General features: G+C 69.3%; 171 protein-coding genes, 4 tRNA genes and 2 pseudogenes (2 of these 177 only partly in view). 92 read left to right on the top strand and 85 right to left on the bottom strand.

The genetic code is table 11. From position 1 onward, the window contains the following. Positions 1-389: the beginning of an NAD(P)H-hydrate dehydratase gene (locus tag PZE19_RS20690; protein WP_277862496.1), read on the bottom strand. Its footprint begins 520 nt before the window's first position; 389 of the gene's 909 nt are visible here — the first part of the coding sequence; the start codon lies at positions 387-389; its stop codon lies off the left edge, out of view. A gap of 18 nt (positions 390-407) precedes the next feature. Next, entirely contained in the window at positions 408-1202 is a 795-nt protein-coding gene (gene larB, locus PZE19_RS20685) for a nickel pincer cofactor biosynthesis protein LarB (RefSeq protein ID WP_277862495.1), read from the bottom strand. Between the two features lie 190 nt (positions 1203-1392). Between larB and PZE19_RS20680 the strand changes: the two genes are divergently transcribed. The 5 genes from PZE19_RS20680 (at position 1393) to PZE19_RS20660 (ending at position 7205) form a co-directional block, all read left to right on the top strand. Further along, on the top strand, positions 1393-2421 hold the full coding sequence (locus PZE19_RS20680) for a YfaP family protein (RefSeq protein WP_277862494.1): 1029 nt from the start codon (positions 1393-1395) through the stop codon (positions 2419-2421). A gap of 241 nt (positions 2422-2662) precedes the next feature. Next, positions 2663-4006 carry an efflux RND transporter periplasmic adaptor subunit gene (locus tag PZE19_RS20675; RefSeq protein ID WP_277862493.1) on the top strand — a complete coding sequence of 448 codons (1344 nt, stop codon included), beginning with the start codon at positions 2663-2665 and terminating at the stop codon, positions 4004-4006. 113 nt (positions 4007-4119) lie between these two features. Further along, on the top strand, positions 4120-4836 hold the full coding sequence (locus tag PZE19_RS20670) for an ABC transporter ATP-binding protein (protein WP_277862492.1): 717 nt from the start codon (positions 4120-4122) through the stop codon (positions 4834-4836). 1 nt (position 4837) lies between these two features. Next, positions 4838-6037 carry an ABC transporter permease gene (locus tag PZE19_RS20665; RefSeq protein WP_277862491.1) on the top strand — a complete coding sequence of 400 codons (1200 nt, stop codon included), beginning with the start codon at positions 4838-4840 and terminating at the stop codon, positions 6035-6037. Between the two features lie 7 nt (positions 6038-6044). Beyond that, positions 6045-7205 (top strand): ABC transporter permease, encoded by a 1161-nt coding sequence (locus PZE19_RS20660; protein ID WP_277862490.1) that lies wholly within the window; start codon positions 6045-6047, stop codon positions 7203-7205. 18 nt (positions 7206-7223) lie between these two features. Here PZE19_RS20660 and PZE19_RS20655 read toward each other — a convergent pair whose 3' ends face one another. From PZE19_RS20655 to PZE19_RS20640, 4 genes are all read right to left on the bottom strand, one after another. Then, positions 7224-7835, bottom strand: a complete 612-nt coding sequence (locus PZE19_RS20655) for a TetR/AcrR family transcriptional regulator (RefSeq protein ID WP_277862489.1) — start codon at positions 7833-7835, stop codon at positions 7224-7226. A 37-nt stretch (positions 7836-7872) separates the two neighbouring features. Continuing rightward, complete coding sequence (locus PZE19_RS20650) at positions 7873-8853, bottom strand: aldo/keto reductase (RefSeq protein WP_277862488.1); 981 nt, start codon at positions 8851-8853, stop codon at positions 7873-7875. Between the two features lie 138 nt (positions 8854-8991). Next, positions 8992-9654 carry an MBL fold metallo-hydrolase gene (locus tag PZE19_RS20645; RefSeq protein WP_277862487.1) on the bottom strand — a complete coding sequence of 221 codons (663 nt, stop codon included), beginning with the start codon at positions 9652-9654 and terminating at the stop codon, positions 8992-8994. An 81-nt stretch (positions 9655-9735) separates the two neighbouring features. Next, positions 9736-9927 (bottom strand): hypothetical protein, encoded by a 192-nt coding sequence (locus tag PZE19_RS20640; protein ID WP_277862486.1) that lies wholly within the window; start codon positions 9925-9927, stop codon positions 9736-9738. A gap of 610 nt (positions 9928-10537) precedes the next feature. Here PZE19_RS20640 and PZE19_RS20635 point away from each other — a divergent pair. The 13 genes from PZE19_RS20635 to PZE19_RS20575 all read left to right on the top strand — a co-directional run bounded on the left by PZE19_RS20635 (position 10538) and on the right by PZE19_RS20575 (position 23423). Next, entirely contained in the window at positions 10538-11776 is a 1239-nt protein-coding gene (locus PZE19_RS20635) for a glycosyltransferase family 39 protein (protein WP_277862485.1), read from the top strand. Between the two features lie 303 nt (positions 11777-12079). Beyond that, entirely contained in the window at positions 12080-13432 is a 1353-nt protein-coding gene (locus PZE19_RS20630; protein ID WP_277862484.1) for an MFS transporter, read from the top strand. A gap of 135 nt (positions 13433-13567) precedes the next feature. After that, positions 13568-14962, top strand: a complete 1395-nt coding sequence (locus PZE19_RS20625; protein WP_277862483.1) for a carboxypeptidase-like regulatory domain-containing protein — start codon at positions 13568-13570, stop codon at positions 14960-14962. A 106-nt stretch (positions 14963-15068) separates the two neighbouring features. Then, positions 15069-16181 carry an alcohol dehydrogenase catalytic domain-containing protein gene (locus PZE19_RS20620; protein ID WP_277862482.1) on the top strand — a complete coding sequence of 371 codons (1113 nt, stop codon included), beginning with the start codon at positions 15069-15071 and terminating at the stop codon, positions 16179-16181. Positions 16182-16204: 23 nt separating this feature from the next. Continuing rightward, positions 16205-17077: an SDR family oxidoreductase gene (locus tag PZE19_RS20615; protein WP_277862481.1), complete on the top strand. Its 873-nt coding sequence runs from the start codon at positions 16205-16207 to the stop codon at positions 17075-17077. A gap of 27 nt (positions 17078-17104) precedes the next feature. Beyond that, positions 17105-18325 carry a zinc-dependent alcohol dehydrogenase gene (locus PZE19_RS20610; RefSeq protein ID WP_277862480.1) on the top strand — a complete coding sequence of 407 codons (1221 nt, stop codon included), beginning with the start codon at positions 17105-17107 and terminating at the stop codon, positions 18323-18325. A 35-nt stretch (positions 18326-18360) separates the two neighbouring features. Further along, complete coding sequence (locus PZE19_RS20605) at positions 18361-18837, top strand: DUF4385 domain-containing protein (RefSeq protein ID WP_277862479.1); 477 nt, start codon at positions 18361-18363, stop codon at positions 18835-18837. 97 nt (positions 18838-18934) lie between these two features. Beyond that, positions 18935-19156 (top strand): hypothetical protein, encoded by a 222-nt coding sequence (locus PZE19_RS20600; protein ID WP_277862478.1) that lies wholly within the window; start codon positions 18935-18937, stop codon positions 19154-19156. A 66-nt stretch (positions 19157-19222) separates the two neighbouring features. Further along, the gene (locus PZE19_RS20595; RefSeq protein ID WP_277862477.1) at positions 19223-19348 is read left to right on the top strand and encodes a hypothetical protein; all 126 of its coding nucleotides are present in this window, start codon (positions 19223-19225) and stop codon (positions 19346-19348) included. 201 nt (positions 19349-19549) lie between these two features. Next, the gene (locus tag PZE19_RS20590) at positions 19550-19774 is read left to right on the top strand and encodes a hypothetical protein (protein ID WP_277862476.1); all 225 of its coding nucleotides are present in this window, start codon (positions 19550-19552) and stop codon (positions 19772-19774) included. Positions 19775-19777: 3 nt separating this feature from the next. Beyond that, the gene (locus PZE19_RS20585; protein ID WP_277862475.1) at positions 19778-19930 is read left to right on the top strand and encodes a hypothetical protein; all 153 of its coding nucleotides are present in this window, start codon (positions 19778-19780) and stop codon (positions 19928-19930) included. A 364-nt stretch (positions 19931-20294) separates the two neighbouring features. Beyond that, complete coding sequence (locus PZE19_RS20580; protein ID WP_277862474.1) at positions 20295-20627, top strand: carboxymuconolactone decarboxylase family protein; 333 nt, start codon at positions 20295-20297, stop codon at positions 20625-20627. A 183-nt stretch (positions 20628-20810) separates the two neighbouring features. Next, positions 20811-23423 (top strand): excinuclease ABC subunit UvrA, encoded by a 2613-nt coding sequence (locus tag PZE19_RS20575; protein WP_277862473.1) that lies wholly within the window; start codon positions 20811-20813, stop codon positions 23421-23423. 32 nt (positions 23424-23455) lie between these two features. Here PZE19_RS20575 and PZE19_RS20570 read toward each other — a convergent pair whose 3' ends face one another. The 5 genes from PZE19_RS20570 to PZE19_RS20555 form a co-directional block, all read right to left on the bottom strand. After that, on the bottom strand, positions 23456-23929 hold the full coding sequence (locus PZE19_RS20570) for a hypothetical protein (protein WP_277862472.1): 474 nt from the start codon (positions 23927-23929) through the stop codon (positions 23456-23458). Positions 23930-23957: 28 nt separating this feature from the next. After that, a complete protein-coding gene (locus PZE19_RS33130; RefSeq protein WP_368411373.1) occupies positions 23958-24395 on the bottom strand; it encodes a Calx-beta domain-containing protein in 438 nt (145 codons plus the stop codon). Next, positions 24396-24593 carry a hypothetical protein gene (locus PZE19_RS20565; RefSeq protein WP_277862471.1) on the bottom strand — a complete coding sequence of 66 codons (198 nt, stop codon included), beginning with the start codon at positions 24591-24593 and terminating at the stop codon, positions 24396-24398. An 89-nt stretch (positions 24594-24682) separates the two neighbouring features. Next, positions 24683-24976 (bottom strand): hypothetical protein, encoded by a 294-nt coding sequence (locus PZE19_RS20560; protein ID WP_277862470.1) that lies wholly within the window; start codon positions 24974-24976, stop codon positions 24683-24685. A gap of 165 nt (positions 24977-25141) precedes the next feature. Continuing rightward, positions 25142-25828 (bottom strand): hypothetical protein, encoded by a 687-nt coding sequence (locus tag PZE19_RS20555; protein ID WP_277862469.1) that lies wholly within the window; start codon positions 25826-25828, stop codon positions 25142-25144. Positions 25829-26133: 305 nt separating this feature from the next. On the opposite strand from PZE19_RS20555, the gene PZE19_RS20550 reads away from it, so the two are divergent. Beyond that, positions 26134-26940: an SDR family NAD(P)-dependent oxidoreductase gene (locus PZE19_RS20550; RefSeq protein WP_277862468.1), complete on the top strand. Its 807-nt coding sequence runs from the start codon at positions 26134-26136 to the stop codon at positions 26938-26940. A 30-nt stretch (positions 26941-26970) separates the two neighbouring features. On the opposite strand, the gene PZE19_RS33410 is transcribed toward PZE19_RS20550, so the two are convergent. From PZE19_RS33410 to PZE19_RS20525, 4 genes are read right to left on the bottom strand one after another with little or no spacing between them, the layout of a single operon-like run. Continuing rightward, entirely contained in the window at positions 26971-28620 is a 1650-nt protein-coding gene (locus PZE19_RS33410; RefSeq protein ID WP_497058881.1) for an alpha-L-fucosidase, read from the bottom strand. Further along, on the bottom strand, positions 28578-28925 hold the full coding sequence (locus tag PZE19_RS20535) for an alpha-L-fucosidase (protein WP_277862467.1): 348 nt from the start codon (positions 28923-28925) through the stop codon (positions 28578-28580). Before PZE19_RS20535 ends, PZE19_RS33410 begins: the two co-directional genes overlap by 43 nt. A 50-nt stretch (positions 28926-28975) precedes the next feature. After that, on the bottom strand, positions 28976-30019 hold the full coding sequence (locus PZE19_RS20530) for a zinc-dependent alcohol dehydrogenase family protein (RefSeq protein ID WP_368411371.1): 1044 nt from the start codon (positions 30017-30019) through the stop codon (positions 28976-28978). Between the two features lie 21 nt (positions 30020-30040). Continuing rightward, on the bottom strand, positions 30041-31084 hold the full coding sequence (locus tag PZE19_RS20525; RefSeq protein ID WP_277862465.1) for an aldo/keto reductase: 1044 nt from the start codon (positions 31082-31084) through the stop codon (positions 30041-30043). 486 nt (positions 31085-31570) lie between these two features. Here PZE19_RS20525 and PZE19_RS20520 point away from each other — a divergent pair. Beyond that, positions 31571-31645 (top strand) — tRNA-Ile (locus PZE19_RS20520). Between the two features lie 60 nt (positions 31646-31705). Here PZE19_RS20520 and PZE19_RS20515 read toward each other — a convergent pair. The 4 genes from PZE19_RS20515 to PZE19_RS20500 form a co-directional block, all read right to left on the bottom strand. Beyond that, on the bottom strand, positions 31706-32200 hold the full coding sequence (locus tag PZE19_RS20515; protein ID WP_277862464.1) for a peptidylprolyl isomerase: 495 nt from the start codon (positions 32198-32200) through the stop codon (positions 31706-31708). A gap of 164 nt (positions 32201-32364) precedes the next feature. Continuing rightward, positions 32365-35205, bottom strand: a complete 2841-nt coding sequence (locus PZE19_RS20510; protein WP_277862463.1) for a c-type cytochrome domain-containing protein — start codon at positions 35203-35205, stop codon at positions 32365-32367. Between the two features lie 13 nt (positions 35206-35218). Then, on the bottom strand, positions 35219-37723 hold the full coding sequence (locus tag PZE19_RS20505; RefSeq protein ID WP_277862462.1) for a DUF1549 domain-containing protein: 2505 nt from the start codon (positions 37721-37723) through the stop codon (positions 35219-35221). A 41-nt stretch (positions 37724-37764) separates the two neighbouring features. After that, complete coding sequence (locus PZE19_RS20500; protein ID WP_277862461.1) at positions 37765-39141, bottom strand: DUF1501 domain-containing protein; 1377 nt, start codon at positions 39139-39141, stop codon at positions 37765-37767. Positions 39142-39408: 267 nt separating this feature from the next. Between PZE19_RS20500 and PZE19_RS20495 the strand changes: the two genes are divergently transcribed. Both PZE19_RS20495 and PZE19_RS20490 read left to right on the top strand, forming a co-directional pair. Further along, positions 39409-42966 carry an FAD-dependent oxidoreductase gene (locus PZE19_RS20495; protein ID WP_277862460.1) on the top strand — a complete coding sequence of 1186 codons (3558 nt, stop codon included), beginning with the start codon at positions 39409-39411 and terminating at the stop codon, positions 42964-42966. 22 nt (positions 42967-42988) lie between these two features. Continuing rightward, positions 42989-44128, top strand: coding sequence for a cellulase family glycosylhydrolase (locus PZE19_RS20490; protein ID WP_277862459.1), 1140 nt, complete (start codon positions 42989-42991; stop codon positions 44126-44128). 21 nt (positions 44129-44149) lie between these two features. On the opposite strand, the gene PZE19_RS20485 is transcribed toward PZE19_RS20490, so the two are convergent. Together PZE19_RS20485 and PZE19_RS20480 are read right to left on the bottom strand one after the other, a co-directional pair. After that, positions 44150-45316 carry a pyroglutamyl-peptidase I family protein gene (locus PZE19_RS20485; RefSeq protein WP_277862458.1) on the bottom strand — a complete coding sequence of 389 codons (1167 nt, stop codon included), beginning with the start codon at positions 45314-45316 and terminating at the stop codon, positions 44150-44152. Positions 45317-45442: 126 nt separating this feature from the next. Continuing rightward, positions 45443-45952, bottom strand: a complete 510-nt coding sequence (locus PZE19_RS20480) for a hypothetical protein (protein ID WP_277862457.1) — start codon at positions 45950-45952, stop codon at positions 45443-45445. Between the two features lie 249 nt (positions 45953-46201). Between PZE19_RS20480 and PZE19_RS20475 the strand changes: the two genes are divergently transcribed. Beyond that, a complete protein-coding gene (locus PZE19_RS20475) occupies positions 46202-47101 on the top strand; it encodes a spermidine synthase (protein ID WP_277862456.1) in 900 nt (299 codons plus the stop codon). Between the two features lie 349 nt (positions 47102-47450). Next, positions 47451-50558 (top strand): ATP-binding protein, encoded by a 3108-nt coding sequence (locus tag PZE19_RS20470; protein ID WP_277862455.1) that lies wholly within the window; start codon positions 47451-47453, stop codon positions 50556-50558. A 30-nt stretch (positions 50559-50588) separates the two neighbouring features. On the opposite strand, the gene PZE19_RS20465 is transcribed toward PZE19_RS20470, so the two are convergent. Next, a complete protein-coding gene (locus tag PZE19_RS20465) occupies positions 50589-50861 on the bottom strand; it encodes a hypothetical protein (RefSeq protein WP_277862454.1) in 273 nt (90 codons plus the stop codon). A gap of 148 nt (positions 50862-51009) precedes the next feature. Next, complete coding sequence (locus tag PZE19_RS20460) at positions 51010-52104, bottom strand: glycoside hydrolase family 99-like domain-containing protein (protein WP_277862453.1); 1095 nt, start codon at positions 52102-52104, stop codon at positions 51010-51012. Between the two features lie 251 nt (positions 52105-52355). On the opposite strand from PZE19_RS20460, the gene PZE19_RS20455 reads away from it, so the two are divergent. The 3 genes from PZE19_RS20455 to PZE19_RS20445 all read left to right on the top strand — a co-directional run bounded on the left by PZE19_RS20455 (position 52356) and on the right by PZE19_RS20445 (position 54485). Next, entirely contained in the window at positions 52356-53198 is an 843-nt protein-coding gene (locus PZE19_RS20455) for a hypothetical protein (protein ID WP_277862452.1), read from the top strand. Continuing rightward, entirely contained in the window at positions 53195-54349 is a 1155-nt protein-coding gene (locus tag PZE19_RS20450) for an SIR2 family protein (protein ID WP_277862451.1), read from the top strand. The genes PZE19_RS20455 and PZE19_RS20450 overlap by 4 nt, the downstream gene beginning before the upstream one ends. Positions 54350-54412: 63 nt before the next feature. Beyond that, positions 54413-54485: transfer RNA gene (locus tag PZE19_RS20445), tRNA-Val, on the top strand. Between the two features lie 40 nt (positions 54486-54525). On the opposite strand, the gene PZE19_RS20440 is transcribed toward PZE19_RS20445, so the two are convergent. From PZE19_RS20440 to PZE19_RS20425, 4 genes are all read right to left on the bottom strand, one after another. After that, on the bottom strand, positions 54526-55473 hold the full coding sequence (locus PZE19_RS20440; protein WP_277862450.1) for a sugar phosphate isomerase/epimerase family protein: 948 nt from the start codon (positions 55471-55473) through the stop codon (positions 54526-54528). Further along, positions 55470-56156 (bottom strand): ester cyclase, encoded by a 687-nt coding sequence (locus PZE19_RS20435; RefSeq protein ID WP_277862449.1) that lies wholly within the window; start codon positions 56154-56156, stop codon positions 55470-55472. Before PZE19_RS20435 ends, PZE19_RS20440 begins: the two co-directional genes overlap by 4 nt. A gap of 358 nt (positions 56157-56514) precedes the next feature. Then, positions 56515-60681 carry a ThuA domain-containing protein gene (locus tag PZE19_RS20430; protein WP_277862448.1) on the bottom strand — a complete coding sequence of 1389 codons (4167 nt, stop codon included), beginning with the start codon at positions 60679-60681 and terminating at the stop codon, positions 56515-56517. 105 nt (positions 60682-60786) lie between these two features. Continuing rightward, complete coding sequence (locus PZE19_RS20425) at positions 60787-61713, bottom strand: histone deacetylase family protein (RefSeq protein WP_277862447.1); 927 nt, start codon at positions 61711-61713, stop codon at positions 60787-60789. A gap of 440 nt (positions 61714-62153) precedes the next feature. On the opposite strand from PZE19_RS20425, the gene PZE19_RS20420 reads away from it, so the two are divergent. Continuing rightward, a complete protein-coding gene (locus tag PZE19_RS20420) occupies positions 62154-62603 on the top strand; it encodes an RrF2 family transcriptional regulator (RefSeq protein WP_277862446.1) in 450 nt (149 codons plus the stop codon). Positions 62604-62719: 116 nt separating this feature from the next. On the opposite strand, the gene PZE19_RS20415 is transcribed toward PZE19_RS20420, so the two are convergent. Next, positions 62720-63187, bottom strand: a complete 468-nt coding sequence (locus PZE19_RS20415) for a hypothetical protein (protein WP_277862445.1) — start codon at positions 63185-63187, stop codon at positions 62720-62722. 372 nt (positions 63188-63559) lie between these two features. On the opposite strand from PZE19_RS20415, the gene PZE19_RS20410 reads away from it, so the two are divergent. Further along, complete coding sequence (locus PZE19_RS20410) at positions 63560-63781, top strand: hypothetical protein (protein ID WP_277862444.1); 222 nt, start codon at positions 63560-63562, stop codon at positions 63779-63781. 52 nt (positions 63782-63833) lie between these two features. Further along, entirely contained in the window at positions 63834-64244 is a 411-nt protein-coding gene (locus tag PZE19_RS20405; RefSeq protein ID WP_277862443.1) for an RrF2 family transcriptional regulator, read from the top strand. A gap of 48 nt (positions 64245-64292) precedes the next feature. On the opposite strand, the gene PZE19_RS20400 is transcribed toward PZE19_RS20405, so the two are convergent. The 4 genes from PZE19_RS20400 to PZE19_RS20385 form a co-directional block, all read right to left on the bottom strand. After that, entirely contained in the window at positions 64293-64703 is a 411-nt protein-coding gene (locus tag PZE19_RS20400; protein WP_277862442.1) for a Dabb family protein, read from the bottom strand. A 451-nt stretch (positions 64704-65154) separates the two neighbouring features. Further along, entirely contained in the window at positions 65155-66672 is a 1518-nt protein-coding gene (locus tag PZE19_RS20395) for an ankyrin repeat domain-containing protein (protein WP_277862441.1), read from the bottom strand. A 575-nt stretch (positions 66673-67247) separates the two neighbouring features. Then, positions 67248-68597, bottom strand: a complete 1350-nt coding sequence (locus PZE19_RS20390; RefSeq protein ID WP_277862440.1) for a DUF1552 domain-containing protein — start codon at positions 68595-68597, stop codon at positions 67248-67250. After that, entirely contained in the window at positions 68594-70960 is a 2367-nt protein-coding gene (locus tag PZE19_RS20385; RefSeq protein ID WP_277862439.1) for a DUF1592 domain-containing protein, read from the bottom strand. The genes PZE19_RS20390 and PZE19_RS20385 overlap by 4 nt, the downstream gene beginning before the upstream one ends. Before the next feature lie 377 nt (positions 70961-71337). Between PZE19_RS20385 and PZE19_RS20380 the strand changes: the two genes are divergently transcribed. From PZE19_RS20380 to PZE19_RS20360, 5 genes are all read left to right on the top strand, one after another. Continuing rightward, positions 71338-71466, top strand: coding sequence for a hypothetical protein (locus PZE19_RS20380; protein ID WP_277862438.1), 129 nt, complete (start codon positions 71338-71340; stop codon positions 71464-71466). A 184-nt stretch (positions 71467-71650) separates the two neighbouring features. After that, positions 71651-72094: a MarR family winged helix-turn-helix transcriptional regulator gene (locus PZE19_RS20375; protein WP_277862437.1), complete on the top strand. Its 444-nt coding sequence runs from the start codon at positions 71651-71653 to the stop codon at positions 72092-72094. Between the two features lie 149 nt (positions 72095-72243). Then, positions 72244-73689, top strand: a complete 1446-nt coding sequence (locus tag PZE19_RS20370) for an efflux RND transporter periplasmic adaptor subunit (protein WP_277862436.1) — start codon at positions 72244-72246, stop codon at positions 73687-73689. Next, positions 73686-76922: an efflux RND transporter permease subunit gene (locus PZE19_RS20365; protein WP_277862435.1), complete on the top strand. Its 3237-nt coding sequence runs from the start codon at positions 73686-73688 to the stop codon at positions 76920-76922. Before PZE19_RS20370 ends, PZE19_RS20365 begins: the two co-directional genes overlap by 4 nt. Then, positions 76897-77598 carry a GNAT family N-acetyltransferase gene (locus tag PZE19_RS20360; RefSeq protein WP_277862434.1) on the top strand — a complete coding sequence of 234 codons (702 nt, stop codon included), beginning with the start codon at positions 76897-76899 and terminating at the stop codon, positions 77596-77598. Before PZE19_RS20365 ends, PZE19_RS20360 begins: the two co-directional genes overlap by 26 nt. Before the next feature lie 39 nt (positions 77599-77637). Here the strand turns inward: PZE19_RS20360 and PZE19_RS20355 are convergent, their stop codons facing one another. Both PZE19_RS20355 and PZE19_RS20350 read right to left on the bottom strand, forming a co-directional pair. Beyond that, on the bottom strand, positions 77638-78852 hold the full coding sequence (locus tag PZE19_RS20355; protein WP_277862433.1) for a glycoside hydrolase family 172 protein: 1215 nt from the start codon (positions 78850-78852) through the stop codon (positions 77638-77640). Between the two features lie 149 nt (positions 78853-79001). After that, positions 79002-80831 (bottom strand): SGNH/GDSL hydrolase family protein, encoded by a 1830-nt coding sequence (locus PZE19_RS20350; RefSeq protein WP_277862432.1) that lies wholly within the window; start codon positions 80829-80831, stop codon positions 79002-79004. Positions 80832-81189: 358 nt separating this feature from the next. Between PZE19_RS20350 and PZE19_RS20345 the strand changes: the two genes are divergently transcribed. Next, on the top strand, positions 81190-81612 hold the full coding sequence (locus tag PZE19_RS20345; RefSeq protein ID WP_277862431.1) for a hypothetical protein: 423 nt from the start codon (positions 81190-81192) through the stop codon (positions 81610-81612). 37 nt (positions 81613-81649) lie between these two features. On the opposite strand, the gene PZE19_RS20340 is transcribed toward PZE19_RS20345, so the two are convergent. After that, positions 81650-83602, bottom strand: coding sequence for a primary-amine oxidase (locus PZE19_RS20340; RefSeq protein WP_277862430.1), 1953 nt, complete (start codon positions 83600-83602; stop codon positions 81650-81652). Between the two features lie 250 nt (positions 83603-83852). Between PZE19_RS20340 and PZE19_RS20335 the strand changes: the two genes are divergently transcribed. After that, a complete protein-coding gene (locus PZE19_RS20335) occupies positions 83853-86216 on the top strand; it encodes a dienelactone hydrolase family protein (protein WP_277862429.1) in 2364 nt (787 codons plus the stop codon). 94 nt (positions 86217-86310) lie between these two features. Then, positions 86311-86454, top strand: a complete 144-nt coding sequence (locus PZE19_RS20330; RefSeq protein ID WP_277862428.1) for a TOBE domain-containing protein — start codon at positions 86311-86313, stop codon at positions 86452-86454. A 52-nt stretch (positions 86455-86506) separates the two neighbouring features. On the opposite strand, the gene PZE19_RS20325 is transcribed toward PZE19_RS20330, so the two are convergent. Together PZE19_RS20325 and PZE19_RS20320 are read right to left on the bottom strand one after the other, a co-directional pair. Then, entirely contained in the window at positions 86507-86674 is a 168-nt protein-coding gene (locus PZE19_RS20325) for a hypothetical protein (RefSeq protein WP_277862427.1), read from the bottom strand. Positions 86675-87015: 341 nt separating this feature from the next. Next, positions 87016-88077 carry an XRE family transcriptional regulator gene (locus PZE19_RS20320; protein WP_277862426.1) on the bottom strand — a complete coding sequence of 354 codons (1062 nt, stop codon included), beginning with the start codon at positions 88075-88077 and terminating at the stop codon, positions 87016-87018. 110 nt (positions 88078-88187) lie between these two features. On the opposite strand from PZE19_RS20320, the gene PZE19_RS20315 reads away from it, so the two are divergent. Further along, positions 88188-89267, top strand: coding sequence for a DUF1559 domain-containing protein (locus tag PZE19_RS20315; protein WP_277862425.1), 1080 nt, complete (start codon positions 88188-88190; stop codon positions 89265-89267). Positions 89268-89415: 148 nt separating this feature from the next. Next, positions 89416-89676, top strand: coding sequence for a hypothetical protein (locus PZE19_RS20310; protein ID WP_277862424.1), 261 nt, complete (start codon positions 89416-89418; stop codon positions 89674-89676). Here the strand turns inward: PZE19_RS20310 and PZE19_RS20305 are convergent. Next, positions 89646-90797 carry an ISAs1 family transposase gene (locus PZE19_RS20305; protein WP_277862279.1) on the bottom strand — a complete coding sequence of 384 codons (1152 nt, stop codon included), beginning with the start codon at positions 90795-90797 and terminating at the stop codon, positions 89646-89648. The two genes, PZE19_RS20310 and PZE19_RS20305, sit on opposite strands and share 31 nt — an antisense overlap. 135 nt (positions 90798-90932) lie before the next feature. Here PZE19_RS20305 and PZE19_RS20300 point away from each other — a divergent pair, with 135 nt between their 5' ends. Beyond that, positions 90933-91130, top strand: coding sequence for a hypothetical protein (locus tag PZE19_RS20300; protein ID WP_277862423.1), 198 nt, complete (start codon positions 90933-90935; stop codon positions 91128-91130). A gap of 357 nt (positions 91131-91487) precedes the next feature. On the opposite strand, the gene PZE19_RS20295 is transcribed toward PZE19_RS20300, so the two are convergent. Further along, positions 91488-91560: transfer RNA gene (locus PZE19_RS20295), tRNA-Ala, on the bottom strand. 88 nt (positions 91561-91648) lie between these two features. Between PZE19_RS20295 and PZE19_RS20290 the strand changes: the two genes are divergently transcribed. The 3 genes from PZE19_RS20290 to PZE19_RS20280 all read left to right on the top strand — a co-directional run bounded on the left by PZE19_RS20290 (position 91649) and on the right by PZE19_RS20280 (position 94645). Beyond that, positions 91649-92557 carry a glycoside hydrolase family protein gene (locus PZE19_RS20290; protein ID WP_277862422.1) on the top strand — a complete coding sequence of 303 codons (909 nt, stop codon included), beginning with the start codon at positions 91649-91651 and terminating at the stop codon, positions 92555-92557. A 377-nt stretch (positions 92558-92934) separates the two neighbouring features. Next, entirely contained in the window at positions 92935-94083 is a 1149-nt protein-coding gene (locus PZE19_RS20285) for a DUF1559 domain-containing protein (protein WP_277862421.1), read from the top strand. An 85-nt stretch (positions 94084-94168) separates the two neighbouring features. After that, positions 94169-94645 (top strand): hypothetical protein, encoded by a 477-nt coding sequence (locus PZE19_RS20280; RefSeq protein WP_277862420.1) that lies wholly within the window; start codon positions 94169-94171, stop codon positions 94643-94645. A gap of 21 nt (positions 94646-94666) precedes the next feature. Here the strand turns inward: PZE19_RS20280 and PZE19_RS20275 are convergent, their stop codons facing one another. Continuing rightward, positions 94667-96052, bottom strand: coding sequence for a glycoside hydrolase family protein (locus PZE19_RS20275; RefSeq protein ID WP_277862419.1), 1386 nt, complete (start codon positions 96050-96052; stop codon positions 94667-94669). Between the two features lie 326 nt (positions 96053-96378). On the opposite strand from PZE19_RS20275, the gene PZE19_RS20270 reads away from it, so the two are divergent. Further along, a complete protein-coding gene (locus PZE19_RS20270; protein WP_277862418.1) occupies positions 96379-96831 on the top strand; it encodes a hypothetical protein in 453 nt (150 codons plus the stop codon). 74 nt (positions 96832-96905) lie between these two features. On the opposite strand, the gene PZE19_RS20265 is transcribed toward PZE19_RS20270, so the two are convergent. Beyond that, a complete protein-coding gene (locus tag PZE19_RS20265; RefSeq protein ID WP_277862417.1) occupies positions 96906-97688 on the bottom strand; it encodes a bestrophin-like domain in 783 nt (260 codons plus the stop codon). A 208-nt stretch (positions 97689-97896) separates the two neighbouring features. Then, positions 97897-98460 carry a DNA-3-methyladenine glycosylase I gene (locus PZE19_RS20260; protein ID WP_277862416.1) on the bottom strand — a complete coding sequence of 188 codons (564 nt, stop codon included), beginning with the start codon at positions 98458-98460 and terminating at the stop codon, positions 97897-97899. 209 nt (positions 98461-98669) lie between these two features. Between PZE19_RS20260 and PZE19_RS20255 the strand changes: the two genes are divergently transcribed. Continuing rightward, on the top strand, positions 98670-102680 hold the full coding sequence (locus PZE19_RS20255; protein WP_277862415.1) for an Ig-like domain-containing protein: 4011 nt from the start codon (positions 98670-98672) through the stop codon (positions 102678-102680). Here the strand turns inward: PZE19_RS20255 and PZE19_RS20250 are convergent. From PZE19_RS20250 to PZE19_RS20240, 3 genes are read right to left on the bottom strand one after another with little or no spacing between them, the layout of a single operon-like run. Beyond that, positions 102671-103447 carry a sugar isomerase domain-containing protein gene (locus PZE19_RS20250; RefSeq protein ID WP_277862414.1) on the bottom strand — a complete coding sequence of 259 codons (777 nt, stop codon included), beginning with the start codon at positions 103445-103447 and terminating at the stop codon, positions 102671-102673. The genes PZE19_RS20255 and PZE19_RS20250 overlap by 10 nt on opposite strands. Next, positions 103444-104280 carry an SDR family NAD(P)-dependent oxidoreductase gene (locus PZE19_RS20245; protein WP_277862413.1) on the bottom strand — a complete coding sequence of 279 codons (837 nt, stop codon included), beginning with the start codon at positions 104278-104280 and terminating at the stop codon, positions 103444-103446. Before PZE19_RS20245 ends, PZE19_RS20250 begins: the two co-directional genes overlap by 4 nt. 7 nt (positions 104281-104287) lie before the next feature. Next, positions 104288-104749, bottom strand: coding sequence for a RidA family protein (locus PZE19_RS20240; protein WP_277862412.1), 462 nt, complete (start codon positions 104747-104749; stop codon positions 104288-104290). A gap of 305 nt (positions 104750-105054) precedes the next feature. Between PZE19_RS20240 and PZE19_RS20235 the strand changes: the two genes are divergently transcribed. The 8 genes from PZE19_RS20235 (at position 105055) to PZE19_RS20200 (ending at position 115258) form a co-directional block, all read left to right on the top strand. Further along, complete coding sequence (locus PZE19_RS20235) at positions 105055-105858, top strand: alpha/beta hydrolase (RefSeq protein WP_277862411.1); 804 nt, start codon at positions 105055-105057, stop codon at positions 105856-105858. A 171-nt stretch (positions 105859-106029) separates the two neighbouring features. After that, positions 106030-106923 carry a carbon-nitrogen hydrolase gene (locus PZE19_RS20230; RefSeq protein ID WP_277862410.1) on the top strand — a complete coding sequence of 298 codons (894 nt, stop codon included), beginning with the start codon at positions 106030-106032 and terminating at the stop codon, positions 106921-106923. Between the two features lie 295 nt (positions 106924-107218). After that, a complete protein-coding gene (locus tag PZE19_RS20225) occupies positions 107219-108334 on the top strand; it encodes an agmatine deiminase family protein (protein ID WP_277862409.1) in 1116 nt (371 codons plus the stop codon). Between the two features lie 27 nt (positions 108335-108361). Then, complete coding sequence (locus tag PZE19_RS20220; RefSeq protein ID WP_277862408.1) at positions 108362-111298, top strand: DUF5060 domain-containing protein; 2937 nt, start codon at positions 108362-108364, stop codon at positions 111296-111298. 493 nt (positions 111299-111791) lie between these two features. Continuing rightward, positions 111792-112016, top strand: a complete 225-nt coding sequence (locus tag PZE19_RS20215; protein WP_277862407.1) for a hypothetical protein — start codon at positions 111792-111794, stop codon at positions 112014-112016. An 89-nt stretch (positions 112017-112105) separates the two neighbouring features. Beyond that, the gene (locus PZE19_RS20210) at positions 112106-113170 is read left to right on the top strand and encodes a DUF1559 domain-containing protein (RefSeq protein WP_277862406.1); all 1065 of its coding nucleotides are present in this window, start codon (positions 112106-112108) and stop codon (positions 113168-113170) included. 763 nt (positions 113171-113933) lie between these two features. Further along, positions 113934-114131 carry a hypothetical protein gene (locus PZE19_RS20205; RefSeq protein ID WP_277862405.1) on the top strand — a complete coding sequence of 66 codons (198 nt, stop codon included), beginning with the start codon at positions 113934-113936 and terminating at the stop codon, positions 114129-114131. Between the two features lie 74 nt (positions 114132-114205). Continuing rightward, a complete protein-coding gene (locus PZE19_RS20200) occupies positions 114206-115258 on the top strand; it encodes a DUF1559 domain-containing protein (RefSeq protein ID WP_277862404.1) in 1053 nt (350 codons plus the stop codon). A 110-nt stretch (positions 115259-115368) separates the two neighbouring features. Here PZE19_RS20200 and PZE19_RS20195 read toward each other — a convergent pair whose 3' ends face one another. The 3 genes from PZE19_RS20195 to PZE19_RS20185 form a co-directional block, all read right to left on the bottom strand. Further along, complete coding sequence (locus PZE19_RS20195) at positions 115369-116736, bottom strand: efflux RND transporter periplasmic adaptor subunit (RefSeq protein ID WP_277862403.1); 1368 nt, start codon at positions 116734-116736, stop codon at positions 115369-115371. Further along, positions 116720-120163, bottom strand: coding sequence for an efflux RND transporter permease subunit (locus PZE19_RS20190; protein ID WP_277862402.1), 3444 nt, complete (start codon positions 120161-120163; stop codon positions 116720-116722). Before PZE19_RS20190 ends, PZE19_RS20195 begins: the two co-directional genes overlap by 17 nt. Positions 120164-120295: 132 nt before the next feature. Continuing rightward, positions 120296-122014 (bottom strand): TolC family protein, encoded by a 1719-nt coding sequence (locus tag PZE19_RS20185; RefSeq protein WP_277862401.1) that lies wholly within the window; start codon positions 122012-122014, stop codon positions 120296-120298. A gap of 365 nt (positions 122015-122379) precedes the next feature. Between PZE19_RS20185 and PZE19_RS20180 the strand changes: the two genes are divergently transcribed. From PZE19_RS20180 to PZE19_RS20170, 3 genes are all read left to right on the top strand, one after another. Then, complete coding sequence (locus PZE19_RS20180; protein WP_277862400.1) at positions 122380-123036, top strand: M15 family metallopeptidase; 657 nt, start codon at positions 122380-122382, stop codon at positions 123034-123036. Between the two features lie 84 nt (positions 123037-123120). After that, on the top strand, positions 123121-123690 hold the full coding sequence (locus PZE19_RS20175; protein WP_277862399.1) for a TetR/AcrR family transcriptional regulator: 570 nt from the start codon (positions 123121-123123) through the stop codon (positions 123688-123690). Between the two features lie 140 nt (positions 123691-123830). Beyond that, positions 123831-124952, top strand: a complete 1122-nt coding sequence (locus PZE19_RS20170; protein WP_277862398.1) for an alkene reductase — start codon at positions 123831-123833, stop codon at positions 124950-124952. Positions 124953-125002: 50 nt separating this feature from the next. Here the strand turns inward: PZE19_RS20170 and PZE19_RS20165 are convergent, their stop codons facing one another. After that, positions 125003-125452 carry a low affinity iron permease family protein gene (locus PZE19_RS20165; protein WP_277862397.1) on the bottom strand — a complete coding sequence of 150 codons (450 nt, stop codon included), beginning with the start codon at positions 125450-125452 and terminating at the stop codon, positions 125003-125005. An 882-nt stretch (positions 125453-126334) separates the two neighbouring features. Here PZE19_RS20165 and PZE19_RS20160 point away from each other — a divergent pair. Next, complete coding sequence (locus tag PZE19_RS20160; RefSeq protein ID WP_277862396.1) at positions 126335-131815, top strand: virginiamycin B lyase family protein; 5481 nt, start codon at positions 126335-126337, stop codon at positions 131813-131815. 110 nt (positions 131816-131925) lie between these two features. On the opposite strand, the gene PZE19_RS20155 is transcribed toward PZE19_RS20160, so the two are convergent. Genes PZE19_RS20155 through PZE19_RS20130 form a run of 6 tightly spaced genes read right to left on the bottom strand, consistent with a single transcriptional unit; the run spans position 131926 to position 139672 of the window. Beyond that, positions 131926-135213, bottom strand: a complete 3288-nt coding sequence (locus PZE19_RS20155; RefSeq protein ID WP_277862395.1) for a family 78 glycoside hydrolase catalytic domain — start codon at positions 135211-135213, stop codon at positions 131926-131928. Between the two features lie 48 nt (positions 135214-135261). Continuing rightward, entirely contained in the window at positions 135262-136107 is an 846-nt protein-coding gene (locus PZE19_RS20150) for a sugar phosphate isomerase/epimerase family protein (RefSeq protein ID WP_277862394.1), read from the bottom strand. Positions 136108-136133: 26 nt separating this feature from the next. Beyond that, positions 136134-136919: an SDR family NAD(P)-dependent oxidoreductase gene (locus PZE19_RS20145; RefSeq protein ID WP_277862393.1), complete on the bottom strand. Its 786-nt coding sequence runs from the start codon at positions 136917-136919 to the stop codon at positions 136134-136136. A gap of 30 nt (positions 136920-136949) precedes the next feature. After that, entirely contained in the window at positions 136950-138005 is a 1056-nt protein-coding gene (locus PZE19_RS20140) for a hydroxyacid dehydrogenase (protein ID WP_277862392.1), read from the bottom strand. After that, positions 138005-138829 carry a cupin domain-containing protein gene (locus PZE19_RS20135; RefSeq protein ID WP_277862391.1) on the bottom strand — a complete coding sequence of 275 codons (825 nt, stop codon included), beginning with the start codon at positions 138827-138829 and terminating at the stop codon, positions 138005-138007. The genes PZE19_RS20140 and PZE19_RS20135 overlap by 1 nt, the downstream gene beginning before the upstream one ends. A gap of 39 nt (positions 138830-138868) precedes the next feature. Then, positions 138869-139672: an HpcH/HpaI aldolase family protein gene (locus tag PZE19_RS20130; RefSeq protein WP_277864379.1), complete on the bottom strand. Its 804-nt coding sequence runs from the start codon at positions 139670-139672 to the stop codon at positions 138869-138871. Between the two features lie 778 nt (positions 139673-140450). Here PZE19_RS20130 and PZE19_RS20125 point away from each other — a divergent pair. From PZE19_RS20125 to PZE19_RS20115, 3 genes are read left to right on the top strand one after another with little or no spacing between them, the layout of a single operon-like run. Then, entirely contained in the window at positions 140451-143519 is a 3069-nt protein-coding gene (locus PZE19_RS20125; RefSeq protein WP_277862390.1) for a BPTD_3080 family restriction endonuclease, read from the top strand. A 3-nt stretch (positions 143520-143522) separates the two neighbouring features. Beyond that, on the top strand, positions 143523-146303 hold the full coding sequence (locus PZE19_RS20120; protein WP_277862389.1) for a site-specific DNA-methyltransferase: 2781 nt from the start codon (positions 143523-143525) through the stop codon (positions 146301-146303). A 4-nt stretch (positions 146304-146307) separates the two neighbouring features. Beyond that, positions 146308-148386 (top strand): UvrD-helicase domain-containing protein, encoded by a 2079-nt coding sequence (locus PZE19_RS20115; protein WP_277862388.1) that lies wholly within the window; start codon positions 146308-146310, stop codon positions 148384-148386. A gap of 145 nt (positions 148387-148531) precedes the next feature. Here PZE19_RS20115 and PZE19_RS20110 read toward each other — a convergent pair whose 3' ends face one another. Then, complete coding sequence (locus tag PZE19_RS20110) at positions 148532-149032, bottom strand: hypothetical protein (protein ID WP_277862387.1); 501 nt, start codon at positions 149030-149032, stop codon at positions 148532-148534. Between the two features lie 191 nt (positions 149033-149223). Here PZE19_RS20110 and PZE19_RS20105 point away from each other — a divergent pair, with 191 nt between their 5' ends. From PZE19_RS20105 to PZE19_RS33120, 8 genes and pseudogenes are all read left to right on the top strand, one after another. After that, entirely contained in the window at positions 149224-150018 is a 795-nt protein-coding gene (locus tag PZE19_RS20105) for a hypothetical protein (protein WP_277862386.1), read from the top strand. A gap of 189 nt (positions 150019-150207) precedes the next feature. Beyond that, positions 150208-150447, top strand: a complete 240-nt coding sequence (locus PZE19_RS33125) for a helix-turn-helix transcriptional regulator (protein WP_368411312.1) — start codon at positions 150208-150210, stop codon at positions 150445-150447. Then, positions 150444-150656 (top strand): helix-turn-helix transcriptional regulator, encoded by a 213-nt coding sequence (locus tag PZE19_RS20100; protein WP_277862385.1) that lies wholly within the window; start codon positions 150444-150446, stop codon positions 150654-150656. The genes PZE19_RS33125 and PZE19_RS20100 overlap by 4 nt, the downstream gene beginning before the upstream one ends. Then, on the top strand, positions 150656-152377 hold the full coding sequence (locus PZE19_RS20095) for a DUF3987 domain-containing protein (RefSeq protein WP_277862384.1): 1722 nt from the start codon (positions 150656-150658) through the stop codon (positions 152375-152377). The genes PZE19_RS20100 and PZE19_RS20095 overlap by 1 nt, the downstream gene beginning before the upstream one ends. Positions 152378-152456: 79 nt before the next feature. Then, positions 152457-153689 carry a CHC2 zinc finger domain-containing protein gene (locus PZE19_RS20090; RefSeq protein WP_277864378.1) on the top strand — a complete coding sequence of 411 codons (1233 nt, stop codon included), beginning with the start codon at positions 152457-152459 and terminating at the stop codon, positions 153687-153689. Positions 153690-153724: 35 nt separating this feature from the next. Then, a complete protein-coding gene (locus tag PZE19_RS20085; RefSeq protein WP_277862383.1) occupies positions 153725-153943 on the top strand; it encodes a hypothetical protein in 219 nt (72 codons plus the stop codon). Positions 153944-154153: 210 nt separating this feature from the next. After that, entirely contained in the window at positions 154154-155074 is a 921-nt protein-coding gene (locus tag PZE19_RS20080) for a hypothetical protein (RefSeq protein WP_277862382.1), read from the top strand. A gap of 120 nt (positions 155075-155194) precedes the next feature. Next, a pseudogene (locus PZE19_RS33120) lies at positions 155195-156223 on the top strand (site-specific integrase); the annotation flags it as partial. A gap of 368 nt (positions 156224-156591) precedes the next feature. On the opposite strand, the gene PZE19_RS20075 reads toward PZE19_RS33120, so the two are convergent. Beyond that, a tRNA-Lys gene (locus PZE19_RS20075) sits at positions 156592-156664 on the bottom strand. Positions 156665-156862: 198 nt separating this feature from the next. Here PZE19_RS20075 and PZE19_RS20070 point away from each other — a divergent pair. Then, positions 156863-157633 carry a UvrB/UvrC motif-containing protein gene (locus PZE19_RS20070; protein WP_277862381.1) on the top strand — a complete coding sequence of 257 codons (771 nt, stop codon included), beginning with the start codon at positions 156863-156865 and terminating at the stop codon, positions 157631-157633. A gap of 9 nt (positions 157634-157642) precedes the next feature. Here the strand turns inward: PZE19_RS20070 and PZE19_RS20065 are convergent, their stop codons facing one another. The 7 genes from PZE19_RS20065 to PZE19_RS20035 form a co-directional block, all read right to left on the bottom strand. Further along, positions 157643-158536 (bottom strand): dihydroorotate dehydrogenase electron transfer subunit, encoded by an 894-nt coding sequence (locus tag PZE19_RS20065; protein WP_277862380.1) that lies wholly within the window; start codon positions 158534-158536, stop codon positions 157643-157645. Next, positions 158533-160467, bottom strand: a complete 1935-nt coding sequence (locus PZE19_RS20060; RefSeq protein WP_277862379.1) for a pseudouridine synthase — start codon at positions 160465-160467, stop codon at positions 158533-158535. The genes PZE19_RS20065 and PZE19_RS20060 overlap by 4 nt, the downstream gene beginning before the upstream one ends. A 689-nt stretch (positions 160468-161156) precedes the next feature. After that, positions 161157-161570: a DoxX family protein gene (locus tag PZE19_RS20055; protein WP_277862378.1), complete on the bottom strand. Its 414-nt coding sequence runs from the start codon at positions 161568-161570 to the stop codon at positions 161157-161159. A 223-nt stretch (positions 161571-161793) separates the two neighbouring features. Further along, positions 161794-162579 (bottom strand): Calx-beta domain-containing protein, encoded by a 786-nt coding sequence (locus PZE19_RS20050; RefSeq protein WP_277862377.1) that lies wholly within the window; start codon positions 162577-162579, stop codon positions 161794-161796. Positions 162580-163391: 812 nt separating this feature from the next. Further along, positions 163392-164177 carry a Calx-beta domain-containing protein gene (locus tag PZE19_RS20045; RefSeq protein WP_277862376.1) on the bottom strand — a complete coding sequence of 262 codons (786 nt, stop codon included), beginning with the start codon at positions 164175-164177 and terminating at the stop codon, positions 163392-163394. Between the two features lie 1681 nt (positions 164178-165858). Then, positions 165859-166503 carry a PEP-CTERM sorting domain-containing protein gene (locus tag PZE19_RS20040; protein ID WP_277862375.1) on the bottom strand — a complete coding sequence of 215 codons (645 nt, stop codon included), beginning with the start codon at positions 166501-166503 and terminating at the stop codon, positions 165859-165861. A gap of 768 nt (positions 166504-167271) precedes the next feature. Beyond that, complete coding sequence (locus PZE19_RS20035; protein WP_277862374.1) at positions 167272-167580, bottom strand: hypothetical protein; 309 nt, start codon at positions 167578-167580, stop codon at positions 167272-167274. Positions 167581-167954: 374 nt separating this feature from the next. Here PZE19_RS20035 and PZE19_RS20030 point away from each other — a divergent pair, with 374 nt between their 5' ends. From PZE19_RS20030 to PZE19_RS20020, 3 genes are all read left to right on the top strand, one after another. Then, entirely contained in the window at positions 167955-170873 is a 2919-nt protein-coding gene (locus PZE19_RS20030) for a zinc-dependent metalloprotease (protein ID WP_277862373.1), read from the top strand. Between the two features lie 316 nt (positions 170874-171189). Then, positions 171190-171618: a BlaI/MecI/CopY family transcriptional regulator gene (locus PZE19_RS20025; RefSeq protein ID WP_277862372.1), complete on the top strand. Its 429-nt coding sequence runs from the start codon at positions 171190-171192 to the stop codon at positions 171616-171618. Continuing rightward, positions 171615-175679: a carboxypeptidase regulatory-like domain-containing protein gene (locus tag PZE19_RS20020; protein ID WP_277862371.1), complete on the top strand. Its 4065-nt coding sequence runs from the start codon at positions 171615-171617 to the stop codon at positions 175677-175679. Before PZE19_RS20025 ends, PZE19_RS20020 begins: the two co-directional genes overlap by 4 nt. Positions 175680-175706: 27 nt before the next feature. Here the strand turns inward: PZE19_RS20020 and PZE19_RS20015 are convergent, their stop codons facing one another. From PZE19_RS20015 to PZE19_RS20005, 3 genes are all read right to left on the bottom strand, one after another. Next, the gene (locus PZE19_RS20015) at positions 175707-176732 is read right to left on the bottom strand and encodes an SDR family NAD(P)-dependent oxidoreductase (protein WP_277862370.1); all 1026 of its coding nucleotides are present in this window, start codon (positions 176730-176732) and stop codon (positions 175707-175709) included. Between the two features lie 136 nt (positions 176733-176868). Next, on the bottom strand, positions 176869-177966 hold the full coding sequence (locus PZE19_RS20010; protein ID WP_277862369.1) for a DUF1559 domain-containing protein: 1098 nt from the start codon (positions 177964-177966) through the stop codon (positions 176869-176871). A gap of 86 nt (positions 177967-178052) precedes the next feature. Further along, entirely contained in the window at positions 178053-178238 is a 186-nt protein-coding gene (locus tag PZE19_RS20005; protein ID WP_277862368.1) for a hypothetical protein, read from the bottom strand. A gap of 769 nt (positions 178239-179007) precedes the next feature. Here PZE19_RS20005 and PZE19_RS20000 point away from each other — a divergent pair. Then, entirely contained in the window at positions 179008-179865 is an 858-nt protein-coding gene (locus tag PZE19_RS20000) for a response regulator (protein ID WP_277862367.1), read from the top strand. A 103-nt stretch (positions 179866-179968) separates the two neighbouring features. Then, on the top strand, positions 179969-180940 hold the full coding sequence (locus PZE19_RS19995) for a sensor domain-containing diguanylate cyclase (RefSeq protein ID WP_277862366.1): 972 nt from the start codon (positions 179969-179971) through the stop codon (positions 180938-180940). A gap of 21 nt (positions 180941-180961) precedes the next feature. Here the strand turns inward: PZE19_RS19995 and PZE19_RS19990 are convergent, their stop codons facing one another. Beyond that, positions 180962-183289 carry a putative PEP-binding protein gene (locus PZE19_RS19990; RefSeq protein WP_277862365.1) on the bottom strand — a complete coding sequence of 776 codons (2328 nt, stop codon included), beginning with the start codon at positions 183287-183289 and terminating at the stop codon, positions 180962-180964. A 349-nt stretch (positions 183290-183638) separates the two neighbouring features. Between PZE19_RS19990 and PZE19_RS19985 the strand changes: the two genes are divergently transcribed. Then, positions 183639-184763: a 3-keto-disaccharide hydrolase gene (locus PZE19_RS19985; RefSeq protein ID WP_277862364.1), complete on the top strand. Its 1125-nt coding sequence runs from the start codon at positions 183639-183641 to the stop codon at positions 184761-184763. A 140-nt stretch (positions 184764-184903) separates the two neighbouring features. On the opposite strand, the gene eno is transcribed toward PZE19_RS19985, so the two are convergent. From eno to PZE19_RS19965, 4 genes are all read right to left on the bottom strand, one after another. After that, a complete protein-coding gene (gene eno / locus PZE19_RS19980) occupies positions 184904-186199 on the bottom strand; it encodes a phosphopyruvate hydratase (protein ID WP_277864377.1) in 1296 nt (431 codons plus the stop codon). A gap of 753 nt (positions 186200-186952) precedes the next feature. Continuing rightward, complete coding sequence (locus tag PZE19_RS19975; protein ID WP_277862363.1) at positions 186953-187726, bottom strand: serine aminopeptidase domain-containing protein; 774 nt, start codon at positions 187724-187726, stop codon at positions 186953-186955. 106 nt (positions 187727-187832) lie between these two features. Beyond that, a complete protein-coding gene (locus tag PZE19_RS19970; RefSeq protein ID WP_277862362.1) occupies positions 187833-188885 on the bottom strand; it encodes a DNA integrity scanning protein DisA nucleotide-binding domain protein in 1053 nt (350 codons plus the stop codon). Positions 188886-189017: 132 nt separating this feature from the next. Then, positions 189018-189848 (bottom strand): hypothetical protein, encoded by an 831-nt coding sequence (locus PZE19_RS19965; RefSeq protein ID WP_277862361.1) that lies wholly within the window; start codon positions 189846-189848, stop codon positions 189018-189020. A gap of 456 nt (positions 189849-190304) precedes the next feature. Between PZE19_RS19965 and PZE19_RS19960 the strand changes: the two genes are divergently transcribed. The 4 genes from PZE19_RS19960 (at position 190305) to PZE19_RS19945 (ending at position 197578) form a co-directional block, all read left to right on the top strand. Further along, positions 190305-192389 (top strand): hypothetical protein, encoded by a 2085-nt coding sequence (locus tag PZE19_RS19960; protein WP_277862360.1) that lies wholly within the window; start codon positions 190305-190307, stop codon positions 192387-192389. A gap of 96 nt (positions 192390-192485) precedes the next feature. Next, positions 192486-195470 carry a DUF1553 domain-containing protein gene (locus PZE19_RS19955; protein WP_277862359.1) on the top strand — a complete coding sequence of 995 codons (2985 nt, stop codon included), beginning with the start codon at positions 192486-192488 and terminating at the stop codon, positions 195468-195470. 24 nt (positions 195471-195494) lie between these two features. After that, on the top strand, positions 195495-196967 hold the full coding sequence (locus PZE19_RS19950) for a DUF1501 domain-containing protein (protein WP_277862358.1): 1473 nt from the start codon (positions 195495-195497) through the stop codon (positions 196965-196967). 26 nt (positions 196968-196993) lie between these two features. Continuing rightward, positions 196994-197578 (top strand): hypothetical protein, encoded by a 585-nt coding sequence (locus PZE19_RS19945; protein WP_277862357.1) that lies wholly within the window; start codon positions 196994-196996, stop codon positions 197576-197578. A gap of 7 nt (positions 197579-197585) precedes the next feature. Here PZE19_RS19945 and PZE19_RS19940 read toward each other — a convergent pair whose 3' ends face one another. Next, on the bottom strand, positions 197586-198539 hold the full coding sequence (locus tag PZE19_RS19940) for a sugar phosphate isomerase/epimerase family protein (protein ID WP_277862356.1): 954 nt from the start codon (positions 198537-198539) through the stop codon (positions 197586-197588). Positions 198540-198744: 205 nt separating this feature from the next. Between PZE19_RS19940 and PZE19_RS19935 the strand changes: the two genes are divergently transcribed. The 3 genes from PZE19_RS19935 (at position 198745) to PZE19_RS19925 (ending at position 205749) form a co-directional block, all read left to right on the top strand. Then, a complete protein-coding gene (locus PZE19_RS19935) occupies positions 198745-201540 on the top strand; it encodes a PSD1 and planctomycete cytochrome C domain-containing protein (RefSeq protein WP_277862355.1) in 2796 nt (931 codons plus the stop codon). 392 nt (positions 201541-201932) lie between these two features. Next, on the top strand, positions 201933-203915 hold the full coding sequence (locus PZE19_RS19930) for a S9 family peptidase (protein WP_277862354.1): 1983 nt from the start codon (positions 201933-201935) through the stop codon (positions 203913-203915). 166 nt (positions 203916-204081) lie between these two features. Next, a complete protein-coding gene (locus PZE19_RS19925) occupies positions 204082-205749 on the top strand; it encodes a SpoIIE family protein phosphatase (RefSeq protein WP_277862353.1) in 1668 nt (555 codons plus the stop codon). Position 205750: 1 nt separating this feature from the next. Here PZE19_RS19925 and PZE19_RS19920 read toward each other — a convergent pair whose 3' ends face one another. From PZE19_RS19920 to tilS, 5 genes are all read right to left on the bottom strand, one after another. Next, complete coding sequence (locus tag PZE19_RS19920; RefSeq protein ID WP_277862352.1) at positions 205751-206656, bottom strand: NlpC/P60 family protein; 906 nt, start codon at positions 206654-206656, stop codon at positions 205751-205753. Between the two features lie 169 nt (positions 206657-206825). Then, complete coding sequence (locus tag PZE19_RS19915; protein WP_277862351.1) at positions 206826-207908, bottom strand: HAF repeat-containing protein; 1083 nt, start codon at positions 207906-207908, stop codon at positions 206826-206828. A gap of 79 nt (positions 207909-207987) precedes the next feature. Then, positions 207988-211245 carry an AsmA family protein gene (locus PZE19_RS19910; protein WP_277862350.1) on the bottom strand — a complete coding sequence of 1086 codons (3258 nt, stop codon included), beginning with the start codon at positions 211243-211245 and terminating at the stop codon, positions 207988-207990. Positions 211246-211268: 23 nt separating this feature from the next. Next, positions 211269-212564 carry a glycosyltransferase family 39 protein gene (locus PZE19_RS19905; RefSeq protein WP_277862349.1) on the bottom strand — a complete coding sequence of 432 codons (1296 nt, stop codon included), beginning with the start codon at positions 212562-212564 and terminating at the stop codon, positions 211269-211271. Between the two features lie 73 nt (positions 212565-212637). Further along, positions 212638-214086 (bottom strand): tRNA lysidine(34) synthetase TilS, encoded by a 1449-nt coding sequence (tilS, locus tag PZE19_RS19900; RefSeq protein ID WP_277862348.1) that lies wholly within the window; start codon positions 214084-214086, stop codon positions 212638-212640. A 43-nt stretch (positions 214087-214129) separates the two neighbouring features. Between tilS and PZE19_RS19895 the strand changes: the two genes are divergently transcribed. Beyond that, positions 214130-215083: a methyltransferase domain-containing protein gene (locus PZE19_RS19895; protein ID WP_277862347.1), complete on the top strand. Its 954-nt coding sequence runs from the start codon at positions 214130-214132 to the stop codon at positions 215081-215083. A gap of 26 nt (positions 215084-215109) precedes the next feature. Here PZE19_RS19895 and PZE19_RS19890 read toward each other — a convergent pair whose 3' ends face one another. Continuing rightward, positions 215110-216036 carry an SMP-30/gluconolactonase/LRE family protein gene (locus PZE19_RS19890; protein WP_277862346.1) on the bottom strand — a complete coding sequence of 309 codons (927 nt, stop codon included), beginning with the start codon at positions 216034-216036 and terminating at the stop codon, positions 215110-215112. Between the two features lie 47 nt (positions 216037-216083). Continuing rightward, complete coding sequence (locus tag PZE19_RS19885) at positions 216084-217541, bottom strand: DUF1501 domain-containing protein (protein WP_277862345.1); 1458 nt, start codon at positions 217539-217541, stop codon at positions 216084-216086. Positions 217542-217659: 118 nt separating this feature from the next. Here PZE19_RS19885 and PZE19_RS19880 point away from each other — a divergent pair, with 118 nt between their 5' ends. The 5 genes and pseudogenes from PZE19_RS19880 (at position 217660) to PZE19_RS19860 (ending at position 222737) form a co-directional block, all read left to right on the top strand. Further along, positions 217660-218355: an ISAs1 family transposase gene (locus PZE19_RS19880; RefSeq protein WP_277862053.1), complete on the top strand. Its 696-nt coding sequence runs from the start codon at positions 217660-217662 to the stop codon at positions 218353-218355. A gap of 34 nt (positions 218356-218389) precedes the next feature. Next, positions 218390-218803: pseudogene (locus PZE19_RS19875) on the top strand (transposase); the annotation flags it as partial. Between the two features lie 154 nt (positions 218804-218957). Beyond that, positions 218958-221144, top strand: a complete 2187-nt coding sequence (locus tag PZE19_RS19870; protein ID WP_277862344.1) for an arylsulfatase — start codon at positions 218958-218960, stop codon at positions 221142-221144. A 304-nt stretch (positions 221145-221448) separates the two neighbouring features. Then, complete coding sequence (locus PZE19_RS19865; protein WP_277862343.1) at positions 221449-221730, top strand: hypothetical protein; 282 nt, start codon at positions 221449-221451, stop codon at positions 221728-221730. A gap of 68 nt (positions 221731-221798) precedes the next feature. Beyond that, on the top strand, positions 221799-222737 hold the full coding sequence (locus tag PZE19_RS19860) for a sigma-70 family RNA polymerase sigma factor (RefSeq protein WP_277862342.1): 939 nt from the start codon (positions 221799-221801) through the stop codon (positions 222735-222737). Between the two features lie 51 nt (positions 222738-222788). Here PZE19_RS19860 and PZE19_RS19855 read toward each other — a convergent pair whose 3' ends face one another. Further along, positions 222789-223574, bottom strand: coding sequence for a VOC family protein (locus tag PZE19_RS19855; RefSeq protein WP_277862341.1), 786 nt, complete (start codon positions 223572-223574; stop codon positions 222789-222791). A 167-nt stretch (positions 223575-223741) separates the two neighbouring features. On the opposite strand from PZE19_RS19855, the gene PZE19_RS19850 reads away from it, so the two are divergent. After that, a complete protein-coding gene (locus PZE19_RS19850; protein ID WP_277862340.1) occupies positions 223742-224710 on the top strand; it encodes a hypothetical protein in 969 nt (322 codons plus the stop codon). 317 nt (positions 224711-225027) lie between these two features. Then, positions 225028-225453, top strand: a complete 426-nt coding sequence (locus tag PZE19_RS19845; RefSeq protein WP_277862339.1) for a hypothetical protein — start codon at positions 225028-225030, stop codon at positions 225451-225453. A gap of 24 nt (positions 225454-225477) precedes the next feature. On the opposite strand, the gene PZE19_RS19840 is transcribed toward PZE19_RS19845, so the two are convergent. Beyond that, positions 225478-226512, bottom strand: coding sequence for an SMI1/KNR4 family protein (locus tag PZE19_RS19840; protein WP_277862338.1), 1035 nt, complete (start codon positions 226510-226512; stop codon positions 225478-225480). A 186-nt stretch (positions 226513-226698) separates the two neighbouring features. On the opposite strand from PZE19_RS19840, the gene PZE19_RS19835 reads away from it, so the two are divergent. Further along, the gene (locus PZE19_RS19835; protein WP_277862337.1) at positions 226699-227709 is read left to right on the top strand and encodes a zinc-binding dehydrogenase; all 1011 of its coding nucleotides are present in this window, start codon (positions 226699-226701) and stop codon (positions 227707-227709) included. Positions 227710-227724: 15 nt separating this feature from the next. Here the strand turns inward: PZE19_RS19835 and PZE19_RS19830 are convergent, their stop codons facing one another. The 3 genes in view from PZE19_RS19830 to PZE19_RS19820 are tightly spaced (at most 25 nt apart) and all read right to left on the bottom strand, a layout consistent with a single transcriptional unit that may run on beyond the window. Continuing rightward, positions 227725-228624 carry an NAD(+)/NADH kinase gene (locus tag PZE19_RS19830; RefSeq protein WP_277862336.1) on the bottom strand — a complete coding sequence of 300 codons (900 nt, stop codon included), beginning with the start codon at positions 228622-228624 and terminating at the stop codon, positions 227725-227727. A gap of 25 nt (positions 228625-228649) precedes the next feature. Then, positions 228650-230659: a 1-deoxy-D-xylulose-5-phosphate synthase gene (gene dxs, locus PZE19_RS19825; protein ID WP_277862335.1), complete on the bottom strand. Its 2010-nt coding sequence runs from the start codon at positions 230657-230659 to the stop codon at positions 228650-228652. Further along, positions 230659-230686, bottom strand: the 3' end of a protein-coding gene (locus PZE19_RS19820) for a polyprenyl synthetase family protein (protein WP_438269979.1). 911 nt of this gene lie beyond the right edge of the window; 28 of the gene's 939 nt are visible here — the last part of the coding sequence; the start codon falls outside the window, past its right edge; it ends in the stop codon at positions 230659-230661. Before PZE19_RS19820 ends, dxs begins: the two co-directional genes overlap by 1 nt.

Genomic DNA, 230686 nt, shown 5'->3' with positions numbered 1-230686 from the left:
CCGGCCGATTCGACGGCCCAGCGGACCAGTTCCAGGACGTCGTCGCTCTCGCCCAGGCCGGGGCCGACGGCCACGACGTCGGCCTTCTGGACGAGCTTTTCGAGGACGGGCCGCGAGGCGGCGAAATCGACGAGGCCCTCGCCGTCGCAGGGGAGCGGATAGGTCATGTACGACGGCTCGAACGAGGCCACCGTCGGCTGGACCTCGGCCGGGCAGGCGACGCGGACGAGGCCCGAGCCGGAACGCAGGGCCGAGGCCCCGCAGAGCGCCGCCGCGCCGGCCATGCCGCGGCCGCCGGCGATGATCAGGATGGAGCCGTAATTCCCCTTGTGGCCGTCGGGGGAACGCTTGAGGAGCCTCGGGATCGATTCGACCCGTTTCAATGCCATGGAGAGAGCGACTTTCGCTTAGGAAGGGGTGTCGGCGGCCGACGCGCGGGCCAGACCGGCCCGGTGGGCGATCAGTCCGGCGACGTATCCGCCGTTGAAGCCGGCGTCGATGTTCACGACGACGACATTCGACGAGCAACTGTTGAGCATGCCGAGGAGCGCCGCGAGGCCCTGGAAGCTGGCCCCGTAGCCGATGCTGGTCGGCACGGCGATCACCGGGCAGGAGCTGAGGCCGCCCACCACGCTGGGCAGGGCGCCTTCCATCCCGGCCGCGACGACGAGGGCGTCGGCGTCGGTCAGGCGGTCGAGCCGGCTGAGCAGGCGATGGATCCCCGCGACGCCCACGTCGGCGAGCAGGTCGACGTCGCAGTTCCAGGCCTCGGCGGTGACGCGGGCCTCCTCGGCGACGGGGAGGTCGCTGGTGCCGGCCGTCACGACCGTCACCCGGCCGAGCTTGGGCTCTTCCGCCTCGGGCCCCGGCCTGCGGAACGTCCGCGCCACCGGGTTGTACGCTCCGCCGGGGAACGCGGCCGTGAGGCGGTCGGCGATCCGGGGGTCGACGCGCGTCACCAGGCAGCCCTGACCGTGCTCGATGAGCGTTTTCAGGATGGCCTCGATCTGGTCGCCGGTCTTGCCCAGCCCGAAGACGACCTCGGGGAACCCGCAGCGGCTGCGGCGATGGAGGTCGACGTGCGCGAAGCCGCCGGCCTCGGCGAACCCCTGGTGGGATTCGAGCGCCTGCGCAGCCTTCTCGGGCGTCATCTCCCCGGCCGCGAGGGCCTCGAACAGCTGCGCCAGGTGGCGTGGGATCATAAGGCCGAAGTTCCATCGAGGGAGGGCGGGTCGCGTCGTCCGGCGGACGCGTCGGATTCCGATCAACCGTAACGGCGACGCCGGGAATCCGCAACCGGATTGAGCTACCGCGGCCACCCGGCGGCGTGCTAGTTTGACGGCTGGCGCGAGTTGCGGTCGAAACCTAACGACGCCCGGGGGCCTCGGCCGAATGTCCACCCCTCCCCAAGAGCGCACCGGCCCCGGCCAGACTCGCGCCCCGATCCCGGTCGCCTACCCGCCCAGGGACCCCCGCCGCGCGCCAAGGCCGGCTCGCGAGGCCGCCGCGGCCTTCACGTCGCTTTCCGAGCCCGTCGCGCCGCTTTTCGCGAACCTCAGGTCGGTGGCGACCCTCAGGAGCTGGGGCGGCTCGGTCGGCCTGCATGCCGTGTTCCTGCTGCTCCTGGCGTTCTGGTACTTCTCGCCCCCGCTCCGACCGCCGATCGAGTTCGACTCCCGCATCGGCGGCTCGCCCGACGGCGTCGCCGAGGGGATGACGCTTTTGGGCGGCCTGCGGACCCCGGAGGACGAAATCGGGATGTCCGAGGCGACCCTGGCCCCGTCCCCCGAACCGCTTCTGGACCTGGCCCCCGTCGAGGTCGGCCGCATCGCCTTGAAAGGCCGGGGCGGTAAGCCGGCAGCCGGCGGCGGGGCTCCCAACGACAACCCCGGCGCGGGCGACGGCGAAGGGTTCGGCCTCGCCCGCTTCGGCGACGGCTCCGAGCGTATACGCGGAATCGAGGTCAAGGTCGGCGACCCCCAGTTCACCCTGATCTGGGACACCGACGTCGACCTCGACCTCCACATCATCGAGCCCGGCGGCAAGGAGATCTTCTGGGAGCAACGCAAGGGGGCCCAGGGGGGCGAACTCGACGTCGACAACACCAAGGGCTTCGGCCCCGAAAACATCTACTGGCTGGTCGCGCCCGCCGGGGCCGACTCGGCCAAGATTCGCGGCGACGGCCCGCCGGGAGTGTATCGCTGGTTCGTGGCTTATTATGGCGGATTCGGCGGCATATCCAAGCCGACGCAGTGGCAGGTGAGGATCAAGCATGCCGGCCGCGTCATCATCCAGCGCGGGAAGCTCCGGTCGCTCGACGAGCAGAGCCGGATCTTCTCCCTGTCGGTCGGCCCTCAGGCCACCGCAATCGCGGAACCGGAGCCGGATGCGAGTCCGCTCTTGCCCCCCGAGCGTCCCTGATCGGGTTCGACCCCGCGAGCACGAGCCGTCGTGCGGGCGCATGAAAAAATCGAAACCTTGGAAATGGACCGACGCATCCGTCGAATAGCGACGGTACACTCGGGTACGAGTGATCAGGTCGAGGAGATCGACCTCGCGTCGATCGGCGACCCCAAGTATAGTCGAGCCGAATCCATACTTATCGCGCCCGAGGATGGGTCGCGGAGTTCGGTCGATCTCATCGAAAGCCCCGAGGCCCGTCATGGCGAGCAACTTGCGCGACGAGCTGGCGTCGCTCCGCATCGAGAGGACGAAATCGGCTCGTCCGACCCCAGAGCGCCGCCCGGTCGCCGCGTCCTCCCCGGCGACCCACCCGACCTCGTCGCACGGCTCGTTGAGCGACTACAAGCGGCGCCGCGGCTTCGGGCTCCGACTCGTCTCGATGCTGCTCTGGCTGATCCCGCTGGGCGTCGTGAGCGTCGCCGGCGCGGTGGCCTATCGCCAGTACGACCAGATGCGCTCGAAGCCCGAGGTCACCGTCGGCATCGTCCAGAAGATGACGCTGGGCGAGGCCGAGAAGCTGCTCAGCTCGAAGGGCTACCTGAAGTCGCGTTCCCAGGCGATGATCGGCACCAAGATCGCCGGCCGGGTCGAGGAGATGCGGGTCCGCGAGCGGGTGACGGTCAAGAAGGGCGAGATCCTCGCGGTCATCGAGCACCACGACATGGACGCCATGCTCCTCCAGCGCAAGGCCGGCCTCGCCCGGGCCGAGGCCGAGCTGGAGGAGGCCAAGGTCGAGGTCTGGGACAAGGAACGCCAGGAAAAGCGGCTGGCGAAGCTGTTCGACAAGCACATGACGCCCCAGGAGGACTACGATAAGGCCGTCGCCGCCCGTCGCTCCGCCGAGGCGCGGGTCGCGGCCACCGCGGCGGCGATCCAGGTCACGAGGTCGAACATCGACGAGATCGAGGCCACGATCCACCATCAGATGTTCCTCTACGCCCCGTTCGACGGCACGGTCGTCGAGAAGCAGGGCGAGGTGGGCGAGATCATCAGCCCGATGGCCATGAGTTCGTCGCTGGGCCGCTCGGCGGTCGTGACGATCGCCGACCTGTCCCAGATGGACGTCGAGGCCGACATCCCCGAAGAGCAGATGTACCGTGTGGCCGAGGGCCAGCCCGCCGAGATCTCCGTGACCGCCGTGCCGACCAAGCGGTATCGCGGCCGGCTCCGCCAGATCACGCCGATGGGCGACCGCACCCGGGCCACGGTCAAGGTGAAGGTCGAGATCCTCGACCCGGACGACAAGCTCTTCCCGGAGCTGGCCGCGACGGTCCACTTCCTCCCCGACAAGAAGGCCGCCGAGTCCGACGCCAACCTGGCGTTCCTCTACGTTCCGAGCGAGGCCGTGTTCCAGGAGGACGGCCGCGACTGGGTCTGGGTGTTCGACCGCAATTCCCGGGTCGCCCGCCGCAAGATCGAGGTCGCCAACTCGAATAAAGGCTCGACCCGCGTCGAGTCCGGGCTGGAGGCGGACGACAAGGTCGTTTTGAACCCCCCGCGCGGGCTCCGCGACGGCGAGCTGGTGCGCGAGGCCAGCCGCTGAGTCGAACTTCCCCCGGCCCGGCCCGCACCGTTGGGTCCGGAACGTCGGGAGCCCCTCATCGGGCCCCGCGCGACCGGACGGTGATCACACCGCCATTCCCTACGAGGTCCCACATGGAAGCGTCCCCTTCGATCGAGCTGCGCGGAGTCGAGAAGGAGTACCGCCGCGACGAGTTCGTCGTCCCCGTCCTCCAGGGCCTGGACCTGAACGTCGCCGAGGGCGAGTATCTGGCGCTCATGGGCCCGTCAGGCTCGGGCAAGACCACCCTGTTGAACCTGGTCGCGGGCCTCGACGTCGCCACCCGGGGCCAGGTGATCGTCCACGGACAGGACCTGGGGCGGCTCTCGGAATCCGAGATCACCCGCTGGCGCGCCGACAACGTCGGCTTCATCTTCCAGACCTACAACCTCATCCCCGTGCTGACGGCGGCCGAGAACGTCGAGCTGCCGTTGCTGCTCACGAGCCTTTCGCGCAAGCGCCGCCGCGAGAACGTCGCCACCGCGCTCCGCGTTGTCGGCCTCGAAGGCCGCGAGCACCATTATCCCCGGCAGCTCTCCGGTGGCCAGGAACAGCGAGTGGCCATCGCTCGGGCGATCGTCACCGACCCCTTCCTGCTCGTCGCGGACGAGCCCACCGGCGACCTCGACCGCAACACGGCCGACGAGATCCTGGAACTCCTGGAGCAGCTCAACCGCGAGTTCCAGAAGACGATCGTCATGGTCACTCACGACCCGCTGGCGGCCCGCCGAGCCGGCCGGGTCCTCCACCTCGACAAGGGTCGTCTCGTGGACGACGTGATCAACGAATCCCCGATGTCGGCGGCCTCCTGACATGAAATACCTGACCTACATCCTGCGGAACGCCCGCCGCAACCCGGTACGCACCGGGTTGACGGTGGCGTCGACGGCCATCTGCCTTTTCCTGATGATGATCCTCCTGTCGTTCTTCGCCATGAACGAGGAGGCGACGAAGGCCAGCCGGGCCTACAACCGGATCATCGTCATGAACGCCAACGGCTTCGCCGGCATGGTCCCCGTGGCGCGCGTGCGCCAGGTCGCCGCCATGGACGGCGTGGCCGCGGCCACGGCGTTCTCGTGGTACGGCGGCAAATATCAGAACGAAAGGGCGCTCTTCGCCCAGTTCGCCGCCGACGCCGACTCGGTCTTCGACGTGCTCGACGAGTTCAAGGTCCCCCCGGACCAGCTAGCCGACTTCAAGGCCAACAAGGACGGCGCGGTGATCGGCCGCAAGCTCGCCCAGGACCTCAAGCTCAAGGTCGGCGACTCGCTGCCGCTCCAGGGCGACATCTACCCGGTCGACCTGAAGCTCAACGTCCGCGGCATCTACGACGGCTCCTCCCGATCCGACCTGCGGATGTGCATCTTCCACTACGAGTACCTCGACGAGCTGCTGAAGCAGGTCTCGATGGCCTCGTCCGGCGGCTCGCTGGCGACCTCGTCGTCGCAGCGCTCGGGCAACGCCGGCATGGTCTTCGTGAAGTGCAAGGCGGCCGACTCGACCGCGCCGCTCTGCCGGAAGATCGACGACGAATACCGGAGCACCGAATTCCCCACCCGCACCCAGACGGAGGAAGCGTTCGGCCAGATGTTCTCCGAGATGCTGGGCGACCTCAAGGACACGATCTACTGGATCGGCGGGGCCGTCGTGATCTCGCTGCTCTTCGTCGCGGGCAACGCGATGGCCATGGCGATGCGCGAGCGGACGACCGAGGTGGCGGTCCTGAAGGCGATCGGCTTCACCAAGGGGCTCGTGCTGCTCCTCGTCCTGTCCGAGGCGGTGCTCGTCGCCGGCTTCGGCGGCGCGCTCGGCTCGCTCGGCTGCAAGGCGCTCTGCGAGGCCGTCGACATGTCGCAGTTCACGGGCGGGATGCTCCCGTTCTTCTACGTCCCCTGGAACACCGCGCTGATCGGGCTGGGCGTGTCGTTCTTCGTCGGCCTCGCCAGCGGGCTGGCCCCCGCCGCTCTCGCCGCCAACGCGTCCGTGATCGACGGTCTCCGAAAGGTCGTGTGAGGTCACCATGATCCCGTTCAAGTACAACGTCCGCAACCTCCGCGTGCGCTGGAAGACGACTCTCATGACGGTCGTCGGGACCGCGCTGCTGGTCGCCTCGTCGTGCATCCTGTTCGGCCTGGTCGAGGGGCTGGAGCACAGCCTGAAGGTCTCGGGCGACCCGCTCGACCTCATCATCCTGCGCAAGGGGGCGACGGCCGAGACCACCGGCGGCTTCGAGGGCAAGAAGGCCGACGAACTGCTCACGCTCGGCGGCATCCTCCGCGACGCCGACGGCCCGGTCGGCGCCAAGGAACTGCTCAACATCGCCGTCGCCGAGCGTAACGCCAAGACCTTCAACAACCTGATCATCCGCGGCGTCCAGCCCGCCTCGCGCAAGCTCCGGCCCGACTTCAAGATCGTGGCCGGCCGCGATTTCGAGCCCGGCAAGGGCGAGTGCATCGTCAGCCGGAGCATCGCCCGCCTCTACAAAGGGGGGCAGGTCGGCGGCCAGCTCGTCTTCGGCGAGAAGGAGAAATACCGCGTCGTCGGCGTGTTCACCGCTGGCGGCAGCTCGGCCGAGAGCGAGGTCTGGGCCGACCTCAAGGACGTCGAACGCAACACCGGCCGCGACGGCTCCGTCTCGTGCGTGCAGATCCGCGCCGCCGACCCCAAGGCGTTCGACCAGCTCCGCAAGGACATCGAGGACGGCACCCAGTTCCGCCTGGCGGCGATCCCCGAGTCGACCTATTTCGCGGGCCAGTCCGAGTCGAGCCTCTTCCTAAAGGGCGCGGGGACCCTCATCGCCGTCTTGTTGACTTTCGGGGCGATGTTCGCCGCGGCCAACACGATGTTCTCCGCGGTGAAGTCGCGGACCCGCGAGATCGGCACGATGCGCGCCCTAGGGTTCTCGCGCGGCGACGTGCTCTTCTGCTTCCTCGGAGAGTCGGTGCTGCTCAGCCTGCTGGGCGGCGCGCTCGGGTTGCTGGCGACCTTGCCGATGAGCTTCCTCTCGATCGAGACGTCGAATTTCAACACCTTCGCCTCGGTCACCATCAACTTCCGGTTCGGTCCGCTGGTCATGGCGGTCGCCCTGATCATGACCCTCGTCATGGGCCTCTTCGGCGGCATGATCCCCGCCCTCCGCGCGGTCAGGCTGGAAGTCATCTCGGCCCTCCGCGAGCTTTGATCGGATCGGCCCGAGTCGTCATCGGCCCCGGGCCGAAAGGCCCGCGAGGAGTAGGGCGAAAACGTCTTCGGCTTCCTGCTCGCCCGGCGGTCCTGGGGAGGTCGCCAGGAGCCCCGGGTGGTGGAAACGGATCGAGCCGCTAAGAATCGCCCGGGCGGCTCGATGAGGATCGGTTTCCGATGGAAACTCGCCGGACGCGACGCCGTCGGACACCATCGTCGCGACGTGTTCGTCCATCATCGCAAGGTGCCGCGCGACGGACGTGGGAGAGTCGGCGGCGATCGCCTGATAAGTCATGAACAACTCTGGGTCGGCGGTGACTTTGCGGACTTTTGAGCGAAAAAGCGCCATCAGCCACCGCTGTAGGCGTTCGCCCGCCGGGCTATTGCTCCGGGCGATCGCTTCCAGGGGCTCGGAGACTCGCGAGAGCCAGCGTTCGACGAGGGCGTCGAACAGCTCGGCCTTGCTGGCGAAGTAGCGATAGACGCTGGCGTGCGTCTGCCCCAACTCGCGCGCGACGTCGACGACGTTGGTCTTTCCCGGACCGTGACGGCGGAGCACCACCTCGGCCGCGTCCAGGATCCGCTGGCGCTGGGCGTCAGTCGTGTCGCTCTTTCGCGTGCGAGCCATGAGGCCCCCGGGCCGAAGCGTGGCGAGTCGGCCACGGTCAGCGGTTGACCATCGCCATACCGTGCTTGTCGTAGCGATCGCCGGCCGCCGCGCCGACGGGAAAGGCCGCGTCGATCCGCGCCAGGTCGTCGGCTGTCAACGTCAGGTCAAGCGCGGGGATCGCCTCGGCCAGCCGGATCCGGGTCCGGGCGCCGATCAGCGGTATGACATCCTGGCCTCGCGCGAGGACCCACGCAATGGCGAGCTGCGCCCCCGTCGCGCCCTTCTCTCGCGCGATCGCGTCCAGGGCGTCAACCAGCTTCGCGTTCGCGCCCACGTTATCGCCCTGGAAACGAGGGAGCATCGACCGGTGATCCCCGGCCGCCCCCGGCCCCTTCGACACGCCTCCGATCAGGCCCCGCGAGAGGACGCCGTAGGCAACGGTCGCGATGCCCAGCTCTCGGAGCGCCGGCAGGATCTCGGCCTCGACCTCGCGCGTCAGCACGGCATACTCGGTCTCCAGCGCCGCGATCGGGTGGACCGCCTGCGCTCGCTTCACCGTAGCGGCCGACGCCTCGCTGAGGCCGATGTGTCGCACATAGCCCGCCTGGACCATCTCGGCGATCGCGCCCACGGTCTCCTCGATCGGGACCGAAGGATCGACTCGAGCCGGCTGGTACAGATCGATGTAGTCCGTCTTGAGCCGCTTCAAGCTGTAGGCCAGGAACGTCCTGACCGCGGCCGGCCGACCGTCGAACCCGATGAACCGCGCGTCGGGCGTCCGGAGCGCCCCGAACTTCACCGAGATGAAGACACGGTCGCGACGCCCCTCGATCGCCCGCGCGATCAGCAGCTCGTTGTGCCCCATCCCGTAGAAGTCGCCGGTGTTCAGAAAAGTCACCCCGCGATCGATCGCCTCGTGGATCGTCGCGACGCTCTCCCCCTCGTCCGCCGGGCCGTAGAAATCCGACATTCCCATGCATCCCAGCCCCACCGCCGAAACCAGCGGGCCTTCGACCCCCAAACGTCGCATCTCCATGGAATTGCTCCGGAATGTCGTGTCGATAGGACGATCCACGTGGGGCCGCCACGGTTACAGATTACACTAAATGTAACTTCGTCGACTTCGGCGTCAAGTCGCCGACCGGAATTCGAGAAGAGGGTTGTCGGCCCGCCTTCAACGTGCATGTTCCATTCGATAGATGGTCCGCCGTGAGGGCAGCGACGCCGTGTCGACCGTGAACTCCGACCCATCGACGGCGACGATGGGATCGTCGGGAAGGCGTTCGAGGAACCGCTCCAGGGGCTGGATGTTCAGGTTGATCTTCGGAGTCTTGTAGTGCATCGGCACGACGATCCTGGGGTCGATCGCGTCGAGGAGGGCGGGGATCTCGTCCAGGTCGATCGTCGGCGTGCCGCCTGCGGGGATTAGGAGCACGTCGGCACCGCGGATCGGTGTCAGCTCGGACTCCGTCAAGAGGTGGCCCAGGTCTCCCAGGAAGACGACGTGCAGCCCCTCGGTACGGAAGTGGATGATCGTCACCTCGTCCTCAGGCTTCCGTTCGGGCGACTCGAACACACGGATCGCCTCGAAGAGGACCCCGCGAAAACTCTCGCCCGCCTCGCCCAGGTTAAGGGCCCGAATGACGTGGAACGGCGGGATGATCTGCCCGAGATGGCTGTGATAGCGGTCGTTCTCGTGGCTGACGACCACGACGTCGGCCGGCTCGTCGATCGGCTCATAGCCGCCCGAGTCGGGCGCGCGAAAGGGGTCGACGATGATCCGGACGCCCGGATTTTCGATCAGAAACGCGGCGTGGCCGTACCAAAGAATTCGCATCGGTGCAGATTCCTGAAGTAGCGATTGGCTCGGGATCCCGCCGAAGCAATCCGAAGCGAGGGGGTGGGGACGGACGCTGCGTTAGGATTTCTTGATCTTGAAGAGCGAGGCGATCTCGGCCGCCCGATTCCGAGCCTCGTCCAGGGTCGGAGCGTTCATCTCGCGTCGCAACACGTCCGTGACCCCCGGCCCCACCTCGTCGAGTTGCTTGGGCTGGTTCGGGTCGCTCTTGTGATATTGGGTGCCGAATCGCTGACGGCGGCCGAGCTTCACGAGAAATCGATCCTCCGCGGCGGCGGCGGGATCGGGCGTCGATCTCTCCTTTCGCCAGGGCCACGACGCAGAACTCGTGGGCCAGCAGGTAGTCGTCAGGCCCGTCCGCGTGTTGCAGGACCATCGCGGCCCGGTGGTAGTCCTGGCCCGTGCGGATCTCGCCCGCCTTGTAGAGCTCCTTGACGCGGGCCTCCCGGGCCCTGACCCGAGGGAGGACGAGGGCGAAGTCGATCTCCCGGCCAGGTTCCGGGATGCGATCGGCCTGATCGTCGGCATGGAGCCCTTCCAGCTCGGGGTTCTCACTTGCCGCCGGACCCGCCGCCGTCTGCCCCTGTTCCATCCCCCGGACGCTGCGGCCGCCCTGGGCACCTAGAATCGGGGCGAGTGCCCCCACAACGAGGCAGATCGCGATACTCCAGGTCGACTTCATTTCCCGGCCCTCCTCGGCCCCACCCATGGCGCTTCGCCGCGGGATCGGATAGGCTGACCGGGCGAGTCGCCTCAGTCTATCGGGAGGGCCGCACGCACGCGACCTGTCGCCGCCCGTCACGACCGCGACGGCCCGCCGTTGAGTCGATGAATGTTTCGCCGGTCGAAGAGACTTCCGCTCGTGCCCATCCTCCAAGGCCTGTCGCGCCCCGTCGACCTGACGCCGTTGCTCGACCGCGTGTTCGATGTGATCGCTCGGCGTCCGCTCACCGTCTGCGCCTGTCTCGGGGCGGCGTTGAGGATCTGGGTCTACCTCCAGGGTCGCAGCTACTGGATGGACGAGGGCTCGCTGCTAGGGAACCTGCGCGACCGCGCGGCGTTCGACTTCTCGGGCCCGCTGACCTCCGACCAACTGGCGCCTCCGGCCTTCCTGGCGGCCGAGAGGATCGTCATCAGCCTGCTCGGCTCCTCGCCCTATGCGACCCGCCTGATCCCCCTGGCGTGCGGGCTCGCCTCGCTCGTCATCTTCCGCGCGCTGGTGAAACGGCTCCTGTCACCGTCGACGGCCGTGCTGGCGATGGTCCTCTTCGCATTCTCCGACGACCTGACCTACTATTCCAACGAACTGAAGCCGTACTCATCGGACGTGGCGTCGGCCCTCCTGATCACGCTCCTCAGTCTGAATGAGCTTCGCGACGCCCCCAGCTCGAGTCGTCGCGCGGGCCTGGCGATCCTGGCCACGGCGTCGCCCTGGATTTCGTTCCCAGCCGCTTTCGTAGTCGCCGGCTGCGGCCTCGCGCTCCTCTTGGATCGGGTGCGCCGAGGCCGTCGCCGCGATGCCGCCGAGTTGCTGGCGTTGGCCGCCGTCTGGGCGGCGAGCGTGCTGGTCGCCCATCGCATCTCAAGCCGGCTGCTCGGGCCGGCGACGTCGATGTACGTCTTCTGGAATTTCGCCTTCCCGCCGTTCCCGCCCCGGAGCCGGGCGGACGTGGCGCAGGCGATAGGGATCGTCCTGGAGACGTTCGTCACGCCGTTGAACCTCACGCCCAGGATGCTCTCCTATTTCTTCGCTCTCTTCGCGCTCGTGATCCTGGTGCAGGGCTCGCTTCGGCTCGCCCGCCGCGATGCCGGGGCGCTGGCGATGCTGGTCCTGCCCATGGCGCTGGCGTTCGCCGCCTCTGTGGTCCGTCGATATCCCTTCCACGGCCGCCTGATTCTCTGGCTGGCCCCGGCGTGCTTCATCATGATCGCCGAGGGCGTGCAGCACGTCCGTCGCCACCGCGGATTCGCCTGGTGCGTCGCCGTGCTGGCCTTCCTCGTCGTCTACCCGACTTGGGACACTCTCCACGAGGCCGTTCCGCCCCACACCCGCGAGTTCAACCGCCATGGCGACTTGCGCCGGAATCGGTTCATGGAGTGAGTGGCCGAGAGCTTTTATACCTGCCGGGTCTGCGACCGGTTCCGCCGCTTCGCCGCCCGCCGCCCGCTTGGAGTTCTGATCTGCAACGTCGCCCCGAGGCTCCCGGTATTGGAACGTTGCGACCGTAGGGGACGGGGCGGCCGCCGTGAGAATTCGCGACTTCCTATTTTCGGTCAGCGATATCGACAGGCCCCTTCGCCGGCCCCGACGGCATGCGTGTTGCCTCGCAAGGTTCGAAAACGTCGCACCCGGGGCCGGGGATTACTCGACCTTCGGGGTGCCAGGAGCTAAAGAGGGGCGAGCATGTCGACGGATGACGCGGAGCCGGATCGGCGATCACGGCTCAGCGCGATGGGCCGAGCGTTCGGGAACCGGAATTATCGGCTCTTCTTCGCGGGGCAAGGCGTCTCCCTCGTCGGCACCTGGATGACCCGGCTCGCGACCGGGTGGCTGGTCTTCCGCCTTGGCGGCGCGGAGGCCCCGTGGCTGCTCGGGGTCGTCAGCTTCGCGGGCCTCGCCCCGACGTTTTTCCTCGGCCCATTGGCCGGGGTGTTCGTGGACCGCTGGGATCGTCACCGCGTGATGGTGGTCACCCAGGTGCTTTCGCTCGTTCAGTCGGCGGCCCTCGCTTGGGTGGCGTTCCGCGCCGAGGGGGGGGCCGCCTCGATATGGCTGATCGTCGTCCTGAGCGCTGCGCAAGGAGCGATCAACGCGTTCGATATGCCGGCCCGGCAGTCCCTGTTAGTCGAGATGGTGGGTCGTCGCGAGGACTTGCCCAACGCCATCGCCCTGAATTCGTCGCTGGTCAACGGCGCGCGGCTCGTCGGCCCGGCGCTCGCCGGTGCCGTGATCGCCGCAGCGGGCGAGGCGTGGTGCTTCGTCGTCGACGCGGTCAGCTACGTGGCGGTGGTCGCGGCCCTGACGGCGATGCGCCTGCCGTCGCGGCCCATGAGGGCCTCTGCCGAGTCGGTCGGGCGGCATCTGGTCGAGGGGGCGCGGTACGCGTTCGGCTTCCCGCCGATCCGGGCCTTGCTGCTCCTGCTGGCCTTGATTAGCTTCGCCACCATGCCCCAGACGGTGCTCTTGCCGGTGTTCGCGGCTCAGGTGCTCGGCGGGGGGCCGCACACGCTCGGCGTGCTGTCGGCGGCGACCGGACTGGGGGCCTTGTGCGGGGCCCTCTACCTGGCCTCGCGGCCCTCGGTCCTCGGGCTGGGCCGGGTGATCGTGGCCGCGGCTGTTCTCCTCGGGCTAGGGCTGGCGGGATTCTCACGTTCCGGATCGCTGTGGCTGTCGGCCGCCATGCTGACGGCGACCGGGGCCGGGATGATGGTCCAGATGGCGGCGTCGAATACCCTGATCCAGACGATGGTCGACGAGGACAAGCGGGGCCGGGTGATGGGCTTCTACGGGATGGCCTTCCAGGGTGCGGCCCCGTTCGGGAGCCTGCTGAGCGGGTGGCTCGCGGGGGTGGCCGGCGCTCGCAACGTCGTCCTGGGGTCGGGAGTCCTGGTCCTGCTGGGCGGCCTGGCTTTCGCCATGCAACTGCCCCGGCTGCGGAGCCACGCCCGGCCGATCTACGTCCGCCTGGGCATCCTGCCGGGCGTGGGCGCGGCCTCGGCCACGGCGATGCCTCCGGCGCTGGCGGAAGCGGGGTGATCAGCGGCCGCAGCGACCTTGGAAACCTTCCAGTCCGCACGCTCAGGCCGCCGTCGGCGTCCACCATCTAAGAAACCTCTCGCTCATGCGTCGACCCTGCGTGCGACTCTCCAAATCGTCCTGGGAGGGAGTGCCATGACCAGAATCGCGACGACCCTCGTGATCGTCCTGCTCGCCGCAGCTTCCCCTCGGGAGGCGAAAGCGTTGATCCGCGGCGACGCCGGCAACAAGCCGTTGCATGATCCGGGCTGGCCTACCGGGGCGGCGGGGATCTTCAACCATCCCAGCCGGGTCGCCTGGTGGGAGGGCCCGCCCTTCGGGGGCGGCCAATGGCATTCCGAATGCCGCGGCGACGCCAACGCCCTGAACGCCGTCCTCGCCGAGTTCGCGAGGGTCGATGCGAAAACCCGGCGGGTCGTCGTCCACGACGGCGTCGGCTACAGCTTCTGGCTGGCCCCGAACGGCGAGCCGCAGAAGCGCGTCAAGGTCGACTGGGTCCTGATGGTCTGGCAGGCGACGAACTGGGAGCGCCTCCACGAAATGCCGGCCGACCTGAACCCGACCGAACCGGACGACGACACGCCGCCCGCCCAGCTCGACGTCTTCACGGACGAGATCCGCTGGTCGGACGTCGTCGTGCCCGACGGTCTCACGGTCGTCGACCAACGCCTGGAGGCCCACGGGTTCACCGCGGCCGACGGCCGGGTGCTGGAAGGGAAGGTCGCGGAACTGTCGAGCGGGCGACCGATCGCCGCCACGGTGAGGCTGGAGCGGGTCGAGCCGCAGGAGAAGGGTGGATACGCCTATCCGCTCGCGGTCGAGGCCACGACGGACGCCCAGGGCCATTGGGTCATGAGGCGCTCGCCCGCGGGCTGGCACCGAGTGGTGGTCTCGGCAGAAGGGTTCGTCCCCCGGGTGGCCGGGTACGTCCAGGCCGACGAACAGCCCCGATGGCAGCCGTTCGATTGCGGGCTCGCCGCGGCGGCGTCCGTGTCGGGGCGGATCGTCGACGAGGCCGGCGGTCCGCTCGCTGGGGTCGAGGTGAGGCTCGATAACGTGCAGCCGAAATCCGGAGGACGCTACGAGTCGTCTCGCGAATACCGCTGCACGACCGACGCCGACGGCCGTTTCCGGGCCGAGCCGGTGCCGGAGGGGACGGCGAGCGTGTGGCTCTTCAAGCCGGGCTATTGCCGACCCGGACTCGGCCTGTCGATCACGAGCCCCGCGGAAGACGTCGCCTTGACGATGATGAAAGCCTCGGGCGTCCGTGTGACGGTGGATTTCGGCGGCGCGGCGAGGCCCGGGGGATACATGGTCAAGATCGAGCCCGAGGGGGGCGAGGCCGAGGGATCGTTCGGCGGCGTCGGGGACGTCGACGCCAGGAACCAACTGGCCTTCGAGATCGTGCCGCCGGGCCGATACGTGATCTGGGGCCAGCCCAATCCCGGTTCCAGCGATGAGCGAAGCGAACGGATCACGGTCGAATTGAAGGGCGGCGAGACCGCCGAGGCGACGCTCAAGGCGAAATAGCGGGCGCGGCGTTTCCACAGGCACGGTCTTCGAGGGCCCTCGGCGGCGGCATAGGGCTTGCTAACGACTTGCTCCGAGAAAAGGTGGAAACCTCCCGGAGCAGACCGTGCAGATCACCGCCGCCGTGATGGAGAAGCCCGACGGGGTCCTAGCCCGTCGCAGGATCAAATTGGAGAAAGTCGAGCTGGAAGATCCGCGCGAAGACGAGGTCTTGATCCGGGTCACCAGCTGCGGCGTCTGCGGGACCGACAAGGGCTGCATCCACGGCCTCGAACCCTTTCCCATTCCGGGCGTCCTGGGGCACGAAGGTGCGGGGGTCGTCGAGGCGATCGGCTCCCGCGTCAGCCTCGTCAAGACCGGCGACCGGGTCATGATCGGAGTTCCCTTCTGCGGCCATTGCCTCACCTGCCGCAGGGGAGAACCCCGCTATTGCCAGAACTACATGGCCCTGACGTCCTCGGGCTACCGCATGGACGGTTCGAGCCCGATGTCGCGGGACGGCGAGACGCTGGCCGGGCGGTTCTTCCAGCAATCGTCATGGGTCCCGAACACGCTCGCCCTGGAGCGTCAGCTCGCCCGGGCGCACGACGGCCTCGACCTGGACCTGACCGGCCAGTACGGGTGCTCGATCTCCACCGGGGCGGGCACCAACTTCAACGAACTGAAGCCCTATCCCAGGTCGTCGATCGCCGGCTTCGGCGCGGGCAACGTCGGTCTGGGTGCCGTCATGGCCGCGAGGATGACCGGGGCGACGACGATCATCGCCGTCGACGAGGTGGCGGAGCGGTTGGCCCTGGCCGGGGAGCTGGGGGCCACGCACACGCTGCAGCATGGGCCGGGCACGGTCGAGGAGCCGAAGGCCCTGATCAGGGACAACGTCGACTTCAGCATGGAGGCGACGGACGGGTCCAACCTCGTGTCCGAGGCGATCGAGGCCCTGGGCGTCCGCGGTACGTGCGCCAGGATGGGCGGGGCCAAGTTGACGGAGACCGTGCAGTACAAGTTCGCCGACGTCCCCCTCAAGGGCAAGCGGATCGTCGGGGCGATGGGCGGCGGCGGCCAATCGCCCATGTTCCTCGAGGACCTGATGCGGCTCCAGTTGGAAGGCCGCTTCCCCCTGGAAAAGCCCGTGAAGTTCCACGACTTCGCGGACGTCAACCAGGCGATCGACGACAGCGACGCCCACAAGATCATCAAGCCGATCCTCCGGATGCAATAATCCCACCTTCAAGGAGCCCCACCATGCCAGAAGACCCACGCGAAAAAGGCCCGAAGCCGCCCCACCCGCCCCAGAAGCAGGCGCCCCCGGGCGTGGAAGCCGAGATGGACCCGCCACCGGATTATGGTGAGGACAGCTACAAGGGTTCTGGCAAGCTCGAAGGCAAGGCGGTCGTCATCACCGGCGGCGATTCGGGGATCGGACGGGCCGTGGCCCTGGCCTACGCCCGCGAGGGGGCGGACATCCTCATCTCGTATCTCGACGAGGAGGTCGACGCCAGGGAGACCGCCCGCGTCGTCGAGGCTGCCGGCCAGAAGTGCGTCCTCGTCCCGGGCGACATTCAGGACGAGTCCCACTGTCAGGCGATCATCGACAGGGCGGTGGAGGCATTCGGCAAGGTCGACGTCCTGGTCAACAACGCCGCCTTCCAGATGAGCCGGGAGGACATCGAGGAGATCAGCACGGAAGAATTCGACCGGACGATGAAGACGAACCTGTACGCCATGTTCTGGCTGTGCAAGGCCGCCGCGCCGCACATGCCCGCGGGCGGGGCGATCATCAACACGACATCCATCCAGGCCGACGCCCCAAGCCCGAACCTCCTCCCCTACGCCTCCACCAAGGCGGCGATCCAGAACTTCACCAACGGCCTGGCTCAGATGCTCGGCAAGAAGGGCATCCGTGTGAACTGCGTCGCGCCGGGGCCGATCTGGACGCCGCTGATCCCGGCCACCATGCCGGAGGAGAAGGTGAAGAATTTCGGCAAGGACACGGCCCTGGGGCGGGCGGGTCAGCCCAAAGAGGTCGCCCCCGCTTTCGTGCTGCTGGCCTCCGACGAGTCGAGTTATATGGCCGGCGCGACCGTTGCGGTCACCGGCGGCAAGCCCATGATGTGACGGACCGCGACACCCAGGAGATCGGATATGAAGGCGGTGGTTTTCCACGGACTCGGCGACATTCGACTCGACGAGGTCTCCGAGCCCCGGATCGAGCAGGCGACCGACGCGATCGTGCGGCTGACCGCGAGCGCCATCTGCGGAACCGACCTGCACATGATCCGCGACACCATGCCCGGCATGACGCCCGGCACGATCATGGGGCACGAAGGGGTCGGCGTCGTCGAGGCCGTCGGGGCGTCCGTCCGCGACTTCCGGGTCGGCGACCGCGTGGTCGTGCCGTCGACCATCTGCTGCGGTCGCTGCGCCTACTGCACCGCCGGCTACCAGTCGCAGTGCGACAACGCCAACCCGAACGGCAAGGAGGCCGGGACCGCATTCTTCGGCGGCCCCAAGACGACCGGGCCGATCGACGGCCTGCAGGCCGAGTTCGCCCGAGTCCCGCTCGCCGACCCTACGCTCATCAAGCTGCCGGACCAAATGGACGACGACCGGGCGATCCTGCTGTCCGACATCTTCCCGACCGGCTACTTCGGGGCCGACTCGGCCGAGATCAAGGGCGGCGACACCGTCTGCGTGTTCGGCTGCGGCCCGGTCGGCCTGTTCGCGATCATCAGCGCCAAACTACTCGGGGCCGGTCGAGTCTTCGCCGTGGATACGCTCCCCGACAGGCTCGAAAAGGCCCGCGAGCTGGGTGCCGAGACGATCGACTTCAACGCCGAGAGCCCGGTCGAACGCCTCAAGGAGCTGACGGGCGGCATCGGGGTGCTGCGGGCGATCGACGCCGTCGGCGTGGACGCCTATCGTCCGGAGAGCGGACCGGCCCACGCCGAGTCGCGCGCCAAGAAGGCACAGTTCAAGGAGGAGCAGAAGGAGGTCCAGCTCGAAGGCTCGGGGGCGACATGGGGCGGGCAATGGGTGCCGGGCGACGCGCCGTCGCAGGCCCTGACGTGGGCGGTCAAGGCCCTGGCCAAGGCGGGCACGCTCTCGATCATCGGGGTCTACCCGGAGACCATGACCCGGTTCCCGATCGGCGTGGCGATGAACAAGAACCTCACCCTCCAAATGGGCAACTGCCCGCACCGGAAGTATATCCCTCGACTGATCGAAGCGGTCGTCGCCGGCAAGGTGGACCCCCTGAAGGTGCTGTCCGAGATCGAGCCGATGACCGACGCCATCTCGGCGTACAAGGCGTTCGACAGCCGGAAATCCGGTTGGGTGAAGGTCGAGTTGAAGCCCGGGGCGTGATGGAGGACCCTCGCCCCGCACAACCAGGAGGCCGGATGGAAAAGCCGAGCTATGTGAATTTCGACAAGTCGGCGTATCCCTGGCGGCCCGACGTCGACTACAGGGCGAATCCCGAGCTTTATCGGGTCGGCAAGGGCGAGCAGGGCGTGCTGATCTGCGAGCCCTACAAGAGCGAATTGACGCCGCACTGGCGTTTCAAGACTCCGGAGATCGCGAAGGTGAGCAGTCGTGCGATCTACAAGTTATTCCTCGCCCACCTTCGCCGGGGCGACTTCGTCGGCGCCGACATGGCTCGCAAGTTCCTTCAGATGGGGTTCACGCGGGCGCGGCGTTACGCCAACTACAAGGGCGGGCGCAAGTACGACGCGGCCGACAAGCATCCGCTCGCGAAGGGCACGGGCGACCCGGCGAAGGTCGAATCGGCCGCCATCTTCTACGAGGCCTGGCGGAAGGCAGAGGCGAAGCCCGTCTACGCGAGGATGAAGACCGAGTGGAAGGCGAAATACGGCTGATTCTCACTTCGCCCATCCCATACCTTGTCACTGCGACCCAATTGTCGTCCCCATCGAGCGAACACAGCATCATTTGTTTTTCGAAGGCTCGCCGATCATGCTGCGTCGCATCGCCCCCGGGCTCGGACTGTTCGCCCTTTCGCCGCTCGTAGCCGAGTTCCTGCTCGGCAACATCGCCATCGACGCTCTTCCCCTCGCCCTGATCCTGGCGTCGATGTACGACGGCGGGGCGGTCCTCATCCGCGAGTCCGCCCGCCGCGCCGGGAAAGGGTGGCCGACGATGATATTGCTCGCACTGGCTTTCGGCCTGATCGAGTAGGGGCTCGCGACCCAGACGCTCTTCAACCCCTCCTCTTTCAGCCTCGCTCTGCTTCGCGAAGCCTACGTGCCGGCCCTCGGGATCGGCGTGTTGTGGACGCTCTTCGTCCTCACGCTGCATACGGTCTGGAGCATCAGCGTGCCGATCACGCTCTTCGAGGCGCTCACGCCCAGGCGCGAGACCTTGCTCTGACTCCGCCGGCCCGGGCTGGCAGCGGACGGCATCGCGTTCGTCCTGGGCTGCGCGTCGACTTTCTTCGGCACTTACCAGCAGGAACGCTTCCTCGCGACGACCTCTCAGCTCGCAGGGGCGGCGGTGGCGGCCGCGACGGCGATCGTCGCTGCGTACGTCGCGCGGGAGCCCCGACACGCGACCCATCGACGGTCACAGAATGTGAGTCTGGTCGGCGCCTTCTCGCTGCTGGCTCCGAGCGAATTCCTGGCGGTGGGATATCTCCTCGGCGGGTGGCCCATCGTGGCCGCCTACCTGCTCTTCTACGGCACCGCGGCGGTGCTGATCATCCGGTGCAACGTGCGGGCGGGCTGGGGACGTCGCCATCGCCTGGCCCTGGCCGGCGGCACCCTGCCGACCTATGCGTGGCACTCCTTCGTCGAGTAGCCCGTGCTGGAATCGAAGGGGACGAGCGACCTGGCGGGAAACGTCGTCTTCACGATCGGGGCCGGGGTACGGCTCCTCGTAGCCTGGTTCTCGGTCGTGGGAAGCGAGGTCGAATCGGAGAATCCCGAGGTCGCGCCGAAGGCGGCGACCGCCTGAACGGGCGTCGCGGCCGTTCGAGGATTCCAACCCGCTGGGGACTTCTCGTCGCGTTTCGTCGTCCGATAGACTTGGCCGTACCTGTGATCCCGCCGATCTTTTAGGAGCCCGAACGTGGCGCGCATCGATCTGCCCGAGGGCCTCCCCGACATCCGGGGCTTGCTGGGCGCCTATCCGGAGACGCGAGGGCCGCTGAGAGGCCTGTCCGAGGTGCTGCTCCTCGGGCCGTCGCCGCCCACGCCCGGCGTACGCGAGACGATCGCGGCCTACGTCTCGGCCGGCAACGAAGGGGGTTACTGCCACCAGCACCGCGCCGCCGCCCGCCCGGACCCACCTGGGCGAGCATGGCGACGTCGTCGATCGAGTGCTCGCCAATGTCGAAAACGCGCCGATCGCGCCGAGATTGAAGGCCCTGCTCGCCATCGCCGACAAGGCCCACCGCGATGGCCGCCTCGTGGAGGCCGGGGACGTCGAGCGGGAGAGGGCCGAAGGCGCGGACGATCGGGCTATCCACGATACGGTCCTGATCGCCGCGGCGTTCTGCATGTACAACCGCTACGAGGTGGGCCTTGGGACCTGGGCGTCTCGAGACCCGGCCGATTACGTCGAGGGCGGGAAGCGGCTGGCCGAGGCGGGTTACATCGCGTTCGACTACGGCAAACTCCGGGGCGCCTGGAAGCGGCCGGAACAGCGGTGAAGATAGGCGTGAAGACCTCGATCGCCTCGCGAGGTCGTCCCCGCCGAGGATGGGGACCGGTCGCTCTTCGACCTGGCGCATCGATTGCAAGCTCGCCTCGAAGCATGACCGATCGGATGAGACGGCCCGACGAAGGCGTCGTCTCCACGATGGTCCGACTCCCACGACTGTGAAACCCGACGCATGGACAACGAGACGCAACCGCCGAGAGATGCGAGGCCGGATTTCACGGGCTTCGTCCGCGTGCGTGGGGCGAGGGAGCACAACCTCAAGAACGTCGACCTGGAGATCCCGAGGGACGCCCTCGTCGTCTTCACGGGCGTCTCCGGGTCGGGCAAGTCGTCGCTGGCGTTCGGCACGCTCTACGGCGAGGCGCAGCGGCGTTATCTCGAATCCGTCTCGCCGTACGCCCGACGGCTCTTCCACCAGCTCGGGGTCCCCGAGGTCGACGAGATCGACGGCCTGCCCCCGGCCGTGGCCCTGCAGCAGCAGCGCGGCTCGCCGTCGACCCGGTCGTCGGTCGGCAGCGTCACGACCCTGTCCAACCTCGTGCGGATGCTCTACTCGCGGGCCGGCGACTACCCGCCGGGCCGTGCGATCCTCTACGCCGAGTCGTTCTCGCCGAACACCCCCGAAGGCGCGTGCCCCGAATGCCACGGCCTGGGCCGGGTCTACGAGGCGACCGAGCGGTCCATGGTGCCGGACGACTCCTTGACGATCCGCGAGCGGGCCGTGGCCGCCTGGCCGACCGCCTGGCACGGCCAGAACCTGCGCGAGATCCTGATGACGCTCGGCTACGACGTGGACACCCCCTGGCGCGACCTGCCTCGGAAAGATCGCGACTGGATCCTGTTCACCGACGAGCAGCCGACCGTTCCCGTCTACTCGGGCTTCACGGCGCAGGAGGTGAGGAGGGCCCTTAAACGCAAGGACGAGCCTAGCTACCAGGGCACGTTCACCAGCGCCCGGCGGCACGTTCTACATACTTTCGCCACCACCCAGAGCCCGATGATGAAGAAGCGGGCCCTCCAGTTCATGGTGAGCGGCGAGTGCCCGCTCTGCAGGGGCAAGAGACTCCGGCGCGAGTCGCTGGACGTTACGTTCGCCGGGCTCGACGTCGCCGATTTTTCGCGCCTGCCCCTGGCCCGACTCGCCGACGTTTTGAAACCCTATGCCGAGGGGACGGCCGCCGGGGCGAAGAAGCTCGCCGCCGATCACCCGGAGAAGCTGCTGGTCGTCCGGCGGATCTGCGAGGATCTCGCCGGGCGCCTCGCCGTCCTGATCGACCTCGGGCTCGGCTATCTCGCGCTCGAGCGCAGCACGCCGACCCTCTCGCCGGGCGAACTCCAGAGGTTGCGGCTGGCCACGCAGGTGCGCTCCAACCTCTTCGGCGTGGTCTACGTCCTGGACGAGCCGTCGGCGGGCCTGCACCCCGCGGACACCGAGGCCCTCCTGCGGGCGCTCGACCGGCTGAAGGCCTCCGGCAACTCCCTGTTTGTCGTCGAGCACGACCTCGACGTGATCCGGCACGCCGACTGGATCGTCGACGTCGGCCCGGCGGCGGGCGAGCAGGGGGGATTCGTGCTCTACAGCGGCCCGCCCGCGGGCCTCAGCGACGTCGAAACCTCGCAGACCCGGCGGCATCTCTTCGGCGACGCCTCGTCGGTCCTTCGAAAACCTCGGACGCCGAAGGGCTGGCTCCGGCTGGCCGACGTGACCCGAAACAACCTGCATCACTTGGAGGCCGCGTTCCCGCTGGGCCTGTTCACGAGCGTCACCGGCGTCTCGGGATCGGGCAAGTCGAGCCTCGTGAGCCAGGCGCTCGTCGAGCTGGTCGCCGAGCGGCTCGGCCACTCCATCCCCGTCGACGAGGAGGAAGGCTCGGAACTGGAGCGACCGGCGGCGGTCGTCCTCGACGGCCGGATCACGGCCGGCATGGAGGGCGTCAAGCGTCTCGTCCGGGTCGATCAACGGCCGATCGGCCGCACGCCGCGATCCAACCTGGCGACCTATACGGGGCTTTTCGATCCCATCCGCAAGCTTTTCGCCGCGACCAAGGCGGCGAGGGCTAGCGGCTTCGACGCCGGCCGATTCTCCTTCAACGTCGCCAAGGGGCGCTGCGAGACATGCGAGGGCGAGGGCTTCGTGATGGTCGAGCTGCTCTTCCTGCCCTCCGTCTACGCCCCTTGCCCGACGTGTCAAGGGGCCCGGTACAACGAGGAGACGCTCGCGGTCGAGTATCGCGGCAAGAACGTCGCCGACGTCCTGCGGCTGACGGTCGACGCGGCCTGCGAGTTCTTCGCCGAGGAGCCACAGGTGCTCCGCCCCCTGGTCGTCCTGCGGGAAGTCGGGCTGGGCTACATCCGCCTCGGACAGCCCGCGACCGAACTCTCAGGCGGCGAAGCCCAGCGGATCAAGCTGGCGACCGAGCTGCAGCGACCCCAGCGCGGCGAGACGCTCTACGTCCTCGACGAGCCCACGACGGGGCTCCATCCGGCGGACGTCGACAAACTCATGGCGCAGCTCGACGCGCTCGTCGAGTCGGGCAACACGGTGATCGTGGTGGAGCACGAGATGAAGGTCGTCGCGGCGAGCGACTGGGTCGTCGACGTCGGCCCCGGCGCGGGCGACGAGGGGGGCCGCATCGTCGCCGCGGGGCCGCCTTCGGAGGTGGTCGAAGTTTCGAGCAGCCGGACCGCCCCTTACCTGGCTCGATACCTGAGCGGCTCGCATCCGGACCGCGACGGCCCTGGCCGATCGCCCGACGAATCTCGCGGTTCACCGCGTCGCGCCTGACGGCCTTCTTCGCTTTCGACACCCCTCCGACGTCAGGCGACCGACTGGGCGTCGGCGGGATCGATCCGTTCGCACGCGCACGAGGGGCCTCGACGCCAGGTACCGGCGGGCCCGAAGTCGAGATCGACGAAGCCGTCGCGGGCGACCGCGACGTGCTCGGCGTTTGCCGTGCGGATCTGCGAGAACCTCCCGAGGGTCCAGCTCCACAGGCCGAAGGAGCCGAAGTCGATGAACATCGATCCGTCGGCCCCGGGGGCGAACCCCTCGGCGTCCGCGGCGTTGATCTGGACGATGCCCGCCGCGTCGCGCCGCCAGAATCCGAACGGCCCGAAGTCGACGTAGAGCGTCCCGTCGTCGGCCGCGACCAAGCCCTCGGGATCGGCCGTGTTGACCTGAGCGATTCCCGACGCGTCGCGGCGCCACAGGCCGTAGGGGCCGAAGTCGACGTAGAGCGTGCCGTCGGGGGCGACGAGGCCATTCTCGGGGTTCGCCGCGTTGATCTGCACGAGCGCGTCGCCGGCCCGGCGTCAGGGCTTATACGGGCCGTAGTCGACGTAGAGGAAGCCCTCGCGGCCGACCGCGAAAACCCTCCGGATCGGCGACGCCGACCTGGACGAGGCCCAAGCCCGCGGTCCAGGCCCAGAGGCCGTCCGCGCCGCGGTCGAGGTAGACGTTTGGGAGCCCAACGTCTGCCGTGCCGTTGGGGTCGTCGGCGATCGTCACGCGGGTCGAGGTCGACTGGCCCAGGACGACGTCGATTGGGTCGCTGATCGTAACGAGTAACGTCTCGTCGCCCTCGGCCTGGGCGTCGCGGATGACGGGGACCGCCACGTAGGCCGAGGCCTGCCCGGGAGCGAAGTGCAGCACGCCCGAGAAGGCCGAATAATCGGCCCCGGCCGCGGTGGTGCCGGGGCTGATGCTGTACCGGACGCTCCCCGAGGACGACAGGTCGCCGTCGCGGACGACGTAGATCTACGCCACGCCGCCGCCCTCGCCGACCCGCACAGACGTCGTCGACATCCCGTCCGTCGCCACGTCGGCGAACGCCTGTAAGTAGAACTCGCCGGCGGCCTGATCCAGGCCGCCGGGGCCCCAATTCACCTGGAAGCCCGTGCCCGACGTGGGGGCGACGCGCATCAACGAGAGTTGCACGACGGGCAGGTTCGACATCGGGATCCGGCCGGTCAACGGGTTCCCGGTCGGGACGAAGATCCGGAAAGGAGGGGGACGTTCCCGCCGATCGGCGAGCCGTTCGCGTCCTACCGCTGGTAATACTGGACGAGCCCCTTCGTGGAGAACTGGCCCTCCTTCCAGGCGATCAGGACGTTCCCCAGGGCGTCCGAGCCGATGAGGGGGAACTCCTGCTGCCCCGCCGTGGCCGTATCGACCCGGAACTGGTCGCCGAGCGGCTTGCCCGAGGCGTCGATCCGCCGGGCGTAGACGCCGAAGCCGTCACCGGCGTGCCTGCGGTCCTCCCAGACGATCGTCGTCACGCCGTCGGGGCCGACCGTCGATCTCGCCTTGTACTGGTCGCCGTCCGTCACCTGATTCACCGTAGAGGCGGCGACCGTCGGCGACTAGGCCAGCAGTCGCCGCCGCACCAGGTCGAGACAATCGAGAACGAACCGCGACGAACGCCTTGCTCCGCGTCCCTTGCGAACCCTGCTCATAGAGGCGCTCCCGAATCAAGGTCCGGCCAGGTCTCGGTTTGGGGAGGATCAGGACTTCGGAGCCGGTTCGACTCGGGTGGCCGGCTCGACGACGCGGATCGGACGGATCACCGTGATCACGGCGGCCGCGTCCTCGTCTTTGGTTCCCGATTTCCCCCCTTCGGCTTCGACGAAGAGGCCCGGCTGAAGGTCCTCCGCGCGGAAACGGACGGGCTTCTTGGCAGGTGGCTCCGTCGATTTCGCCCCCTCTTCGGATTTGACCTTGTCGGGGCTCGTCTCGCCGAGGCTCGTCTCGTCGGTGGGGGCGCGGAAGCGGGTCTCGATCTTGGTGGTGGCCAGGACCTCGATCACGACCAGGCTGTTCTCGTCCACCGGCTGCCCCTTGGTCGCGATCGAGTTCGCTCCCTTCTCGGCGTCCTTCTTGGCCGGGCCCTCGTCGCGGACCTGCGCCTGATCGCGGACCCAGTCTCGCCAGACCGCGTTCGTGTTCACGGACAATCGGAAGAGCACCGGATCGGCTTTCGCCTTGTCCGACTTGGACTGCGGCAGCTGCTCCTTCGCGACCTTCTCGGCCTTCACGATCACGCCGGAGATGATCTCGGGCTTCGACGCCTTTCCTTTGGCCGCCGCCGGGTCGTCCTTCGCCTGCTGGGCCAGGCCGACGCTCGGCGGCGCCGCGATCAACAGCGATATGATCACCAGCTTCGCGGACCGTGCGACGATAGCGAGCCTCATCGATGCCGCTCCTCTTGCCGGGGGAAAGATCCGTTGCTGAAGTCGTGAAACGTCGGATCGTCTTCGGATCAACTCCTCCCCCATGTGCATTTTGCATACCGGCGAGTGCGGTCAGAATGGGCCTCGTTTCGTTTCCGGCGGGTTGCTCAGGCGATCGAATCCCAGGACGGACCGGCCGCCGGCCCGGAAACTGGTCTCGACGGCCCTGGGCGTGGGATAATTTACGTCTGTTCGAAAGATGGCGGACGTCGTCCCGAGAAGGAACTCCGTCGCCGTCGACACGCACGCCTTCCGGGGGATGCATCATGGACCTGGGCCTGAGTGGACGCGTCACGGTCGTCACCGGGGGGGCCGGCGGGATCGGGCTGGCGGCGGCTTCGACGTTCGCGGCCGAGGGCTCGCGCATCGTGGTCTGGGATCTGGGCGACGCGGAGGCCGCCGCGCGCCGGATCCGATCGGAGTTCTCCGTCGATGCGATCGGCGTCTCGGTCGACGTGACCGACGAGCTCGCCGTCGCCGCGGCCGTCGATCGGACGATCGTGGAGGTGGGCTCAATCGACCATCTCGCCCACGCCGCGGCCGTCGGCTCCGGCCGGTTCGGCTTCCCGTTCACCAACCTCCGGCCGGCGGACTGGGCGAAGGTGCTGCAGGTGAACGTCATGGGCATGGTGCACGTCGCCCACGCCGTCGCGCCGCGCATGGTCGATCGCGCGACGGGCACGATGGTGTTCCTCGGCTCCGTCGCGGGGCAGATCGGCTCGCAGACCGATCCGCCTTACAGCGCGTCCAAGGCGGCCGGGATCAACTTCGCTCAGTGCCTGGCGAAGGACCTCGCCCCCCACGGCGTCCGCGTCAACACGGTCTGCCCCGGCATGGTCCGGACGACGCTGAACCGCTCGGTCTGGCAGGCCTGGCACGACCAGGCCGCGCCGGCGGATCGACTGAGCTACGACGAGTGGTCGGACCGGAAGATCCGCGCGGTGGTGCCGCTGGGCCGGTGGCAGACGGCCGAGGCGATCGCCGACATGATCGTCTTCCTGTCGTCCGACCGCGCGGAGCACGTCACGGGGCAGACGATCAACGTGGACGGAGGCTTCGTCATGCACTGGTAGCTCGGCGGCGGCCGGCTCGATTGCGACGGCTCAGGGCGAGGCGGGGATCAGCCTGATCCATCGCAGGTTCACCGCCTTCCAGCTCGCGGCGTCGCGCGGGCCGGCCTTCACCGTCCGCTCTCCTCCCGGAGGCAGCTCGATCTCGACTGCCTCGGTCTCGGCGAACTGGTCCCAACCGGCGGTCCGAACGGGGTGAAGCTCGACGACCTTGCCGTCCGCGTCGACGGCGAGCACAGCGGCTTGATGGACCGTGGCGCACGAGGCGGAGATCCGATACTTCCCGCCTCGATCGGCGCCGACGCGCCACGAGACCGATTCGGAAGGGCGGTCCCAGAAACCGACCGACGGACGGCCGCCCTTGTCTTCGACCTGGATCTGCGTGCCGTGCAGCTCGGCCTCGTCGGCCTTGAGTTCGATGAGCCCCGCGGCGTCCGGCCGTACGAGGGCGATGATGGGCGCGGCCAGCTCGGGCTTGAATCCGCTGAGGCTTTCGCCGGTGATCTTCAGGGCGAGCGCATGGTCGCAAGGCTTTTCGTCGGGAAGGGTGACGGTCAGGCCGTCGGCGTCGTGCGTCCATTTGAGCGAGGCGCGGCTGCCCAGGAGGGCGACGTCCGCGATCCGGCCGACGACGCCCGGGAACTTGCCGAGCGAGCGGACGTGGATCCGGTGGTCGGCCGGCCAGTCGAGGGCGAAGACGTAGAGCACGCCGTCGCCCTTGCTGGTGAAGCGCAGATCGCGGGCGGTGTAGGCGAAGTCTTCCTTGAAGTTGCCGCCCCGGGCCCGGACCGGGCCTTCGCCGTGGACGAGCCAGGGCCGGGTCCCGTAAATCGCCTCGCCGTTGACGGCGATCCATTCGGCCATCCGGCTCAGGACGGTCTCGGCCTCGGGGTCGAGCCCGCCGTCGGGGCGCTGGACGACGTTGATGAGGAGGTTGCCGTTTTTGCTCACGATGTCCACGAGCATCTGCACCACCCAGTCGGCGCCGCGGTACTTCCAGTTCTTGTTGTAGTACCAGTCGCCGATCGAGGTGTCCGTCTGCCAGGGGAAGGGGCGGATGCCCGGCATCACCCCCCGCTCCACGTCGTCGACCCAGCGTCCGCCCGAATCCTGCTTGCAGTTGTAGACGACCTGCGGGGCGCCGCCGTCGCGCGCCGCCGCGGCGTTGTACAGGTGGGCGATCATCGAGAGGCCCACCTCATTGTTGAAGGGGACGGGGCCGTCGCTGTAGAGCAGGTCGGGCTGATAGGCGTCGACGAGTTCCTTGACGACCTCGAACCAGCGTCGGTGCCAACGGGGGTCGGTGGTGTACCAGCCGGTGTCGCCGGGCCGGGCGGCCGGGTGGTAGAGGTCCTCGTATTTCGGGTCGGCGCCGTCGTAGGGGACGCCCGCCATCGGCCCCTTGGCGTCGGCCTTGCGGCTGACCTGGAACCAGGTGAAGCTCGCGCCGAGATGCTCCGACACGCCGAACTTCAGGCCCTGCTTCTTCGCCGCCCTCTGCCAATCGCCGACGACGTCGCGATGCGGGCCCATCGCGACCGAGTTCCAGCGGTGGATCTTCGAGTCCCACAGGTAGAAGTTGTCGTGGTGCGAGCCCATGCTCACGAAATAGCGGGCCCCCGCCTTCTTGTAGAGGGCCATCAGGCGGTCGGGTTCCCAGCTCTCGGCCTTCCAGAGCGGGATGACGTCCTTGTAGCCCTGGACCGAGGGATGCCCGTACTTCGCGAGGTGGCTGGCGTAGACGCCCCCCCCTCCTCGTACATCCTGCGCGCGTACCAGTCGCCTTCGCCGGGGACGGCCTGAGGGCCCCAGTGCGCCCAGATGCCGAACTTGGCGTCGCGGAACCACTCGGGGCATTTGTAGCCCTCCAGGGACTTCATGTCGGGCTGGAAGGGTCCCGGGGCGATGAGCGGCTTCGGGAGGTCTTGCGCCCTCGCGGCCAGGCCGGCCAGGCAGCAGGTCGTCAGCAGCAGGGGGAGTCGTCGCACGGTCGTCTCCTGATCCGAGTGGCCCGCAGCATCGGGGGCGCGGGATGGGACTACTCGTCGAACACGATGCAGACCTTGCCGGCCTGGCCCTTGTCGGCCAGGTCGTACGCCTCCGCGGCCCGGTCGATCGTGAGCCGGTGGGTGCACGTCGCCTCGGGATGGACGTCCCAGCGATCGAGCCGCTCGACCAGCTCCTCTAGGTGATTCAGGGAGGTGACCCACGATCCGAAGAGCGTGATCTGTTTGTGGATCAGCAGCTTCGACACCTCGAAGCCGACGTCGCCCCCCTCGCCCACGAACGCGCAACGGCCCCATTCGCGCGTCCCCTCCAGCGCGGTGAGACGTGCGGGTGCCGCCCCCGAGCAGTCGATGGCCGCCTCGCAGCCGCGCCCGGCGGTGACGTCCAGGATGTTTTCGAGCGCGGACCCGCCGGCTGCGAAGGCGTGATCGACCAGTCCCAGCTCGCGGGCGAGGCGACGGCGGTCCTCCGAGACGTCGGTGCCGACGATCGGGCCCGCGCCGAGCGCCCGGCCCAGCATGGCCGCGGCCAGGCCCACCGGGCCGAGCCCCGTGATCAGGAGACGATCCCGGCCGCCGACCTGCATCCTCCGGAGCGCCTCGTAGGCCGTGCCGAACCCGCAGGCGCAGAGCGCGCCGTCGATGTAGGACAGTGAATCGGGCAGCCTGATGCAGGTGGCCTCCTCGGCCAGGAGGTAGGGGGCGTGGCCGCCGTCGCGTTGCCAGCCGTAGGCCGCCCGATGCTCGTCGTGGCAGCCGATCATGTACCCCTTGCGGCACTCGTCGCACACCCCGCAGCCGTTGATGTGGTAGATCACGACGCGGTCGCCGACGCGGGACCGCCGGCAGCCGGGCCCGACCTCGACGACCTGGCCGCAGGGCTCGTGACCCGCGATGGTGCCCGGGCGATAACCCTCGGGACCCTTGCCGAGGTGCGCCCGGTAGATCGCGCGGATGTCGCTGCCGCAGATCGACGACGCCTTCATCCGGACCAGGACCTGGCCGTGCCCCGGCTTCGGGACCTCGAACTCGTCGAAGTCGACCGTGCTGTTCCCCGGCAGGATCACGCCTTGCATCGTCGCCATGACCGACCTCTCTCAGGGTGGGGTGATTTCGCCGTCGACGTCCCACAGGTCTTCCCAGCTCTGGCCGTCCTTCCAGAGGAACACCTGCCCCTTGATGAGGCGGCAGTTGCGGTCGACGGCCGCGATCGCCGCCATGTCGGAGTCGGTGAGGCGGTCGTCGACCGCGCCCCGGAGGTTGGCGAGGTAGTTCGCCCGTCGGACCGAGAACGGGATGGGGACCTGGCCGCGGCGGACGGCCCACATCACGCAGACGACCGCCGGATGCACCCCCAGCCGTCGCGCGATGGCGACGATCACGGGATCCTCGACGTCGACCGTGTCGTCAGGCGTGCGGTCGCGGTCGGGACGGCCGGGCGAGCCGATGGGCGAATAACCGATCGGAACGATCCCTCGGTCGACGACGTAACGGAAGAGTTCCGGCTGCTGGAAGTGGGGATGCAGCTCCATCTCGTTGCAAGCGGGCCGGATCCGGGCGTCGCGGAGGACGAGTTCCAGCTTCGGAATCGTCATGTTCGACGTCCCGATGTGCCGCACCAGGCACTCGTAGACGAGCCGCTCCATCTGGCGCCAGGTCTTCATGTAGGCGTCGTGGATGTAAGGTCTCGCGTCGGGCTGGCGGGCGGTGACGTCGCACCCCGGGGGATGGTAATTCGGGAACGGCCAGTGGATCAGATAGAGATCCAGATAATCGAGCCCGAGATCTGCGAGCGACTGCTCGCACGACCGCCGGACGTCCTGTTCCCCGTGGCGGTCGTTCCAGAGCTTCGACGTCACCCAGAGTTGATCGCGGGAAACGCCGGATTCCCGCACGGATCGCAACGCCTCGCCGATGAGTCTCTCGTTGCCGTAGACCGACGCGCAGTCGAAATGCCGGTAGCCCACCGCGGCCGCGTCGAGGACAGCCTGGGCGACCGTCTCGCCGTGGGCGTGGTCGGAACCGAAGGTCCCCAGCCCGATTGCGGGCATCCTCGCCCCCGAGTCGAGGATCTTCACGGGGACGGACTTGGGGTCCACCCTGTCGGCGGCGGGGGGCGGGGGGGAGGAATCGCGATTCATCGGCGGTCGCCTCGATCGGCATCGGCCTGCCGGCGCCGGAGTCCGCCGTCGCCGCGGTGCACGACGGCGTGATCACCCTGGGCGTGGTCCTGGGCCGACCTCATTAGATACCACCCCGCGGCCCGAAGGAATGGCGCGGTCGGGTTTCCCCGCTGCGGTCACTCCAGCCTTTCGGCGGACGCCGACGAAGGACGTCGCTCGACACACGAGCGATCGAACGGGGCGTTTGGATGCGCGTCGCGGTCGGCGTGGAACTGGCTGGAGCCCCTCCCGCACCCGCATCGGGGTGGTATCATTAGGGTGGTGGCAACTGGTCCAATTCTCGGTCGCGAATCGAGGTGACGACGATGGGGAAGGGCAACAACTCGCAGAGCAAGGAAAAGAAGAAGCCGAAGAAGGCCGCCGCGCCGAAGTCGACCCCGGCGAAGGTCTCCCCGCCGCCCAAGAAGCCGTGACGGCGGGGCGGGATTGCGGTACGATGCGGGTGTAGGGGTGGAGTAGCAGGCAACTCGTCGGGCTAATCCCCCGGAGCCGTGGGTGCGAATCCCACCCCCTGCACCAATTCACACGTCGTTCGCCGCTCGTGCCGCTCCCGCGTCGACCCTCGGCGGGCGGCGGCGATCAGAGCTGGCCGCTGTCCTCGACGACGACCTTCGCCGACGTCCTGCCGTTGGAGGAGCCGAGGCCTTCGATCTTCTTCACGATGTCCGAGCCCTCGGTCACTTCGCCGAAGACGACGTGCTTGCCGTCGAGCCAGGCGGTCGGGACCGTCGTGATGAAGAACTGCGACCCGTTCGTGTTGGGCCCGGCGTTGGCCATGGACAACAGGAACGGCCGGTCGTGCTTGAGCGTGAAGTTCTCGTCGGCGAACTTGGCCCCGTAGATGGACTTGCCGCCGGTGCCGTTGTGGTTCGTGAAGTCGCCCCCCTGAAGCATGAACTGGGGGATGACGCGGTGGAACGAGGAACCCTTGTAGCCGAAGCCCTTCTCGTGCGTGCAGAGGGCGCGGAAGTTCTCAGCGGTCTTCGGCGCGATGTCGTCGAAGAGTTCCATGGTGATGCGGCCGGCGGGCTGGCCGTCGATGGTGATGTCGAAGTAGACGCTCGGTCTGGGCACGCTCGTAGTCCTGTCTTGAGGTCGGGCGAAATAGGGAGAGGCTAAAATACCGGCCGAACCCCGCCGGCCTCAACCCCCGTCGGCGGGGGCGGACCGGCTTTGAGCAGGCGTCGGACGATCTGCACTCGGTTCCATCCTCGCAGAACTAGGGGCCCTTCGGGGCGTCATCGGCCCGCCTGGGCCGTCTCGGGGGCCTCGGCCTTCGGCTTGACGACGCGCAGCAGGACCGGCCGGCTGGAGACGCCGCCGGCGACGGACGTCGTGAGGTGGAACGGGCGGACCTGCTCGGGCGTCGTCTTGTCCGCGGTGACGAAGAACGTGCGCTCCTTCTGGCCCTCGACCACCAGCAGGCCGTTCAGGCCGAGGTTGTCGACGATCGTCCCGAAGGGGAGATTCCGCCCGGCGCCTTCGTTCCCGAAGAGGGCCTGCCCCGGGAAGTCGATCCGGTCGATCACGAGCTTCAGCATGATCGTCTTGCCGGCCTCGACGGCGAATTCGAGGGGGCCCTCGCCGGGGCTGGAAAGGGACTTCGCGCCCCCATCGACGGCGGCGATCGCGACCTTGAGCTTGGGGGCCGGGCCGAGCTTGATCGCGCCCAGCGCGGCGACGTCGTGGCGGACCTCCCGGCCGTCGATCTGGGCCGTGGCCGAGACGGTGATCGGCTTCGCGTCGGCGGCCGGCGCGGTCGCGGAATCGTCGGCGACGACGACCCCGAAGGCCTCGAGCTGGCTGGCCTCGATGGTCAGCGGCGACGCGACGTGGAAGCCGGGCGGGACCCCGTCGAAGTCCACGCGGATCGGGCCGTCGAAGTCGTCGATGCGGCGGACCGAGACCTTGAATTCGCGGGCCGTACCCGGGCTCACGGTCGGGTTCGCGCCGTCGAGGGTCACCGCGAAATCGGGCCGGCGATCGCGAGCCGTCAGCGTGTACCGAAAGTCGGGCCCCTGCAGGCCGCGGACGTCCCGCACCTTGAGCAGGTAATCGCCGTCGGCGGGGGCGGAGAAGGTCAGCCGCGAGTCCTTGCCCAGCTCGCGCTTGGCGTCGTCGTCGTTTTCGAAGTACAGGTTGAAGGATGGGAGGCCGTTATCGACGAGTTTCGCGCCCGGGGGGTGGGGCTCGACGATGTAGCAAGGCTCGTTGAGCGCGTGGGCCAGGGGGGTGGTGTCGAAATAGCCCCAGCGGCTGCCCTGGCCGGGGTAGACGAAGAACCCGGAATCCGGCCCGCGGGGGTAGAGCCACAGGCGGACGACCTCGCCATTGGCGTAGAGATAGTCGTTGATCCCCATCTCTTCCCAGTTGAAGACCCGGAAATCGCTGGGCTCCGCGCCGTTCTTGCCGCGGAAGGTGAAGTACGAGTCGCGGACCGCCTGCAGGAGCACCCGGGGGATCCGCCGCCCCTCGGCGTCGAGCACTTCGAGGAACGAATCCAGCTTCGAGCCCGAACGGGCCGCGGCGATCTCGAAGACCCAGGGCTCCCCGGCTCGGGCCGAGAAGCGATAGAAATCGACGTCGACCTCGGCGCCATCCGCCCCGCCGATCACGCCGACGACCTTCGCCGGGAGTTGGATGGGGTTGGCGCGATCGGCCGAGCCGTTGGGCTCCTTTTCGGCGCCCTCCTGGACCGGCGCCGGGGCGCGCTCGGCGACGGCCGTGGATCGGGCCGCCTCGGCCGCGGGGGCGTCCAGTTTCGCGACCGGGGCGGGGTACGTCGCCAGCGAGCCGTCCATCCGGCCGACGTCGAAGGTCGAGCCGTCGGGGGCGAAGGCGAGGGCTGACGCCACGTCGGGCTGATCGGCCCAGACCTGGATCTCCGCGTAGTCGCCGGTCCGCCAGGCCTTGATGGTGCGGTCCTCGGACAGCGAGACCAACGACGAGCCGTCGGGCGAGAAGGCGAGGCGGACGATCGGGCCCTCGTGGGCGAACCGCGCGATCGTCATGGGGTTGATCTCGGGCTTGTCGCGGGAGACGAACCGCCAGACGCGGATATTATTGTCGGCCCCGCCGGCGACGATCGAGCGGCCGTCCGGGCTAAACAGGCAGGTCGATTCGGCCTTCAGCGGCTGGGGGAGCGTGTCCATCCGCACGCCGTCCTCGACCCGCCAGACCTTGCAGGTGTCGTCGGCGCTGGCGCTGACGAGGAAGAGGCCGTCGGGGCTGAAGGCGACGTCGTAGACGGCCCCCGTGTGGCCTTCCAGCGTCCGCAGGAGCTTGCCGGTGGCGACCTCGCGGATCTCGATGATCTTGTCGTAGCCGCAGGTGGCGATCCGCGCGCCGTCGGGCGAAAGCTCGGCGTCGTAGAGGAGGTCGCGGTGGCCCTCGAAAGACCGAATTAATGAGCCGTCGTCGACGTTCCAGATCGCCGCCACTCCTCCCAGCCCGGCGATCCCCGAGGCCGTGACCAGGCGCTTGCCGTCGGGCGTGAAATGGACGGCCGTGACCTTGCCCGGGTACTTGCCGATCGACCGGCCCGGACGATCGCCGCGGGTGACCGGCTCGCCGACGCCCTCATAGAGCGTCACGTCGGAGTCGCGGGCGACCGCCGTCCAGCGGCCGTCGCGGCTGGCGTCGATCGCGACGACCGGCCGGATCGCCGCCTTCGGGGCGATCTTCGGGACCATCAGGGCGAGTCGTGCGGGCTCCTCGCCGGCCGGCCCGCGCGCGCCCTTGGCGATCCAGGTTTCCAGGATCGCTATCTCGTCGGCCGTGGGCCGGGACTCCTTCTTGGGCGGCATCGTCGGCTGGGCTGCCCCCCTGACCAGGCGAAGCATGAGGCTCCCCTTCGGATCGCCGGGCAGGAAGGCCGGCCCGTGCTCGGCCCCGCGCTGGAGGGAGGCGAAGCTCTCGACCGAGAACCGGCCCTCCAGGTCCTCGTCGTTGTGGCAGCCGGCGCAGTACTTCTTCAGGACGGGCGCGACCTGGCCCTGGTAGTCGGGCGGCGGGGCGTCGTCGGCGAGTGCGGCCGTCGCGAGGGCGAGCAGGGAGGCCGTCATCAGGAGAGGAGGCATGGCGGCGCGTCTCTCAATGGTTGAACAGGAATTCCCGGCTGCTCATCAGCCCCCAGAACACATCCTCGACGACCTCCTCCTCGGACGCGTCGCCCGGCGGCGGCAGCAGGGCGAGCAGGTGGTCGCGCTCGGCCGCCGTGGGGTAGCGGGAGAGGCAGGCGAGGTACAGCTCGTCGACGATCGCCGCCGCGGACATCCCCGCGCGGCGCAACTTCAGCAGCTTGTGGAGCCGATTCCCCGGGGCTCGCAGCTTCTCGTTCAGGGTCGACCCGTTGGAGAGGTGAAGCACCTGCACCATCGTCGGCTCGTCGGACCGCTCGCACTCGCAGACGATCCGCCGCGCGTTGCGGCCGAACGCCTGCAAAAAGTAGTTCTCCACGGCGGCGTCGTAGAGCTGGATCGCCCGCGTGCCCAGCGGGTAGAAGTCGGTCTTCTCGCGGTCGTTGCCGGGGAAGCCGATGAAGTCGAACAGCGTCGGCACCTCGGTCACCTGGACGATGGCGTCGTGCAGGACCTCGGCCATCATCCGCCGGGGGTAATATCGCGAGTAGAAGCGATGGTCGGCATTGTTGCCGGGGAGCGGCCGGCTCGATCTCTGATAGGCGTTCGACTGGAGGACGACCTTCATGAGCGCCTTGAGGTCGAACTTCTTCTCGATCACGAACGCGGCCGCGGCCGACATCAACGCCTCGTTGCTGGCCGGGTTCGAGGCCCTCATGTCGTCGACCTTCTCGACGAGCCCGACGCCCATGAAGTTCGCCCAGATCCGGTTGGCGATCGACCGGGCGAAGTACGGGTTCTCGGGGGCGGTCAGCCATTTCGCCAGGCTGGCGCGACGATCGGCCGGGTCGTCGAAGCTCAGCGAAGCGCCGTCGAGCGGCGTGGGGGGCTGGGGCTTGCCGGTCCGGGGCTGGACCAGCTCGCCCGACTCGGCGACGTAGAGGGTCCGCAGGCCGTCGCCCTGCCGGCCCTCGCCGCCCCAGCCTTTGGCCCGCACCCGCGAGAACAGGCTCGCCATGCCGTAATACTGGTCGTTGGTCCATTTCTCGAGAGGGTGGTTGTGGCACTTGGCGCAGCCGATCGAGAGGCCGAGGAAGGCCTGGCTGACGTTCTCCGTCATGTCCTCGGGCGACTGGCTGAGGGCGTAGAAGTTGGTGGCCCCGTTCTCGACGCTCTCGCCCGTGGCCGTGACGATCTCGCGGACGAACCGGTCCCAGGGGACGCCGTCGGCGACCTGCTTGCGCACCCACTGGTAGTAGGCCCTGAGCGCCTGCGGGCGGAGCCGCGTGCCGTTGAGCATCAGCAGGTCGGACCACTTGTAAGTCCAGTAATCGACGAAATCGGGGGTCGCGAGCAGCCGATCGATGAGGGCGTCGCGCCGCGCCTCGGACGGGTCGGCGAGGAAGGCGCGGGCCTCGTCGACGCTCGGTATCCGGCCGATGGCGTCGACCGTGGCCCGGCGGAGGAACTCGGAGTCGTCGCAGCCCGGCGAGGCCGGCAGGTTGAGCCGCGCGAGCTGCTTGTCGATCTGCTCGTCGATGAAGTTCCGCGGCTTGCGGCCGTCGACGACCGTGGCGGGCGCCGCAGCGGGATCGCCGTAAGGGACCGTCACCCTCGCGATCGCCAGCCGGCTGGCGAACCAGGCCACGACGGAGCCTTCGCCGGGCCCGACGACCTGGGCCTTGCCGTTCTCGTCGACCCGGCAGACCGACTCGTCGGCCGAGGACCACTTGACCCAGCGGGTGACGTCCTCGGAACGGCCGTCGGTGTAGCGGGCGCGGACGAGGATCTGCTGGCCCTGGCCGACGCGCTGGAGCGAGCGCTCGGGGGCGACCTCCAGGCTGTCGACGCGGGCGTCGGCGGCGGCGGGCCGGGGCGCGCCGGCGGCGATCCACTGGGAGAGGATCCGGTACTCGGGCGAGTCGGTCGCGAACCGCACGCCCCCCTTGTGCGCGATCGCCCCCGACGGCTTCGCCAGCAGCAGGCTGCGGCCCGGGTCGCCGAACTCGACGCGGCGGCCGCGGTCCTGCTTGACGATGTTGAAGAAGTCGGCGTCGGGGTCGTAACCCTGGAGCGAGAGCCGGAAGCCTCCCTTGCCCGCCAGCGCGCCGTGGCAGGCGCCCGAGTTGCAGCCCTGCTTCGCAAGGATCGGCTCGACGTGGCTCCGGAAGCTCCAGTCGAAGGACCGGCCCAGGCCCGCCACCGTGACCGCGACGGTCGCCGTCCGGTCGCCGACCTTCGCCGTGATCGTGGCCCGGCCGTCGGCCACGGGCGTCACCAGGCCGGCGGCCACGGCGGCGATCCCGGGGGCGCTCGAGGACCATTCGATCCCGTCGACGACCTGGCGGCCGAACTCGCCGCGCTCGGTCTCCTGGACGATCAGGCGCTGGCGGCTCTCGGGCGTGCTGAGCGAGACCTCGGCGGGGAGCACGGCGATCGGCTCCTCCGCCCGCGCGGCGAACAGGGTCGCGGCCAGGGCGACGAGGGACCGGGCGAGGGCGAGCGGGGGTCGGGTCATGATCCGGATCACCTCGGCTGGTGGGCGGTCGGGCGGGTCGGTCAGAACAGCTCGCGGATCTCGCGGCAGCCGAAATCGACGAGCGGGAAGGGCCGGCCGGCGGGCCCGGGGAGCGTGGTTTCGAGGTCAAGGCCCAGGCTGTGGAAGATCGTCGCGGCGACGTCACCCGGCCCGACGGGACGGTCCGCGGGCACGGCCCCGATCGGGTCGCTGGCCCCGACCACCCGGCCCCCCTGGACGCCGCCGCCCGCGAACCCGACCGTGAAGCAGAGCGGCCAGTGGTCGCGGCCTCCCGCCGGGTTCACGCGGGGCGTCCGGCCGAATTCGGCGAGGTTGCAGACGAGCGTCGAGTCGAGCAGCCCCCGGCGGTCCAGGTCCTCGACGAGCGCGGAGTACGACTGGTCGTACATCGGGCAGACGATGTCGCGCATGCCCTCGATCGAGGTGAACGGCTTCGAGCCGTGGATGTCCCAGGTGATCTCGTCGAAGACCGTGAGGAACGCGTTGACGGTGACGAACCGCACGCCGCTCTCGATCAGCCGCCGCGCCAGCAGGCACGACTGGCCGAACCGGGTCATCCCGTACCGTTCGCGGGTCTCGGTCGATTCCTTGCTCAGGTCGAACGCCTCGCGGGCCTTGGCGCTCGTCATCAGGCGGAAGGCCGATTGGAAGTTGTCGTCGAGCAGGGCGGCGTTCTCGGACGCCTCGAAGGTGGTCACCGCGTCGTCCACGAGGTCGCGGATCTTGCGGCGGCGGTCGAGCCGGAGGCTGCCGATCTCCTTGGGGGGGAGCAGGTCGGGGACGCGGAAGTCGGGCTTCGAGGGGTCGGCGTTGAGGGCGAAGGGGTCGTGCGCCTTGCCGAGGAACCCGCCCGCCTGGCCGTTCGGCAGATTGCCGCCGCCCCGTCCCATCAGCTCGGGGAGGACCACGAAGGGGGGCAGGTCCGTCTTCCGGCCTTCGATGTAGCTGACGACCGACCCGATGTGGGGCGTGTTGACGCCCCCCGCGAACAGCCGGCCGGTCTGCATCATCTGCCAGCCGGCGTCGTGCACCGCCGCGCCGCCGTGGTGAACCGACCGCACCAGCGAGATCTTGTCGGCGATCTGGGCGTGCCGGGGCAGGATCTCCGAGAACTGGATCGCCGGCGATTTGGTGGCGATCGGCTTGAACGGCCCCCGGATCTCCGCCGGGGCGTCGGGCTTCATGTCCCAGAGGTCCATGTTGCTCGGTGCGCCGAGGTTGAAGATCATGATGCACGAGCGGTCGGAGGCGCCCGGCTTCACCGCCCCGGCCGCCTGCGCCGCGAACCACTGAGGGAGCCCGAAGCCGAGCGCCCCCAGCGTCCCGACGTGCAGGAAGTCGCGACGGGTCGTCCCGTCGCAGTTCGAGGTCCGTCCAGCGCCGGTGAACTTGAGCATGCCCTGACTCCTGCTCGACGACCCCGACCCTCGCGGACGGACGCGAGGCGCCGAACCTCCCGGGGTATCGCCCTCGCCCGAGAGGTCCTCAACGCATCGAGGATATCGCAGGAGGCCTCGCGGATCCTAGAAGCCAGTGAACCTTCGTCAGACGTGTCGCGCCGATCACTGGTGATTTGGAATTCCTCGACGATCGATATAATGGGGCGTCGGGCGGTCCTGTCGTGGGTCCGCCGATCGCTCCTCTGAAGACAGAAATCCATCGCGATGCACGCAGGCTCCCGCAGCCCCCTCCATTTCGGCCTTTCGTTCGAAGATCTCTATCGTCGCGAGGGGTTGCTCCGGCTCGACGCCGCATTCCTGGCCGACCTGCAATCGCGGGCGCCGGGGCTCCACGAGGGCCTGGAGGCGGCGCGTCGCGACCCCGAGTCGCTGGAACCGAAGTCGGCCTCGGAGCTGATGATCGAGCTGGCCCCGTATCTCGAAGACTTCGTCGGCCGGCTGTTAGGGATCGAGGCCGAACTCCAGGCGTTGCAGGCCCGGCACGACGCGCTGGCGCCGCTCCGCGCCGTGAAGCGGAAGTTCGTCCAGCGCAAGCTCGTCGGCCGGACGCCCGAGCAGGCTCGCGAGGTCGACGTCGGGACGGTGACGGCCGAGCTGGAAGCCTTCACGCTCGGCCCGCTGACCGAGATGAGCTACGCGACGCACGTCTCGCAGTGGCTGGAATCCGAGGCCGACCACGAGGCCGAGCTGAAGCTGGCCGCCGAATACGCGACATGGGCCGTGCTGACCCACGAGGGCCGGGCCCGGCACCGCGAAGGCGTCGTCTTCAAGCTCCCCCAGAAGATCGACGTGAACCGCCTCGTCCCGCACGACGAGCGAAGCGAGGCCGGCCTCGTCCAGTTCGTGGCCGAGGGGGGGCACGTCCGCCATCGCGACGGCTTCCACCTCACCGACGCGGGGACCGACCTCGCGGGGGCGCTCGACCAGGCCGGCTACTGCATCAAGTGCCACAACCAGGGCAAGGACAGCTGCTCGACGGGGCTCCGCGAGAAGAACGGCGAGTTCAAGCGGAGCGTCTTCGGCGTCCCCCTCGCCGGCTGCCCGGTCGGGGAGAAGATCTCCGAGATGAACCAGGTCAAGGGCCAGGGCAACCCGATCGGGGCGCTCGCGATCGTGACGGTCGACAACCCGATGGCCGCGGCGACGGGTCATCGCATCTGCAACGACTGCATGAAGTCGTGCATCTATCAGAAGCAGGAACCCGTCGACATCCCGCAGGTCGAGACCCGGACGCTCAAGGACGTGCTGGAGCTGCCCTGGGGGTTCGAGATCTACAGCCTGTTGACCCGGTGGAACCCGCTGAACTTCGGCCGGCCCTATCCCCGCGAGGCGACCGGCCGCAAGGTCCTGATCGTCGGCCTCGGCCCGGCGGGGTTCACCCTGGCCCACCACCTGATGAACGACGGTCATGCCGTGGTCGCCGTCGACGGCCTTAAGATCGAGCCCCTTCCCGAGGCGGTCTCGGGCGTGGATCCGTACGGCCGCCGCGTCCCGTTCGAGCCGATCGTCGATGTGACGACGATCTACGAGCTGCTCGACCGCCGCGTGATGGCCGGGTTCGGCGGGGTGGCCGAGTACGGGATCACCGTCCGCTGGAACAAGAACTTCCTGAAGATCATCCGATTGCTCCTCGAACGCCGGGCCGAGTTCGCGATGTTCGGCGGAGTCCGATTCGGCGGGACGCTGACAGTCGACGACGCGTTCGACATGGGGTTCGACCACATCGCGCTCTGCATGGGGGCGGGGCGGCCGACGGTCATCCCGATGAAGAACGGCCTGGCCCGCGGGGTGCGGCAGGCGTCCGACTTCCTCATGGCGCTCCAACTCACCGGCGCGGCCAAGTCGGAGTCGCTGGCCAACCTCCAGATAAGGATGCCGATCGTGGTGATCGGCGGCGGCCTGACCGCCATCGACACGGCGACGGAATCGCTCGCCTATTACGTCGTCCAGGTCGAGAAGTTCCTGCACCGGTACGAGGACCTGACGCGGGCCCACGGCGAGGACCACGTCCGTTCGCGGTGGATCGGCGACGAGGCGGAGGTGGCCGCCGAGTTCCTGGAACATGGGCGGGCGATCCGGGCCGAACGACGGGCGGCGTCGGCGGAGGGGCGGGCCCCGCGGCTGATCGACCTGCTCAACGCCTGGGGAGGCGTGACCGTCGCCTACCGCCGTCGACTCGTCGATGCGCCGAGCTATACGCTCAACCACGAGGAGATCACGAAGGCGTTCGAGGAAGGCATCCGGTTCGCGGAGCTGCTCGTTCCCGAAGAGGTCGAACTCGACGCCACGGGCACCGCCCGCGCGCTGCGGCTACGGAAGCTGCGGCTCGACGAGGCGACGGGACGGCCGACGGCCGAGGGCGACGACGTGGTGCTCCCGGCCCGGACGATCCTGGTCGCCGCGGGCACCCAGCCCAACACGGTCCTGGCCCGCGAGGACGCGCACAACGTCCAGGTCGACGGCCGCTATTTCCGGGCCCTCGACGAGGACGGCCAGCCCGCCAAGCCAGAGCCGATCTCCAAGCCGGGGACGGTCCGGGTCCTCATGTCGATCCGGCCCGACGGCCGGGCGATGAGCTTCTTCGGCGACCTGCACCCGTCTTTCGCCGGCAACGTCGTCAAGGCCATGGGGAGCGCCAAGCAGGGCTACCCGGTCGTCTCGCGCATGCTCGCCCGCGTCGAGCCGACGGCCCCCACGCCCGAGGCGCTGGTGGATCGGCTCAACGACGAGCTGCGGACCGTCGTGCACGAGGTCGTCCGGCTCACGCCCAACATCGTCGAGATCGTCGTGCGGGCGCCGATCGCCGCACGGGCGTTCCGGCCGGGCCAGTTCTACCGCCTCCAGAACTTCGAGACCCTGGCCGCGCGGACGGGGGGGACGATCCTGGCGATGGAGGCCCTGGCGCTGACCGGGGCGTCGGTCGACCACGATCGCGGCCTGCTCTCGACGATCGTCCTGGAGATGGGCGGCTCGTCCGACCTGTGCGCGTTGCTGAAGCCGGGCGAGCCGATCTGCCTGATGGGCCCAACGGGCGCGCCCACCGAGACGCCGGGCCGGGAGACGGTCCTGCTCGTCGGCGGCGGCCTCGGCAACGCGGTGCTCTTCTCGATCGGCCAGGCGCTGCGGGCCGCGGGGTCGCGGGTGATCTACTTCGCCGGCTACAAGAAGCTCATCGACCGCTACAAGGTCGAGGAGATCGAGAAGGCCGCCGACATCGTCACCTGGTGCTCGGACGAGGCCCCCGGGTTCACCCCCGCGCGGGTCCAGGACCGTTCGTTCGTGGGCAACATCGTGGAGGCGATGGCCGCGTACGCCCGGGGCGACCTGGGCGATGTCGAGATCCCCCTGGATCAGGCCGACCGTCTCGTCGTCATCGGCTCGGACGCGATGATGCGCGGCGTCCAGCAGGCGCGGCACGGCGTCCTGAGGCCGTTTTTGAAGCCCGGGCACCACGCCATCGGCAGCATCAACTCGCCGATGCAGTGCATGATGAAGGAGATCTGCGCCCAGTGCCTCCAGACGCACCAGGACCCGGCGACCGGCGTCGAGACGGTCGTCTTCTCGTGCTTCAACCAGGACCAGCCGCTCGACCACGTGAGGTTCGACGCCCTGCGCAGCCGCCTCTCCCAGAACAGCGTCCAGGAGAAGCTGACGAAGCTCTGGATCGACGAATGTCTGCACACGCTGGGACACCGCTCGCGACTCTCGGCCGCCAGGCCCGCGCCGCCGGCGCCGGCTGCGACGCTGACGACCCAGCGGTGATCCGACCTGGAGGACTCGCTTGATGCCCGACCGACGCCTCGCCGCCCTGGCGATCCTCGCCGCGACCTGCCTCGCAACGACGGCGCAGACGCGAGGAGAGGGTCCCGAAAAATCGCCGTTGGCGCGGATCCGGGTAAGCGAGGACCGCAAGCATTTCGTCCTCGACGGTTCGAATCGTCGGTTCGTCCTGTGGGGCGTGAACTACGACCACGACGACGCCGGGCGACTGCTCGAAGACTACTGGGCCGACGAATGGGCCAAGGTCGTCGAGGATTTCCGCGAGATCAAGGACCTGGGCGCGAACGTCGTCCGGATCCACCTGCAGACGGGCAGGTTCCTGAAATCCGCCGACGCGGCCGACGAGGGGAGCCTCAAGCGGCTGGGCGACCTGATCAGGCTTGCGGAGTCGACCCGGCTGTACCTCGACGTCACCGGCCTGGGCTGCTACCACGAGAAGGACGTCCCGGTCTGGTACGACGCGCTGGACGAGGCCGCCCGCTGGGACGCGCAGGCCGTCTTCTGGAAGGCGGTCGCCGGGGTCTGCAAGGACAGCCCGGCCGTCTTCTGCTACGACCTGATGAACGAGCCCATCGCGTCGGGCGGCGAGGACGAGAAGGACTGGCTCCCCGGCGAGCCGCTGGGCGACATGCACTTCGTCCAGCGCCTGACGATCGACGTCAAGGGCCGGACGAACGAACAAATTGCCGGGGCCTGGGTCAAGCGGCTGTCGTCCGCCATCAAGGAAGTGGACGATCGACGCCCGATCACCGTGGGCGAGATCCCCTGGGCGCAGGTGTTCAAGGGGGCGAAGCCGCTTTTCCAGGACCCCGAGGTCGGCAAGCCGCTCGACTTCGTGGCCGTCCATTTTTATCCCAAGGCCGGCAAGCTCGACGAGACGCTCGAGGCGCTCAAGGTCTACGAGGTCGGCAAGCCGCTGGTCATCGAGGAGATCTTCCCCCTGGGCGCCAGCCTGGAGGAGACCGAGACCTTCCTCGATCGCTCCAGGGCCCACGTCGACGGCTGGATCAGCTTCTACTGGGGCCGGACCATCCCCGAATGCGAGCAGGCCGCCGACCTGCCGCACGCCGTCACCGCCGCATGGCTCAAGCGGTTACGCGCCCTCGCCCCGGCCGATTCGCGTCTGGAAGTCGTGGTCCCCTGACGGAAAGGCCGCCGGCCTCGGTCACTCCTCGTCGGTGGAGTAGAAAAGCAGGTTGACGATCCGCCATCGGCCGCGGTCCCGCCGCAGGGTGAAGTGGTCATAGCCTTTCTGGACTCGGTCCCCGGCGGTCAACTTCCAGTAGACCACCGCGCGGGCGAGTTCCTGCTCGAAGCGGATCTCGATCGACTCGGGGACCTCGATCATGCGACTCGGCGAGCGTCGGTGGGCGTCGCGCTGGCTGGCGACGAAACGGGGACGGGGGATGGTGAAAAGCTGGCCCTGGCCGTCGATGTGCTGGATCGAGGCGTCGGTCATGAAGCAGTCGTCGTAGCCGTCCATGTCGCGGTCCGACCAGACCTTGAAGTAGCGCTCGACGAAGGCTCGGGCCTCCTTCTCGCGGGCCGTCGCATCGGCCGCCGGGGCCTGGATGCGGAAGGCGACGGGCCGGACGACGGCGTCGGATCGGACGGCCGCCTCGGGCTTCGGCCGGGATGCGTCGCCGTCGATCTCGCGCCAGGCGTCGAGGACGTCCAGGACGAATTTCTCGACGCGCGCGGCGTCCACGACCTCATCCTTCAACTTGACGCCCAGCGGCGGGACGTGGCAGAAGAGGACGGGCCCGCGGATCTTGCCCGCCTTTTTGAGGTATTCGAGGCTGTAGAGCAACTCCTCGCAGAGATAGCGGCCGGCGTCGTCGGAGAGCCGGACAGGCTGGCCCTTGGCGGCGAGCGTCTTGACGAGCCGCTCGACGTCGGACGTGGCGAGGAACGCGAGCGGGCCGTCGGCGATGGCCGGCGCCCTGGGCTTCGCGCCCGACTCGTCCGGGAAGGGCCAGCGATCCCGACGCGCCAGGCCCTCGACCGTGAAGGCGTCCTTGCGCCCCTGGCCGAACGCGAAGACGGCCGCGGGGTGCAGCTCGGCGACGAGGGCCTCGACCCGCTTCAATGGCTCGTCCCAGACGACGGGGAGCTGGCGGGCGACGAGCCGGAAGCCGTTCCACTCGCGGCCGTCGAGCGCCTTGATCCCCTCCCACGAGGGGTTCGGCGGCTTCTCCTTGCCGAACGGCTCGAAGCCGGTCAGCAGGATCGTCGGCAGGTCGGCCGCGACGGCCGGCCGGCCCCCGAAGGACCAGACGACGGCCAGGAATGCGACCGCCGGCCACGCGCGGAGGAGGAAGGAAAGGCTCAAGGTCGGGCTCCCGGCAGGTCGAATTCCGGCCGGGCCCGACGTCCGGGCCGCGGCCGGCCGGGAGTCATTGGAGCAGAGCGTCGGGCCCGACGCAACCCGCACCGGCCGACCCCCGGCGGCCCGCGATCAATCCGACGAGGCCTTGCGCCTCATCGTGAACGTCCCCTGGGTGCCGCTGACGTCCCAGGTCCCCTCGACGACCCGCGAACCTTCCGAGTCGACCACGCCCTTGTAGACGACTTCGTGGCTGACGCCGGCCGTGCCGTCGTAAGTCTTGGTGAAGTTGAGCGCCCGCTCCGCCTCGTCGTAGCGGCCCTCGACCGTCGCGTGGAGCCAGGGGGATCGGTCGTCGCCGAAGGTGTTGGCTTCCTTGATCTCGGCCTTGATCCGGTCGCCTTGCTGGAAGAGGAAGGCGGTGAAGGCGACGGGCCGCTGCCCCGAGCCTTCCGAATACTTGTACTCTCCCGTCCAGATCCCCGACAACCCGCCGGCCTTCGCGGCGCAGCAGGCGCAGGTGGGCGCCTCGGCCTTCTTGCCGCCGTCGTCGACGGCCATCGCGACCGTGCCGACGACGAGCGCCGCGGCGGCGGCGAGCCCGCGCGCGAACCACGACCGACCATCCCGCATGTTTCCCATGACGCGACTCCTTGGAGATGGAGGAACGGACCGAAATCGAGGCCGAACGACCCGCGAGTGAAAGGCGACTCCCGAATTCTGGGCGCGACCTCTGACGTCTGTCCAGAGAAAAAGCCGGCGGCCCGGCGCGCCGACGTCGCGGCCGTCCCGCCTTGACCGCGCCTCGCGGTCTCTCATACGATCAGGGGTCGCCGGGCCCGGCGGGACGGGCCGTCCGATGGATGGAACGCCGAGGGCGAGGAGTTTCGCATGCCGCTGGTCCGGTTCTTACGCAAGGCCCCGCCGTGGGCGACGGTCGCATCGGCCCTGGTCCTGGCCATCGCGGTCGCCTCGCTCGCGCCTCCCGGGTCGGTCCGGGGCGCGCTCCTCCAGGTCCCCGGCCAGCTCGAGCTCGACGAGGTGTCGAACTACTCCCACGTCAAGGTCACGCGCGACGGGTCCACGCGCACGCTCTGGTTCGTCCGCGACAACGGCGAGCACGTCGTCGAGAGCAAGGTCGACGTCGAGCGGCCCGACGACCTGCGGGTCGAATACACCCGCTTCATGTTCCTCAGCTACGTCTTCCGGCCGCAGCCCAAGAAGGTGCTCATCGTGGGTCTCGGCGGCGGGTCGATGGTCCACTTCCTCAAGATCCACGACCCTGCGGTCAAGGTGGACGTCGTCGAGATCGACCCCCTGATCGTCAGCATCGCCGACCGCTACTTCGGCGTGAAGACGGGCGGCAACGTCGACGTCAAGGTGACCGACGGCCTGGCCTACCTCCGCGAGTCCGACGCCAAGTACGACGTCATCTACATGGACGCCTTCCTCCGCCCCTCGGGCGGGACCGACATGACGGGCGTGCCGCTGCACCTGAAGACCCTGACCTTCTACGAGCAGGTCAAGCAGCGGCTCAACCCCGACGGCGTCGTCGTCTTCAACCTCAACCCCCACCTGTCCGTCCAGCAGGACATCCAGACCATCCGCGACGCCTTCCCCCACACCTACGTCTTCCGGCTCCAGGGGTACGACGGCTTCGTGGTGGTCGCCTCCACGGCCAAGGAGGCGATGACCCCCATCGCCATCAGCGCCGAGGCCACCCGGCTGGATAAGCGCTTCGAGGCCCCGTTCTCCTTCCGTACGATGGCAGGCCGCCTCCGACGCCGTTGAGCGGGTTCCTGTCCCGGTTCCCCCCATCGAGGAATCGCCGAGCGCCGGGCCGCGAAGCGGCGTGCGCAGATGCCGACGCACCCATCGATCGGCATCGCGGTCGAGGGTCTTCCGCCCTTGCAGACCGGCTGTTATGCTCCTCAAACAGCAGGAATCGGCCGCGGCCCGCATTCTCGGCGTGCTTCTTGCATATTCCTCGGCCGACTTTCCGTCGGCCGGATCTGGGCCGATCTTGCGGATGGACGGAAAAGAGGAAGCGCTGCGTCGGCGAAGTGGCCGGACTCGCACGGCCGGGTCGCGACGGTTCCCGGGCCGCCGACTCGATGGATCAATTGGGGTATGGCCATCGATGGAAGCCTTCGCGCCGCGGCGTCGACGGATTTTCTTCGCCAGCGTCGAGCGACCTCCCGAGGAGGTTCCGCCGAAGTCCCGCCGCGTCTGGCGGTTCCGACGTTCGAGGTCCGACGCCCCGGAGACCGATGGCCCGCATCGGCCGCCGCCCGAGGGGCTGGGCCCCGGGTCGGGCGAGTCCCCATGGAAGGGCTATGCGGTCGGCGCGTCCCTGGGGGCGGCGGCGATCCTCCTGCGATTGATCTCGAAGCCGCTCCTCGGTGACGACTTCCTCCTCCTGACGGCGTTCCCGGCGCTGGTCGCCGCATCGTGGTGGGGGGGCTTCGGGCCGGCCTTGGTCACACTCGGGGTGACGTTGGCGGCTTTCTCCTGGGTACCGCCCGCTCCCGGCGGGGCCGTGCGCGGCGTGGCTTCCCCGATCCTGGGGTTGGGCCTGTACGCGCTGGCGGGGGGCGGCGTCGCCTACTTCGGAGGACGGATGAGGTCGTCGTTGACGGCCTCGGAATGCGCCCGTCTCGCGGCCCAGGAACGGCACGCGCGGCTCGAGCAGGAGGCCGGCGAGCAGCGCCGGGCCTCTCAGGCGGAAGAGGAGCGGCTGCTGCGCCAGCAGGTGGAGCTGCGCGAGACGGCCGAGGACCAGTCGCGGCGGCTTGAGGAGTTGCTGGTCGAACTCCGCGAGAAGAACGCGTTCCTGATGGCCATCCTCCGCCAGGTCCCCTCGGGTATCGTGGTGGCCGAGGCCGGGACTTCGCGGGTGCTCCTGAGCAACGACGAGGCCGAGCAGATCATCCGCGGCGGCCTGCAGCCCGGGCTGCGGATCGAGCGTCAGGTCGAGTCGGACGAGCTGGTCGGCCTCCGTCCCGACGGCTCGCGATACGAGGTCGAAGAGTGGCCGCTGATGCGGACCCTGGCCCGGGGCGAGACGGTCGTCGACGAGGAGATCGACCTGGTCTTCTGCGACGGCGAGAAGCGGCGGATCTGCGTGAACTCGGGCCCGGCGCTCGACGACCGGGGGCGGATGGTTGCCGCGGTCGCCGCCTTCCACGACGTCACCACCCGGCGGGCGGCCGAGGCCGCCGTGACCGAGAGCGAGCGCTGGTTCCGGCAGCTCGCCGAGGCCATCCCCCAGATCGTTTTCATGACCCGGCTCGACGATTCCATCGTCTACCTCAACCGTCGCTGGTTCGACTACACCGGCGCGACCGAGGCCGATGCCAAGGTCGACGGCGGCCCGATCGGCGTCGTCCACCCCGAAGACGTCGCCGCCATCCTCGCCGAGCGCTCGAAGTCGAAGGAGACCGGCGAGCCGCTGGAGCTGGAATACCGCATCCGCGGGCGAGACGGCTCGTACCGCTGGTTCCTGGGCCGATCGATGTGGCTCCGCGACGCCTCCGGCGGCCTGCTTTATCGGTTCGGCACCGCGACGGACATCGACGACCGCAAGCGTTCCGAGCAGGCGGCGCGGTTCCTGGCCGACGCCGGGGCCAAGCTCGCGGCGGTGGTCGACGCCGAGTCGACGCTCCGCGAGATCGCCCGCCTGGCCGTTCCCTACTTCGCCGACTGGAGCGCCGTCGACGTGCTGGAGGAGGGCGGCGAGCTGCGCCGGGTCGCCGTGGCGTACGGCGAGGGCGAGCCTATCGACGTGATGGACACCATCTCGCACCGCTATCGCCTTCGCGCCGACATGCCGCACGGGCTGTTCGAGGTCGTCCAGACCCGCCGGCCGGCCCTGATCGCCGAGGTCACCGAGGACAACCTTCGATCCGGCGCCCGCAACGAAGAACACCTGGAGGCGCTCCGATCTTTCGGCCCCCGGTCGTATCTGTGCGTCCCCATGGTGGGCCGCGAGGGGGTCCTGGGGGCGCTCTCGTTCGCGACGACGCATTCGGGCCGCCACTTCGACGACGCCGACCTGCAACTGGCCCTGGAACTCGCCGGCCGCGCGGCGATCGCCGTGGAAAACGGCCGGCTTTACGACCGGCTCCGCGAGGCCGACCGCCGCAAGGACGACTTCCTGGCGACCCTGGCCCACGAGCTGCGCAACCCGATGGCCCCGATCCGCAACTCGGTGCAGATCCTCCAGATGAAGGGCGGGGGCGACGCCGACGCGGAGTGGGCCCGCGACGTCATCGATCGCCAGGTCGGCCACCTGTCGAGGCTGGTGGACGACCTGCTCGACGTCTCGCGGATCACCCGCGAGAAGCTGGATCTCCGCCCGGAGCGGATCCAGGTGGCCGCCGCCGTCGCCGCGGCCGTCGAGATCAGCCGCCCCACGATCGACGGCAAGGGACAGGTGCTGCACGTCGACCTCCCCGCCGACCCCGTCGCGCTCGACGCCGACCCGACCCGGCTCGCCCAGGTCCTGGCCAACCTGCTCGACAACGCCTCCAAGTTCTCCCCTCGGGAGACGAGGATCGACCTCGGCGTCGCCCGTCGCGGTCGCGAGGTCGAGATCCGGGTGAAGGATCACGGGATCGGGATCCGCCCCGAGCAGATCCCCCACGTCTTCGAGATGTTCGCCCAGTTCGCCCCGATCCTCGAACGGCCTCAGGGGGGCCTGGGGATCGGGCTGGCGCTGGTCAAGGGGGTCGTCGAGCTGCACAAGGGGACGGTCGAGGCTTGCAGCGAAGGCCCGGGCCTGGGAAGCGAGTTCGTCGTGCGGCTCCCCCTCTCCGACGGCGGATCCTCGCCGACGCGCGAGGAGTCGGCCCCGACCCGCGAAGCCGCCCCCTCGCAGGCCCGCGTCCTGGTCGTCGACGACAGCGAGGACATCGCCGAATCGCTGGGCCGGCTGCTGACTCTCCAGGGCTGTGAGGTGCACTTGGCGCACGACGGCGAGCAGGCCTTCGTCCTGGCGTGCCGACTCCGCCCCGACTTCGCCGTCCTCGACATCGGCCTGCCCGGCATGAACGGCTACGAACTGGCCCGCGCCATCCGCGGCGAGCCCTGGGGTCGCGACGTGGTCTTGATCGCCGTCACCGGCTGGGGCCGGTTGAACGACCGCGCCCGTTCCGGAGAGGCCGGGTTCGACCATCACCTCGTCAAGCCGGTCGAGCCCGACGCGCTCGTCCAGATCATCGCCGACCCGTCCGCCGGCTCGTCCTGAAGACGAAGCGCAGCCTCGGGCCGGGTCGCATCACTCCCCCCGCCGCCCCCGGAGGGATTCGCGCTCGCGACGGGTCGCCTCCAGGTCGAACCGCATCGCCGCCAGGTCGAGGCGGTAGCGTTCCAGGGCGTCCCGCGCGATCGTCAGCACGCGCGAACGGAACATCGCCTGCTCCAGGACGTCGTCCATGAGCGGCTCCAGCTCGGCCCTCGCCTCGGAGGGGAGGGCCCGTATCCTCTCGCGAAGGGCGGTCAGCTCCGCCGGAACGCCCGCGTCCGCCCGTCCTGTCATCGTCGCATTCATGGCTGCCGCTCCCAGATGGTGTCGCTCGAAATCTAACACGCGGATCTGGGCAAAGACGGCGGGTCGCGACGGATTTCCGACCTTGGGAAAGATTGCCGGCCGCAGAACCGGCGAGGTCCGCGGGATCCGTCCCTTCGGGCGTCGCGGTCTATGGCCTGGGCCTCGCGACGACCTTCCGGAAGGCGTCGAGGAAGGCCGTCCCACCCGACTTGGTCGGCGTCAGGTAGCCGCCCTCGCCGTTCTCGTTCCAGGCGTAGACGAGCAGGAGCCGCTCGGGGAGGGTGCGGTCGGGATGGCGGTCGAGCCAGCGGATTCCGCGGTCGACGGCGTCGGCCACGGCGGCCGGCGTGCGGTCAACGTAGTAGAGCGACGGCGGCTTGGCGTCGCCGGGCTTCTCCCAGGGCCGCATGTCCCAACCCGCGGTGACGACCGGGACGTAGGGCCGGGGACTCTTGCGGGCGAAGCCGTCCCAGACGCCCTCGCTCCCCTCGGTCAGCTCGGCGAAGGGCCGCTCCAGCTCGGGCCCCTTGCGGCCCGCGCCGGGGTAGTTGTAGCCGGTGAAGAGGTCGAAGCCGCAGGCCGCCAACTTCTCCAGGTCGTCCCAGCCGTACTCCGGCCCCGGGGTGGCGCAGCCGGCGATCTTCACGCCCGACAGGCCGGCGGCCCGGGCCCGCGCGCGAAGCTTCTCGAAGGCTGAGGCCACGGCCTCGGGGGAGCCGAACTCCTGGATCAGCTCGCGCGGGGAGAAGAAGATCAGGAGCGGCTCGCCGCCGAGCTTGAGGTGGCCAGGCTTCTGGAACTCGCCGACCCAGACGGCCGAGACCTCGTCCCACGCCTTGGGGCCGATCCGGTAGCCGCCGTGATTCGCGACCAGCAGGCAGAATTCCAGCCGCTCGCGGTTCTTCGCCTGGTGGTAGAAGTCGAGCGCCTGGTTCATGGGGCAGGCCTTGTCGGGCCCCTCCGGCCAGTACCAGCAGAAGCTGAAGAAGGCGACGCCGGCGTCGGCCGCGTAGCCGATCTGCTCCTCCATGACCGCGACGGAGTCGTCGCGCCAGCCCCAGATCGGCTCGCGGTCGGCGAACTCGGTCGTCAGCCGCTCGGTGATGTGGAACGTCTTCCCGGTCCAGCCGTCGAAGTAGTAGGCGCCCACCTTCGCCCGCGCCTCCGCCGGCGGCGCGGCCGACGCCTGCCACGACGCCTGGGCCAGCAGCGCGATGAACATGAGCTTCGCGAGCGATCGCATGGGCGAGCCTCCTCGGATTTCGCGAACGGCCCCGACCTCGACGTCGGCCGGCCCCCGAACGCCTTCCGGGATAACGCGCCCCGCGACCGCGGACAAGCCTCCGGCGCCGGCCCGGCTCGCCGCCCCCAAAGTCCGACCGAATCGGATCGCATCCCCCGGACCGCGGCCGCATCCCCTATAATGCAGCGGTCGAGGGCGGACCCCCTCGGCCGAGGAGTCGCGCGTCTGCGTCGTCGAGGCCCTTCCCGATCATGACTTCGGCCCATCGCTACACGTCGGTCCGCAGCGGCGGCCGGGCCCTGGCCAGGCTGGCCCCGGTGGTGCAGCTCGGGGTGGCGTCGCTGGGGGCGGCCTACTTCCTGACCCAGGCGCAGGCGCTGCTCTCGGACGCACAGTTCACCTGGGCGGAGCGGCGCATCGCGGGCCTGATCGCGCTGACGACCGTGGTCGGCTTCGGGCTGGCGGGGTGGGTGCTGGGGACGGCCCTGCGAGTCGTCGCCGGCCTGCTGGACGTGCTCGCGGACCAGGCCGAAGCCTCCTGGCGGACGGTCGACCTGATGGAGATGCACGTCATCCCCGCCCTCGGCCGGGTCGTCGCCCGGTTCGACGCCGAGGCGGGGCGGGAGGGGCCGACCGCGCCGCCTGCGGCGACGGAGCCGCGACGGCTCAAGACCGGCCGGGCGGACGAACTTATGAAGGAATGGGCCGCGGCGAAGGCGGACGAGGACGTCGACCGCGCGCTCGACCTCCGCGACGAGCTGACGCAGCACCTCCGCGGCGAGGCCCTGCAATCGCTCGACCGCGAACTGGCGAGCTGGATCAAGGGGCTCGTCGAGGCCCGATTGCGGGCCAGGGACGTCGACTGGGAGGTGGCCCGCTGGGTCGCCCGCGCGATCGACAGCCTGGGCGACGAGCCCGAGGCCGCCGCCCTCCGCACGGCCCTCCCCGCGATCCGCCGCCGCGCGGGGCTTTGCCGCGTCTGCGGGCGGGCCGTCGCCGGCGGTCGCGACGTCTGCGGCCGTTGCGAGCCCGAGGCCGAACAGGATGCCGGGACCCCACGACGAACCCCCTCCGGGGAGAAGGACCGCCGATGAGCGTCCGCGTCCGCTGCACCCAGTGCCAGACCGCCTTCCTCGTCCCCGACGACCACGACGGCGACGTCGTCGCCTGCCCCAAGTGCGGCGCGCGGCGCAAGCCCCCCGCCGCGAAGGTCGAGGCCCCGACCCTGCCGACCGCGAGGCGCGTCGAGCCCGCGGCCGACGAGGCGACCTCGGTCTACCGGCCGTCCGCCGAGGCGAAGGAGCGGAAGTCGTCGCGCCGGAAGCTCGTCGCGATCGGCCTGATGCTGGTCCTGCTCGCGGGCGTCGCGGCGTTTTTGGTCCTCTGGCCGAGGTTCCGGAAGCGGCCGGTCGACCCGGTCGAGCGGGTGGCGGGGGCCTACCTCCAGGCGTTGGTGGACCACGACGCCGAGGCCGAGAAGAAGCTGTCGGTCGTGGAGGATCCGCCCGGCATCCGCAGCTACTTCGAGCCGGCCCGCGACAAGGCCCGCAACAGCTCCCTGAAGGGCTCCTTCGCGCCCATCGCGGCCTTGCACAAGCGGATCGAGGGCGAGTTCGCGTACGACCCGGCGATCGGCCGGTTCACGCCCCGCAACCCGCTGGGGCCGGCGGCCGAGACCCTCGACGCGCTCCACGCGGCCAAGGCGGACGCCGAGAAGTCCGGCCTCTACGACAAGATGGCCAGCGGCGACCCCGACGACGTCTTCGACGCCGCCGAGGGCCTGGGCCAGGTCTTCCAGAAGCTCTCCGAGGGCGTGCTCGCGCCCAAGAAGATCCTGCCGACCTACAAGATGCTCGTCGACGACGCCAAGCCCCCGCTCCCCGCCGAGCCCCGCACGCTGGCCCTGGCCGTCGGCGAGAATCCCAAGACCTGGGACGCGCTCCTGAAGCGGCCGTTCTTCTCCCTGAAGGCCGACGGCCCGTTCGTCTACGATCGCGCCGAGGTCGACGCCAAGGTCGTCGACGCCCTGGGCTCGCCGGGCGACCCCCCGACCCCCCTGCGACTCTCCCTGGTCCGCTTCCGCCTCGAAGGGATCGACACCTCCTGGCGCGTGGTCGAGGCCCGCCGCATCCTCCCCGGCCTCCCCGAGCCGGCCCCCATCCCCGCCGACTCCTCCCCGAAGCCCGAATCCGAGCCGGCGCCCGCCATGCCGCCCCGATCCCTCGGCGACGCCCCCGCGCCCTGAGCCCGGCGGATTTCCCGACCCGCGCTCGCGCCGGCCGATCCATCGGCTAGAATGGCCGCCGAAGGGCGATTAACTCAGCGGTTAGAGTGCCTGCCTTACACGTAGGAGGTCGGGGGTTCGAATCCCTCATCGCCCATTCGATACCCGGCCGGGGCTCCGTAGGAGGGTCCCGCCGCTCAGCCCAGCAGGGCGAAGGACCGCTTCATGGCCCGGGCCGCCGCGGCGACGGCCTCGTCGGCGGGCAGGGTGCGGAGGGTGGCGTTGAACGGCTCGGCGCGGACCGGGCCGTCGTAGCCGATGGCGGCGAGCGTCGACAGGAAGGCCTTCAGGTCGATCACGCCGGTGGCCGAGGGAAGCTCGCGCACGCCGTCGCGCTGCTGGTCGACGGGGACGGACGCCGGGGCGTCGTTCAGGTCGCAGGCGACGACGTCGCGGTTGGTAAGCCCGCGCAGGTCGTCGGCCGTCTCGCCGGCCGTGTACCAGTGCCAGGCGTCGAGGACCACCCCCACGTCGTCGCGGCCGATCTCGGCGATCAGGTCGCGGACCTCGGCCAGCGTGTGGATGAACGGGTGTCGCGACGACGACCAGGCGGACTTCGGCCCCACGTATTCCAGCCCCAACCGGACGCCGTGGTCGCCCAGGACCTTGGCGACCTCCCTCAGCCGCGCGGCGTGGCGGCGGAAGTTGGCGACGTAGGTCATCCGGTCGTCGCCGGGCCGGATCCAGGTGCCGACCCGCGTCGCGCCGGCCCGCTGAAGCGCGGCGGCGAAGGCGGGCAGCTCCGCCATCCCGGCGCGGAAGGCTCCGTCGTCGCCCCGGAAGTCGACGGCCAGCGCGGCGGCGCCCCAGGCGAGCTTCTTGGCCTTCAGGTCCTCGAGCAGCTCGGCGAGTTGGCCGTCGGCGAGCTTCGCGAAATGGCCCGCGTCGGGCGCGACCGACTCGAACCCGTGCTTGTGGGCCAGGGCCATGGCGGTCGGCAGGTCGGCCCGCACGCCGAGGTTCCCGCAGACGAGGTCCATCGTCATCTTCCGGGCGGCGACGCCCTGGCCGCGCGCGACGCCCGCCGCGCCGACCGCGGCGACGGCTTCAAAGAAGCCACGTCGCGAGAACCCTCGGGTCATCATGATTCGGATCCCTTTCGGTCGCCCCGATACATCGGGCCTTCGCCGGTCAGCAGCCACGCCGGCTCGACGCCGGTCAGGTCGAGGAAGGCGAGCAGGACTTCCGCGGGGACGGCGACGCCGGTCTCGTAGTTGTACCAGGTCCGGACGGGGAGCCCCAGCCGCCGGGCCGCCTCGGGGCCGCCCGTCGCCCCGAAGCGGTCCTCGCGCACCTCGCGGATCCGAGCGGCCACCTCCGCGCGACGGCCGAGGATGGTCTCGTCGCTCGCGACGGGCTCGGCCGGGGCTTCCTGGAGATGCTGGAAGAAGGCCCCCTGGTTCCAGGCGTCCCAGCCCTCGACCATGACGCCGTCGTGGAAGCGGTGCCAGGTCATCCCCCGAGCCGTGACCGGGCGGTGGCAGGGCGCGATCCCCAGGCCCTCGCCCGTGTGCGTCCCCCGGACGTTCCAGCGGACGACCACGGCGTCGCCGTCCGCGACCATGTCCTCGATCTCGAACCTGAGGTCGGGGAAGGCCGCGATGAACTGGTCGCGGACCTGGCGGAAGGGCTCGACGCCGACGAAGTCGCCGGACTCCATGTGGCCCACGCCCTCGGGGCTCAACAGCTCGTCGATGGCGTCGGCCCGCCGCTCGTTCCAGACCTCCTCGAACCATCGCCGCGACAGTGTGCGGTTCTCGGCGCTCATGCGGGCTTCTCCGTTGATCGAGCCTCGGTTTGGGACGGGGACGAGCCCAGGATAATCGGCCGGTCCGCTCGCTCCTACGAGAAAGCCGCCGACGTCGAGCAGCGTCCTTCGGACTGGCTTCGAATCGGCTCCATTCGCGTCGCGAAGACCAGCATGTTTTGTGGTTAAGTCTCTGATCTATATAGGTTTAACTCTAGTCAAAATTGGCTTCGTTGGCCAAAAAAATTTGTGATTCTCAGGGCCCCTGGGTTTCCACCGTCGCCGCGCCGCGTGATCGTGACGCACGGTCCCCACCGTACTTTACGACACGATGTCCAGTTGGAAATCGATGGGCGGGCGGAGATCCCGACTCCCGGCTTCACTTCGCCTCCAGCCGCGCCCCTTCGGTCGCCAGGTCGATGAGGCGGTCGATCGGCTGGTCGCCGGTCCAGGCGACGGCGCGGAGCAAAATGAGGCGGAAGAGGGGGTCGTCGAACGTCCAGGTGTAGTGGCCGGGGATGGAGACGAAGACTCGGCCCTTGCCCTGGCTGCGGGTCCACATCAGGGGGCGGGGGGCGTCTTCCTCGGGTGCGGCGGCGAGGACTTCGATGCGGCCCGCGTCCCCGCGGAGGTTCCAGTAGCTCTCGTCGACGAGGTGGAGTTTGGCGAACCCCTCGGTGATCGGCGATTTCGCCGGCGCGAAGGTCAGGTCGACGGGCCCGTGGCGGTACTTGGCGCCGTCGGCCCAGGCGAGGCCGAGCAGGTCGGCCAGGGCGTCGGGGGCCTTGCCGCCGTTGACGCCGAAGTGGATCACGACCAGGCCGCCGCCGCGGTCGAGATAGGCGCGGAGCTTCGCGGCCTGGTCGTCGGACCAGGTCCCGTTCGCCGAGTACCAGACGATCACGTCGGACTGGTCGGCGAACTCCAGGCCGGTGCCGTCCTTCACCGCGCGGGCCGATACGTTCGCGGCCGACCCCAGGAGTTCCGACCAGCGGTCGAGCCACAGGGGGTAGTCGTGCTCGTCGATGCCGTGGTCCTTGGGCCCGGCGGCGAGCGTGATCCGCAGGGGCTTCGAGGCGGCGTCGGCGGGTGCCTTACGGCCCTGCGTCGCAGCCTCCCACTCGGCGCGAGTGCGGGGCGGGGGGGCGTCGTCGCGGTGGATCGGCGCGGGGGCGGGCGGGGCCAGCAGCAAGAAGGCCAGCAGGTGCTTCAGGTTCTCGGGACCGATCGCGGCCGGCAGGCCCTCGGGCATCGTCGAGATCCCCGCGGGCTTCATCTCCTCCACGTCGGACCTCGGCACGACGACCTCGTCGCCCGTGGTCAGGCCGATGTGCAGGCGGTCGGCCTCGGTGCGGACCGAGCCGGTCAGCGCGCGGCCGTCGGCGAGGGCGACCTGGTACGCCACGAAGTCGGGGTTGATCGCCGCGTTGGGCTGGGCGACGTCGCGGAAGACGGACCCGAAGTCGCGCTCGACGAGGTTCGACAGGTCGGGCCCGATCTTCCCCCCCTCGCCCCGGATCGTGTGGCACTTCGAGCACTGCGCGGCGGCCCCGAGGAAGACCTCGCGACCCTTGCGGCGGTCGCCGCCGGCGAACTCGGGAGGGAAGGTCGCCTCACGCGAAAGCGCTGGGGCCGTCTCTTCACTCAGGCTGGCCCACGGCAGCAAGATCCGGCTCGGGGACAGCATGCGCGGGCGGGGATCCTCGTTGGTGTGGAAGTCGACCTCGAGTTCCGCGGGCGTCCCCGTCGGGCAGGTCAGCGCGATCGGCGCCGGGGCGTCCGTGGCGGCGTCGTAAGCCAGGGTGATCGCAACGAGGTCGTCGCCGAAATCCTTCCGCTCCACGCTCGCGCCGGGAGCCTCGACGCGCAGGCCGCGGGGGCCTCTGATCGTCAGCAACGCCTTCTCCGGCGACAGGCCGGGATCGACGTTCGAGCCGGGCTGGACGGCCGGACGCAGGAGATCCTTGAGCCGCAACTGGGCGCGGAGGGTCAAGACGCCGGGGGCGATCAGGTCGGCCCAGAAGTGATTGTGTTCGGCGCTCGCGATCGTGAGGCCCCGTGCGGCGGCCAGGTCCAAGTGCGGGAGCCAGACCGCGATCGCCGGACCGCCCGTCGCGGCCTGCCAGCGGGCCTCGACGCCGTTGAGGTTGAAGGCGAGGTCGGTCTCGGCCCGCTGGGGGAGGGGCTTCCCGGCCGCGATGGGCGCGTCGGCGTCCGGGGCCGTCCGCCCCAGGCCCGGGAGCGTGACCGCGTAGGGGACGGCCGCCGACTGGGCGTCGGTGGTCAGGATGAGCGTGCGGCGGTCGGGGGCCAGGCCGACGCTCCGCACGGCCAGCAGGTCGCGCGGCGAGGCGAGCTGCTGCGCGACGACCGCGTAGCCGGGCCTCAGCGTTTCGAACCGGTCGGCCGGGGCCACCGCGCGGCCGTATTCGATCGCCACGCCCCGGGCGAGGTCGTGCAGCGATTCGGGTTCGATCGGGCGGTCGAAGGCGACCCGGACCTCGTGGGGGTCCGCCGACCACGCTAGTGAGGGTTGAGGCAGGTCGGGGCCGGTGTAACGTACCTTGAACAGCTTGCCCCGGCCCTCGGGCCCGCTCCCCCAGTCGGGCGACCCGCTGTGCGCGGCGACGACGAGCGAGCCGTCGGCCCCGACGCAGGCGTCGACCAGCAGCATGCCCGCCGACGCGAAGAGTTCGGACTTCGCGACGTACTCGCCGCGGACCTTGGCCAGATGCGTCCGATAGAGCTTGCCGCGCGAGTAGCCGGCCACGATCGCGTCGCCGGCCCACCACGAGGGGCCGAACCTCGGCTCGCCCTCGACCCCGTTGAACGTCAGGCCGCACGTCGACTGGTGCTGGGGCGTGTAGTCGAACGTCGAGGGCTCGTCGATCACGCCCGGCAGGTGATTGGCGTGCCGGGGCGGAAAGCCATAGTGCCGACCGGCCCGGATGTGCAGCAGCTCATCGAACGGGTTGCCGTTGGGCAGCCACGTCGCCCCCTCCTGGTCGGTCGCGAACAGGTCGCCCTCGTGGTTGAACTCCAGGCCGACCGAGAACCGGACGCCCGTCGCCACGATCACACGACTCTTGAAGTCGGGCGCGATCTTCAAAATGGTGCCGCGCTCGCTGCCGACGTCGTAATGGGCCTTCCCCGAGGCGTCCAGGAGATAGGCGTTCTCGAACTTCTGGCAACCCGTTCCGACGTACAGGGAGCCGTCGGGCCCCAGGGCGACGCCCATCGCGTCGACGCTGTGGACCAGCTCGGGCCAACCCTTCGCGACCACGATCTCGCGGTCGCCGCGGCCGTCGCCGTCCTCGTCGACGACGAGCACGCACTTCCCCTTGCAGGGGATGAACAGCCCCGAGCCTTGCGAATACCCCGGCGGGGTCAGGGCAGCGTCGAGCGGCGAGACGATCGAGCCCCGGCCGTCCCAGAAAAGTTCGGCGCGATTTTCCAGGCCGTCGCCGTCCGTGTCGGACAGGACGTGGATCTGGCCGTCGTAGCCGACCGCGAAGAGCTTGCCGTCGGGCCGACGCTTGAGGTTGTTCACATTCTTCAAATCGATCGGCAGTTCGACGACTTCAAAGCCCGGGACGAGCATCTGGAAGGGGGGCGGATTCTTGACCGTCTCCAGCCGCCGCCGGCCGTCCGCCTCGGGGATCGTGCGGAGGACGTCGGTGAGCCCGCGGTGCTTGGCGTCGAGGTAGGCGCGGACGGCGTCGATCTCGGCATTTTTGAGGGCGCGGTCGTAGAGCAGGACCTCGGCGACGTCGCCGTGGAGGAAGCCCTGGATGTAGGGCGGCCGGGCCTCGTTGCTGTAGAGCCGCGAGCCGAGCGTGAGCCGGTCGAGCCGCATCGGCTCGACCCGTCGCGCGCGGGGACGCTGCGGGCGGTCGTCGATCGTCGTGGCGATCTCCGACCCCGCCGGCCCGTCGCCGATGCGGACCGCGATCGTCACGGCCTCGCGCAGGTCGCGCGGGGAGTCGACGACGTTGAAGAACCCCTGGAAGCCGCGGCCCTCGACGTTGATCGCGTCGAGACGCGTCGATGCGAGGGGGCCGAGGTCGATGGTGAAGCCCGAGGTGTAGTCGTTCCGACCGGTCTCGGCCCCGGCGAGCAGCCCCCGGAACGCGCCCAGGTTCGTGGCTGGCGCGACGACGAGGAAGGCCGTGGCCTCGCGCAGGCCCCCCTCGAACCCCTTCGCTTCGAGGAAGTCGTCGGCCCCGTCGAACCGGACGAACGACCGGCCGTCGACTTCGATGAGCCGCGGGCGGGCCTTCGGCTCGGGCTGGACGAAGTCGCGACGCTCGCCCGAGCCGTCGGCCCAGGTCGCCAGGTCCGCGTTCGACGACGCCTCCGCGCCCGGCGGCCGGCGCGAGGCGTCGAGCCAGACTCGCAGGCCGTTGGCGACGGGGAGCTTCGGATCGGCCCAGGGCTCGACGCCGGCGACCGCCGACGTCGCCCACAGGACGCCCAGGAGGATTGCGAATCGCCGGCCTCGCGTCCGCCTTCTCACCCCCCGCGATGCGAACGAACCGTGCGACATCGGTCGATCCTCCGCTCCTGGCTCTCTCGGGCGGCGCCGGCATCCGGCGCCAGCCGCCGATTCTAGCGCGCTTCCCCATGCTGGGCGATGGGCTGCCGTTGGAGGTCAGGCCCGATCGAATCGCGTCAGGAGGGCCTCGACGGCGTCGGCGTGGATCTTCCAGGAGAGCGCCGAGTAGCCTCCGGAGAGGACCATGGCGACGGGGATGCCGCGATCGCGGGCCTCGGTCACGACGAGCAGGTCGCGGTCGACGAGGTCGTTCGCAGACAGCTTCAGCCGGGTGAGCGGGTCGCCGTCGAACGGGTCCGAGCCGGCGTTATAAACGACCAGGTCGGGACGCACCTCGTCGAGGACGTGGGGCAGGGCGGCGTGGACGACCTCGAGGTAGTCGCTCCCCGTCATGCCGGGCGGGACGGGCAGGGGATAATCCTCGGGCTCCTTGTGGAGCGGGAAGAGGTTGTGCTCGTACACGTCGAGGATCCGAGCCCAGATCCAGCCCCGGAAGATCGACGCGACGCCGTTCCCCTGGTGCGCGTCGAGGTCGACGACGAGCACGGTGCGCAGGCGGCCCTCGTCGTGGAGCAGCCGTGCCGCGATCGGAATGTCGGCGTAGACGCAGAAGCCGCCTCCCCGATCGGCCGCCGCATGGTGGAAACCGCCGCCGAGGTTCACGGCCAGCCCGTGTTCCAGGGCCAGCCGACAAGCCTCGATCGTCCCGCCCGCCGCGAGGCGCATCGGCCCCAGGATTCGCCAGTCGATCAACCACCATGGGAGCCGCCGCACCGCTGGGACTTCCAGGATCCCGGCGAGCACGTTCGAACTCCACAGCGACCCCAAGTAGTCCGGCGTGTGGACTTTCGCCAACTCATAGCGACGCGCCGGGGCGGGTCGGATGAAGTCATTCGGTCGCCGAAGGCCGCGTTGGATGAGGGCGTCGCGGATTCGCCCGTACTTCCGGCCGTCGAAGGGATGGAGCCGCTCCAGGCCGAAGGCCGTGATGTTGTAACGGGGATGATAGACGATCGGGACCATCTTGGGGATCCGAGGGACCTTGAATCCACGCGACGCGATCGGGCTCCGGTGGATCGTGAAACGCGGATCTTGAGACGTACCGTGCGAGGGTTCCGGGGCTGCGACCAGGAGATTCTCGCCTGGAACCACCTGCGCTTGATGGCGTGAGAGCGACGAAACGGGAATTTGGCCCCGAACGACGCCCGATCTCCAACTCGACGCACGGCCGTCGGGGCGACGAAGGGTCGGCCCCAGGAACCAGGGTCCGTCCCGGATTCCGCAACACATCTGCGGCCGCGGGTTTCCTTGGATTTCCTACTAACCCGAGAATCTCGACGGACATCGGGGGTTTCTCGTCGGCACCTGCGGAGTAGAATGAAAGGTAGCGGGTTTCGAGGAATGGGTGGCGCGGCCGGAGATGGGCCGGCGCGAGCGACATCGAATCATCAAAGAGCGTTCGAATGACCGTATCGGCCAAGTGTTATTACGCGTTGCGGGCCATCTACGCCCTGGCCGAATATCGCGGGTCCGCGCCGATGAAGGCCAACGAGATCGCCGAGCGGCAGCACATTCCCATCAAATTCCTGGAGGCGATCCTCAGCCAGCTCAAGGGCGGCGGCTTCGTGAACAGCCGGCGCGGGGCCGAGGGGGGCTACCTGCTCGCCAAGCAGCCCGAGGACGTCACCATCGGGTCGGTGATCCGCTTCATCGACGGCCCCGTTGCACCGGTCGACTGCGTCAGCCAGTCCCGCCCCAAGACCTGCGAGTATCCCGGCCAGTGCCCGTTCGTCGGCTTCTGGGGCCGCGTCCGCCAGGCCATCGCCGACGTCGTCGACGAGACGACCTTCGCCGACCTGGTCAAGGAAAACCAGGACCTCGGCTTCCTCTACGTCGCCGACTGGACGATCTGAGGCGGCCGGCCTGCGGGCGGGCCTTCCTGTTTCGAAGCGCGAAGCCGCCGCGACGCGTCCCGTCCGGGGCGTCGCGGCGGCTTCGTCGCATTTCGAAGGCGACCGTCCGGGCTCGCTCAGCAGGAGCAGCAGACGGGCATGCCGTTCATGCAGACGCAGCAGACGCAGCCGGACTTCATCATGGTCGTCATGCAGTCGCAGCAGGCCTGGATCATCTTGCAGCACTCGGCGTCGCCGCTGGTGCAGGTCATCGTCACGCCGTCGTCGGTCATCTCGCACTTGCACATGCCCATGGTCATGTTGCAGCAGCACATCATCATGCCGTTCATCATCATGCAGCCGCTGCACATGCCGCCGGCCATCATGGTGCAGAGGTTCTGCATCATGCTCGCCGACATCTTGTCGTCGCACTTGCAGACCATCTTCATCCCGCCGGCGCACTTCTCCATCGTGATGGTGCAGCGGGGGACCATCATCCACTGCGGGGTCGTCGGCATGGTCGCGCCGGTCGTCATCCCGCCCATGCCCATGTTCATGCCCATGTTCATCGCCATGCCGGACCGTTCCATCATCATCGTCGTCATCTCGAAGCTCCCCAGGATAAGGTCGCCGGCCTCGCACGTTTCCGGCTCGGGGTCGAACTCCGCCCCGCACGGTCCTAGTTCTAGTCGCGCCGGATGCGGGTTTCAAGACAATTCATAAGATAATTCTTATGGATCATGACCTTCCAGATAAGCCTGATCGACAAGGACCGCATTCCGCGAGGGCGTCTCGACCTCGGCGTCGCATCTCGCCGAGTCGCGCCCGCGACGTCCGTTGGGCCCTAATAGCGCGCCCGAAGGCCCCCCCTAGAAATCGGGTAGGGATACTGAAGATTCAACTTGACCATGACGATAGGAATGGTAATGTTGAGGTAGTGAGGTTGTCAGGCACTCCTTCCCGAGGCGCACGCAGTCATGTCGCGAATCACCTGGTCGGTCCCCACTTCGACGGCGTCGGTCTCCTCGGTCGCGACCTCGACGCACGCGACGCGTGTCACGGGTTCGTTCGTCCCGACGGCCGGCGGCTTCATGGTGGCGGGGCCCTGGGCGGCGGTGTATCGGTTGGCGTACGAGCAGGCCCTGGCGGCGACGCAGCCGTCGAAGTTCCAGAAGATGCTCGAGCCCTGTTGGAACTGATGGGCTCGCCGGGCGTCGACGGGGACGCGGCCCGAAGCTAGGAGGGGTGTTCGTGAAGATCTCGGCCAAGGCGGAATACGCGTGCCTGGCGGTGATCGCGCTGGCCGACCGCCATCAGGGCGACCGGCCGGTGCCGATCCGGGAGATCGCCGAGGCCTACGAAATCCCCGAGACCTTCCTGACGCAGATCCTGATCCGGCTCAAGGGGGCGGGGCTGGTCAACAGCACGCGGGGCTCTTCGGGCGGTTACCGCCTGGCGCGCGACCCGGCGACGATCTCGCTGGGCGACGTCCTTCGCGTGATCGACGGCGAGGGCTTCCAGGAGCGTCCCGCCCGGCGCTCCACGCTCGACGCCCTCGCACGGCTCTGGGAGCGAATCCAGGCCTCCCAGGTCGACATCCTGGACCGCACGACGGTCGCCCACCTCGCCGCCCAGGGCAAGACGCCCGACTGGACCATCTGAGCGGCGATGCGGGGAGGCGAGCGAGTCGGGCCTCCCCGCGGGCCGTTTTCAGGGCTTGGCCAGGTACGAGTCGAACACCCGGGCCTTCTCGACCCGGGTCTTGATGGCGGCGACGAACTCGTCGTGCCGGGTGCTCTTCAGGTACTTGTCGCGGTATTTCCTGTCGGCGAAGACGACGTGCAGGGCGACGTCGAAGTCCTTCACGCTGGGCGGCTCCTCCACGTCCTCGGCCCGCTTGCCCAGCGAGAAGTAGACGGTCCCCTCGTGCTTGGTCAGGTAGGTCTCGCAGTCCTTGGCGAAGGCCTCGACCGCGTCCTTCGAGTGGTCCTTGAGCGTGAAGAAGACCATATGCGCGAGCGGCGGCCCCTCGGCTTCGTCCTTGGGGGCGGTCGCGAGCGCCGGGTAGGCGAGCGCGGCTCCGAGCAGCAGCAACGACGCGACGTACAGCAGTTTCATCATGGTTCGTCTCTCGGTCGTCTCGTTTCGAGGAAGGTTGCGACGAAGGATCGGCAGCCATGATGCCCCCGCCGCCGGCCGATCGCAAGCCTGGGCCGGGCCTCGTACAATGCGCCGGGACGACGCACCATCACGCCGGCGACCGGGAGCCTTCCATGTACGTGGTCTACGGGACGTTCGTGAAACCCTCCTCCCCCGGCGGCTGCCTGATGCTCGCCGAGCAGGCCCTGGTGGGCCAGAACCTGATCGTCGTCAAGGGGGCGGACGGCGTCGACTACCTGGTGGTCGGCGGCAATGACGCGGTCACCCTGACGATCGTCTGCGTGCCCCAGGCCAACGGCACCTGGATCGTCGTCTCGGCCTCGGCGGCCGACCCCAACCTCGCCGCCCAGGCCCGCGACGTCATCCGGGGGACATCGAGAACACGCCGGTCGCCTGACTTCGGCGTTCGGCCTCACGGCGTGGGTTTGGCCGCGGAGTCGGCCTCGTATCCCTTGCGGATCTCGGCCTGCGGGGCGTCCGTCGGCGGCGCGACGCCCGCGGCGGCCATGACCCGCTGGATCGCGACGATGGTCTCGGGCGAAGGCTTGAAGTTGCCCGGCCGGTGGCCCTCGGCGATCATCAGCGGGGTCCAGCCCCGCTTGTTCCTGCGGTTCCAGATCTCGATCTTGGCCCCGCGATCGGCGAGCAACTGGACGACGGACGGGAGGCTCTTGTACGCGGCGCCGTGCATGGCGGTCTCGCCGTTGGCGTCGACGGTGTTCACGTCGCCGCCGAGTTCGAGGGCGAGCTGGACGGCCTCGTAGGCCTCGGTCTCGGTGCCGGCCTCCTCGCCGGGCGCGAGCGAGCCCACGCCGGCGGCGGCCATCAGGGGCGTGCAGCCGTCCGAGTTGGGGGTCGACGGGTCGGCCCCAAGTTCCAGGAGCGTCCGCAGGAATGGCACGTCGGCCGTCACGCAGGCCATCAGGAAGGGCGTCGCCCCGGACTTCGCGACGGGGCTGCGGCCTCCCGCCCCCTTGGCCAGCCGCGCGTCGACGTTCGCGCCCCGGGCCGCGAGTTCCCGGACGAAGTCGAGGTTCGTCATGGTCCCGCTGCCGATGGGAGGGGGGGCGTCGTCGAGCCCGTCTCCGCGGTTCGGCTTGCGGACCCAGCTCATCATGTGGAGGGCCGTAAAGCCCGAGCGCTGGTCGTTGGGGTCGGCGCCGGCCTTGAGCAGCTCGACGGCCAGGTCGAAATGGCCGTTCTCGACGGCCAGGATCAGCGGGCTCGTCCCGCGGGCGGGGCCACGGCCGGCGTTCTTCTTCGGCTGCATGGCCTCGTTGACGTCGGCGCCCGCCTTGAGCAGCAGCCGCACCACGTCCGCCCGCCCCTCGCGGACGGCGAAGAAGAGGGGCGTGAAGCCGGAAGGCAGGGGCGTGCGAAAATCGGCGTGGGCCGCCAGGAGCGCCTCGACGACCGCCGCATGGCCGTCGGCCGCCGCCCACATCAGGGCCGTCTGCCCGCGCCGCTCGCGGGCGTCCACGTCGGCGCCGCGGGCGAGCAAGGCCCGCACCGGGCCGAGCTTCCCGGTCCGCGCCGCGGTCATCAGGACCGTCTCGCCGCCGCGAAGCCGGGTGTTGGGGTCGGCCCCGGCCCCGAGCAGCAGCTCGACCATCGCCGCGTTCCCGTTCGTGCAGGCCAGCGACAGGGGCGTCACCTCGTAGCGGTTCGCGCGTTTGACGTCGGCCTTCGCGGCGACGAGGAATCGCGCCGTCTCCAGGTCGTCATGATGGGCCGCCCAGTGCAGTGCGGTCATGCCGTCGACCTGGGCCTGGTTCACGTCGACGCCCTGGCCGACGAGCTTGCGGACGGCCGCCGAATTCTGCTTCTCCGCCGCATCCGGCAAGGGCGATTCCAGTCCCCCCGCGCCGGCGCCGGCGACGATCAGGAAGAGCAGCAGCCCGGCCAGTGCGATCCCGCGTTTTCGAGCCATGCCGATCGTCTCCGCGCCGTTCGTCGCCCCGCCGGTCCCGCCCGTCTCAACGGGGCGTGAGTCGCCATGGAATTGAAATCCGCCGTTTCGGCGTTTTTTGGCAGGTGCTAGATCAGGTCAAGGCAATCTGTCATCGCTTCCAGGGCGGTCCGGATCCGCAGAAGCACGAGGTTTGGAGCGTGACCACCAATCCAATCCGCAACGGCGGCAGGACCAACCGAGCGGGGTCCCGTACTCTATATGCGTCTGCCCGTCCGGGGTCCGAGTGACGAGAGCGCAGCGATAGAATCGGGCGGTTTGACCAGAAAAGCACAGGGGGCAGCAACGGCCCGTGGTATAGCCGATCTGCGAGGCCGAGAGCGGGCAGGCGATGGCGGTCGCCAGCAAGACACGGCGGAATGTGAATCCTGGAAGGAGCCACCGCATCATTGTTGGATCTCGTCCTTCCGCCGGCCGAACGACCAAGCTCAGCGGGCCCGGCCGGCGAGCGGATTGATGATATCAAAAATCGACGTGGCGAACTCTTCTGCCGGCATGGGCCCGATCTGACCCAAATCTCCTCGCGACCGACGCCCTCAAATCGCCAGCGGCTCGAACAGCTCATCGACCTGGCCGCGGCTGTCGGCGAAGGAGTCGAGATGCACGCCGACCTTGTCGAGCAGGGTCAGGTGGAGGTTCGCCAGCGGCGTGGGCTCCTTGAAGCGGATGTGGCGGCCGCCCTTCATGCGGCCGGCGGCTCCGCCGGCGACGAGGATCGGCAGGTCCTTGTGGTCGTGGAGGTTGGGGTTGCCCATGCCGCTGCCGTAGAGGTAGAGCGAGTGATCGAGCAAAGAACCGTCACCCTCGCGGGTCGCCTGCATCTTGGCGACGAACTCGGCGAACAGCGAGACGTGGAACTGGTTGATCCGGGCCATCTTGGCGATCTTGGCCGGGTCGTTGCCGTGGTGCGTCAGCGGGTGGTGCGAGTCGAACACGCCGATCTCGGGATAGGTCCGGTTGCTCGTCTCGCGGGCGAGCTGGAACGTGACGACCCGCGTGACGTCGCCCTGCATGGCCAGGATCTGGAGGTCGAACATCAGACGGGCGTGGTCGGCGTACGAGGCGGGGACGCCGACGGGCCGGTCCAGGTCCGGCAGGGCGTCCTCCCGCGAGTCGGCCTCGGCCTTCTGGATCCGCCGCTCGACCTCGCGGACGGCGTCGAGGTACTGGGCGACCTTCTCGCGATCGGCCGGCCCGAGCTGATTCTTGAGGCGGGCCATCTCCTCGGCGACGGAGTCGAGCAGGCTCGCCCGCTTCTTCAAGGCGGCGCGACGCTCGACGGCGTTCCCTCCCTCGCCGAAGAGGCGTTCGAAGACGATCCGCGGATGGGCCTCGGCCGGCAGCGGCGTGGTCGGAGAGGACCACGAGAGGTTGTTCTGATAGACGCACGCATACCCGTTGTCGCACTGGCCGACCGTCGACAGCAGGTCCATCGCGATCTCGAGCGACGGCAGCTGGGTCTCGCGGCCGAGCTGCTTCGCGGCGATCTGGTCGACGGTCGTGCCCAGGTAGTAGTCGGTGCTCTCGGTCAGCTTCGCCCGCGCCGCGCTCAGGAAGGAGGCGTTGGACGTCGCGTGCGTGCCCGGGTAGGCGTTCCGCAGCTCCAGGTTGCTGATCGCGGTGACGTACTTCTTCACCGGCTCCAGCGGGCTGAGGATCGGCGAGAGGACGTCGAGCACGTCGCCGCCCGGGGGCGTCCACCGGGGCAGGTCGCAGCCCATCGGCATGTAGACGAACCCCAGCCGTCGCAGCCGCGACGGGTCGGCCGGCGTCGCGGCCAGGGCGGTCATCGAGGGGACCATCGCGTCCAGCAGAGGCAACGCGAGCGCGGTCCCGACGCCCCGCAGGAACGTCCGCCTCGGCAGGGCCTTCTTCATGACGATCATTCGGAGTTCCTCATCTGGAACGGCGTGCTGGAGGCGATTCCCAGGATCAGCGAGGAGAAACGATAGCCCCGTTCGGGGGCCTGGCGGACGACCTTGCGGACGGCCGGCGCGTCGTACGTTTCGACCCCGCGCCCCAGGGCGAACGTCATGAGCTTCTCGGTCAGGGCGGCGGCGAAGAGCTCGGGACGCTTGAGCAGGGCCCGCTCCAGGCCGTCGACCCCCGTGAACGTGGTGCCGTCGGGGAGTCCGCCCGTGGCGTCGGCCGGCTTGCCGTCCTCCTGGGTGCGCCATCGGCCCACCGCGTCGAAGTTCTCCAGCGAGAAGCCGACGGGGTCCATGAGCTTGTGGCAGCTCGCGCAGGCGACGTCGGCGCGATGCTTGGCCAGTCGCTCGCGGACCGAGAGGTTCGACGCCACGGTGTTGTCCTCGAGCGCCGGGACGTCCGCGGGGGGAGGCGGCGGGGGCGTGCCGAGGATGTTCTCCAGCACCCATTTGCCGCGGATCACCGGCGACGTGCGGGTGGCGTAACTGGTCACGGTCAGGATGCTCCCCTGGCGGAGCAGGCCCCCGCGCTCGCCTCCTTCGCCGAGCGAGACGCGGCGGAAGCGGCTGCCGTAGACGTTCGGGATGCCGTAGTGCTTCGCCAGCCGCTCGTTGAGGAAGGCGTGATCGGACTGGATCAGGTCGAGCACGCTGCGATCCTCGGTCAAAACGCTCTCGAACGTCAGCTCGGTCTCCTGACGGAAGGACTGCCGCAGGTTGTCGTCGAAGTCGGGGAAGAGCCGCAGGTCGGGCGTCGTCGAATCGAGGTTGCGGAGGTGCAGCCACTGGCCGGCGAAGTTGGTCGCGAGCGCCCGCGATCGCTCGTCGCCGAGCATCCGCCGGACCTGGCCTTCGAGGACGTCCGGCTTGTGCAGCTCGCCGCGACTCGCCAAGTCGAGAAGCTCGTCGTCGGGGATGCTGCTCCAGATGAAGAACGACAGCCGCGAGGCGAGCTGGACGTCGCTGATGCGATACGCCGTCTTCGATGCGACTCCCGGCGGGTCGGGCTCGATCCGGAAGAGGAACTGGGGGCTGACCAGGATCGCGCCCAGCGCGGCCTCGATCCCCGCGTCGAAGTCCCCATCAGCACGCGCCGAGCAATAGAATTCCATGGGCTTTTCGAGGTCCGCATCGGCGACGGGGCGACGATACGCGTGGCGGGTCAGCAAGGAGACGATCTCGCGGGCGCACGCCACTTCGTCGTCGGGCCCGGTCGGGCGACGGACGAAGATCCGGCGACGGCTGGGCGTCTCGCCGGTCCCCTTGACCGCGTAAGGTCCCGTAATCGAGACCTGGAAGACCGCCGGCGAGAGCCGGGGATGCCGGTGCATGTTGTAGTGCGCCTGGTACGGCTGGCGCTTGGTTTCGAGCAGCGATGAGGGGTTTTTCAAGAAGGTGACGCCGAGCTGATGCGGGCCGGCGGTCGCCGCGATGCGGACCTTCAGCTTCTCGTCGGCCTTCTGGTGATCCGTATCCACCTTGGGCGGCGTCACGGTGAGCAGCGCCCGGCGATCGCGGTCGAGGAGGATCTCCAGGTCGTGCGGCTCGTGCAGGCCCTCGACGTGCTCGTCGCGGTCGCGGGTCAGGCGGACCTGGACGTCGTAATTCCCATCTTGCGGGAACGTATAAGGGATCAGGGCCCCACCGCGCGTGCCGGGCGGGAGGCCCTCGACGTGCTCCTCCTGCGTGACGTCGCCGCGGATGCGGAAGGTGTCCCCGCCGGGGGATCGTCCCTGGCCGCCGATCGCCAGCCGGCTGATCTTCTGCGCCGCGGTGATGTAGCGGTCAAGGAGCGTGGGCGACAGGCCGGCGACCGTGATGTTGTCGAAGCCCCGACTCGACTCGTCGTTCGGCAGGAGCGCCGAGGCGTCGACGTCGAGGGCGAGCAGGTCGCGTATCGCGTTCTGATACTCGGTGCGGTTGAGGCGGCGGAGGGTCTCGGTCCGGCCGGCGTTGGGCCGATCAGCGGCCGCGCGGTCGAGCGAGGCCTCGAGCGTCGCCAGGATCGACTCATAAGCCCGCTCTCGGGGCCGGACCGCGTCGGCGGGGGGCATCTGGCGGGTGGCCAGCCGGCGGACCGTCTTCTCCCAGGCGTGCGGATTGGCCTCGACGCCCTCGGCGACGAGTCGCTCCAGGTCCAGGTCCCCCGACTTGTCCTCGGCGTTATGGCACTCCGCGCAGTAGAGGCCGACGAACCGGCTCAACGCCTCGCGGCTTGATCCGTCCGCCTCCGGTTCCTCCCCGAGGCACGCGACCCATCCGCCGATCATCGCGACCGACGCCAGGAGGCCGATTCGGCCCGACCTGCCCAGGTGAAACATGACGAGATGCTCCCGAGGCGAGCGAAGAAGGAATCGCCGGGGCGTGGCGTCGGACGACGGACGAGCGATTGCGGAAGCGGCTGATGCGGTCGCCCCGCGAGAGTGGCGTCGACGAATTTTACCCGCTCATGGGTCGCCGCACACAGATGAGATTTCGCGACCTCTGTCGATCTCAGCCATGGATCGTCCGGCTTTCTCGCAGGTCGGCGCCCTCGCGGTACAAGGCGGTCGACCGCAAGCCGGCGAGTCGTTTCGCAGCCCTTCCCAACGTGGTTCGGCATCGGGTTTGCCTTCTCGTTCATGCAGAATCGAGCCCGCTCGGGCCGGCCTGGTCGAGGCGTCCCCGGCACGACAACTTAACTGGTGAGGAACTTTCGATGCACGTTCTCACGCAAGTCCCGGTGTTCTACGCCGCGATCGAATACTCGATGCTCTACATGCTTTGCGGTGGCGGAATCGTCGGCGCGGCCGTCATCTACGTCGCCGCCAAGGCCATGAACAAATAACCGTCGCGACGCGACGGCCACGCTGATTGCTCCACGACGCCGCTCCCCCCGCCAAGGCTGGGGATGCGGCGTTGTCGTTCTTACCTCGCTCGCCGCCGATCGGTCGCCTCAGGTCGAGATCCGGGGTGATCGCTTGACCCACACTGAGTTGCATATACAATGGACTGCAAAAGGGGGGCGTCCCATGTCAGACGAGATCGTGCAGCAGCTCGCCGCCGAATGCCTCGCGGGCCGGGTTCGAACGTTGAACCGGGTCGTCAGCGGCATCTTCGACGCCAAGCTGCGGCCGTATGGGATCCGCTCCAGTCAAATCAACATCCTGACGGTCGTCGCCGCGAGGGGGCCCTTGGCCCCGTCGATGGTCTGCCGCCGGCTGAGGCTGGAGAAGTCGACCCTGAGCCGTGACCTCGAGCGGCTCGTCGAACACGGCTGGATCCGTTCTACGCCCGGCTCGGGCCGGAGCCTGAGCCTGGAGGCCACGGCGGTCGGCCGCGCCTTGCTCCACAAGGTCAAGCCCGCGTGGGACGAGGCCCAGGCCGAGATCGAGAAACTCCTCGGCGGCGCGTTCATCCAGGAACTGCACCGGGTGATCGACGAGGGGCGCCTCGAAGAGACCGAGACGCGCTGAACGGTCCGCCGGATGCGTGACCCGTTCGGAGCCGGACTCGGCCTTTTGAGTTGTATATGCAAATCAGGACCTGCGGCGGATTCGCGACTTCGAATTGGGGGTCGCTCCGGGAACGACGATTTCGGTTTTCTCGAGATGGGGCGGTTGTCATGAATGGTCCTCGCGTCCGCCGGTCTTTCGCACGGTATTCGTGGCCGGCGTGGCTCCTCCTGGCCCTGGCGGCCGGCTGCCGGCGCGAGGGCCTCCCCCCGGCGGCGCCGGCCGCGAAGGTCGTGGCCACGTCGCCCGTCCGCAAGCCGATCGTCGAATGGGACGAGTACGTCGGCCGCATCGACCCGATCGAGTCGGTCGAGGTGCGGGCTCGGGTGAGCGGCCACCTGGAATCGACCCATTTCGAGGAGGGGCAGATCGTCCAGAAGGGGGACCTGCTGTGCATCCTCGACCAGCGGCCCTTCCGCCTGGCCGTCGAGCAGGCCGAGGCCGACCTGGCCCGCGCCGTCGCCCGCTCCGAGGAGGCCGAGGCCCAGCGCGTCCAGGCCGACGCCGAGGTCGAGTCGGCCGAGTCGCAGCGCGAGCTGTCGGTCCTGATGCTGGGCCGGGCCCGGCGCCTGGTCGCCAAGAACGCGCTGGCTCAGGAAGAGCTGGACATCCGCGAGACGAGCTTCAAGCAAACGAGCGCCGATCGGGACGTGAAGAAGGCCCGGGTCGCGCTCGCCAAGGCGGCCGTCACGACGGCCGCCGCCGACATGCGGGCCGCCCAGTCGCAACTGGCGACCGCCCGCCTGAACCTCAGCTACACCGAGGTGAGGGCCCCCGTCACCGGCCGCGTCAGCCGCCGCGTCGTGACCGACGGCAACCTGATCAGCGGCGGGACCGACCAGGCGACCCTGCTCACGACGATCGTCTCGCTCGACCCGATCCACTGCTATTTCGACGCCGACGAGCAATCGTTCCTGAAGTACATGCGGCTCGTCGAGGCGGGCAAGCTCACGGACCTCCGCCATTCGAAGCTCCCCGTGTTCGTGGGGCTGGCGGACGAGTCGAAGCGGTTCCCGCACCAGGGGCATCTCGACTTCCTGGACAACCGGATGGATCGCAAGACCGCCACCATGCGGGGCCGCGCCATCCTGCCGAACCCCGACCTGTCGCTGACGCCGGGCCTCTTCGCCAAGGTGCGGATCCCGGGGAGCGGCCGCCACGACGCGGTGCTGATCCCCGATTCGGCGATCGCGACCGACCAGTCCGAGAAGTTCGTCTACGTGGTCGACGAGGGGAACACGATCCATCGCCAGAAGGTCGACATCGGCCGGCGCGTGCAGGGGCTGCGGATCGTCCGCGAAGGCCTGGCCGGACCCGAGAAGATCCTGCTCCGCGGCCTCCAGCGGGTCAAGCCGGGGAGCCTCGTCGACGCGACCTTCGAGGAAACCCTCGTCGTGGACGACGGCCTCCCCGACGACGCGCAGCCGCTCCCCGAGGGGCGGTGGCTGCCCTCGTACGCGAAGAGCCGGGCGGAGTCGGGAGAGCGTCCGCCGTCGCCGCCGGCGACCGCGCTCGGGTCGACGGAGCAGAGGACCTCTGAGGGGATGATGCCATGAGGATCGCGCACTTCTTCATCGACCGGCCGATCTTCGCCACGGTGATCTCGATCGTCATCACCATCTTCGGGGCGATCTCGTACCTGGCGCTGCCGGCGGCCCAGTATCCCGACATCGTGCCCCCCACGATCGTGGTGCGGGCCAATTATCCGGGGGCCTCGCCGGAGGTGACCGCCGACACGGTGGCGACACCGATCGAGCAGGAGGTCAACGGCGTCGAGGACATGCTCTACATGTCGTCGCAGTGCACGGTGGACGGCCAGATGGAGCTGACCGTCACGTTCAAGCTGGGGACCGACCTCGACAACGCCCAGGTGCTCGTCCAGAATCGCGTGTCCTCGGCCGAGCCCCGCCTCCCCGAGGAGGTCCGCCGCCAGGGCGTCACGACCCTCAAGGCGTCGCCCGACATCCTGATGGTCATCCACCTCGTCTCGCCCGACCACCGCTACGACCAGCTCTACATGAGCAACTACGCGCTGATCCAGGTGCGCGACGCCCTGTCGCGGATCGACGGCGTGGGCAGCATCAACACGCCCGGCCTGCGCGAATACAGCATGCGCATCTGGCTCGACCCGGAACGACTGTCGCACCTGTCGCTGATCCCCTCCGACGTCGTGAAGGCGATGCAGGGGCAGAACCTGCAGGTCGCGTCCGGGGTGATCGGCCAGGCGCCGCAGGCGACGAAGGGCGATTTCCAGCTCACGGTCAAGACGCTGGGCCGGCTCATCGATCCCCAGCAGTTCTCGGACATCATCATCAAGACGGCCGAGGACGGCCGCGTGGTGCGGGTGGGCGACGTCGCCCGCATCGAGCTGGGCGCCCGCGACTACACCATCAACAGCTACGTCGACGGCGAGACCGGCGTCGGCATGGCCATCACCCAGCGGCCCGGCTCGAACGCCCTGGCGACGGCCGCGGCCCTGCAAGAGACGATCGACCGCCTCTCCAAGAACTTCCCCGAAGGCCTGGAGTACCGGATCGCCTACAACCCGACCGTCTTCGTCCGCGAGTCGATCGACTCGGTGATCCACACCCTTTACGAGGCCGCGGTGCTGGTGGTGATCGTGGTGCTGATCTTCCTGCAGAACTGGCGGGCCACGCTGATCCCCCTGATCGCCATCCCGGTGTCGCTCGTGGGGACGTTCGCCGCGATGTCGGCGTTCGGCTTCTCGCTGAACATGCTCTCGCTGTTCGGCCTGGTGCTGGCCATCGGCATCGTCGTCGACGACGCGATCGTCGTGGTCGAGAACGTCGAGCGCCACATCAAGGCCGGGCTGTCTCCACGCAATGCGGCCCACAAGGCGATGGACGAGGTCACCGCCGCGGTGATCGCCATCGCGGTCGGGCTCTCGGCGGTCTTCGTGCCGACGGCCTTCATCGCCGGGATCAGCGGCCAGTTCTATCGCCAGTTCGCGCTGACGATCGCGGTCTCGACGCTGATCTCGGCCTTCGTCTCGCTCACGCTCAGCCCCGCGCTGTGCGCGATCCTGCTCCAGCCGCACGGCGCCCGCAAGGACTGGTTCGGCCGGCTCTGGGACCTCGCCTTTGGCTGGTTCTTCCGCGGGTTCAACCGGGTGTTCGAAGGCGTCTCCAACCGTTACGCGAGGGTCGTCGGCTGGCTCCTGCGACGGCTGGCGATCCCACTTCTGATGTACGCGGTGCTGATCGGGCTGACGTGTTACGGCTTCCGGACGGTCCCGGCGGGGTTCATCCCGAGGCAGGACAAGGGCTACCTGATCACGGTCATCCAGCTACCCGACGGGGCCTCGCTGGCGCGGACCGACGCGATCGTCCGCCGGGCGAGCGAGATCATCCGCCGCAACCCGGTCGTCGGCCACACGGTCGAGTTCGTCGGCTACTCGGGGGCGGCCCGTTCCAACAACCCCAGCGCCGCGGTGATCTTCTTCGGCCCCCCGCTGCCGAACGAGCGGAAACATGCGCACGACCAGCCCAACATCCTGAACGAGCTGGTCAACGTGCAACGCGAGCTGATGGCGATCCCGGACGCCAACATCTTCGTCATCCCGGCGCCTCCGGTGCAGGGGCTGGGGACCTCGGGCGGGTTCAAATTCCTGATCCAGGACCGCGAAGGGCACGGGGCCCGCGCACTCCAGGAGGCGACGCAGGAGCTGATTGCGGCCGCCCGCAAGGAGCCCGCGTTGGCGGGCGTGTTCACGATCTACGGCGCCACCACGCCCCAGTTGTTCGCCGAGATCGATCGCGTGAAGGCGCAGATGCTCGACGTGCCGTTGACGAACATCTTCGACACGTTGCAGGTGAACCTCGGGTCGGCGTACGTCAACGACTTCAACCTGTACGGCCGGACCTTCCAGGTGCGCACCCAGGCCGAGGAGTCGTTCCGCGACCAGGCCGAGGACATCAATCAGCTCAAGACCCGTAACGCCACCGGCGAGATGGTCCCCCTGGGCTCGACGGTCGACGTCCGCTGGGAGACGGGCCCCGATCGCGTGGTGCGGTACAACATGTATCCGGCCGCCGAGGTCCAGGGCGACACGGCTCCCGGGTACAGCTCGGGCCAGGCCATCCAGACGATCGAGCGCCTGGCCCGGGAGGTCCTGCCGCAAGGCATGTCGATCGAGTGGACGGACATCGCCTATCAGGAACAGTTGGCGGGGAACTCGGCGCTGTACATCTTCCCGCTCTGCGTGCTGTTCGTCTTCCTGGTCCACTCGGCCGAGTACGAGAGCTGGACGCTGCCGCTGGCCATCATCCTGATCGCCCCGGTCTGCCTGCCGTTCGCGCTGGGGGGCGTGTGGCTTCGCGGCATGGACAACAACCTGATCACGCAGATCAGCTTCGTCGTCCTCATCGGCCTGGCGGCGAAGAACGCGGTGCTGATCGTGGAGTTCGCCAAGCACCAGGAGGAGGAAGGCCACACCCCCTTCGAGGCGGCCGTCGAGGCCTGCCGGCTGCGGCTGAGACCGATCATCATGACGTCGTTCGCGTTCATCCTAGGCGTCTTGCCGCTCGCGCGGGCGGTCGGTCCGGGATATGAGATGCGGCGCGTCCTGGGGACGACGGTCTTCAGCGGGATGCTCGGCGTCACGTTCTTCGGGCTCTTCCTCACTCCGGCGTTCTACGTCGTCCTGAGGAAGCTGTCGAACCGGTTCTGGGGCGGTCGAGCCGGCCTCGCGACGAGCCACGTCGTCCCGGTCGGGCCGACGTTTGCGAGGGCGGAAACTGGCCATGAAGAACTCCAGGCAGCTCGATAACCCCATCTGGACCTCGCTGACGACGGGGCACGCCGCGACGGCTCGGATCCACGGCTCGGCGCGGCGGTATCCCGGCGACGTCTCGCCGCTCGCCGGATTGCTGGAGCCGTCGGAAGAAGCCTTCCGGGACCTCGCGCATCTGGTCGGCCCCGACGAGGCCGTGGCCCTGTTCACGACCGAGCCGGTCCGCGCGCCGGGCGACTGGCGAGTCGTCCGGGCCCGCCTGATCGACCAGATGGTCTGGACGGAGGCGGCCGCGGCCCCGGCGACGCCCGCGGAGTCGTCGCCGCCCCCCCTGGCACTGGACCGGCCCGACGTCGCGGAGATGACGGCCCTCGCCGCCGCGACCGAACCCGGGCCGTTCCTGACGCGGACCATTGTCATGGGTCGATATTATGGGATCCGTTCCCTCGAAGGTCGCCTCGCGGCGATGGCGGGGGAGCGGCTGCGGCCGGGCCGATTCACCGAGATCAGCGCGGTCTGCACCGATCCCGATTTCCGAGGTCGGGGGCACGCGCGGACGCTGGTCGCCTACCTGGCGTCGCAGATCCGCGCGGCGGGCGGGACCCCGTTCCTGCACGTGAAGTCGGAGAACGGCGCGAAGTCGCTCTACGAGAAGCTCGGCTTCCGCGTCCGGCGCGCGATCCAGCTCACCGTGATCGCCCGTCGCGGTTGAATGGACCGCGGCGGCCCGGTCGTCTCGAACCGGCCGCGGTCAGGATCCGGGCGTCGGCAGCACCGTCGCCAGCCGTTCCGCCAGGCGGGGAAGCTTCGGAAAGGGGGCGTGGGGCTCGGTCTGGTACCAGTAGGCGACCGAGGCGATGTCGTCGTCGAGCTTCTTGTAGAAGGGGCCCTCCCAGCCCAGGGCCTGAACGGTCACTCGCAGGTCGCTCTGGAAGGCGACGGGGTCCATCAGGTGCCAGCGATAGAGGCTCCAGAAATTGGGCGGCTCGCCGGCGTCGCTGGCGGGCAGTACGGTGCCCGAGTAGGGGCCGCTGAACGAGGACGGGAAGCCGTAGCTGCCGCCGAAGTAGTCCTCGGTCCCGGTGCCGCAGATCGTCGGGAACTCGTCGTCGCCGTCGAGGAAGAACTTCACCTCGCCCTCGCCGAACCAGCCTTTCTCGCGCTGGACCCAGGACAGGAACGTGCCGACGTACCGGCCCCGTCCGCGGACGCCGTCGAGGATCACGTACGGGTTCTCGACGTCGGTGCGGGCGCGGCGGAACTGGGCGTGGAGGTAGCCCGAATCGGCCGGGACCTCGCCCTCGGCGTAGTCGATCTGATAGGCCAGCAGGTCGAGGTCCTCGGCGGGCGATTCGTTGGTCAGCGTGACGCGCGCGTGCCTGCGGAAGGGCATCGGCCAGTAGCAGTTCAGCGCATTGCGCGGGTTGACGACCACGGCGAGCGAGTTCACCGGGGCGAACCGTTCGTGGCCGACGGCGAAGAAATCGGGCGCGGGGACCTCGATGGAGGGCGAGTCCTCGCCGTCCCAGTAGAAGCGGAGGACGTGGGCGCGCTTCAGGCCCTCGACCATCCAGATGTGCTGGATGACGCCCGGCCCCTCCACGTTCATCAACGTCGCGGTCGCGCCGCGATCGACCCGGAGGAACGGCCGAACCTTCCAGCCCTGCCCGAGCTTGTCGGCGGCGCGACCCGAGGCGGGGAACTTTTTCTCGGTGGGGTCGGGGACGGCCATGCCGCCCCTGGCCTTCTCGCCGGTCGGGTTCTCGGCCGTGATCGCACGCGAGCGAGTCGAACCCAGGTGGGGGAGGGCGGCGAGGCCCTGGTTCCATCCCGGAGCGACCGAGGAAAGCGTCGGCGCGCCACCCGACTGGGCGGCGAGGGGCCGCCCGGCCAAGAAGTGATTCGCCGCGCCCGCTGCAGCCAGCCCGATCCCGAACGGCACCAGGATCCATCCAAAACGATTCATCGTCACCCCCGCCGACCGGTCGCCCCGAGCCACGTGGCTTTCGAGCCCCCGGCCGCCGAGTCTACCCCAGCGGCGACGGCTCTCCAATCGGGCTCCCGCCGTCTCGGAAGGCCGGCGCGGCGACCTCTCGCCGCCGCGCCGGGGTTCGGTCAGACGACCCGCGTCCTCAGGAAGACGGCGCGCTCGGTCGTGAGGCCCAGGGCGTTGGTGACGCGCAGGGTGGCCACGCGTCCGGGCTTGCCGTCCGGATCCTTCCCGGTGATCGCGACTCTGGCGCCGACGGCGTCGGCGCGGAAGCGACCCTGGCCGGGCAGGCGGTCGAAGTCCCACGAGTAGGTCAGCCCGGCGTTCCGCGTCTGCGACGCGGCGCGGCCCAGCGTCCGGACGCTCGCGGTGGCTCCGCGTACCGCCACGGTCGTCGCGACCGTCGGCGTCAGGTCGCCGAGGATCGCCGCCTCGATCGCCTGATGGCCCAGGGCGTTCGGGTGGAGCGTCCCCTTGGTGTCCGCCGGACCGGTCAGGCCCACGGGCCCCTGGAACAGGCTGGACTCGCGCGCCGTCCGGATGAAACGCAGGTTCCCCAGCGAATCCCCGACCTTGGGCGCGTCGTAGCCGTGGCCGAGGAAGGCGTTCGAGATGTTCCCCAGGTAGGTCCAGCCGTTGGCCGCGGCCGCCGACTGGATCGCCTGGTTCATCGGGCCGACGATCGATTGCGACACGAAGTACGACTCGGTCGCCGAGATCGAGGCGGGGGGGAGCACGTCGAAGACCGCCGGCCCCCACCAGGGAACCGTGAACGGCCGGCCGGTGCGCGAGTTGATGAACGTTCGGGAAATCCGCGTCGGGTCGGGGTACTCGGTGATGAACGTCGCCGCGGGGGTCACCCCGATCGTGTTCAGCGCGTTCTGCACGCTCGCGTAATCGGCCGGGAGCCCGGCTGCCAGGCCGTCGAAGACAAACTTGACGGCGGCCAGCGCGTCCGAATTCGCGATCGCCGCTTGGGCCTGGCGCAGGACCCGGTTCAACGACCCCGGCTGGACGGTCGAGGCGTTCCCGATCACGTCCGTCACGTCGATGTCGCCCACAACCAGGCCCGTCGCCAGGGTGCTGAAGCCGACGTCGTTTCCGCCCAGGGAGATGAAGAGCTGGTCGACCGGGCGACTCCCCACGATCGCCTGGATCAGCTGCGTTTGGGGCGTGAGCACATAGTTCGGGTTCTCCATGCCGTGGGCGACGACCTTCCCGATCGCCGTCTGGGTCGTCGCGCCGCTCTGCGAGACGTGGACGAACGTGACCGACGTATGCGGGTCGGACCGCTCAAGCTGCAGGGCGTATTGCGCGGTCGCGGCCACCGTCGAGCGGTGCGACTCGCGGTTCTCCTCGGTCATGTTCAGGCCGAAGGGGGTCGGGCCGTAGTAGCCGTCGGCCCCGTCGGCCCAGAGCGCGGTGCTCGTCTGGGAGAGGAAGCCGGCGGCCAGGGTGAAGGCCGCGGCCGGCGCCAGCTCGTTCAGGTCGCTGGTCTGGAGGTACGGGATCGTGCCCGAGGGGAAATAATCCGGCAGCGAAAGCCCCTGGATGCGCTCCGGGTTCCCCTCGCCCGAACTGTAGCTGTCGCCCAGGCTGACGATCAGGATGTCGCGCACGCTCACCGGCTTCTCGACCGTGTACACGACCACGCCGCCCACGATCTCCTGGAAGGTCGTATCATAGGTTCCGCCGGGCACGCTGACGGTCGGCAGGTTTCCGGCGGCGATCTGGGCCGCCGTCCGCTGCACGATCGTCGCCGGGCCGGAACTCCCCTGCATCGCCCAGACGTAGACCGTCGCCGGGTCGGGATTCGGGTCGTCGAGCACCGAGAAGGTCAGCGTGAGCGTCGTCGGCTGGGCATAGGTCGCCGTGTTGGGCAGGTCGATGAGCCCGTTGTCGTTCAGGTCGCGCCCGAACCGCTCCGCCATCGCGTAATCGAAATCCGCGGCCATCAACTGGCGAGGTTCCAGGGCCTCGAGCCTGAAACCCGACCGGCGTCGTCCTTGCCTCTTCCGCACGGTTGAACTCATCGATGCAGTCTCCGGAGCATGGGGAAAGGAATCGGCATAGTTTCGCCCCCTTTCCCATGTTCATGCAAGAGCTGCAAAGCTGATTTTTCGACCGGAAACGCATCAGGGTCATGGTATCCCGGATTTCGTCGCCGACGGGCCGCGGTTTGCAACTCGGGCCCTGAGGTTTCGGCCGAGACCTGGCTCGCCGTCGAGCCGCCCGGTCGGCGCCGGTCCGGCGAGATTCGTCCGATCCCGCGGCGGGCTGCACGCCGCGAGCCTTTTCCCGGGGACGACGCCGTTGAAACCGACACGCATCCTGACGCTGATCTTCCTGGCCCTTTACATCGGCGCGTGCGTCTTCCCGGCGATCTGCACCTACGATGGAGAGAATGGGCCCCCAAACTACTTCTACGGCTGGACGTGCCTCGCATTCGGCTGGATGCCGCCCTGGAGCTTCGCGTGGCTCGCCAACCCGATCATGCTCGCGGGTTGGCTCGCCTACGTCTTTCATCGCTACCGGACCGCCCGCGTCCTGGGACTGGCCGCCTTCATCGCCGCGCTGGGCGTCTGGTATTTCTTCCAACCTAAGAATCTCTACTCGGGCTACTTCTTGTGGCAGGCGAGCACCGTGGCGCTGACGGCCTGCGCGCACCTCGCCGCCGAGGCCGTGACGAAGCGCGAGGCGGAAACGCTCGCGCAGCCCGTGGCGACGCCGGCATAGAGTCGCGGCCCGATCGCGTGCCGTCCGGCCGGCTCGATCAGTGGCAGCAACTCTTCTCGGACGCCTTCTTCGCCGACGGCGGGACGTCGTTCGCCGGGTTGGCGGGGAAGAAGCCGACCGGCTTGAGGGTGAAGCCGATGTACGCCGCGGGCATCACCGGGTAGTCCTCGGGCCGGGGGATGTGGGTGTGGCCGAACGTGTACCAGAGGACGACGTCGGCGTCCTCGATCGGCCGATCCTGGTCCGTCCAGCGGAGCAGGCCGTCGCCGTCGCCGGAGCTCTGGTTGGGGTAATCCCCGGCCCCGTAGCGCTCGTCGGGGCTGTACGGCGTGACCCAGACGTGGTTGTCGACGAACCGGGCCCGCCTGCGCCACCAGGCGTTCGGCGAGGCGTAGGGGACCGAATTGTCGCCCGGGAGCAGCTTGTAGCCCACCGGCTCGCCGACGTGGTTCTTCACCGAAGGGTTGACGATCTTCCACGTCCGCGCGGTCTCCAGGTTGAGCCGCGACCGGGCCTGGATTTCGGTCTTGAGCGGGGTCGCCTTTGCGAAGAAGGCGTTTTCGAACAGGTTGTCCTCGTCGATCGCGTCGGGCACGACGTCGACCTGCATCACGGTGTTGTCCACGCCGTCGAGGTCGAAGTCGAGCCGCATGTTGAAGAAGTGCTGATGATTGGGGGCGTAAAGCTGGGGCGCGACGAGGACGCCAAATTTCGGCGACTCGCCCGGATGCGCCGCGCCCATCGAGAGGATGCCGGTGAGCTTGATCTCGAACTGGATCGTGCCGTCCTGGTACAGGTACCAGAAGAAGCCGTATTCGTAGTTCTCGACGGTGGAGATCGACGAGACCACCAGCCGGCGCGACCTGCGGACCTCGGGGGCGTCGGGGAGGCGGCGGTCGGTGTGCTTCCAGAGGATGCCGTAATCCTCCTCGTGCATGCAGACGGCGTTCTTGATCGTCAGCGGCTCGCCGCGGCTGTCGCACAGGTGGGCGTCGAAATAGCGAATCAGGCCCAGGCAGTCGCAGCCCAGCTCCAGGCTGTTGGCGCACATGCCCATGCCGTACTCGCCGACGTCGAACGCGTTCTTGCGCCTTTGAGTTTCGCCCGGGTCGCCGTAGGGGACGACCATCTCGGTCAATGAGCCCCGATAGAGCACCGAGCGCTCGCGATCGTCGTCGACGTACCGCAGGTGATTCAGCGTCAGGCCTTCGCGGGCGTTGAAGCCGATCACGAACTTCCACTTCTGCCACGCGACCTGATAGCCCTCGACCTCGAAGCTCGGCCCCTCGGGCTGGACGATCTCCAGCGGACGTATGTCGTCGCGGAACCGCGGCATCCGGCTCGCGGCGTAGTTGGCCTCGCCGGGGGGGAGCGGCCAGCGGCCGTGATCCTCGATGCGGATCACTTCCATCGTGTTGAGGTCGACGACCGGGCGCAGGCCTTCGATGGGGCGGACGTAGCCGTTGTCGGTCGGGTCGGTTCGCAGGAAGCAGAGCGGGCGGGCGAGCCGTCGCGTCCGGTCCTCCTCCGTCCCATAATTCCCCGCGCTCCAGATGTCGACCATCACCAGGCTGGCGTCGTCGACTCCGGTGTGGGCCTTGAGGGCTTCGCGAAACGCGGGGCTGGCCAGCACGGCCTGCTCGCACTCGACCTGCTCGTCGATCGTCATCGTGGGCTGGACGCCCGGGACGTGCCTCCAGCTCGAAACCTCGCCGGCGGCCAGCGCGACGTCCGCTTCGTAGCAGGCGTTGGCGGCGTTGTCGAACAGGACCGCCGAGGCCTCGCGAGGCGGCTTCGCGCCGCCGTCCCAGCCGTGGACCGATCCCTTCGCCGGCTCTCGCAGCGCGACCGAGACGAACCGGGTCGTCGGCGTGACCTTGCCCGATCGCCGGAGGATCTCGACGGCGCGCCGGACTTCCTCGGCGCCCAGCGGCTCGAGCGGGTGGAGCGACGTGGATTTCCGCGACGAGATCTGGATGGGTTCGAGCACGTGGCCTCCGAATCGTGATCGTGCCAGGGGCGGTGCGACCGGCCCGCATTCGCGGCGGAGCGGCTCCTCCGGGAGGGGCGGGAGATCGACGCATCATACCGCGTCCACCATTCGCCGAGAACGGCCCGGTCGGCCGCCCGACTTTCGAATCGATCGGGCTCGGCGTTCTTGAGCGGGCAGATGGGCTGGGATAGATTCGACCTCGAAATCCCAGCCCGACAACCTCGACGGTCCCGGAGTTCGACGCGATATGCGGTCTTTCAGGAAGCTCGCGGAGCGATGCGGCGTCGTCCGGGTGGATGCGACTCGTCCGGTCGTGGCGATGCTCGCGGCGGTTCTCGGCGCGGGGCTCGCCCGGGGTTCCGAGCCGGGGCCGGATTACAGGACGATCGGGCCGCCGATCGCCGGGACGAAGCCGCTCGACATGCCCGGCGATCTCGCCTCCCAACTCGTCGCGGGGGCCGACCGATTCCTGCTGCGGAAGATCGACGAATCGGCGGCCGGCCGGGCCTCGCACTGGAAGCGCGACTTCTCTTCGGCCGAGGCCTACCCACGGTCGATCGAGCCCAATCGTAGGAGGCTGGCGCACATCCTGGGCGTCCGCGATCCTCGCGTCCCTTTCGCCGAGCCCGCCCGCATCCAGGGCGAGGGGCTCGTCTCGTTCGTCGGCGATGCGCTTGAAATCCATGCGATCCGGTGGCCCGTGATCGGCGACGTCACGGGGGAGGGGCTTCTCGTCCAGGCCAGGGGGGAGGGGCCGTCGAGCGGGGTGATCGTCGTCGTCCCCGACGCCGACCAGACTCCCGAGCAACTCGCGGGAATCGAGCCCGGCCTCCCGCCCGAGCGTCAGGTCGCCCGACGCCTCGCCGAGAGCGGCTTCACCGTGATCGCGCCCGTCCTGATCGATCGCGCGGTCGCCCCCCGCATGGGCGGCGGCGCTCAGCTGACCAGCCGCGAATTCCTCCAACGTCCGGCGTTCGTGCTGGGACGGACGCTGCTCGGCCTGGAAGTCCAGAAGGTCCTGGCGATCGTCGATTCCGCCGCAGCCGGGCCGGAACCCCGGGTCGGCGTCTTCGGCTATGGCGAAGGGGGGGCCGTCGCGCTCTACGCCGCGGCGCTCGACCCGAGGATCGACGCCGCCTGCGTGAGCGGCTATTTCGACGATCGCGACGACGTGTGGCGGCAGCCCGTCGATCGCAACGTCTTCGGCCTCCTCGACCAGTTCGGCGACGCGGAACTGGCCTCGATGATCGCCCCTCGGCCCCTCGTCGTCGAGGCGGCGAAGGCCCCCGAGTTCGTCTACGGGCCGGGGAAGGGCGGCGCGCCGGGGCGGATCGCCACGCCGAAGTTGGCGACGGTCGAGGCGGAAGTCGAAAGGGCCCGGAAGCTGATCGCCGGCCTCGAACCGAGGCCCGTCCTCTCGGTCCTCGCCAGCGGAGACGGCCAGGGACCGTTCGCGTCCGAGCCCGCGCTCGCCGCGTTCCTCGCCGCTCTGGAGCCCACTCGAAAGCTCGCCCCGGTCGGCCCGGCGCCGCAGGGTCCGCGGCCGACCGCCGCCGCGCTCGTCGCGCGTCAGGACCGGCAGCTTCACGAGATCGACCGCCACACCCAGCAGTTGCTCGTCGAGAGCCCGTTCGTCCGCAAGGAGTTCATGAAGGACCTCGACACGACGTCGATCGAGGCCTACGCGAAGACGGTCGAGCCCTATCGCGAGCGGTTCGCGACCGAGGTCGTCGGCCGCTTCGACCTTGAAAGGCTCCCGCCGAACGTCCGCTCGCGGCAGATCTTCGACGAGCCCGGCTTCACGGGCTACGAGGTCGTCATGGACGTCTTCCCCGACCTCTTCGCCTCGGGGATCCTGCTGATGCCGAAGGGGATGAAGGAGGGCGAGAAACGCCCCGTGGTCGTCTGCCAGCACGGCCTGGAAGGGCGGCCGACGGACCTCGCCGACCCCCGGGTCGAGAACCCGGCCTATCACAAATACGCGGTCCGGCTGGCGGAGCGAGGCTTCATCACGTTCGCACCCCAGAATCTGTACATCTTCGAGGACCGCTTCCGCACCCTCCAGCGCAAGGCCAATCCGCTCGGCAAGACGCTCTTCTCGATGATCGTCCCCCAGCATCAGCAGATCACCGATTGGCTGAAGACCCTGCCTCAGGTCGACCCCGCGCGGATCGCCTTCTACGGGCTGAGCTACGGCGGGAAGTCGGCCATGCGGATCCCGCCGCTGGTCGAGAACTACTGCCTTTCCATATGCTCGGCCGACTTCAACGAATGGGTCTGGAAGAACGCGTCGACGCGAAGCCCGCACAGCTACGTCCGGACCGGAGAGTACGAGATCTTCGAGTTCGACCTGGGGAGCACGTTCAACTATGCGGAGATGGCCGCGCTGATCGCGCCTCGGCCGTTCATGGTCGAACGCGGCCATCACGACGGCGTCTCGTCCGACGAGGCCGTGGCGTACGAGTTCGCCAAGGTGTTCAACCTCTACGACGCCCGGCTCAAGATCGGCGACCGCTGCGAGATGGAGGTCTTCGACGGCCCCCACACGATCAACGGCAAGGGGACCTTCCGATTCCTCCACAAGCACCTCAGCCGGCCGGAGCCGAGGTGAGCCCTCGCCGTCGTTCGACGCCAGGACTCGGTCGACCGCCGGCCGCGAATTCCTGGAGCAACCTCACGCCCGGTCCTGCGCCCTCAGCGACGTCATGGCTGAGGTCGTCACGGCCGTCGGCGACGTCGAACTGGTCGCCGCCATGACGCGCGGATCGGCCGAGCGGCTCGGCCTCAAAAAGGGGGACGAGGTGAAGGCCGTGCTCAAGGCGTCCGAGGTCCTCATCGACAAGCCTTGAGCCGAGAGCCTCATCTCGTGCCGACTTTCAGGCCGAGGACCTGCCGCACCCATCAGCTCGGCCGCTTCTCGCCGGGGGCCACGATCCGCAGAGGTCCTTGCCGATCGTCGAGCGGCTTGCCGGCGCGGCGGTCGGCGAGCAAGATGACGCGATCGGTGAACGACGGGTCCAGCTCCGGAAGCGCGAACAGGGCCCGATAGCCGTCGGAAGCCTCGACCACCAGGTGATTCGCCAAAGCCGGGCCGCGGAGGTCCTCCCCGAACGGGAACCCGGCGGCCCTCAGCCCTTCGAAGAGCGGGACGCCCTCGAACTCGGCCTCCGCGCCGTCCCTCTCCTTGACGCGGATCGACCGCTGCGGCGGGCGGGCGAAGGCCTCGGCATCCAGGTCGATCGGCTTTGGTACCTCGCCGCCGATTCGGAGCAGGACCTTCGAAGCCTGGGGCGGGGGGCCTGTGCCTCGCTACCTGGCGGGGCGTCGGGCCCGGCGAGAATCCCGATCGAAGCGAGCAAGCCGACCGCGTGGAGATCTCTCATGATCCGCATCCTTTGATCCTGAGACCCTCAGTCGACCGGTCGCAGCTCCCCTGTCTCGGCGCTGTCGTAGCCGGGCAACTCCCCCAGCAGCTTGCGATGGGACGGGGAACGCAGCACCCGCAGTAGGGCCTGGATCCGATGGTCCCCCTCCAGCCGCTCGGGGAAGCACAGATCGTAGCCCTCGTTTCGGACGGGCAGGAAGCCCAGGCCCGCTTCCTCGACGACCAGTCGCAGGCAGACGCCCGCGTCGGCCCAGCCGTGTCGCACCGCCTCGGCCACGCCGCGGTGGTCCGAGGCGATCCTTCGCGGCGGGCTCCGGCCTTCCAGAAGCTCATCGAGACACCGTCGCGCCCCCGACCCGATCTCCCGACCCACCCAGCGGAGCTTCGAATCGACGGCCGCCCGCACGGACGAGGCGCGCACGCAGGGCGCGAGGGCGACGCCTTCCTCCCAGGAGGCTGCGCGGACCAGCTCGTAGCCCGCTCCCAGCGCCTCGCGGACGATCGACCCGTTGCCGCCCGGCTCGTCGGCCCCCGCGAGATGGACGCCCGCGACGTGGACCAGGCCGCGGCCGAGGAGGTCCAGGGCCGCCCGGCTGGAACGAGGCAGGGCGATGAGCCGGACGTTCGCGACCCGGGCCAGCCCGGCGGCCAGGAATCCAACCGCGGGGTCGCAGCCGGCCATCACCAGCGTCCGGCCCGCCTCGTCCTCGTCGCCCTCGCGGAAGCGTCCGCCCTCGAAGACCCCGTCGTGGGCGACGGCCCCCGCGAGGGTCGGCTCGTACGGATAGAGCATTCGCCGGCCGCCGACCTCGGCCCGCCAGTATCGGCACGGCTCGCGACCCGGGGGCCACGCCCAGGCCGCCTCGGGGACGTCGGGCCCCCGCAGGCGGAACAGGTCCTCGACGCGGCAGTCGAGCGCCGCGGCCAGGGCGAGGGCCGCCGCGGCCGAGGGGACGAGGCGCCCGGTCTCGATGGCGCTGACGCCCGCACGCGAGAGGCCGGAGGCTCGGGCCAAATCCTCCTGCGACCAGCCCCGCAGGAGCCGGCTGCCGCGGAGATTCGTGTCGAGCGCGAGGGAGTTTGCCATGATCATATCCGTTGGCGCCACGATTGAATCGAACCGTTCAACCCCGTATAACAGGAAGCCCGACACGTTGGTGTCGGAGACGGACACGACTGTATCACCCGGGCCTATTCATGAGTATCCTCCGTCGTCGCGCCGCCTTCACGCTCATTGAGCTGTTGGTGGTCATCGCCATCATCGCCGTCCTCATCGCCCTGCTCCTCCCGGCCGTCCAGGCGGCGCGGGAGGCGGCCCGCCGCATGAGCTGCTCCAACAACCTGAAGCAGATCGGGCTGGCGCTCCACAACTACGAATCGGCCAACGGCGTCTTCCCGCCGGGCCGGATCAACACCTACGTCGCCGGCAACGGCCGCTGCTGGGGGGCCTATTCGCAGATGCTCCCGTTCCTGGAGCAGGGGGCCGTCTTCAACACGATGAACTTCAGCATGAACCCCGACCCCGACTACACGACCACCAGCGCCGCCGCGAACCAGACCGCGGCCGTGATGGTCGTCTCCATGTTCCTCTGCCCGTCCGACGGCGGGCCGCCGATGGTCCAGGTCGGCGGCGGCATGTACTCGGGCCACAACTACCTGCTGAACGTGGGTTCGGGCTATTCGGTGGTCCAGACGCCGCCCGCGCCGATGACGCCGCCCGACGGCATCCTCTTCGAGAACTCGGCCGTGCGGCTTGCGGCCATCACGGACGGGACCTCGCAGACGGTGGCGATCAGCGAGTCGATCCGCTCCTCGGCCGGCGCCCCGACCGGCTTCAGCGGGCCGGCCGCCTTCGCCCGCGAGCCGCTCGGCGGGTTCGTCATCACCGGCAACAACGCGGCCGGCAACGGCCCGCCCATCGTCTCCGACGACGACTACGCGGCCCGCTGCCTGACCTCGTCACCGCCGGGCTTCCAGCCGACCCGCGGCATCAAGTGGCTCTACGGGGCCCCGGGGCACAGCATGTACAACCACCGCCGGCCGCCGAACGACAAGCGTTACGACTGCCGCGGGGGACTGCCCCACAGCGACAAGTCGACCGCGGACTGGCGCAACCTCTCGCTGAACGTGACCGCCCGCAGCCGTCACCCCGGCGGGGTGGAGTCGCTCTTCTGCGACGGCCACGTGCAGTTCATCAAGGACTCGGTCGACGCGGCGACCTGGCAAGGCCTCGGCACCCGCGGCGGGAGCGAAGTCGTCTCGTCCGACGCCTTCTGACCGGAAAGATCCCGGACATTAAGATAAATCCCAACCCGACCTTCCGTCGCGGGCGGCTCGCACCCGAAACCGTCGCATGGCACGTTCCAGCCCGCTTCTTTCATGCAGGAAAGGAGTCACTGAATACACACCTGTGGAGATCAATCTCATGAACACCCAACCGACGGATTGGGTCGTCCCCGGCGATTCGGCCGACCCCAAACCCTCGCCCAATCGAACCATCCAGCTCGTCGTCGGACTTCTCGCCTTCGCCGGGGCCGGGCTCGCGTTTTACTTCCTGCTCCTCCAGGGCGGGCTCCTGCTGGGGATCGGCTTCCTGGTCGAAATCCTCTCCATGATCGCGCCGCCGGCGGGAGGACAGGGCGATTGCACCATAAGTCATGATCCGGCGAGGACTTTCTCCATATAGCGTGTATTGCATGCGGCGGCGAGGCGTTTGTTCTTCACGCCGATCTTCTCGGACTTCTCGTTCTTGAGCAGGCCCAACGCGGCGCGGCGGACGACGCTCAGGTTGGCGTCGGCCAGGCCCGTGCGGACGCGGCAGGCGTCCTCGCCGAAGGTCACGTCGAGCTGCCAGTGCAGCGAATTCTCGATCGTCCAGTGGCCTCGCACCGCGTCGGCGAACGCCCGGGCGTCGGGGCGGCGGCTCAGGATGTAGTACCGCACCGCGTCGCTCGACCTGCCGTCGCGGGTGGATATGTTGATCGCGACGCCGATCGCCGCCAGGCCCTTCCAACGTTCACGGTCGGCGAGGTCGGCCGGCGCGTCGCAGATGTAGTAGGCCCTGTGTTCGACGCGGCCGTGGGCCGTCTCCCTCGTCTCGAACCGGCCCACCTCGACCTTCGCGAAGTCGTCCTCCATCTGACTCGTGAAGAAGTCTTCGATCGCCCGACGCAGCGTCGGTTGGTTGTCCTTCACCGCCAGGACGTAGTCGGCCTCGCGAGCCAGGACCGCTTCGGCGATCGCCGTCTGGCAGCCCATCGCGTCGATCGTCACCAGGCAGCCCTTCAGCTCCAGCAGCTTCAGCAACGCCGGGATCGCCGGGATCTCGTTCGACTTCTCCTCGACGACGACCTGCCCGAGGCTGAGCCGGTTCGCCGTCGCCCAGGCCGACACCATGTGGATCGCCGACTTGCCCGACGCCCGGTCGAAGCTGCCGCGCAACGTCTTGCCGTCGATCGCCACGACCTGGCCGGCGGTGGCCTCGTGAAGCTCGGAGATCCAGCTCAGCAGGCACTTCTCGAAGGCTCCGGGGTCCAGGACCTGGAAGATCGCGTTGAAGCGGTCGTGCGACGGAATCCCGGCCGAGAGGTCGAGGATCGTCGCCAGCCAGTCCCGCTTCAGCCGCCCCCAGGTGGCGATGGCGACGAAGTCGTCGGCCCCGCAGATCACCGCGCAGACCGCGATGGTCACGATGTTGGCCAGCGGATACGTGACCTTGCGACGACGCGGGTCGGTCAGGCTCGCGAAGTGGTCCTGAAGGCGGATCGACGGAGAGTCGAGATCGGACTCGGGAGACGGCTGCGACATGATCGAGGACCTCGGCCGTCGGCCTCCCGCAACCGAGCCCCCGCCCGGCCGCCGTAGGCCGATCGTCAAGATCTTCGCAAATCACCCATCATGGCGCAATCGCCCTGGGCGGGAGGACGGGATGGATCCGGCTCGATGATCATGATCCCTGCAATCATGGTCATCGCCGGCCTGTGCCTGGCCTTCGGACTGCTCGACGTCACCTTTCGAGCCGTCACGCGAAAGCCCTTCCCGAGCGTGAGCACGATCGTGCGGTTCTTCCTGATCTCCCTGACGCTCGTCGTCGCGACCATGATCGCGGTCGGCGTCGGGACGAGGGCGATGGGAGGATGAAGCGCCCCTGCGGCTGCATCCTGTGGCCGCGATCGTGAAATCCCGCAGCCCGATGATCGCGTGGCCGCCTCGCGGCGGCGACAACGGACCGAGGGCAGAAGTCTGAGGACAGGGCCGATCGGTCTCCGCCGAAGCGTAGGGAACCGTGCCGACCCTGGTCGATCGGCCTCCCGTTCAGGTTGATGAGCGCCTGGCCTGAGGCCTGGTGATCCCGATAGGCCGGGGCCCAGGGACGGGCGTGATAATGGGCCAAAACTCCAGAGACGGTGCACGACCGGCTATCTTGGAGTCATTCGGCCGATCCGCCGGGGGTCGGCGGATGTCCTAAATTGGTTTTTTAAAACCAGTTAGGACGAATGGAGCGGAAGGGGATCGAACCCTCAACCTCAGCATTGCGAACGCTGCGCTCTCCCAATTGAGCTACCGCCCCGATCAGCTTCGGGTCAGGATTAGATTAGCGGCGAGAGGTCGGCGATGCAAGGCGAACGTGGTCGAAATGGTCGGAGGGTGTGTCGAGCATGTTGAAGTCGATGTTGCGGGCGATCCTGGGGATCGGGTTGATGGTCTCGGGCGGGGCCTCGGCGGGCGCATTCGAGGAGCCGTGGCGGTTCACGGGGTGGCGGCCGGTCGAGGGGAATCCGGTCTTCCGGGGCACGGGCGAGGATACCTGGGATCGCAAGATCCGCGAGCGCGGGTTCGTCTTGCCGGAGGGCGGCGGTTATACCCTCTGGTATACCGGGTATGACCGCGACCGGCCCACGACGATGTCGCTGGGCCGGGCCACGTCGATCGACGGCAAGGCCTGGAGGCGTGATCCGGCCAATCCCGTGTTCCGTGCGTCGTGGGTCGAGGACGTCTGCGTCGTCCGGGTGGACGGGACGTACCACATGTTCGCCGAGGGGAGGGGGGACGTCGCCCACCGGTTGTCGTCGCTCGACGGCGTTCGATGGACCGACCACGGGCCGCTCGACGTCCGCAAGGTCGACGGCTCGCCCATCGGGCCCGGCTCGTTCGGCACGCCGACCGCCTGGCACGAGGACGGCGTGTGGCGCCTCTTCTACGAGCGCGGGGACCAGGGCGTCTGGCTGGCGACGAGTCGCGACCTCAAGGTGTGGAAGAACGTCAAGGACGAACCCGTCCTGGCCCGCGGGCCCGAGCCCTTCGACCGGGCGATGATCGCCGTGAACCAGGTCGTCCGTCGCGACGGCTTCTACTACATGTTCTATCACGCGCTCGCCGACGCGGCCGTCCGCGACTGGACCACCAACCTCGCCCGCTCCCGGGACCTCGTCCACTGGGAGAAATACCCCGGCAACCCGATCGTCGGCGGTAACTGCTCGAGCGCCGTGCTGGTCCCGAGCCCCGAGGGCGATCGCCTCTACACGATGCATCCGGAGGTCAGGCTGTTCGAGCCGGACGGACGCTGAACGAGGGATTTCGTCGTGCCTCGGGAGCGTCGAATCCGCGCGATCGCTGCCATCGGCACGTAAGCGGAAAATGAATCCACGACTTGGAAATCGCGCCTTCTCCTTGTAAGCTGTCGTCGTCCCTTGCATCCTGCATCCGCCCCGGCATCCTCCTCTCCTTGCCGACGGATGGAGGCGATTCGGCCGAACTTCGCGCCGTCTCCGCGTCATCTTCATCATCGCCCGCGACAATGATTGAGTGACGACCCGGCCTCGCCGGGCGGGTCCCGTCGTTTGATGCGGACTTACCGGTCGGTCCGGATCGCCCACTTCCTACCGTGCTTCCGAGGCCCCACCATCAGGGCCAGCCGCCTCATCCCGATTACGAGAAATCTTTCATGTTCGGACGTACTCCGCCCCGTTCCCGATCCGCGTTCACGCTGATCGAGCTGTTGGTGGTGATCGCCATCATCGCCGTCCTGATCGCCCTGTTGCTGCCCGCCGTGCAGTCGGCCCGCGAGGCCGCCCGGCGGATCCAGTGCACGAACAACCTCAAGCAGATCGGCCTGGGGCTGCACAACTACCTGAGCACGCACAACGTCTTCCCCCCCGGTCGGATGACGCCCGACCTGCGCACCGGCGCCGGCGTGGTTTCGACGAGCTATACGAGCTACGGCAGCATCACGACGTCGGGCTGGACGGGTTACTACTCCGTCCACTGCCACATCCTGAACTACATGGAGCAGGTCAACGCGTACAACGCGATGAACTTCTCGGCGCCCAACGTCTCGCGGCTGACCTCGGGCGGCCAGGCGACGATCTACTCCGCGAATTACACGGCGTTCGCCATCGCCCAGAGCACGTTCCTCTGCCCGTCCGACCCCAACACGACGGCCGGCGGGATCAGCGAGAACAACTACCGCTACAACTTCGGCGGCTCGACCCCCTACGCCGGGGCGGACTCGACCACCACCCAGTCGACGATCACGGCGCTCTCCGGCGGCAACGGCGCCTTCACGATCGGCCCGGGCATGAGCATGGCGCAGTTCACCGACGGCCTGAGCAACACGGCCGCCTTCGCCGAACGCACCAAGGGGACGGGCTTCCCGGTCGCCACCCAGCTCCCCTCGCTGTCGGACAACGTCACCCGCGTCGGCCGCGCCGCCGGCTTGCCCGATCGCGAGGCGCTCTTCACGGACTGCCTCAGCGCCCGGCGGATCGACTCGTTCAACTTCAACGCCCAGGGGCGCTGGCTGCCGGGCTCGGACTTCTCCGACGGCTGGCCGTTCGCCTGGTACATCGCCACGATGTACAACCACGTCGCCCCGCCGAACTGGCAGGGGATCGACTGCGGCTCGTTCAGCTCGACCATGGACACGCCGGGCGAGCACGCCATCGTCTCGGCCCGGAGCGCCCACCCCGGCGGCGTCAACGTCCTGATGGGCGACGGCTCCTCCCGGTTCGTCAAGAACTCGATCGCGGTCGAGACCTGGCGGGCCGTCGGCACCCGCGCCGGCGGCGAGGTCGTCAGCTCGGATTCGTACTGAGCCGGGCGAGTCGGACTCGACCTTCCCCACGCACCCGAGGCGGCCTCGCGCCGCCTCGGGTTTCTCGCCCCTCTCGGAGCGCTTGATGGCCCCTTCGTCGATCGGATCGCGGCGACACGTCCTGCTGGTCTGCGCCCTGGCTACGATCGGATGCGGCGGTACGACCGCGCCGCCCGCGGCCTACGTCGCCGACAACGTCGGAGCGCATGGCGGCCTGCTCGTGCCGCTGCCGAAGGACCGCGGGTTCGGCGAGGTGCTCTCGAAGCCGCTCCCCAAGGCGACCGCCAAGGCCGACGGCGTTTTGGCCGTCTACTTCCTGTCTCCGGAGAAGTCCGCGGCCCTGACCCCGCCCCCTTCGGCGGCCGCGCTCAAGATCAAAATGCCCGGACAGGAAGCCCCCCTCGACGTCCCGCTCAAGCTCCAGGCCGACGCCAAGGACCCGGTGGGCGGCTCGCTGTTCACATCGGCCCCGGGCCTCTTCTCGCTGGACCAGCTCTTCGGCGACCTGATCGTCACGGTCGACGGCGAGTCGGTCACGATCCCTTTCGAGAAGCACCGCTGATCGTCTCGGCCCCTCGACCGCTTATTTCGCCCGGATCCTGAGGGCGACGTCCTCGGCGAATTCGGGCGATTTCGCGATGAGAACGGCCCCATTCGCGCTCGACAGGGTCTCGTTCGCGAGCACCTCCCCGGATCGGGGATCGATCCATTCGAGGTGGTACGAAGCCGGCGGCAGGTGGAGCGAGAGTGCGGCCTTCGGCCCGCGGTCGATGTAGATCGCGTATTCCCCGGGACGCGAGAAGGCGCTGGCTCGCGCCCCTTCGGACAGCTTGCTCCCCGAGAGCAGCTCGGGCGTGGGCCTCATCTTCCAGAACTCGCAGTCGCCCAGGAAGCCGGCGAGGACGGCCATCTGCTTGCGGAATGCGGGGCCGCCGCCGCCGGGGGTGGGGTCCTTCACCTCGGCCGTGCCGTCGGGATGGGCCGTCGTGAACGAGTAGTCCAGGTTGTTGAAGAGGGCCCCGCCGGCCAGGAAGAACTCCCAGGCCTGCGTCCGGTAGACGCGGTCGCCGGTCCCCTTGAAGCCGGTCTCGTTGTCGCCGATCGGCCGGTCCAGATGGCCGTTCATCGTCACGGCCTCGGGGACGGCGTAATGGAAGTTGTAGAACGACACGTTCGGGTCGGGCCGCTCGACCTTCGCCTTGTCATTGGCGTAGTTTTGCGCGATCAGGTGCTTGTGCGGCAGCGCCTTCTCGGCCTCGACGATCTCCCGGGCGATGCGCGCCTGCCACTCGGCCGAGGCCCCGAAATACGGCTCGTTGCAGATCTCGTAGTACAGGTTGTCGAACCCGTTCAGCTCGGCCACGGCCTTCTTCACGAACGCGACCTGCACCGCGGTGAGGTCGTCGTGCTTCAGGGTCAAAACCTCGCAGCGCGGGCATCGGCCGACGCCGTTGACGTTGTTGGCGGCGTTCATGGGGTTGACCGCCCACAGCCCGTCGTCGTACAGCACGCAGAACAGGTTGAATTCGACGACGACGCCCCGCTCGGAGGCCAGCGTCATGAACCCCTTCAGGCGTGCGAAGTAGGCGTCGTCGAAGCGGTCGAGGTCGAACTTCTCGGCCTCGCCCGGCTTCTGGACCTGGACCCACGGTGCGATGTATCGGCCGCGGATCGGGGCCAGCACGTTGTCCCGGATGTTGAACGAGCCGGGCGTCTCGCGGTAGGTTCCGGCGAACGTCCGTGTGTTGTTGAGGCCGTCCTTGTGCAGCGCGTCCAGGTAGGCGCGCTGGTCGAGGGCCAGGTTCAGCACCTCGCCGTAATGATCCCCCGAGGTGATCAGGAGCGTCGGCTTGCCGCGGAACTCGAAGTACCGCGGGTTCTCGGCCAGGAGCTTGATCGGCTCGGCCGCCGGGGCGAAGGCCGGGAAGGCGAGCACGACGATCAGCGATGCGAGAACAGGTCGGCGCATGACATGGGCTCCGGAGGGGCCCTCCCGCCCGGAGACGCTCGGACGTCGAGGGGCTCTCATTGTCGAAGCGCCCCCTCGTCGATGCAACCGACAGCCATGTCTCGGGGCCGGCCGGCTCCGATCTCAGCCTTTCCGCAACATGACGCATGGTCTCGACGGGATCGAACATTCCGGACTTGCCCGGCAGTACGGGTTCCTCGATCCGTAAGCTTGGACGACTACGGAGCCGATCGCCTGAGATGTCGGACTGGAGAAACCCGGAATAGAATGAAATTCCAAAGGCTTCTGTGTGACAGTCGTAAGTCGCCTCTCGCGAAGGTGTCGCTATGGGGATCGCAACGGGCAAATGGGAGCGTCACGAGTGTCGATCCGAGAATGGCATCCTCTACGCCACGGGGCTGTTCGTCCCGCTTGTTGGATCCCCGGAGTTCGGATACCAATCAGGTCCGCCCGAAACCCTTTCATCCCTCCTGTCCCGCCGGGCCGGCGAGTGGATCGAGGTCGATACACTGTGCCGGAGCCTGGAACCCGGAAGTGGAGTGGTTGTGGAGGCTGGCGGCGGGTTTTTCGAAGGGGAGGGATTCGTCGCGGTGGCCGGTCCGCCCGGAGGAGGATTGATCTGGGTGTTGCACCTCTCCAATTCTGAGGCCTTCACGGCGGTCGCCGTGGATGGCTCGGAGATCGTGGCCGTTGCGGAAGAGTATCCCTCCCGCAACGAGTTCCGCATCCCTCTGAGAGAGCCGCATCTCCTTTACGTCCGATCGACGCGCCACCTCTAAACGAGTCGCGGCGGATCTGCCTTATCGCGTAACGTGATTCACTTCCTGCGCCTCGGCGACCCATCTCGGTCGAATCAGTTCTCGGGCACCTCGTCGAGGATGTATCGCGTCAGGCTGAAGCCGTCGGGGTCGATCTTGACGTCGCCCGAGAAGGGGGAGCCGAACATCAGGATGAGGTACAGGTTCAGGGCGATCACGGCCGAGAGCATGGCCGTGATCGCGAGCTGGAGCCGGAAGTCGTCGAGCTTGAAGAAGTACGTGAACCCCACCGTGATCACCCCGCCGGCGATCAGGACGATCCACTCCAGCGACGGCAGCCCGCGCTGGGAGGCGATCAGGAGCCGCGTCCGGCGGCTGTTCCAGAATTGGGTCACCGATCCGAGCTGGGCGTCGAAGATCGCCGACTCGCGCTCGGACTTCGGCTCGAAGGAGAGCACGGCGCGGGAGAGGTCCACCGCGAGCGCACGGGCCTCGGGCGACGTCCGCCCGCTGGCCATCAGCGGCCATTCCCGCTCGGTCGCGGACTTCACGTAGGCGGCGATGATGCTCCGGACCCGTCGCGACGTATCGCCGGGGAGCTGGGAGGCGAAGAGGGCGATGTCGGAGATCGCGTTCGACTCCGACTCGACCGTCAGCCGGGCCTCCGAGAACTTGCTCATCGAGTCGACCACGATCAGCCCGAGGATCACCGCGTAGAGGGTGCCGACCACGGCGTAAAGATAGCTCGCGACGTCCTGGATCGCCTTCAGGTCGTGCCGGTGCAGGGAACGGCGGACCAGGGCCAGGCCGACGAGCGAGGCCGCCACGCAGCCGGGGATCAGGACGAGGAAGCCGACGGGGTACGAATCGATCGTCACGGCGCGACTCCCCAGGCTCGCGCCGGGCCGCCTCGCCCGAGGTCGCCCGCGCGGGTTTTGTTCGGGTCGAGGTGGCTCGGCGGAAAGCCGCGCGGGCGTCGTCGCCGGTTCGAAGAGACTATCAGGGACGACGGCCTGAGCCTAGCACGCAATTCCCGCGATCGGCGCCCACGCGCCCGACGGCGATTCGCGAGGGCCCGCGACCCGGCTACCCTTGGTCGATATCGGCGTATCGGAAGCAGTCGACGAGGTGGTCGTTCACGATTCCCGTGGCCTGCATCATGGCGTAGCAGATCGTCGAGCCGACGAAGTTGAACCCGCGCTTCTTGAGGTCCTTGCTCATCGCGTCGGAGACCGGCGAACTGGCCGGGACCTCCTTCATCGTCCTCCAGGCGTTGCGGATCGGGCGGCCGTCGGCGAACCGCCAGATGTAGGCGTCGAAGGTCCGGAACTCGTCCTGGACCTCGAGGAACGCCGCGGCGTTGCGGACGGCCGAGGCGACCTTCAGGCGATTCCGCACGATGCCCGGGTCGGCCATCAGCCGCTCCACGTCGGCCGCGTCGAACTGGGCGACGGCGGCCGGGTCGAACCCGGCGAAGGCCCGGCGGTAGTTCCCGCGCTTGCGCAGGATCGTGTCCCAGCTCAACCCGGCCTGGGCCCCCTCCAGGATCAGGAATTCGAACCATCGGCGGTCGTCGCGGACGGGCACGCCCCACTCCTCGTCGTGGTAGCGGATCGCCAACTCGTCCTTCGCCCATCCACAACGTTTCATGGCCGCCCCATCCCGACGTCCGCCCGAGCCAGGTCCCCACGCTCGCGATCGTAGCCCGACGCCCGCTCCGCCGCCAGGAGGCTCCCGGCTCGGGCCTTCAGCCATGGTTGAGAACATGGTAGACTCGCGGCGTCGAAGCCGACGAAGCCAACCTGCGACGCCGCCCGTGCTCCCCGCCGGGCGACGGGCCTTCGAAAAGAGAAACCGAGATGGGCGACCCCCGCGTGCCGGGGCCGGGACGACTCCCGGCGGGCCGAGATCGTTCCTCGAGCCGGAGGACCGCGCGGCTGCGACCGGCCGTCGACCGCCTGGAGGACCGCCTGACGCCGAGTTCGGGATCCGCCCCGGGCTTGCCGATCGAGGCCCTGTACGCCGTCTCGGAGTCGCTCGGCCGGGCCGACGTCTCGTACGCGGCGCAGGCGGCCCGCGGGGCGTACGCGCTCGACAACGCCGTCAACGGATACGCCGCAACGGTCGCCGCCGAGGGCTTCCGGATCGGGTCCGGGGCGGACGCCTGGTCGCTGAGCGTCCGGGGCGTCGGCTACGGCGACGACATCCGGCCCCTGGGCCCCGGCGCGGCGACGGTCGAGGCCAACCGCGTCGCGTACGACCAGGGCGCGGTCTCGCAGTGGTTCGTCAACGGCCCGCTCGGGCTCCAGCAGGGCTTCACGCTCGACGCCCGGCCCGAAGGCTCCCCGGCCGACGGCCCGCTGACGATCGCCCTCGCCGTCGGCGGCCTGATCCCGACCGCCTTGCCGGGCGGCACGTCCGTCGCCCTCGCCCGCGCCGACGGCACGCCCGTCGCGACCTACGGCGGGCTGATCGCCTACGACGCCGAGGGCCGCGCGATCCCCGCCGCGATGACCGTCGACGCCACCCCCGGCGGCCCGACCGTCGCGATCCGCGTCGACGACGCCGACGCCGTCTATCCCCTCGTCGTGGACCCGTACGTCCAGTCGTCGTCGGTGACGGCGGATCTCCCCGGCGGGGGGTGCCAGATCGCCGTCTCGGCCGACGGCTCGACGATGGCGGTGGGCGTGCCGCTCTCCGGGCTCGTCCTGATCTACGAGAAATCCGCCGACGGCTGGGCGGAGACGGGACGGATCCAACGCAGCGAGCCGGCGTATCGAAGCCGCTTCGGCGCGTCCGTCGCCCTGAGCGCCGACGGCTCGACCTTCGTCGCCGGGGGCCGGGAAGACGCCCCCACGATGAGCCAGGACGAGTATAGCGTCTACACGCGCGGCGTCGACGGCTGGGCCGATCCGACCCATACGACCCTGACGGCGCCGGCCGACCTTACGTTCGGGACGGCCGCGGCCGTCGACGCTTCCGGCCGGACGATCGCAGTGACCGGATTCGCCGTCGGCCCGGACGGCTGGCCCTCCCTGAGATCGATCCTGATCTACCGCGCGGGGGCCGAAGGCTGGGCTCTGGCCTCGCGAATCGCGTCGCCCGACATCGGCGGCGGCTTCGACTCCGACGGTCCGATCGCCCTCGACGATGCGGGCGAGAACCTCGTGGTCGGCGGGCCCACCTCGAGGTTGGAAGATGGGTCCGACGCCCGTGTCGCGTTCTTCTTCAGGCTCGATCCGGTCGACGGTTGGTCCTGGGCCGGGAAAGCGACGATGCCCGCCCCCGAGCAGGCGATCCTGTTCGGCGACTCGGTCGCGATCAGCGGCGACGGCAGGACGGCGCTGGTCGGCGGGGCCTTCGGGCCCGGCTCCCCTCGTGAAGCCGCCCCCATCCAGGTCTACACCCGGTTTGGCGGATACTGGGCGCGCACGGGGGAACTCGCGGTGGACGTCGATCCGAACTCGACCGAAGGGATCGCCGGCCGCGTCGCGCTGAACGAGGACGGCACCGTCGCCGTTGCGGCCACAACCAACCTGACGTCGCCGACCCACCGCGCGGGCTCGGTCTACGTCTTCGTCCGCAGGGGCGACGATTGGCATGTCGAGTCGCGCCTCGACTCGCCGAACGACCCGGCCGTCGACGACCACTTCGGGGCGGCCCTGGCGGCCCGGGGCGGCTTCCTGTACGTCGGCGCGTCTCGATACGGCTCGGTTGCGGGCGGCGAGGGGACGATCAAGGTCGACTCCTACGCGTTCGCGCCGAGCCCGCTCATCCTGGACCAGCCGACGAACGTGCGGGTCATCGCGGGGCGGACCGCCACGTTCACGGCGGCCGCGGCAGACCCCGGCCTGTCGGCCCGGTGGGACGCCAGCCGCGACGGCGGCGCGACCTGGTCGGCCGCCGAGGGGACGTCGTCGACCGCGACGGTCGCGGGGCACACGCAAAGCTGGCTGACCGTCGACGCCGTCGCGGCGAACTCCGGCATGCTGGTCCGCGTCGTCGTCACCGACCCCGGATCGGGGGAGTCGGCCGTCGGCGCGCCGGCCGCGCTCGTCGTGGTCGAGCCCGCGATCTCGTTCTCGACTTACATCAGCCGGAATCCGCTCCCCTACGGCACCGTCGGCGCCACCATCACCGTACGCGTCGCCTCGACGGACGCCCTGACGACGATCCCCGACGGCGGCGTCCTGACGTTGTCGCTCGGTGATTACTACTCTGAGGATAGGACGATTGAGGGCGGGCTTGCGACGTTTTGGATATCTCCGACCATGCCGGTCGGGTCTCATTTCCTCGGCCTGTATTATCAGGCCCGAGAGGGCGGCGAAATCGTCGTCGACAACGTGAGCGAGATGCTCGTCGTCACCCGCGCCGGGGCGACCGCGACGCTCGAAGCCCCGATCGAGGCCGCGCAAGGCGATCCGGTCTCGCTCGCCGCGGTGATCTCGCCATCGTCGTCGCTCGCGACGGCTCGCGGCGGCGTGATCTTCCTGGACGGCGGGCGGCCGATCGCGTTCGAGCAGACGACCGCCGCGGGCGGCCGAGTCGTCGCGACGTTCTCGTCCCGGGGCCTGGCGGCGGGCGACCATTACCTCCAACTCGTCTACCTGGGCGACCCGACGACCTCGGCGGCGTCGTCGGGCGTCTATCGCGTGACGATCAGGCCGACGGGCTCCTCGGTTGCCGGCGGGCTCGCCGCGCCGCTCGCGGGGACGGCCCCGGCGGCCTCGGGAGCCGGCGGCGGGGCGGGGGGGCCCTGGTCTCCTTCGCCCGCAGCGCCCTCCGCCGAGGGCCGCGTCGTCCGGGGGGAATCCGTAACCTTCGCGGCGGACGTCCAGGGCACTTATGCGTCGGTGCGGTGGCAGTACGCCGACGGCGAGGCCTGGGTCGACATCCACGGCGCGTCGCGGCCGTGGTACACGCGGACGGCGAGCCTCGACGACTCGGGCCGACTCTTCCGCGCCATGCTCGTCGACGAGCATGGCGCGACGACCACGTCCGGCCCCTACTCGATCGAAGTCGTGCCCGACTCGGTCTCCATTGATGTCTACATGCGGCCCATGACCGTCGGGCAGGAAACCGGCATCCTCGCCCACTTCCGATCATCCGACCCGGGCCGCCCGCCCACGGGGTCCGTCCGGGCGTCCTTCGGCGACTGGGCCGTCTGGGCCCCGCTGGTGGACGGATGGGTCAACTGGATCGTCAAGGTGCCGATGACGGCCGCGACGCATGAGGTCCGGATCGATTACGGGCCGACCTTCGACCACTTCCCGGCCGTGAGTGCGACCCTCCACCAGATCGTGACCCGGGACGCCTCGCTGCTGACCGTCGCCGCCCCGCGGACCGCCGGCGAGGGCGACCTCGTCTCGCTCGTCGTTCGGGTCGCGACGACCCTCCTCGACAGGCCGCCGACCGGGGGCGTTATGGTGCTGGACGGCGGCCGGCCGATCGCGCTCGTCCCCGTCGTCGACGCCGGGGACGGCACTTCGAGCTCCATCGCGACGTTCGCGACCCGGAACCTCGCCGTGGGCGACCACTACTTCCAGTTCGTTTACCTGGGCGACCCCTGGAACACGATGGCGTCGACGAGGGTCTACAAGCTCACGATCCAGCCGGAGGCGGCCGTGCGGGCGACGGCCGCAGCCTCGACGTCGGCGAGCCGCCCGGCTGGCGTGACACTGGCGATCGCGGCCCCGCCCCCGTCGAGCGGGCCCGGCGCCGGGGGGCGCGCGGCGAAACCTGCGGTCGCGATCGCGGGCCGGCTCGCGGCGTTGGCGCGGCCGCGGTCCCGGGTCGCGCACGTCGCATGGTCCGGAATGCGGACCAGGCCCGTGGCCTCGTGGCCGGGAGGGACCGACCTTCAGCGGTAAAGGACCCCGATCCGCCGCCGGTAGTCGTCGTAGGTCTCTTCGAACAGGCGGAGGGCGGCTTCCGGGCCGAGGTGGAAGGCGGACGTGAGGACCTTCGGCGGTTTCCCGGCTTCGGTCAGGAGGCGGGCGACCTCGGCCTTCACGAGGTTGATCAGGGTGCAGCCGGTCACGGTCGACACGGGGGAGACGGGGGTCGACAGGCCGACGATCCAGACGGCCGAGTCGCCCGGCGGGGCCTGGTGGTCGAGGATCAGGTCGGCGACCTCGTGGAGCTTCCGCCCCGACTCGTGTTTGGAGGTCGAGACGTCGGCGTTGGCCCGCGACGTCAGGGCGACGACGGCCATGCCGAGCCGCTTCGCCTCGGCGGCCACGTCGATCGTCACCGCGTTGCAGCCGCTGCTGGAGACGGCGAGCAGCACGTCGGCGGGGCTGACGGCGAAGTTCCGCCAGAGGACCGGGCCGAAGCCCTGCACGTTCTCCAGGAACATCGCCTGGCGCTGGCCGTTGGCCCCGACGACCGGGTTGTGGAAGCTCATCGACAGCTCGACGATCGGGTGGAAGCCGGGGAACGAGCCGTAGCGCGGGAACATTTCCTCGACGGCCATCCGCGAGTGCCCGGTGCCGAAGACGTGGACCAGCCGGTCGGCCAGGATCGCATCGGCGAACAGCCCCGCCGCCTGGCGGACGGCCGGGAGCTGGGTGGCCTCGATCGCGTCAAGCCCCGCGCGGGCGGCGCGCAGGTACTGGGAGAGGACGTCGTCGCTCATGGTTTCTCGAAGGTCGGGGGAGGGGGGGCGTCGGGGAGGCGGCCCTCGGAGACGCACCAGCCGCCGTCGACGTTCAGGACGACGCCCGTCGTGAACCGCGAGGCCGGCTCGCACAGGAAGAGCGCGGCCTCGGCGCAGTCCTCGGCCGAGCCGGGGCCGCCGGCCATCGGCTGCTTGGCCGCCAGATAGGCCAGGATCGCCGGGTCGCCGCAGGCCCGCGCGGCCATCGGCGTCTCGATCAGGGCCGGGGCGATCAGGTTGAACCGGATGCGGTCGCGGGCGTACCGCGAGGCCGCGGCGATCGTCATCGCCTCGACGGCCCCCTTGCTCGCCGCGTAGGCGATCGTCCCGAAGAAGTCGGGGGCGGGCGACCAGCCCAGCACCGACCCCATGTTCAGGACGGTGCCGCGCAGGCCGCGGGCATCGGGCTCCTGCATCAACATTTGCCGGACGGCCGCGCGGTCGGTCAGGAACGTCGACCGCGCGTTGGCGTCGAGGACGGCGTCCCAGCCGGCGACGGAGCACTCGTGCAAGGGCCCGTCGCCGAACCGCCGGCCGCTGAGGCCCGCGACGTGGAAGAGCACGTCGAGCCGGCCGCCGAGGATCTCGACCGCCTCGGCGAACAACCGGTCGACGTCCTCCGGGACGGCGGCGTCGGCCGTGAGCACGGCGACGCCGGGCCCGAGGTCGGCGGCCGCCGCGGCGCAGGTCTCGGGCGAGCGGCCGCAGGCGACGACCCGCGCGCCTTCGTCGCGGAACCGCCGGGCCGAGGCCAGGCCGATGCCGCCGGTCCCGCCGACGATCAGGCAGCGCGAGCCGTCGAGGCGACCCATGGGGGCCTCAATCCTTGACCTGGAAGATGGCCTCGACCTCGATCGCCATCCCGCCGGGCAGCGACCCCGCGCCGAAGGCGCTCCGGGTGCCCACGCCGGCCTCGCCGAAGACCTCTTGCATGAGGTTCGAGAAGCCGTTGATGACCTTGGGCTGGTCCTTGTAGTCGGCCGGGCAGTTGACCAGGCCGAGCGTCTTGACCAATCGCACGACGCGGTCGAGCGAGCCGAGGTGGTCCTTGAGCGTCGCCAGGATGGCCAGCCCGGTCTGCCTCGCGGCGGCGATCCCGGCCTCCATGTCCAGGTCGTCGCCGACCTTGCCGTAGATCATCGTGCCGTCGGGCTTCAGCGGGCCGTGGCCCGACACGTAGAGGAACTCGCCCACGCGCAGGGCCGTGACATAGGTCGCCACCGGCTTCGGGGCGGGGGGCAGCTCCAGCTTCAAGGCGGCGAGGCGTTCTTCGGCTCCCATTGCGGCGAGGTCCCTGTTTCTGCGTGGAGGAAGGATCTGGAAGCGGCGGGCGCGGCCCCGCGGACGTCGAACAGAGCCTACCGGCGACAGCCCCGCGATTCAACCGGGGCCGGTCTGGGGGCCTGGCCAGGGTATGGTGGTATCAAGACCTTCGACTCAGTTTCAGGTCCTAACATTCCGGCGCGTCCAGCCGTACAACAGGTGAGGGAATCGGCGGTGGAGAAATGGGGGGCGGGGGATGCGGGATGCGGTGGGGTTCCTCTTGGATTCGGGATAAAAGTCGATCCGCGGACCGGCCGCCGTGGATGACGCTGTTTCTCTCGGTCGTCGGGGCGGCGGCCGTCGCGGCTGTCTCGTGGATGGGTGAAGCCGAGCCCGTCGATGGCACCGAGGAGATCAAGGCGCTTATGAGGGCCGGACGATCGACCCTGGATGGTTCCGAGGGAGACGGCGGCCGACTCTCCGCTCGGCCAGGACGTCTGACGGAGGCTGCCGCGGCCGGGCTGCATCGGCTCGGCATGGACGAAATTCGAGACGGCCTGTTGTACGTGCCCGTCGGTTACCGGCCCAAGCGGCCCGCGCCGCTGGTCGTCGTGCTCCACGGGGCGCGCGGCGACGCGAAAGACGGAATCGCTCTGCTTCGAGGGCAGGCCGACGACGCCGGCCTGATTTTGCTGGCCCCTTCGTCCCGCGGCCGGACCTGGGACGCCATTCTTGGTAGCTTCGGTCCGGACGTCGAGGTCATCCAGCAGTCGCTAGCTCAGACATTCGGCCGATGTTCGGTCGACCCGGATCGCGTGGTCGTGTGCGGGTTCTCCGACGGTGCCAGCTACGCGCTCTCGTTGGGGCTGACCAACGGCGACCTGTTCACCCGGGTGATCGCTTTCTCGCCCGGCTTCATGGCGCCGGGAAAGCGGCACGGTCGGCCCCGCATCTACCTCTCACACGGGACGAACGACTCGGTCCTGCCGATGGAGCGTTGCAGTCGCGTGATCTTGCCGAAACTCCGGGACGCGGGCTACGAGGTCGCCTACCGTGAATTCGTCGGTCCTCACTCCGTACCGGACGAAATTGCCCGCGAGGCCGCGACCTGGCTCTTCACAAGATGAGCCGCGCAGTCGGTGCGAGCCGACACTCGACGGCCGGCGGATTCGCCGCCACATCGCCGGTCGTACGCCGCCGGGTTTCGGCGGTGCGCGTTAGCCGGTCGGTGGGCGTATTGGTAACATGTCCTTGGGAAAGCGATTTCACAGACTTGTAGGTTTCGAGGCTCGACGCGCATGAGGGCGAACCGCCCGCCGTTCCGCGTGGGATTGATCCAGATGAGGTGCTCGGCCGACCCCGACGACAACCTGCGTCGGGCGTCGGAGATGCTGCGCGACGCGGCGTCGAAAGGGGTGCAGGTCGCCTGCCTGCCCGAGCTGTTCCTGACGCCCTACTTCTGCCAGACCGAGGACGCGGCGGTGTTCGACCTCGCCGAGCCGATCCCCGGGCCGACCACCGAGGCCCTGGCGAAGGTCGCCCGCGAGGCGAAGATGACGGTCGTCGGCTCGATCTTCGAGCGTCGGACGGCCGGCGTGTACCACAACACGGCCGTCGTGCTCGACGTCGACGGCTCGCTCGTCGGCCGCTACCGCAAGATGCACATCCCCGACGACCCGCTGTACTACGAGAAGTACTACTTCACCCCCGGCGACCTCGGCTTCAAGAGCTTCGAGACGAAGCACGCCCGCGTCGGCACGCTCGTCTGCTGGGACCAGTGGTACCCCGAAGCCGCCCGGTTGACGGCCTTGCAGGGCTCGGAAGTCCTCTTCTACCCCACGGCGATCGGCTGGCACCCCAGCGAGAAGGCCGAGTTCGGCGAGGCCCAGGCGTCCGCGTGGGAGACCATGCAGCGCGCCCACGCGATCGCCAACGGCGTCTTCGTGGGGGCGATCAATCGCATCGGCCACGAAGGGGCGGCCGACGGCGGCATCGAGTTCTGGGGCGGCTCGTTCCTGGCCGACCCCTTCGGCCGCGTCCTCGCGCGGGCGAGCCGCGACCGCGAGGAGATCTTGGTCGTCGAGTGCGACCCCCGCCTCCAGGAAGAGACCCGCCGCAACTGGCCCTTCCTCCGCGACCGCCGCATCGACGCCTACGCGCCGATCACCCAGCGGTTCCTGGACGGGTCCTGAGCGCCGTCACGGAGATTGGGTTCGTGCGCCCGGACGACCATCGAACCCGATCGACGCAAACGCTTACATGTAAACTACCTAAGATCAGAAATCGGCTCCAGGATTTGGCTTCGGTCGTCGAATTTTTTTTATTTCGACCGCCTCGAGCCAGGTCTGCCGGGACGCCCGAGCGTCGGCTCGGCGCACAGCATCCCACCCTGGAGAGAATGAACCAGGATCGGCGATTGCATCCGAACATTTTTCCAGGCCCAGGGCGGCCAGCCCCGCTCGACGCCCACCACGCCCGGACCTCTCCATGACCAGCCCCACGCCCGCCCAGCTCGGATTCCGTATGCCCGCCGAATGGGAGCCGCACGAGGCGACCTGGATCGCCTGGCCCTACAACCACGAGGACTGGCCCGGCAAGTTCGCCCCGACGCCCTGGGTCTACTCCGAGATCGTCCGCGTCCTGAGCCGTCACGAGAAGTCGGTCGTCGTGGTCGTCGCCGACGGCGCGATGAAGCGTGCGGCGGCGAAGGTCCTCGAAAAAGCCGGCGTGAACCTGGAACGCGTCCGCTTCTTCAAGGCGGCGACGGATCGCGTCTGGCTCCGCGACTCGGGCCCCACGTTCGTCGTCCGCGACGGCGCCCCCAGCGGCGTCGAGGGCGAGCCGGCCGGCCCTGTCGCGATGGTCAACTGGAAGTTCAACGCCTGGGCCAAGTACGACAACTATCACGAGGACAGGCGACTGGGCCGCCGGATCGCCGAGGAGACGGGCCTCCATCGCTGGGCCCCGCGCGTCGAGATCGACGGCGCCCCTCGGCGCGTCGTGCTGGAAGGTGGCTCGATCGACGTCAACGGCCGGGGGACGCTGCTGACGACCGAGGAATGCCTCCTCAGCGACGTCCAGGAGCGCAACCCCGGCCTGGACCGCGCGGGATACGAGCGCGTCTTCGCCGAGAATCTGGGCGTCTCGAACGTCGTCTGGCTCGGGCGGGGCGTCCACGGCGACGACACCCACGGCCACGTTGACGACATCGCCCGGTTCGTCGACGCGAGGACCGTCGTCGCCGTCGTCGAGCCGAACGTCGACGACCCGAACCACGAGCCGCTCCAGGACAACCTGCGCCGGCTCCGCGAGGCCCGCGACCAGGACGGCGAGCCCCTGCGCGTCGTCGAGCTGCCGATGCCCGCGCCCGTGACCTTCGAGGGCGACGTCCTGCCGGCGAGCTATGCGAACTTCTACATCGCCGATGGCGTCGTGATCGTCCCCACCTTCAACGACCCGAATGATCGGGTCGCGCTCAACACCCTCGCCGAGCTGTTCCCGGGCCGGAGCATCGTGGGGATCCACTGCGTCGACCTGGTCCTGGGCCTCGGCACCCTCCACTGCCTCTCCCAGCAGCAGCCGGCCGAGCCGACCGGAGGCTGACCCCGCTCTTTCGCGAAAGGCTCGTCGATGAAGACCGCGCCCTGGATCGTCCTGCTCGTCGCCCTGATCCCCTCATCCTCGTACGGCCAGCTCGCCGTCGAGGCCGACGCCCGCGGGGTCGTCGGGGTCCGCGTCGGGGACGCGGCCTACCTCTCGGACCTGGCGGTCTCGGTGGTCAAGCCGGGGTGGAGCGGCGACCTGGCGAATCAGCGGGCCGTCGACCCGGCGAAGGTCAAGGTCCACAAGGCGGGCGCGACGACGACCTACACGATGCCCCTGAGCGGCGCCCTGTCCGGCGTCCTGATCGAGCGGATCATCCGGGAGCGCGACGGCGCGACCCTGGAATTCGAACTGATCCCCGACCGCGACGTCGAGCTGGAGGCCGTGGTCCTCCGGGGCTCCCTGGCGACCGCCGAGCACGCCGGCAAGACCACGTATCTCGTCGGCGACCAGAGTGGCGAGCGCGGCGTCCTGCCGGCCGCGTTGAACGCCGACCGCTACGTCGCCTGGAGCGGCCGGCCGGAGTGGCTGGGGCTGGAACGCCCCGGTGCGGGGGGCCTGCGGATCGCCCCTCGCGACGTGCAGATGCAGCTCCAGGACGACCGCAAATTCGACTCGCCGCTGTTCAGCCTGCTGATGACCACGAGCGGCGGCGAGGTCCTGGCGCGCAAACCCATCCGGTTCGGCGTGAGCCTACGCGCCGAGGCCGCCGGGGCCCTCGATAAAGAAGCCCGCAAGGTCGGCGTCCTCGCCCAAGGGGACGCCCGGCCGCTGGCCGTCGCATCGGCCCGGCTCGATCGCGAACGGGTCGACGTCTTCGCCACGGTGACGCTCGACGCCGACGTCCACGCCCGCTACGACAACCCGTTCGACCCCGGGCAGGTCGCCGTCGACGCCGAGGTCGCCGCGCCCGACGGCCGGAAGGTGAACGTGCCGGGATATTATCACATCCCGTTCCGGGTCGAGACGCGGAACGGCGCCGAGACGCTCAAGGCGGCCGGGGCGGCCGGCTTCCGCGTCCGCTACGCACCGACGATCGCCGGGCCGCACACTGTCACGCTCAAGGTCAAGGACGCCAGCGGTGAGGTCCGCTCCGAAGCCCTGACGTTCCTGGCGGTCGCCTCGAAGTCGCCGGGCTTCGTCCGGGTCGCGGCCAAATCGCCGCGTTACTTCGCGTTCGACGACGGCTCGCCGTACTTCGCGATCGGCGAGAACGTCTGCTGGGCGAACGCGCGAAACCCGCTGGCGAGCTACGAGAACTGGTTCGGAGCGCTGGGCAAGGCCGGCGGCAACTGGGCCCGGCTCTGGCTCGCGTTCAACGAGAAGGGGCTGGAATGGAGCCCCAACCCGACGCCCAAGGCCGGGACCGGCTCGTACCAGGGCCTCGGCCGCTACGCGCTCGACAACGCCTGGCGGCTCGACGAGGTCCTGCGCATCGCCGAGACGCACGGCGTCCGCCTGATGTACTGCATCGGCACCTACGGCGAGTTCAAGGTGGGCGGCTACTTCAACGAGGGGAGCTGGGTCAGCAACCCCTACAACGCCCGCAACGGCGGCCCCTGCTCCAAACCCGAGGATTTCTGGACCGACGCCACGGCCCGCAAGCTCTACAAGCAGCGGCTGCGGTACCTCGTCGCCCGCTGGGGCCACTCGCCGTTCGTCTTCGCCTGGGAGTTCTGGAACGAGGTCGAGCCGACCCCGGCCGTCGAGGCCTGGACCCGCGAGATGGCCGCCTATCTCAGTGAGATCGACCCCAACCGCCGGCTCGTCAGCACCAGCTACGGCACGCCGCCGATCTGGAACGACCGCAACGTCGACTTCACCATGACGCACATGTACGGTCAGGCCGGCGACGTCCTCGACTTCACCGCCAAGATCCGCCGCGAGGCCGTGGCGAACCTCAAGTTCGGCAAGCCCTACCTGCTCGCCGAATTCGGCATCGACTGGCAGACCGGCGACCAGAAGTGGGACCCCCAGGGCCACGGGCTCAACATGCACAACGGCGCGTGGGCGTCGGTCGCCTCGGGCGCGGCGGGGACCGCGATGCTCTGGTACTGGGACAGCTACGTCCACCCCCGCGACGTCTATCACGTCCTGACCCCCGTCCGGAAGTTCGCCGACGCGATCGACTGGACGAAGAACCCCATGAAGCCCATCGAGGCCATCGCCGTCGCGGCCCCGCCCGGCGGCGTCGAGACGTTCCAGGACCTGACCCTCGTCGCGACCGAGGGCTGGGGCCGGTCGCCGGGAAACCACTACCAGGCGCTCCAGGACGGGACGGTGCAGGGGGGGCCGATCGCCCAGACGCTCGGCAGCCCGAAGCGCGGGGGCGACGGCAAGGAGCTGTATTCCGAGGTCGTCTGGACGCTCGACATGCCGAAGCCCGGCAAGGTCCTCGTCCGCATCGGCGACGTCTGCTCGGGGGCGCGCCTGCGGATCGCCGTCGACGGCCGCGAGGCCGTGAACCGACCGCTTCCCGCCGGCGAGCCCGGCAAGGGTCCGTGGAAGTCGGCGAGGCTCTTGCAGCCCTACAAGGTCTGGGTCGCCTCGTACGACGAGGAGGTCGCCGTCGAGGTCCCCGCCGGCCGCCACGAGCTGGCGATCGCCAACCTGGAAGGCGACTGGATGCAGGTCCGCTCCATCACCCTGCCGGCGTACCGCTCCAGCCGCTTCCCCGACGTCGACGCCCTGGGGATCGCCGGCGACGACCTGATGGTCCTCTGGGTCCACGACCGCCGCAGCACCTGGCGCGACCCTTACGACGGAACCTCCCCGGCCCCCCGCGCGGGCCTGACCCTGAAAGTCCCCACCGCCTCGACCGACGCCTGGAGCGTCGAATGGTGGGACACGTTCCAGGGCCTCGTGGTCCGCACGGACGTCGTCCGACCCGCCTCGGGGACTCTCCCGCTCGCGCCGCCGGAGTTCGTCCGCGACCTCGCCGCCCGGCTCGTCCGTAAGCCCTGATCGGCTTCCCGGTTCGATCCATCCTCGGACACTCCTCGATTCCAACATCGCGCCCCGACTCGACTCGGCCTCACGGCCGGGCCGCGTCGGGGCCGCTTTACGCGCCGGTTGCTCGCAATGGAACGAGACTTGCACTAAGACTTTCGGTTTCCAATCCCCTTGCCTGGATTAACCATAAGACAACGAACGAGTTAGGGGACCTTGCAGCCCCTGAGACCTCGCCAGTGCGGTCGACTAGTTGTGCATCGATGCCTTAAAGCGCGTCAGCCCGCGTCCTTCCAAACCTCCTCGCCCCCAGGCCTCGTTCGTCACCCCTCCCGGTCGCTGCGGCCGCGCGCTGCAACCGCCGACGAGGGCGTCTCGCCCCAAATAATGTGAAAGTGTGTTCATCATGTCAAGTTTTAAAGCGTTCGCGCCTCTATTTAACGATGGGTTCATGCGTCCCTCGACTTCCACGCCGCCCTCAACAGAAGGAGTCCCGATGATCGGCCGAATGCGAGTTCTTTCGATGTGCTTCGTCCTGGCGGCCCTCGCCGCCGCTCCCGGGTGCGGCGACGGCCCGACCACGCAGGCCGCCGCGCCCCGCGACGAGAAGAGCTTCGGCCAGGCCGGGAGCCAGCACGCCCTCGGCGGCGACCCCAAGGCCGTGGCCAGCCGGCTGAAGAAGGCGGCGGCCGCCTCCTCAATCCCCGCGAACGGTCGCCTGCCTGGCCGCTGAGACCCGCCCGCCTTGATCCTGACGTCGGCCTCTCGGGCCGGCGGTCCCTCGTCTTTCGTCACGATCGTCTTCACTCAAGGAACGCCTCCATGAATTCACGCAAGCCCCGCGGTTTCACGCTCATCGAGCTGCTCGTCGTCATCGCCATCATCGCGGTTTTGATCGCCCTGCTGTTGCCGGCCGTCCAGGCGGCGCGCGAGGCCGCCCGGCGCTCGCAGTGCGTCAACAACCTGAAGCAGATCGGCCTCGCCTTCCACAACTACGAGAGCACCCACGGCTCGTTCATCCCGAGCTGCATGTACCCGTCGCCGGTCGACAACTGGGGGTGGGGCCCCAGCGGCGTGCTTAGCATGCTGCCGTTCATCGAGCAGGGGACGCTCTGGAACGCCTACAACGTGGGTCCGGTGGCCAGCAACGCGACCGACGGGTTCGGCCTCTACAACAAGAACACCACGGTGTTCAACACCCAGGTCGCCTCGTTCCTCTGCCCGTCCGACGGGGCCGAGCGCAACGTGAGCCTCTGCAATTACGTCGGCAACTACGGCGGGCCTTACCAGCTCCAGCCGTTCTCGGGGACGTTCATCCCCACGCCCAGCAAGAACCCGGACGACCAGTGGCTGGTCGGCTCGTCGGCGACCGTCAAGATGAGCTCGATCACCGACGGCACGAGCAACACGGCCCTCTTCAGCGAAGTCCTCACGGGCGTCAACAACGCCGCCACGGCGACCCCCGGCGCGATGCCCAGGGCCAAGCGCGTCCACTTCGCGGCCCCGGGGATGACGAACATCGCCGCCACGACCGACGCCGTGAACGCCGAGATCTCCGCCTGCCAGAGCCTCCCCGCCACCACGACGGGCATCGGCGGCACGCGCGGCGACTGGTTCCAGGCCTACCCCTTCTACGTCAACTTCTCGAACTACAACCACATGGGCTCGCCCAACTCGGTCGCCTGCGCCTCGACCCAGGCGGGCGGCAACACCAACGGCCAGGACGTCTACGGCTCCGCGCCCCCCACCAGCAACCACTCGGGCGGCGTGAACATGGTCCTGTCGGACGGCTCCGTGCGGTTCGTCAAGGACTCGGTGTCGCGGCCGGCCTTCTGGGCGCTCGGGACCCGCAGCGGCGGCGAGGTCATCAGCGCCGACTCGCTCTGACGAACCGTTCCTGCGACCAGCCGACCCGCATCGAATCGAACGACCCCTCCCCGTCCCTCGCGACCGGGAGGGGTCGGCTCATTTCGAAGGATTGCATGTCACGACGAGCGGGCGGCTTTGTACGTGCCACCGCCGCGATCCTAGGCCGACCTGCCTAAGAACCGAACAAGCGCCGGCAACGTCGGCAGCCTCGTCGGCGAATCGCCGCGATTTTCAGGCGCGAATCGTTCGAAGGCCTCCCGTGCGATCCGCCCCGTCCCACCTCGCTTCACGAGATCGGCGCATCGAGACATCCTAATTCTTTCAAGGTCTGAGTCCGAGATTCGAGACCCGGCCGCACGTTTCGCCCGTGGCGCGCCGCAACCTCAATGAATCGCATCGATAATAAGTCTTAAGGATATCGTGTGACGGGCGGCCGGGCCGCGCGGGGCGCATGCCGCCCGGACGCGGCGGTGGACGCCGGGCGACGCGATCGCGGTGCGCCGAGGATCGCTCGCACGCATTGGCAAACGTGACAATCGCTGATCCAAACGATATTATTATGGAATGGCACTTGCTAAGCTGCCGTCCGTTCCCTGTCAAAGCATTCGAAGCGTCACCCGACCGGGGCGCCGATCGACGCCGACGACGTCGCGGTGTCGACGCGTCATCGCCGGCGGGTGGGCTCGTATGCACCTTGCACAGGCACTTCGTCGACGCGGGCCGGGCCCCCCGACCCGGGCCGTCGGCGCGCCGCCACCTTGCCCCACAACAGGAGAAGTCGATGACCGGTCGCGTCTGCATGGCCTTGATGGGTTTCGCCCTCGTCGTCGCGTCCTCGGGATGCGACTCCCCCCCCACCGGCCCGCCGCCCGCGTCCTCGGTCGACGCGAGCGGGAAGCCGACGGCCGAGGCCCTCGAGAAGGCTAAGCCGCCCAAGGGATTCAAGGGCGGCGGCGCCCCCATCCTCCCCGGCCGCTGAGCCGGCCGATCACATCCCGTGTCGGATTTGTATCTGATGATTCCGCTCATAACAACATGCGAGGAAACCGGTCTATGTCGAAACGAACGTCCCGCGGGTTCACGCTGATCGAGCTGCTGGTGGTCATCGCCATCATCGCCGTCCTCATCGCCTTGCTGCTGCCGGCCGTGCAGTCGGCCCGCGAGGCCGCCCGCCGCGCCCAGTGCACGAACAACCTCAAGCAGTTCGGCCTGGCCATGCACAACTACGAGAGCTCGTACGGCGCGTTCGTGCCGAGCTGCATGTATCCCTCGCCGCTGGACAACTGGGGATGGGGCCCGAGCGGCCACCTCAGCCTCCTCCAGTTCATCGAGCAGGGCGTCCTGTTCAACGCCTACAACGTCGGCGCGGTGCAGTGCAACAGCGGCGGCTGCAACCTGTACGCGATGAACACCACCGTGTTCAACACGCAGGTCTCGTCGTTCCTCTGCCCGTCCGACTCGTCGGAGCGGCAGGTGACCCTGTGCAACTACGTCGGCAACGTCGGCGGCCCGCACCAGCTCCTGGCGTTCAGCGGCACGTACACGCCGACCGCGAACACCGACTACCCCGGCTCGGTCACGATGAAGATCGGCTCGATCACCGACGGCACGAGCAACACGGCCCTCTTCAGCGAGGTCCTCACCGGCGTCAACAACGCCGGCGCGGTCACCGCCGGCTCGGGCGCACGGTCGAAGCGCGTCCACTTCGACGGCAAGGGCTCGGGCATGACGAGCACGGCGGCGACGGCCGACGGCGTCAACGCCAACATCGCCGCCTGCATGGCCGTGCCCCCGACCACCGTGGGGTGGGGCGGAGCCCGCGGCGACTGGTTCCAGGCCTTCCCCTGGTACGTCAACTACGCCGTCTACAACCACGTCATGACGCCCAACGGCCGGACGTGCGTCAGCGGCCAGATCTGGGACGGCAACACGTGGGGCGTCGACTACTACGGCACGGCCCCGCCGAGCAGCAACCACCCCGGCGGCGTGAACGTCACCATGGCGGACGGCTCGGTCAAGTTCATCAAGGACTCGATCTCACGGCCGGCCTGGTGGGCGATCGGCTCCCGCAACGGCGGCGAGGTCGTCAGCGCCGACTCGCTCTGATCCATCCATCCGCTTCGCGAGGGCCCGCCCTCGCGTCCCGCGACGAATGCGAAGGCCCCCCGGATCCCTGGCGATCCGGGGGGCCTTTCCGCGCGCCGGGCCCGCGTCGCTCAATTGGGGCCCGCGGCCTTGTCCATGCCCGACTGGGTCGCGTCGACGACGACCTGCTCCTCGCCGTCGAGGGGGACCCAGCCTTCGGGAGGCGCGCCGGGCGGCCGCTTGCGGAGGATTTCGGTGTACTGGTCGCTCGACGGGCCGATCAGGACCGGGATGCGGACGACCTTCTCGTTGATGCTCATGTCGAGCGCGTAGTTCTGTCCGCCCGTGTGGATGAGCGCTCCCGAGGGCACCGAGAGCACCTGCTTGCGGTCGATGGTGACGACGACGGTCACGTACATGCCGGGGCGCAGGTGGCCGTCCTGGTTGGGGATGTCGATCTCGGTCTGGAGCGTGCGGCTCGAAGGGTTGAGCGAGAAGGCCGAGCGGACGATCTTGCCGCTCCGCATCGCGCCCGCGATGGCCTGGATGCGCACGAGGGCCGTGTCGCCGTCCTTGATGAAGCTGGCGGCCAGCTCGGGCACGCCGACGAAGACGCGGACGGGGTCGGTCTGCTCCAGGACGAACAGGGGCCGGCCGCCGGTCCCGCCGCCGGCCTGCAGGTAGTCGCCGGGGCTGACGTTGCGTTGGGTGATCACGCCGTCGTACGACGCCTTGATCCGGCCGTAGTCGACCAGCACCTGCGCCTGGCGGCGGTCGGCCTCGGCGACGGCCAGGTCGGCCTTGGCGGCCTCGACGTCGACCTTCGCCCGCTCGAGGTCGGCCTTGGCCTTGTCGCGGCTGGCGATGGCCTCGTTGACCATGGCGTCGGACTCGTCGCGGGTGGCGGCGGCCTCTTCGAACTGGCGGTAGGTCTCGTCGCGGACCTGGCTGTTCAGGACCTGATTGGCGACGAGCTGGTTGAGCCGGTTGTATTCCGATTCCCAACGCGAGTACGCCGCCTGCGACCGCTTGACGACCGCCCGCGACGAGGTGATGTGCGCCTCGGCGTTCTCCAGCGTCGCCTGGGCGGACCGGAGGGCGCTCTCGGTGACGCGGATCTGGACCTGGGCCCGATCCACGGCCGCGATCTTCTGGTTCACCGTCTCGACGAGGTCGGGGATCCACATCGTGAGCAGCACGTCGCCGAGCTTCACGCGGTCGCCGATGTTCACGCTGTACTTGTCGACGTATCCATTGATGCGAGCGTAAATCGGCGTCGCCTCGAACGCCTGGATCGTCCCCGGCTGGATCACCTGCATCTGGATGTCGCGACGCTGGACGCGGATCGTCTGCGCGTCGACGGCGTCGGGTCGTTTCGGCCCCGCGTTCGGCGCGGTCGCCTCGCGGCGCGAGCAGCCGGGCGGGCCGACGAGCAGCGCCCCGGCCGCGGCGAACAGCGCGGCCCGTCGCCGGCCGCTCGGACTAGCTGGAATGGACATGGGGGGGCTCCTTCTGGGGTTGTTCGCTCGGACGTCCGTCACCGTCGGGCTGGGGATGGTCGCCGCCGCCGCGACCGTTCACGCTCGCGACTCCGCCGTTTGCGGAGGTCGTCGCGGCGTGGCCGGCGTGGTGCTGCGGAGGCTCGGGGGAGTAGTGCGGGCTCTCGGGATCGTCGGGGTCGAGGGACGGCGATTCCTTGCGGGCCCAGGCCATGAGCAGCGTGAAGACCGAGGGGATGACCAGGAGCGCGGCGAACGTCGACATCGCCATGCCCCCCATGACCGCACGGCCCAGCGGGGCGTTCTGCTCGCTCCCCTCCTCGAGCCCGAGCGACATCGGGATCATGCCCGAGATCATGGCGCAGCTCGTCATGAGGATCGGCCGGAGACGTCCCTTCGCGGCGGTCTCGGCGGCCAGGGCCGGCTCCATGTGCTCCTCGCGGCGGTGGCGGTCCGCGAAGCTCACGAGCAGGATCGCGTTCGAGACGGCCACGCCGACGGCCATGATCGCGCCCATGAACGACTCGATGTTGAGCGTGGTGTTCGTCGCGTAGAGGGCCAGGACCACCCCCATCAGGACCGCCGGCACCGAGGCCACGGCCGTGAGCGCCAGCAGGAACGACTGGAAGTAGGCGGTGAGCATGATCAGGATGACGAGGACCGCGACCCCCAGGCCGATCTGCAAGCTCGTGAACATCTGCTGCATCGGCTTGACCTGGCCCCGCATGTCGATCTCGACGCCCCGCGGCGGCTTGCCGACGGCCTTGATCGCCGCCTCGACGCGGCCGATGGCCCGGCCCAGGTCCTCGCCCTCGACGTTGGCGGTGACGCTCAGGTAGCGCCTCATGTTGTAGCGGTCGATCTCGCCGGGCATGTTGCCGCGCATGACGGTGGCGACGTCGCGGAGGAGCAGGGGGGGCTCGGGGTTGGAGGCGACGACCTGGGCGGGCTGCGGCCGCGTCCCCCCCGCGGACCTGGTGGTCATGGGGATGAGGGCCACGTCGGTGGCCTCGGTCATCTTGATCGGCGGGACCTGGACCTGGACCTGGTACGAGGTCCCGGAGACGTCGTCGCGCCAGTAGTTCCGCGAGGTGTAGCGGCTGGAATAGGTCGCGGCGATGAGCGAGTCGCCGATGTCGTGGGCCGTGATCCCGCTGAGGCCGGCACGCTCGCGGTCGACGGCGACCTGGACGGTCGGGTAGTGCAGCGTCTGCTGGATCTGCAGGTCGCGGAGCGTGGGGATCGCTTCCAGCTTCTCGTAGATCTTGTCCATGAACGCGGCGGTCTGCGACAGGTCGCGGCCCGTGACGACGACCTCGATGGGCGCGGGCGAGCCCAGGCTCATCGTCTCGGAGATCAGGTCGCCGGGCTCGAATGCGAAGACCAGCCGCGAGGCCCGATCCTCGGCCAGGTCGTCGGCCACGCCCAGCCGCTTCAGCTCGTCGCGGAACCAGGGGGCGATCTTCTCGGGGAGCGACTTCCTCAGACGCTCCTGAAGCTCGAAGACGTCGATCCCGCTGCCGGACTTGAGGCCGACGCGGAGCATGCTGTCGTCGGGCCCTCGGCTCCACTGGTAGGCGAGATTCACGGTGAACTGGGGCGGGATCGCGCCGACGTAGCCCATCGTGATCGCCACGTTCTCCGGGCCGGCCTCCTCGGCGATGACGTCCAGGCTCTTCTCGGCGACCTGCCGCGTCAGTTCGAAGTTCGTCCCCTCGGGGGGCCGGACCCGCATCTGGAACTGGCCGGCGTTCACCCGCGGGAACAGCTCGCGGCCGAGCTGGCTGCCCACCAGCACGACCACGGCCGTCGTGACGACGAGATAGGCCGTCACCACCTTGATCCGGTGCGCGACGGCCCATTCCAGGACCCGCTCGAACGCGCCCTGGACGCGGGCGAAGAGGCCCCGGCGGGTCTCGGTCGCCGCCTTCTCTTGATCCTTGACGTGGTCGTGCTCGTGGCCGCTCAGCAGCCAGACGCTGAGCACCGGGACGAGCGTGCTGGATAGCAGGTACGACGTGATCATCGACGCGCCCACCGCCAGCGAGAGCGGCACGAACAGCTCGCGCACCGCCCCCTGCATGATGAACGACGGGATGAACACCGAGAGGATGCAGAGCAAGGCGAGCAGCCGCGGCACGGCCGTTTCGAGGTTGCCCTGCCTCACGGCGCGGGCGATCGAGGGCGTGTGCTCCATCTGCGTGTGGATGTTCTCGACCTCGACGGTCGCCTCGTCGACGAGGATGCCGATCGCCAGGGCCAGGCCGCCCAGCGTCATGATGTTGATCGTGTTGCCCGTCAGGTCCAGGACGATTACTGACCCCAGCAGCGCCAGGGGGATGTTCAGGACGACGACGATCACGCTGCGGATGTCGCGGAGGAACAGGAGGACCATCAGCCCCGTCAGCCCCGCTCCCAATGCGCCCTCGACGCCGACGCTCTCGATGGCCCGGTGGACGATCGGCGACTCGTCGAACTCGAAGGAGATCTTGACGTCCTCCGGCAGCGCGGCCTGGAAGCGGCCGACGTTCGCCTTGACCTCGTTCACGACGTTCAGGGTCGAAGCGTCGGCCCGCTTGACGACGGGCATGTAGACCGACTTGCGGCCGTTGACCAGGGCGTAGCCGGTGGGGATGTCGGTCGAGTCGCTGACCGAGCCGACGTCGCGGATGTAGACGTTCTGGCCCAGCTTCAGGGGGACCTTCGCCAGCTCCTGAGGGTCCAGGACCATCGTGTTGGCGGGCACGACGGTCATCTGGTCCTTGATGGTGACGTTGCCCGAGGGGCTGGCGTAGTTGCCGCGGTCGATCGCGTCGACGATGTCCTGCGGCGAGAGGTTGTACGATCGCAGCCGGTCGGGGTCGAGGTTGATCACGATCGCGCGGATGTTGCCGCCGAAGGGGGGCGGCGACATCGTCCCGGGCAGGCTGGCGAACAGCGGCCGCACCCGGTACATCGCCATGTCCTGGATCTCGCCGATCGACTTCGTCTCGCTGTTGAGCACGAGGTAGCCGACCGGCAGGCTGCCGGCGTCGAGCCGGATCAGGAACGGCGGCTGCGAGCCGACGGGCATGATCGACACGGCCTTGTTCGAGTAGGCGACCGTGTTGGCGGTGGCCTCGGCCATGTCGGTGCCGGGCTGGAAATACAGCTTCATCACGACCATGCTCTGCAGCGATCGCGACTCGACGTGCTCCAGGCCGCTGATGTACTGGAAGAACGTCTCGTAGACGTTGGTGACCAGCCCCTCGATCTGCTTCGGGTCCATGCCGCCGTAGCTGTGGACCACGTAAAGGACCGGCTGGTTCAGCGACGGGAAGATGTCCTTCTGCATGCGATAGAGGCTGTACAGGCCCCCGATCGCGAGGGCCAGCATCAGCATCAAGACCGTCACGGGACGCCGCAGCGCGAAGATGATCGGATTCATGGATGCTCGGCCGATTGTGTGCGGTCGGATTCGGAGACCGCGGCGAGAGGGGAGCCGGGCCCCGCGAAGGGTGGATTGCGGTTTGACTGCGTAATCCTATGCGTCAGGGCAAGCCGAAACCCTTCAATCTTTTCAGGGGGCCGCAGGGCCCGCGGCCGGCCTGGGCATCGTCGAGGGCCGCACGTCGGTCGCGGGCCCGGGGATCTGCTGGACCGGCTTGTCGAGCGACGTGACCCACTGGGCCGGCTGGCCGAGCGCCCTGTACATGTCGAACTGCGCCCGGTTGAACTCGGTGACGGCCGAGGCGTAGTTCTGGAATGAGGCGTTGAGCACCTGGAGCGCGGCGACCACTTCCTGGGGCCGGACGACGAGGCTGAGCAATTCGCCGGCGGGCCGGGTGGTCTCGCGGAGGCCGACGAAGTTCTTGTCGGCCGACTCGACGGCCTGCTTCAACTCCTCCTCGGCCTCGGGCACGCGGCGGCTGGAGGTGTCGAGCCGGGCCATGGCCTGCGCGACCTCCGAGCGGACGCGGTAGTAGGTGCGCGCGACCTCGACCTGCTGGAGGCCGACCTCGGCCTTGCGCTGGCGGATGAGCCCGATGTTGCCCACGCCGCCGTTGGTGAGCTGCCAGTAGGCGGCGGTCGTCCAGTCGGCCCGGCCGCCGGCGTTCTGAAGCTGATCGTGGACTCCCGCGTAAAACTGGCCGGCCGGCAGGGCCCCGGCCGAGGCCTGGCCGGGGGTCGCGAGCACCAGGTTGGGCAGGAGCGGACGCCATTTTTCGCGTCGGAGCTGCTGCTCGGCCGCCAGCAAAAGCTGGCGCTGCGAGGCGATCTCGGGGCGGCTCGCCAGGGCGATGCGGACGATGTCCTCGCCGATGTCTTCGGGGGGGATCAGCACGACCCGGAGGAAGGGGGGCTCGACCGGCGCCAGCATCGTCTCGGGGGGGAGCAGCAGCCGCTCCGCGAGCCGGGCGCTGGAGGTCCGCCAGTCGCGGAGCAGCGTCTGGCGGTACTGGCGGACGTCCTGGAGCTGGGCGCGGGCCCGGTTGATTTCCAGGGGGGCGATCAGGCTGGGCGCGAGCCCTTCGGCGAACCGGACGAGCCGCTCGGTGCGGACGATCGTGGCCTCGGCGCCGACCAGCCGGCCGCGGGTCTCCTGGACGTCGAAGTAGGTCTGCGCCGTCGCCAGCAGGGCGTCGTTGCGAGCCGCCTGCAGGTCGGCCCGGCGCGAGCCCACGACCTGGCGGGCGGCCAGGGGCGCGTAGAGGGCGTCGGTGACGTTGACGGTCCACGTCGGCCCGCCGCCGACCTGAAGCGCGTTGGTCCCCTTCTCGAAGCCCTGGCCGGTGAACAGGTTCTGGTTGAAGCCGTCGTGGCGGTAATAGCCGATGCCGCCGTTCATGTTGGGGATCTTGAGCGCCCGGGCCTGGAGCAGCAGGGCCAGCGCCTGGTCGACGCGGGCCGTGGCCGCGGCGATGTCCAGCGGCGTCGCGCCGGCGAGCTGCATGGCCGCGGCCAGGTTGATCGGCACGCCTTTCGGCCCGGTCGTCGGCTGCGAACCGAGCGCCTGGGCGATGTCGATGGTCAGGTTCTTGTCCGTCGCCGTCGTGATTCCGGGCGGCTCGGGGATGCCCATGGCGTCCGTCGCGCCCGGTCTCATCACGGGGGGCTCTTCGGCGGGCGCGGCCTGGCCGTCGCGCCTCATGGTCGACGGCGGCGGCGGGAACGGGGTCCGGGGCGGCGAAGGGATCGCATCCGGCAGGTCGACCGACTGCCCCGAGGCGATGGAGGCTGCCAGCAGCAACCAGGCCGGCGCGAGGATTCCGATAACGCGTCGCTGAGTCCCGCTCATGGGCCGTCCTTGGTTACGGGCGTGGCTCCAGGGAATCCTTCCCGGAGACGGATCGTCGCGGACGACGTCCGTGAGTTCTTTTATCGGACGAGCCCTCGCCGGCTCCCGACCTGGTTTCGCCAGGGCGAGGCCGACCGCGGCCGATCGATGCCTTCATTCGCGGAAATCCGTCGAACCCGCACGCCCCGCAGGATCGCTCCGACCCACTCGTTGCGCCTGAAATTGCCGCGCGATCGGCCGCCCGACTAGACTGGAGCTGGGACGCGCGGGGAGGAAGACGAGGCGCCGGTTCGGGCGTCGAACCCGTTGACGTCCCGACCGACGACGGAGGGACGAGGGTGCGAACGACGAGCCATTCCGGGCGCATGGGGATCTTGATCGTGGCCGTGGGCCTTGCGGCGGTGAATGCACCCGCCTGGGCCCAGGCCCCGACGGGCACCCTGGAAGACCCCATCATCGACAGCGCCATGACCGAGGCCGAGGCGTTCGAGGGCCTCCGCCCCGGCTGCCCGGCCGAGGTCCGCGACGCCCAGCGCCTTTTCGACGTCGTCTATCAGGGGTTCGACGGCAAGGTCCACAAGGGCCAGATCGTCGCACATAAGGACCTCGTCGAGGACATCCGCCACGCTTTCGCCGTCGCGCTCAAGGAGAAGTTCCCGATCCGCTCGGCGATCCCGGTCTCGCACCCGAAGTTCCGCAAGAACGGCTTCTGGGACGACGACCTGTCGATGGAAGCCGACAACACCTCGTCGTTCAACTACCGGCCCATCACCGGCGGCACCCGGATCTCGAACCACGGCTACGGCCGCGCGATCGACGTCAACACGGCCGAGAATCCGTATATCAAGGGCTCCAAAATCCTCCCCCCCGGCGCGAAGTACGATCCCAGGGCCCCCGGCACGCTCACCCGCGACCACCCCTTCACCCGGGCCTTCGTCGATCGCGGCTGGACCTGGGCCGGCGACTGGAAAGCCCCCAGCCCCACCGACTACCAGCACTTCGAGAAGCCCGACCGCAAGTGAGCGCGATGGCGCATCCTCGGACCATCGACGGAAATCCCACGGCCGACTATTGAACTGATCGGTTCAGATCCCTAGGATTCGACCATGGAACCGAGACGGATGGGGAGGCCGAGGAAGTTCACCCGCGAGGACGTGCTGGCCCGGGCCCTCCCCGTCTTCTGGGAGCGCGGGTTCGCCGACGCCGCGGTCCACGAGCTGGAGAAGGCCACCGGCGTGAACAAGTCGGGGCTCTACTCGGAGTTCCCGAGCAAGGAGGCGCTCTTTCTGGCCTGCTTGAGGCATTACTACGAGGTCCGGAACGGCGCGGCGATCCTGGCGGCGGAGCCGCTGGGCTGGGCGAACATCGAGGCGTTCCTGAAGGCCGGGCTGACGTGTCCCGGCGGTTCGAAGGGGTGCTTCGCCATCAACTCGATGCGCGAGTTCGCCATCCTGCCGGCGGAGGCCCGTCAGATCGTCGCCGAGAACGCCGGTCGGCTGAAGGGCCTGCTGGAGTTCAACGTCCGGGCGGCGGGGACGAAGGCGGATCCGGCCGCCGTCGCCGAGCTGATCTCCACGTTCTTCTCCGGGATCTGCGTGGAGCAGAACCTCGAGGAGCCGAAGGCCCGGGCGCTGAGGAAGATCGACGACCTGATGGCGTTGCTTCGAGCGGATTGACCAGCGCCTCGATCTTCGTTCGACGGCGACACGGGTGGGCGTTCTCGGTGCGCGCATGCACGACGAGAGCCGGGCCGGTCGGGTGCGTCGCGGACGGCGCGGTGATCGCGAATCGAAACATCAACACCTGAGGATTCACCATGACCGCGACGCCCTTGAAGCTCTTCACGCCCCTGCAGGTCGGCCCGTACACGCTGTCGCATCGCGTGGTGATGGCCCCGCTCACGCGGATGCGTTCCGACCAGCCGGGCGACGTCCCCAACGACCTCATGGCCGAGTATTACGGCCAGCGCGCGTCGCAGGGGGGCCTGATCGTCTCCGAGGCGACGACGGTGGCGATCACCGGCCGCGGCTACCTGGGGGCTCCCGGGGTCTACTCCGACGAACAGGTCGCCGGCTGGCGGAAGGTGGTCGACGCCGTGCACGCGAAGGGGGGGCTGATCTTCCTCCAGCTCTGGCACGTCGGCCGCGTGGGGCATTCCGACCTGACCGGGGGAGTCCCCTTGGTGGCGCCGTCGGCGGTCCGGTTCAAGGGGGTCGCGTTCACGGGCAAGGGCTGGGTTCCGGTCTCGCCGGCTCGGGCGCTGGAGATCGACGAGATCCCGGGCGTCGTCGAGGAGTATCGCCGGGCCGCCGAGCGGGGGCTGGCGGCGGGATTCGACGGCGTGGAGATCCACGCGGCCAACGGCTACCTGATCGACCAGTTCCTGCAAGACGGCGCCAACAAGCGGACCGACGCCTACGGCGGCCCGGTCGAGAATCGGTACCGCCTGCTGGACGAGGTCGCCGAGGCGGTCGCGTCGGCCTGGGGCGGTGATCGCGTCGGCGTGCGGATTTCGCCCGCCGGCGAGTTCAACGGGATGTCCGACGGCGATCCCGAGGCCACCTTCGCCTTCGTCGCCGACCGCCTGAACCGCTTCGGCCTCGCCTATCTCCACGTCATCGAGCCACGTGTGAAGGGCTCGGAGCTGGTCGCCGAGGCCATGGAGCCGGTCGCCTCGGCTCGCCTGCGCAGGGTCTTCCGGGGCCCTTTGCTGGCCGCCGGCGGGTTCGAGCCCGACGACGCCGAGTCGGCCATCGAGGAGGACGACGCCGACATGGTCGCCTTCGGCCGCCACTTCATCGCCAACCCCGACCTTCCTGAACGCATCCGCCGCGGGCTGCCGCTCAACCCCTACGACCGCGCGACCTTCTACGGCGGCGACGCCCGGGGCTACACCGATTACCCGTTCCTCGCCCCGCCGACCCTGATCGCCCCCTGAGGCCGTCGGCGAGCCCGCGCATGCCGTCGGGGACGCAACTCGCAGGCCGGTCAGTTCCTACGGACTTCATCGATCGAGGAGCAATCGCCCGCCTTCTCCTGGACCTCCTGGAAGCGATCGTGGATCTCCTGGACCTCGCTCTCGGATCGGTCTTCGAGGTTGATGAGCGTGGGGCTGGCCTTCTGGACGGCGGCGAGCAGCTCGTTGAGCTTGACCTGCATCGCCAGCGTGTCCTTCGCCTGGGCCCGCTGCAGAAGGAAGAGCAGCAGGAACGAGCTCATGGTGGTGACTTCGTCGACGATGCTGTAGGCCTCGTCCCAGCCGACGACCACCGACGCCCCGAGCCAGAACGCCACCAGGCCGAATCCGACGTGCGTGCCCCACGGGCCGCTGGTGAATTTCGCCGTCCTCTCGGCGACGGCCTCGAAACGATCCCTAGTCAAGAAAGAGTAAACCTTCTTCGTCTCGTCGCCGTTCCCTTCGTTCTTCTGCGTCGACATAGAACCTCCCAGGGACGCGCACCAGTCAGGGGACGCGAGGCCGACACGAAGATGAAGAAATGCAAACCTCGCGCCGCCGCGTCAATGCAGGTCTCTCAGGCGTGGGGCAGCCGGTTCGACGGCCTGGACGTTGAGCATCGAGACGTTTCTCCGACCCACGGCGTGGCGACGCGGCCCGGCGTGCCGGCCGAGGGTCCATGCGCCCCAGCCGACATCTGGGGGCGTCCTGCCGACCGGACCTGGGGACGAATCGCGGCCCGCTCGTCGCGGCGACTTCCGACTCGACCGTCGCGGCCCGATCGGTCGGCTTCCCGAAGGCGAGCCGGTCGCCCGATCCGGGTCCCCTTCGCGTCGGGCCCGTCGTCGCGTCGCAGCGGGCCGTGACCGGCGTCTCGACGGGAAGAAGCCGACCAACCGCTCGCATCCTCCGACTTCTTCGTACGTTTCGAGATCTACGGAACTCGCAAAATATAAATAAATATCTATAGGACCGCAACCCGTCGGCGCCCGCCGTCCTTGTGTCTGGAGGGGGGGGCGTGCTATCTCGCCGACCCCGGGACGAGACCCTTCGGACCCCGGAAGCGCTTGCGCCGGGGCCTGTGAGGGGCGGGGCCCGACGCGCCGATCGATCGTGGTCGATCCCTCCGGGCCGCGGATTGAAGCCACGAGAGCGAGCGATCCCCGAGTCTACACCACGTTCCGCGACGCAGAAGAGGATTGACCATGGGCATCCGGCGACGATCTCGAGTGAAGGCTTCGGACCATTGCGACACCCTCGGGGTTCGGGCCCGACGGGGAGAGCGGGAGGCGCGTCGGTCTCGTCCGCGGCTCGAGTTCCTGGAGGACCGCCTCGTCCCGGCCACTTTCGGGGCGGCGGGCGCCGTGCTGAACCTGGGGCTCGGGACGGGGGAGAAGCTGACCGTCGTAAGCCACACCACCTCCTACTCGCTCAGCCTCGGCGCCGGGCAGACCTGGAGCGGCCAGGACGATGCCGACGTTCACGGCGGCGGTACGAAAACGCTCACGGTCACGGGCGCCGGCATCGCTGCGTTCACCTCCGGCATCCACATCTCCGACTCGGCATCCGCCGGCGGCGACGCCGTCGAATTCGCCGACGGCGGCTCGAAGGTCTACGCGAACAGCTTCGCGATCGACCTGGGCCATGCGACGTCGGGCGTCGCGACCCCCGGGCTGAGCTTCAAGGGGGCGACGACCTTCGGGGCCGGTGCGGCCCTGACGGCCGTGGTGGGCGGCGACGTCGTCGTCGCCGCGGGGGCGAGCCTGTCGTTCGCCGGCGGGCCCCTCAGCCTTTCGGCGACGGGGACGAACGCCCCGCTCGTGGTCGGCGGCGGCATCGCCGACGACGGCGGGCCGGTGACGCTCCAGGCCACCGGCGCGATCGTCGTCGAGGCGGGGGCCACGGTCAACGCCGGCGTAGGGGCGCTCGTCGTCGCTGCGGACGTCCGCGCGGACGGCGCCGGGGACGACGGCGCAGGCGCGTTGAGCCTGGCGGCCGGGGCGAGCTTGTTCGCGCAAGACATCACGCTGCGCGGCGCAGACGTCGCCGTCGACGCCGCCGCCGTCGTGGGCCGGGCCGTCGCAGGCCCGGCGGTCTCGACGTTCGTGCCTTCCACCGCGGGCCTCCTCTCTCCGCTCGGGACCGCCTTCGACGCCGACGGCGACCTCTACGTCGGGAATTATTCGACGACCGCGGATGGTTCGATCAGCAAGATCACTCCGACAGGGCAGGTTTCCACGTTCGCCTCGGGATCGTCGTTGATCCAGGCCACCGGCCTGGCCTTCGATTCCCACGGCACCCTATACATTGCGAACTGGTACAGCGGCGCCATCAGCAAGGTGGCGCCGGACGGTACGGTCGCCAATTTCGTGGCCACGGGATTGAATAGCATCTTCAGCATGGCGTTCGGTCCGAACGGCGACCTGTACGTCGCCGGCGAAAGTTCGGACCAGATCCTGAAGGTGACGCCCGACGGCGTCGTCAGCACGTTCATCGATCGTTCCGCCGGGCTCGACGGGCCGTTCGGGCTGGCGTTCGACGCCGACGGCGTCCTGTACGTCTCCAGCCGGTCTGGGAACACGATCAGCAAGGCGACGGCGGACGGCGTCGTCAGCACCTTCGTCTCCTCGGGCCTGAACAATCCCTGGGGATTGGCCTTCGACTCGCGCGGCGATCTCTACGTGGCGAATTTCGGCGGTTCTTCAATCAGCAAGGTGACGGCGGACGGCGTCGTCGCGACTTACCTCACCGGGGTGAACGGCCCCGCGACCCTGGCCTTCGACTCGACGGGCGCCCTTTACATCACCAACTTTTCCCGCAACACCGTCACCAAGGCGACCGCCGCCGTCGCCGCCACGCAGGCCGTGACGATCCGCTCGTCGCTGGGCGACCGCCCCATGAGCCTGGGCGGGGCCGACGACGCGGTGGCGGGGGTCAACCTGACCGACGCCGAGCTGGCCCGCATCGTCACCTCGCCCACGGGGGTCGTGACGATCGGCGACGCCGAGCAGACCGGCGACCTCGTCCTCGCCGGCGCCACCCTCGCCACGACGCCGGGCGCCGTCGCGGCCGTCGTGCAGTCGGCGGCCGGCGGCGGCCGGATCGTCCTCGACGACACCGGCGGGACGGCCTTGCAAGGGGGCGCCGGCGGCGTCACCCTGACGGCGGGGGCCGGCGGGATCGCCGCCCTCAACCCGGCCGACGACCGGGCCGAGATCGCCACCACGGGCGCGGCCGTCGTCCTGGTCACCACGGGCCCGATCGGGGTCGCCGGAAGCCCGATCCAGTTCGCCGCCAATGCGAATACGGCCCAGCAGATCGTGACCGTGCGGGGAGCCTCGTCGGCCCACCTGGACGGGCTGGGCGCCCTGACGCTGGGCAACGTCGAGGGGGGGGACGCGAACACGGCGCTGACCGTGACCGCCCGGGAGGGCCTGGTCGTGGCCGGCGGGGCCGTGGTCAACACCGGCGCGGGGGCCCTCTCCCTGGCCGCGGACGTCAAGGCCGACGAGACGGGCGACGACGGCGTGGGGACCCTGCACATCGGCGCCGGGTCCGCCGTGTACGCGGCGACCATCGCGCTGCGCGGCGCCGACATCGACGTCGACGCCTCTGCCGACGTCGGATCCCGATCCTCGCTCGTGTCGAAAGATCTGGCGCATTCGGCGGACGGGTTGAGCACCCCTCTGGGCCAGGCCTTCGACTCCGCCGGCAACCTCTATGTCGCGAACTACGGCAACAACACCATCTCCAAGATCACTCCCGCGGGCGTCGTCAGCGCGTTCGTCGCCGCCGGGGCGGGGCTGCACGCTCCCATCGGACTCGCCTTCGACGCCGGCGGCGTCCTCTTCGTGGCGAATTCGGCGGAGGGCACGATCAGCAAGGTGACGCCCGACGGGACCGTCAGCCTCTTCGTCTCCTCCGACAGCGGCCTCTCGAACCTGAGAGCCCTGGCGTTCGACGCGGCGGGCGACCTCTACGTCGCGTGCTTCCTGTCCGACAAGGTGAGCAGGGTGACGCCGGACGGCGTGGTTTCCACCTTCGCGACCGGCCTGGACGGGGCGACGGGCCTGGCGTTCGACGCGGCGGGCGACCTCTACGTCTCGAACTTCTCGGCCAATACCGTGAGCCGGGTCACGCCCGACGGCGTCGCCAGCGTCTTCGTCGATTCCACCTCCGGGCTGACCCGGCCCCAGGGACTGGCCTTCGACTCCGGAGGTCGACTGATCGTCGCCAACGGCGACGGCGCGATCTTGCAGGTGACTTCCAACGCCGTCGTCTCGACGCTCGTCCCCCAGTCCGCCGGGCTGTACCAGCCCGCCTTCCTCGCCTTCGACGCCGGCGGCCGCCTCTATGTCACGGCGAGCGGCGTCGTCGCGCGGCTGACGACGAACGTCGCCCCGACGAGCCTGGCCTCGATCCGCTCGTCGTCGCCGGGCCGCCCCATGAGCCTGGGCGCCGGCGACGTCCAGCTCAAGGGCGTCAACCTGACGAACGCCGAGCTCGCGCGGATCGTGACCCTGGCGACGGGCGAGGTCGTGGTCGGCGACCACGCCCAGACCGGCGACGTCACGCTCACGGGCGCCACGATCGCCACCACGGCGGGGGCCGCCACGACCGTCGTCCAGTCCGCCGTCGGCGACGGCGGCATCGTGCTCGCGCCCGGCGCCACGACCGCCCTGGACGGCCACGGCGGCGCGGTCACGTTGATCCCCGGCACGGGCGGACTGGCCGCCGACGTGCCGGCCGCCGGCTCCACATTCACGACCAGGGGGTTCACGGCCGCCGGATTGGCGCTGAACCTGGGCCTGCCCTTCGCGCCGGAGGCGGGCCGGACGATGACGATCGTGCGCAACACTGGAGGGCCCATCGTCGGGGAGTTCACCAACCTCCCGGACGGCGAGGTCGTCACGCTCGTAGGGGTCGATGCACGCTCGTACGAGTTCCTCGTCAGTTACGCCGGGGGCTCCGGTCACGACCTGACGCTCACCGCGATGGCCGCACCCGCCATCACCAGCGTCGGTCATGCGACGTGGCTCGTCGGCAGGGCCGGCAGCTTCGCGATCCTGACGACCGGCGCGCCCGCAGCCGTACTGAGCATGTCCGGGACGCTCCCCGACGGCGTGACCTTCAAGGCCGACGGCAAGGGCGCGGGCACTTTGAAGGGGACGCCCGCCGCGGGGGCCGGCGGCTCGTACCAACTGACCTTCACCGCGTCCAACGGCGCCACGCCCGACGCGGTCCAGACCTTCACCCTGACCATCAATCAGGCCCCGGCCGTCACGAGCGCCGACCACGCCGCGTTCGTCGTCGGCCGCTCCGGCTCGTTCACCGTGACCACGAGCGGCTATCCGGTCGCCGGCGTCGCCGCGACGGGCGCGCTGCCGGCGGGCCTGACCTTCGTCGACAACGGCGACGGCACGGCCACGCTGACCGGCGCGCCCGCCGCGGGGTCCGGCGGCGTCTACGCCCTGACCCTGGCCGCGTCGAACGGCGCCGCTCCCGACGCCGTCCAGGCCTTCACCCTGACGGTCGGCCAGGTTTCGACGTTCACCAGCGTAGACCACGCGACCTTCGTCGCCGGGCTGGCGAGTTCGTTCACGATCGCGACGAGCGGCTTCCCGGCCCCTGCTCTCGCCGCGACCGGGAGCCTGCCCGCGGGATTGTCGTTCGTCGACAACGGCGACGGCACGGCCACGCTGGCCGGCGCGCCCGCCGCGGGGTCCGGCGGCGTCTACGCCCTGACCCTGGCCGCGTCCAACGGCGTCGCTCTCGACGCCGTCCAGGCCTTCACCCTGACGGTCGGCCAGGCCTCGACGTTCACCAGCGTAGACCACGCGACCTTCGTCGCCGAGCGTTCGGGATCGTTCACCGTGACCACCAACGGATATCCGTCGGCCGTCGTCCTCCAGACGGGCGTCCTGCCCGCGGGATTGTCGTTCGTCGACAACGGCGACGGCACGGCCACGCTGGCCGGCGCGCCCGCCGCGGGGTCCGGCGGCGTCTACGCCCTGACCCTGGCCGCGTCCAACGGCGTCGCTCCCGACGCCGTCCAGTCCTACAGCCTGACGGTCGACCCGGGCGTGACGTCGACGACGACCACGCTGACCTCGGCCCGCGACGCCTCGCTGTATGGGCAGGGCGTCCTCTTGACGGCGATCGTTCAGGCGACGGGCGGGGGGGCGCAATCGCTCGTCGGCATGGTGCAGTTCTGGGACGGCGGCTTGCTCCTCGGCGTCGTCCCCGTGTCGGGAACGGGCCTGGCGAGCCTCCAGGTCGCCACGCCGACGGCATGGGGGCAAGCGAGCCTCCTGGTCGCCTCGCTGGCCGCCGGCGAGCATTCCCTCGCGGCGACCTATCTCGGCACGGACGGCTATCGGTCGAGCACCTCGGCGGTGATGGTGCAGGAGGTGGCGGTCAATCAGGCGGTGGCGAAGTTGGATTACGCCGTGGTCCCGCCCTCCGGCCCATCCCAGACGCATCGCTCGGTCGTGTTCACGGTGCTCGTGGATTCCGCCGGCGCGGCCCGGCCGATCTCCGAGGGGACCGTCTCGATCCGCCAGTCCAACGGCCGGATCGTCGCGACGAAGGCGGTCGAGAACGGCCGGGCGACCTTCGACCGCCTCCTCTGCCAGGCCTTCCAGAAGTCCTTCTACGCCGTCTACAGCGGCACCGCGAATCTGACCGGGGCGAGGTCCAACTCGATCCGGGTGACGTTAACCCCCTCGGCGTCGCGAAGTCGCTCGACGCCGACGCCGATCGTCCCGAAAGTCACGGCCCACGCCCCAGGCGCGACGATCGCTCGCGCCTTCCACTCGAGCCGGTCGGGTGGTCGCATGCGTTGAGTTTCGGCGGGCGGCCTGGAAAAGGCGGCGACCAAGGCCCCGCGTCGGACGGCGGGGCTTGCCGGGCTCCCCGGATGGGTGAGAACGGCAGGCCCTTCCGGGCGCGAGTTTCAACGAGGAGCGTCCGACCTCCAGGCCGGAGAGCGGAACGCGTACGTCCCCGAGCCGACGGAATAGACCGCGAACCCGGGCTCGGCGCGTTCGAACCGGACGCCCGGGGCGTGGCCGGCGGGCTGGCCCCCTTCCGTCACGGCGGCCGGGTCGGTCGAAGGCACGTGGATGGCCGCCGTCGTGTTCGGGGGGACCGTCACCGTCCAGACGAACGCCGCGTCCTCGATCTTCCAATCGCTCGCGATGGGCCCGTAGAGCGATTTGTGCGAGGCGTGGACCGAGGTCAGGTCGCCGACCGGCCACGGGCGGAGGATGCTGTGCTTGAAGCCCGGGCGCTCGGGGTCGTAGTTGATCCCGCCCAGCGTTTGGTATAGCCAGGCTTCGAGGTTGCCCGAGAGGATCTTCTGGCTCTCGCCGTTCATGCCGCCGTCCTGGGTGTCGGTGTCCCAACGCTCCCAGCTCGTCGTGGCCCCCTTCGAGACCATGTAGCCCCAGCTCGGCCGCGTCGTCTGGGTGGCGACGGTGTAGGCCACGTCGGCCCGGCCCTCGTTCGTCAGGACCTGCATGAACCACTGCATCCCGACGAGCCCCACCGACGTGTGGCCCTGCTTCTTCACCAGGATCTCGTCGACGAGGTTGGCGACGACCGCCTTCCGGTGCGCCTCGGGCACGAGGCCGAACGCCAGCGGGAAGACGTAGGACGCCTGGGTCGTGCTCTCGTACATGTTGGTCTTGGGGTCGAAGAATCGGGCGTTGAAAGCGGCCTTCGCCTTCGCGGCCATGGCGTCGAAGAGCGCGACGTCGTCGGCCTTGCCCAGGAGCCGGGCGGCGCGGGCGACGATTCGGCAGTTGTTGTAGTAGTACGCCGACGAGATCAGCGGCCGGGACGTGACGCGCTTGTCGGCGGCGCCCTTGATCCACGTCTCGTCGACCCAGTCGCCGAAGTTGCAATAATCGATCGTGCCGTCCGGCTTCAGATACGCCTTCTCATGAAAGAGCACCCAGCGCTTGATGCAATCGAAGTTGTCGGCCAGGGGCCGGACGTCGCCGTAGAAGTCGTGGTACCAGTCGGGGATGATCGTGACCACGCTGGGCCAGACGATGTCCTTCGAGTTGAAGGTCCAGTACGGCGGCAGGATCTCCTGGAGGCTGCCGTCTTCGCCCTGGTGGGCCCGGTAGTTGTGCAGGAAGTGGTCGTAGAATCGGGCGACGTTGAAGGCGTAGCCCTCGCTCTCGGACGTCTTGGCCGGGTGTCCCGACCAGGGCATCCGTTCGTCGCGGTCGGGCTCCATGGGCACGCTCCGATTCTGCATCCGCGTGCCCCAGCGGGCGTTCAGGTAGATCCGGTTGATCAGGGGGTTGGAGCAGGAGAACTCGCCGACCGGCTCCATGTCGGTGTGGGTGACCAGGCCCTCGAAGCTCAAGGCCGTCCAAGCGCCCGGGAACCCCTCGACCTGAACGTATCGCGTGGCGTTTCCCTTGAACCGAGGGCTCCAGGTCTCGAGCGACCTGCCGCTCAACGTATAAACGTCCGTGTTGAGGGCGCTGCGGTCGTTGGCCGCGTTCAGCAGGCCTTCCGGCGTCACGTTGAAGGAGGTGTGCAGACTCACGCGAGAGCCGGCCCGCCCGATGACGGCCACCCGGACCGAGCCGTAGAACGCCTGGCCGAAATCGACCAGATCTACGCCCGGCTTCGGGTGGGTCACGGCGACGGGCTTGAGGACCTGCGTCACGCGGATGGGCTCGATCATCTGGGCTTCGAGCGTCCCGCCCGGGGCGTCCACGAAATCGGCCTTGCGCCAGCCGGAATCGTCGAAGCCGTGCCTCGACCATCGCGGAATCTCGCGGCGGGCGTCGTACTCTTCGCCGTCGAACTCGTTGCTCGCGCGGAGCGGCCCCTCGGTGGTCAGCCGCCACTGGTCGTCGCTGACGACCTCCGCGATCGAGCCGTCCTCGTACTCGATGCGTAGCTGGAACAGCAGCTTCGGGTAGCCGTACGTGTGCATCGGGACGGGGTCGTTGACGCGCGGGGCGAAATAGCGGCCGTTGCTGAGCACCACGCCCACGGCGTTCCGCCCCGGCTTGATGCGATCGCTCACGTCGAAGGTGACGTAGCAGGCCCGGCGGTCGTACCCGGTGAGGGCGGGGTTCATGAGCTGGTCGCCGACGAGCAGGCCGTTGAAGTGGAGGTCGAAGAAGCCGAGGCCGCACACCGAGGCGGTCGCCCGGCGGACCGCCTTGGGCGCGTCGAACTCGCGCCGCAGCATCCGCGACGGCAGCCGGCGATGTTCGGACGCGCCGAGCGTGCCCCACGGCGCCGATCCCAGCATCCCGGCCTCTTGCGCGAGCGGCCACGCGGCGTCGTCGAAGGGGGCGGCCTTCCAGCCGGCGGCCTCCTTGTCGCCAGTGCGCCAGGTGGAGTCGGTCGGCACGAGCAGAGGGGCGCCCTCCTCGAATTCGACCTTCAGGAGGCCGATCAGGCCCGCGGGGTTCTTGTCGGGGCCGACGGCCGTCGAGGCGGCGTTGACGGCCTCCACCGCGAGCGTGTTCGCTCCGGGGCGGATCGAGGAGGTCACGTCGAGCGGCTTGATCGACGCCCAGCCGGCGCCCCGTCCCGCGGCCTCGCCGTTGAGGAACGCGGTGAACGAGTCGTCGGCGGCCGTCGTCAGGGTCGCCTTGCGGACCTTCCGGCTTTCGGGGATCGTCACCGTCTTGCGGAAGTAGCGGGGCCCGATCGGCGCGCCGATCGACGAGGGCCGGACGCCGGGATGCCAGATCCAAGAGGCCCCCTCGAACAGCGACGCCGGGCTCTCGGTCGCGTCGCCGCCGTCGTAGCCGATCCAACGGCCCTTCCAGTCTTCCGGCGAGAGCAGGCCCATCGTCCAGCGCGCGGGTTTGCCCCAGTCCGAGAGATTCCCGTCCTGGTCCCAGACCCGAACCGACCAGAAGCAGGCGTCGTGCGACTTGAGCGGCCTGCCGGCGTAAGGGACGTGCAGCGATTGATCGGACATGGTCTTGCCCGTGTCCCACAGGACCTCATCGCCCTTGCGAAGGTCCTCCTCCGATCGGGCCACGCGTAGTTGATACGCCGACTGGGTCAGGCCGCGAGCCTCGGGCTTGAGGGCCGTCGACCGCCAGCTCAGGCGAGGAGCCCGGGCGTCGATCCCCAGGGGATCCACCAGGTACTCGCAGCGCAGGTCCTCGACGCGGAGCGACGCGGGCGCGGCCCAGGACGACGCGGCGGTCGCCAGGGCGAAGGTCAAGGCGAGGGCCAGGGGTCGATGCATCGGAGAGGGCCTCGAAGGGGGAGGGATGGCGTCGTCGGCGCAGGGGTCTCAACGGGCTTTCGCGTGCTCGCGAAGGTGGTCGCGGAGGAGGATCGTCTCCGACAGGTTGTCCACCTCGTTGCAGTGCTCCCAGTCGATCCAGACGTATTCCACGCCGACGAATCCCGAGTAGCCGACCTGCTTCATGACGTCGAGCACGCGGCCGTAGTCGATCGCGTTCTCCTTGAACGACGTCTGGAGCCGGCCGGGCCGGGCGCATCGGGCGTGGAAGTGGCTCGAATGGGCGATCAGGGGCTCGATCTCGGAGTCGGGCCGGCCGTCGCGCGTGAAGTGGGTGTAGTCGAGCGTGAGCGTCAGGCCGGGGACGTCCCGAACCAGTTCGGCGGCGGCGGCCGGGGTCGGCGCGATCGACCCGACGTGCGCCTCGACCGAGAACACGACGCCCTGCGCCCGAGCGGCCTCGCATCGCCAGGCCAGCTCGTCGCAGCATCGCCGCCACGAATCCGCGGCCGGCTCCTCCTCGAAGGCGACCCCCGGCAGCGCCGAGACGTGCCGCGCGCCGCACTCCGTCGCGAACTCGACGGCCCGCTCGAACCAGTCGCGCGCCTGTTTACGCTTCGCCGGGTCGGGGTGGTTGGGGGCGAGCGAGACGAAGTCGGGCGCGGTCTGGAGGTAGATGTCGGCCGCCTCCAAACCCCGGTCGCGCAGCTTGCCTGCGAGCGTCCTTGCCGAGCCTCGGAGGTCCTCGAAGACCCGCGAAGGCCAGAGGTGCGAACGACCCTCGAACAGGCCGACGTCGACGCCCTGGAAGTCGAGCAGGGCGATCAGGTCGAGCACCCTGTCGTGGTCGAGCAGCGGGAACGTGAAGTCCGCACAGGCCAGCCTCAGCGACATTCGGAAGTCCTCCCGGGTCGGTCGGTTCACGCGGAGTTCCACTCGGCGGCGGCGAGGTAGCCGCCGTCGACGACCAGCGACGTCCCGGTGACGCCGGCCGAATCCTCGCAACTGAAATAGAGCACCGACCGGGCGACGTCGTCGGGCGTCAGCGCGACGTTCATGGGGACGCGTCGCAGCCGGTTGGCGAGGGCGGCCTCGGGGTCGGCGTTCTTACCCAGGTGGTGGCGGAGCATCGGCGTGTCGGTGATCCCCGGGCAGACGCAGTTGCACCGCAGGCCGATCGAGGCGTAATCCAGGGCGATCGAACGGCTCAGCCCCAGCACCGCCGACTTCGAGGCCGTGTACGCAGGGGTCGCGGCCTGGCCCACGAAGCTGCTGATCGAGCCCACGTTCACGACGTAGCTCCGAGAGGCTCGTCGCAGGTGCGGGAGGCCGTGCTTCACCGAGAAAAAGATGCTCTTGAGGTTCACGCCCATCAGCCGGTCCCAGTCGGCCTCGTCGTACTCGTGCAGCAGCCCGACGTGGACGATCCCCGCGCAGTTGACGAGGATGCTCAGCCCGCCGAACTCGGCGACGGCCCGTTCGATCGAGTCGCGCACTGCCGCCTCGGACGAGGCGTCGGCCGTCGAGACGAGGGCCCGGCCGCCGGCCTCCGCGATCGCGCGGCGAACGAACTCGGCCCGTTCGCGGTCGATGTCGACGAGCGCGACGTTCGCCCCCTCGGCGGCGAAGAGCCGGGCCGCGGCCTCGCCGATGCCCGAGGCGGCCCCGCTGATCCAGGCGGTCTGGCCTTCCAGCCTACGGCTCATGAACCTGGCTCCTCACGCCCGACACTCGCCTTAACGCGGGCGCAGTCGCGCCCACTTCTCCTGGAATCCGGGCCGGTCGAAGACCCCGGGATTGACCACGCCGCGCGGCGTCCGGCCGAGGGCGAGGTCGAGCATCCCCTGGCAGGCCGAGCGGCCGATGTCGCGAAACAGCTCGTCGGTCCAGGCGATGCAGTGGGGTGCGAGCAGCACGTTGTCGAGCGTCCCGAAACGATGCGGCTCGACGACCGGCTCCTCGGCGAAGCAGTCGAGGGCCGCCCCGGCGATCCGGCCGGCCGCCAGGGCGTCGTACAGGGCGTCCTCGTCGACGATCCCGCCCCGGGCCGTGTTGATGAGGAAGGCGTCGGGCCTCATCAGCCCGATCTCCCGTGCCCCGATCAGGCCGCGCGTCTGGTCGGTGAGCGGGCAATGGATGGAGACGAAGTCGGCCTCGGCCAGCAGCTCGTCGAGACCGACGGGCCGCACGCCGATCTCGTCGGCCGTCTTAGGATCAAGGAAAGGGTCGTACGCCAGCGGCGTCTTCATGCCGAAGCCCTGGAGCAGCGTGACGGTCGCCCGGCCGATGCCGCCCAGGCCGACCGCGCCGAAGGTCCGCCCGCGAAGCTCTCGGCCCATGTATTTCGACCGCTCGTCCCACCGACCCGAGCGGACCAGGGCGTCCTTGATCCGCAGGTTGTGGCCGAGGGCGATCATCCAGCCCACCGTCGCCTCGGCGACCGAGCGGTCGACCGCGCCTGCGGTGATGAAAACGGCCACGTCGGCGGCGGTGCAGGCGGCCACGTCCACCGCGTCGTAGCCGACCCCGAAGCGGCCGATCGCCAGCAGGTCGTCGGCCCGCGAGACGGTCTCGGCCGTCACGGCCGGCGTCAGGACGATGACCCCCTGCGCCCCGGCGTCGGCGATCTGGTCGAGGCCGATCGGAGTGCGATGCTCGGGGAGTTTGACCCACTCAACCTCGTCGCGGCCCTCGAAGGTCGACAGCCCGATGTCGGGATATTTGGTCGACCCGTCGGCCCCGAAGAAATCGCCCGTCAGCGCCACTCGAAACGGCCTGGGCGTCCCGCTCATCAGGCGTCCCCCTCGCGCCAGGGGTTCCCTTCGGCGGTGGCGCAGCGTTCGTCGACGACGATCCGGATCGGCGACGGCCCGGCGTAGACCCAGATCATGGCCATCGGCCCGTCGGATTCGTTGATGAAGTAATGGACGCGCCCGCGCGGCTGGAGGGCCGTCGCGCCGTCGCGCATCGCGTGCCGCCGGCCCTCGACGATGCACACGGCCTCGCCGTCGATGATGCTGATCGACTCGTCGAAGTCGTGGACGTGGGCCGGCAGCCGCCCGCCGGGCTGGAACAGGCCGTAGCCGCCGCTCATCTCCAGGCCCGGCATGAGCGTCTCGTTGAAGAAGTCGATGAACTCGGTGTTCGGGCCGGCCTCGAATCTCTCCGCGGTCCGGAAGCGATTGACCCGCTCCGCGCCCGGGACGCCGATCGACGAGGCCGGCATCGGCGCGCGGAGGAAGGGCCGGTCGACGATCGTGCGGTTCGGCGCGTCGCTGGCCAGCGCGACGTGGAGCACCGCGGTCTCCGTGTCCGAGAGATTCCGGACCATGTGGGCCAGCCCATTCGGGACGACGAGGTTGTCGAGGATCTCCAGCTCGTACTCGCGCCCCTGGACTCCGGCCAGCACTCGGCCCTTGAGCAGGGTGATCGACTCGGCGAAAGTCTGGGTGTGGTAGGGCAGACCCGCCAGGGGGGCCATCGTGACGAGGCCCGTGGTCAGCCCGCGCGCGTGGTTGAACGAGCCGACCAGACTCTCGAACCGGACGCCGGTCGCGAGCTCGATCGCCACGCCTGAGCCGACCGGGGTCATGACCTCCATTCGGTCGGGTCGCATCGACTCGGGAGGGCGGGAAAGGGGCGTAGTCGACATGAGCTAATCCTCGATTCGGAGGCCGGAGCGGATCTTTCGGTCCCGGCCGACCGCAGCCAGAGACGCATGCAGCGAGCGGAGCAGGAGCGAGCCGTCGATCCCGAGGCCGAGCATCCGAAAGCCCTGCTCCAGACGTTCGGAGACGTTCGGGTCGCTCGCCGCCAGGACCCCGCAATGCTTGCCGGACGCACGCACGACGTCCTTCAGGCCCAGGAGCAGCCGGGCGACCCCTGGGCCTTCCCACTGCCCTCGGAAGCCGGCGTTCGACGAGAAGTCGGCCGGCCCGAAGAAGAAGACCTCGACGCCGTCGACCCGGGTCATCCGTTCGACCTCGTCGGGCGCGACGACGGTCTCGATGATCGGCACCACGAGCACGGAGTCGTTGGCCTCGGCCGTGTGCTCGGCCATGCACTCGCCCCAGCCCGTCGCCCGCTCGGCGCCGATGCCCCGGCACCCCTCGGGAGGGTATCGAGCGAACGCCACGGCGCGGCGGAGCTGCTCTTCGGTCTCGACCCAGGGGATGACCACGCCGTCGGCGCCGAGGTCGAGGGCGCGCTTGACGAGGCCCCGGTCCAGGTCCGCCAGCCGAACCAGGACCACCGTGTCGCCACGGACCGCGGCCCGGAGATGCGCGACGATCTCGGACCAGTCGAGGTGCCCGTGCTCGGCGTCGATCACGACCCAGTCGAGCCCGAGCGCGACCGCCATCTCGGTGACGCTCGGCGATTCGAGCGTCACCCACAGGCCGTACACCGCGCGGCCGCCCGCGAGCGTCTCCCGGAACCTTTTGAGCGCCGACGTATTCATGGCCACTCACAAGACCCCCGAAGGCCGGGGGGACGAGTCCCACTTCCCATCGAAGCCGGGGCACGTCCCGACCTCACCGAAAGCGGAGGTCCATTCTGAGGGCCCGTGCGCCAAGTAGCAACCCGGTCAAGGCCCGGAAGAGACGGGTCGATCGAGATCGATCCCGGTAAGCTCGGGCGATCCTTGGAACGGTGACGAGGTTGGATGAGCCGACGGGCCGCAAGTCTGCGACCCGAACAAAAGGACGGGGTTTGACGGCCCCCGCCGGCCGGATGCGGACGATGTCGCGAATGCCCCCCGTAGGACTCGAACCTACAACCCGCTGATTAAGAGTCAGGTGACAGATCCGAGCAACGACAGGACCTGCAAGGGTTTGCGACTTGCATCCGAGCCTGTTGCCCACTATTTGCCCACCGACATATGTCGTACAGAGATGGATGCCGACTTGGCCGCCTTGGTGGCAGCCTGGCCAGAACTGCCTGAAACGATCCGCGGAGGCATACTGGCTTTGGTAAGGGGTTTCTTGTCGCTGGGTTGAGATTTATCATGTGGCCTACCCTAGAAAAGGGCGTCCGCATGGGTTCATCGTCGTCGTCGTGGATACGGCAGGAGCAGTGTCGGTGTCGCCGGGACTGCGTCCAGCCGTTCATGAGCGGGAGACTTCTTCACCGAATCTCATCCACCCCGAGAGCAGCTCCTCGACCGCCCGCCTCGCCCCGACCCAGATCGCCGAGTCTTTCACGGTGCAGTGTCCTTTGCCAGGATGGGCTTCCGGTCGATGAGCAACCCTTTCTTCGATCATCCCATCCTGAATTCCCCGTACGCGTGTCCACAGCGTCACTGGGAACTCGACGACCAAGGGCAGCCGACCCAGGAGATCATCGAGAAACGTCGCCGGGCCGAGTTCATCACGCCTATACCCAGGCCCAAGAAGCGTAAGAAGGGTAGCGGCCAGCAGAACTTCGTTTTCGACGAGGGCAAGGGCCTCTCGACCCAGGAACAGCAGTACGACCCCACTTCGATCATCAATGCGGTGCGGGCCCAAGTGGAGGTCTGGCGATCGTGGCCCAAGCCGGGCGAATGGCAAGTCACCCCCGAAACAGCCCGGCTCCTGCAATATTGGAGGGACCCGGACTTCGCCGGGCTCCGGCCGTTCTTTTGCCAGGTAGAAGCCGTGGAAACGGCCATCTGGCTGACGGAAGTCGCGCCGCACTCGAAGTCTGGAAAGCAGCTCCTGGAAAGCCTTGGCTCGGCGAACCGGGACGCCAACCCTGAACTCTTCCGGATCGCCCTGAAGCTGGCCACCGGCGCGGGCAAGACCACGGTCATGGCCATGTTGATGGCGTGGCAAACCATCAACGCCGTGCGCCGCCCAGGCACCAGGAACTTCACGCGTGGGTTCCTCGTCGTCGCCCCCGGGCTCACGATCAAGGATCGCCTGCGCGTTCTCCTGCCGAACGACCCCGACAATTACTACACCACCCGAATGCTCGTTCCCACCGACATGCTCGACGACATGGTCCGGGCGAAGATCGTCATCACGAACTATCACGCCTTCAAGCTTCGGGAGAGGATCGAACTATCCTCCGGCGGGCGTGCCTTGCTCCAAGGGCGTGGCGAGGCGCTCGACACCCTGGAGAGCGAGGGCCAGATGATCCAGCGGGTGATGCCCGACCTCATGGGGTTGAAGAACGTCCTGGTCCTCAACGACGAAGCCCATCACTGCTACCGAGAGAAGCCCCAGGACGAGGACGACGAGGACCTCCAGGGGGACGAGAAGAAGGAGGCCCAGAAGAACAACGAGGCCGCTCGGTTGTGGATCTCCGGCCTGGAAGCCGTGAACCGCAAGCTCGGCGTGTCCCGGATCGTCGATCTGTCGGCGACGCCGTTCTTCCTGCGTGGTTCGGGCTACGCGGAGGGTACGCTCTTCCCCTGGACGGCGAGCGACTTCTCACTCATGGACGCGATCGAATGCGGCATCGTAAAGTTGCCGCGCGTGCCCGTCGCCGAGAATATCCCTGGCAATGAGATGCCCGTCTACCGGGACCTCTGGAAAAACATCCAGAAACACATGCCCAAGAAGGGCCGAGGCAAGGGCGAGACTCTGGACCCGCTCGAACTCCCGACCCGCCTCCAGACCGCGCTGCAAGCCCTCTACGGCCACTATGAGAAGACCTTCAAGCTCTGGGAGCAGAAGGCTATCAAGGTCCCGCCTTGCTTCATCATCGTCTGCCAGAACACGGCGATATCCAAGCTGGTATACGATTTCATTTCCGGATTCCAGCGGAGGAAAGCGGACGGGACGACGACTCTGGAGAACGGCCGGCTCGCACTCTTCCGCAACTTCGACGAGACCACCGGCAACCCTCTCCCAAGGCCGAACACCCTGCTGATCGACAGTGAGCAACTCGAAGCGGGAGACGCTCTCGACGACAACTTCCGCAGCATGGCCGTCGACGAGATCGAGCGTTTCCGCCGCGAGATCGTCGAGCGTAGCGGCGACCCTCGCGCCGGGGAGAACATCAGCGATCAAGAACTCCTGCGCGAGGTCATGAACACCGTCGGCAAGCCCGGCCAGCTCGGCGGCTCCATCCGATGCGTCGTCTCCGTCTCCATGCTCACCGAGGGCTGGGACGCAAACACGGTCACTCACGTTCTCGGCATCCGCGCCTTCGGCACCCAACTCTTGTGCGAGCAGGTCATCGGCCGCGCCCTCCGCCGCCAGTCTTACGAGCTGAACGAGGAAGGCCTTTTCAACGTCGAGTATGCCGACGTCTTCGGCATCCCCTTCGACTTCACCGCGAAGCCAGTGATTGCGCCTCCGCAGCCGCCGCGCGAGACCATCCAGGTCAAGGCCGTCCGCCCGGCCCGCGACGCCCTCGAAATCCGCTTCCCCCGCGTCGAAGGCTACCGCGTCGAACTGCCCGAAGAGCGGCTCACGGCCGAGTTCGACGAGGACTCGGTCCTCGTACTCACCCCCGACCTCGTCGGCCCGTCCATCACCCGGAACTCGGGGATCATCGGCGAGGCGGTCGACATGAACCTGGAGCACCTGGGCGACCTCCGCCCGTCGTCGCTCGTGTTCAACGTCACACAGCGCCTTCTCTACACCAAGTGGCGCGACCCCGGGGAGGAGCCTCGGCTCCACCTTTTCGGTCAGCTCAAACGCATCACCAAGCAATGGCTCGACACCTGCCTGGTCTGTAAGGGAAGTACCTATCCTGGCCTGCTGATGTATCAGGAGTTGGCGGACATCGCCTGCAACCGTATCACGGCCGGGATCACGCGAGCATTCCTCGGCGACCGTCCCATCAAGGCGCTGCTCGACTCGTACAACCCCACCGGGTCCACAGCCCACGTCCGCTTCAACACGTCGAAGGCCGATCGTTGGGAGACCAGCCCGACGCGTTGCCACCTCAACTGGGTGATCACGGACAGCGACTGGGAGGCCGAGTTCTGCCGCGTGGCGGAGTCTCACCCGAGGGTCCGGGCCTATGTGAAGAACCACAACCTGGGGTTCGAAGTCCCCTATCGCCACGGTTCGGAGAATCGCAAGTACCGGCCCGACTTCATCGTGCTCGTGGACGACGGGCACGGCGAGGATGATCTGCTGCACCTGGTCGTCGAGATCAAGGGCTATCGGGGCGAGGATGCGAAGGAAAAGAAGTCGACCATGGACATCTACTGGATGCCGGGCGTGAACCACCTCAAGGCCTACGGGCGGTGGGCATTCGCCGAGTTCACCGAGGTCTATCAGATCGAGGCCGACTTCAAGGCCAAGGTCGAGGGCGAGTTCGACAGGCTGATCGCCTCCGTGGCCGCTCGGCCGGTGGAGCAAGGAAGCTAAGCAATGGCCAAGAAGATCGCCCCGAAGTCCGTCGAGACCCTCGTGCATGAGGCCGACCGGCGGAAGAACATCCCGACAGCCGAATGCCAGTCCGTCGTGGAGCACGAGCAGCAGCACCCCGTCCGCGTCGCCTACGAACGCCGGAACCGCGACCTCGACCCGCAACTCGTCTGGCGCGGCAAGGACGAGCAGGACTGGAGCGACCTCGTCGTTCCCGCCCCCCCTCTCTATATCCAGGAGAAGGTGCACCCCAAGGTTTTGATCGACGACCTCGTGCGTCGGACCGAGGAGGCCGAACGTGCGTCCGACCCTCAAGCCACGCTTTTCCCCGACCTCTTCGCCGATTTCAACGGCATTCCAGAAGGAGCTGACAAGACAGAGTTCTACCAGCACGATCAGAACTGGTCAAACCGCATGATCCTCGGCGACTCCCTTCAGGTTATGGCCTCGCTCGCCGAGCGCGAGAGCCTGCGTGGCAAGGTGCAGTGCATTTACCTCGACCCCCCCTACGGCATCAAGTTCAACAGCAATTTCCAGTGGTCTACCACCAGCCGCGACGTCAAGGACGGCAATGCCGGTCACATCACTCGCGAGCCGGAGCAGGTCAAAGCCTTCCGGGACACCTGGCGCGACGGCATCCACAGCTATCTGACCTACCTCCGCGACCGCCTAACCGTCGCCCGTGATCTGCTCGCTGACTCCGGTTCCATCTTCGTGCAGATCGGAGACGAGAATGTCCACCGCGTTCGGGCTGTCATGGATGAGGTGTTCGGTGATGACAATTTTTGTGCAGTTATAACGTTTGCCAAGAATAGTGGTGCGACAGACGATCTATTGGCATCTCCCAACGATTCTCTCGTTTGGTTTGCGCGAAGTAGAAACCAGGTGAAATACCGTCGTCTGTTCTGGGCCAAAATCGCGGGAAGCGGATTTGGTGAGCGATATGGAAAGCTGCGTGAAGCAAACGGATTGCGTCGCGCTATGACTGATGCGGAATTCACTTCCCCAGAATCGCTACCTGCTGATTCGCACCCCTTCACCGAGACTCCCGCCTTTTCGGCCGGTTTTCGCTCGACAACTTCAGTCCCATTCGCATTTCGGGATGTAGTGTACGAGACAGGCCCACAGCGAAACTGGAAGACCCATCTGGCCGGCATGGCTCGGCTTGGCATGGCGGATCGACTTATTTCGCTTCCGAAAGTATTGTATTACGAGCGTCGTCTGTCTGACTTTCCGGTGGCGTCCATGACGACCGTGTGGCCAGATACTCAGGATCGGTTTCCGAAATCCTACGTCGTCGAGACCGTCCCACGAGTTGTTCAGCGGTGCATCCTCATGACGACCGACCCTGGCGACCTCGTTCTCGATCCTACCTGCGGTTCCGGTACTTCTGCTTACGTTGCCGAGCAATGGGGCCGTCGTTGGATCACGATTGACACTTCGCGGGTCGCGCTAGCGCTGGCCCGCGGCCGCATCATGGGCGCGAGGTATCTGTTTTACCTGCTGGCTGACTCTCGCGATGGCCAGTTGAAGGAAGCCGAAGTTAGCCGCTCTGCCCCGAGCACCCAGCCGACCCGCAATGACATCCGCCACGGCTTCGTCTACGAGCGCGTGCCGCACGTGACGCTCAAGTCGATTGCTAACAACGCTGAGATCGACGTCATCTGGGATCGGTGGCAGGCGAAGCTGGAACTCTTGCGCGAGAAGTTGAACGTCGCGCTCAAGAAGTCTTGGCCCGAGTGGGAGATCCCTCGCGAGGCCGGCACCAATTGGTCGGATTCGGCGAAGACCCTGCACGCGGACTGGTGGCAGGCCCGGATTGCTAGACAGAAGGAGATCGACGCCTCCATCGCCACGCGAGCGGAGTTCGAATACCTCTACGACAGGCCCTATGAAGACAAGAAGAAGGTCCGGGTAGCGGGCCCATTCACTGTCGAGAGTCTCTCGCCCCATCGCATGCTGGGCGTCGACGAAGACGACGAGCTGATCGACCCTCAGAGCAAGGCGGAGCCGGAGGACGGCGGCTTTGAGCGAATGATTCTTGAGAACCTGCGAACGGCTGGCGTGCAACAGGCCCACAAGGAAGACCGAATCACCTTCACTGCAATCTCGCCCTGGCCCGGCGACCTCGTTTGCGCCGAGGGCCGCTATTTGGAGGGCGACGCGGAAAAGAGGGCCGCCGTCTTCATTGGCCCCGAGTTCGGAACCGTACAGCGCGCCGACCTCGTCGCCGCCGCCCGCGAGGCCGGAGACGCCGGGTTCGACGTGCTGATCGCCTGCGCCTTCAACTACGAGGCGCACACCACCGAGTTCGCCAAGCTCGGCCGCCTGCCGGTGCTCAAGGCTCGCATGAACGCCGACCTGCACATGGCGGCCGACCTCAAGAACACCGGAAAGGGGAACCTCTTCATCATCTTCGGTGAGCCGGACATCTCGCTCCTTCCCGAGCCCGACGGCCGGCTCCGCGTGAAGGTGAACGGCGTCGACGTCTTCAAGCCCCAGACCGGCGAGGTTGTCAGCGACGGGGCCGACGGCATCGCCTGCTGGTTTGTTGATACCGACTACAACGAAGAGAGCTTCTTCGTCCGACATGCCTACTTCTTGGGCGCGAACGACCCCTATAAGTTGCTGAAAACCAACCTCAAGGCCGAGATCGACGCCGACGCTTGGTCTACGCTGAACAGCGACACCTCGCGACCCTTCGCAAGGCCCAAATCCGGCCGGATCGCCGTGAAGGTGATCAATCACCTCGGCGACGAGGTGATGAAAGTGTTCAGGGTCTAGCGCCATGGAATTCCGGATCGCCGACACTTTCACCGACAGCCTCGCCCGCCTGACGGGCGACGAGCAGAAGGCCGTCAAGACGACCGCGTTCGACCTGCAGCTCGACCCGTCGAGCCCCGGCATGAGCTTCCACAAGCTCGACCGCGCCCGGGACAAGAACTTCTGGTCGGTCCGGGTCAGTGGGGATCTCCGGCTGATCGTCCACAAGACGGTCGACAGCCTGCTGCTTTGCTACGTCGGCCACCACGACAAGGCCTACGAATGGGCCGGGCGCCGCAAGCTGGAGATCCACCCCAGGACCGGGGCGGCCCAGCTGGTCGAGATCCGCGAGACGGTCCGGGAAGTCCTCGTCCCGGCTTATGTGGAGCCGGAGGCACCGAGGCCGTCGGCCGCCGAGACCTTGCTCTTCGCGAAACTGACCGACGACGAGCTGATGGGATACGGCGTGCCGCACGAGTGGCTGGGCGACGTCCGGTCCGCGACGGAGGATACGGTCCTCGCCCTGGCCGATCACCTCCCCGGCGAGGCTTCCGAAGCGATCCTAGAGCTGGCCACGGGCGGCAAGCCCCGCGTCAGCCAACCCAAGCCGCCCGGCGCGAGCCCGTTCGACCACCCCGACGCCCTGCGGCGGTTCCGCGTGATGGCGGACGTCGAGGAGCTGCGACGCGCCCTCGACTTCCCTTGGGAGAAGTGGACCGTCTTCCTGCATCCCGATCAAAGGGAATGGGTGGGACGGGACTACAACGGCCCGGCCCGGGTATCCGGGTCGGCCGGCACAGGCAAGACCATCGTGGCCCTGCACCGGGCCGCCCACCTGGCCCGCTCCAATCCCGAGGCCCGCGTCCTGCTGGTGACGTTCACCGACACACTGGCCAAGGCTCTCGACACCAAGTTGCGGCGACTCCTCTCCAATGAGCCGCGACTCGCCGAGCGAATCGACGTCCATTCTTTCGACGCCCTGGGCCTACGGCTGCACAAGGCCCGCATCGGCCCGGTAAAGCTCGCGGACCGCGTGCTTGTCGACGAATTGCTGAGCGAGGCTTCGCGAGCCGTCGGCGAGCCCAAATACAGCCGTCAATTCCTCGCCACGGAATGGGAGCAGCTGGTCGACGCCTGGCAGCTAGAGACGTGGGAAGCGTATCGCGACGTTTCCCGTCTCGGTCGGAAAACGCGGCTCCCCGAGGCCCGCCGTCAGGTGCTCTGGTCGATCTTCGAGCGGGTCGGCGAAGGCCTGAAGGCCCGGAAGGTGATCACGCAGTCGAAGCTCTTCACCGCGCTGGCGTCAGCGATGGCCGGCAGTGAGAATCCCCCTTTCGACTTCGCGGTCGTCGACGAGGCGCAGGACCTCAGCGTCTCCCAATTGAAGTTCCTCGCCGCGCTCGCGGGGGATCGTCCCAACGCCCTGTTCTTCGCCGGAGACCTTGGACAGCGGATTTTCCAGCAGCCGTTTTCGTGGAAGTCCCTGGGCGTGGACGTACGCGGTCGCTCGCGAACCCTGCGGGTCAATTACCGGACGTCCCACCAGATTCGATCGAAGGCGGATCGGTTGCTCGGCCCGGAAGTCCGCGACGCGGATGGACTGGGCGAGAAGCGTGGCGACGCCGTCTCCGTTTTCAACGGCCCTCCCCCTGTCGTCCGGGTCTGCGAGGACGAGGAAGCTGAGATCCGAGAAGTGGGAGGTTGGCTTGCCGAACGGGTGGAGTCCGGAGTCCTACCCCACGAGATCGGCCTCTTCGTCCGATCCGCCGCCGAGCTGGATCGCGCCATCGCCGCCGCAAGCGCCGCGGAGGTGCCGTACAAGGTCCTCGACGAACACGTCGAGACCGCGAGCGGACGCCTCTCGATCTGCACCATGCATCTCGCGAAGGGCCTGGAGTTCCGCGCCGTCGCCGTGATGGCCTGCGACGACGAGGTCATCCCGCTACAGGAGCGGATTCAGACCGTAGGCGACGACGCGGACCTCCAGGAAGTCTACGACACCGAGCGCCAGTTGCTTTACGTCGCGTGCACCCGAGCGCGAGATCATCTCCTCGTCACCAGCGTCGAGCCCGCATCCGAGTTCCTGGACGACCTCCGGAGTTAAGGGCTGCGACGCATTTCCAGCCCGCGCCGACATGCCCGAAGCAACCAAGGTCGGCATCCTGGCAATGCCCCTCGGGTGCGAGCCATGACTCGCCCCCGGACCAATTGGCTTGCGTGAAAAGCGAATTCAGCGCGAAAAGCACCACTCAACGCTTCAGGCCGAGACGCCGGATCTCTCCGACCCCCCAGCGGTACAACCCCTCCTGTCGACCCGGTTGGCGAGTGAATGCTCCCGGATCGTACACCGCCAGCCAGACCGAGGACGCCCACGAGCGCTGTCGCCGCTGGTCCGGGTAGCGGACACCGAGGCATCGGCCGCACGCGACCCTCCCCGAGGGGGCTACGAGCAGTTTCCGACATCCTCGGCCGCAGCCCTCGCAGGTCAGTAACCATTGCCGGTAGCCCCGGATCGCGGTCGCCCGGGACGTCACTTCGCCCCGGTAAGAGCCACGTTCCCAGACGACCGACAGGATACCGCCGCCGCCACTCAGGAAGGCCTGAGCCGTCGCCTGGACCTGCTCGTCGTCCCGGTCGTCCTTGAACAGCCGGAACGCGCCGTGGCTGAGCCAGTCGTCTACGAGGATGTGACGCCGCGTCAGCTCAACCACGCTGAGCGCGAGACAATGTCCGCGAAGTAGCTTCGGCATAGAAGCCCCCTCCCCAGAATCGACGAAATCACTCGGCCTATATCATCTACACGTCGCGGCCGGGCTTCCTGTACAATAGTATCGCGGGACGGCTTCTCGGGTGGCCACCTGGGAAGCCAAGCGGACCCGGCCGGCGCGTTCATCACCTGACGCCGCGGCCGGGTTCGGCCCGCGATTCAGGTGATCTCGACATGTCCGATCCGACCCGAGACGGCGACGACGCCCACCCCTGCAAGTCGCCGATCGTGCTGCGTCCCACTCTGATGACGCGGTTCGTCTCCAGGCCGCTCCCCCCGGCGTGGCCGGGCGGCGGGCCCCGGTTCCCCATCGACGCGAGATTCTATCTGGCCGCGCTCCGGGCTGAAATGGCATGGCTGATCTACTCGGCGACGCGATTCCACGACCTGATCTCGACCGACGGCGTGTCACCACCCGACGGGATTTCGGTCCACGCGTTGGCGACCGAGGTTTGGAGTCGCACCCGGGCTTTCCTCCACTATAGCGACGGGCTGATGCGGGTCATGGGGTGCGGCCTTCACGAACTCGACGGCCGTCTTCGCGTGGTCGGAATGCCGGAATCGTCTACCGACCTGTGGACGATCCACGGCATCGTCGATGCCATAAAGTTCAAGCATTCGTCGGATGTAGACTACGCCCGATACATCTCCACCCCCGCGCGGTTGGCGGGACTGATCGCCCTGATCGACGGCCTACCGCCGTTTGAGTTTGATTTCAGCATCCTTGCCGAGCCCCCGCCCCCCGCGCCGTCTCCAAAGCCACGTCAGGAAGCGACCGTGACGGGTCCCCCTCGCAGAGGCAGGCCCGCTGATACCGACCCTAACATGGACAAACGAATCTTCGATGCGTGGAGGACCGGTCGCTACTCGACTTACGGGGGATTGGCCGTCGACTTCGACATCACCGTGAATGACGTCCGAAAGGCCATAGACCGCCGCCGGAAACGCGCCGGAAAAAAGCACGCCTGAAATCCACGTCAAGAGCGGATCATTATTCCGGCACCGGAATTCATGATCTGCAATCCCCGTCAGATACTGACGACGCGATGCACAACGCCGGAATAAATCGCTGGAATAAATCAGATTTCTGTTCCGTCGGTGACACTCCGAGTCGAGCACGGGCGAACGATCGCCCCGAATCTCGTTTCGGAGAAACACATGCCTCCTCAAAGCCAAGAGTCCGATTCGTCCGACGTCCTTCTCGATGGCCGCGAAGTCGCGCGCCGTCTCGGCTGTTCCCTACGCTCCGTCTACAGGCTGGCCGACGACGGAATCATTCCGCGCGGGTTCAAGCTCGGCGCGCTGCGGCGATGGTCCGCCTCTGGGATCGACCACTTCATCGAGCACGCCTCACAAGACTTCCGCCGCGAGACTGATGGGCAAGGAGGTGGCTCTTGAACTCCACCCCGCGCCCCGACGCCGCCCCGGCCTTCCTGGAACCCCTGTTGAGCATCGAGGACCTGGCGGCCGCCCTTTCGTGCTCGCGCCGCTTGGTCGAGCGGATGCGGGCGGCCGGGAAGTTGCCGAGGCCGGACCTCCACGTCGGTCGGATGCCGCGGTGGCGGCGGTCGACGTTCGTGCAATGGATCGCTCAGGGGGGCCGCTGATGAACCTTGGCTTCTATAACGCCTGGTGCTTCGCCCGGCTCCTGGCGGACCACACGCTCAACGGCGAGCTAGACCGGATCGACGACCGATTCCGAGCCTTGGCGAACCGGATGAACGCCGCCCCTCTCGGCGGCGGTCGCCAGAAGGTCTTCGACGGAGCCTGCGCCGCCTGGGACGACGCAGTATCCGAATCGCTGGTGCAGGACATCTGCAACGCCGACCCCGACGGCCCCGAGCCGGCCGACCACTCGCCCGAAGAGTGGCCGCCGCTCCGACTAGGCGAGCTGCCGAGCGTCGAATCGTTCCCGGTCGACGTGCTGCCGCCGCCCGCCGCGGACCTCGTGCTGGAGGGCGCGTCCGCGATCGGCTGCCCGATCGACTTCCTCGGAGTCCCGCTCCTCGCCGTGGCCGCCGGGGCGATCGGCCGTTCCGCCTCTCTCAAGCTCAAGGACGGCTATTTCGTCGGGGCGTGCGTCTTCGCGGCCCCGGTCGGACCTCCGTCCGACGGGAAGACTCCGGCCCTCAAGGCCGTCTCGGCTCCGCTGCGGGCGATCGACGAGGTGCTCGCCCTGGAGCACTCCCAGGCGATCGAGCGATGGAAGGAAGAGTACGAGCGGCCTGGACCGGACGGCAAGAAGCAGTCGAAGCCTCCCGCTCCTCCGCGGCCCAGGCGGATCGACGTGGACGACGTCACGATGGAGGCCCTGCCGCTGATCCTCGCCGACAACCCACGCGGCCTGGTCATGGTCCGCGACGAGCTGACCGCCCTCGTGATGGGCCTGAACCAATACAAGGGCGGCAAGGGGAACGACCGTGCGGCCGTCTTGAAGATCTGGTCCGGGGACGCACTCAAGAAAGACCGGGTGGCCCACGAGAACCACGAGCCGATCCGATGCCCGCACCCCATGATGTCGATCGTCGGCGGGCTGCCGCCGGACATGCTCGGCGAGATCGTGGACGGCAAGGGGAGGGCCGACGGGTTCATCGAGCGGTTCTTGTTCGCCTACCCCGACTCCCTCCCGGTGCCGGAATGGTCGAACGCCGGAGTGCCCGAGGTCGTCGCAGAGGGATGGCGACAGGTCGTCGGCCGCCTCTGGTCGCGTCCCATGAACTACAAGGACGGTCGGGACGTCCCGCACGTCGCATTCTTCACTCCGGCCGCCGCCGCGGCCTGGCGACGCTCGTACGACGCCCATTCGGTTGAGATGAACTCTTCGGACTTCCCGCCGACCTTGCGGGGGGCGTGGGGGAAACTGCGTGACTACGCCGGCCGGCTCGCCCTGATCCTCGAACTGCTCCACCATGCCGCCGACCCGACCGCCGACGAGTCGGCCGTCCCGGACGTCGGCGAGAGGACCGTCGAGGACGCATGGCGGCTCGTCGCCTACTTCAAGAGCCACGCCCGACGAGTCCACTCCGTCGCCCATTCGGGCTGCGAAGGCCCCGAGGCGAAGGCCCTCAACGCGCTCGTCGCTTGGCTCCGCGAGAAGGGGATGGCGTCGTTCAACGAGCGCGACGCGAAGAAGGCCCGGGAGTGGATCACGCCCGACGACCTGTCGAAGGCCTTGGTTCGGATGGTCAAGGCGAACGTTATTCGCCCGAAAGACCTGCCGCCTCCCGGGTCGGCCGGCGGCCGCCCGAAGTCTCCCGCGTACGACGTCAATCCCGCCTTGGCACCCGGACAAAACCGCCAGAACCGCCAAAACCACATGACGCCATGAACGCGAATTGTTCGCAGCCCGGGTTCTGTCGGTTCTGGCGGTTTTGGCGGTCGTGTACAAGGAGAGAGTAGCCGTGGGAATGAAAGCCCCAATCTCCGGTTCCTGGTCGGTGCAAGTGCCTCGGAGCCGGTTCGATTGGAAGTCGATCCGGGCCCAAGTCGACCTCCCCACGCTGGCAGAGGCGCTCTTGGGGCCCCCGGTCAAGAGGGAGAGCGGGCGGTCCCTCTGGCGATGCCCGTTCCACGATGAGCGGTCTCCATCATTCGGGCTGGAGCCTCGCCGACCGCACTGGAAATGCTTCGGGTGCGGCAAGGGCGGCGATGCGGCCGACCTGGTCGCCGAGATCGAGCACCTGGAGTTTCCCGCCAGCGCCCGACGGGCGGCGGAGATCGTGGGGTTGTACCTCCCCGAGTCCGGGACGTACCAACCGCCGAAACCAAAGATCCAGGCTCCGCCCCCTCCGCCCAAGCCGAGGGGGTTGGGTCAGTCGTCCGGCCGGAAGCTCGTCGAGAACGCCCTGGAGGCCCTCTGGAGCGACTCCGGGGCCCGATGGCTGGAATACCTACGGGCTGAACGCGGATTGCAGGACGAGACGATCAGGGCCGCCCGGCTGGGCTGGACGCCGCGGGCCGACCTGGTGACTCGGGAGGGCAAGCCTTACACCGCATCCGGGATCGTGATCCCCTGGTTCGACGGCGATCGCCTGGCCTGCATCAAGCTCCGCCGGACGGACGGGCGAGACCCGAAGTATCTGGAGATCCTCCGCGACGCTCCAAAGGCTTTTCCCAACCTCGCCAGGGTGCGCCCCGGTTTCCCTCTCGTGGTCGTCGAGGGCGAATTCGACGCCTTGCTGCTCGGTCAGGAGATCGGAACTCATGCGGCGGTCGTCACGATCGGGAGCGCATCCAGCGCCCTGACCTCCGGGCTGTTCCGGGCGCTACTCCCCGCCTCTCCCTGGTACCTGGCGACCGATGCCGACGATGCGGGCGATAAGTTCGCCGCGGGATGGCCCGCTCGGGCGAGGCGGATCAAACCGTTCGGAGGTGTGAAGGACTGGACCGACCTTCATGCCACCGGGTTCAACCGCATCCGGTACCACTGGTTCGGCCTGCTCCCGTTCCGTCCCTCTTGGGAGGAATTGGAATCCCAGCGATGGGGAGACGAGCCCGCATCCTCCGAAGTGCCATGGGCCGATCAAAACCCTCAAAACCAGGGTTCTGAGCCTAACGACGACGTCCCGATCTCCCTCGAATGGCTCGCCGAGTTCAACGCCGGCCTCAGCCGAAACCTAGGCAGATGCGACACAACCTAGGCAAATCTGACACCCTACGCGCGCGAGGAGATTCGATGACCAGGAAGCAGCGAGCGTTCATCTGGTATTTCTTCGAGGGGCCCGGGCGTTTCAAGCCGACCCGCGCCGCGCGTTACGCCGGCTACGCCTGGCCGCAGAAACAGGGCTGGGTGCTCTACCACCATCCCAAGATCCGGCCGGCGATCGACGCCGAGATGCTGCGTCGCTTCCCCCCAAGGGCCCGCGGAGCGAACCGGGATCGCGTCGAGATGTAGTCTTCGGACAAGTCCCCCGCGCACGCAAGGCCGAGCCGCTACCACGAAATCGGTGGTTGACCGGTAGGGCCGCCACCGTGAAACCGGTGGATAACAGGTGGCCCGTCGCCACAAGAACTGGCTAGGAACTGGTGGACCGCCTCGGGCCGACGCGCGAGCGGGGCAGCGTGGAATTCCCCGCGAGGTGGGTTATCGAGGGACGGGCCGAAGATGCACCTCAAGCGGATCAAGAACGGCTACTACCTCTACCAGTCCGTGCGGGCGGGCGACCGCTTCACGAGCCGATGCCTCGGGCCGGTCCCCGCGGACCTGGTGCCTCGCATCCGCGACCTGGAGCGAGAGCGACGCGACGAGGCGACCGCCGCCGCGCTGAAGGCGAGTCGCAAGGTCGAGTCCGACGCCAAGGCCCGGGACGAGGCCGAGCGGATCGCGAAGGATCGGGCCCGGCCGATCCGGGCGTTCGGCGCGGAACTGGACGAATGCCGGCGGGAAGCCGACGCGGCCGTCGCGGCGATCCTCGGCGTGCTCGGATACCGCCGCCATCATCGCGGCGAATGGCGAAGGAGACGGGACGTGGAATCGAAGGTCGGCATATTCATTGAGAAGGGCCTTGGCCCCCGGTCGGAGTTCCGCGAACTGATGCGATTCTCCCGCCTCGGAGACGACGCGGCCGAGGCCCGGGTGGCGGAATTGGTCGCGACGGCTAGGGATCGTAAGGGAGACCTCGCCGAACTCGCCGAGCGCTCCCTCATGGAGATCATCCCGACCTGCGTGGCGGGCGGCGACTCCCGCGCCGCGGTCGAGCATTACATGGAGGGCCTGCGACGCGAACTGGCCCCACCGGGCTCGGGCGTGGTGGTCGAGCTGCTGGCGTCGCGCGCCGTGCTGGACTGGCTGCACGTCTCGGCCTGGGAGCAGTGGTTCAACTACTTCTCGCGCGAGGTCTCGCAGAACGCGAAGGCCCTGAAGGCGTACCAGAGCTGCTTCGACAAGGCGGTCGCCCGATACCAGCGGTCGTTGCTGGCCGTCGCGAGAGCGAGGCGATTGTCCCTGTCGGTCGTCGTCGCCCAAGTCAACGTGGCGTTGGAAGGCGGGCGGCAGGTGAACCAGCTCAAGCCGCTGGGCGAGTGAGAGAGATCGTCTAGATTGCAACCAACGAGCCCCGTCGATACTGTGAGGGGCGGAGACGGGGCCGCTTGCGACGACCCCGCCCCCTTGATTCGACCCTGAGTTGAGCAGGAGACGAACCCGATGGCGAGTCTACGAAAGCGCGGCCGCGTCTGGTACTACCGATTCGTCGACGCCGACGGCGTGAGCCGCGAACGGAAGGGATGCACGGATCGAAGGGCGACCGAGGACCTGGCCCGCGCCGCGGAGTCCGAAGCCGCGAAGATCAAGGGCGGGTTGGTCGATCCCCGAGACCTCGTCCGTCGTGAGCACCAAGGGCGGCCGATCGAGGAGCATCTCGACGCCTACAAAGCCCACCTTTCAGCGAAGGGATCGACACCCAAGCACATCGCACTGACGGCGAGTCAGGCTCGGAAAGTCTTCGTCCTGGCCGGGGCCGCGAGGTTATCCGACCTGTCGGTCGATAGCATCCAGGACGCGTTGAAGACTCTCCGGGACGAGGGATTGTCTTTGGGGACGGTCAACAGCCATCGTACGTCCGTACGGGCGTTCTCGAAGTGGGCGTGGAAATCAGGCCGGTTGGCGTCCGACCCGCTGGCGAGCGTGACTGGCTACAACGCCAAGGAGGACCGCCGACACGATCGGCGGACCCTCGGCCTCGACGACCTGCGAAAGCTCATCGAGACCACTCACTACGGCCCAGTCTGGCGGCAGACGACGGGGCCCGGCCGAGCCCTCTGCTATCGACTGGCCGTCGCCACCGGACTCCGGTACGGCGAAATTCAGAGTATCACGGCCGCGTCATTCGACTGGCGATCGAGCCCGCCGACCGTGACCGTAGCGGCCGGATACACGAAGAACGGCGACCCGGCGACGATGCCGATTTCGGCCGACCTCGCCGAGGACCTCCGAGGCTTCGTCGTCAACCTCCCCAGGGGAGAGCCGATCTTCCGACTCAACGACGATCGGGGGGCGGCGATGCTACGGACGGATCTTGCTCGCGCCGGCATTCCCTACCGCGATGCCGCCGGGCTCGTCTACGACTTCCACTCTCTTCGTTGCCAACTCGCCACCAACGCCGACGCCGCAGGAATCAGCCCGCGGGTCGTCCAGCGTCTCATGAGACATAGCACCCTCGAACTGACCGGCCGCTACACTCGACCCCGGGCCGTCGACGTCGAGCGAGCCGCCCTGTCGCTCCCCTCTTTACAACCCTTGGAGACACCGCAAAGCGCCCCGTCGGTGAAGGCCGCAACCGGAACCGATGGCATTGCCCACCAGCTCGCATCGGTAGGTGAAGGCTCGGCCGTGTCAGACGCCGAGAAACACGGGCCGGAATGCGGACGCATAAGCGAAGTCTTTGCCCATCATTTGCCCATCGTAGGGGACGGACTGTGGCGGCAACCGTCGGAGACTGACGGACCGACGGTCATTGATAGGAAGTCGGGCGAAGTGGGTTTCGCCCGAGAAAAGACGGGGTTTGACGGCCCCCGTCGGCCGGATGCGGACGATGTCGCGAATGCCCCCCGTAGGACTCGAACCTACAACCCGCTGATTAAGAGTCAGCTGCTCTACCAATTGAGCTAGGAGGGCGGTATGGCAGGTGGGATTGATAGGAACATCATGACGGGTCGGCGGGGCGAATGCAAGAGAGGCGCGGGCGCGAATTCGGGAAATCGCCCCGGAGAGGGCGGCGTCGCGGGACGAGTAGGATTCGCTTCGCCGGGGGGCTATAATCTTCCAGGGGGCGACCGGAGAGGGGGGGCCAGGGACGTGTCGGGGGGCTGGCGGATGCGGAAGGATTTGGACGACGTCATCCAGGGGTGGCCGTACGACCCCGAGCCGGGCGAGGTTCTGGCGCGCGAGGTCCGGGCCCGCGACGGCCGCAACGTCGTGCAGATCCGGATCGAACTCGGCGTGCTCCAGCTCGAGGTCGCCGGTCGTCCCGACGGCTCGCGGCCTCACGGAGCGACGACTTATCTGGATTACCTCCGCTACCACGCCGCCAACCGGACGCCCGGCGACGGTCCCGGACCAGGCTGGACGATGGCCCAGCATCACTGCGTCGAGGCCGACCGGGAGTTCGTCCAGTTCTACCATCGCCGGATGGCGTGGCTGTCGCTCCGCCGGTATGAGCTGGCGATCCGCGATTCCGATCACACGCTGGCGCTGATGGATTTCGTCCGAAAACATGGCGCGGACGAAGATTACATCGCCTCGCACGAGCAGTTTCGGGGCCTCGTCCAGTTCCACAGGGCCCAGGCGCAGGCGGCCATGGCCCTGGAACGACGGCGGCCCGAGGAGGCCATCGACGCTCTCCGCGACGGCGTCGAAAAGCTCCTTCTCCATCAGCGTACCTGGTGGGAAGAGCGTGACGCGACTGAATCGCCCAATCCCTCGCTCATCGAGCAGCTTCGGCTCAATGAGCAGGAAATCCGCCGGAACTTCGCCGTCGAGAAGACGCTGCGCGAGCAGCTCGACGAGGCGGTCGCACGCGAAGATTACGAGCAGGCGGCCCGCCTCCGCGACCAGATCCGCGCCCAGGCCAAGACTCGCCGCTGACCGCCTGGTTCAGTGCGACGGTCGAGACCAGTCGACCCTGTCGGCCGGGAAGACCGGGCCCTCGACGCAGACTCGACGCAGGTCGGGTCGGCCGTCGTCCTGGAGGATCGGGGTGACGCAGCTGAAGCAGGCCCCGAAGCCGCAGGCCATGTGATTCTCCAGGGAAACGTCGCAGGCGACGCCGTGCGCCTGGGTCAGCCGGGCGACCCCCGCAAGCATGGGCGGGGGGCCGCAGGCGACGACCTTCGCGGGCCGGTCACCGGCTTCGAACCGATCGGCCAGGAGTTGGGTGACGAACCCGTGGCGACCGGCCGAGCCGTCGTCGGTCGCGATCTCGACGCCGATCCCCGCGCGCTCGAAATCCTCGACGCCGGCCAGCAATCCGGCCGATCGGACGCCGTAAAGGAGCGTGGCGGAGGAGACCGTCGTCGCTCTCCCGGAATCGGAGGGGTCGCCGTAAGTCGCTTTGCCGAGCCAGTCTCGACCCAGGGCCAGGAAGGGCGTCTGGCCGATGCCGCCGGCCACGAAGAGGGCCGAACCGGGGCCGGGCGAGGGGCCGAACCCGTTGCCGAGCGGGCCCCAGACGTCGACCCGGTCACCGGGTCTGCGGCGCGACAGCGAGTCGGTGCCCCGGCCGATCACGAGGTAGACGACCTCGAACGAGGTCGGTTTCCCGGAGGAGTCGTGCTGGACGTCGTAGAGGGCGAACGGCCGGCCGAGCAGGGGGTCGTCGGTCCCTTCGGCCGCCGCGCGGACCATCACGAACTGGCCGGGGAGGATCCGCCGGGCGATCTCGGGGTCGGCGATCCGGAGCCGGAACGTGCCCCGCGCGACCTCCTGGTTCTCCAGGACGGTCGCGGCGGGACGCATCAGGGCCCGGCTGGGGCTAGGGGCCTCGCTCATGCCTCGTCGCCCGGCCGCTTTCGCTTGACGCCGGCCGCCTTACGCAATGGCCGGCGCTTGGGCATCGGCCGCTTCGAGGGCGGTGCGGGGCCCGAGGCGTCGTTCGTCGCGCGGTAGACCTGGGGGTCGAGCCCGATGATCCGGCGGCCCTTCGGCTCGGATGTCGGCGGCGGACCCGAGTCGACCGGCGGCCGCTTCGAGGGCGGCGGACCCGCCGGCCGAGGGATGCGGATCGCTCCCGGCGGCCGCGGCCCGGAAGGACCGGGACGGGTGCCGGCTGCGGGCCGGGCCGGCCGCTGCGACGGCGGGGGGCCTTCGGGTCGACCCACCGGGCCTCCGGGCCGAGGCCCCTGCGGCGGCCCGTCGGGGCGATACGCCTGGGGCCGCTGCGGCGGTCCCCCCGCGGGGCGGTATCCCTGCGGGCGGGGCGGCGGGCCTTCGGATCGATAGCCTTGGGGGCGAGAAGGTGGGCCCCCCTCGGGGCGGTAGGCCTGGCGGCGCGGGGGCGGTCCATCGGGACGGTTACCCTGCGGGCGCGACGGCGGGCCGCCTTCGGGACGATAGCCCTGGCGACCTGCGCCGGCCGGTCGCGGGGGCGGGCCCTCGGTCCCCTCGTCAAAGTGGGGCCGCGGCGGGCGGACGCCGCTCGGCGAGCGTTCCGGCTTCGCGCCGCGGGGACCGTCGGGACGACCCTGGGGAGGTCCCCCGCGTCGCTGTGAAGGCGGCGGGCCGAGGGCCTCGATGTCGACCTCCTGCCCCTGGGCCAGGCTGGGGTTCGGGTAGCGATCCCCCACGGGCCGCGGTCGGCCCGGAGGTCGGCCCGGGCCCTGATAGCGGTCCTGGCCCTGGTGCTGGTTGGGGCGCGGACTGCGGCCCCGGGGGCGGGCGTCGCTGGAGAGGTCGCGGGGCGGCGAGATGTTCACGCCGGAGGCGACCTTGCGGAGCATGTCGACCTCGGTCCGCGAGAGCGGCCGGGCCTCGCCGACGAGCAGCCCCTTGAGGCTGATCGGGCCGATGGAGACGCGGGTCAGCGTCATGACCTTGTGGCCGAACTTGGCCAGCATCCGGCGGATCTCGCGCTTCTTGCCTTCGGCCAGGACGAGTTCCAGCACGGTCGCCTCGCCCTGGGAGGAGACGATCCGGGTGCGCTTGGCCCGGACCTTGCCGTCCGAGAGCCAGACGCCGTCGGTGAGCCGGGCCAGGATGTCGGGGCTGGGGGTGCCCGCGACGACCGCGCGATAGACCTTCTCCACCCCGTATCGCGGATGGGCGAGGCGGTTGGCGAGGTCGCCGTCGTTCGTCAACAGCATCAGGCCCGTGCTCTCCTCGTCGAGCCGACCCACGGTGTAGACGCGCTCGGGGACTTCGGGCAGCAGGTCGACGACCCGCGGGCGGCCGGCCGGGTCTTCGTTGGTGGAGACGTATCCCTTGGGCTTGTTCACGGCGTAATAGACGTGGCGCTCGGCCTTGAGCTTCTCGCCGTCGACGGCGATGGCCGCCTGGCCGGGATGCACTCGCGCGCCCAGCTCCTTGACCGTCTTGCCGTCGACCGTGACGCGACCCTGGAGGATGTACTCCTCGCACGCGCGGCGCGAGCCCAGCCCGGCCTGGGCGAGGACCTTCTGCAGGCGTTCGCCCTTCTCGTTCTCGGGGCTCGACGCGACCTGGTCGCGCCGGGGTTTCCGGGGCGTGAGATCGCCCGAAGGCCGGCGCGGCCCCTTGCGATCGCTGTACCCGCCCGGCGGCGGTCCTTGACCTTGCCCGGGGCCCGCACCGGGTCGACCCGGCTTGCCGCCCGGGCCGAATCGCTTGGGCTTGGGGCCGGACCCCGAGAGGCTGCGCAGCGGCCCGCCCGGCGGTTTCGGACCGCCCCCTTCCTTGCGAGGCGGTCGGCCTTTACCGCCGCCCTGATATGATCGTCGCTCCGCCATGGCCCACGCTCCTCGTCTTCAATAGATGCGGCAGCGAACGGGCCACCGGAACCGATTCGACCGGCCCTTCGAGGGCGTTGCACCCCCCGGGCGGCGAGACATCCTTCATCTTACGATTTTCCGCCCCGGTTTCACCAGCGGGCCTGCTCAATTGGATACGACTTTTGGGATGGCTTCGATTTGGCTTGGTTCGTCCCGGCCATCCCGACGCGATCGCCGCCGAGCCTCAGCGTAAGTCCCATCGTTCCAAAATTTTAATATGCTCTCGCGCGTCGTCGAGTTGGCTTCGTTCCGCCTCAACAGAGATGGAATTTCGAGTCGTCTCAAGTCGTCGCGCCAGCCGGCCGCTCGAACGATCCCGCCGGCGGGAATTCGCGAGGTGTATCCGGCAAGTCCCGCTCGGACCCGCTCGCGCGTTGGGACGGGCCGACGTCGGGTGTCGCTCGGATCGAGTTTGTCGATACTCATCGCCGCCCTGACAAATGCCATCGGTGTGCCGAGTTCGCGCGGAACCCTTACTCATCCTACGATGGAATTCGACAATGGATCGGAGATTCATCGTCGCCGCCCCGCGAGCGGGAGGGCCTCGGGTGCTGGGGATCACCTTCCGGGGCGGCCCGATGGGGGGCGTCGGAAGGCATGGGGCCCATGGACTTCGTCCGCCGCGTGATCGACTCGGAGCCGAGCGATTACCCGCGCGGGTTTCGCAGCGGGATGAGCGACCGTAGGCGAGGCTCGCGGAGATACAGCCCGCCCCAGACGAAGGCCGCGATGAGGCTCGGAAATACGACCGGGAACGCCGGACCTCCCATCCGAACGTGGGTCCAGGTCGCGCCGCCGAGATAACCGGTCAGCAGGATCGCGCCCAGGACCGACGTCCGGGGCAGGGCGTAGATCAGGGTCGCGACCACCAGCACGACGCCGAGCCCGGGAACGACCCGCAAGGGGATTTGCAGCTCGGCGCTCGCCTCCAGGACCGGCTGCGCCCTGGCGATCTTCATGACGCCGTCGAGCAGCAAGAAGACGATGGCAAGACCCGACAGGACGCGTCCGGTCCAGAAGGCGCCTCGTGCGACGTCGGGCGTCGGAGTTTCGCTTGTCATGGAGGCCCCTCATCTCGACATCGAACCGTACGGACGATCCGGCCCTACAGCGGCAGGAGCCTCGTGGGGCGACCACACATCCAGCCCCTTTGGGTTCGGAGGATCCCAAAGGGGCTGGTGAAGTCAAGACACGATCGTTGATCGCGACGTCGTGTGGGCCGCTCCCCGTCAGTCGTACCCGGTGCGGCCGATCTCGCAGGATGGGGGACGACGGGCGTGCGGATCAGGCGCCGAAGACCAGCGTGCCCGCGGCGGTGCCGCGGGCGAGGGCCGCGGTGGTGCCTCTCAACCTCACCAGGAACTTCTTCTCGGCGACCGGCGTGGGCGTCCCGTAGATCGTCACCGAGAACGTCTTGCTCGTCTCGCCGGGGGCGAACGTGAACACCTGCGTGCTCGCCGCGTAGTCCACGCCCGCGACGGCCGACCAGTTCCCCGTCGCCGCGGTCACCGTCACGGGCGCCGCCTGCGCCGCGTTCAACGCGATCGTGAAGCTCATCGTCCGGCTGCCTCCCAGCCCCCGACTCATCCGCACGTCGGCCACCGACAACGCCGGGGCCACCGCCGTGTCGTCGTCGACGATCGAGCCCAGGCCGGTCGCGCCCGAGAGGATGGCGTTGATCGGGTTCGAGAGGTTCATCGTGAACGACTCGGTCGGCTCGGGGAGCGCGTCGGGCACGATCGTCACGGGCACGGACTTGGCGAGCTCGCCGGGGGCGAACGTCAGCGTCCCGGAGGCCGCGACGTAGTCCGACCCCGCCCGGGCGGTCCGGTCGGCCGTGTTGTAGGAGACCGTCACCGGGACCGTCGAGGGGATCAGCAGCGAGACGGTGAAGCTCATCGCGGGGCCGGCGCCCCCGGTCCCCTCGACGACCCGGGGGTTGCCGATCGTCAGGGCCGACGCCAGCAGCTCGCGCCGCTCCATCGGTTCGACGGCCGGGCGTGTGCGGAGCGTGGTGGCACGAGGGGCGACCGATCGTCGACGACCGGGTACGAAGCGTTGAATCATCATATCGTGCTCTCCCTCGTGTTCGGCGAGGATATGCGACGTCGCATGTCGAGATCATCGCTTCGAGAACGCATCAGTTTCGGAAGGCATCGCAACCCTAGGTCGAGACTTGAGTGACGGCTTTGGTTTTTTCCTCGTGCGGGAGAATACGCACATCGAACAAGCATGGAGTCGTTCCAGGGGTGTCGGCGGGGCCGCATGCATCTTTGAGATGGTTGAGCACGCGGTCATGGCTGAGCGCGGCGTTGTAAGCCATCTGGCAGACGTGCCGGCGACATTGCACCGCTCGATCCATCACGAACTTGTGAACGTTAGGCCATCACATTCGGCGAGTTGCAGCCGGTCCCGCAGCCCGCCGAGATCGTCGACTCCGCGGATCGCACGGGATGTGCGGCCAGAGAAGGGGTGCATATGATTTAATGATCGCATTGCGACATAAACAGTTGGGCGACCTTCCCTCGGCGCTGATGGTGGATGACTTGCTACACGCGGTCGGCGCTGGATCCTGCCGGGTCCGCGAAGGCGATCCATCGTGCACGCCTCCGCTTCAGGCGGACGTGCTGCGACGCGACGCCTGCTGCCGATCCGCGGGAGCCGACCGGCGACGTTCGGCCGCCGGCCCCGCGCCGATCGCCTTGGCTCGACGGACGTCGATTCGTCGCCCCGCAGGCTGTTGCGAATCCTCCGCGACCAGTTCGCACGAGACGGAGACTCGTGAGGGGGGGACGCTGATGTCGTCCTCGACTCACGGGACCGGGGCGGTCGCGGCGAAGCTGCGCACCGCCCGGCCCCGGCGAGGTGTCGGCTCCGTTTCGTCAGGCGCCGAAGACCAGCGTGCCCGCGGCGGTGCCGCGGGCGAGGGCCGCGGCGGTGCCGCTCAACCTCACCAGGAACTTCTTCTCGGCGACCGGCGTGGGCGTCCCGTAGATCGTCACCGAGAACGTCTTGCTCGTCTCGCCGGGGGCGAACGTGAACACCTGCGTGCTCGCCGCGTAGTCCACGCCCGCGACGGCCGACCAGTTCCCCGTCGCCGCGGTCACCGTCACGGGCGCCGCCTGCGCCGCGTTCAACGCGATCGTGAAGCTCATCGTCCGGCTGCCTCCCAGCCCCCGACTCATCCGCACGTCGGCCACCGACAACGCCGGGGCCACCGCCGTGTCGTCGTCGACGATCGAGCCCAGGCCGGTCGCGCCCGAGAGGATGGCGTTGATCGGGTTCGAGAGGTTCATCGTGAACGACTCGGTCGGCTCGGGGAGCGCGTCGGGCACGATCGTCACGGGCACGGACTTGGCGAGCTCGCCGGGGGCGAACGTCAGCGTCCCGGAGGCCGCGACGTAGTCCGACCCCGCCCGGGCGGTCCGGTCGGCCGTGTTGTAGGAGACCGTCACCGGGACCGTCGAGGGGATCAGCAGCGAGACGGTGAAGCTCATCGCGGGGCCGGCGCCCCCGGTCCCCTCGACGACCCGGGGGTTGCCGATCGTCAGGGCCGACGCCAGCAGCTCGCGCCGCTCCATCGGTTCGACGGCCGGGCGGATGGGACGGGAGACGGTGCGGCTGGCGGCCGGGCGGCGACGTCCGGGGATGAGGCGCGCGATAAGCATACGAAGCTCTCTCATCGAGGTGATTGATCACGGGAAATGTCTGGGGTCGGGCGCCGTCGCGGCGAATGCGCAGCGGAGCCGGGTGACCACCCGACGATGGGCCGGGGGTCATGTCGAGAATCCGGGGTCGAGCCTTGAGGGTGAAGAGATCCACGTCGAACGGGGACGGGGCCGCCCGACGTCTATTCGCCGAGCTGCATGCATCGTCCTTATCATCGAGCCTGCGAATGCGGTCGGGGGCGGCGTTGGACTCGCCGCGACGACCCGTCGGACGACCACGCACAGGGTGGTCGATCGGGAGGCGACGCCCGTTCGTCGACGAGGTCGCATCCACAGATCGACATGAAGTTAGCGGCGTGTCCGGGCCTCGTCAAGCGCCGTGCGAAATAATATGCGGATTTTCCCACAGCCTGATTCGATGGCTGTATGCAGGCCCGGAATCGCGACGGCATAATAAAACGTGTGCGAACATTCATAGAACGAATCGAACGCCCGCTCGATCGCGGCGGCGGTCCGAATTCATTAGTTATTCAGAATTCATGATATTTAGAAGTGATGGCCGGCCACCCCGGGTCGGCGCGCGGGCCGATGCGGTGGCCCTTGGTCGGAGGCCGGACGGGCCGGCTCTACACCATGGCGCCCGCGGCCTTCGCACCCCGGCTACGACCCCTTGACCGCCCCGATTCGCGTGGCAATCGACGGATTTCCCGCGCGCAGCTCGGCGTCCCCACACGACCCGTTAGGGCGCGGCGCCGCCGAGGGAAGCGAAGGGGCGGGTCGAGCGGCGCTTCGCGGGCCGCGTCCCGACGGCCCGCTCGACCGGATCGATGGTCCGTGTCGTGCGCGCGCTCCGAGCCGTGACGACGACCCGGCGGCCCGCTTCCGGGACCGACGCTTCGCCGCCGCGCGGCCTATCGCAGCCCGCGTCGCCGGGCACGATCTCGCGCTCGGTTCGATCGCAGATCAGACCCTGCGTGACGATCCCGACGTCGTCGGGTCGGGCTAGACTAGGCGAGTCTCGTCGGAGCGGGGCCGGCCTGGGCCTCCGCGGCCCTTTCCGACCGAGGCGAGTCGAATCCACATCAGCCAGACAATTTTTTTCTCATCTTTATATATTAACATACGTTTAATTCAATCCGCCGCTCATCCCTTCCCTCGAGCCTATCTCGGGGCTGGATCTGGGCGCAGGATGCGGCGAAGGCGCAGGATGCGGCGAAGGCGCTTCGAAGCGGCGTCGCCATTCCGCGTTCAGGGCGCAGCCCCCCCTGAATCCTCGCCCTGCCCCAGGACCGGATGGCGCGGACCGACCCGAGCCCGACCGCTCGAATCACTCGGCGGTGGGGCGTCCCGAGAGAATGACGCGAACCGGTCCGGGCGATGTGTTCATCAGACGCATAGAAACGGCGACAAGCCTGCGTCTGCATCACGAAGGGCGAAGCATGGCCGCTCACACCGCGGCCGTCGGACTCGCCGGGACGAGCCAGGTCCGTTCGAGGTGGTCCTGACGTCGGCCGCGCGTGGGAGGTCGGTCGGGGATCGGCGCTCACGCCGAGGGCGACCCCGCCGTCCTCACAGACAGGTTCGGTCGGACTCGATCATCGACGGGGTGGGCAAAAAAAAAAGGCATGCGACCAGTCGCCTGGAAGCATGCCGTTTCCGTTGCTCGAGACCGATCGCGGGGTCAGACCGTCCGGAGCGACCGGCGGCGATACATCAGCACCATCGGGGCGGCGAGGCCGGCGAGGGCGATCGTCGAGGGCTCGGGGACCGCGGAAATCTCCACCCGGCCCTGAATGGTCGTGGCCCCGCCGCTCAAGTTCGGGGCGATGGCGACGGTGCCGGGGATGCCCGTGTCGGCCGAGATGATGGAGTACTTGACGTCGGGGCTGCCGGCGATCGTCTGGAACAACGGCGGGTCGAACGTCAGCGTGAGGCTGCTGGTGCCGTTGCTCAGCGATCCCGCGATCGTTCCGGTGAAAACGATGATGTCGCTCCCGCTCGGGGTCGGGTTCAGCTGCTGGATCGTCAACGCGAAGCTCACGGAGAAGGTGATCTCGGCGGTCGAGTTGAATAGGGTCGTGTCGAACGACCCGAAGTTGGTGGTGGAAACCGTTGGGCTTGTGGTGTCGAGGTTGATCGTCTTGAGACCCAGGCCGTCGAACGAGATGATGTTGTTGCCGCCGGCGTCGTAGAACGTGTCGTTGGAGCCGTTGAAGGTGCCCGTGGTGCCGAAGTCGACCGGGACGGGCCCGGCGTGGGTGGCGGGGGCGGCGATGACGGCAGCGGCGAAGGCGGCGAGAAGGCAGAGCGAGCGGACGGTCTTCATGCTGAGTTCCTCGAAGAATTCCCTGAGGTGATCAATCCGTGAAGCGTGCGGAAAACAAGTTTAGGAAAAGGGCGGATGGCAATTGTCGTGCCGGATCAGCGAGGTTTCTTTGCAGCGGGAGGGTGATTCCGACGACGTCTACATGAACCAAATTGGACGTAGTTAAGTCAAGCAATATATCGATGTCACGAGCATTTTGGCTAGGATGGGGTCATGGTGTTGATTTCCAGAAACGTCCGGACCCACGGTGCGATCGTTCTGGTCGGGGCCAGGAGCCGAATCCATCAAATAATCGGTGGAATGTGACGGATTCCCTCGAACCGAAGGTCGCGATGTTCGCCGTCGTGTCGAGTCGGTTTCCCATGCGGTGGATGGACTTGGGAGCGGCCACTTCCCTATTGGAAAGCACGACTGGACGGTCGACGCATTTCGCCATATGCGCCCAGAGCCCCAAAGCATCATCCATCTCGCCGCTAAAAATCAATCGAAACACGACATTCGACCGCGAGCACGGCTCGCGGGTTTCGCCAGGACCACTTTTGCCCCCGGGACCCGCCCGGTCATGGCCCCAGCCCAGGATGGCCCCGGACTGTCCCATGACCTCCGAATATTCGACCGGGTCCGCAGCTCGATCATCCATGATAGCACGCCGTCACAGGTGTCCGTGAGACGCTCCACGCCGAGACGGCGAGCCTCTCCCCGGAGGCGCGACGGGGCATGCAACGTGGACCTCCGAATCCCATCCTCGCGAATAGGCCCGACGCGGCCTCAGTCGACGAGCGTCTCCACGCGTTCGGCGACGCCGTCTTCGGGAGGGCCGTAGCGGAGCGTGACGCGGACGTTTCGCAGGCAGGTCGCGGCCTGCAGGAGCGGGCGGACGGCGGTGAGGATCGCCTCGGCGTCGGGGCCGTAGAAATCCAGCACGCCCTGATCCAGGTCGACGGAAAGCTCGTGGCCGTCGAACTCGCCGAGTTCGGCCGTCTCGATCGCCGCTTCCAGGTGGTCTTCCAGCTCCAGCAGGGGATCGAGGCTGTCTTCCGGATACTCGAACTCGACGATGACGGCTTGATCGTCCATCTCGGCGGCGTCTCCCTTCCCTATCGATCGGTCGTCGCGACGGCCTTCCCTGTTCACGAGGCCAGTCTAGCAGGTCCGTCCCTCGATCACATCGGCCCTCCCCGGAGAGGCCGCCGCCTCGACCGGGCCTCGCCGCCCGTCGAAGCCGGGGCTGCGCTCGCGAGCCGCCGCGATCCGGTCGCGAGGGGCGAAACGTCCATCGTCACGGTCGGAAGCGACTCCTAAAGAACGGGGAGGCGGCCTCTTGCTTTTCGCTGTGACTTTTGTCGAAGATTGCGACTGGGCGGGGTGGACGGCTTCGGTCGAGTCTGCGGCCTCCCGTCGCCCGCGGCCCATCTTGTTGTGAAGCATGGGATCTCGTTCTGGAGGCGACGATGGATTTGTTGAAGCGTTTGCCGGGAGCCGCGCTCGCCGCGGCGCTCCTGGCCGGCCTGACGAGCGGGCCGGGGGCGATCGGTCAGGAGCCGGCCAGGCCCGGCGATCCGGCGGCGAACAAGCCGGCCGAGCCCAAGAAGTTCCAGGACTTCCACGAGCTGACCAAGGACGCCAAGAAGTACGAGGGCTTCCTGACCCTTCACGAGAAGGAGCAGCACCTCTACGCCGAGATCAAGCCGGGCCAGCTCGACCAGCCGATCCTCGCGCCCATCGTGATCGCCCGGGGCTCCGCCAGCGCGGGCAACCCGCTGAACTTCGGCGACGAGTGGGTGCTCTCCTTCCGCCGCATCGACGACAAGCTCCAGCTCGTCCGCCGCAACGTGCACTTCACGGCGGCCTCGGGGACGCCGCTGGAGAAGGCGGTCAAGCAGAACTACACCGACTCGATCCTGATGGCGCTGCCGATCCTCAGCATCAGCCCCGCCAGCGGCGCGCTCGTGGTGGACCTGGGCGACGTCTTCATGGGCGACTTCGCCCAGGTCGGGCTGGGTTCGATCGACAAGAACCGCTCGCGCTGGTTCAAGATCCGGGCGTATCCCAACAACGTCGAGATCCAGGTCGAGGCCACCTTCACCGGGGGGCGTTTCGGGTCGATGTTCTTCGGCGGGGGGGCCTCGCCGGTGGTCGACCCGCGGGGGATGACGATGGTCATCCACTACAGCCTCTGCAAGGCGCCCGAGTCCGGGTACAAGCCCCGGCTGGCGGATTACCGGGTCGGCCACTTCCTCAACGCCGTCACCGACTACAGCCAGGCGAACCCCGACACCGACGCCAAGCGGATGATCAACCGTTGGCGGCTGGAGAAGTCCGACCCCAAGGCCAAGCTCTCGCCCCCCAAGAAGCAGATCGTCTGGTGGATCGAGGACAACGTCCCGCTCGAGCACCGGCCGTACGTGGAGCAGGGGATCCTCGAGTGGAACAAGGCGTTCGAGAAGATCGGCTTCCTCAACGCCATGGCCGTCCGCTGGCAGAACGAGCAGGACGACTTCGAGCCCGAGGACATCAACTACTGCACCCTGCGCTGGATCACCACGGGGTCGACGTACGCGATGTCCGGCCTGCGCAGCGACCCGATGACGGGCGAGATGATCGACGGCGACGTCATCTTCGACGCCAGCTGGATCAAGACCTGGAAGGAAGAGTACGCGATGATCGTCGGCGTGCCGACGCCCGTCGCGCAGGGCGGCGATACGGAGTCGGTGGTGCCGCTGGCGATGGCCGAGGTGGTCAGCCCGATCATGGCGAGCAAGCAGGGCTTCGGCCTGCCCGTGCCGCCGCCGGGCTCGCGCCGCGACGCCGTCCAGCGGGCCGCGCGGGTCGGCTTGCCCACGGCTTCGGGCGCGTCGGCCGCGATGGCGCTCGACGTCGTCCCCATCGGCTGGGATCCGATCCAGGCGCAGCTCTACCGCCGCATGAGCCAGGGCCGGCTGGCGAGCTGCAATTACTCCGCCGCCAAGTCGAGCGAGATGCGGTTCGCGTCGCTCGCCCTGGCCAGCCTCGCCGCCGAGGAGGCGAAGAAGGATGGCGACAAGGACAAGAAGCCCGAGGAGCCCAAACTCCCCGAGGGCTTCCTGGGCCAGGCGATCAAGGAAGTCGTGATGCACGAGGTCGGCCACTCGCTGGGCCTGCGGCACAACTTCAAGGCGAGCGTCATGCTCCGCCCTGAAGAAGTCAACGACACGAACGTCACCCACGCCAAGGGGATGGCCGGCAGCGTGATGGACTACAACCCCATCAACGTCGCGCCCAAGGGCCAGAAGCAGGGCGACTACGCCTCGACGACCATCGGCCCCTACGACTACTGGGCCATCGAGTACGCCTACAAGCCGATCGACGGCGACGAGGCGGCCGAGTTGAAGAAGGTCGCCGCCAAGTCCCCCGACCCCGACCTGACCTTCGCCACCGACGACGACTTCTACAACTACGACCCCCAGGTCAACACCTACGACCTCACCAACGACACCCTCGCCTACGGCCGCCAGCGCATGGAGATGGCCGCCGAGCTGCTGAAGGACCTGGACAAGAAAGTCGTCCGCGACGACGAGTCGTGGAGCCGCCTGCGGTCGGCCTTCGGGGCCTGCGTCAGCCAGTTCGGCAACGGCGCCTATCTCGCGGCCGAGTACATCGGCGGCCAGTCGGTCAGCCGCGACTTCAAGGGGTCGGAGAAGGCGAAGGACCCGGTCGTCCCCGTCGCCGGCGACAAGCAGCGCGAGGCGCTCAAGCTCCTCGTCGACCGCATCCTGTCGGACAAGGCGTTCCAGTTCTCGCCGGCCTTGCTCCGCAAGCTGGTCCGCGAGTCGTGGCAGGATCACGGCTTCTCCCTGTCCGGCGGCGTGGGCTATCCCATCTACGGGGCGATCCTGAACATCCAGGGGATCGCCCTCGACGAGTGCCTCGCCGCGTCGACCCTCCAGCGGCTCCAGAACCAGGAGGCCCAGAGCGAGCCGGGCGCCAACCCGCTGAAGATCGAGGAGGTCTTCCGCTCGTTCACCGACGGCGTCTTCTCGGAGCTGGCCCCGCCGCCGGCCGGGCCCTCGCCGACGTCGATCTCGACCATCCGCCGCAACCTCCAGCGCGAGTACGTCAAGCGCCTGAGCACGATGGTCCTGGGCCCCAAGAGCAATGACGGCATGCTGTCGATGTACAGCTACGTCATCCTCCTCGGCGGCTCCTCCGAAGTCCCCCCCGACGCCAAGAACCTGGCCCGGCTGCACCTCGACGAGATCGCCCGCAAGATCGACGAGGCCGTCGCCCGCAAGGAGCCGAAGATCGACGACACGACCCTGGCCCACCTCAAGGAGCTGCGCCACCGGATCGACCAGGTCCTCAAGGCCAGCCTCAACGCCAACGAGCCCTGATCGATCTCCAGGATCGAAGTCGGCCGGCGGGGCCGGGCGCCGGGGGGGACGAGCCGAACGGCCGTCTCGCCCGCGTCCGGCCCCTTCGCGTTGACCACCCGGCGTCGAGGTCCGGGCCCGAACGTCTTTCCCCCCGCGCCGGAAGACGAGCACGAAAGCCGTCGATCCTCGAATCGGGGGCTCGCCCATTCTCCGGCCATGCGTGCCGGGCGACCGCTCCATCGTCCGTTAGAAAACTAACGGGATCGTCTTGACCCCGCGCCTCGGCGGCCGTAGGGTTCAACGTGTTAGGAAACTAACGGAAAGCGAGGGAGTCATGGCGCGACCGCCGGAGCCGGCGTTGACGGGGCGTGAGGCCGAGGTTATGGAGGCGGTGTGGCGGCTGGGCGAGGCGACGGCGGATCAGGTCCGCGAGGCGCTCCCCGAGCCGCTGCACGATTCGACCGTGCGGACTCTCCTGAGGGTGCTGGAGGGGAAGGGGTACCTCGCCCACGAGGCCCGGGGCAAAGCGTACGTCTACCGCGCCGCGGTCGAGCGGACGAAGGCCCAGCGTAAGGCGCTCGGCAGCCTGCTGGCGCGGTTCTTCGGCGGCTCGGCCGAGGACCTGGTGCTGCGGCTGATCGAGGACGAGCAGATCACCCCGGAACAGCTCGACGCGCTCCGGCGAGGGGTGCCCGAGCCGGCGAAGGCGAAACCCGCAAGGCGGCGGAAAGACGGCGGTGGGTCGGAAGGAGGACGGATATGATCGACGACGTCGGCTCGATGATCGCAGCGTCCCGGATCGCCTCGTTCGCGCTCGACGCGGCGCTCAAGGCGACGGTGCTCATGACCCTGGCCTTCGCGGTCCACTTCGCGCTGGGGCGCCGGCGCACCCTTTCCCGTTCGGCGCTCTGGAACGCCTGCCTCGTCGGCATGTCCTTGCTGCCTCTGGTCGGCATGGCCTTCCCTCGATGGCGCGCGGTCGTCCTTCCCGGGCGGGTCGCGTCCCGTCCCCCCGCGAGGATCGTCGCCGACGTCGATGTCTCGCCGGCCTTGCCCGAGCCGACGCCGCCGGCCCTGGAGAGCCCTCTCGATCATCGGCCCGTCGATCCATCCCGACCCGTGACGGCGCCTCGGCCGACGGCCGTCGCGCCCGCCGTCGGCGGCTGGCGGCGCGTCGGCGCGGCGGGGATGGTCGTGACCGCGTACCTGGCTGTCGTGGCAGCCTTGCTGCTCCGGCTGGCCGCGTCGTTGATCGGGGTGGGTCGACTTCGTCGGGCCTGCGAGCCAGTCGACGCCCCACGCTGGATCGAGGCTCGTGACCGCTGGCGGGGCCGGCTGGGAGTCGATCGACCGGTGGCCTTGCGGGCGACCGATCGCGTCTCGGTCCCGCTGGTCGTGGGCTGGCTGCGCCCGGCCGTCGTGCTGCCTCGCGGACTGGTCGCGACGGCGACGGATCGCGTGATCGACGCCGTGGTGCTGCATGAGCTGGCGCACGTCCGCCGCGGCGATTTCGGCTGGAACCTCGCCAGGAAGGTCGTGCAGGCGTTCTACTGGCCGCACCCGCTGGCCTGGCTCATGGGGAGGACCATCGGCGCGGTCCGCGAACAGGCGTGCGACGACCTCTGCGTCCACGCCCTCGGCGGGGCCTCGGAGTACCGGGAGTCGCTGCTGGCCGTGGCCTCGGGCCTGATCCGCCGCCCCGACCCGACGATCGGGTTGGCGATGGCCCGGACCTCGAACCTGGGCCGGCGGCTGGCGTGGATCGACCGCACGCGAGGCGCCTCGCGATGCCTGTCGCGCCGGCCGGTGCGCGTGGCTTTCCTCCTGACCGCGGCCGTCGCGGCCGCCGCCCTCGGCTCGTTCGAGCCCGCCCGCGTCACGGCCAGGGCGGCCCAGGAGCCCGCGAAGCCGGCCCCGGCGAAGCACGACGCCGACGCGAAGGCGCCCGATTCGGTCGAGGTGGTCGTGCTCGCGAAGGACACCGGCAAGCCTCTGGCCGGGGCGATCGTCCGACCGTTGATCGACATGGTGACGTCGGACCTGGAGACGGACCGCGAGGGTCGGCTCCGGATCGATCTCTCCCGGCGAAAATTCCGAAGGGACGCTTTCAGCATCGACGTCTGGGCGGACGGCTACGTCCAACAGCGGTATTTCTTCTCCCAGGACGACCCCCGAGACCCGAAGATCCCCGATCGGATCGGGGTGGAACTGCTTCCCGGCGAGGAGTCGTTGGGTGGCGTCGTGAACGACGAGCAAGGTCGACCGATCGCCGGGGTCAAGGTCGCGATCTGGGGCTACCTCGGCGAGAAGAAGCAGCCGGCCGAGTTGTGTTACATGGTCGAGGCCCTCACCGACGCCCAGGGTCGCTGGCGATGCCGGTGCTTCCGCAAGATGACGTTCGCCTACCTCTACCTGACGCATCCGGACTTCGTCTCCGACGGCCCCCTGGACGCCCGCCGGCACGGCCGTCCCGACGTCGGGGGCCAGCCTGCGTTCGATACGCAGCCGATGGCGAGCCTTCGCGACTTCTTCGACGTCCAGGTGATGACGCGCGGGGTCGAGGTCGCCGGCGAGGTCCGCGACCCGCAGGGGAGGCCGATCCGGGGGGCCGAGGTCGGCTGGCTTGTCGGGGGGCGTGAGAACACCGTATTCCACGGCGACTTGCCCACGACGAGCGCCGATGCCCAGGGACGTTTCCGTTTCCCGCACGTCCAGCCCGGTCGCGTGGGCCTCCAGGTCAAGGCCGCCGGGCATGCTCCCGAGTTCCAGTTCGTCGAGGCCAAGGACGGTGCCGCACCGGTCGCGATCAGCCTCCGTCCGGCGTCGAGCCTGTCGGGCCGCGTCGTCGACTCGAAGGGAAACCCGATCGCCGACGCCTTCGTCGTCGTCGATCAATGGCGATCCACCCGGGCCCTCGGCGTTTTCTTGAACACCGACGCCGACGGCCGATTCCGCTGGGACGACGCCCCGAACGAGCCGATCCTCATGAACGTCAGCCGGGCGGGCTTCCTGGGGATCACGTTTCGTCGCGTCTCCAACGCCGACGGCGAGGCGGTGTTCACGCTGGAAAGGTCCCTGTCGATCGCGGGCAAAGTCCGCGACGCCGTGACGCGCAAGCGGATCGACGAGATCCAGGTCGAGGTCGGGACGACGCCCGTCGGCGAAGGCGAGGCGACATGGAGAGAGAAGCCGGAAGTGTTCGCCTATCAGGGGGAGTTGCAGGCGGACGTGAAGGTCGAGGAGACGCCCGAATTCCGCCTCCGCATCCAATCCAAGGGATACGCGACCCATGTGTCTCGGGTCTTCCGCGGTGACGAGAAGTTCGCGACGTACGACGTCGTTCTCGCGCCGCTCAAGGCCGAGGATGGCAACGCCCTCGCGGGCGTCGTCCGCCGACCTGACGGCGCGCCGCTGGCCGGGGCCGACGTCGCGATCGCCTACCCGCGGACGACGGGGAACGTCCCGTCGCCCTCGGTCCGGATCCGGGACGGCTCGATCCAGGCCGATGCGACGAGCCTGGCGACGAAAACCGACGAGCGAGGTCGATTCAACCTGGTCCGCGAGTCCGACTCGCCCGGTCGGCGGTTTGAGGTGGTCGTCGCCCATCCCGAGTTCTATGCGGAAGTTGATGGAGCGGCTTTCGAGGCCGACCCGACGGTGAAGACTCAGCCCTGGGGGCGGCTCGAAGGGGTCGCTCGCATCGGTGGCAAGCTCGCCGTCGGGGTGACGATCCGGTACGCCGCCGCCCGGCTGGGCGTCTCCGAGAATCCGAGCATCTCGAACGTCGAGGAGGTGAAGGCCGATCAGGAAGGACGATACGCCTTCGCGCGGGTGATCCCCGGCGAGGCCAGCGTGGCCGTTGGAAGCCGGGGAGGCTCGGATCGGACGGGCTCGTCCGGCGATCTGGTGGACGTCAAGGCCGGCGAGACCACCCGCTTCGACCCGGGCTCCGTCGGGCGACCGGTCGTCGCCCGGATCGCGACGCCCGCCGGCTTCGCTCCCAACGCCGATTACGCGGCGAACTCCTGGGTCGATCTGGTGAGCGACCGACCTGCGATCCCCTCGCGTCCCAAAGTCCAACCCGCGGGACGCGATGCGAATTTCACATGGCTCCGCAACTGGTGGGCTTCGTCCGAAGGCCGAGAATATCGGCGAGGTCGACACGAGTGGCGGTTGGTGAAAATCCGGCCCGACGGGACGGTTCGGATCGAGGACGTGCCGCCGGGCGATTATCGCCTGAAGCTCGCCTATCAATCCGAACGGGTCCAGGGACCGCTCGCCGACCCGGCGAAAGTCGCCGTCGCGACACGGCAATTCGTCATCCCCAGCATCCCAGGCGGCCGCAGCGATGAGCCCTTCGACCTGGGCGTCCTGCATCCGAAGCCCAGGCAAGCTCTCAAGGTCGGCGAGCGGGTCCCGGCCTTCGACGTCGAGACGTTGGACGGCGGTCGCGTGAAGCTGGAGGATCTTCGGGGCAAGTTCGTCCTGGTCGCCTTTTGGGCTTCCTGGTGCGGCCCATGCCTCGCCGAGATCCCTTATCTCAAGGACCTGCACGATCGATTCGCCGACGACGGGCGGTTCGCCATCCTCGGCCTGAGCCTGGACGCTGACAAGGAAGCGGCTCGCAGGCTCATCGCCGAGAAGGGCGTTCCCTGGGCGCAGGGCTACCTCGGCGAGTGGTCCGAGGGCGGGGTCCAAGACGCCTACCACGTCCAGGCCCTCCCGGCGCTCTTCCTCATCGGCCCCGACGGCGCCCTGAGGGGGCAGAACCTCCAGGGCGAGGACATCGAGGCCGAGGTCGCACGGGCGTTGGGATCACCGTGAGTCGAGCGGTCGCCGTCGCGAAGGCCCTCACAGCTCGTTGTTTCGGAACGCGGCGCGGTCGCTCAGGATCGTGGCCCAGGCGGGGGCGAGGGCGGATCGGCTGTCCTTGCCCTCGACTTTGCGCTTGCCGATCCCGCCGGGGGCGGGGAAGACGAAGCGATTCATGAGGCCCATGGCGTCGGCGAAGAGGCCCGGGAAGAGGCCGTGGGCCTTGGCCATGAGGTGGGCGGGGAGGGAGAGGATCGCCTCGGCGTCGCCGTGACGGGCGGCGTCGACGATCTTGCGCGCGGCGGACTCGGCGCTCATGGAAAGGCCCGGGATCGAGTCGCCGATGGCGAACCAGGCGAATTCCTTCTGGTGCTGCCCCTTGAACGTCGCCTTGTGGATGCTCCCCGTCCGCATGAGGCCGGGGGCCACCGCGGTCACGTAGATCCCGTCCTTCAGCAGTTCGGCGCGGAGGCCTTCCGAAAAGCCGATCAGGGCGAACTTGCTGGAGCTGTAGGGGAGCAGGTGCGGCGCCGCCACCTTGCCGCCGATCGAGGCGATGTTGAGGATCCGGCCCTCGCCGCGCTCGCGCATCGAAGGCAGGACGGCCAGGGTCGTGTAGAGGGGGCCCCAGAAATGGGTCGCCATCGCCTCTTCGAAATCCTCGACCGTCGTCTCCTCGAACGGGCCGACCTGGATGACCCCGGCGTTGTTGACCAGGACGTCGAGGCGGCCGAAACGGTCCAGCACTTGGTCGACCGTCCGGTCGACCTGGGACTGGTCGGTCACGTCGCAGACGAAGGTCGCGGCGTCCGCACCGCGGGCCGCGAGGTCGGCCCGGGCGCGGGCCAGCTCGTCGCCGTCGCGAGCGCAGATGGCGATCCGCGCGCCTTGGTGGGCGAATTCGCGGGCCAGGACCAGGCCGAGTCCCCGCGAACCGCCGGTGATGAGGACGGTCCGGCCGGCGAGGCTGATCATCCTCCGATGCCGGACGAACGCCCGCGCGGCGATCGCCGCGCCGACTCCCGCCGCCGTGATGGCGAGGGCCTTCTTCACGCCGCTGTGCATCGCGTCGACTCCGAACTGGCTCGAGGATGGGGTCTCATCGCTGCGAGTCGGAGGACGCAAATCGGGCGCCGGAGGACGTGGAGCGGCCCGGGACGGCGCGAGGTCGGCCGTCCCGGGCCGTGAAGGTCGATCGAGATCAATAACTGTCGGAAGAGACGACTTCGCCGCCGTCGCGGGTGCCGAGGGCCCACCAGGTCATCCGGCTGACGGAGTCCTTGACGTAGCGGACGCTGCCGTCCGCCATGCAGGCGTTGACGCCGCCCGGGTGGGCGCTGCTGGCGGCGTAGCTGAAGCCGCCGTCCATGTTGCAGCCGGCGCCGCAGCCGAAGCGGCAGCCGTTGAAGCGGTACTGGTTGTCATTCGGGGTCTGGATGGTGTTGAACATCGTGAACCCGGTCGTGCCGTCGGCCCAGCGCCAGCCGCGGTGGTCGGCGATGTTGCCCGGCACGAACGACGTGGCGCAGGCCTGGAGGCCGGCGAGCACCGCCGCCTGCTGGCTGGACCCGTTGAAGACGCGGGAGTTGGCCGGCTCTCCGGAGGCGGGCATGACCACGTTGCCGCGGTACGTGCTGGGGCTGGAGCCGCCGCCGCCGATCCGGCCGTTGCCCAGGCCGTTGCCCACCAGGGCCTCGGCGAAGGCGACGGTGTTCGAGGCGCCGTCGGCGCAGTCCTTCAGGCCGTAGGGCATCATGATCGAGAACAGGCCGTTGCAGCCCGCGTTGTTGTTGTCGTTGGGATAGTACAGGTTGCTGTTCGTCGTGGTGCCGTACGAGCCGTGGTAGCTGTTGGTGTTGCGACGGCCCGCGTTGGGGTCGGACGGGCAGAGGTAGCCGTTGACGATCGTCAGCACGACCGTCGACTGGGCCGCGTTCGGCGTGCCGTCGGACTCTTCGGGCGAGAACGCGAAGTTGATCGCGTTGTACAGCGGCCCCTGCTCGATGTAGGGGAGCATGAGCGCGTGGGCGCTCCACGTCGTCCAGTCGTCGTAGCTCGTGCCCGTCGCCTGGTAGATGCGGTTGGAGCGCGAGCCGCCCATCGGGAAGACGTTCGTGGAGGAATGGTAGTTGTGGAGCGCGAGGCCGATCTGCTTCAGGTTGTTGGTGCACTGGGCGCGGCGGGCGGCCTCGCGGGCCGACTGCACGGCCGGCAGCAGCAGGGCGATCAGGACGGCGATAATGGCGATCACGACGAGCAGTTCGATCAGGGTGAAGCCGCGGCGGGACGACGATCTCATGAACCTGGACCTCCGGAGTGGGACGACTTATGGACGCGATGACGAGGTACGGTGAGGCCGAGCGGACGAGGTGAGGGCCAAAAGCCTCAACGTTTGCGCTCGCCCTTGTGGAACGCCTCCGACGGGCTCAGGCCGTCGATTTTCTCGATTTTATTCTCATTAGGCACGAATCGACCCGATCCCCCCCCCTCGTCGCCCCCGCACCCCTGGGCGAAGACGACCAGGGCGACGACGAGCGGCAGCAGCCGGCGGGCCACCTTCAGATTCCCCATGAACACCCTCCCGAAATGAGGATCGCCGCCACGGCGATCGGACCTCGACACCTACGAGTCGGCCGAACGCCTCATCGCGTCGGAACATCGGACGGTCGGCGCGGGGCCCCGTTCGAGGTCCCGGTCGGGGTCCGTTTCCATCACTCGCCGAAGCGCGATCCGCCGCACGTCCGGCCCGAAGCGAAATTCCGCTGATCTCGATTGGTTGGAATCGAAAGGATCAAAGATGAGCGAAATTTAATCTGCACGACTCGCTCGAATGTTACGAAACACGAGTGCCCGGAGTATAGTGTCCGGAGCGGCGGCTTGCAACAGCCTAATTGAATCCGATTGACATAAGAGTCGTTTACATCCGTGTCACGACTGTATCCGAAAAGGATAGGAGACGTCGCAAGGTCGTAAGGCTCCGAACGGCTCGCTCGTCCTCGCTCGGGGCCGATGGGGCCGGGCGGCCGCCGGGGGAGGTCTGGACAGGTCGGACCTCGCACTCTTAGATTACTGGTGGAGACGTCGGGCCGCCCTGGAGACGCCCAGGATTTCCCCCAGGCGTCGAGAGCCTGGGACGGAACGCGCCCGCCGGGTCGGCCTTGGGGCGCGGTCTCCGGTCTGGAATGACGCGGGCGTGGTCGGGTCCGGGGGTGAACTCGGCCGGATCAATCCCTTGTCACGGCCGGGGCCGCGCGGGACAATGGTTGCGAATCTCCGCCGACGTCCCGGGCGACGCCGCCGGATCTCCTCGCTATTCCGTACGCACTTTCGAGTTATGCCCATGCCGCGCACGGTTCTGATCGTCGACGATGAGCGCGACACCAACGACGTCTTGGCGAGTTTCGTCCGGTCTCGCGGCTTCGAACCGATCCAGCTCTACGCGGGCGCGCAGGTCAAGGCGGCGATCGCCGAGCACCGGCCCGCGCTGATCCTGCTGGACGTGATGCTGCCGGACTTCGACGGCTTCGCCATCTGCGACGCGCTCAAGCGGGACCGCGAGACGAACCTGATCCCGATCGTCATGGTCACCGCGCTGCACGAGGACCATCATCGGGTCGCCGGCGTCCGGGTCGGGGCCAACGGCTACCTGGCCAAGCCGTTCTCGCCCGACCAGCTCTTCCGGGCCATGGACGAGGCGCTGGCATGGAACGAGGAGCACCGCAAGCGGGGGACCTCGGGCGAGATCAACTTCGACATCCGCAGCGAGCTGACCTACCTGCAGCAGGCCAACGACATGCTGGCCGACATGTTCGCCCACACCCCCCTGACCGACCGCCAGATCAAGGACCTGAAGCAGGCCGTGATGGAGATGGGGGGCAACGCGATCGAGTGGGGCCACCGCAAGAACGCCGACCTGGTGCTGCGGATCACCTATCGTATCGACGCCGAGGCCATCACCCTGATCATCCAGGACCAGGGGCCGGGCTTCAATCCGGGCCGCATCCCGCACGCCGCCTCCGACGAGGATCCCATCGGCCACATCGACCTCCGAAACGAGCTGGGGATCCGCGAGGGGGGCTTCGGGATCATGCTCGCCCGCGGCTTGGTCGACGACTTCCACTACAACACGCGCGGCAACGAGGTCACGCTCATCAAGCGCCTCAACCCCGCCGCCGGTCCCGCGTCGACGTCGAGCTGATCCGCCTCTCCGCCGGCCGCGTCCCGGGGCCTATGATGAAGATGGGCGGCGGATCGTCCGATCCGCCGGGCCCGTCCCTCGGCTTTGGGGAGGCGTCGCGGACATGACGATCGCCGGGGAGATCGAGGGCGGCTTCGTCGAGCCCGATCGCGTGGAGGGCCCGGGCCCATTCGGCCGCGGCCTCGCGGGCCGCCTGCTGGACGCCTTGCCGGACCCCGCCTATTTCCTCGACCCCGGCGGGCGAGCCCTCCTGTGGAACGAGGCCGCCGCTCGCTTCACGGGCTATCCACGAGAGGACATGCTCGCCCCGTTCGGATCGGTCGAGAAGCTCGCCTACTCGGACTGGTCGGACGTCCCGTTGCGCTGGGAGGAGCTCCCCTCGTCCCGCAGCCTGATCGAAGGCCGCAGCGTCGATCGACTTCTCTTCGTCCGCCGGCGCGAGTCTCGTCAGGTGTGGGTCGAGGTGCGATGCTCGCCCGTGCGCGGCGACGACGGGGCGATCCTGGGCGTGCTGGTCGTGCTCCGCGACGCGACGCCCGCGATCGCCGTCGAGGAGGCCCTGCACCAGGCCCGGCGGGCGGCCGAGAGCGACCCGCTGACCGGCCTGGCCAACCGCCGGAGCCTCGACCGGATGCTGGAGCTTCACCTCGGGATCCAGGCTCGCGAGGATCGCCCGCTCTGCCTGCTGATGGCCGACCTCGACCACTTCAAGGACGTCAACGACGGCTGGGGCCACGACGTCGGAGACCGCGCCCTGACGGCGTTCGCGGGCGTGCTCCAGGGCCTGAGCCGGGCCGAGGACCTGGCGGCCCGTTTGGGCGGCGACGAGTTCGTGATCCTCTTGCCGGACCACTCCCTCGACGTCGCCGCGCGGATCGCCGAGCGGATCCGCGTCGCCACCCCCGACGCAACGCCCCCGGAGCTGGGGCGGCGGCGACTCACCGCGAGCTTCGGCGTCGCCCAGGCCGCGCGCGACGAATCGGCCGCGCAGCTCATCCGCCGCGCCGACGCCGCCCTCTACCGCGCCAAGGCCCTCGGCCGCGATCGCGTCGAGGTCGACGAGGCCGACGCCTGAGTCGGGCACGCGAGACGCCGATCAGGCCACGGCGTGGATCAGGAACGGCTGGACGGCTCGCACCACGTCGTCGGTCGATCGCGCCTGGAGGATGAGCCCGCGGATGACGGGACGGGCCTGGTGGGGGAAGCCGGCGAGGGCCCGGCGGACGTGGGGGATGCGGTCGACGGCCACGCTCAACGAGTCGACGCCGAGGGCCGTCAGCACGAGCGCTCCGGCGGGGTCGGCGGCCATCTCGCCGCAGGCGGAGATCGGCCGACCGGCTTCGTGGGCGGCGTGGATCATGTGGTCGATCATCCGGACCAGGCCGGGGTGCAAGGCGTCGTCGGCCCGCGCGCCGACGGGGTGATCGCGGTCCTGGCCCAGGGCCGAGGCGATCAGGTCGTTCGTCCCCAGCGAGAAGAAGTCGACCCGCTCGGCCCAGTCGGAGATCAGCGGCGCGACGGCCGCCACCTCGATCATCGCGCCGACGGGGACGTCGCGGCCGTGGGGCAGGCCCTCGCGCGCCAGCTCGCGGCGCGCCTCCTGGATCGAGTCCAGGGCGAAGTCGAGCAGGGCCGTGCGATTGACCAGGGGGACGAGCAACCGGACCGGCCCGCTCGCCGAGGCGCGGAGGATCGCCCTCACCTGCTCGTAGAAGAGCCGCTGCAGCGCGGGCGCCTCCAGCACGAGCCGCCAGTCGAGCGCCTGCGAGGTCGCCGAGGCGACGGCCGAGCCGTGCGCGAGCTTGTCGGGGCGGAGGTCGAACGTCCGGATGGTGACCGACCGGCCCCGGACGGCCTCGACGAGCTTGCGATAGATCTCGACCTGCTCCTCCTCGGTCGGCAGCGTGCGGCGGGCGAGGAAGATCATCTCCGAGCGGTACAGGCCCACCGCGCCGGCGTCGGCGGTCAAGACCCGGCCGACCTCGCCCAGCAGGTTGACGTTGGCCTCGACGCGCGGCGTCTCGGCGGCCTCGGCCTGGAGGGGGGCGGCGGTCGACGCGGCGATCCGCAGGGTGGGCGGCGGGATCGCCGACGCGCCGCCGGCCCGGCCGTCGAGCGCCGGGTCGGGGGCCTTCCGCGGCGGGGCCTCGAAGGGGGCGAGGTCCAGGGTCCCCTCGCCGCCGTCGATGGCCACCCGACGGCCGGGCCCCACCTGTTCGAGCAGGCCGAGGATCTGGCCGACCATGGGCACGCCCAGGCTGCGGGCGATGATGCCGGCGTGGCTCTGGGGGCCGCCGTGCTCGACCACGACGCCGGCCAGCCGGTCCAGGTCCACCGAGAACAGGTCGAGGACGGACGCCTCGCGGGCGACCAGGATGAGGCGGTCGTCGCCGGCGAGGATCGCCGCCTCGTCGCGCGGGCGGAGGTGCCAGGCGATCCGCCGGAAGACGTCCTTGATGTCGAAGATCCGCTCCTGGAAGAACGGGTTGGTCATCTTGCCGAACGTCGCCACGTATTTTTCGAGCGTCCCCGCCACGGCGGCCTCGGCCGAATCGCCCGCCTCCAGGCGGCCGTCGAGGTCGCGCTCGACGCTCCGATCCTGGAGGATCATGAGTTGCGCCTGGAGGATCGCGCCATGGTCCTCGCCCACCAGGAGCGAGATCCGCCGGCTGAGACGGGCGATCTCCTCGCGGGCGGCCTCGACGGCGGCGGCCAGACGCGCCTTCTCCGCGGCCGGCTCGGCGGCCGTCCGCTCGGACGGGAGGCCCGTGGCCGCCCGGTCGTCGACCACGTAGGCGAGGCCCACGCCCCGTCCGGGAGAGAGCCCGCGTCCGCGAAGCAGGGAGGTTTCCGATTCGGCGGGCGTCGTCGTCGCGTCGCCCACCGAGCCGGCGGCGACCTGTTCCAGGAGCCTCGCGCCGGTGACGAGAGGGGCCAGTTGCGAGGCCACGGTCACCAGCATCCGCGCCTCGTTCGGCGAGAACGGCCGGCGCTCGATGGTCTGGACGACGAGAACGCCTTCGACCGCGCCGGCCTCGATGATCGGCACGCCCAGGAACGAGCGGAACCGGTCCTCGCCCGTCTCCTGGAAATACTTGAATCGCGGGTGCGCGGGGGCGTCGGCCTCCATCACGGGCGCCATCCGCTCGGCGACGAGGCCCGTGAGGCCCTCGTCGAACCGCATGCGGACGCTGCCGACGGACGAGGGGTCGAGACCCACCGTGGCCGCCAGCACCAGGTCTCCCCCTTGGGGGTCGATCAGGTAGACCGAGCAGACGTCGGTCCGGAAACGGCCGTGGATCAGCCGCACGGTGTTGGTGAGCGTGTCTTGCGGATCGTGCGAATGCGATACGAGGAGGCTGACCTCTTCCAGGGTCAGCAGCAACGAGCTCTCGGGATTCGCGGCGATCGCGGCGTTTTTCATGGTGGAAGGAGAATCCGTCAAGTCTCGCCCTGGTGAAAATGGGAGGACTGCATCGTCCCGGGTGCCGAACGCCGACTTCTTAAGCAATTAACGTGCCGCCACCCCGTCTCGGTCCTGTCAGTTCGGACTCGGCCCCTTGCGAACACATTCCGACACCCTTTTCAGCATCGACGTATGCGGGACGCTCGAATGCGAGGCACCGCCTGCGTAGGTCGCGGGCAACGCGTGCCTTCTTGTCGTCCCGGAGTTTCTGACGCGGGGGGTCGTTTCCGAATTCGAGCGAGTTATACTGGCCCTCTTCATCTGGGGGCTGTGTTCTGCGTCGCCAAAGAATGAGGATCTCGCCATCATGTTCCTCTCCTCGCGCCGGCTGGGTCGCCTGTTCCTGGGAGTTTCCGCGGTCGCCGCGGCCTCGCTAAGCCTGGCCGGGGACCAGGCCCGGGTCGCCTCGATCCCGACGCCCAGCGGCTGGCGACAGCATGACGTCCACCGTCCCAAGCCGACGGTCGTCGAGCCGGCGGAATGGTCGCTCGCGGCCCCGGCGCCGAAGGACGCCGTCGTCCTGTTCGATGGTCGCAACCTCGACGCCTGGCAGACCGAGGCCGGCGGGCCGGCCGGTTGGACGGTCGCCGACGGCGCGCTCGTCGTCAAACCCGGGACGGGGGCGATCCGCACGAAGGAATCGTTCGGGGACGTCCAGATCCACCTGGAATGGGCCTCGCCCAATCCTCCCCGGGGCAAGGGCCAGGACCGGGGCAACAGCGGCCTCTTCCTGATGGGGGCGTTCGAGCTTCAGGTGATCGATTCCTACCAGGCCGACACCTACGCCGACGGCATGGCCGGAGCGCTCTACGGGCAGTACCCGCCGCTCTACAACGCGACCCGCCCCCCCGGCGCGTGGCAGGCCTACGACGTCGCCTTCCGCGCCCCGAGGTTCAGCCCCGACGGCGCCCTTCGCGAGCCGGCGCGGGTGACGGCCTTCCTCAACGGCGTCCTGGTCCAGGACAACGAGGCGCCCGTCGGCGGGACGTCGTGGCTGGAGGCGGTGGCCTACGAGCCCGGCGTCTCCACCGGCCCGATCGAGCTGCAGGACCACAGCCATCCCGTCAAGTTCCGCAACATCTGGCTCCGCAAACTCCCCGAACGTCGGCTCCCCACCGAGGCCGAACGCCAGGAGCCGAAGCTCATCGCCCTCGCGCCCGCCGACCTCGACGCCCTGGCCGGCTCCTACCTGGAGAAGCAGGGCGAGCACCCCTTGAAGATCGTCGTCACCCGCCAGGACGACCACCTGCTGATGAAGCTCCCCTTCCGCGCCACCCCGCTGCGGGTCGTCCCGGTCTCGCCGCTTCACTTCGTCCTGCCGTACACCGACGGCGGCCTCGTCTTCGAGAAGGACGCGCAGGGTCGTCCGGCCTCCGTCGAACTCACCATCGGCGACGGCTCGCCACGGCCGCTGCAGCGCGTCGAGGAATGACCACCCGACCTAATCGCATCGGGGCGGGGATCGGCCCGGCTTCGTGTGGCCGCGGGGCGAGTCGATAAAGGGGGGTGAGGGGCCCCTCGATGCGGCGGGAGTCCCTTCCGCATCGAGGGGTGAGGCGTCTTGCAGATCGCTCAGCCGCGGGTCTTGGGGCCGGGGCCATAGACGGCGTCCGGGCCGAGCTGCTCTTCGATGCGGAGGAGCTGGTTGTACTTGGCGATGCGGTCGGAGCGGCTGGCGGAGCCGGTCTTGATCTGGCCGGCGTTGGTGGCGACGGCGATGTCGGCGATGGTGGCGTCCTCGGTCTCGCCGGAGCGGTGGCTGATGACCGAGGTGTAGCCGGCGCGATGGGCCATGTCGATGGCGGCCAGCGTCTCGCTCAGGGTGCCGATCTGGTTGACCTTGATGAGGATGCTGTTCGTCGCCTTCTCGGTTATGCCGCGGGCCAGGCGCTCGGTGTTGGTGACGAAGAAGTCGTCGCCGACGATCTGCACCTTGCCGCCCAGCTCCTTGGTGAACTCGGTGTAGCCGGCCCAGTCGTCCTGGTCGAGCGGATCCTCGATCGAGATGATCGGGTACTTGGCGACCCAGTCGGCGAACAGCTCGATCATCTGCTTGCTGGAGAGGAGCTTGTCCGGGGCCGACTTCCAGAATTTGTACCCCTTCTTGCCCCCCTCGTCGAACAGCTCGGAGCTGGCGCAGTCGAGGGCGATGGCGACGTCCTTGTCGCGGCCGGGCTCGTATCCGGCCTTGGTCGTGGCGTCGAGGATGTACTTGATCGCCTCTTCGTTGTCGAGGTTGGGGGCGAAGCCGCCCTCGTCGCCGACGTTGGTGTTGTGGCCGGCCTTCTTGAGGACCGACTTGAGCTGGTGGAAGATCTCGGCGACGACCCGGATGCCCTCGGAGAAGCTCTTGGCTCCGACGGGCATGATCATGAATTCCTGGAAGTCGATCTTGTTGTCGGCGTGCTTGCCGCCGTTGATGATGTTGGCCATCGGCACCGGCAGGACGTGGGCATTGGCCCCGCCGATGTAGCGGTAGAGCGGCAGGCCGTGGGCGGCGGCGGCGGCCTTGGCGGCGGCCAGGCTGACGCCCAAAATCGCGTTGGCGCCGAGGTTCCCCTTGTTGGGGGTGCCGTCGGCCTCGATCATCGCGCGGTCGAGGCCGATCTGGTCGGACGGGTCGCGGCCGACGACCACCTTGGCGAGCGCCCCGTTGACGTTGGCGACGGCCTTCTGGACGCCCTTGCCGAGGTAGCGCTTCTTGTCGCCGTCGCGCAGCTCGACGGCCTCGTAGATGCCCGTGCTCGCGCCCGAGGGGACCGCCGCGCGGCCGAGGGCGCCGTCGGCCAGGACGACGTCGACTTCGACGGTCGGGTTGCCTCGGCTGTCCAGGATCTCGCGGCCCTTGACCTGCGCGATCGCTGCGATCGACTTACTCATGATGATCCTCTGATTTCGGAATGGGAATCGCTTCTCGGCCGGGCGAGCTGCGGCGGCGGCCGGGCCGGCGCGTCGACGCCCGATCGGCCGCGCGGGGGCTCCGGATCCGGTCCGGTCGGCCGCGGCGGGTTAAGCCGGAGATCGTGCGGACTCCGGCGGGGCGCCTCCGGGATCGCGCCGGGCGGGGGCCCGGTCGGCGAACGCGCGGCCCGGTCGCCTCCGCGATCGCGGTGGGCCGGACGGGGGGCGCCGTTGATACCCTTTCCTTATCCGACAACCGCCCCGCGCGGTCAAGACGCTGGTCGCCCGGGCGGAGCGTCCCGCGCGGCGTCGAGGATCGCACGGATCGACGGAAATCGCGGGCTTGCGGACCGTTGCGTCCAGGCCCCGGGCGTCGGCGATGGGCGAGCGGTGCGGGCGGCCCCCGCCCTTCCGGTTTCGAAGGGGGCGTCGGGGTGGGGCGTCTCCCGGTGGGAGGCGAGGGCCGCCGCGCGGTGCCGATCACGGCGTACGTTCTCGCGGACGATTCCGATCGCGCGGCGGGCCGGTTCGCAAGACCGGCGGAGGGCCGCGACGAAACGAGCGTCCGGAGCGAGGCCCGCCGGCCGGAGCCGAGGGGCCGCGTTCCCGACGCTCGGATAGATCTCCGCGAAGGGGGTCGCGTCGCCGGAGCGAAGGTCGCTCCGGCGGCCCTAACGATATCGGCCCGGCCGGCGCGACGGCTTGACCCGGGCCGGCGATTCACGCACCCGGCGCCCCCCCGACCCGCAGCAAGGGCACGACGTACCGGGCCAGGAACCGCGGGGAGTCCGGGCCGAGGTGGCCGCCGAAGTAGCCCATGACGCTCATCCCCGCGGCCCAGCGCACCTGGCGGAGCTTCCGGTACGCCGCGAGCCGGCGAGGATCGTCCGCGGGCCCCGGCGTGCGGAAGCCGACCAGGCCCGCGCCCCGGCCCCGGATGCGGTCGGACGTCCCGAAGACCCCCGTGCCCAGACCCAGGAAGAAGACGTCGAACGGCGACCAGTGGACCACGACCTCGGCCCGTACGCGTTCGAGGGCCCGCGTCAGGTCGTAGCCCGGCGACAGAGCCGGGGCCAGCAGGACGGCCCGCTCGACGACCGGCTCATCGAGCCCCTCCAGGGCCTTGACCATCACGGCGCAGCCGCCCGATTTGCCGACGAGGAAGATGGGGACGTCGGGCCGCCGCGCGTGGAAGAGGCGGATCGTCTCGGCGACGTCGGCCGCGCGGGCCTCGCAGCCGGCGGCGTCGCTCAGGTCGGCGTACCAGCGGCCCGGGCCGTGGCCCCAGGGGACCGTCCACGTCGTGTAGGGAAGCCCCGCAGCCCGCACCACCCGGGCCATCGCCCTGCCGCACAGGTCCAGCCCGCCGATGCCGTCGGCCACCAGAACCAGGCCGCCGGTCGGCCCGCCGGCTCCGGTGATCGCCTCGACGGCGGCGACCGCCTCGGTGCGGTTGATCACGGCCTTGCGCACCCGCTTGCGGAACCAGGTCATGGGAGCCTCGGGTGTCGTCTGCGCCCGGATTGCGGAGTCCGCCTCGAAGCGCGACGACCCTCATCCGGCCCTTCGGGCCACGAACTCCCGGGGGGAGAAGGGAGCATCATTCCGAACCGTCCTGGGGCGCATCGCGTTCCGGGCCGTCGGCGCGGCCGGGGCGGCGGAGGGGGCCGTTCTCGGGGGTTCGGGGGGGCTTCTCGCGTTCGCGGGGGGCGCGGGGCTCGCCGGGCTCGCTCTCGGCGTCCTGCCACTTCATGGCGCGGGCGTGGCGCATGGGGGCGATGCGGAGGATGACGTCGCCGTCCTGGAAGATGCGGACGGTGCCGTTGGACTGGCTGACGACGACGGCGACGGCCTGCGTGACGCTGGTGATCGCGGCGGCGGCCCAGTGCCGGGTGCCCAGGCCCTTGGGCAGGGTGAGGCCGGCGACCGGGGCGTCGATCAGGCGGCAGGCGGCCTCGACGGTGCCGTCGCGGGCGACCACGAACGCCCCGTCCATCTGGGCGATCTCCTTGATCGCCTCGCGGACCCGCAGGTCGCGGACGTTGCGCTCCTTGCGCTTGTAGCCCTTGAAGGGGTCGAAGCCCAGGGGCCGGGTGCGCGCCAGGACGTTGCGGGCGTCGCCGACGACGATCAGGGAGCCGACGGCCTTGCCCTCGCGGCCCTCGCGGCCGATCTCGACGCCGGCGTCGACGACCGCCTTGAGGGTGTCGAACGGGACCGAGGTCTCCAGGGCGCGGAGGTCGCGGGCGGTGAGGCGTTCGAGGTGCTCGCCCAGGCGGATGACGCTGATGGAGTCGAGGGCCTCGGCTTCGAACCCCGAGTAGACGACGACCACGCGGGCGCCCGCCTTGAGTTGGTCGTTGGCGACGGCCTCGATCAGGGCCAGGGTGACGCGCTCGGCGATGGCCGCCTCGCTCGGCTCCAGCTCGATCGCGACCAGGCCCGCCTTGCGGATGGCCTCGACCTGGCGGTCGGACGAGCTGGCGATCAGGAAGTCGACGCCGCCGGTGGCGACCGACCGGACGAGGTCCCACTCCATCGGGCCTTCGGGCATCACCAGCACCGCCGACGCCCCCAGCCGCTGCGCGCTGCCGCAGGCGATCGAGAGGATCGGCAGCGGGGCGGTCGCCTTGGAGGTGTTGAGGGGCGTCACGGTTCCTGCCTCGGATCGGGCGATCGGTCGGGACCTGGCCGGAAATGAACGGCGCCCGGAAGGATCTTCCGGGCGCTCGGGGGCGGCTGCGGGATCGGGCGGGCCGGGGACGCCGGCCCGCCGGCGCGGACCTTACTTGGGGGCGTCGGCCTTGGGGGCCTCGGCCGGGACCTCGACCTTCTTCTCCTCGGCCTTGGGGGCCTCGGCGGGGGCTTCGGCCTTCTTCTCTTCCGCCTTGGGGGCCTCTTCCTTCTTGGGCTCTTCCTTCGGGGCCTCGGGCTTGGGGGCCTCTTCCTTCTTCGCCTCGGCGGGGGCCGGGGTCGGGGCCGGCGCGGGGGCGGCGGCCGGCGCCGCGGCGGGGGCGGGCTTCTCCTTGCGGACGGCCTCGATGTGGCGGTTCAGGATGTTGGCGCGCAGGTCGTACCAGGCCTTGAGGCCGGCGTTGGGGTTCACGATCCGGACGTCCTGGACGTAGTTGACGCCCTCGACCTTGCCGTAGCCGGTGAACCAGGCGCCGAGGACCTCGGGGCTGACGGCGTAGGGCTTCTTGCCGTCCTTGTTCTTGAGGGTCTTGCCGTCGTCGGCGTAGCCCTTGATGAGGATGTCGAGGATCGGCGGCGGGTCGATCGAGCTGTCGACCAGGCCGGCGTCGGTCGCCGCGACGATCGCCTCGGCGACGGCCTTGCGGGCGGCCTCGAGCTTGGCCTCGACCTCGGGGGGGATCGTCGGCGGGACGACCTCGGCCGGCGTCTCGGCCTTCTTCGCCTCCTCGGGCTTGGCGGGCTCGGCCTTGGGCGCCTCGGCCTTCGGCTCCTCCTTCTTGGCCTCTTCCTTCTTCGGCTCCTCGGCCTTGACCTCGGGCTTGGCGGCGTCCTGGGCGAAGGCACGGCCCGTCCCGAAGACGCTCAGCGACATCACGAGGCCCATGGACCCGGCAAGCAAGACGTTGCGGCGCAGCACCATCGTTCTCCTTTGTTCGACTCGTCGCCGGGCGTCGCGCGGCGGTGGGGCCGGCCGCGCCGGGGGATTCCTCGTTCCCGACGTCGACTTCGCTTCAATCCCCACTCCCAGTACGTCCCGGCGGTAACATGCCGCCAATGTAACGGGCCTTATTCGCGATCGCTAGGGGACGGCGACGCCGCCGGGCGCATGAATCGCACATCCCGACCATGCGTGTCGACCGGGGCGGGGATGCCCATTCTTCTTCAGGTTGCCCAGGTTTCGCAGGTTCCGAGGATGGCGATTCCGCGCCCGGTGACGGCGATGCGGGCAAGTCGAGTTATGCGAGCCGCCCGGATTGCCGAAATCATAGGAGGAAGCCGTCGGATCGGTGGATCAGGACGACATGGATCGTCGCCCGGAAGGTCTCAGGGAGGGGATGCGATGGGACGCTCGCCGTCGGACACCAGGAGGAGCCTGATGCGTCGGGTTCGGCCCATCATCGAAGGGTTGGAGCACCGCCAGGTGATGAGCGCCGACCCGCTCGGGGGGATGGCCGTCGGGTCCGGGGTCGACCCGATGACCTCGGCGAAGGTCGACGTCCCGGCGACGACCGCCGACCAGACGCCGATCCTCTACTCGACGACGGCCGCCCCGGCCGCGACGTCGGCCGCGTCGTACGACCCCAGGATCGCCGAGACGGCCGTCCCCGCGGTGGCGGCCCAGGCGTCGAACGGGGTCTTCGCCAAGAACTTCCAGCAGTTCACCTACATCACCCCGCAGCGGGCCAAGGTCGTGCTGTCGATCCAGGGTCGGGGGAGCCTCGCGGGGACCTACGTCGACGACGCCGGGGCCCTGAACCTGCGGTACGACCTCAGCAACTCGTACACCAAGATCCTCGCCAACGTCTCGGGCGGCACGGGCCGGGCGACCCTGGCGAGCGTCTACAGCGCCGACCAGGCGGACAGCGGCGCGACCAACAGCCTCAGCGGCGTCGGCTCGCCCCTGATCGGGATGATCAACCTGCGGCAGTTCGACCTGATCCCCGGCGGGACGGTGAACGTCACCGCGGGGATCGGCGTCCTCAGCCTGAAGTCGGCGGGCCCGGGCTCGCAGATCCAGCTCCGCAACCTGCCCAACACGGCGTCGATCGGCACGAACAGCGAGGCGACCGGCAACACGCCGACCTACAACCGCAGCCTCAGCCAGATCATCGACGTCGGCAGCTCCTCGACCACGACGAACAACATCACGAACAACGTCATCAGCGACGTCTTCCTCGTGCAGACCCTGGCCGGCTCGGACGGCGAGTTCGTCTCCGCGGGCAACCTCGTGTTGACCTCGAACAACGGCGACCCCGGCCCGCCCCCCGCGCCGGCGGGCGTGGTCGTCACGATCGACAACGTCAACGGCGACCTGCCGGTCGTCCCCGACCTCCAGACCGACCCGCGAATCTTCGGCTACGACCCGACCACCGGCCGCGTGCTGCGGTTCCAGCTCAACCTGAACGGCGGGACCGGCGCCGTCGACGCGGCCTTCGCGCCGATCAGCGTGCCGGGCTCGCCCGCCGACGTCGGGATCGCCCTCGGCCGCGACGACGGCCGCCAGGTGCTGCTCGTCAACACCGGGACGAGCGTCTCGGTCTACGACGCGACCTTCGGGACGGCCCTGGGCTCGTTCACGGTGCCCGCCGGGTTCAGCTCGACCGCCTCGACGGACACGATCACGGTCATCGGCAGCGTCGCCCAGCAGCAGCTGCTGCAGATCAACGTGGCCGCGAGCCTCGCCGCCGGCTCGGCCGTCCTGACGACCGGCAGCCCCGCGCCCTACTCGCCGCCGACGGGCCTGTCGCTGCTGGGCGGGATCACCGGACTGCCCGGGTCGAACCAGGTCTACACCTCGGTCGGGGCGACGTTCAACACGCTCCAGCCGCTGGAGAACCAGCTCGGCTACCTCAACGTCGCGGTCACGACCACCACGACCGACCCCCAGGGCGGCCTCAACCTGGTGAACCGGTTCAGCACGGTCCAGCAGCAGGCGTTCACGCAGGGCGGGGGCTACGTCCCGGTCCCCGCCGGCAACCCGAACGACGTCGCCACGTCGGTCGGCAGCGTCGACCGCAACCTCGCGGTGAACACCGGGCTCGCCAACGGCGCGGCGGCCCCGAACACCATCCGGCTCTACAGCCAGGTGACGCAGACCGTGCGCGGCTCGGTCGTGCTGGCCTATCCCAACCAGCTCTCTGACCTCAGCGAGAGCTTCCGCCCCGACCTCGCCGGCGCGGTGATCCTCGACGTCCAGGGGAACGTCCAGTCGGTGAAGGGGACGACGGCCAACGGCCTGGTCCTCAACAACGCCGGCAACCTGAACCTGGTCTCCTTCCAGAACATGACGAACTCGGCGATCGTCGGCGAGCCGGTGGGCCACCTCCGGCTGATCCGCCGCACGAACGTCTCGGCGATCTCGACGTCGCGGACCGTCGGCGACCGCAACGGCGTGACGTTCGTCCCGAACCTCCAGCAGATCGGCCCGCTCTCGCACACCCGGGACCGCCCCCAGGCCTGATCCCGAGGGGGCGACCCACTCGCCGCGAGGCCGGATTCGGGCTATGATGACGTCGTCTTCATGGATGCACGAAACCGGCCTCCGGGGACGGCCCTCATGGCTCGACTCGCGTTCGTCCTGGCGGTGGGAATCTCGGCCCTCGCGCCCGTCGTCGGCGCCGACGACGTCGAAATCCCGGCCCCCCTGGGCCGGCGGATCGACTTCGAGGCCGACGTCCGCCCGCTCCTGACCGCTCGCTGCACGGCCTGCCACGGGCCCGAGACCCAGAAGGCGGGGCTGCGGCTCGACCGCAAGACGTCGGCGATGCGGGGAGGCGACGAGGGCGCGGCGATCACGCCGGGCGACGGGCCCGCCAGCTTGCTCGTCCAGCTCGTCGCCGGGCTCGACGAGGACCGCGTCATGCCCCCCAAGGGGGGCCGGCTGTCGGCCGAGCAGGTGGCGATCCTGCGGACCTGGGTCGACCAGGGCGCGGCCTGGCCCGAGGGGGGCGACGACCCCCGCTCGTGGTGGTCGCTGAGGCCCCTCGCCCGTCCCGCCGTCCCCGCGCCCGCGGCGTTCGCCGACGCCCCCCCGGCGCGAGGCCCGATCGACGCCTTCCTCCGCGCCAAGCTCGTGGAGAAGGGCTTGAAGCCTTCGGCCGAGGCCGATCGCCGCACCCTGGCGCGGCGTCTGTTCTTCGACCTGACCGGCCTGCCGCCGTCGCCCGAGGAGGTCGCCGCGTTCGTCGCCGACCCCGACCCGCTCGCCTACGAGAAGCTCGTCGACCGGCTGCTGGCCAGCCCGCACTACGGCGAGCGCTGGGCGCGGCACTGGCTGGACGTCGCCCACTACGGCGACTCGCACGGCTACGACAAGGACAAGCCCCGGCCCAACGCCTGGCCCTACCGCGATTACGTCGTCCGGGCCCTCAACGCCGACAAGCCGTACGACCGGTTCGTCTCCGAGCAGGTGGCGGGCGACGCGCTCTTCGCCGACGACCCCGAGGCCGTCGCGGCGCTCGGGTTCCTGGCCGCCGGGCCCTGGGACTTCGTCGGCCACGCCGAGGTGCCCGAGACCAAGTCCGACGGCAAGGTCGCCCGCCACCTCGACCGCGACGACATGGTGCAGACCGTGGTGAACACGTTCCTCGGCCTGACCGTCGGCTGCGCCCAGTGCCACAACCACAAGTTCGACCCGATCGCCCAGGAAGACTACTACCGCCTCCAGTCCGTCTTCGCCGCCGTCGACCGGGCCGACCGGCCCTGGTACGACAGCCCCGACGCCGCCCGCAAGTCGCGCGACCTGGTCGCCCGCCGCGAGCAGGCCGAGCGCGACCGCCGCCGGCTCCGCGAGGCCGTCGCCGCCCAGGGGGGCCCGGCGCTCGCCGACCTCGACCGCCGCATCGCCGGGGCCGACGCTTCGGGGGGGGAGCGGCCCGAGTACGGCTACCACAGCGGCCTGGCCGATCAGGACGACGTCGCCAAATGGGTGCAGGTCGATTTGGGACGTTCGGTCGACGTCGCGCGGGTGACGCTCTGGCCCTGCCGCGACGCCTTCAACGACATCGGCGACGGCTTCGGCTTCCCCGCCCGCTACAAGGTCGAGGCCTCCGACGACCCGACGTTCCAGTCGGGCGTGTCGGTCGTCGCCGATCGGACCGCCGCCGACGAGCCCCGGCCGGGCGTGTCTCCCCGCAGCTTTGCGGCGAGCGTCCGCGGCCGCTATGTCCGCGTCACCGCGACGCGGCTGGCCGAGCGCCTGAACGACTACAACTTCGCCCTCGCCGAGCTGGAGGTCTTCGACCACGACGGCGCGAACGTCGCCGCGGGGGCCAAGGTGTCGGCGCTCGACTCGATCGAGGCCCCGCCGCGCTGGCGGGCCGACAACCTCGTCGACGGCGTCGCCCCGGGTCGCGAGCCGGCGGACGTCGAGAAACTCAAGGCCGAGCGCGAGGCCCTGCTGGCCGGGGCCGTCGACCCGGCCGTCCGCACCGACCTGGCGACGGCCGAGGAGACGTTCCGCCGCGTCGAGGCCGAGCGAGCCGCGCAGCCGCGTCCCCGGATGGTCTACGCGGCCACGATCCACGACGGCGGCGGCGGGCCCTTCCGCGGCACCGGGCCCGACGGAGGCCGGCCCCGTCCGATCTTCGTCCTCAACCGCGGCAACGTCGACAAGCCCGGGAAGGAAGTCGGCCCCGGCGCCCTGAACGTCTTCCGCGAGTTGCCCGGCGACCTGCTCGTCTCGCCCGACCGCCCCGAGGCCGAGCGTCGCGCCGCGCTGGCGAAGTGGCTGATCGACGACTGCAACCCGCTGACCTGGCGGGTGATCGTCAACCGCGTCTGGCAGTACCATTTCGGCCGGGGGCTCGTCGCCACGTCGAGCGACTTCGGCAAGATGGGCCAGGCCCCGACGCATCCCGAGCTGCTCGACTGGCTGGCCGTCGAGTTCCGCGACGGCGGCCGGTCGCTCAAAAGCCTGCACCGTCTGATCGTCACGAGCGCCGCGTACCGCCAGGCTTCGGCCGGCGACGCCGCGGCCGAGGCGATCGACTCGGAGGACGCCTACCTCTGGCGGGCCCCGCGCCGCAAGCTCGAGGCCGAGGCAGTGCGCGACTCGGCCCTGGCGGTCGCCGGCCTGCTCGACCCGACGATGTACGGCCCGGCCTTCCAGGACTTCGTGATGCAGCGCCCCGAGCACTCGCCGCACTACGAGTACGACCTGATGCGGCCCGACGACCCGAGCATCCGCCGCCGCGCCGTCTATCGGTTCCTGGCCCGGTCGAAGCCCGAGCCGTTCATGACGGTCCTCGACTGCGCCGACCCGTCGATGCAGGTCGAGAAGCGGGGCGAATCCGTCTCGCCGCTCCAGGCTTTGGCCCTCTACAACAACGGCCTGATGCTGACCGCCGCGAAGGCCCTCGCCGCCCGCGTCGAGCCCGCCGGCGACCGCCGCGCGCAGGTGGCCCGGGCGTTCACGCTGGCCTTCGCCCGCGAGCCCTCGGCCGAGGAGCTGGACGGCCTCGACGCCCTGGCGGCCGAGCACGGCGTCGCCAGCGCCTGCCGGGTGATCCTGAACATGAACGAGTTTGTCTTCGTCGATTGATCGAATCGCTCGGGGGTGGGGACGATGAACCGTCGCGATTTCCTGTGGCAGAGCGGGGGAGGGCTCGGCGGCCTCGCGCTGGCGAGCCTGCTGGGGACCGACGGCCTGCTGGCGGCCGACGCGACGGGGGGCGGGCTGCGGCTCCGGCCCGACGGCGGGCTGCACCACGCCCCAAAGGCGAAGCGGGTCGTGCAGTTGTTCATGGCCGGCGGTGCGAGCCACGTCGACCTGTTCGACCACAAGCCCGAACTGTTCAAGCGGCACGGCCAGCCGTCGAGCTTCGGCGAGAAGGTCGAGACGTTCCAGGACGGCCTCGGCCCCTGGCTGCGGCCGCTCTGGGACTTCAAGCCCTACGGCCGGACGGGCAAGATGCTCAGCGAGGTCGTCGCTCCCCTGGGGGCGGTGGTCGACGAGATCGCGTTCATCCACAACATGGTCGGCAAGACGGGCGTCCACAGCCAGGGGACGCTCCTGCAGACCACCGGCTTCAACCGGCCCGGGTTCCCGTCGATGGGGAGCTGGGTCTCGTACGGCCTGGGCCGGCTGAGCGACGACCTCCCGTCGTTCGTCGTGCTGCCCGACCCTCGCGGGCTGGCCTCGAACGGCTCGAAGAACTGGGACGCGGCGTTCCTCCCCTCGCGCTGCCAGGGGACGGTCGTCGACCCCTCGGCGAAGCGGCCGATCGCCGACCTGTTCCCCGACGAGCGCGTCGCCTTCGCCGGCCGCGCGGGCGACGAGGCGGGCGTCGCCCTGCTGAACCGACTCAACCGCGCCCACGCCTCGGCGCGGCCCGGCGACGACCGCCTGGAAGGCCGGATCCACTCCTACGAGCTGGCCGCCCGCATGCAGCTCGCCGCGCCCGAGGCGCTGGACGTCTCGAAGGAGTCGCCCGAGGTCCTGAAGCTCTACGGGCTCGATCACATCCCCTCGTCGTTCCCGGCCGAGATCAACGCCGAGGAGGAGACGATCGTCTTCGGCCGCCGCTGCCTGGTGGCACGGCGGCTGCTGGAGCGGGGCGTCCGCTTCGTACAGATCTGGAGCGGCAACGACAACGGCTTCCCGCGCCGCAACTGGGACTCTCACGAGGACGTCGGCCGCGACCACGGGCCCCTTGCGCTGGGGATGGCCCGAGGCGCGGCTGCGCTGATCCAGGACCTCAAGCGGACGGGCCTGCTCGACGATACGATCGTCCTCTGGACCACTGAGTTCGGCCGGATGCCGTCGAGCCAGGGGGGCAAGGGCCGCGACCACAACCCCCACTGCTTCACGACCTGGATGGTCGGCGGCGGCGTCAAGCCCGGCGTGTCGTACGGGCCCAGCGACGAGACCGGCTTCAAGCCGGCCGACCGCGAGCATCCGACCGAGGTCTACGACCTGCACGCCACGATCCTGCACCTGCTGGGCGTCGACCACACCCGGCTGACCGTCCGCAACAACGGCGTCGACCGACGCCTGACCGACGTCCACGGCCACGTCCTCCGCGACCTCCTGGCCTGACGACGCGAAGAGAAAGGGGAGCCCCCGTGTCCATGATGAACGACGAGGACGCCGTCCAGGGCGCCACGCGGACCATGCAGATCATCGTCGCCGCGCTGGCGGGCGGCGTCGTGCTGTTCTGGGCGATGGTCACGCTCGTCCTCCCCAACGCGGGGGGGCCGAAGCCGCCGGCGGCCGCCGCCGGGCCGGACATCCTCGGCCTCCCGCTGCTGACGGCCATGGCGATCGTGTTCGGACTCGTCAGCGTCGTCGCGTCGTTCTTGGTCCCCAAGGTCGTCGTCGACGGCGCGCTCGGCCAGATCGCCAAGGGGATGGCGACCGAGGATTCCACAGCCTCGCGGCCAGGTGCGAAGCAGGTCTATCCCGCGAGCGAGGTCGCCAAGCTCCTGCCCGTCTACTCGACCCAGCTCATCATCGCCTCGGCCCTGAACGAGGGCGCGGCGTTCTTCGCCGGCATCGCCTACATGCTGGAGCACCACCCCGCGACGATCGGCGTCGCCGGCGTCCTCGTGGCCCTCTTGCTCAGCCGCTTCCCCACCACCGACCGCGTGCAGGGCTGGCTGGAAGCCCAGCTCGAACGCCTGACCGTCAAGCGCCGCGACGACTTCTGACCCGCGGTCAGCCCTCGCGCCAGGCGCGGTCCGCGGCCCGCTTGCCCTTGAGCGAGGCGTCGTAGGGATCGGGGACCTCCCAGGCGTCGATCATGATCCAGCCCCGGAAGCCGCCGTCCTTGAGGATCTTGAGGCTCCGCGCGCTGTCGTAGTGGCCGTCGCCGCAGCCGAGGTGCTTCGACGTGCCCCCGTCGCGGAGGGTGGAGTCGCCGTCGCAGAACTGGAGGTAGCCGATGTTGGCCGGGCCCACGCGCTCCAGCATGGCCTCGGGCCGGCCGGTCGCGCCGCTGATCAGGTCGAAATGGCTGGGGTCGTAAATCCCCTTGAGGGCCGGGTGGTTCGCGCCGTGGAGGATCCGCTGGAAGTGGTCCTCGGTATTGAATGGGAACGGCGGCTCCAGCTCGAAGCAGGCGAGCAGGCCGTGATCGGCGGCGATCGCGCCGGCCTCGCGGAAGCTCGCCGCGAGATGGGCGAGGCCCTGGTCGACCGACTGCCCCTTCAGGTCGCCGTAGGGCCAGAGCCCTACGCACGAGCAGCCGAGCGCCCGAGCCAGCCTCGCCCGGTCGCGGAACTGATCGAGCCACGCCCGACGGACCTCGGCCGAGGCGTCGAACGCCCCCGGCGCGCCGAGCTGGATGCTGAAGATGCTCAGCCCGTACTGGTCGTAGAGCCGCCGCAGCGCCCGCACCCGCGCCGCCTCATTCGACGCCGGGTACTCGCCCGACGGCCAGTCGGCCACCAGCTCGACCCCGTCGAACTTCTCGCGCGAGGCGAAGTCGAGCACCTCCCAGATCGGGTAGTTCTTCTGGTACTTCCGCGACCCCGACTGGAAGCCGTTCAGCCCGATCGCGACCTTCCATCCGGCCTTTTCGCGGGCCGTCGCCGAACCGCACAGACAGAACGTCAGGGCCCCGGCCGCCGCGCCGCCGAGCAGAGTACGACGGGATAGTCGATCGCCCATCTCGATTCTCCACCTCGTTCGTCCGGGTTGTATCGACCCGCGACGACATCCTCGCATCCGGCCGGCGGACGTGCCAGGCCCCTCGACACCCCGCTCTGGGACGAGATGGGATTGCAGCCCCCCCGGTGATGCACCTCCATCGATCGCCCGCTATAGTGTTGGAGAACGGTTGAACGATCGGCCTGGAACGTCGAGGAGCGTCAGGATGCGAATCAAGTTCGCGACGGCGGCGATGCTGCTCGGGGCGTCGGCCGCGACGGCCGGGGACGCGCCGGCCTCTTCGAAGGCGGAAGCCGTCCTGGCGAACGCGTGCGTCCGGTGTCACGGGGCCGACTCGAAGAAGGGGGGGCTCGACCTCAGCCGCCGGGACGCGACGCTGAAGGGGGGCGAGACCGGGCCGGCGGTCGAGCCGGGCAAGCCCGACGAGAGCCTCTTGATCGAGAAGGTCGCCGGCGGCGAGATGCCGCCCAAGACGCCGCTCAAGCCCGACGAGGTCGAGGCCCTCCGCGCCTGGGTCGCGGCCGGCGCGACGTACGGGCGCGAGCCGATCACGCCGCCTCGCGCGGGGGCCGACTGGTGGTCGCTCCGGCCGATCACGTCGCCCACGCCGCCGCCGCTCGACGCCGGGGCCGCGGGCCAGGTCCGCACCCCGGTCGACGCCTTCATCCTGGCGAAGCTCGAGGAGGCCGGGCTGACCCCCGCCCCCGAGGCCGATCGCGCGGCGTTGATGCGTCGGGTCTCCCTGGACCTGGTCGGCCTGCCGCCGACTCCGGAGGAGGTCGCCGCGTTCGTCGCCGACGCCGACCCGCTCGCTTATGAGAAGCTCGTCGACCGGCTCCTGGCCAGCCCGCACTACGGCGAGCGCTGGGGGCGGCATTGGCTCGACGTCGTCCGGTTCGGCGAGAGCGAGGGCTACGAGACGAACATGCCCCGGGCCAACGCCTGGCCCTATCGCGACTACGTGATCCGCTCGTTCAACCGCGACACGCCCTTCCCCCGGTTCGTCGCCGAGCAGCTCGCGGCCGACGCCCTGCCGCCTTCCGAGGGCGACGACTGGCTCGTCCAGGCGGCGACGGGCTTCCTCGTCGGCGGCACCCACGACATCGTCGGCAACGCGACGATCGAGGGCATGAAGCAGCAGCGCGTCGACGACCTCGACGACGTGATCACGGCGACCGGCACGGCGTTCCTCGGCCTGACCGTCAACTGCGCCCGCTGCCACGACCACAAGTTCGACCCGATCCTGCAGAAGGATTACTACGGGATGCAGGCGGTCTTCGCGGGCGTGAACCACGCGTCGCGGCAAGTCGAGGCGGCCGACGTCGCCAACCGTCGGGCGCGGGCGGCCCTCGTCCGCGAGGAGGTGGCGAAGATCGACCTGGAGCTGGACCAGCTCGAACCCCTCGCCCGGCTCGACGCCGACGCGCCGACGCGCCCCATGGTCGACCCCCGGCGCAACGTCGAGCGGTTCGCCCCGGTGAAGGCCCGGATGGTCCGCATGACGATCCTGGCGACGGGCGACCCGAACCAGCCCTGCCTCGACGAGCTGGAGGTCTACTCGGCCGGGCCCTCGCCCCGCAACGTGGCGCTCGCGACGGCCGGCGGGACGGCCTCGGCGTCGTCCGAATACCCCGGCGCGGCGATCCACAAGATCGCGCACCTCAACGACGGCCTCCACGGCAACGGCCGGAGCTGGATCTCGCAGTCGCCGGGCCGGGGCGTCGCGACCGTGGCCTGGCCCGAGGCCGTCGCGATCGACCGCGTCGTCTGGGGCCGCGACCGCGAGGGGGCCTACAAGGACCGGCTGCCCATCCACTACCTGATCGAGGCCGCCGAGGCCCCCGACTCCTGGCGCGTGGTCGCCTCGTCGATCGACCGCGCCGCGTTCCAGCCCGGCGCCGCCGAGCCGCCGGCCCCGGCGCTCCCCGCCGAGGCCGCCGCCCGCCGCGACGCCCTGGTCAAGCGGCGGGCCGAGCTGGCCGCCGAGCTGGCGGGCCTGGGCGACAAGATCTCGGTCTACGCGGGCATGTTCAGCCAGCCCGGCCCGACTCACCTCCTGCGCCGGGGCGACCCGATGCAACCGACGGCCGAGGTCCCGCCGTCGGCGATCGCCGCCGTGAAGCCGGGTTGGGCCTGGGACGCCTCCCCAGGCGCGCCCGAGGCCGAGCGCCGGCTGGCCCTGGCCCGCTGGATCGGCGACCCGGCCAACCCCCTCCCCGCGCGGGTGATGGTCAACCGGCTCTGGCACTACCATTTCGGCCGCGGCCTCGTCGCCACGCCCAGCGACTTCGGCTTCAACGGGGCCGCGCCCTCGCACCCCGAGCTGCTCGACTGGCTCGCCGCGCGGTACATCGCCGAGGGCTGGCGGCTCAAGCCGATCCACCGGCTGATGGTCCTGTCGGCCGCCTACCGCCGGTCGAGCCGGATCGACCCGAAGGCCCGCGAGGTCGACGCCCAGAACCGCCTGCTCTGGCGCGTGACCCCGCGCCGGCTGGAGGCCGAGGCCGTCCGCGACGCCGTGCTCGCCGCCAGCGGCCAGCTCGACCTCATCATGGGAGGGCCGGGCTACAACATCTGGGAGAAGAACTCGAACTACGTGGCGATCTACAGGCCCCGGGCCGAGCTGGGGCCGGACGCCTTCCGGCGGATGATCTACCAATTCAAGCCCCGGAGCCAGCAGGACCCGACGTTCGGCTCGTTCGACTGCCCCGACGCCGCGCTCGTCGCCCCCCGCCGGAACACCTCGACCACGGCCCTGCAGGCGCTCGACCTGCTCAACAGCCGCTTCGTCGTCCAGCAGTCCGAGGCGTTCGCCCGCCGGATCGCCGCCGAGGCCGGCCCCGACCCCGAGAAGCAGGTCGAACGCGGCTTCGCCCTCGCCCTGGCCCGGCCCCCCTCCGCGGCCGAACGCGCCGCCGGCTCGGCCCTGATCCGCTCGCACGGCGGACCGGCCTTCTGCCGGGCGCTTTATAATGCGAACGAATTCGTTTATGCTCCCTGAACGGGAGTCTTCGCGCCCGCCTTCCCGACCCTAACGGCCTTCCCCCCTCGCGGGGGAAGGTGGCCGAAGGCCGGATGAGGGGGAGACGAACACAAAGCTTCGGGATCGACGGACCTGCTCGCGGTTCGGCTTCGAATCGGCTCCGTTCGCCCCGGGCGACCAATGAACCCATTCGACTTAAGATCTATTATTTAAACGGTTTAGGCTCGTTTTTCGCTCGCAGGAATTGGCTTCGGTCGTCCATTTTTTCTTCAAATCGCCTCTCGACATCGACTGCGGGCGTCTCGTCGACCCTCTTCGCGCGCAGCGCCCCTGTAGAGACTATGCATCGAAACCGCGGATTGCGCGCGCCGCACCGCAGATTCGCAACGACCCCAGGGGAGTTCCGGGACATGCATCGAGCCGCGCCGTTCTTCGTCGCCGTCCTCGCGCTCGGGACCTTCGCCACGGCCCAGGAGCCGACCATCCCCGTGCCGGAGACGATCCGGGCGGAGGGCGTGCCGGCGATCCCCAGGTCGATCGCCTCGGCGTTGAATCGCTACCAGAACATCCGCACGGCGACGTTCCAGGGCTGGGACGAGGACAAGCCGCGGGCCGTCTACATCACGACCCGATTCGCCGATACGATGCAGGTCCACCACGTCGCCGCCCCCGGCGCGGCGCGGCGGCAGTTGACGTTCCTGCCCGAACGCGTCCTGGGGGCGTCGCCGCGGCCGAGGCGCGACCAGTTCCTGTTCACGATGGACGAGGGGGGGGCCGAGAACTACCAGCTCTTCCTCCAGGACCGCGCCGGCGGCGAGCCCGTGCGGCTGAGCGACGGCAAGAGCCGGCACGCTTCGCCGAAGTGGTCCCCCTCGGGCGAGTTGCTGGCGTGGAGCAGCAACGCCCGCAACGGCAAGGACATGGACCTGTACGTCGCCTCGCCCGCCGACCCCGCCTTCCGCCGGCTCCTCAAGGAGGTCTCCGGCCAGTGGACCGTCGCCGACTGGTCGCCCGACGGTAAGCGAGTGGCCGTCGAGGAGGCCGTCTCGATCAACGAGTCGTACGTGCACCTGGTCGACGTCGCCACCGGCGCGGTCGAGACGATCACGCCGAGGCCCGCAGCCGACGCCCCGAAGGTCGCGGTCGGAGGGCCGAGGTGGTCGAAGGACGGCAAGGCGATCTTCTACACGTCCGACAAGGGGAACGAGTCCCGCCGCCTCGCCCGCTACGACCTGGAGACGGGGGCCGAGACGTGGCTCACCCAGGGAGTCCCCTGGGACGTCGAGGAATTCGACCTGTCCGACGACGGAATGCGCGTCGTCGCCGTCACGAACGAGGACGGCCAGAGCGTCCCGCACGTCTACCAGACGGCGACCGGGGCCGAAATCGGAAATCCCTCTCCCCCGGTCGGTCGGCTCTCCGGCGTGGAGTTCCGCCCCGACGCGCACGAGATCGGATTCACGCTCGATTCGGCCCAGGCGTCGTCGGACGTCTTCTCGATCGACCTGGCCCAAAGGCCCGGAAACGGCGCGGTCGGCCCCCTCGAACGCTGGACCGAGAGCGAGACCGGCGGCCTCGACGTCTCGACGTTCGTCTCGCCCGAGCTGATCCACTACAGGTCCTTCGACGGCAAGACGATCCCGGCCTTCGTGTACCGCCCCGCCGCGAAGTCGGCCGGCCCGCGGCCGGTGCTGATCCAGATCCACGGCGGCCCCGAGGCCCAGTTCCGACCCGGCTTCATGGGCCGGCTGAACTACCTGATCAACGAGCTGGGAATCGTCCTCATCGAGCCCAACGTGCGGGGCTCGGACGGCTACGGCAAGTCGTACCTGAAGCTCGACGACGGCTTCCTGCGCGAGGACCCGGTCAAGGACGTCGGCTCGCTGCTCGACTGGGTCGCCTCGCAGCCCGACCTCGACAAGTCGCGGGTGGCCGTCGCCGGCGGCTCGTACGGCGGGTTCATGTCGCTGGCGGTGCAGACGACGTACAACGACCGGATCAAGTGCGGGATCGACGTCGTCGGCATCTCGAACTTCGTGACCTTCCTGCAGAACACCCAGGGCTACCGCCGCGACCTCCGCCGCGCCGAGTACGGCGACGAGCGCGACCCCAAGATGCGCGAGTTCCTGGAGCGGGTCTCGCCGCTGAAGAACGCCGACAAGATCAAGACCCCGATCCTGGTCGTCCAGGGGGCCAACGACCCGCGCGTCCCGCTCTCCGAGTCCGAGCAGCTCGTGGCCGCGGTGAAGAAGAATGGCGTCCCGGTCTGGTACGTGGTCGGCAAGAACGAGGGCCACGGCTTCGCCAAGAAGTCGAATCAGGACTACCAGCAGGCCGTCGAGGTCCTCTTCCTGAAGAGCTTCCTCCTCGGCGAGCCCGGGGCCGGGAAGTGAGGCCGCTCGGCCGGCCGGGCCGGAATCGGGATTCCCGCCGCAGTCCCTGTAAAATGACGCGCCGACGTGCGTACAGTCAGGGCGACGCGAGCGACTCCCTCGCCGGGGGGGCCTGCGCGCGTCGCGGGCCCGGATCGGTCGTTCGGCGCGGGGCGGGGGCGGACTCATGATCTTCTCGGAAGGCGTCGGCGCCACGCTGGAGCTGCTGCGGAACGGGCAGACCGAGCGGATGATCGAGCTGCGGGGCACCGACCTGCACATCGGCCGCCACCCGCTGGTCGGCGTGACGCTCGACCACCCCAAGGTCTCGCTCTACCACGCGCGGGTGGAGCGGCGGTTCGACGGCTCGTACCGCGTGGTCGACCTGATGAGCCGCAACGCGACCCACGTCGACGGCGTGCGGCTCAAGCCGTTTGAGCCGACGCTGGTGCGCGAGGGGTCGCGGATCCGGATCGTAGACTTCGAGTTCATCTTCCACGAGCCGGCCGCACGCGTCGGCGGGCCCAGCGAGGTGGCGAAGTCGACCGTGCTGGGCTCGCTCGACGACCTCAGCTCGTCGAGCCTGGTCCAGCGCGCCGCCGACCCGGCCGAGGCCTTGCGGGGCGTGCTCGACGTCGTCAAGGCCCTGGGCGGGGCGTCCGACCTGGACGAGCGGCTGGCCCGCGCGCTGGAGGGCCTGATGTCGATCCTGCCGCGGGCGGAGCGGGGCTTCGTGGCGACGGCCGAGATCGACGGCTCGCTGCCTCTGCGGGCCTTCCGCAAGGTCAAGGGGCCGGTCGGCCGCCCCCCCGTCCTCAGCCGGACGATCGTCGAGGAAGTGCTCCGCAACGGCCGGGCGCTCCTCATCAAGGACGTGTTCGTCGACGAGCGGTTCAAGGACCGGGAGAGCCTCTCGGCGGCCATTCGCACGGCCATCTGCGCCCCCTTGCTGGGCCGCGACGGCCGGCCGCTCGGCCTGATCCAGCTCGACGGGGCCTCGCCCATGGCGCGGTTCCGCGACGAGGACCTGGACCTGCTCGCAGCCCTGGCGGTGCCGATCGCCACGGTCGTCGAGAACGACCGCCTGCTGCGCGAGCAAGCCTCGTGGGCCGCCGCCGCCGAGATCCAGCGGGCGCTGCTGCCGCGGGCCCGCCCCGAGGTCCCCGGGTACACCTTCTGGGAGTTCTATCGCACGGCGGAGGACGTCGGCGGCGACCTCTACGACTACATCCGGGTGGAGGACCCCGACGCCCCCCCGACGGCCCCGACGCGCTGGTGCGTGAGCCTGGGCGACGTCGCCGGCCACGGCATGTCGGCGGCGATCCTCATGGCCGGCGTCTGCCCGGAGGTCCGCCTCCTCGCCCGCGCCGGGTTCCCCCCGGAAGACGTCCTGGCCTACGTGAACCGGAGCTGCTACGACTCGGGGGTCGTCAACCGGTTCGTCACGATGCTGCTGGCCGAGGTCGACCCGGGGTCCCACCGCCTGACCGTCGCCTCGGCCGGGCACCCCTCGCCGCTGGCCCGACGGGCCGACGGCCGGGTGGAGGCGCTCGAATGCCCCGGCGCGGGCACCCCGCTCGGCGTCGAACGCGACGCGGCGTATGAGCCTTCCCAGTTCGACATGGAGCCCGGCGAAGTCGTCGTGCTCTACTCCGACGGCCTCGTCGACGCCGTAGACGACCTGGGCGGGGCGCTCGGGCTCGAACGCCTCAGGTCGCTGCTCGCCCGCAGCGACGGCGGCGCCGACCAGGTCGGCGAGGCGATCCTGGGGATGCTCGGCCAGCACTTGAAAGACCGCCCGCCGCTCGACGACATCTCGATCGTCTGCATCGGCCGCGAGCCCGCGCCCGCCTGACTTACCGCCGGAGACCGAGGTGCTCCTCGCGCTCCTCGAACACCCGATGGGCGTGGCTGGCGCAGCGGTTGTACCAGGACTTCTCGCGGAAGGGGCGGAGCTGGACCCCGCAGGGGATCGGCCGGCCCTCGTCGTCGTCGACCCCCGAGCCGTGGCTGTCGAGGATCAGCGGCGCGCCCGACGCCGATCGGCCGATCGGCCCGACCCAGAGGATGACGTGCGTGATCGGGCCGCCCGGCTTTCCCCGGATGTAGACCAGGTCGCCGGTTCGCAGCGTCTGGATACGTTCCGCGTAACTCTCGGCCAGCTCGACGCGGCCGAGCGGGATCGGCCGGCCCTCGGGACCGAGTTCGGCATGGCGCGTCTCGGCCTGGCGCTCCACGGCGCTGCTCATGCGGACGCCGAAGCCCTGGTTGTAGACGAAGCTGGTGAAGTTGCTGCAATCGAAGCCCTTGCCGTTGCTCCCGACGCACGTCGACTTCCAGGGCCATTCGGCGGGCGGATCCCAGTCGGGGACGTGGTGGTGCTGGTAGCCGTATCCCAGGAATCGGAGCGCCTCGGCGAGGACCCGCTCGCGCCGCCACTCCGTCGACTTGCCCTCGGCGATCGCGGCCGGCGGGTAGGCCCGGGGCGACGGCCCCCACGCGCCGAACTTCCGCAGGACGTGCTCGGAATACCACTCGCGATGCGGGACCGACGCCTGCATCCGGGGGTCGCCGCGCTCGGTCCCGAGGAGGTCGCCGATCAGCTCTTCGATCGGGTGGCGGAACTGCACGGCGAAGCCCGAAGGGGCGGCGATCGTCCGGTCCGGGACGCCCTGGGCGAGCGCGCGAGCGGGCGCGACGACGGCGGTCAGGGCGGCGACCAGCAGGGGGCGGCGGGGGATCGGCGGTTCCGGCGAGTCCATCGGTGCAGAGTCTCCGCGAAGGGGAATTGGACCACTGCTGCCATCCTAGGGCGCGGCCGGACGCATGAGCGGGTTCGTCGATCCGAATCCGAAAAAAGGACGCGATGCGGCCGGTCGTATCGAGCCGCATCGCGTCGCCTGATCGCGGGATCGTGGTCGGTCGGGGCCCTCAGGGCTTCTTCGCGGGATCGGCCTTGGCGGGGTCGGCGTGGACCTCTTCCTCTTCCTTCTCCAGGACGCCGGCGACCTGGCCCTGATCGTTGACGGCGGTGGCCCAGACGAAGTCCGGCCCGCACTCGTCGATGATGCGGAGCTTGCCGTCGCGGTAGAGGAAGGCGCGAGGGCCCGGGAGCTGGCCGTGGGGGCCGTCGATCTGGCCGACGACGTCGCCCGCGTTGTTCACCGCGCTGGCCTGGGAGTGCTCGAAGCCCGGGGGCGTTTCCAGCGACTTCACCCCGCCCTCGCGGCCCCAGACCATGGCGTGGAGGCGGCCGTCGGGGTCGTTGCGGAAGCCGACGACGAGCCCGGCGTCGTTCACGCCGCGAGGGATGAGGACCTTCTCCTCGCCGGCGAGGCCTTCGCGCTTCCAGACGCCGGGCTCGGCCTCGGTCCAGAGCGAGGTCTCGCCCTTCTGGACGGCGGCCAGGCGGCGGCCGTCGGGGCTGATGGCCAGCACGTTCGAGCCGAGCTGGCCGGCGTCGGGGAGGACGACCGACTTCCAGCCGTCGCCCTCGCGCTCCCACAAGAGGCCGCGGAGGCGATAGTCGCCGACGCCGATCCCGCTGATGCGGCGGCCGTCGCGGCTGACGCCCGTGGCGATCGAGGCGCCGTCGCCCTCGGGCGCGCCCAGCCCCTGGATCCCCTTCGCGGCGGTCCAGACGAACGCCTGGTTGCGGAGGTAGACGAAGGCGTTGGGCGCCCCCGGCTTGCTCGCACGGCCGACGACCAGGCCGTCGTCGCTGACGGCGGCCGGGAACGTCGCGGTGTACGTCTTCAACAGGGGGAGGCGGGCGACCTCGGCCCCTTTGGCGAAGAAGGGCGCCTCGTAGAGGATGTCGGGGTTGCCGTTCTCGGGCTCCCAGTGGAAGCCGACGACGTCGCCGCGGCCGTTGATCCCGGTGATGTTCACCCCCTCGTTCATCGGGGCGACGAGGGTCAGCTTCTTCGCGGCCGGCCCTTCCTCGGCGCGGGACGCCCCCGCGAGGGTCGAGGCGGCGGCGACGAGGGCGAAGACGGATCGGATCGGGCGCATGCGGTGTTCCTCCCGCATCCGAGGATACTACGACGGGGACGACCGCGGGAAGGACGGTCGCGGGAATCCCCGCGGCGCGTCACTGGCGGACGCGGCGGACGCTGGGCCGGAGGTTGGGCACGAACTTCGGCTCGGGCCGGGGCTGGGCCAGCGTGCCGCCGATGTGGATCTTGACGAGCTGGCTGCCGGCCTCGCGGATCGCCGGGCCCAGGAGCGGGACCTCGACGCCCTTCCGGCCGTAGACGACGTTGAGGTTCATGTCGATGTTGTCGAACGTGTCGCGGGTCCCTTCGCCCTGCAGGCTGATGGGGCTGCCGGTCAGCTTGATCTCGTCGAAGTGGGTGGTGCCGTTGATGATCCGGAAGGCGATGTCGGCGGAGTCGAACATCGTCTTGCCGTCGCGCCGCGCCGTGTTGAACGTCAGGACGCGGGCGAGTTCCTTGACGATGCGGAGCACGAACGGCAGCTCGCCCAAATCGCCGTCGACGACGTGCCCCTCGCCGCGTCCCTGGAGCGAGTGGATGTCCGAGCCGAGGCCGTTGAACTCCGCCTTGGCGTTGACCAGCCCCCGGAACGACTGCCGGCCGGAAAGGCTCATCGCGTATTCGTGGAGGTCCGCGCCCGCGAGCTGCACCGAGCCGGAATAGCGCGGGGTCTGGTCGAGCGTGATCGAGCCATCGCCGTAGATCTGCCCGCCCAGGAACCGCCCCTTGAGGCTATCCAGCCGGGCCACGCCCCCCTCGACGATCAGCGGCGCCTGCACGTCCGAAAGCTGCAGCCCGGCGACGCTGGCGCTGCGGATGTCCAGGATGCCGCGGACCTGCAGGTACTTGCCGTCGGATCGGCCTTTGACGTCCCGGAACACGCCCTGGAGGTGTTCGACGGGGATGCCCGTCTTGAGCTGGTTGTCGACGAGGATGACCCGCGTGTTTTCCCACTGGCACCACGCCGGCACGTCGGCCTCGCCGCTCCAGCCGATCTTGATGTCCCCCCGGGCCGTGAACGGCTTGCCGTCGTCCAGCCGGAGCGCGAACTGGGCCATCAGCGAGGGCATGATCCGCCGCAGCTTGGCGTTGAACAGCAGGTCGCTCACCCACAGGTCGCGGACGGCCAGGTCGAACCGCCCGCTGTCCTCGACCACGACCGACCCTTCGGGGAACCGCACCGGAGCGCCGTGGAAGTTGAACCGGACGTCGCGCATCGCGACCTTGCCGTTGACCAGCTCGAACGAGCCGAGGGCGTCCTGCATCCGCAGCTCGATCGTCGCGCCGGGCTCGACGCCCGGCCCGGGCGACCTGGGGACCACCAGGCGGACGTGCGACTCGGGGCGGGGGGTGATCGTCACCCGGGTCTGGTCGGGCTTGCCGGTCTCGACGGCGATCTCGGCGTCGACGTCGGTCGCGCCCTCGGGGTTGATGAACTTCCAGGTCTTCTCCCAGGCGGCGGGGAGGGCCTGCCGCAGCTCGGCGTTGAACGGCAGGTTCCGCGCGTTGAGCGTCATGCCGATCCGCAGCGGCGGGTCGCCGTTGGGGAGGTCGGCCCCGGGGAGCTTCTCGACCCGGCCCGAGCCGTCGAGGACGGCCTGGCCGTTGCGGCCCTGCAGGTTTTTGAAGATCCAGAGGTCCGGATGCAGCTCCAGCCGGCCCGAGAGGTTCCGCACGGGCAAGGGGAGGCCTTCCCAGGTGATCTCGCAGCGCCGGGGGTCGAGGTCGAGTCGCGCGTCGATCGCCAGCCGGCCCTGGGCGTCGCGCTCGCGTTGGGCGACGCTGACCGGTCGGCCGTCGGGGCCGAGCAGGGGGGGGCCGACCAGGGGCTGGCGGAAGATGCGGGCCTCGGCCTGGACCGACCCCTTCGGCTTGAAGCGGTCGACCCAGCGGCGGACGTCCGGCGGCAGCGCCTCCATGAAGGTCGCGTCGATCGGCATCGCCTCGGCCTCGACCGTCAGGTCGACGATGGCGTCGGGGCCGGGGTCGTCGACCGTGCCGTGGAGCTTGGCCGGCTTGTCGCCGATCGGGCCGTTCAGGTCGACCGTGAGCCGGCGGCCCGCCAGGTGGAGCAGCCCCTTGAGGTTCGCCAGGGGATACTTGAAGTGGCGGTAGACGGCCGAGACGTCCTTGAGCTTCGCGGCCGCGTCCACCGCAACCGGGCCCCCCGCGACCGTCCGGGCGATCCTCGCCGCGACGTCGATCCGCCCCTTGGGCTTGAAGACGTCCCAAAGCTCGGCGAACTGCGGCGGCGTCTGCTTCTTGAGCCGTTCGTCGAGGTCGAGATCGAAGACCTCGACCTTGAGGTCGAGCGGGGTCGCGGCCGGGTCGCCCTTCCCCAGCCTCCCCGACGCGCGGATGCGGGTCGCGCCGTTGGAGCCTTCGGCCTGGTGGATCGTCAGCTCGCCGTCGCGCAAGCCGACGTGGGCCGCCAGGTCGTTGATCGGGAAGGGGAGCGTCGGGCAGGCGCAGACGCCGCCGCGGAGGTGCGCCGTCAGGTCGTATTTCAGGCGGTCTACGGGGGCCGCGCCGGGGCGATAGGCCAGCGACGTGAGGTCGAGGTCGACGTCGCCCCCCTTGAGCGCCAGGGCGTCGAAGCCGGCGACCGCCTCGGCCGGCAGGCGGCGGCGGAGGGTGTCGGAGATCGTGAGGTCGACGAGCCCGCCTTCCAGGTCCAGGTCGCCGGTCGCGGGGTCGATCGTCCCCTTGAGGTCGATCCGGTTGAACAGGTCGCCGCGGGCCGAGCCCTCGAACTGGAACCGGCCGCGTTCGGCCGGCTGGACCGTGAGCATGACGTCGCGGAGGATGGCGGCCGGGGCCTCGTCGGGCTCGACGCCGGCGGGAGAGGTCGAGCCGGACTCGGCCTCGACGACCAGCTCGACCGTGCCGTTGAGGATCTTGACGGGGGGCGGATTCTCGATGGTCGCGTGGGGCCAGGGCTTCGCCGGCAGGTCGAGGATGTTCCAGCCGCCGTCCTGCTTGCGGAGGAGGCGGAGGGTGGGCCGGCTGACGACGACCTCAGTCGTCTCCAGCTCGCCGTGCAGCAGCCGCCAGGGGTTGAACCGCAGCTCCAGCCAGAGGATCGACGCGGTCGGGAACGTTCGGCCCTCGACGGTCTGGTTCGCCGTGATCTGCTTGAGCGTCGCCTTGCCGCGCAGGGGCCGGAAGTCGACCTTGCCGAAGGCGAACTCCGCCCGCGGGAAGAAGCGCCGCAGCTCCGCCTGGATCAGCCGCGCGACCGTGTCGCCGTCGGTGACGAAGGCGTAGGCGAACCAGGTCGCCGCCGCCGTCAGCAGCACGCCGACCAGGGCGCCCCAGATCAGGATCTTGGCCAGCCGCCGCCCGAACCGCATGTCACGCCTCTCCCCCGAAATGCTCAGCCCGTCGCGGCCCGTCGCGAAGCCCGGTCGCCGACGCGGAGGATCCCGACGGCCGCCAGGCCCATCGCGGGGACCTCGCCGGGCGTCCGGTACCGCATCGAGCTGGCGAACGCCGCATGGACCATGCCGAAATAGAGGATCGGCCCCGCCAGCAGAACCCAGGTCCTCGGGTCGCGGCGGAGCGTCCAGAGCCCCAGCGCCGTCAACGCGAGCAGGGGCGTCATCGTCAGGCCCGCCGCGACCGTCAGCCACAACGAACGGACCCCCTCGGCGTTGGGCCATGGGCTCCAGTAGCGTCCCAGCTTCACGAGGGCCAGCCAGGCCGCCCGCGCCGGCTGGTCGCGGACGAACGCGAACGCCCGACGCTTCAGCAGCGCGTCCTGGTCCTGCTCGCCCAGCGGCCAGACGTCGGGATCCTTGAGGAACCGCATGTCGCTGGCGCCGGTCGCGTTGGGGTTCAGGCCGTCGTAGAGGCTCGCGCCCATCCAGAGGGCCGTCGGCACGAATTCGCCGTAGACCCGTTGGTTGCGAACCCACCAGGGGCCCATCACGGCCGCGAAGCCCGCCGCCGCGACCAGCACGCCGACCGCCGCCGGCCGGACCGCCCGCCTGGCGACGGCCTGATGGACGGCCCAGGCCCCCATCGCCGCCGGGAAGAAGAGCACGCACGACGGCCGCGTCAGCGTCGCCGCCCCCGCCGCCAATCCCGCACCGAGCCCCGGGGCGAGCGACGACCGGACGTCGCCGCGTTTCCAGAGAACGGCCAGGGCCCACAGGAAGGCGAGGAGCAGCGGGGTGAAGACGGCCTCGGAGAGCAGGAGCGCCGACATGATCACGAAATAGGGGTGCACCGCCGTCAGCATCGCGGCGACGACGGCCGTCCGCCGGCCCGCCTCGCCGTCGATCACGGACCGCGTCAGCCGGTAGACGAGCCAGACGCACGCCGCGCCGAGGCCCGCCTGGACGAGCCGCGCCCCCAGCGGCCGGTCGCCCAGGACCGTGCGGCAGGCGGCGAGGAACAGCGGATAGCCGGGCGTGCGGAGGGCGAAGTGGGGGATGTCGCCCCATTCGACGATCTGGAAGATTTCGCCGTCGCGGATCGTCTGGGCGAGCTTCCAGTAACCCTCGGCGTCCGGGAGCAGGCAGACCCGATTGCCGCCGCCGCGTCGAACCCGCCACTCGACGAGGTCGGCCGCCGCCACTCTCAAGAGCAGCCCCGCCTCGACCGCGAGCCCCAGGCTCGGGGCGGGGAGCCTTCCGAGCAAGCTGGTCCGTCCCGGCGTTCGCGGCATGCGCGGCCTCCTGACCCGGGACCTGGACCGGCTCCATCCCCCCAGGCGATGCCGCCCGACGTCGGCGCGAATCCTATGGCAATCCGTCGGGTCCGTCAACTTCAGACGGGGCCGTCCGCCATCGCAGGCCCAGGCGTCGCGACGTCGCCTCGCTCGTCCGCACGCGCTCGGCGATCCGATGGCCGACGACCCAGATGACGCCCGACCGATCGGCCACCACGGGGACGCTCGCACGGCGCTCTCGCGGGACGCCTCGCAGGCGGAGGAATTCGACGAGCCGCTGGCGACGCCCGGCCATCCCCAGGGGATCCCAGCGGTCGCCCGGCCGGGGCGTGCGCACGACGAGCGGGAAACGGACCCGATCCAGGTCGACGACCTCGTCGAAACCGGCCGGGGATTCGTCGAGGATCTCGGCCTCGATCCGGGCGGCGGCCCAGGGGACGGCGGCCGAGCCCGGCCCATCCAGGACCGTCGAGGCGATCTCGGGGACGGCGATCTCCGACCGGGCGCCCCGCTCCAGCACGAGGCCGTCGCCCTCGACGTGCAGCGAGGCCCCCGCGCCGAGGTGGTCCTCGCGCGAGCCGCGGACGAGGCCCCTGGCGATCCGGCCCCAACGGCTCGCCGTCATGGCACGCTCCGGCCAGTCGGCGGCGCGCCAGGCGCGGCGGACGACCTCGGCGGCCAGCAGCTGATCGAGCCCCGCGGCGGCCCGGGCGTCGAAGACGATCCGATCCGGACCGGCCTCGCGGACGACCGACGCCGACAGCGAGCCGACGACCGCGTCCAGCAGCCTTCGATCCGCCGCCGCGTGTCGCCCCAGCCGGACGATCGCGGCGACGACCTGCGGGTTGTAGTCGGCTTCGAGCCGGGGGATCAAGTCGTGGCGGATCCGGGCTCGGGTCCGCGCGACGTCGCCGTTGGTCGGGTCCTCGCGGAAGCTCTGACCGAGCCTCGCCAGCTCGTCGCGGATCTCGCGTCGTGAGACGCCGAGGAGCGGCCGAACCAGGGCGACGCCCGCCGCGAGCGGCCGCCGCGCGGGAATTCCGGCGAGCCCGCGCAGGCCCGTGCCCCGGACGATCCTCTGCAGAATCGTCTCGGCGAGGTCGTCGCGCGTGTGCCCCACGGCGACGGCCGACGCCCCCCGGGCTCGCGCGACCTCGGCCAGCCACGTGTAGCGTGCAGTGCGGGCGTCGGCCTCGAAGTGGCCCTTCCGGGCGGGCGTCCACGACCCCAGGTCGATCGGCAGCCCGAGCCCCTCCGCGAGCGCGGCGACGAACCGGCCGTCCTCGCGGCCGGCCTCCCCGCGCGTGCCGTGGTCGAGGTGGGCGACGCTCAATCGCAGGCCCAGCCCCTCGCGAAGGCCGTGGAGCGTCCGCAGGAGGCCCACGCTGTCGCCCCCCCCGGAAACCGCCACGACCCAGCCGGGCCCGATCCCCGAGGCCGCCCAGCCGGCCGCGCGGCGGCGGACGTGTTCCAGCCATGCGGGGGGCCCGGTATGATCATGCCTGGGATCGTCGTGCATCCCCGGAGCATAACCGACCCGCCCGCGCCTCGCCGAGAGAACGATGACCGAACCCGCCTTGAACGCCGAGCTGATCGGACTCCTGCGCTCGCCCGGCGCCAAATCGCCGATGCACGTCGAGGGGGACGAGCTGGTCGCCGATCGAGGCGCCGAACGCTATCCGATCGTCGGGGGGGTGCCGCGGCTGGCGGGCGAGGCGTACGTCGGCAGCTTCGGGCGGCAGTGGAATCGCTACGACGTCGCGCGGATCGAGGAGGACGAGGCGACCTTCGAGGCCAAGACGGGCGTCCCGCCGCACGAGTTGGCCGGCCGCCTGGTGCTCGACGCCGGCTGCGGCGGCGGTCGGTATGCGAAGCTCGTCGGCGGGCACGGGGCGAAGGTCCTCGGCGTCGACCTCAGCAGCGCCGTGGAGAAGGCGTCGGAACTCTGCGCGGGGCTGCCGAACGTGCAGATCGTCCAGGGCGACCTGCTCGACCCGCCGGTGGCCGTGGCCGCGTTCGACCTGGTCTTCTCGATCGGCGTCCTGCACCACTCGCCCGACCCTCGCCGCGCGTTCGCCGAGATCGCGCGACGCGTCAGGCCGGGGGGCCGGCTGGCCGTCTGGCTCTACCGCCGGAACACCCCGCCGCAGGAGTGGCTCAACTCCGGCCTGCGGGCCTTGACCACCCGCCTGCCGGCCCGCGTCCTCGAACCGGCCTGCGTCGGCCTGGGCGCGCTCGGGAGCGTGCCGGTCGTGAACCGGACGCTGAACAAGCTCGTGAACTTCTCGGCCCACCCCGACTGGACCCTGCGCGTCTGCGACAACTTCGATTGGTGGGCGCCGCCGCACCAGTCCCACCACACGCTCCACGAACTCCTCGCCTGGTTCGACGAGGAGGGCTTCGAGGACCTGGTCGAACTCGCGCCGATGAAGTCGGGCCGGCTCTACCGCTGGACCTACGACCACGACCTCATCATCGGCTCGGGCGTCAACGTCGCCGGCCGCCGGCGTGCCTGAAGCTCCTGTAATCCGTACGGGTGGGCTCAGGAGCCCTTGACGTGGAATCCCGTCATGGTGGTGGGGATCCGGTAGAGGCTTTTGCCGGCCAGGATGTAGAGGATCCGGCCGCCGTCGCCGCCGAACTCGACATTGGCGGCGGGCTCGGGGGTGGGGATGAGCGCCAGGCGGCGGCCTTCGGCCGAGAAGACGACGGCGCCTTCGGGGGTGGCGGCGACGATGCGGCCGTCGGTGGCGACGGTCAGGCCGTCGGCGCCCGGCGCGGCGCCGAAATCGTGGATCACGCGGGGGCGGGAGACGTCGCCCTTGTCGTCGAGGTCGAGCGCGATCAGCGCCCGGCGGTCGGGGCCGTTGTCGGCGACGTAGAGCGTCCTGCCGTCGGGGCTCACCACGAGGCCGTTGGGCTTCTGGGCCGTCGTCGCCAGCCGGGCCACTCGGCCGTCGGGGTCGATCCGGAAGACGGCCTCGAAGCTCAGCTCGCGGGGCTCGTCGCCGACGTAGCGGGGGTCGGAGAAGTAGACGCGGCCCTTGCGATCGACGGCGACGTCGTTGGGGCTGTTGAACCGCTTGCCCTCGAAGCCGTCGGCCAGAGTGCGGCAGGATCCGTCCAGCTCGGTGATCGAGATCCGCCGGCCGCCGCCCGAGTTGGCGCCCTCGGCGACGATCAGGCGTCCGTGGACGTCGAAGATCATGCCGTTGGCCCGGCCGCTGGGCTCGCGGAAGGTCGTGGTCTCGCCGGTGCTGGGGTTGAACCGCATCACCCGGTCGCCGACGTCGGAGAACAGGACCGAACCGTCGGCCGCCGTCGCGCCCCCCTCGGTGAACGTCCCCTCGTCCCAGAGCTTCTCGACCGTCTCCAGCGGCTCGACCACGTTCCTCGGGTCATCGACCCCTCGGTCGCCGCCAAGCGCGGCGAGAGACGCGATCAGGAGCGCGGCGGCGGGCGCGAACATGGGAGGGCTCCTTGATCGAGACGCGTGGAAAGTTCGGAAGGACAGGGTCAGGTCAGGACGTCACGGATGACGTGGCCGTGGACGTCGGTCAGCCGGCGCTGGGCACCATTGTTGTAGTACGTCAACCGCTCGTGGTCCAGTCCGAGCAGATGAAGGATCGTGGCGTGGAAGTCGTGGACGTCGACGACGTTCTCGATGGCCTGGTAGCCGAAGGGGTCGGTCGCGCCGTAGCTGAAGCCGCGTTTGACCCCCGCGCCGGCGAGCCAGGCGGTGAATCCCTTGGGGTTGTGGTCGCGGCCCTCGGTCCCCTTCTGGAAGGTGGGCATCCGGCCGAACTCGGTCGACCAGACGACCAGGGTGTCGTCGAGCAGGCCGCGGTCCTTCAGGTCGGTCAGGAGCGCGGCGGCCGGCTTGTCGAGGATCGGCCCGTGGCGGTCGTAGTCCGACTTGATCCGCCGGTGGCCGTCCCAGTTGAGCGCGCCCTCGCCCATCGCGAAGGCCCCGTTGAACAGGGTGACGAACCGCACCCCGCGCTCGACGAGCCGCCGGGCCAGCAGGCAGTTGCGGCCGAAGCCGGCGAGGATCGGGTTGGGGTCGTCGAGGCCGTAGAGCGAGCGCACGGCGGGGCTCTCGCGCGAGAGGTCGCCGACCTCGGGCGCGCTGAGCTGCATCCGCGCGGCCAGCTCATAGGCGGCGATCCGGGCCGACAGCTCGTCGTCGCCCGGGTTCCGCGCCAGGTGCTCGTCGTTGAGGATGCGGATCAGGTCGCGGGTGGCGCGGTCGTCGTCGGGCGAGACCTTCTCGGGCCGCGCCAGGTGGCGGATCGGCTTGTCGGCGTTGAACGAGGTCCCCTGGTACACCGCCGGGAGGAAGCCGTTGGTCCAGTTCGCGGGCCCCTGCTGCGGGTCGCCCCGGGGGTCGGGGATCGCGACGTACGCCGGCAGGTCCTGGTCGTCGGTCCCGAGCGCGTAGCTGACCCAGGCGCCCATGCTCGGGAAGCCTTCGAGCGTGAACCCGGTCGACATGAACATCTCGCCGGGGCCGTGCGTGTTGGTCTTCGACGTCAGCGAGTGGATGAAGCACATGTCGTCGACCCGCTCGGCCAGGTGCGGCAGCAGGTCGGAGACGTGCTTGCCGCACTCGCCGCGGGGCTTGAACGCCCAGGGGCTTCTGGCCAGGGCCCCGTTCTCGCCCTGGAACGTCACCAACTTCTCGGCGCCCGGCATGGGCTCGCCGTGGCGCTTGATCAGCTCGGGCTTGTAGTCCCAGGTGTCGAGCTGGCTGACGGCCCCGGTGCAATAGATGTGGATCACCCGCTTCGCCCGCGCCGGGAAGTGCGGCGGCCTCGCCGCGAGCGGCCCGGCCTTCGCGTCGGCCGCGAGCAGCCCCTTCTCGGCCAGCATCGCGCTCAGCGCGATCCCCCCCACGCCGGTCGCCATGTGCGACAGGAACCCCCGGCGATCGAGCAGATGCCGGCCCAGCGGTGCATTGTGTGCGTGGCTCATGACCATTCATCTTGATCGAACCCGGGGACGTCCGCCAGAGCCTTGCTGAAAGGTCAGGCGCAGGGTGAGTCGGTTCGTTAATTTGTGGTAGGCTGTCGACTTTTTGGAGTCGACGCCGATGGACGACCGACGCCCGCTGCGCCTGCACGACTTCCTGGCCGAGGTCCCCGACCCGCGCGAGCGGTCGGGGCGGCGGCATCCCCTGGCCGCGATCCTCGCCCACGCGTGCTGCGCGATCCTCTGCGGCTGCCGCGGCTACGCGGCGATCGCGCAGTGGGGCCGCGACCAGCCCATCGGGCTGATGCACCGCCTGGGCTATCTGCGTCGGCCCCCCTCCTACGGCGCCGTCCGCGAGGTCTTCCTCCGGCTCGACGCCGACGCCTTCGAGGCGGCCGTCGCCCGCTGGGTCGACCACGTCCTGCCCGACGTCGACCCCGACGGCCTGCGGGCCGTGGCGATCGACGGCAAGGCCTCGCGAGGGAGCCGTCGGGGCGCCGCCCCGGCGGTCCACCTGCTGGCGGCCCTCGACCAGGCCACCGGCTGCGTCCTCGCCCAGGCCCGCGTCCCGGCCGAGACCAACGAGCACAAGACGGCCCTGCGACTGCTGAAGGGGCTGGCCCTGGAGGGCCGCGTCGTCACCGGCGACGCCGCCTTCTGCCAACGCGACCTCAGCCGCCGGGTCGTCGAGGCCGGGGGCCACTTCCTCTGGAAGGTCGACGCCAACCAGCCGACCCTCCTGGCGGACGTCGCGGCGGCCTGCGAGCCGCCGGTTTCCCCCCTACGCCCGGCGGCGGGCCGCCGCCGAGCGCGATGAGGCGACCACGGTCGACAAGCACGGCGACCGGGTCGAACGCCGACGGCTGACCGTCACGACGATGCTGGGAGGCTACCTCGACTGGCCCCACGCCGCCCAGGTCGGCCGCCTGGAGCGGACGATCACGGCCGCGGGCCGGACGACGGTCGAGGTGCAATGCATCGTCACCAGCGTCCCACGATCCCGGGCCGACGCCGCGACGCTCCTGGCCTGGACGCGGGGCCATTGGGCGATCGAGAACGGGCTGCACTACGTCCGCGACGTCACGCTGGGCGAGGACGCCAACCGGACCCGCACCGGCTCCGGCCCCCAGGCCCTGGCCGTCCTGCGGAACCTCGCCGTGAGTTGGCTCCGCCTCCAGGGCGTCACCAACGTCGCCGCGGCCCTCCGTCGCAACGCCGCCAGGGTCCACGAGTTGGTCGTGAACCTACGCAGCTTGAAGAACTAGCTCACCCTGAGGTCAGGCGAGGGCCGCTGTCGTATCGTTCGTATAGTCGATAAAATCGATCGACATCTGGCAGATCCCGATTCGGGCGCCTCGGGATCGGCGTGGGAATGACGGTCGGGCGCGTCGAGGCTATGTCGAGGGGGGAGGATTTGGGATGACGAGCATTCGCGGGGCGCTGGTCGCCGGGCTGGTCGTGCTGGGGTGGGCTGGTCACGGGGCGGCGATGGCCGCCGACGGGTCGCGGCCGAACATCGTGCTCATCCTGAGCGACGACATGGGCTATTCGGATCTCGGCTGCTACGGCGGCGAGCTGACGACGCCGAACCTCGACGGCCTGGCGGCGGGGGGCGTGCGGTTCACGCAGTTCTACAACACCGCGCGGTGCTGCCCGACGCGGGCCTCGTTGCTGACGGGCCTGTACCCCCACCAGGCCGGGATGGGGCACATGACGAACGACCGCGGCCACGACGGCTATCGCGGCGTCCTCAACCGCAACGCGGTGACGATCGCCGAGGTTTTGAGGCCGGCCGGCTACGGGACGTACATGGTCGGCAAGTGGCACGTCACGCGGTTCGTCGGCCCCAACGGCGATCGCGCCACCTGGCCGCTGGGCCGCGGATTCGACAAATATTACGGCACGATCATCGGCGCGGGGAGCTACTTCGACCCCGGCAACCTCTGCCGCCAGGAGACGCTCATCACGCCCGAGAACGACCCGGAATACAAGCCCGAGTCTTTCTACTACACCGACGCCATCTCGGACAACGCGGTGAAGTACCTCCGCGACCACAAGGCCGCGACACCCGAGAAGCCGTTCTTCCTGTACGTCGCCTACACGGCGGCCCACTGGCCGATGCACGCGTCCGAGAAGGACGTCGCCAGGTACGCGGGCAAGTACGACACGGGCTACGCCCCGGTCCGCGAGGGTCGCTTCAAGCGCATGAAAGAGCTGGGGCTCATCCCGGCCGATGCGGAACTGACCCCGGCCTCCGACGACTGGAAGGACGTCGACGACAAGGCCCGCGAGGCGCGCTGCAAGGAGGTCTACGCGGCGATGGTCGAGTCGATGGACGCCGGCGTGGGCCGGATCGTCGCGCAGCTGAAGGAGTCGGGGCAGCTTGAAAATACGCTGATCCTCTACCTTCAGGACAACGGCGCCTGCGCCGAGGTGACGGGCCGCGAACAGCCTCAGCAGCCGGTCGAGGGCCTGAAGCCGCTGGGCCCGGACGAGGTTCAGCTCAGGGGCGGCCCGCCGATGCAGACCCGCGACGGCCGCCAGGTCCGCACCGGGCCGGGCGTCATGCCGGGTCCGGCCGACACGTTCGTCGCCTACGGCCGGGGCTGGGCGAACGTCAGCAACACCCCTTTCCGCGAATACAAGCACTGGACGCACGAGGGGGGCGTCTCGACCCCGCTCGTCGCCCACTGGCCGAAGGGGATCGGCCCCGAACGGAAAGGCAAGCTGGAGCCCCAGCCCGGCCACCTGATCGACGTCATGGCGACCTGCGTCGACGTCGCCGGCGCGGCCTATCCGGCCGAGGTCGACGGCCGTCCCATCAAGCCTCGCGAGGGCGTGAGCCTGCGCCCGGCCTTCCAGGGCGAGCCGCTCGGCCGCACCCAGCCGCTCTTCTGGGAGCACGAAGGCAACCGCGCCGTGCGCGACGGCGACTGGAAGCTGGTCGCCAGGGCGAACGAGCCGTGGGAGTTGTACAACATCGCCGAGGACCGCTCCGAGCTGCACGACCTGGCCGCGAAACACCCCGATCGCGCGAAGGCCCTCGCCGACGCCTGGGACGCCTACGCCGCGCGGGCGAACGTCCTGCCCCTGGGGGCCTGGCGCGACGACGCGAATCAGGACCCGCCCAGCCGCGAGCGCCGGTTCGAGCTGAAGGCCGACTCCGAGCTGCGCGGCCGCACGGCGCCGCACATCGAGGGCCGGCCGCTCGCCGTCACCGCGAAGGTCACGACGCGGGCGAAGGCCCCCGACGGCGTGATCGTGGCCCACGGCGGGACGGCCGCCGGCTTCAGCCTCTTCGTCGAGGACGCCCGCCCGACCTTCCTCGTCCGCTCCGGAGCCGGCCGCGCCAACACCGCGCGGATCATCGGCCCGGAGCTGGCCCCGGGCGAACACAACATCATCGCCCGGCTCGACCAGGCGGGCCGGTTGACGCTCGACGTCGACGGCCAGGCCGCGGAGCCCGTCGCGGGCCGCCTCATCTCCCGCCAGCCCGCCGACGGCCTGCAGGTGGGCCGCGACGCCAACGCCCCCGTCGGCCCGTACGGCTCGCCGAACGCCTTCAAGGGGACCATCGAATCGGTGGTCGTCGAGATCGGCGAGTGATCCGAATCGTCGCGTCCCCCCGCCTCGAAGACGAGGCGGGGGGACGCCTGCGATGACCTGCGGGAACGGGTGCCCTAAGCGCGCAAAAGGATGTTCGGGATCGAACCATGGGCGTCCGCCCGGACCCCGCGGCGGCCCCTGCGCGCTTCGAGATTCGGGGACGACTCGCCCTGAGGGCGTCTAGGGGCAAGTCCCGATCACCATCTAGGGTGAACTCCGAATCGCTGACATCCTGATCCCACGCGACACTGAAGCCATGCTTCGAGAAGGCTTCGCGACACCGACCGGGAAAGGAGTGCGAACGATGGAGCGGCCGACCTCGCCTCGACTCTCTCTGCTCTTCGATCTGCTGGAGCGTCTCGATCGGCTGGCCCGGCTGGAATCGAGGCTCCGTGATTTGCGGACCCGCCTCGACGAGGCTCGTCGCTACCGGGGGACGGCCCGGGCGAACGAAATCTTCGGCCGGGCCTGTTCCGAACACGTCGGGATCCTCTACGCCGCAACGCTCGCCGAGCTCCGCGACGAGCGGCTCAGGGCGCGCCTCCGGCTCGGCTCGCCTGCCTGCCTGGCCTTGGTCGCGGTGTAGCCTTCGCGATCCGCCCTCTCCCGTCAGCCTGGAAACACGCAACGCGACACCTCCAAGGAGGCCGTTCCTTGCCCGCCGCAAAACCCGCCCGTGGAAGCATCCTCGATCCCTATCTGTCCGTCATCGGCGAGGTCCCCCTGCTGTCGGCCGAGGAGGAGCGCGACCTCGCCGGCCACATCGCGCGCGGGGACGCCGCGGCTCGCAATCATCTGGTGCGGGCCAACCTGCGCCTGGTCGTCAAGGTCGCCCGCCAGTTCCTCGGCCGGGGGCTCCCCCTGGAGGACCTGGTCGCGGACGGCAACCTGGGCTTGATCCGGGCGGCCGACGGCTTCGACCCCTCGGCCGGTTGCCGCTTCACGACCTACGCCTGCCTTTGGATCAAGCAGGCGATCCGCCGCTCGCTGACGAACACCGGCCGGCCGATCCGACTGCCGTGCCACGTGGTCCAGATGCTGAGCAAGTGGCGGCGGGCGGCGGGCGAGCTGGAACGGGCCCTCGGACGGACTCCGACGCACGAGGAGATCGGCGACTCCCTGGAACTGAGCCCGCGTCAAAAGGCCGACATGGAGCAGTCGCTGCGGCTCCTCGAAATCCTGGGCCGCTGCAACGAAGCCTGGCCCGGCGAGGACGGAGGCGTCCTGAAGGTGATCGCCGACGAGCGGACCCTCGGCGCCGAGGAGCAAGTCATCGCCGCCGAAGACGTCGCCGGCCTGCACGCGAGGCTGGGCGTCCTGAGCAACCGGGAATCCGAGATCCTCAGGCTGCGATTCGGCCTGGGCGCCTGCGAGCGGAGGACGCTCGCGGAGGTCGGCCGGGCCGTCGGCGGCTGCACCCCCGAACGCGTCCGCCAGATCGAAACCCGGGCCCTCGCGAAGCTGCGCGAGACGGCCGACCGGACCCGTCCCAGGACGCCCGTCGCCCGCGTCGGTCGCCGCGCTCCGAGGCCCGCCGCGGGCGCATCGGCGAAGGACCTCGGCATCCACGCCGTCGAGAGCCGGTCCTCCTGAAATCGGCCGTCGGCGATCGCGCCGAACCCGAGCGAACCGTCGTCCTGATGCTCAGGTCGATGCAGACGGAACCATCGTGTAGTGGACGGTGTAGAAGTAGACGCCCTGCGGCGACTTGAGGGCGCAGAAGCGGCCCACGGCCGGGATGTCGGTCGGGGGGACGATCACCTGGCCTCCCAGTTCGACGGCCTTCTTCGCGGTCGCGTCGGGGTCGTCGACGGTGAAATAGACGGCCCAGAACGGCGGCGGATAGCCCGCGTCGGCGGGGACCGTCAACTGGCCCGCGATATTGGCTCCGTCGAGCTTGAAGATGGTGTAGTCGACCGCCGGGTTCGGCGACTTCTCGGCCGTCCAGCCGAAGAGGTCGGCGTAGAACCGCGAGGCCCGCTCGCCGTCGTGGGTCATCGTCTCGAACCAGCTCGGCGCTCCGGCGAGCCCGGCGTCGACATCGGTGCCGGGCATCTGGTTCGGCTGCCAGACGTCGATCGCGGCGCCGTCGGTCGCGAAGATCTCGGCCATGCGGCCGGGCGGGCCGACGTCGAACGCGGGCTTGGCACTACCGCCGAGCGCCTTGGCCTTCTCACCCGTCGCGTCGGCGTCGTCGACCTTGACCATGACGCCGATCCCGGCCGGCGTCCCCGGCGGGGTGTTGGGCCCGTCCAGGTCGAACAGGCCGCCGATCTTGCTCGACCCGACCTCGATGAACCAGCCCATCCCCGGGATCTCGCCGTACGTCCAGCCCAGCAGCTCGCCGAAGAAGGCCTTGGCGTCCTCCGGGCGGGACGTGAGCATGTTGATCCAGCAGAACTCGCCGACCTTGCGCTCGCGACCCGGCATCGCCGACCTCCCGTGTCGAGTATCGATATGTAGGCGGGTATCATGGCGGTGCAAGTCGCGACGGTCAAGGCGAGCCGAGTCTCGGTCGGCGCCGCCGCGCGAAGCCGCCCGACGGATGCGATGACAGACCTCGACTTGCAGGAACGATCCCACGAGGCCCGCCCGACATGGACGCGACCTATCGACCACCGCGCTCGAAACTCTACCTGGGGCTGGGGCTCCTCGTGGGCTTCCTCGCATGGGGCGGCGTCGGCTTGTGGGCCGCGTACGCCGCGCCCGACGTCCGGAACCGGCCCGCGGCCGCGGCCCTGTTCGGGGGCGTTCCGTTGGTGATGGCGGGGCTTTCGCTCGCGATGGTGCTGGAAAACCGGCTGGCGTCGCTGACCTTTCGCGGCCATCAGGTCGTCGCGCAGGGGTCGGTCCGCCGGGCGGAGCTGGACCTGACTCGCGTCGTCGAAGCCCGATGGCGGACCGGGCCCGCCGGCGTGCGTCTCGTCGCGCGTGCCCCTTCGTCCCGACTCGTCCTGAACTTCCGCGACTACGACCCCGGCGACCGCGACGCGATCGTCGGCCGGATCCGCGAGGCGATCCGTCCCGACGTCCAATCGGGCTGGAACCTCTTCGCCCACAAGACCGGTCTCGGCGAAGGAGGGCCGCGCCGGACGACCCCGGGACCGGGTGAGATCCTCGCGACTCGCGCCCGATGGACCCGGATCTTCGTCCCGGCCCTCCTCGCGACGGCGTTGGTCGCGGTCGTCTCCTGGCGCGCGACGGGGAACGCGCGGACTTTCGCCATCATCCCGCTCGTCGCCGTGCTGTGGGCCGTGCTCCGGGCCGTGACCCCGTCGGAAGGGAGCGTCGAACGCGTCGTCCCGCTGCGATCCGATCCCGACCTGAATCGGTACGACGCTCAACTCCTCGCCTGGGGCGTCGCGGCGATCCTCGGCGCCGCGACGATTTCGCACTACCAGGATCGGCTGTCGCCGCCGAGGTTGTGGACCCTGGCGATCGCCGGCTTCGCGGCCTGGTTCGCCGGGTTGTTCTCGATCGCCAATCGCCATGGACGTCGCACCGCCCTTCGCGATCAGGAAGCCGCCGAACGGGCGGCCCGGGAACGCGTGGCGGCGAGAGGCTGAGAAACCGGCCCGGAAGTTCGAAGGCCGGGCCTTCCGACGCCTTCCCCCCTCGGGGGGGAAGGCAGACCCCGCAGGGGTCGGTTGAGGGGGAGGCCGCGCGAGACCCCGTCGGAATTCGCAATCCCGCAACACGATGGGGCGACGGCTTCCGTGCTCGCCCCCCCTCATCCGGCCCTTCGGGCCACCTTCCCCCCCGAGGGGGGAAGGCCGTCGTCCGGTGTCGCAAACGACTTTTGAGAACGGTCGACGATTCGTGCTTCATCGTCGGATGACCGATCGGTGTTCCCTTCCGCAGGCCTCCTATTTATGATGCCGCCATGGCCAACATCCCATCGCCGACCATGCTCGAACGCCTGCTCGACGCGATCGTCGAGCAGCTCACGCCCGATGCGGCGCAGGTCTTCTCGGACCTCTACGCGCCCGACGACGTCAAGGCCCGGATCGACGCGCTCGTCGAGAAGATCATGAACGGCGGGCTCGAGCCCGCCGAGCAGGACGAGTACGACGGCCTGATGCAGGTCGTGCACACGATCTCGATGATCCAGGATCGGATCGAGTCCAAACTCGCGGGGCCGCGCCCGGCCGCCGACGCCCCGCCCCTGACCTACATCGAGAGCATCGACGACGGCTCGCCTCCCGTCATCCCCCGGCCCACCCGCACGCCGACGCCCGTCCAGCTCGACGGCCTCGAAGCCATGCTCGACGACCTCGACGAGAACATGAGGCCCCGCCGCAGGGACTGAGCGCGACTTCGCGGGACCGGCGTTTCAGACGGCGTGTTCCTCGTCTGGCTCGTCGCGATCGGGCAGGAAGCTCTTCAGCTCTTCCTGGAATTCGACCATGCGCTGGAGCAGGGCCGTCATCCGCTCGGCCGGGGGGAGGGCCGCGAGGCGCTCCTGCTCGCGGTCGGCGGCCTCCAGCTTCGCGGCCTCGTCCGCCCCCACCAGCCGCTCGCGGAGGGCGGCCAGCTCGTCGCGCGAGGGGGAGAGGACCTGGACGTAGACGGGGACGCCTTCGGACTCGGTGTTCCGCCAGGTGCCGTCGCTCGTCTTGACGGCCTCGCGATGGATGATCCCGCTCGACTCGGCGGGTCGGATCATCAGGGCGTACGTCTCGGGCTCCTCCCAGTAGCGGCGGAGACTCGAGCCCGAAGCGTCTAGCGGCGTCGGCAACTGCGTCCGTTCGAGCCTCTCGCCGCCGGGCGAATCCTCGCGGACGAGCAGGACGAGCGCATCGACCGCGCGGATCAGCACCTGATGCCAGGCAGCCGAGGAGCCGTGCATGTGCGAGACGTCGAGCGTGACGCGGGCGAGGACCTCATGAGGCCCGTCCGCCTCCGACCAGTCGACGCACGGCGCCTTCTCGAAGTCCAGCTCAGCTTCGAGGAACGCGTCGAGGGTGTCCGCGATCCGGCGCAGGCTGTCCGGCTCGGAGTACACGCTGTAGACCGTCGGCTCGCCGCCCGGCCCCACGCCGTTGTAGTTGAGCAGGAGCATGCCGCCGTTCGACGAGTCGTATCCGAACTGGACGATCCGGGCGGGATCGGCGGACGCGCCGGACGCGGCGTCATGCTCGTCGACATCTTCAAGGTACGCCGGTTCGAGCGTCTGGACGTCGTCCATGGGCGTGACGTCGATCGAGGTGTCGCGGAGCCGGCCGCCGTCGCCGAGTTCGTAGAGCGCCCGGAGCGACCCGGGCATCGCGCCGCCGACCGTGCGTTCCCACTTCGCGATCCGCTCGGGCGCGACCGGCTCGGTCGGGTCCTCTTCGTGGTCGTAAACCAGGCGGTTCGGATCCAGCATCGCCGGCCCCCGGATGTTCGAGACGTCGCGATCGCTTCGCGCCGTCAGTCTATCGCCGGCGCGACGGGCGGACAATCGCCGCCCTCTCGTTGCTTGACCTGGGGTGCTCGGTAGGTACGATTTCGACGGCGACGCCGCCGATCGGCGTAGTCGAGCAGGGCAGGGGATTCTACGAAGGACGGCATCATGAAAGCGATCGTGCTCCGCGACCTGGGCGGCCCCGAACTGTTGAGGCTGGAGGACGCGCCCGACCCGACTCCCGGGCCCGGCGAGGCGGTCGTGCGGCTCAAGGCCGCGGCGCTGAACCATCGCGACGTCTGGATCCGCATGGGCCAGTACGCGGGGATCAAGCTGCCGACGATCCTCGGCTCCGACGGCGCGGGGGTCGTCGAGGCGGTCGGCGAGGGCGTCGACGCCGCGCTCGTCGGCCGCGAGGTCGTCATCAACCCGAGCCTCGATTGGGGCGACGACGAGCGGTTCTTCGGGCCGAACTTCCGGATCCTGGGCATGCCCGACGGGGGCACGTACGCCCAGCTCGTGAAGGTCGCTGCGACGAACATCCATCCCAAGCCGGCCGGCCTGGGCTGGGGCGAGGCCGCCGCGATCCCGCTCGCGGGCCTGACCGCTTATCGGGCCCTCGTGTCGCGCGCCCAGGCGAAGCCGGGCGAGACCGTCTTCATCCCGGGCATCGGCGGCGGCGCGGCGACGTTCGCGCTGCTGTTCGCGAAGAAGCTCGGGGCGCGGGTGCTGGTGACTTCGGGCAGTGACGAGAAGCTCGAACGCGCCCAAGCCCTCGGGGCCGACGGCGGGGCCAATTACAAGGATGCCGGGTGGGTCGAGAAGATCCGCGAGCTGAGCGGCGGCCAGGGGCCCGACATCGTGATCGACGCCGTCGGCGGCGAGACGTACAACGCCTGCATCGATTTGCTGAGCGCCGGCGGCCGGATCGCCACCTTCGGCGCGACGACCGGGCCGGCGCCGAAGGTCGAGACGCGTCGCGTGTACTGGAAGCAGCTCAACCTGCTCGGCACCACGATGGGCTCGCCGGCCGACTTCACGGCGATGCTCGCCCTCTTCGCCGACGGCTCCCTGCGCCCCGTCGTGGATCGCGCCTACCCGCTCGCCGACGCCTCCGCGGCCCACCGCCACATGGACGAGTCGGGGCAGTTCGGCAAGATCGTGCTGGAGATCCCCTGAAACGATCCGTCCGTCTCAGCTCCTCGGCCCGCGGTCTCCGGCGGGGTAGGCGCCCCAGCCCAGCTTGTCGCGAAGGGTGCGGTAGAAGCTGTGGCCGGGGAGGCGGACGATCGGGAAGGGCGGGTCGCCGCGGCGGATGGTGACGCGGTCGCGATCCTGGAGCGGGATCTGGATCTGGCCGTCGACGACGAGGATCGTGGCGATCCCCTCGCCGTGGGGGACCAGCTCGTAGGTCTTGTGGCCGCCGTCGACCAGCGGGCGCTGGGTGAGCGTGTGGGCGCACAGCGGGGTGACCACGAACATGTGGGCGTTGGGCGGCAGGATCGGGCCGCCGGCCGAGAGGCTGTGGGCCGTCGAGCCCACGGGCGTGGCCACGATCAGGCCGTCGCCGCGGTAGTTCATCACGCTCTCGCCGTCGATCGACAGGCCGATCTCGACGATCTTGAAATACGGCGCGGCGCGGAGGACGGCGTCGTTCAGGGCCCGGAAGACGCGCGTCGGCCCCTGGGCCGAGGTCACCGTGACGGACATCGTCATCAGGTTCTCGATCGTGTACCGCCGCGCGGCCAGGTCGGGCAGGCGTTCGAGGAACGTCTCGATGGTCAGGTCGGCGAGGAAGCCGAGGCGGCCGGCGTTGACCCCCAGGATCGGGGTCGGGCGGTCGGCCATCCGCCGGACCGTGTGCAGCACCGTGCCGTCGCCGCCGACGACGACCGCGAGGTCGGCGGGACAGCATGAGAGGTCCGAATCGGCCGTCAGGTCGACGCCCGTCAGCTCGAAATCGGGCACGCCCCGCAGCGCCTCGGCGACGCGCTCGACGTAGCCCTGGACCTCGTCGCGGGTGCCGTTGCCCAGGATCATGATCCGCGACGGCGGCGAGCCCGACGCTCCGGGTTGTTCGGGGGAAGTCGCCATGAGGAGGTCCCGGCCGCCGGCCTCGTTACTTCTCGGACGGCGATCCGGCGACGACCGCCGATCCATTGGAGTGTGCGTCGCCGTTCGACGACGCGGCTCCCGGCTCGGTCGCCGACGCGGGGCCGAGGTCGGTGAACTCCAGGCCGACGGCGCGGGCCAGCTCGAGCGCCGCGGCGGTGATGCCGTCGACGTCCAGGCCGACCTCGGCGAGCTGCTCGTCGCGCTCGGCGTGCAGCACGAAGCGGTCGGGCAGGCCCAGGCGGCGGACGTGGTGGGTCGGCAGCCCGGCGTCGTTGGCGGCCTCGAGGACGGCCGAGCCGAAGCCGCCGGGGAGGCAGCCCTCCTCGACGGTCAGGACGAAGCCGGCCTCCTCGATCGCCTTGCCGATCGTCGCGCGGTCGAGCGGCTTGACGAACCGGGCGTTGATGACGCCGACGTGCAGCCCGTAGCGGTCGTGGAGCCGCTCGGCGGCCCGGACGCACGCGCCCAGCATGGCCCCGCAGGCGACGATCATGCCGTCGCTCTCCCACTCGATCACCTCGGCCTGCCCCAGCTCGATCGGCGCGGCGTCGCGCTCGACCGATTCCAGGTAGGCGCGGGGGTAGCGGATCGAGACCGGGGCGTCGTGGCCGAGGGCGAAGTCGAGCATGGGCCCGACGTCGCGGCGGTCGCCGGGGGCCATGACGACCATGTTGGGGAAGACCCGCATGTAGGCCAGGTCGTAGCTGCCGTGGTGCGTCGGCCCGTCGGCGCCGACGAGGCCCGCGCGATCGAGGCAGAAGACCACCGGCAGATTCTGCAGCGCGACCTCCTGGAAGATCTGGTCGTACGAGCGCTGGAGGAACGTGCTGTAGATGTCGACCACCGGCCGCGCGCCGGCCTTGGCCATGCCGCCGGCCAGGGCGACCGCGTGGCTCTCGCAGATGCCGACGTCGAGGAACTGCTTCGGGAAGGTCTCGCGGACCTTCTGGAGCTTGTTCCCCTCGCACATGGCGGCCGTCAGCACGACCACCCGAGGGTCGTTGGCGCAGGCGTCGAACAGGGCCGAGCTGAAGGCGTCGGTGTACGTCTCGCCCGAGCTGACCTTGAGGGGGACGATCCCCTCCTTGGCCTTCCGGAACGGGTTGGGGGCGTGGAACTTCACCGGGTCCTTCACGGCCGGCTCGAAGCCTTGCCCCTTGTTGGTCAGGACGTGGAGCAGGATCGGCCCGCTCATCGCCTTGACCTTCTCCAGGTACGTCCGGAGGCCCTTGAGGTCGTGGCCGTCGATCGGGCCGAGGTAGGTGAAGCCCAGCTCTTCGAAGAGCATGCCGTGCTGGAGCGTGGCCTTGATCGCGTCCTTGAACTGCTGCAGCCAGCGGTCGGCGGTCTCGCCCACGAGCGGGATGGTGGGGACGAGCGACTTCAGCCGCTTGTTCCAGTCGTGGTACGTCTTCGACATCCGCGCCCGGTCGAGCGTGTTGGCGATGCCGCCGACGGGGGGGCAGATCGACATCTTGTTGTCGTTGAGGATCACCAGCAGCTTGCTCTGCGAGCCGCTCGCGTGGTTGAGCGCCTCGAAGACGATCCCCGAGGGGAAGGCGCCGTCGCCGATCACCGCGACCGAATGGGCGTCGTCCCGGCCCATGATCTCGTCGCCCAGCTTCAGGCCCAGGGCCGTCGAGGGGGCGCAGCCGGCGTGGCCGGTCATGAACAGGTCGTAGGGGCTCTCGGCCGGGTTGGGGTAGCCCATCAGGCCCCCCTTCGTCCGGATCGTGTGCAGCTCGGCGGCGCGGCCGGTGATCAGCTTGTGGGGGTAGATCTGGTGGCCGGTGTCCCAGATCAGGCGGTCGCGGGCGAAGTCGAAGGTCAGGTGGAGGGCCAGGCAAAGCTCCACGACGCCCAGGTTGCTGGCGAAGTGCGCCGCGCGCCGGCCGACGACGCCGAGCAGCTCGGCGCGCATCTCGGCGGCGAGCAGGTCGAGGTCCTTGTCGGTCAGCGTTTTGAGGTCCGCCGGGGAGCCGATCCGGGACAGGATCGAGTCGGGGCTGAGCATCAACACTCCCTTTCCAAAAGAGCCAGC

It is taken from the genome of Paludisphaera mucosa, from assembly GCF_029589435.1.
In the GTDB taxonomy this organism is placed as follows: domain Bacteria; phylum Planctomycetota; class Planctomycetia; order Isosphaerales; family Isosphaeraceae; genus Paludisphaera; species Paludisphaera mucosa.
This window is presented reverse-complemented; position numbering and strand designations above follow the sequence as displayed.

Coding starts and splice junctions, on each gene's coding strand:
- PZE19_RS20190 (WP_277862402.1), bottom strand. CDS start 120,163: ATGAATCCGATCATCTTCGCGCTGCGGCGTCCCGTGACGGTCTTGATG.
- PZE19_RS20525 (WP_277862465.1), bottom strand. CDS start 31,084: ATGAATCGCGATTCCTCCCCCCCGCCCCCCGCCGCCGACAGGGTGGAC.
- PZE19_RS20025 (WP_277862372.1), top strand. CDS start 171,190: ATGGCGCGACCGCCGGAGCCGGCGTTGACGGGGCGTGAGGCCGAGGTT.
- PZE19_RS20600 (WP_277862478.1), top strand. CDS start 18,935: ATGCTGCGTCGCATCGCCCCCGGGCTCGGACTGTTCGCCCTTTCGCCG.
- PZE19_RS20260 (WP_277862416.1), bottom strand. CDS start 98,460: ATGAAACGTTGTGGATGGGCGAAGGACGAGTTGGCGATCCGCTACCAC.
- PZE19_RS20315 (WP_277862425.1), top strand. CDS start 88,188: ATGAGTATCCTCCGTCGTCGCGCCGCCTTCACGCTCATTGAGCTGTTG.
- PZE19_RS20255 (WP_277862415.1), top strand. CDS start 98,670: ATGGGCGACCCCCGCGTGCCGGGGCCGGGACGACTCCCGGCGGGCCGA.
- PZE19_RS20450 (WP_277862451.1), top strand. CDS start 53,195: ATGAGCGTCCGCGTCCGCTGCACCCAGTGCCAGACCGCCTTCCTCGTC.
- tilS (WP_277862348.1), bottom strand. CDS start 214,086: ATGCACGACGATCCCAGGCATGATCATACCGGGCCCCCCGCATGGCTG.
- PZE19_RS20610 (WP_277862480.1), top strand. CDS start 17,105: ATGAAGGCGGTGGTTTTCCACGGACTCGGCGACATTCGACTCGACGAG.
- PZE19_RS19895 (WP_277862347.1), top strand. CDS start 214,130: ATGACCGAACCCGCCTTGAACGCCGAGCTGATCGGACTCCTGCGCTCG.
- PZE19_RS20455 (WP_277862452.1), top strand. CDS start 52,356: ATGACTTCGGCCCATCGCTACACGTCGGTCCGCAGCGGCGGCCGGGCC.
- PZE19_RS20500 (WP_277862461.1), bottom strand. CDS start 39,141: ATGCTCAAGTTCACCGGCGCTGGACGGACCTCGAACTGCGACGGGACG.
- PZE19_RS20495 (WP_277862460.1), top strand. CDS start 39,409: ATGCACGCAGGCTCCCGCAGCCCCCTCCATTTCGGCCTTTCGTTCGAA.
- PZE19_RS19915 (WP_277862351.1), bottom strand. CDS start 207,908: ATGCGCCCGATCCGATCCGTCTTCGCCCTCGTCGCCGCCGCCTCGACC.
- PZE19_RS20130 (WP_277864379.1), bottom strand. CDS start 139,672: ATGAATACGTCGGCGCTCAAAAGGTTCCGGGAGACGCTCGCGGGCGGC.
- PZE19_RS20440 (WP_277862450.1), bottom strand. CDS start 55,473: ATGATGACCCGAGGGTTCTCGCGACGTGGCTTCTTTGAAGCCGTCGCC.
- PZE19_RS20060 (WP_277862379.1), bottom strand. CDS start 160,467: ATGGCGGAGCGACGATCATATCAGGGCGGCGGTAAAGGCCGACCGCCT.
- PZE19_RS20390 (WP_277862440.1), bottom strand. CDS start 68,597: ATGATCGTCATGAAGAAGGCCCTGCCGAGGCGGACGTTCCTGCGGGGC.
- PZE19_RS20375 (WP_277862437.1), top strand. CDS start 71,651: ATGTCAGACGAGATCGTGCAGCAGCTCGCCGCCGAATGCCTCGCGGGC.
- PZE19_RS20230 (WP_277862410.1), top strand. CDS start 106,030: ATGAGGGCGAACCGCCCGCCGTTCCGCGTGGGATTGATCCAGATGAGG.
- PZE19_RS19890 (WP_277862346.1), bottom strand. CDS start 216,036: ATGTTCGCGCCCGCCGCCGCGCTCCTGATCGCGTCTCTCGCCGCGCTT.
- PZE19_RS20205 (WP_277862405.1), top strand. CDS start 113,934: ATGACCGGTCGCGTCTGCATGGCCTTGATGGGTTTCGCCCTCGTCGTC.
- PZE19_RS20270 (WP_277862418.1), top strand. CDS start 96,379: ATGGGGATCGCAACGGGCAAATGGGAGCGTCACGAGTGTCGATCCGAG.
- PZE19_RS20285 (WP_277862421.1), top strand. CDS start 92,935: ATGTTCGGACGTACTCCGCCCCGTTCCCGATCCGCGTTCACGCTGATC.
- PZE19_RS20670 (WP_277862492.1), top strand. CDS start 4,120: ATGGAAGCGTCCCCTTCGATCGAGCTGCGCGGAGTCGAGAAGGAGTAC.
- PZE19_RS19975 (WP_277862363.1), bottom strand. CDS start 187,726: ATGACCTGGTTCCGCAAGCGGGTGCGCAAGGCCGTGATCAACCGCACC.
- PZE19_RS20675 (WP_277862493.1), top strand. CDS start 2,663: ATGGCGAGCAACTTGCGCGACGAGCTGGCGTCGCTCCGCATCGAGAGG.
- PZE19_RS19835 (WP_277862337.1), top strand. CDS start 226,699: ATGAAAGCGATCGTGCTCCGCGACCTGGGCGGCCCCGAACTGTTGAGG.
- PZE19_RS20310 (WP_277862424.1), top strand. CDS start 89,416: ATGAACACCCAACCGACGGATTGGGTCGTCCCCGGCGATTCGGCCGAC.
- PZE19_RS20360 (WP_277862434.1), top strand. CDS start 76,897: ATGAAGAACTCCAGGCAGCTCGATAACCCCATCTGGACCTCGCTGACG.
- PZE19_RS20180 (WP_277862400.1), top strand. CDS start 122,380: ATGGGGATCTTGATCGTGGCCGTGGGCCTTGCGGCGGTGAATGCACCC.
- PZE19_RS20275 (WP_277862419.1), bottom strand. CDS start 96,052: ATGCGCCGACCTGTTCTCGCATCGCTGATCGTCGTGCTCGCCTTCCCG.
- PZE19_RS19905 (WP_277862349.1), bottom strand. CDS start 212,564: ATGCCGCGAACGCCGGGACGGACCAGCTTGCTCGGAAGGCTCCCCGCC.
- PZE19_RS19935 (WP_277862355.1), top strand. CDS start 198,745: ATGCGAATCAAGTTCGCGACGGCGGCGATGCTGCTCGGGGCGTCGGCC.
- PZE19_RS19870 (WP_277862344.1), top strand. CDS start 218,958: ATGACGAGCATTCGCGGGGCGCTGGTCGCCGGGCTGGTCGTGCTGGGG.
- PZE19_RS20000 (WP_277862367.1), top strand. CDS start 179,008: ATGCCGCGCACGGTTCTGATCGTCGACGATGAGCGCGACACCAACGAC.
- PZE19_RS19990 (WP_277862365.1), bottom strand. CDS start 183,289: ATGAAAAACGCCGCGATCGCCGCGAATCCCGAGAGCTCGTTGCTGCTG.
- PZE19_RS20300 (WP_277862423.1), top strand. CDS start 90,933: ATGATCATGATCCCTGCAATCATGGTCATCGCCGGCCTGTGCCTGGCC.
- PZE19_RS20220 (WP_277862408.1), top strand. CDS start 108,362: ATGAAGACCGCGCCCTGGATCGTCCTGCTCGTCGCCCTGATCCCCTCA.
- PZE19_RS20660 (WP_277862490.1), top strand. CDS start 6,045: ATGATCCCGTTCAAGTACAACGTCCGCAACCTCCGCGTGCGCTGGAAG.
- PZE19_RS20655 (WP_277862489.1), bottom strand. CDS start 7,835: ATGGCTCGCACGCGAAAGAGCGACACGACTGACGCCCAGCGCCAGCGG.
- PZE19_RS20140 (WP_277862392.1), bottom strand. CDS start 138,005: ATGAGCGGGACGCCCAGGCCGTTTCGAGTGGCGCTGACGGGCGATTTC.
- PZE19_RS20615 (WP_277862481.1), top strand. CDS start 16,205: ATGCCAGAAGACCCACGCGAAAAAGGCCCGAAGCCGCCCCACCCGCCC.
- PZE19_RS20080 (WP_277862382.1), top strand. CDS start 154,154: ATGCACCTCAAGCGGATCAAGAACGGCTACTACCTCTACCAGTCCGTG.
- PZE19_RS20045 (WP_277862376.1), bottom strand. CDS start 164,177: ATGCTTATCGCGCGCCTCATCCCCGGACGTCGCCGCCCGGCCGCCAGC.
- PZE19_RS20400 (WP_277862442.1), bottom strand. CDS start 64,703: ATGATGAAACTGCTGTACGTCGCGTCGTTGCTGCTGCTCGGAGCCGCG.
- PZE19_RS20185 (WP_277862401.1), bottom strand. CDS start 122,014: ATGAGCGGGACTCAGCGACGCGTTATCGGAATCCTCGCGCCGGCCTGG.
- PZE19_RS19925 (WP_277862353.1), top strand. CDS start 204,082: ATGATCTTCTCGGAAGGCGTCGGCGCCACGCTGGAGCTGCTGCGGAAC.
- PZE19_RS20165 (WP_277862397.1), bottom strand. CDS start 125,452: ATGTCGACGCAGAAGAACGAAGGGAACGGCGACGAGACGAAGAAGGTT.
- PZE19_RS19845 (WP_277862339.1), top strand. CDS start 225,028: ATGGCCAACATCCCATCGCCGACCATGCTCGAACGCCTGCTCGACGCG.
- PZE19_RS20530 (WP_368411371.1), bottom strand. CDS start 30,019: ATGCAAGGCGTGATCCTGCCGGGGAACAGCACGGTCGACTTCGACGAG.
- PZE19_RS20465 (WP_277862454.1), bottom strand. CDS start 50,861: ATGAATGCGACGATGACAGGACGGGCGGACGCGGGCGTTCCGGCGGAG.
- PZE19_RS20240 (WP_277862412.1), bottom strand. CDS start 104,749: ATGGGAGCCGAAGAACGCCTCGCCGCCTTGAAGCTGGAGCTGCCCCCC.
- PZE19_RS20280 (WP_277862420.1), top strand. CDS start 94,169: ATGGCCCCTTCGTCGATCGGATCGCGGCGACACGTCCTGCTGGTCTGC.
- PZE19_RS20005 (WP_277862368.1), bottom strand. CDS start 178,238: ATGGGGAATCTGAAGGTGGCCCGCCGGCTGCTGCCGCTCGTCGTCGCC.
- PZE19_RS20090 (WP_277864378.1), top strand. CDS start 152,457: ATGAAAGCCCCAATCTCCGGTTCCTGGTCGGTGCAAGTGCCTCGGAGC.
- PZE19_RS20170 (WP_277862398.1), top strand. CDS start 123,831: ATGACCGCGACGCCCTTGAAGCTCTTCACGCCCCTGCAGGTCGGCCCG.
- PZE19_RS20290 (WP_277862422.1), top strand. CDS start 91,649: ATGTTGAAGTCGATGTTGCGGGCGATCCTGGGGATCGGGTTGATGGTC.
- PZE19_RS20370 (WP_277862436.1), top strand. CDS start 72,244: ATGAATGGTCCTCGCGTCCGCCGGTCTTTCGCACGGTATTCGTGGCCG.
- PZE19_RS20550 (WP_277862468.1), top strand. CDS start 26,134: ATGGACCTGGGCCTGAGTGGACGCGTCACGGTCGTCACCGGGGGGGCC.
- PZE19_RS20175 (WP_277862399.1), top strand. CDS start 123,121: ATGGAACCGAGACGGATGGGGAGGCCGAGGAAGTTCACCCGCGAGGAC.
- PZE19_RS20605 (WP_277862479.1), top strand. CDS start 18,361: ATGGAAAAGCCGAGCTATGTGAATTTCGACAAGTCGGCGTATCCCTGG.
- PZE19_RS20020 (WP_277862371.1), top strand. CDS start 171,615: ATGATCGACGACGTCGGCTCGATGATCGCAGCGTCCCGGATCGCCTCG.
- PZE19_RS20110 (WP_277862387.1), bottom strand. CDS start 149,032: ATGCCGAAGCTACTTCGCGGACATTGTCTCGCGCTCAGCGTGGTTGAG.
- PZE19_RS20030 (WP_277862373.1), top strand. CDS start 167,955: ATGGATTTGTTGAAGCGTTTGCCGGGAGCCGCGCTCGCCGCGGCGCTC.
- PZE19_RS20035 (WP_277862374.1), bottom strand. CDS start 167,580: ATGGACGATCAAGCCGTCATCGTCGAGTTCGAGTATCCGGAAGACAGC.
- PZE19_RS20115 (WP_277862388.1), top strand. CDS start 146,308: ATGGAATTCCGGATCGCCGACACTTTCACCGACAGCCTCGCCCGCCTG.
- PZE19_RS20150 (WP_277862394.1), bottom strand. CDS start 136,107: ATGTCGCTGAGGCTGGCCTGTGCGGACTTCACGTTCCCGCTGCTCGAC.
- PZE19_RS20050 (WP_277862377.1), bottom strand. CDS start 162,579: ATGATGATTCAACGCTTCGTACCCGGTCGTCGACGATCGGTCGCCCCT.
- PZE19_RS20420 (WP_277862446.1), top strand. CDS start 62,154: ATGACCGTATCGGCCAAGTGTTATTACGCGTTGCGGGCCATCTACGCC.
- PZE19_RS20210 (WP_277862406.1), top strand. CDS start 112,106: ATGAATTCACGCAAGCCCCGCGGTTTCACGCTCATCGAGCTGCTCGTC.
- PZE19_RS20245 (WP_277862413.1), bottom strand. CDS start 104,280: ATGGGTCGCCTCGACGGCTCGCGCTGCCTGATCGTCGGCGGGACCGGC.
- PZE19_RS20125 (WP_277862390.1), top strand. CDS start 140,451: ATGAGCAACCCTTTCTTCGATCATCCCATCCTGAATTCCCCGTACGCG.
- PZE19_RS20200 (WP_277862404.1), top strand. CDS start 114,206: ATGTCGAAACGAACGTCCCGCGGGTTCACGCTGATCGAGCTGCTGGTG.
- PZE19_RS19885 (WP_277862345.1), bottom strand. CDS start 217,541: ATGAGCCACGCACACAATGCACCGCTGGGCCGGCATCTGCTCGATCGC.
- PZE19_RS20225 (WP_277862409.1), top strand. CDS start 107,219: ATGACCAGCCCCACGCCCGCCCAGCTCGGATTCCGTATGCCCGCCGAA.
- PZE19_RS19930 (WP_277862354.1), top strand. CDS start 201,933: ATGCATCGAGCCGCGCCGTTCTTCGTCGCCGTCCTCGCGCTCGGGACC.
- PZE19_RS19910 (WP_277862350.1), bottom strand. CDS start 211,245: ATGCGGTTCGGGCGGCGGCTGGCCAAGATCCTGATCTGGGGCGCCCTG.
- PZE19_RS20460 (WP_277862453.1), bottom strand. CDS start 52,104: ATGCGATCGCTCGCGAAGCTCATGTTCATCGCGCTGCTGGCCCAGGCG.
- PZE19_RS20395 (WP_277862441.1), bottom strand. CDS start 66,672: ATGGCTCGAAAACGCGGGATCGCACTGGCCGGGCTGCTGCTCTTCCTG.
- PZE19_RS19955 (WP_277862359.1), top strand. CDS start 192,486: ATGGCTCGACTCGCGTTCGTCCTGGCGGTGGGAATCTCGGCCCTCGCG.
- PZE19_RS20105 (WP_277862386.1), top strand. CDS start 149,224: ATGTCCGATCCGACCCGAGACGGCGACGACGCCCACCCCTGCAAGTCG.
- PZE19_RS20490 (WP_277862459.1), top strand. CDS start 42,989: ATGCCCGACCGACGCCTCGCCGCCCTGGCGATCCTCGCCGCGACCTGC.
- PZE19_RS20415 (WP_277862445.1), bottom strand. CDS start 63,187: ATGACGACGATGATGATGGAACGGTCCGGCATGGCGATGAACATGGGC.
- PZE19_RS20120 (WP_277862389.1), top strand. CDS start 143,523: ATGGCCAAGAAGATCGCCCCGAAGTCCGTCGAGACCCTCGTGCATGAG.
- PZE19_RS20565 (WP_277862471.1), bottom strand. CDS start 24,593: ATGTCGAACCTGCCCGTCGTGCAACTCTCGTTGATGCGCGTCGCCCCC.
- PZE19_RS20305 (WP_277862279.1), bottom strand. CDS start 90,797: ATGTCGCAGCCGTCTCCCGAGTCCGATCTCGACTCTCCGTCGATCCGC.
- PZE19_RS20425 (WP_277862447.1), bottom strand. CDS start 61,713: ATGGTCCCGATCGTCTATCATCCCCGTTACAACATCACGGCCTTCGGC.
- PZE19_RS20630 (WP_277862484.1), top strand. CDS start 12,080: ATGTCGACGGATGACGCGGAGCCGGATCGGCGATCACGGCTCAGCGCG.
- PZE19_RS20320 (WP_277862426.1), bottom strand. CDS start 88,077: ATGGCAAACTCCCTCGCGCTCGACACGAATCTCCGCGGCAGCCGGCTC.
- PZE19_RS20665 (WP_277862491.1), top strand. CDS start 4,838: ATGAAATACCTGACCTACATCCTGCGGAACGCCCGCCGCAACCCGGTA.
- larB (WP_277862495.1), bottom strand. CDS start 1,202: ATGATCCCACGCCACCTGGCGCAGCTGTTCGAGGCCCTCGCGGCCGGG.
- PZE19_RS19960 (WP_277862360.1), top strand. CDS start 190,305: ATGCGTCGGGTTCGGCCCATCATCGAAGGGTTGGAGCACCGCCAGGTG.
- PZE19_RS20070 (WP_277862381.1), top strand. CDS start 156,863: ATGCGGAAGGATTTGGACGACGTCATCCAGGGGTGGCCGTACGACCCC.
- PZE19_RS20055 (WP_277862378.1), bottom strand. CDS start 161,570: ATGACAAGCGAAACTCCGACGCCCGACGTCGCACGAGGCGCCTTCTGG.
- PZE19_RS20625 (WP_277862483.1), top strand. CDS start 13,568: ATGACCAGAATCGCGACGACCCTCGTGATCGTCCTGCTCGCCGCAGCT.
- PZE19_RS19850 (WP_277862340.1), top strand. CDS start 223,742: ATGGACGCGACCTATCGACCACCGCGCTCGAAACTCTACCTGGGGCTG.
- PZE19_RS19985 (WP_277862364.1), top strand. CDS start 183,639: ATGTTCCTCTCCTCGCGCCGGCTGGGTCGCCTGTTCCTGGGAGTTTCC.
- PZE19_RS20505 (WP_277862462.1), bottom strand. CDS start 37,723: ATGACCCGACCCCCGCTCGCCCTCGCCCGGTCCCTCGTCGCCCTGGCC.
- PZE19_RS20410 (WP_277862444.1), top strand. CDS start 63,560: ATGTCGCGAATCACCTGGTCGGTCCCCACTTCGACGGCGTCGGTCTCC.
- PZE19_RS20510 (WP_277862463.1), bottom strand. CDS start 35,205: ATGCCTCCTCTCCTGATGACGGCCTCCCTGCTCGCCCTCGCGACGGCC.
- PZE19_RS20680 (WP_277862494.1), top strand. CDS start 1,393: ATGTCCACCCCTCCCCAAGAGCGCACCGGCCCCGGCCAGACTCGCGCC.
- PZE19_RS20645 (WP_277862487.1), bottom strand. CDS start 9,654: ATGCGAATTCTTTGGTACGGCCACGCCGCGTTTCTGATCGAAAATCCG.
- dxs (WP_277862335.1), bottom strand. CDS start 230,659: ATGCTCAGCCCCGACTCGATCCTGTCCCGGATCGGCTCCCCGGCGGAC.
- PZE19_RS20435 (WP_277862449.1), bottom strand. CDS start 56,156: ATGAGCGCCGAGAACCGCACACTGTCGCGGCGATGGTTCGAGGAGGTC.
- PZE19_RS20335 (WP_277862429.1), top strand. CDS start 83,853: ATGCGGTCTTTCAGGAAGCTCGCGGAGCGATGCGGCGTCGTCCGGGTG.
- PZE19_RS20250 (WP_277862414.1), bottom strand. CDS start 103,447: ATGAGCGACGACGTCCTCTCCCAGTACCTGCGCGCCGCCCGCGCGGGG.
- PZE19_RS19830 (WP_277862336.1), bottom strand. CDS start 228,624: ATGGCGACTTCCCCCGAACAACCCGGAGCGTCGGGCTCGCCGCCGTCG.
- PZE19_RS20480 (WP_277862457.1), bottom strand. CDS start 45,952: ATGGGAAACATGCGGGATGGTCGGTCGTGGTTCGCGCGCGGGCTCGCC.
- PZE19_RS19940 (WP_277862356.1), bottom strand. CDS start 198,539: ATGGGCGATCGACTATCCCGTCGTACTCTGCTCGGCGGCGCGGCGGCC.
- PZE19_RS20470 (WP_277862455.1), top strand. CDS start 47,451: ATGGAAGCCTTCGCGCCGCGGCGTCGACGGATTTTCTTCGCCAGCGTC.
- PZE19_RS20475 (WP_277862456.1), top strand. CDS start 46,202: ATGCCGCTGGTCCGGTTCTTACGCAAGGCCCCGCCGTGGGCGACGGTC.
- PZE19_RS20040 (WP_277862375.1), bottom strand. CDS start 166,503: ATGAAGACCGTCCGCTCGCTCTGCCTTCTCGCCGCCTTCGCCGCTGCC.
- PZE19_RS20155 (WP_277862395.1), bottom strand. CDS start 135,213: ATGCATCGACCCCTGGCCCTCGCCTTGACCTTCGCCCTGGCGACCGCC.
- PZE19_RS20195 (WP_277862403.1), bottom strand. CDS start 116,736: ATGTCCATTCCAGCTAGTCCGAGCGGCCGGCGACGGGCCGCGCTGTTC.
- PZE19_RS20650 (WP_277862488.1), bottom strand. CDS start 8,853: ATGGAGATGCGACGTTTGGGGGTCGAAGGCCCGCTGGTTTCGGCGGTG.
- PZE19_RS20385 (WP_277862439.1), bottom strand. CDS start 70,960: ATGTTTCACCTGGGCAGGTCGGGCCGAATCGGCCTCCTGGCGTCGGTC.
- PZE19_RS20575 (WP_277862473.1), top strand. CDS start 20,811: ATGGACAACGAGACGCAACCGCCGAGAGATGCGAGGCCGGATTTCACG.
- PZE19_RS20555 (WP_277862469.1), bottom strand. CDS start 25,828: ATGAGGCTCGCTATCGTCGCACGGTCCGCGAAGCTGGTGATCATATCG.
- PZE19_RS19840 (WP_277862338.1), bottom strand. CDS start 226,512: ATGCTGGATCCGAACCGCCTGGTTTACGACCACGAAGAGGACCCGACC.
- PZE19_RS20365 (WP_277862435.1), top strand. CDS start 73,686: ATGAGGATCGCGCACTTCTTCATCGACCGGCCGATCTTCGCCACGGTG.
- PZE19_RS20135 (WP_277862391.1), bottom strand. CDS start 138,829: ATGCGACCCGACCGAATGGAGGTCATGACCCCGGTCGGCTCAGGCGTG.
- PZE19_RS20330 (WP_277862428.1), top strand. CDS start 86,311: ATGGCTGAGGTCGTCACGGCCGTCGGCGACGTCGAACTGGTCGCCGCC.
- PZE19_RS19965 (WP_277862361.1), bottom strand. CDS start 189,848: ATGGTGCTGCGCCGCAACGTCTTGCTTGCCGGGTCCATGGGCCTCGTG.
- PZE19_RS19920 (WP_277862352.1), bottom strand. CDS start 206,656: ATGGACTCGCCGGAACCGCCGATCCCCCGCCGCCCCCTGCTGGTCGCC.
- PZE19_RS20215 (WP_277862407.1), top strand. CDS start 111,792: ATGCGAGTTCTTTCGATGTGCTTCGTCCTGGCGGCCCTCGCCGCCGCT.
- PZE19_RS20010 (WP_277862369.1), bottom strand. CDS start 177,966: ATGAGATCGTCGTCCCGCCGCGGCTTCACCCTGATCGAACTGCTCGTC.
- PZE19_RS19995 (WP_277862366.1), top strand. CDS start 179,969: ATGACGATCGCCGGGGAGATCGAGGGCGGCTTCGTCGAGCCCGATCGC.
- PZE19_RS20235 (WP_277862411.1), top strand. CDS start 105,055: ATGACGCTGTTTCTCTCGGTCGTCGGGGCGGCGGCCGTCGCGGCTGTC.
- PZE19_RS19950 (WP_277862358.1), top strand. CDS start 195,495: ATGAACCGTCGCGATTTCCTGTGGCAGAGCGGGGGAGGGCTCGGCGGC.
- PZE19_RS20065 (WP_277862380.1), bottom strand. CDS start 158,536: ATGAGCGAGGCCCCTAGCCCCAGCCGGGCCCTGATGCGTCCCGCCGCG.
- PZE19_RS20085 (WP_277862383.1), top strand. CDS start 153,725: ATGACCAGGAAGCAGCGAGCGTTCATCTGGTATTTCTTCGAGGGGCCC.
- PZE19_RS19880 (WP_277862053.1), top strand. CDS start 217,660: ATGGACGACCGACGCCCGCTGCGCCTGCACGACTTCCTGGCCGAGGTC.
- PZE19_RS20095 (WP_277862384.1), top strand. CDS start 150,656: ATGAACCTTGGCTTCTATAACGCCTGGTGCTTCGCCCGGCTCCTGGCG.
- PZE19_RS33125 (WP_368411312.1), top strand. CDS start 150,208: ATGCCTCCTCAAAGCCAAGAGTCCGATTCGTCCGACGTCCTTCTCGAT.
- PZE19_RS20145 (WP_277862393.1), bottom strand. CDS start 136,919: ATGAGCCGTAGGCTGGAAGGCCAGACCGCCTGGATCAGCGGGGCCGCC.
- PZE19_RS20430 (WP_277862448.1), bottom strand. CDS start 60,681: ATGTCGCACGGTTCGTTCGCATCGCGGGGGGTGAGAAGGCGGACGCGA.
- PZE19_RS19855 (WP_277862341.1), bottom strand. CDS start 223,574: ATGCCGGGTCGCGAGCGCAAGGTCGGCGAGTTCTGCTGGATCAACATG.
- PZE19_RS20380 (WP_277862438.1), top strand. CDS start 71,338: ATGCACGTTCTCACGCAAGTCCCGGTGTTCTACGCCGCGATCGAATAC.
- PZE19_RS20355 (WP_277862433.1), bottom strand. CDS start 78,852: ATGAATCGTTTTGGATGGATCCTGGTGCCGTTCGGGATCGGGCTGGCT.
- PZE19_RS20015 (WP_277862370.1), bottom strand. CDS start 176,732: ATGCACAGCGGCGTGAAGAAGGCCCTCGCCATCACGGCGGCGGGAGTC.
- PZE19_RS20350 (WP_277862432.1), bottom strand. CDS start 80,831: ATGGCCGCGGATTTCGATTACGCGATGGCGGAGCGGTTCGGGCGCGAC.
- PZE19_RS19865 (WP_277862343.1), top strand. CDS start 221,449: ATGGAGCGGCCGACCTCGCCTCGACTCTCTCTGCTCTTCGATCTGCTG.